The following is a 176095-nucleotide window of genomic DNA, read 5'->3' as shown; positions in this document are numbered from 1 at the left end:
GATGCCAGTCTCTCGCCAAACCATCGCCGGTCCTCCGGCGGACAAGAAAACTGTCACCCATGCTATCGGTCCATTCTGTTACCTATCTATCCGGTTCGGACATCAGCCCTTTCTCCCCGTCACTATACGGGGAGAAACGCCCGGCAGGGCAATGAGGGGCAGCGCCTGCATCTGTAATTGGCCGATAAGAGCCTCAAACCGGCCGCTTCTTCGGTTTCTTGTTCTTCGGCGGTCCAGCCTTGTCGAATTTCGGTTTCCCGGCCCAAGGCTTTGCATCGCCGGGGGGCCGTTCCCGCTTCTCGATTTTCGGCTTGTGTGCGCTTTGCGGCGCCTCGAACGGGCGCTTGCCACGATGCGGCTTCTTGTCGGGCTTCGGCGCCTGGTAGCCGGCCCGCGACAGGTCGGGCGTGCCGTCCAGGCGCTTCACCGCAATGTTGCCCTGCAATTTCTTGTCGGGGCCGACGGCGGCGAGGAAGCGATCGGCCCAGTCGGCCGCGATCTGCACGTAGGTCTCATCCTGCTGCATCTTGATGGAGCCGATCTCGCGCTTGGAGATGTTGCCGGTGCGGCACAGCATCGGGATCAGCCAGCGCGGCTCGGCATTCTGCTTGCGCCCGATCGACAGCGAGAACCAGACGCTGTCGCCGAAATCGTCGCGGCGGCTGGGCGCTTCGTCGCGGCGTTCGAATTTTTCGCCCGCCGGTCTGTCTCGCGACGGCGTGAAGGCCGCGACCTCCGTCAGTTCCTCGGGCGCCGAGCGGCTGGCGCGGCATTGGCGCACGAAGGCGGCCGCAATCTGTTCGGCGCCATGCCTGGCCAGAAGCGCGTCGATGAAGCCGCGCTCGTCCTCGGCCACCGGCTCGTCGAAGGCTGGATCGGCAAGGATGCGCTCGTCGTCGCGCTTGATCACGTCGTCGGCCGAGGGCGGGCTCGCCCATGTCGCCTTCAGCCCTGCATTCTGCAGCAGGCGCTCGGTGCGCTTGCGGGCGCCGTTGGGCACGATCAGCGCGCTGACACCCTTGCGGCCGGCGCGGCCGGTACGGCCGCTGCGATGCAGCAGCGTTTCGGGATTGGTCGGCAGATCGGCATGGATGACCAGTTCGAGATTGGGCAGGTCGATGCCGCGCGCGGCGACATCCGTGGCGATGCAGACCTTGGCGCGTCCGTCGCGCATCGCCTGCAGCGCGTGGGTGCGTTCGTTCTGGCTGAGCTCGCCCGACAGTGCGACGACGGAAAAATTGCGGTTGTTGAAGCGTGCCGTCAGATGATTGACGGCGGCGCGGGTGTTGCAGAACACCAGCGCGTTCTTCGCCTCGTAAAAGCGCAGCACGTTGATGATGGCGTTCTCGCGGTCGGGATAGGCGACATTCAGCGCCCGGTATTCGATATCGAGATGCTGCTTTTCCTCGCCGCCGGCCGAGATGCGTAAGGCGTCGCGCTGATAGCCTTGCGCCAGCGTGGCGATCGAGCGCGGCACGGTGGCCGAAAACATCAGCGTGCGGCGCTGAGCCGGTGCGGCATCGAGGATGAATTCGAGGTCCTCGCGAAAGCCGAGGTCGAGCATCTCGTCGGCCTCGTCCAGCACCACGGCTTTCAGCGCCGACATGTCGAGGGAGTTGCGGGTGATGTGGTCGCGCAGGCGGCCGGGCGTGCCGACGACGATGTGGGCGCCGCGCTCCAGCACGCGCCGTTCGGAGCGCATGTCCATGCCGCCGACGCAGGACGCGACGGTGGCGCCGGTCGGCGCGTAGAGCCATTGCAATTCGCGCATCACCTGCAGAGCGAGCTCGCGCGTCGGCGCCACGGCCAGCGCCAGCGGTGCGCCAGCCTGGTCAAAACGTTCGGCACTTCCAAGAAGGGTCGGTGCCAAAGCGAGGCCGAAGGCGACGGTCTTGCCTGAGCCGGTCTGCGCCGACACCAGAGCGTCGGACTCGCCGAGCTCCAGCACGGCCTTCTGCACTGGCGTCAGCTCGGTATAGCCGCGTTTTTCCAGCGCTTCTGCCAGCGCAGGAACAATAGCTTCGAAATTGGACATCTCACTCTTTCGGAATTCAGGGTCTGGGCTCATCATGGAGCACATGCCGGGGCTGACGCACGCCAGCCAAACACTATTTGGGCGTTCGTACTTCTTGCGGCCGCTATTGTACAGGGCAGGCGTGTGCCTGGCCGCAATTGACTCCTGACGCAAACCGCGTAAAAGCCGGCATCGAACGGGATCATTTTCGATGCGCGGCCTTCTGATGGCTCTTCTTGCATTCGACTTCCCCGGCCACAATCATGGGGCCGGGCGCGTTGGCGCGTCTTACCGTTCCAGCAAAACTATGGCCAAAACCACCACCAAAACGGTGTGATTCCCTTGGCCTAACCACCCTCTCCCGGGTCCGGCCCGGGGGACAAAACCCGCATTGGCCGGCGGGTTTTCTCCAAAAACCAAGCGGAGAGGGACAGGAGATTTCTGATGAGTTTCAAAGTTGCGGTAGTCGGCGCCACGGGCAATGTGGGGCGCGAAATGCTCAACATACTGGAAGAGCGCGGCTTTCCGGTAAGCGAAGTCGTGGCGCTGGCCTCGCGGCGCAGCCAGGGCACCGAAGTGTCGTTCGGCGACCGTTCGCTGAAGGTCAAGACGCTCGACCAGTATGATTTTTCCGACACCGACATCTGCATCATGTCGGCCGGCGGCAACGTCTCCAAGGAGTGGTCGCCGAAGATCGGCAAGCAGGGCTGCGTCGTCATCGATAACTCGTCGGCCTTCCGCTACGACCAGGACGTGCCGCTGATCGTGCCGGAAGTGAACCCGGATGCGATCTCGCTGTTCACCCGCAAGAACATCATCGCCAATCCGAACTGCTCGACGGCGCAGCTGGTCGTGGCGCTGAAGCCGCTGCACGATGTCGCCACCATCAAGCGCGTCGTCGTCGCCACCTATCAATCGGTATCGGGCGCCGGCAAGGAAGGCATGGACGAACTCTTTACACAGACCCGCGCGGTGTTCGTCGCCGATGGCGTCGAGGTCAAGAAGTTCACCAAGCGCATCGCCTTCAACGTCATTCCGCACATCGACGTCTTCCTCGACGACGGCTCGACCAAGGAAGAGTGGAAGATGGTCGCCGAGACCAAGAAGATGCTCGACCCCAAGATCAAGCTGACGGCGACCTGTGTGCGCGTGCCGGTGTTCATCGGCCATTCCGAAGCCGTCAACATCGAGTTCGAAAAGCCGATCACCGCCGACGAGGCGCGCGATATCCTGCGCGAAGCGCCGGGCTGCCAGGTCTTGGACAAGCGCGAGGATGGCGGCTACATCACGCCGCTGGAATCGGCCGGCGAGGACGCCACCTTCATCTCGCGCATCCGCGAGGATTCGACCATCGACAACGGCCTGTCGATGTGGATCGTCTCCGACAATCTGCGCAAGGGCGCGGCGCTCAACGCGGTGCAGATCGCCGAGCTTCTGGTCGAGCGCGGCCTGATCCAGCCGAAGAAGAAGGCGGCCTGACGGCTGGTTTGTTTTCGCTCACGGGGTTCGGCCTTCGGCCGATTCCGTTTATCGCTCACGGGCCGTATCGCCGCTGCCGCGGCTGGCCCTCCGCGGGGCGCCGGAAAGCCGGCGGCCCGTAGTCGCGGGCTCGGCCTTCGGCCGAAGCCTTCCTTCTCCCCGTTCACGGGGAGAAGGTCCCGGCAGGGGGATGAGGGCAGCGCTGACCTCTGTTGAGAAACGCCTTTGAACGATCCCACCAAAATCGTGCTGCGCCCCGCCACGGCTTTGGATGCCGCGACCATCGCCATTGTCATGCGGGCCGCACTTGGCTCGTTCTCCTGGATGCCGGTCATCCACACGCCGGATGAGGATCTTGCCTTCATCCGCGAGATCGTGCTGTCCCGGCAGCAGGTGACGGTCGCCGAGGCCGGCACCGGCATTGTCGGCTTCATTGCCCTGAGCGGCGATTGGGTGGAACAGCTCTATCTCGACCCCGCCTGGACGGGGCAAGGCATCGGCAGCCGGCTGCTGGTGCAAGCGACCGCCGCGCTACGGATCGTTAAACTGCATTGCTTCCAGGCCAACACCGGCGCGCGTCGCTTCTACGAGCGCCATGGCTTTCGCCCCGAGGCGTTCGGCGCGGGCACCACCAACGAAGAAGGCCTGCCGGATATTCTCTACGTGCGTCGAGCTTGATATTCAGCCGGCGTTATCCTTGGCCAGTTGGCGCAATAACTCCATCGCTTCCTCGGCCCGCTCAGCGGGCACGAACAGATGGTCATGATAGAAAGCAGAGACCGGATTGACGCCCATGCCGGCGGCGGCAAGCCGGGCGGTGATGGCGGCGAGGAAGCCGACGGCTTCCAGCGAGGAGTGGACGTTCAGGGTGATCATGCGGCAGCGGAACGAAGCGGTCAGCCCGGCCGCCCGTGCCGCGTCCTCGGTCACGATCAGTGTCACACCCTCGCGCTCGCGAAAGACCATCACGGGATCGAGGCCTGCCTGCCGGCTGATTCCAGGTGTGAGCGTAGCGAACACGTAGACGTCCGGCAGCAGTTCCGGCGTCATCGCCGCCAGCAGCTTTTTCAGATCAGTCTCGCCGGCCATTCGCTCGTCTCTCGCCCAGCCCTATCAATAGCCGTGACTGGTGGATGTCGATAGTCCGTCAAGGTGGAGGGACAGCGCCCCCCTCTGCCCTGCCGGGCATCTCCCCCGCAACCAGGGAGATCGGCGGTTTCGATGCTCCGCTCATTCATGGAACATTGCCGAAGCGGTCGAGCGTGTAATCTCCCCCCTTGCGGGGGAGATGGCCGGCAGGCCAGAGGGGGGTGTGAAGGATCGCCACGCAGCGGCTTTTGCTTGCTGCTACCCAAAAAGAATCCGCACCCTGTAGGATCGCCGCCCCATCGCTCGTCCTTGGTCCGAAGCCAGCAAACGGCTCGAACCGCTTAGGAGGGAACACCCGTGAGTATTTCTCAAACCATGCCCGTCTCATCGGGCGCCCTGTGGACCGGCCGCGTGCTCAGCGGCCTCATCATCCTGTTTATGATCTTCGACGGCGTCATCAAGCTGCCGCCGCTCGATGTCGTCACCCAGACCATGGTGCCGCTCGGCTGGCCGGCCGATGTCAATGTCGCGCGCACGCTCGGCATTATCGGGCTGATCTCGACCGCGCTCTATGCGCTGCCCCGCACCTCGGTGCTCGGCGCCATCCTGCTCACCGGCTATCTCGGCGGCGCCATCGCCACAAATATGCGCGTCGGCAGCCCGTTGTTTTCGCACACGCTGTTTAGCGTCTATCTCGGCATCATCCTGTGGGGCGGTCTCTATCTGCGCGACCCAAGCGTGCGCGCCCTGATCCCGTTCAGCCGTTAAGCGAGGAGAAAAACATGCTCAGCACCATTCTCATCCTCCTGGTCGTCATCATCGCCGCCGTGCTCATCTATGCGGCGACGAGGTCGAATGATTTCGTCACCGCCCGCACCGCCAGCATCAAGGCCGCGCCGGAAGCGATCTTTCCGCTGATCAACAATTTCAAGCACTGGCCGGAATGGTCACCCTACGAAAAGCTCGACCCGCTGATGAAGCGCACGCTGTCGGGCGCTGATGCCGGCAAGGGCGCCGCCTACGCCTGGGAAGGCAATGCCAAGGCCGGCAAGGGACGCATGGAGATCGTCAATTCCGTGCCATCCTCGCTGGTGTCGCTGAAGCTCGACTTCGAGAAGCCGTTCCGGGCCAGCAACAGCGTCGACTTCACCCTGAAGCCCTCGGGCGACACCACCGCAGTCACCTGGGCAATGCGCGGCAGCCGGCCCTTCATTGCCAAGCTGATGGGCCTGTTCATGAGTTTCGATACGCTGATCGGCAAGGATTTCGAGGCTGGCCTCGCCAATCTGAAAAAGGCAGCCGAAAGGTAGAAAAGCCTGGATTTTCAACAAGCTCGGCGGCGGTCGGCACGAATGTGACCGGCGCGGACACCGCGATCTCTCACGTCATCGGGATCAAATCAGCCGTCTGGGAGTTAGAGCCGTGGCGGCGAGGACGGCGATCCGCGTGAGAGAGGAACGATAATGAAAAGAGCGATGATCATTCTGGTACTGGCGACCGCACTGGGTGCGTGCTCGCAAACCGAAAAGGGTGCCGCGGTCGGCGGCCTCGGCGGCGCGGCGGTTGGCGCAGCTGTGGCAAATGATCCGGTTCAGGGCGCCGTCGTCGGCGGCGCCGTCGGCGCCGTGGCCGGCGCGCTGATCGGCCGTGCCAGCGAAAGCGGTCAATGTCGCTACCGCGGCCGCAACGGGCGCACCTACATCGCCAGCTGCCCCGACGGTTATTGAACACAGCCAGGTCCAACATCGGAAACCGGCGGCTATAGATCGCCGGTTTCGCTGTTGCCCAAGGCAGCTGGACCATGGCTGCCTGCGCTACAGCAATCCCCGGATATGCTCCCAAGCCAGGCGGCCCAGGCGTGTGTCGGCGTCGTCATTGCCGCCATGGGCGTGCAGCCCCGAGCGCGGCGTGTTTTCGCCCGGCAGCAGAATGCGGTGGCCGGCGTCGGGCACTGAGACGAGGCAGGTGGTCGTTGCTGTGTCCTGGCGACGCCGAACGATCGACTGGGCAAAATCCAGCGATGGCCATAGCGCGTCGTCGCCGCCCGCAACCAGAACAATGTCGGCTGAAATAGCTTCGGCGGGAATGGCAGCCTTGGCCGCTGCGTCCTTGAAGGTTTGCAAGGCACGTAGGAAGAGCCCCCGGTAGGACACCAGACCATCGACATACTCAGCGTTCCAAGCGGGACTGCTTGGGACAAACGGCAAAGGAATCCCCTCGAGCGTCCACGACGATCGTTCCGGCCAGCTGACGCCGTCGCGGCCCGGCCCGATATTGCCCCAGACCACCGATGTCGGGCTGATCGCAACCACGAGGCCGATGCGTGGATCGTGAGCCGCCGCAAGCAGGGAGGCCTCGGCGCCTTTCGAGGTCCCGACATAGACGATGCGCCGGCATCCCATCTTGACAAGATAGTCGGTCGCCGCGAAAAACGTTTCGAGCGGGATCTCGCAAATGCCGGGCACCTGACCTTCGCCGCCAAACCATTGCAGCGCGAGAGCGGATGCTCGTTCCTTGGCAAAGAGCCGGGCGCGGGTGACGTCGATGCGGCCGCTCGATCCGCTGAGCACGACGACGCCTGTCGTGGCGCCGGCGCATCGCAACAGCGTTCCGGCTACGCCGCCGAAAAGGGTCTCTTCCGTGACGGTCCGCTCAGTCATCTTTCGTTCGAACGCATATGACATCGCCGCACATTAGCAAAACGGCGGGCACAGGCCCGCCGTTTTGTCGATGCGATGACGCGATGCTTATTCTGCGGTGGCGGCTTCCGCTTCGGCCGGGGCTGCAGCAGCGGCGGCAACGGCGGCGGCAGCGTCTTCCTGGGCCTTCTTCAGCAGAGAGGCGCGTTCCTGCGCCTTCTTGCCGGGCTCGGCCTTCTTCGGGTTGGAGCGGGCTTCGCGCTTGAGGAGGCCGGCCTCATCGAGGAAGCGCAGCACGCGGTCGGTCGGCTGGGCGCCGTGCGACAGCCAATGCTTGACGCGGTCGGCGTCGACCTTGACGCGCTCGCCGTCCTTGGGCAGCAGCGGGTTCCACGAGCCGATCGACTCGATGAACCGGCCGTCGCGCGGCGAACGGGCGTCGGCGATGACGACGTGGTAGTAAGGGCGCTTCTTCGAGCCCGCACGGGCCAGTCTGATCTTCAAGGGCATTTCATTTCTCCTAAAATTTCTGATCTCAGTGTTGGGTTAATGGCTTTGTCTGGTGCAGGTCGTTGTCCCAAAACCGCTGCGCACTTTTGGGCGACATGCACTTTGTTAGCCGGTTTTGCTTGCGCCGTTGGACGCGGCGATCTGCTCGTGATGGCGGATCACTTCGCGGACGACGAAGTTGAGGAATTTTTCCGCGAAATCGGGGTCGAGATGGGCGTCCTTCGCCAACTGGCGAAGGCGGGTGATCTGCTCCTGCTCGCGCGCCGGGTCGGCGGGCGGCAGGCCATGCTCGGCCTTGAGCACGCCGACCGCCTTGGTGCAGCGGAAGCGCTCGGCCAGCATATGAATGAGGGCGGCGTCGATGTTGTCGATCGAGGCGCGATAGCCGGCCAGGATGGTGCGTGCGTCGGCCATGTCTTTTTCTTCGTTCATAGCGTCCTCACTTCTTCTTTCCGAGGCCGGGCAGACCACCGCCGCCAAGGCCGGGAAGCTTCATGCCGCCGGGCAGACCGGGCAGGCCACCGCCGCTCGGGGTGGGCGGGCCCTTCATGCCGCCAAGGCCGGGCATCTGCTTCTGCAAGGCTTCGAGCTGCTTGGGATCCATCTTGGAGAGGTCGGGCATGCCGCCGCCCATCATGCCCCCAGGGCCGCCCATGCCGCCAGGCATCATGCCGCCGAGGCCCATCTTGGAGGCAAGGCCGCCCATCATGCCGCGCATCAAGCCGCCGCCTTTGCCCTTGCCGCCCATCGCCTTCATCATGTCGGCCATGCCGCGATGCATTTTCAAGAGCTTGTTGATCTCGGCCGCATCCGTGCCTGAGCCGGCGGCGATGCGCTTCTTGCGCGAATGTTTCAGCATGTCCGGATTGGCGCGTTCGGCCTTGGTCATCGACGAGATGATGGCTAGCTGGCGGCCAAACATCTTGTCGTCGAGGCCGGCGGCGGCCATCTGGTCCTTCATTTTGCCCATGCCGGGCATCATGCCCATGATGCCGCCCATGCCGCCCATTTTCGACATCTGCTGAAGCTGGCCGGCAAGGTCGTTCAGGTCGAACTTGCCCGACTGCATCTTTTTGGCCATCGCCGCCGCCTGCTCGGCGTCGATGTTTTCGGCGGCCTTTTCGACCAGCGAGACGATGTCGCCCATGCCGAGGATGCGGTCTGCAATACGCTTGGGGTGGAATTCCTCCAGCCCGTCCATCTTTTCGCCGGTGCCGATCAGCTTGATCGGCTTGCCGGTGACGGCGCGCATCGAAAGCGCGGCACCGCCACGGCCATCGCCGTCCATGCGGGTCAGCACCAGGCCGGTGATGCCGACGCGCTCGTCGAAGCTTTTGGCAAGGTTGACGGCGTCCTGGCCGGTCAGCGAATCCGCGACCAGCAGGATTTCGTGCGGGCTCGACATTTTCTTGATGTCGGCCATCTCCACCATCAGCGGCTCATCGATATGGGTGCGGCCGGCGGTGTCGAGGATGACGACGTCATGACCGCCGAGCTTGGCTGCCTGGACGGCGCGCCTGGCGATGTCGACCGGGTTCTGGCCCGCAATGACAGGCAGGGTCGCGACTTTGACCTGCTCGCCGAGCTGGCGCAGCTGCTCTTGCGCCGCGGGCCGCCGCGTGTCGAGCGAGGCCATCAGAACCTTCTTGTTCTGGCGCTCGGTCAGGCGCTTGGCGATCTTGGCGGAGGTCGTCGTCTTGCCGGAGCCCTGCAGGCCGACCATCATGATGACGACCGGCGCCGGCGCATTAAGGTCGATGGCGACGCCCTCGGCGCCGAGCATGTCGACCAACTCGTCATGGACGATCTTGACGACCATCTGTCCGGGCTTGATCGACTTGACGACAGCCGCGCCGACGGCCTTCTCGCGCACCTTGTCGGTGAAGGAACGCACCACTTCCAGCGCAACGTCGGCTTCGAGCAGCGCACGGCGCACCTCGCGCAACGCCGCCGAGACATCAGCCTCCGACAGCGCGCCGCGGCCGGTCAGGCCGTTCAGGATGGAGCCAAGGCGCTCCTGAAGTGATTCAAACATTGGTCAACCCGCCGCGCGAGAGCGCCTTGGATTCATGGTGATCCCTGTCGGGCCGATGGCCCTCCACGCCTCTTGTGCGCTCCTGCAGCGATTCAAACATTCCGTTTCCTTTTTCTCAGGCACCCCGATGGTGCCCGAGAGGTAGTGCGTTCGCGCCGCTCATCCAAGCAAAGCTCAAAACCAAAAAGCACCCGGGGGCGCTCAGCGCTGCCGGGTGTTGGCCTCCAGGATCTGTTTACAGCACCCACCTCAAAAGGTTTTGGCGTCCTGGTCGGCTTGCTCGGAGGGATACTCGTCGCGGATTTCGGGGCTGTAGACAGGAAATCGGCCGAAGAGTCAAGACAAGGGCAGCTTCCCGGTCTCTGGATCGGTCCCTGTTTAGTTCACCCTGCATCCCGAGGGTCGGCCGTAACCTTCAGCGGCGAGCGCGGGTGCAGAAGCAGCAGGATCGTCAGCAAGGTGCAGACGATACCGATGGCGGCGATGATGACGGCATCCGTCGTCGTCCAGTCCGGACCTTCCAGCGGCTTGGCGTTGAACAGGGCGAAGGAATTGTAGTTCTCCTGATGCGAGATCAGCAGGAAGCCGGTGAGATTGTTGCCGAGATGGGCGCCGAAGGCGGCGCCGAGATTGCCGGTGACATAAACCACCAGCGTCAACAGCAAGGCGAAGGCGGCGATCGAGGCCAGCACGCAGGCGTTGATGGCGGCGGTCGAGCCCGGGCTCCAATGCAAGGAGGTGAACAGCAAAGCGGGCAATAGCGCCCACACGTAAGGGCTCTCGAAGCGCCTGGCCAGGCCGCGCAGCAGATAGCCGCGAAACAGCATCTCCTCGGACGAGGTCTGCAGCAGGGTCAGCGCCACGATCGGGAGCAGGAACAGCAGCCAGGTCGACAGGTTGATCGTGCCGCGGGCGATTTCGGGCTGTAGCCAGTAGAGCAGGATTTCGGAAAGCGCCGATGTGATCAGCACCGCGACCAGGCCCTTGAGGAAGCCCGACAAGGACACGCGGCGACTGGCGCCGAAAAGCGCCGAGAGCGGCTCGCCATGGACGAAACGCATGGCAAGCCAGAGGCCGAGCCAGATGCCGGTAAACGAGGTGAGTGCGGTGAGTATGCCGATGGGCGAGGCCAGAAAGCCCTGAAGCGGCCCGCGCGGATCGTCCGGCAATACATGCCAGACGATCGCGACATAGGTGCCGCCAAGCACCACAACCAGGGTGATCGCCACCCAGAACAGGACGACGACTGCCGTTCCAATTATCAGCCGCGGCAGGTTCGTCTTTTCGGTGGCCGTGTTGCTATAGCGCTCGAAGGCGGCTGGATCTGATATCACGCGAGTTCCTCTGCCGAACGCATCGGGTCGCATGATCTAGGGGATCGTCGGCTCTCGCGCAATTGCTGCTGTTCAGCGACCCTTTTGCCGCCCTCAGCCTCGGCAGGAGGGCGGCACGAGTTCACTTGTCATTCTTTCCAGGCAAAATCAGCGCACGACGTACATGATGCGCCGTGTCTGCGGGTCGACCAGCGCCTGCTGGCCATTCACATAGACGTAGCGGTAGCGGTAGTCGGGGATTTCGCGCAGTTCGACCGTGTCGGGCAAGGTGGCACCGGTCACCACCTCGCCCTCGAGATAGACAGGATCGAGCCGGTGCGTGCTGACATAGGTGCCGACTTCCGCCGGTGGCCTGTCGATGGCGTCGACGGGGCCGTCGTCGGACAGAATCGCACCGGTATAGGTATCGGGATAATCATCCTGCGGCGGTGTAACCACGGTGATAGCGGCGTCGGCGGGGCGGCGTGTCAGAACGACCCGGTTGCCGCCGAAATCGGCCGTGACATAGTCGGAATAGACCCAGCCCTGGCCTCCGGCTTCGGCAATGGTGCACCATTTGCTGTTTTCGATGCAGCCATTGAGCGTCGCCGACTGGCCGGCGGCGAGCACGCCGATCACAGGATATTGCGGGCCGGGGCCGGCGCGCACATTAAGATCGGTGACGGCCGAGACGGCGGTATCGGCGAGTGCCACACCCGACATCGCGACAAGCGCCCCGGCGACGGCCGGAAACAATATGCGTCTCATGGTTTCTCTCCCTTTCATGGTCCCTCGCGACACCAAACGAAACCAGAACGCATGCGTTCCGGCTAAAATACCGACGCCAGCTCACGATTTGTTCCGGTTTCTTTCGGCAAACCGGTCAAAAGCTCATGCACGAAGCTGAGTTTCTGCGCCGTCACGTCCGAAATGACGAAGGGATAAAGGTCGGGCAGGCCCATGCAGCGGTTGATCGAGTTGGAGGCTTCCGAGAGTACCAGCCAGCGGGCGAGAATCTTTTCGAACGGCTCGGGCACGGCGTCAGGTTCCGCGGGCGCCGCCTGCAACCGGCCGCCGGTGTCGCCTTGCGGCAGCACATTGGTCTCCATCGTCTCAAGCTGGCCGAGTGGAAAATTCAGCGCGTGCACCATCTCCAGCGTGTCGGTGATGTGGAGATGGTGCGCCCAGGTCTCGGCCCAGTCTTCCCATGGATGCGACGTCGCATAGGCGGAGATATGGTTCTGCTGCCAGTCGGGCGCAGCGCCATTGGCGTAATAGGCCTTCAGCGCCTGCTCGTAGTCGGGGCGTTCGTCGCCGAACAGCGCCCGGAAGGCATCGAGCCGTTGCGGCTCGTCGCGGATCAGCCGGTCCCAGTAGTAATGGCCAAGCTCATGACGGAAATGACCGAGCAGCGTGCGGTAATTTTCGCCCATCTCGACGCGACGCCGCTCGCGCTCGGCCGAGTCCGCCTCGGCGACGTTGAGCGTGATCAGGCCGTTGTCGTGGCCGGTAAGGATGCGTTCGCCGCCGGGACCGCCGCCGATCGGATCGGCAATGAAGTCGAAGGCGAGGCCGATTTCGTCGCCGTGCTTGTGCTTGGGCGCGACCGGAAGGCCGAAGGCGAGCAGCGAATAGACGGCGCGCTTCTTGGCCGCCTCGACGCGAATCCAGCGGCGGCGGTTGCCGTCGACGGAGAGGTCGGGGATCAGCTGGTTCAGCACGCAGGCGCGGCAGTAGGTATGGCCCGGTTCGGCCATCCAGTTGCAGGCGCATTCATCCGCATTGGTGCAGTGGAAGATGCCGTCGACGTCAGACAAGGCAAAGCGCGCATGCTCGGGATCGTAAAGCACGAGACTCCCGCAATTCAGGCACTGCGCATTCTCGAAGTAGAGGCGGTGGCCGCAATGCGGGCAGTCGAACAGTTTCATGTCGATCTCGATGCGTCAGGCGTTGGCGTATGGCGTCAGAGGAGGAATATGGTGCGGAGCGGCGCCTCGCCCAAACGCCCGCCACGGGCCGCCGTTCCATGCCCCCGTCACCTCTTTTTACCCGAGCAGCGAATTCGCCTGCCCGGCGCCCGGGCGTTTCGGCCACAATAAGCACTTGATCGTAAGCAAATTCCGCTGCATTGGCCAGGGTAGCGCCGGGGGTACGGTGACAATGGCGCGTTTCGCTGGCAAGTTCGCAACCGGGACGTGATTCAGGCAATCAGGAGAAAAAGCATGGCATTGCTTGCCAAGGGAAAGATTATTGCTGCCGCGGTGGTCGCGGTACTTGCGCTGGCGACGGGCGCGCAGGCGGCGGCCAGCTGCGGCAAGACCGGCGCGGGCTTCGAAGCGTGGAAGCAGGACTTTGCCGCGCAGGCCAGGTCCGAAGGTGTCGGCGGGAAGGGTCTGGCTGCTCTGGCCGGTGCCAGCTACGCGACAAAGACAATCTCCGTCGACCGCGCCATCCACAAGGCGTTCAGCGGTTCGGTGGACGCCTTCATGAAGCGCCGTGGCGGAGCTGCGATCATTTCCAGGGGCCGTGCGCTGAAGAAGTCGAATGCGGCGATGTTCGACAGGATCGAGAGCAATTACGGCGTGTCGCCGGGCGTGTTGCTGGCCATCTGGGGCATGGAAACCGGCTTCGGAGCCTCCCTGGGCAACCAGAACACGGTCTCCGCCATTCTGACGCTTGCCTATGATTGCCGTCGCCCGGGGTTCTTTTACCCGCATGCCATTGCGGCGCTGAAGCTGGTCGATCGCGGCGCGCTGAGCGCCTCGTCGGTTGGGGCTGCGCATGGCGAGATCGGCCATACGCAGTTCCTGCCCGGCAATGTCCTGAAGTATGGCGTCGGCAACGGAAATCTGCGCGACAAGGCGACGGCCTTGGCTTCGACGGCCAACTTCCTCAAGGCTCATGGCTGGCGGGCGGGTGCGAGCGCGAGTGCGAATATGGGGGCCATCGCCGGCTGGAATTCCGCCAGCGTCTACCAGCAGGCCATCGCCCAGATCGCCGACGCGATCGACGGCGGCTGACAGAAATATCCAGATCGAAGAACGGAAAGCCCGGCCATGCGCCGGGCTTTTCTGCAAGGACTGGAGCGTTTGGCGGTCAAACCGTTCAGCAGCCAAGCGGCTACCCGCCTTTTATGACCTTCCAGATGTCCGTGGACTGGTCGAACTGGAGGCGGTTTATGTCGGAGAAGGTCAGCCGGCCGGTCTTCATGGCATCGACAAGGCGGCGGCACAGCAGTGGCGGCATGCGCTCCAGGGAAACGTCCATAAAAGCGGCGATCTCGTGTTTGGCCGATATATTCGATATGGCCACCTTGCTGACGCAGCGATCGAATGCCGCCTCGGGATCCTGACTCACTTGCTCCTGCCCAGTCTGGCAACCGGCCAGCATGACGACCATTGCAGGCAGGGCCACAAACCACGGCTTCATTGTCAGCTGCCCCCATCGATTGTGAGGAGGCTAGATAAGGGCCCGAAAAGATCAAGCAGGAAAAGCACTGAGTTCTTTGCCGCCGCTCTATTTCTTTGTTTTTACGCAGTTACGGACAAAGTCGGGCATGCTCTTTCTCGAATTGCTCGATCGTTGGCGCAAATGCCGGCTGAGCGCCTGGGCTCTCAATAATGTGCGTAGCCGCTCAACGGGCACTTCTGGGAAATAGGAACCTCGAAGGCGCCTTCAGTACCTTTGCAGCTCCGGAATTTGGAGTTGCGCAGCACCGGCGCGGCCCTGGCAGCCGCCTTTGACTTGCCCTTGATGACCAGCCATATCTCGGTCGGCAGGTCTAGCTGCACTCTGTTCAAATCGGAGTAGCTGATCCGCCCGCTGCGTACTCCTTCGGTGATGCGCTGGCAGAACAGGGCCGGCATGCGCTCCTGCGAGACGCCCATGAAAGAGGCGATTTCGTGCTTGAACGTGATGCTCCATAGATGGACGGCGGAGATGCACCCGTCCTGCTCGCGTTTTGCGGCCGCCTGCGAGGACTGGCATCCGGTAAAGACGATGGCCGCCGCAAGCATGAGAAAAATGGCGTTTTTCACGATCAGAATCCCTCCGTCCCGAGAAGGAATTTAGATGAGGCTTTTAAAAGGTCAAACGGAAACCATGTCAGCCAGCTTGGTCTCTTATATTAGAGGTACCAAATAAAAACCCTGCGTGACCGCCGGGTTTTCCTGGAATACTAGTTTGGTTCACCCTTGCGGCTCCTTGCCGCCAGCGTCCTCAGCCGCAGCGCATTGAGGCGGATGAAGCCGGCGGCGTCCTTCTGGTCGTAGGCGCCGCGGTCATCCTCGAAGGTGACCAGCGCGTCGGAATAGAGCGTCTTCTTGGATTTGCGGCCGGTGACCATGACATTGCCCTTGTAGAGTTTCAGGCGCACCGTGCCTTCGACGTCTTCCTGGCTCTTGTCGATCATCGCCTGGAGCATCAGCCGCTCGGGCGAGAACCAGAAGCCGTTGTAGATCAGCTCGGCGTAGCGCGGCATGAACTCGTCCTTGAGGTGGCCGGCGCCGCGGTCGAGCGTGATCGATTCGATGGCGCGGTGGGCGACGATCAGGATGGTGCCGCCGGGGGTCTCGTAGACGCCGCGCGATTTCATGCCGACGAAGCGGTTCTCGACCAGATCGAGCCGGCCGATGCCATTGTCGCGGCCAAGATCGTTAAGCGCCGTCAGCATGGCGGCCGGCGACAGTTTCTTGCCGTTCAGCGCGATCGGGTCGCCCTTCAAGAATTCGATCTCGATCTCGGTGACCTTGTCCGGCGCGTCCATCGGCGAGACGGTGCGCTGATGGACGAATTCCGGCGGCTCGCTCCACGGGTCTTCCAGAACCTTGCCCTCGGAGGACGAGTGCAGGAGGTTGGCGTCGACCGAGAAGGGTGCCTCGCCTCTTTTGTCCTTCGCCACCGGGATCTGGTGCTGCTCGGCGAAGTTGATCAGGTCGGTGCGCGACTTGAACGACCAGTCCCGCCACGGCGCGATGACCTTGATGTCGGGGTTCAGCGCATAGGCGGAAAGCTCGAAACGGACCTGGTCGTTGCCCTTGCCGGTGGCGCCATGCGCAATAGCATCGGCACCGACCTCCTGGGCGATCTCGACCAGGTGTTTGGAGATCAGCGGCCGGGCGATCGAGGTGCCGAGCAGGTAGGTGCCTTCATAGACGGCATTGGCGCGAAACATCGGGAAGACGAAGTCGGCGACGAATTCCTCGCGGACATCGACGACGCGGATATCCTTGATGCCCATCATCTCGGCCTTCTTGCGCGCCGGCTCCAACTCGCCACCCTGGCCGAGATCGGCGGTGAAGGTGACGACTTCGGCGCCGAGCTCGGTCTGCAGCCATTTCAGGATGATGGAGGTGTCGAGACCGCCGGAATAGGCGAGCACGACCTTCTTGACGTCTTTTGTCTTGGGCATTGCTGGGGACATTTTGGCGGTTCCGCGATGAGTTTCGCGGGCGAGGTATCACGGCATTTCCGGCCAGCGCAAGGGATGAACGGGCTCCGGCCGCCGCAGCCGCTGGACCAGATGCCACGCCAGTCAGTTGCTGGCGTGAGCCGGGAGGCTGCGTTATAGACCGACGATCATTCGCCAGGGCCCACCGATGTCCTTCATTCCCGACACCACCACGCTGATCCAGTTCGCCATCGCCACCATGATCCTGGCGATCACGCCGGGGCCGGATATGACGCTGTTCGTCTCGCGCACACTGAGCCAGGGCCGCGCCGCCGGCTTTGCCTCGCTGGCGGGTGCTCTGTTCGGAACGCTGATCCACACAACTTTGGTGGCGGTCGGCATCTCGGCGCTGATCGTCGCCTCGCCAATGGCCTTCCTGGTGCTGAAAGTCTTCGGCGCCGCCTATCTGGTGTTCCTGGCCTGGCAGGCAATCACCAAGGGCTCGGCGTTTTCACCGCAGAAGAAGAACGGGCCGCAAATTTCGCTGTTCCGCAGCTGGGCCGCCGGGCTTGGCGTCAATCTGCTCAACCCGAAGATCATCCTGTTCTTCATGACGTTTCTGCCGCAGTTCGTCTCCGCTCACGATCCGAACGCGCCGGGAAAACTGTTCTTCCTCGGCCTCATGTTCATCGTGCTGTCGGTCCCGGTGACAGCGCCGATGGTCTTTGCCGCGGAAAGGTTTTCGGCGGCGATGAAGGCCAGCCCGCGGGTGACGCGGGTGGTAGACTATCTCTTTGCCGGTGTGTTTTCGGCCTTCGCGCTCAAGATCCTGACAGCTCAGGCGAAGTAGCGGCCTGCCACCAGCTTCCGGCCCAGCGGCCGGCGCTTAGCCAGTAGAAGATGCCGCCGACCATGCCGCAGCCGATCACCGCGGCGATGGCGCGCGGTTCGGTGACGTCGAAATCCACGTTCTGGTGGACGAAGCCGAGGAAGGCCGCGGCCACCAAGCCGCCCGCGAGTGCATAGAACAGCCAGTCGCGGCGGCTGAGGACCTCGGAGATCAGGATTGCGACCACCGCCGGTATGAAAGCGAAATAGGCGACAAACAGCGCCACGAACGGGATCGAAAAATAGAGCGCCGTGGCCATCATCGGGTGCGCATCGTCCGGCATATAACCGACGGAAGCCAGGAACAGCACGTTGAGAAAGGCGCTCGCCGCCAATGAGGCGACGACATAGCCGAACAGGATGACAGCGAAACGGACGATATAGGCGAAGAGGCGGCTCACGCCTCGCCGTGCCCCGCAATCATCATGGTCTCAAGCGCCAAGCGGTCGACCTTGCGCATGCGCTCGGAGTCGGATTTGAGCTGGCCGCAGGCGGCCAGGATGTCGCGGCCGCGCGGCGTGCGGATCGGCGAGGCATAGCCGGCATTGTTGATGTAGTCGGCGAATTTCTCGATCGTTTCCCAGTCCGAGCACTGGTAGTTGGTGCCCGGCCACGGGTTGAACGGGATCAGATTGATCTTGGCCGGAATGCCCTTCAGCAGCTTGATCAGCCCCTTGGCGTCCTCGATGGAATCGTTGACGTCCTTCAGCATCACATATTCGAAGGTGATGCGCTTGGCGTTGGACAGGCCGGGATAGGCTCGGCAGGCCTCGATCAGTTCCTTCAGCGGATACTTCTTGTTGATCGGCACAAGCAGGTCGCGCAGATCGTCATTGGTGGCGTGCAGCGAGATCGCCAGCATGACCCCGATCTCCTCGCCGGTGCGGAAGATCTCGGGGACCACGCCGGAGGTCGAGAGCGTAATGCGGCGCTTCGACAGCGACAGTCCGTCGCCGTCGGAGGCAATCAGCAGCGCCTTCTTCACCGCCTCGAAATTGTAGAGCGGCTCGCCCATGCCCATCATGACGACGTTGGAGACTTTTCTGCCCTCGGCAGGGACGATGGCGCCGTCGGGTGTGTCGCGGTCGGGGAAATCGCCGAGCCGGTCGCGGGCGGTGAGCAATTGCGCCAGGATCTCTTCCGCCGTCAAATTGCGCACCAGCTTCTGCGTGCCGGTGTGGCAGAACGAGCAGGTCAGCGTGCAGCCGACCTGCGATGAGATGCATAGCGTGCCGCGGCCTTCCTCGGGGATGTAGACGGTCTCGATCTCGACGGGACGGCCGGCGCCGCGCGGCGGAAAGCGGAACAGCCACTTGCGCGTGCCGTCGGAGGAAATCTGCTCCTCGACGATTTCGGGCCGGGCGACGGTGAAATGCTTGTCGAGTTCGGCGCGCAGATCCTTGGAGATGTTGAACATGCCGGCAAAATCGGAGACGCCGCGCACATACATCCAGTGCCAGAGCTGCTGGGCGCGCATTTTCGCCTGGCGCCCGGGCACGATGCCGGCACTGACGAGGGCTTCGCCGAGCTCGGCCCGGGTCAGGCCGATCAGCGACGGCTTCTCGGGCGTGGCGCGAGCGCGCAACGCATCGCGCGCGCCCTCAGTGGTGAGATCGAAGGAAAGGGTCATATCAGCGCCAATATAAGCGAATTGCGGCCGATTTCATCCATCGTGCCGAAAAGAAGCGCGGCGCATAGCACAGGTTGCGGCGAGAGTCATGCGGCAGGAACCGCGCTAGCCTACTTGCACTTGGCGATCGACGTCAGCGCGGCCGAGATGCCTTTCAGCGAAAACACATAGGTCGTCGGATTGCCGCGGCCAGACTTCGCCGAGACCTTCATGTCGGTGCCAGTCTTCATGGCGGCGATCAGCACAGGCTCTTCGGCGGCGTTCTCGACCCAGGCCGACTTGCCGCGGGTGAACATCGAGAACGTCTTCTTGTCGATGGTGACGGTGGCCTTGGAGCCTTCCTGGAATGTGTAGCCGGCGATGAATTGCGGCTCGTAGGACACTTGCTGGCCCGGGCGCTGGCTGACGAAGAAGAACATGTCGCCGTGATCGAGCGTCGGCGGCTGCTTGTCGGTCGGCACGGTGAGCACATAGCAGACCTTGCCGCCCTGCGCCTGGTAGCTGTAGGTGCCCCAGGCATTGTGCTGGCCGATCTTGGTCGCCTGCTGCGCCAGCGCCGGCGCGGCAAAGGCCACCAGGACCAGGCTCGAGACTAGTGCAATCAATCCGCGCATCGCTTTTCCCGTATTCCAAATGGTGCGGGGCAGGCCGGCTTGGCGTCCTGCCCGTCGCTTCATTTTGATTTAATCTGGGTTACCAAACGGTGAATTTCCCTCGGAAAAGGACATTCACCCATGGAAACCACCGCCATTTCCGCGCCGCTTCTTGAAAAAACGGCTTTCGCAATGTCCCTGCGGCGACTTGGAGGCCACGAAAGCGGCAAGAGTTTGACTTTTCCAACGGCCGCAGCGGAACCCGAAGCCAAGCCGCTATCGTCCTGTTTGAGCGGAGGATTTCTTCTGAACCCAGTTGCCAACGCGACGCCGATTCAGCTCTTGTCGGCGATCGCCTCCTTGGCGGCCTTGCGGTGCGCAGGGGTGATATGGGCGCTTACCGCGGAGATCGCGGCGGTCAGCACGGCGATGTCGTCGGTGAAGCCGAGGCCGAAGACGAAATCGGGTATGACGTCGACCGGCAGCACGAAATAGCCAAGCGCTGCCAGCAATATGCCCTTGGCACGCAAAGGCGTCTTCCTGTCGAGCGCGCAATAATAGCCGGCGACGACCTCTTCCATGAACGGAATCTGCCGGGCGGCCTTCTTGGCCGTGCGCCAGAATTTGGCGCGCACTTCACTCTCGTCGCCGAGCTTGCTGCCGAAGCCGAAGAAATCAAAACCGGGCTGCTGCGCCATCAATCCTCTCCTTGCCGGCCGTCGAGCTACGCGTTGCGCGCGGCCGCCACGGAAAATGTGGTGAAAGTCCCGGTCCACTGCAAGAGGATGGCGCCGATTTGGCGTTGCCGCCCCAGCGTTCAGCCGCCAGCATACCCATTCATCTTCTTGGCCAGCGCGATGTCGAGCGCAGTGACACCACCGGCATCATGGGTGTTGAGCGTCACGTCGACAGTCTTGTAGACGTTCGACCAGTCGGGATGATGGTCCATCTTCTCGGCGGCCAGCGCGACGCGGGTCATGAAGGCGAAGGCTTCGGAAAAATTCTTGAAGTCGAAGCTGCGCTTGATGGAGGCGCCATCGGCTGCCTGCGACCAGCCGGGCAGTTCGGCCAGTGCGGCGGCGATGGCGTCCTTGCTGAGTTTCTCTCTCGTCATGATGATTTCCCGTGCTATCCCAGTTATTGACCCTCACCATAATGCAAGTCGCCCAAAAGTCCTTTGCGTTTTGGGCTTCCAAATGCACGAACGGCGCATATCGAATGAGCGTAAAGCCGATAAATTCCATACTCTTCGTCTGCCTCGGCAACATCTGCCGTTCACCCCTGGCCGAAGGCGTGTTTCGCGCCGTGCTGGCGGAGCGCGGCCGCGACATGGTGCTGGACGATATCGTGCTGGACTCTGCGGCGACCGGCGGCTGGAACCTCGGCGAAGCGCCCGACCCGCGCTCGATCGCGATTGCGGCCCGCCACGGCATCGACATATCAGGGCAGCGGGCACGCAAGGTCAGGCCGGAGGATTTTTCGCGCTTCGACCTGATCCTCGGCATGGATCGGCAGAATGTCCGCGACCTCAAGGCGTTGGCGCCGGCCGGTGCGCGCGAACGTATTCATCTCTTGGCAGAGTTTGCGCAGGGCAAAACCCGCGACGTGCCGGATCCCTATTATGACGGGGCCGAAGCGTTCGCTTCGGTCTACCGCATGATCCGCGAAGCGTCGGAGGCGCTGGCGACGAGGTTGGTGGCGCGGGCGTCGACGCCGGAGAGCGGCCACGCCTCCTCGACAATGTAGGGACCGCCGCCGACCGAATCGCGCGACGACATCAGCACGAAGCGGCCGACGCGAAACGGCAGCGTCGAAAAATTGCCGCGCGCCGACAGGTACTGGGCGACGTCGAGCGGGCTCGAATTGCGCAAGCGTGCCAGCGTAACATGCGGGGTGAACTTGCGCGGGTCGGCGGGCAGGCCGAGCCGCTGGCAGATGCGGTCGATTTCGCCTTGCAGCGCCGAAAGGTCGGGCGAGGCGAAGACGCCGGCCCAGACGGCGTGCGGCTTCTTCTGGCCGAAAGCGCCAACTCCGGACAGGGTGAGCGAGAAGGATGGGCGGTGCACCCGGTCGAGCGCGTTGGCGATTTCGTCGGCGACATGGCCTTCGACGTCGCCGATGAAGCGCAGCGTCAGATGGTAGTTTTCGACATCGATCCAGCGGGCTCCGGGCAGGCCGCCCCTGAGCAGGGACAGCGAAAGAGCGGCGTCACGCGGTATTTCGAGGGCGGTGAAAAGACGCGGCATGGTGAGCCTCCCTTCCTCGAATCGAACTGTGCCCCTAGCGAATCATCGATAGTCAAACGGGGCAAGTGGTTTGTTGGTTGCAGGCATTTTTACGAACAGGCGCCTCCAAGCGATGAATAAGCACTATTGCCGTGCCGCCTCGGCGCTTGCATTACCCAGATGCTGCATATGCTCTTCGAGCGCAGCATGGATGACTCGGGTCATCGGCAGCCCGGTCTTTTGTTTCAAAGTTCGCGCGAGGCGAACGCCGCGTTATTCTCGTCAGACCGGCGTTCAACCGCCACCCTCAACTGCCGCAATCGCCTTCTCCACGGCGGGCATGATGCGCTCGACCATCGCTGCGATGCCCTTCGGATTGGGATGCAGGCCATCCTCCAACTGCAGGCCGGACTGCCCGGCGACGCCATCGAGAAAAAACGGATAGAGCGGCACATCGTATTTCGCGGCCAGCTTTGGGTAGATCGCATCGAAGGCGTTCTGGTAGTCGGCGCCGAGATTGGGAGCGGCGCGCATGCCGGCCAAAAGCACCGCGATCTTGCGCGCTTTCAGCTTCGCCAGCATGTCGTCCAGGTTCTTTTCCGTAATGCTGGGCGAGACGCCGCGCAGCATGTCGTTGGCGCCGAGTTCGAGGATAACCAGCCTTGTCCCATCCGGCACCGACCAGTCAAGCCGCGCCAAGCCGCCGCTCGAGGTGTCGCCTGAAACGCCGGCGTTGGCGACGGTGACGTCATGGCCTTTGGCGCGCAGCGCAGCTTGCAATTTGTCGGTAAAGCCATCGCCAGGCCCGAGGCCGAAACCGGCCATCAGGCTGTCGCCGAAGCCGACGATGGTGAACGTCTCGGCGCGCACGGACGAAATGGCGCCGCAAAGGGTGACGAAAAGGACGAGCCCTGCGGCATTCAAGCGTTTGAAAGATATCTTGCGTTTGAAAGACATGTGGCAGGCCCCATATACCCGAGGAATTCTTCCGGCGACGGCTTCCGGCAAGCAGAGCCTTCATCCTGATATAGGACGCTTTAATTGTGACAGAAGCCGTCATCGCGCTTAAAGACATATCCCTGACCCTGGGCCAAGGGGCTTCGTCTGTGCATGTGCTGAAAGGCGTCAGCCTTGACGTGACGCGCGGCGAGGCGACCGGCATTGTCGGCCCTTCGGGTTCCGGCAAGTCGACCTTGCTGATGGTGCTGGCCGGGCTGGAGCGGGTCGATTCGGGCACGGTGCGCATTGCCGGCGAATTGCTGAACGGCAAAAGCGAGGACCAGCTCGCCTCGTTTCGGGGCCGAAACATTGGCATCGTCTTCCAGTCCTTCCATCTCATTCCCAACATGACGGCGCTCGAAAATGTCGCGGTGCCGCTGGAACTGGCCGGCCATGCCGATCCGTTCGGCGTCGCCGCGCAGGAGTTGGCGGCCGTCGGCCTGAGCGACCGCGTCACCCACTATCCCGGCGAACTCTCCGGCGGCGAACAGCAGCGCGTGGCGATCGCCCGCGCGCTGGCGCCGTCGCCGCGCATTCTGATTGCCGACGAGCCGACCGGCAATCTCGACCAGGCGACGGGGCGGCAGGTCGCCGACCTTTTGTTCGCCAAGGCGGCCGAGCGCGGCATGACCTTGGTGCTGGTCACGCACGATCCGGCCCTTGCGGCGCGCTGCTCGCGCCAGGTGTCGATGCGCTCCGGCCGCATCGAGGATGCGCCGGTAGCGCAGGTCAAGGTGCCGGCCTGATGCCACTGTCGCAGACGCTGAAGCTCGCGTTCCGCTTTTCGCTGCGCGAGATGCGCGGCGGACTGTCCGGCTTCATGATCTTCCTTGCCTGCATCGCGCTCGGCGTCGCTGCAATCGGCGGGGTCAATTCGGTGGCGCAGGCGATCACCGCAGGCGTTGCCGACCAGGGCCAGACGCTGCTTGGCGGCGACTTGCGCTTCCAGCTCAACCAGCGCGATGCGACGCCAGCCGAAAGCACCTTCCTCGACCGCCTCGGCACTGTGTCGCACAGCGCCAATATGCGCTCGATGGCGCGGCTGGAAGACGGCTCCGACCAGGCGCTGGTCGAGGCCAAGGCCGTCGACGACGTCTATCCGCTCTATGGCGCGATCGAGACCGCGCCGCAGCTTGGCAGAAAGGATTTGTTCGGCGAGAAATCAGGCGTCTTTGGCGCCGCCGCGCCCGACCTGTTGTTCGACCGGCTGAATGTGAAGATCGGTGACCGGCTGAAGGTCGGCAGCGCGACATTCGAATTGCGGGCCAGGCTGGTGAGCGAACCGGATGCGGTGTCGGACGGTTTCGGCTTCGCGCCGCGGCTGATGGTCTCGACCGCGGGGCTTGCCGCGTCCGGCCTGATCCAGCCAGGCAGCCTGGTCGAGAATGCCTACAAGGTTCGGCTGCCGGCCGGCGCCAGCGAGGCCGATCTCAAGACCATCCAAGATCGGGCGGCGAGCGATTTCCCTGAAGCCGGCTGGTCGATCCGCACGCGTTCCAATGCGGCGCCGGCGCTGTCGGCCAACATCGAGCGCTTCTCGCAATTCCTCACGCTGGTCGGGCTGACGGCGCTGGTCGTCGGTGGCGTCGGCGTTGCCAATGCGGTGCGCGCCTATCTCGACGGCAAGCGCGGCGTCATCGCCACCTTCAAGAGCCTTGGCGCCTCGGGCGGCTTCGTCTTCACCGTCTATCTCGTGCAGATCCTGATGATCGCCGGCCTCGGCATCGCGCTTGGCCTCATCCTCGGCGCCGCCATGCCGTTTGCTGCCAGCGCTGCGCTCCAGTCGGTCATTCCGGTGCCGGCTAAAGGCGGCTTCTATCCCGGTGCGCTGTCTCTTGCCGCGCTGTTCGGGCTGCTGGTGACGCTTGCCTTCGCGCTGTTGCCGCTCGGCCGCGCCCGCGATGTGCCGGCGACCGCGCTGTTTCGCGAAATGGGTTTTGAGGGCCGCGGCTTTCCACGCCTGCCCTATCTTGCCACGGCGGTCGGCATCGCGGTCGCTTTGGCGGCGCTCGCCATCCTGTTTTCCGGCGACCGGCGCATCGCCTTGATCTTCGTCGGCGCGACGGTCTTTGCCTTTCTGGTGTTGCGCCTGGTCGGTGCGCTGGTGCAGTGGGTGGCGCGCAAAAGCCCGCGTGTGCGCTCGGTCGCGCTCAGGCTCGCCATCGGCAACATCCACCGGCCCGGCGCGCTGACGCCGTCCGTCGTGCTGTCGCTGGGCCTCGGGCTGACGCTTTTGGTGACGCTGGCGCTGATCGACGGCAATCTCAGGCAGCAGATCTCCGGCAGTCTGCCGGAACGGGCGCCGAATTTCTTCTTCGTCGACATCCAGAATAGCGAGGTCGATGCCTTCTCGACATTGATCGGCAATGAGGCGCCGAAGGGAACGCTGGTCAAGGTGCCGATGCTGCGCGGCCGGGTGATGGCGCTGAACGGCGTTAGTGTCGACAAGGCCAATGTGCCATCGGAAGGCGCCTGGGTGCTGCGCGGCGATCGCGGCCTGACCTACGACGCCAAACAACCGGCCAATGCGACATTGACCGAGGGCAGCTGGTGGCCGGAGAACTACAGCGGCGAACCGCTGGTCTCGTTCTCCAACGATGAAGGCAAGGCGCTCGGCCTGAAGCTTGGCGATACCGTCACCGTCAATGTGCTCGGACGCAATGTGACGGCCAGGATCGCCAATTTCCGAGAGGTGCAATGGGAGACGATGGGCATCAACTTCGTCATGGTGTTCTCGCCCAACACTTTTGCCGGCGCCCCGCATGGCTGGCTGGCGACGCTGACCGAAAAGGATGCCACGGCAGCAGAGGATGCCCGCCTGCTGAACGCCGTCACCCGCGCCTTCCCGGCGGTGACGACAGTTCGGGTCAAGGACGCGCTCGATGTCGTCAATCGGCTGGTCGGCCAGCTCGGCACGGCGATCCGGGCCGCGGCCGGCGTGGCGCTGATCGCTTCGGTGCTGGTGCTGGCCGGCGCGCTCGCCGCGGGAAATCGCGCCCGCATCCACGATGCCGTGGTGCTGAAGACGCTGGGCGCCACGAGGCGAACGCTGATCGCGGCGTTTTCGCTGGAATACATGCTGATCGGCCTGGCCACCGCGGTGTTCGCGTTGGCTGCCGGCGGCATCTCCGCCTGGTACATCGTTGCCCGCATCATGACACTGCTGTCGCATTTCATGCCGGAGGTGGCGGTGGCGACCTTGGTGTTTGCGCTGGTGATCACGGTCGGTATCGGCCTTGCCGGCACCTGGCGGGTGCTCGGCCACAAGGCGGCGCCGGTGCTGCGCGACCTCTAGGCCCCAAACGGCAAGGTTGGCCGAATCTGCCGTTTCCGATTAAATCTTGGTAATGTGCAGTCATGGAAGCCCAAGAAAACCGGCTTCCGGCGATTCACCAAGGGTTGCAGCCCGTTACGGTCTTGTTCTTGACGTCAAGAACCATCATATTTCGCCACAGGCATGCTGGAGCCCCGCCAGCGGCGCCCAGGTCCGAAAGGGCCTGACACCGTACGGGGCAGAAGCAACAGAGGATTCCAATGGCTGAGCCCATTCGCAACTACCAGACTTCGGCCGTGCCGGGCGCGCGCGCCGACATCGACCAAGGCCTGCGCACTTACATGCTCAAGGTCTACAATTTGATGGGGCTTGGCCTCCTCATCACCGGCGTCGCCGCCTGGGGCGCTTTCCAGCTCGCCGTCACCGGCGACGGACAGCTGACCGCTTTCGGCACGCTGATCTATGCCAGCGCCTTCCGCTGGGTGGTCATCCTGGCTCCGCTCGCCGCCGTCTTCTTCCTGTCGTTCAGGATCCAGTCGATGAGCGTGGCCGCGGCGCAAACCACCTTCTGGGTCTATTCGGGCCTGGTCGGCCTGTCGCTGTCGACCATCTTCCTGGTCTACACCGGCGCGTCGATCACCCAGACCTTCTTCGCCACGGCGGCCGCCTTCGGCGCGCTGTCGCTCTACGGCTACACGACCAAGCGCGACCTTTCGGCCTTCGGCTCGTTCCTGGTCATGGGCGTGGTCGGCCTGGTGATCGCCATGCTGATCAACATTTTCCTGCAGTCGTCGGCGCTCGGCTTCGCCATCTCGGCGATCGGCGTGCTGATCTTCGCCGGGCTCACCGCCTATGACACGCAGACCATCAAGGAAATGTACTACGAAGGCGATCAGGCCGACGTTGCCGGCCGCAAGGCGATCATGGGCGCGTTGAGGCTATATCTCGACTTCATCAACCTGTTCATGTTCCTGCTGCAGTTCATGGGCGATCGCCGGTAGGCGGTCTTCCCATCAGGCAACTGGACCAGCTGATATCAAGAGGGCGGCCCAACGGCCGCCCTTTTCTTTTGTGCCGGCCTTTGCTGTCATGGAGGCAGATGAATCGTCTGCATAAATTATGAGCACTATTTCCATCCGCGCGGCCTTGGAAGGCGACCTCGGCCGAATCACCGAGATCTACGCTGACGCCGTGACGCATGGCACCGCGAGCTATGAGCTGGAGCCGCCCAGCCGCACTGAGATGGGTACGCGCTTCGACAGCCTGACGGTGGGGGGCTTTCCCTATCTGGTGGCGGAACGAGGTGGCGCGCTGCTCGGCTACGCCTATGCCGGCGCGTTCCGGCCGCGCCCGGCCTACCGCTTCATCGTAGAGGATTCCGTCTATGTCGCGCCTGATGCGAAGGGCCAGGGCGTCGGGCTGCTGCTGATGCAGGCGCTGATTGAAGCCTGCCGTATGGCGGGCTTTCGCCAGATCGTCGCGGTGATCGGCGACGGCCATGCAGACAGCGCCTCGGTGCGGCTGCATGAAAAGCTCGGCTTTCGCCATTCCGGTCGCCTGGAAGGCTCCGGCTACAAGCATGGGCGCTGGCTTGACACGGTGTTCATGCAGCTGTCGCTGAATGGCGGCGTAACGGTTCCGCCCGATCCGCATTCGCTGCCGGAGCGGAAGTTTCGTGAGAGCCTGAGGAGGGGAATTGAGGAGAACTGAAGAGAACTGAAGAATTGAGGATCCGAATAGCTGAGAACAAATCCTGCGGTATTTCGACCGTTACATCCTCTTTTTTCAATTCTTCAGCTCTTCAATTCCCCAATTTTCAATTAGGCCTGGACAATCTTCAGCTTAGCATCGAAGACGTTGAGCACGCGACCGAGTTCCTGGCCGCGCTTGAGGATTCGGCCGCCGGCGGCGATGACGGCGAAGGCGCCTTGCCGGCGTGCCAGTTTCGGATCCTTGACGATCTGGAACAGCGGCACTTCGCTGGCCCGGCGGAAGACTGAAAACACAGCCCGATCAGACAGATGATCGATGGCATAGTCGCGCCATTCGTTGGCGGCGACCATGCGTCCGTACAGCTTCAGGATCTCGTCGAGTTCACGCCGGTCGAAACGGACCGGCTGGTCGAGGCGTTCGCGTCGCGCCTCGTGCAGCGGGATCAATATTGCGGATGCGTCCCCATCCTCCGTCCCACCGCTGCGATCGGTCATCCCGCGATCCCTTTGAAAATGAATCTCGCTTGCAGAAGTTGGCGTGTTCGCCGTGGAATTGCAAGGCCCGGCTAACCATCCCGGGACCGCGCTGTTTTCGCAACGTCCAGTCACTTTTATAAAACGCGGTGTTTGAATTGGTGATGCCTCGCCACATTTCTGCCTTTTTTTATCCGCGCTCATGCCCCAATGTCCGACGAATTTACCGGCGTTGCCTGAGACGGTTCGGTCCGGCACCGGCTCGTAAACCCCAAGCCCCCCGCCCACGGGTCTGCGTCGGATCGAACCAACCTCGGACTTTCCTCAGGGAGAGACCGGGTGCGACGATCCCAAAGCCTAAATGACCGACGTCAGAAGCAAGCTGACGTCGGTTTTTTTGTTGGGCGGCGCCAGACACTTGTCGTCGTGATCCTTCACACCCCCTCTGTCCTGCCGGACATCTCCCCGCAAGGGTGGAGATCAGATTTCGCGTTTGCTTTCGCCAATCTCAAACGTGGGACAGGATGGCGGATGTGGCGAAGCTGCCAATCTCCCTCCTTGCGGGGGAGATGGCCGGCAGGCCAGAGGGGGGTGCTGTCCCGCCGATATCAAAAGATATGGACCAGCCTCTTAAGGCTTGTGAATAAACGCCGCGCCCAGAATAGGCCCCGGCAGGCCGTCCTTGCCGACCGATTGCAGCAGCACGGCGCAGCCGCCTTTCTTGGCGATCTCGGTCATCGGCAATTCGTAGCGCTGCGCCTTGCCGTGCCACATGCCGGCGGTCTGGATGCCGGTGACGGCGTTCCAGTAGGTCATGCTGCGGCCGGTGTTCTCGCCCTTGGCGATGGTCACCGTCTGCGGTGGTTCGAAATAGACGATGACGACATGGGCGTCGCTGGGGCCGCTACCGGCGTCGCCGGCATCGATCATGACGCGATCGCTGGTGCGGCTGACCTTGACGCTGACCCGCATGCCTTCACCGGATTTCTCCATGCGGCCAAGCGCGCCGTCGACCTCCTTGCGGCTGGCGCCGTTGACATGGCTGCGACCATTGATGACGGCTTGCGGCGTGTAGACGGAGCGGGTGCCGAAGGCGCGCATATAGTCATATTGCCGGTCGGTATTGTCCTTGCTGCTCAGCGTGTCCTGCCAGCCGAGATAGTCCCAGTAATTGACGTGGTAGGCGAGCGCGACGACGTTGTCCTTGGCCGCCAGCTCGGCAAAGAAAGCGTCCGCCGGCGGGCAGGAATTGCAGCCCTGGCTGGTGAACAGCTCGACCACGCCCAAGGGCCTGTCAATCTGCGGTTTGTCGGTCTGGGTCGTTCCCGATTCCTCGGCGAACCCGGTCCCGGCAAGCGCCGAGAAGGCCAGCGCAAAAGCCGCAAGCCGGAGAGGGTGTCGAGGTGCCATGATCGTTCCGATTCCCGCCGGTGACGCCGGCCTTGTTCTGGTTGCCCAGATTTGTGGCAGAAGCGACAGTCAACGGGAAGTCACGTTGCGGTGAAATTTTTGCTGCCGCAACCATGGGTATGGCCATCACATGGGGAGCACTTCACCGCCCGGTTCGATCGGGAGCATGGCATCAGGAGCGTGGGGCAGATCTTGCTGAGCCCAGCCGGTTTTTACTCCTGTCGTACAGGGCGGGGCTTCGATCGGGTCGGGCAATGCTTTGGAAAGACTGGGAGTAGGGAGTAGGGAGTAGGGAGTAGGGAGTAGGGAGTAGGGAGTAGGGAGTAGGGAGTAGGGAGTAGGGAGTAGGGAGTAGGGGATGTCGTTCCCCGCTACCGCCCAATCCCTACTGCCTAAGCCCTGGCCGCTACGCGGCCAGATCGCGCAGCACGTATTGCAAAATGCCGCCATTCTTGAAGTAGTCGAGTTCGTCCAGCGTATCGATGCGGCAGATGATCGGCACGTTCTTCACGGTGCCGTCGCCATAGGTCACCTTGGCGATCATCGTCTGGCGTGGCTTGATGGTGCTTATGCCGTCGATCTCGACCAGCTCGTCACCCTTGAGGTTGAGCGAGGCCCATGAGGTGCCTTCCTCGAAGACGAAGGGGATGACGCCCATGCCGACCAGGTTGGAGCGATGGATGCGCTCGAAGGACTGGGCGATGACGGCACGGACACCGAGGAGATTCGTTCCTTTAGCTGCCCAGTCGCGCGAGGAGCCGTTGCCGTATTCGACGCCGGCGAAGATGACCAGCGGCACGCCTTCCTTTTTGTATCTCATCGCCGCGTCGTAGATCGATTCCTCTTCCTTCGACGGGTAGTGGATGGTGTAGCCGCCCTCGCGGCCGTTCTCGCCCAGCATGTGGTTGCGGATGCGGATGTTGGCGAAGGTGCCGCGCATCATCACCTCATGGTTGCCGCGCCTTGTGCCGTACTGGTTGAAGTCGGCAACGCCGACGCCATGGTCGGTGAGGTATTTGCCGGCCGGGGAAGCGGCCTTGATCGAACCCGCCGGTGAGATGTGATCGGTGGTGATCTTGTCGCCGAACAGGCCGAGCACGCGCGCGCCCTTGATGTCGCCGATCTTGCCGAAACCGGAGGTCATGCCGGCGAAATAGGGCGGGTTCTGCACATAGGTCGAGTTGTCGTCCCAGGCATAGGTCTGGCCTTCCGGCGCCTTGACGTTCTGCCAGTATTCGTCGCCCTTGAAGACGTCGGCATATTTGCGGGCGAATAGCTCACGTGTGACGTTCTTCTCGATGAACTCCTGGATCTCGGCCGAACTCGGCCAGATATCCCTGAGATAGACCGGCTTGCCGTCGCGGCCTTCGCCGAGTGGCTCGGTGGTCAGGTCCTTGGTGACGGTGCCGGCCAAAGCATGGGCTACCACCAGCGGCGGCGACGCCAGATAGTTCGCCTGCACGTCAGGTGAAACACGGCCTTCGAAGTTGCGGTTGCCGGAGAGCACTGCGGCGGCGATCAGGCCCTTATCGTTGATGGTCTTGGAGATCGGCGCCGGCAGCGGGCCGGAATTGCCGATGCAGGTGGTGCAGCCGAAACCAACCAGGTTGAAGCCGATCTGGTCGAGCTCCTTCTGCAGGCCGGACTTTTCCAGATATTCGGCGACCACTTGGCTGCCCGGCGCCAGCGAGGTCTTCACCCACGGCTTCTGCTTGAGGCCGAGCCGGTTGGCGTTGCGCGCCAAAAGGCCGGCGCCGATCAGCACGCTCGGGTTGGAGGTGTTGGTGCAGGACGTGATGGCGGCAATGACGACATCGCCATGACCGAGATCATGCTCGGTGCCTTCGACGGCATAGCGCTTGTGGATTTCGGCAGCCTTCTTGTACTCGGTCTCCATCGCCTTTGCGAAGCCGGCCGGAATGCCTTCGAGCGGAACGCGGCCTTCGGGGCGCTTGGGACCTGCCATCGACGGCACGACGCTGTCGAGCTCGAGTTCGAGCAGGTCAGTGAAGACAGGGTCGGCCGAGCCGGCGTCACGCCACATGCCTTGCGCCTTGGAATAGGCCTCGACCAGGGCGATGCGGCTTTCCTCGCGGCCCGACATTGTGAGATAGCGGATGGTCTCGCCGTCGACCGGGAAGAAGCCGCAGGTGGCGCCATATTCGGGCGCCATGTTGCCGATGGTGGCGCGGTCGGCCAGCGTCATGTTGGACAGGCCCGGGCCGAAGAACTCGACGAACTTGCCGACGACGCCCTTCTTGCGCAGCATCTGGGTGACGGTCAGCACCAGGTCGGTGGCGGTGATGCCCTCCCTGAGCTTGCCGGTAAGGCGGAAGCCGATGACTTCGGGCAACAGCATGGAAACCGGCTGGCCGAGCATCGCCGCCTCGGCCTCGATACCGCCGACGCCCCAGCCGAGCACGCCAAGGCCGTTGATCATAGTGGTGTGCGAATCGGTGCCGACGCAGGTGTCGGGATAGGCGGTCGTTTCGCCGTCTTCCGTGTTGGTCCAGACGACCTGACCGAGATATTCGAGGTTGACCTGATGGCAGATGCCGGTGCCGGGCGGCACGACGCGAAAATTGCGGAACGCCTGCTGGCCCCATTTCAGGAATTTATAGCGCTCTTCGTTGCGCTCATATTCGAGCTCGACATTCCTGGCAAAGGCCAGTGGCGTGCCGAATTCGTCGACGATGACGGAGTGGTCGATGACGAGGTCGACCGGCACCAGCGGATTGATCTTCTGCGGATCGCCGCCGAGCGCCTTGAGGCCGTCGCGCATGGCGGCAAGGTCGACCACCGCCGGGACGCCGGTGAAATCCTGCATCAGGACACGCGCCGGGCGATAGGCGATCTCGACGCCGGCGGTGCCCTTGTCCGTCAGCCAGCCGGCCACAGCCTGGATAGAGTCCTTGGTGACGGAGCGGCCGTCTTCATTGCGCAAAAGGTTTTCCAGCAGCACCTTCATCGAATAAGGCAGCTGGGCAATGCCGGTGAGGCCGTTCCTCTCGGCCTCGACCAGATTGTAATAGACATAGTCCGCGCCACCCACGGTGAGGGTGCGGCGGCAATTGAAACTGTCGAGGGATTTTGACACGTGCGGTCCGTCCTTGTCTGTTCAGCCTGAAAGGGAACGGACGCCGATGGGCATGCAATCACGCGCAAAGGTGCGGGTACGGCCATTTCCGCTGTCCGTTCCCAGCCAACCCGAGCCGTTCAAGGCGGCGCGTGCGCTGGTTCGGCGCAAATTCTGTTCCCGTGCCGACCGCTGGCACGGATGTCCCGCATATAGAGAATTTTCTGGAATAGTTCTAGACAGTTGCGGAGCAAATTTGTGCGATGCGGCAGCTATCGCGCGGTAAAGTTTTCGGGACGGGCAGGCATGCGGCTGATTGCCGAAAATCTGGGCGGCGAACGCGGCGGCGAGACGGTCTTTTCCGGCATCGGTTTTGCGCTCGACCAGGGCCAGGTGCTGGTCGTCACCGGGCCGAACGGTTCGGGCAAATCGACGCTGCTCAGGGTCATCGCCGGGCTGCTGCCGAAGGCGCAAGGCGACGTGCGCATCGAGGGCGGCGGCGAGACGTTTCCGACGATCGCTTCGGCGGTCCACTATCTCGGCCACCTCAACGCAATGAAGACGGCGCTCAGCGTGGCGGAGAATCTGCGCTTCTGGCGCGATTTCAACGGCGATGGGCAGTCGGGTGTCGAAGAGGCGCTGGAGACGGTTGGTCTCGGCGGCATCGGCCATCTGCCTTTCGGCTATCTGTCGACCGGGCAAAGGCGGCGCGCGGCGATTGCGAAATTGCTGGTCAGTCATAAGCCGCTGTGGCTGCTGGATGAGCCGACGGCTGGGCTGGACAAGGCTTCGGAGGCGCGGTTTGCGGGGCTGATGACGAGGCATTGCGCGGAGGGCGGGATTATTGTCGCGGCGACGCACTTGCCGCTGGGATTGGATGGGGCGAAGGAATTGAGGATGGGAGCAACAGGGTGATGTCGGCATTCCCGCCCACCCCCCTCTGCCCTGCCGGGCATCTCCCCCGCAGGGGGGGAGATCAGATGTCATGCCGGCTTTCGCCAATCACCGGCATTGAAAAAGAGGCGTCAGCAACGGAGCTGCCAATCTCCCCCCTTGCGGGGGAGATGTCCGGGAGGACAGAGGGGGGTGTGAAGGAACGCCACCTTCGGCAAGATGGCGATCAAACGGCAGGCGCGGCTTGGCAATGCTAGCCCTCTTCCTGCGCGACATCCGCCTCCCCGTCCGCGCCGGCGGCGGAGCGCTCACCGGCGTCATCTTCTTCCTCGCCGTCATCGCCACCATCCCCTTCGGTGTCGGACCGGACCTGAAGCTGCTCGCCCGCATCGGTCCGGCGATCCTTTGGATCGGCGCTCTGCTCGCCTGCCTGCTCGGCCTCGACCGGTTGTTTCAGGCCGATCGCGAAGACGGTTCGCTCGATCTTCTGGTGCTGGGCAATGACCGCCACATGCTGGCGCTGACGGTGCTGGTGAAGTGCCTGGCGCACTGGATGGGCAGCGTTCTGCCGCTGGTGGTTGCGGCACCTCTGCTCGGCCTGTTCATGAACATGGAGCCGCTCAGCATCGGCGCCACCGCGCTCACGCTGCTGGTCGGCACGCCGGCCATCACTTTCATCGGCGCGGTCGGGGCGGCGGTGGCGGTGGCGCTGCCGCGCGGCGGGCTGCTGATCTCGGTGCTGGTGTTGCCGCTGACCATCCCGGTGCTGATCTTCGGAGTGTCGGCGAGCTACGGCGCGGTGGCCGACCCTGATCCGTTCCTGCAGCCCTTCCTCATTCTTGCCGCGCTGACGCTGTTTCTTGCCGTGCTGGGTCCGGTGGCGGCAGCACTGGCGCTGCGGCATGGAACGGACTGATATGACCGCTGCGGCGCGACGGATCAATTGCGAAGCCCCAGCCGCAAAGCTAAGAAAGCCGCAAAGCCATGGGAAGGCCATGATCGAGCACGACGAAGCGACGGTGGAAGGGGCGCGAAGCGCATGAGTGCACACGCACTCTATGTCGCGGTCGCCTATGGCATCACGGCGATCGTGCTGGCCGGGCTGATCGGCTGGATCCTGCTCGACCAGCGGACCCGCAAGCGCGAACTGGCGGAACTCGAAGCGGCCGGCGTGCGGCGTCGCTCGGACAAAGCCGGTACTGGGGCCAGCACTGGGGCCAGCAAGCCATGAGCACGGAAAGCGAAACGCCGGCGTCGCCGCGCCGCCGCCTGATCGTGCTGTTGCCGCTGCTGGTTTTTCTCGGCCTCGCCGGATTGTTCCTGTCGCAGCTTTTGTCGGGACGCGACGAGGCGGCAGTGCCGTCGGCGCTGATCGGCCTGCCGGCGCCGCAGACCAACCTGCCGGCGCTGGAAGGATCAAACCTGCCCGGGCTGGATTCAAAAGCCTTCGCCGGCAAGGTAACGCTGGTCAACGTCTTTGCATCGTGGTGCGCGCCGTGCCGGGAAGAGCATCCGGTGCTCCTGGCGCTGTCGCAGGACAAGCGCTTCGTCATGGCCGCGCTAAACTACAAGGACCAAGCGCAAAACGCGCGCCGGTTCCTTGGTGATCTCGGCAATCCGTTCCAGGCGATAGGTGTCGACGAGGCCGGCCGCACGGCCATCGACTGGGGCGTCTACGGCGTGCCGGAAACCTTCGTCATCGGCAAGGACGGCAAGATTGCCTACAAGCATGTCGGGCCGCTGACAGGGGAGTCGGCGAGGGATGTTCTGTTGCCGCAGATTGAAAAGGCGCTCGCGGCACCGGGCTGACGTTGGCGCCATGCCCCCTCATCGGGCCGCTACGCGCCCCCTCCTCCCCGTGAGGGAGAAGAGGGAAGCATCGTTACAGGCTAGCTCCTCTCCCCGAGGGGAGAGGTCGGATTGCCCGAATTGCTCATGCAATTCGGTTTGGCAATCCGGGTGAGGGGCGGTGCCCTGCTGACGTCTGAAATGCTCAGCCGTAGATCTGCCTGTGGACCTGGTAGAGCATTTCCGAGCGGTCGGCGCGCAGGTCGGCCAGATCGCGGCTCGTCAGGTTTTCGATTTCCGCGACGAGGCGGTTGTAGTGGCGGCGCTTGGCCATCGAGGTGCGCGCGCGGGAGAAGAGGTTGTCAAAAGCCATAGCAAGGGTCCTTTCGTACCGCATATCAGCGGTGAATTTGTTCCTCCCTTGGTCGTTCGCAACATGACATAGGAATGGTGCGATGCAAAAAGAAGATGTTGCAATGCACCATTGCGCAGGGCGCATAGCAGGTTAATACAGCGCTAACAGCACCATAAACGGCCGGGCAGGCTGGCGGGCCATGCCGGCCGGGCACCTTTTGTCTTACAATTGCGCCTGCGCCACCTTGCCATCGCGCCCGCAGGCTGGCTTGATCCGCGGGTCACGTGATGCCCGGAGGAAATGCATGGCGACCGCAGACTATTACGAAATTCTCGATCCACGTTTCGCGCGGCTGTTCAACGGCAACGCCCAGGTGGAAAAGCTGTTTACCGGATGTCAGTGGGCGGAAGGGCCGGCCTGGTTCGCCGCCGGCCGCTATGTCGTCTGGTCCGACATCCCCAACAACCGCATGCTGCGCTATGACGGGACCGACGGCAATGTCAGCGTCTTCCGTCAGCCCTCCGGCAATTCCAACGGCAACACCGTCGACCGCCAGGGCCGACTGGTGACGTGCGAGCATTCCGGCCGCCGCGTCAGCCGCACCGAGCATGACGGTTCCGTCACCACCATCGCGGCCGAATGGAAAGGCAAGCGGCTGAATTCGCCCAATGACGCGGTCGTGAAATCCGACGGCTCGATCTGGTTCACCGATCCGAGCTACGGCATCGACACCGACTATGAGGGCGACAAGGCCGAAAGCGAGATCGGCGCTTGCAATGTCTACCGGGTCGATCCGGATACGGGCGAGGTCGAGGCCGTCATCACCGACATGGTCCGGCCGAACGGGCTTGCCTTTTCACTGGATGAAAGCCAGCTCTATGTCGTCGACACCGGCCGCACCCATGGCGCGCAGAACCCCGCGCATATGCGGGTCTTCAACGTCGGCAAGCACGGCAAGAAGGTCTCGGGCGGGAAGGTGTTCGCTGACTGCACGGCCGGCCTATTCGACGGCTTCCGGCTCGACGAGGCCGGCCGCATCTGGACCAGTGCCGCCGACGGCATCCATTGCTACGATCCCGACGGCACGCTGATCGGCAAGGTCAAGGTGCCGGAAGTGACCGCCAATTGCGTGTTCGGCGGCAACAAGCTGAACTGCCTCTACATCGCCGGCACCACGTCGCTCTACATGGTGCGGCTGATGGTGAACGGGGCGAAGACGTATTGAGGCTGCTGCAAACGCTTCTCTGGCGGCCTTGATGGCGTTTCTGCGCCTGCCGGCGGCGCCTGTTGCGCTGCGGCCGCCGGAACCACCGCCAAGCGGTTCGCCGGAGCGGATTTCGGAGCCGCGGCGCGGCGGTATCAGACACAATTCAAGGGAGGACATCATGCCATTCGTCAACATCCGCATCGTCAAGGAAGTGATCGCCGCTGATCCCGCTGGCAAGAAGGCCGACATTGCCAAAAAGGTCACGGCGGCCATCATGGACGCCACCGGGCTTAGCAATGACGACGTCTGGGTGGTGTTCGAAGAGGTCAACGCGCGCGACTGGTATGTCGGTGTGACCGATGTCGAGACGTTGCGGAAGGGGTAGCACAGCGGCACGTTGGGGTGCGGCCGCACCCTTTCGTTCGTCATCCTAGGGTCTGCGCCGCGTCGCTTCGCTCCTTGCTCCGCCCTAGGATGACGAGGCAACGTCTGCGCGTATAAAACTCGCGAAAACCTGCACCGCTTCGCGCATGGCCCGCAGGTTCTCGTTCTCTCCCAGGATCGCTTCCATCTCCGGCGGTTTCTTGCCGAGCAAGGCAATCTCCAGAACCGCGTCCTCACAAAGCGCAAACGACATCGTCCGCATGATCTCCGCAAGCGCTGCGCGGGCGTAGAGCGAGCGCGCGGAGGCGTGGGCCAGCATGGCGGGCTTGCCGACTGCGGCGTCGCGCGAGACCAGCCAGTCGAGCGCGTTTTTCATGCCGCCGGGCACGCCATGGGCATATTCGGGGCAGGAGACGATGATGCCGTCGGCGCTGGTGACGGCCTCGATCAGCCGCATGGCCTCGGCCGGTGTGCGCTCGCCTTCGTCATCCGGGTTGAAGATCGGCAGCAGGCCGAGCCCGTCATAGACAGTTACGCGGCAATCCGAAGGCGCGTTCGCGGACAGCGCCGCCAGCAGCGCCGAATTGGTCGAGGCGGCGCGCAGGCTGCCGGAGATGGCGAGGAGTTCGATCACGGGCAAAGGACCGCAATGGCGAATCGTACCCGAAATCTACCACAGGGTCTTGCTGTAGGCTTCGTCCAGCGAGCGGTCGAAATCGTCGGCAGTTTCGGCATGCGCCATCTGATCGGACAGGATCTGACCGAGCGTCGGCAATGTCGCGCGGTCGTGCCAGCTGTCCGGCTTCCACAATTCGGAGCGCATGAAGGCCTTGGCGCAGTGCATGTAAGCGGCCTTGACGCTCACCACGACGACGCTTTGCGGTTGCTTGCCGTCGACGGTGAGGCGCTCGCGCAAACCGGCATCGACGGTTATGCGGGCGTCGCCATTGATGCGCAGCGTCTCGTTCATGCCGGGGATGAGAAAAAGCAGCCCGACCGAAGGGTTGAGCAGGATGTTTTCCAGCGTGTCCAGCCGGTTGTTGCCGGGCCGGTCGGGAATGGCGATGGTCGTGTCGTCTAGGACAAGGGCGAAGCCCGGCCTGTCGCCTTTCGGCGTCACGTCGGCATTGCCGGCGCCGTCGGAAGAACCGATCAGCACGAAAGGGCTCTTGCCGATGAAAGAGCGGCAGTGGCCGTCGAGCGCCCTGAGTTCCTTGCGCATCGAGGTGTCGGTCGGCCGCGGGGTCTTGTAGATCGTCCTCAGTTCATCGCGCGTGGTGACGAATTCCATGGCCGTCTCCGTTTATTCTGACGCAATTCCGGACGGCTTCACACTTTTCCTGGAATTGCTCTACTTGCCGGCTTCTTCCACCTTCTCGGCCTTATCCTCGATCGAATGGTGCAGGATCAGCGGCATCTGGCTGAAGGTGAACAACAGGGTGATCGGCATGATGCCCCAGACCTTGAAGGTAACCCAGAAGTCGGTGGAAAAATTCCGCCACACCACTTCATTGGCAAGAGCCAGGAACAGGAAGAACAGGCCCCAGCGGAAAGTCAGCTTGCGCCAGCCTTCGGCATCGAGGCGAAAGGCCGAATCGAAGACATAGCCGAGCAGCGATCGGCCGAAATACAGACCGCCGAGCAGCACGCCGCCGAACAGGGTGTTGACGATGGTCGGCTTCATCTTGATGAACACGTCGTCCTGCAGATAGAGCGTCAGCGCGCCGAAGATGAAGACGACGACGCCCGAGACCATCGGCATGATCGGCAAGGTGCGCAGCAGCAGCCAGGAGGCGATCAGCGCGATCGCCGTCGCCGCCATGAAAAGGCCGGTGGCGACGAAGATCGGCCCGCCGAATTCGGCCAGGACAGGAAATTTCTGCACCAGCCAGGCGCCGCGTGCATTGGCGAAGAAGAACACCATCAGCGGCCCGAGTTCCAGCACCAGCTTGAGCAGCGGATTGACGCTTTCTTTCTTCTTTCGCGGGTCGGACGGGTCGCGTTCGAGGATGGGTGGGTTCATGACTTCCTTCTGACGCATGATCTTGTCCAAAAAGCCGTCAGCTCTTCGGGATCACTGCCTGTTACGCTACGCCGGCGATCGCCCTGGCGAATTCGCCGGCCGAGAATGGTTCGAGGTCGTCGACCTGTTCGCCGACGCCGATGAAGTAGACCGGCAGTTTGTGCTTTGCCGCGATCGCGACCAGAATACCGCCGCGCGCCGTGCCGTCCAGCTTGGTCATCACCAGGCCGTTGACGCCGGCGACATTGCGGAAGATCTCGACCTGATTGAGCGCATTCTGGCCGGTGGTGGCGTCGACCGTCTGCAGCACGGTATGCGGCGCTTCCGGATCGAGCTTGCCCAGCACGCGCACGATCTTTTCCAGCTCCGCCATCAGTTCGGTCTTGTTTTGCAGCCGGCCGGCGGTGTCGATGATCAGTACGTCGGAGCCGGCCTCCTTGGCGCGTTCGAAAGCGTCGTAGGCAAGGCCGGCGGCATCCGCGCCGATCTTCGAGGCGATGACCGGAGACTTCGTCCTCTCGCCCCAGATCTTCAGCTGCTCGATGGCTGCAGCGCGAAAGGTATCGCCGGCGGCCAGCATCACCGACAGGCCACCATCGGTCAGTTTGGCGGCGAGCTTGCCGATGGTCGTGGTCTTGCCGGTGCCGTTGACGCCGACCACCAGAATGACATGCGGCTTGTGCGACAGGTCGAGCTCCAGCGGCATGGCGACATGGGCCAGCACCTTCTCCACCTCGGCCGCCATGATGGTGCGGACATCCGCGTCGGAGACATCCTTGCCGTAGCGGCTGGCAGCGAGGGCATCGGTGACGCGCAAGGCTGTTTCCATGCCCAGATCGGCACGGATCAGCACGTCCTCCAGATCCTGCAGCGTCTCCTCGTCGAGCTTGCGCTTGGTGAAGACGCCGGCGATGTTGCCGGTGAGTTCTTTCGAGGAGCGGGCAAGCCCGTCGCGCATGCGCTGGAACCAGGAGCGTCGCGGCGCCGGTTCGGGCGCCTTTTGCGGCTCGGCTTTCTGCTCGACCTTTTTGGTGACGGTGACTTTGCCGACTGACGGTGTCGGCTGTGGTGTCGGCGGAAAACCCGGTTCAGGCATGGGCGCAACCCCCGCCGTGGCAGCCCGGACTTCGACCGGCGCGGGTGTGGCTTCGACCGGAGTGCGCTTTACCTCCCCCTCGATGGGGGAGGTCCCAAGCGAAGCTTGGGGGTGGGGGTGATTTGCGCTGGCGTCAGCGCTGTCACCCCACCGCGCCGCTTCGCGTCGACCCTCCCCATCGAGGGGAGGGTGGGTCGCCTCGTCCTTCTCCCCGTGGCTATACGGGGAGAAGGTGCCGGCAGGCGGATGAGGGGCGGCGCTGACCTCTGAGGTAGGCTGTGCGGGAGGCGCGGACGGTTGCGGCACTTCGATCGGCGCTGGTGCTTCGGCCGGCTCCTCGGCAGGCGTTGGTACTTCAACGGGGGCCGGTTCCGGCTGCCTCTCCGGGCGCGCTGGTTCAACCTCCGGCTTGGCCGGTGCGGCCGGAACTTCTTGCGGCTGCGGTTCGGGCGCGGGCTTCGGAACAGCCGGCGGCGCGGGAACTTCCTCGGGCTCCGGCGGCTCGGCAGGCGTCTCAGGTTCGGGGGCTTCTTCCGGCGCGGGCTCCGGCAACGGTTCCGGCTCGGATGGGACGACCGGTTCCGGCGCGGGCGGGATGGTCGGCGCGGGTTCGGGCTTCGGTTCTTCTGGCGCCGACTGCGGCGCAGGCTTTACCTCCCCCTCGATGGGGGAGGCCCCAAGCGAAGCTTGGTGGTGAGTGGCGCCGGCGTCGGCGCTCTCACCCCTCTCCGCCACTTCGTGGCGACCCTCCCCATCGAGGGGAGGGTGGGGCGTCGGCGGCTCGGGCTCCTCGCGCTTCAAGAACTCCGGAACGATCTGCTCGGCCGCCGGCTTCAGCGCCTCAAGCGCATCCCATTTGATCGGCGGCAGGGGAGCGGTTTCGTCGATGCGCTCCTCGACGCCTTCCTTCTTGCCGAACGAAAATATGTTCTTGAAAAAACCGGCCATGCTTCAATCGTCTCAGGCGGCGCGGGCAGTGAGGGGCGAGGCTATCAGGCGCGCCCCATCATGGCCGGTGATGTCTGCCTCGACGATCTCGCCCGGCGCGCCTGTGCCTAGCGCGGCAAGCGTGAACCCTTCGGTGCGGCCGAGGCCGTCGCGCTCGACCAGGATCGACTGGCGCGTTCCCGGGAGCGACGACAGATGGCGGCGATACGCAGCCTCACCAGCGGCGCGCAGCTGGGCCGCGCGCTGCTTGACCAATTCGCGGCGGACCTGCGGCATGCGCGCGGCGGGCGTGCCTTCGCGCGGCGAAAACGGGAAGACATGCAGGTGCGTCAGCCCACATTCCTCGACGATCTTTATCGAATTCTGAAACATTTCCTCGGTCTCGGTCGGGAAGCCGGCGATGATGTCGGCGCCGAAGACGATTGCCGGGCGCAATTTGCGCACATCCTCGCAGAAGCGGATCGACTGGTCGCGCAAATGCCTGCGCTTCATGCGCTTCAGGATCATGTCGTCACCTGATTGCAGCGACAGATGCAGATGCGGCATCAGCCTGGGCTCGGTGGCGATGGCGTCCAGCAGATCGTCGTCGGCCTCGATCGAATCGATGGAGGACAGCCGCAGCCGCCTCACATCAGGCACCTGCTTCAGGATGGTCTTCACCAGCTTTCCCAGCTTCGGCGCGCCCGGCAGGTCGGCGCCGAAAGAGGTCATGTCGACGCCGGTCAGCACGATCTCGGCGTAGCCGTTGCCGACGAGACGCTTGACCTGCTCGACAACCGCGCCCATCGGCACCGAGCGTGAGTTGCCGCGGCCATAGGGGATGATGCAGAACGTGCAGCGATGGTCGCAGCCGTTCTGCACCTGGACGAAAGCACGTGCCCGGCCCTCAATGGCGTCGACCATGTGGCCGGCGGTCTCGCGCACCGAGAAAATGTCGTTGACGCGCGCCTTCTCGCTGTCGTTGACGCCGAAATCCGGCAGCGCGCGGTAGGAGTTGGCCTTCAGCTTCTCTTCGTTGCCAAGCACGAGGTCGACCTCGTCCATGGCGGCAAAATTCTGCGGTTCGGTTTGCGCGGCGCAGCCGCTGACGATGATGCGCGCCGCCGGATTTTCGCGGCGGGCCTTTCTGATCGACTGCCTGGCCTGGCGCACCGCTTCGGCGGTGACGGCGCAGGTGTTGAAGATAATGGCGCCGCCTTTGAGCGCGCCGAGACCTGCGCTTTCGGCCTCGCGGCGCATCACTTCGGATTCATAGGTGTTGAGACGGCAGCCAAAGGTGACGACGTCTATGCCTTGGGAGTTGGGGCCCTTGGTATCGGCAAGTGCAGACATCAGGCCGCGCTTTCGGTGTCGCGGGCCCAGGTGCCGGTCGACGGATCGAAATTGCCGGAAAACTCCCATTCGGCAGCGCCGGTCAGGATGACGTGGTCGTCGTCGCGCCATTCCACATGCAGCGAGCCGCCGCCGGGCGTCATCAGCGTAACGCTGCGGCCGGTGCGCCGGGTGCGGGCAGCGGCGACGACGGAAGCGCAAGCGGCCGAGCCGCAAGCCCTGGTCAGGCCGGCGCCGCGCTCCCAGGTGCGGATGATCATCGTCTCCGGCGACGTTACCTGGGCGATGGTGATGTTGGCGCGCTCGGGGAAGATCGGATGGTTTTCGAGTAGCGGGCCGAAACGCTCGAGTTCATAGGACCAGACATCGTTGTCGACCCAGAAGATGGCGTGCGGGTTGCCCATCGAGAGAGCCGAAGGCGAATGCAGCACCGGCGCGTCGATGGGGCCGATCTGCAACTCGATCATGCGGGTGTCGCGGAATTCCTCGGCCAGCGGAATGTCCTGCCAGCCAAAGCGCGGAGTGCCCATGTCGACCGAGATGGTGCCGTCGGCATTTTCGACGGCGTTGAGGATGCCGGCGCGGGTCTCGAAGGTGAAAGTCTTCTGGCCGGTTTCGGCGGCCAGCGCCTGGACGACACAGCGCATGCCGTTGCCGCAGGCCTGCGCGCCCGAGCCGTCGGAATTCAAAATGTCGATGTAAAAGGCGGTGCCCGGCGTGCGCGAATCGTGGATCGCCATGATCTGGTCGAACCTGGTCGCCGCATCGGCGTTCAGCGCGACAGCCGACGCCGCCGTGACCCTATCGGCACGGCCACGCATGTCGGCGACGATGATTTCGTTGCCGATGCCGTTCATCTTGGCGAAGGGGGCAGTGCCTGCCATGATCTGAGGTAATTCCTGTACGTTTCGCCGCTATATGGCGGAAACGGGCGGGAATTACCAGTGTGGGCTGCGTTTAGGTTACCGCGAAAACGCCGAGCACGATCAGCAGGAAGATGACGAGAACGATGCCGATCAGCACGCGCGCGCCGGTGGCGGCGGCACCGGCCAGCGCCGGCATGCCGAGCAGGCTGGCGGCGGCAGCAACGATGAGAAGAATGATGATCCATTTGATCATGGACAATGCCTCGCAAATTGACTGGCCTGCAGCCGGCTTAAGAACGCATCTGCGGCGCTCTGGTTCCGTTGCCGCGAGGCTCTCTCCGACTGGGCGCGCTATTCGGCAATCTCGAAGTCGGTCGTGAAAGGCGCCGTCTTTTGCGAGTTCTCGTCATGCATGAGGAAATCCGCTCGGTATTTGCCGGGGGGAACGCCATCCAGGGAGACGTTTAATTTGAAGAACATCTCTCGGTTATGCGAGCGCGAGGCGAGCTGGACCCGACCAAGCTTTTCGACGCTGCCCAGCTTCTCGCCCGACTGGGAAAGCACGGTAAGGTCAACGTAAAGCGCGATCTGGTTGTTGCCGAGCCCATCCGAGCCGTAGCCGTAACCGACCGGCTCCATATAAAGCACAATCTCTTCGCCCGGCTTGTAGACATGGTTCGGGCGCTCGGCGTAGGCGCCGAACCCGCTGGCCGACAGGATATGCTTCACATTTTGCACGCCAAGCGGCATCGCTTGCCACAGAGCGTCCTCGGCGCTGCGGAATTTGTCCAGCGCGCCGGCGCCATCACCCGCCTGCAGTGCCTTTTCGGCTTCAGCGGCGCGATCGGAGATTTCGCCCGCGAAAGCGGCCGGCGTCGAAATTACCAGCGCGATCAAAACTGCCAAGATTGATTTCATCTGTTCCCCCTGTTGCGATAGAACATCGGCTAAAACGGCAGTGCCGTAAACGGCCAAATGCAGACTTCAGCCGCGCTCGATCTCGGGAACGTCCCAAAGCTCGCCCGGACGGAAGGCGCGAAACCGCTCACGCGCCAGGCCTTGCGCCTTAAGCGCTTCAGTCAGTTTTGCGCCGGCAGTTGCGCTCGACCGCCGATGCGCCGACCTGCTGCGGGCTCCGGTGCCGCTTTCGCAACCAATGTACCGGTTGGAACCGCGCTAGAGCGAAGACATGCCTTTTGTCCGCCAGCCATTTTGCGACAAATTTACAACAATTCGTGGTGCAAACCCTATTTTAACCATATCGGGTTGAAATTTCGCCACCTTCTCCATCTTGGTGAGGGTGAGATTGTGCGGACGGCTTCCCCCCAGCCGGATCCGACGGAGGTTTGAATGATTTTTTCGAGAAGCGGGCTGATGGCCGTATCGCTGGCAGCGCTCGTTGCGAGCGGCTGTTCGACCTCGCGTTTTTCATCGATGGATGACCAGCAGCCCGCCCCGCTGCAGCCCGCGCCCGCCGGCACGGTGAGCGGAAGCCAACTGCCGCCCCCGGCAGCGCCGGGCACCACCGACCCATCGCAATTCCCGACCGCGCCGGCAGGCGCGCAGGTCGCCTCGCTGCCGCCGGACGGATCGGCGCCGGCCGGAGCCTCCGACCTTACCGCTGCGAGCGTTGCCGGCGTCTGGAACGCCAGCGTGTCCGGACAGAGCTGCAAGGTGGCGACGCCGCAGACCAAATTCGGCGCCGGCTTCCGCGCCGGGCCGCTGCATTGCCCGCCGCCCATCGACGGCATCAAATCGTGGAACGTCGCCGGCAAGCAGCTGACGCTCTATGACGAGAATGGCGGCACGCTGGCGCGGCTCTATTCCTCGGGCGGTTCGAAATTCGACGGCCAGACTACCAACGGCTTGCCGATATCGCTTACAAGATAGGCTGCCTATCCCTAGACAGCGACGTGACCGATGCATCTGCGTGACGGCCTCCAGACCCATGCGACCGTCAGGCAGCGCTACGACCATCTGGTCGCAACCGGCGCCATCGAGCGCGATCCTGCGCAGGAGCGCATCGCCGCCGCGCTCGACCGGCTGACCGACGAGATCTCGGTCAAGCGGCTGGCGCACAAGTCGAGCGCGCTCGGCTGGCTGTTTGCCCGCAAGCGCGAGACGCGCGAGGTCGTCAAGGGCCTCTACATTCATGGCGGGGTCGGTCGCGGCAAGACCATGCTGATGGATATGTTCTTCGAGCTGTTGCCGGTCAGGCGCAAGCGCCGCGTTCATTTCAACGACTTCATGGCCGATGTGCAGGACCGCATCCAGAAGCACCGGCAGGCGCGCAAGAACGGCGACGTCAAGGAGGACGACCCGATCCCGCCGGTCGCGCTTCAGCTTGCCGAACAGGCCTGGGTGCTGTGCTTCGATGAGTTTTCGGTCACCGACATTGCCGATGCGATGGTCCTGTCGCGGCTGTTTTCGGCGCTGTTCGCCAATGGCGTGGTTCTGGTCGCCACCTCGAATGTCGCGCCGCAGGACCTTTATCGCGACGGGCTGAACCGCCAGCTCTTCCTGCCCTTCATCAGCATTCTCGAGCGCCACGCCCATGTGCTGACGCTTGATGCCGACAAGGACTACAGGCTGGAAAAGCTCGCCCGCACGCCTGTCTATGTCACGCCGGCGGATGCCGAAGCCGACCGTGTGCTCGACGAGGCCTGGCAGGCGATGACGCGTGGAGCGCCGACGGCCGAGACCGCGCTGACGCTCAAGGGGCGGCAGGTGAGAATACCGGCTGCTGCCGGCAATGCGGCGCGGTTTTCCTTCGCCGACCTCTGCGAAAAGCCGCTCGGCGCGCGCGATTTTCTGGCCATTGCCGGCCGCTTCTCGACCGTCTTCATCGATCACGTGCCTGTGCTGGGCGAAGGCAAGCGCAACGAGGCCAAGCGCTTCATCCTCCTGATAGACACGCTCTACGATCATCACACGCGGCTGGTGGTAAGCGCCGACGCCTCGCCGCCTGAGCTCTATACGGCCAGGCGCGGCAACGAGGTCTTCGAATTCGAGCGCACGGCCTCGCGCCTGATCGAAATGCAGAGCCGCGACTGGCTGGAGGACTGGGCGGAACGGCAGAAGGACAACGCGGAAGCGCAGGTCTGAGGGTTCCAAGAGGTCATTATGTAGTGATCCTTCGCCCCCCCTCTGTCCTGCCGGACATCTCCCCCACACGGGGGGAGATTGGCGGTTTCGGCGCTCCGCTCATTCCTGCGGCATTGGAGATTGGCGAAAGGTCGCGTGACGTCCGGTCTCCCCCCTCGTGGGGAGATGCCTGGCAAGGCAGAGGGGGCGCTGTCCCGCCGACGCCTAAAGGTCATACGCATACATTACAAACGCCTCCGCCTGCCCATGCTCCTCCCTGCGTTTTTCATAAAGCTCGCGCGATGGAACATTGTCCGGCTCGGTTCCAACACAGGCTTCGCCGCAACCTTTGCTCGCGACCGAGCGCGAACATGGCGTCGAGCATCTTTCGCGCGATGCCTTGGTGTTGGTAGGCGGGTGAGACACTGACTTCGTCGATGTAGAATTCGCTGACCTTTGTGGGGATGGCGGTGGATGATTGTGGGGCATTGGTCGACGACGCCGTCGGCCAATGCCACGATCATGAGATGACCTGATGATGAGACGAGGTAGGCAGCAAGCCTGTCGGCCCGGACCGGCTCGTCGAACACGTCCTCGGCGATGCGCTTCACAAGGGCGTCATCGCCTGGATATAGTCTTCTGATTTCCACGCGCATTGTGTAAAATCTCCCAAGCCGGCCTACGAACTTTGACGTTTACGTAAATCCCAGTGTTTCTAACCGATTGAAATCATTCACTCGAAAATAATCGATTGAATATATTTGCCACCGGGGCTACTGGATGCGGCGAAATCCGCTGACACCACAGCATTCCGGCCTCTTCCTCGACGCCGTCAACCAGATCGCCAGAGATTTGGGCGTCGTCACAGACAAAGGGAAAATTTCCTCACATGGCACGCAACAAGATAGCGCTCATCGGCTCCGGCATGATCGGCGGCACGCTCGCTCACATGATCGGCCTCAAGGACCTCGGCGACGTGGTGCTGTTCGATATTGCCGAGGGCATCCCGCAAGGCAAGGGCCTCGATATCGCGCAGTCGTCGCCGGTCGACGGTTTTGACTCCCGGCTGACCGGCGTCAATGATTATGCCGGGATCGAGGGCGCCGATGTCTGCATCGTCACTGCCGGCGTGCCGCGCAAGCCGGGTATGAGCCGCGACGATCTGCTCGGCATCAACCTCAAGGTCATGGAACAGGTCGGCGCCGGGCTGAAGAAATACGCGCCCAAGGCCTTCGTCATCTGCATCACCAACCCGCTCGACGCCATGGTCTGGGCGCTGCAGAAGTTTTCGGGCCTGCCCAAGACCCATGTCGTCGGCATGGCCGGCGTGCTCGACAGCGCGCGCTTCCGCTATTTCCTGGCCGAGGAATTCAAGGTCTCGGTCGAGGACGTCACCGCCTTCGTGCTGGGTGGCCACGGCGATTCCATGGTGCCGATGATCCGCTATTCCACGGTGTCGGGCATTCCGCTGCCGGACCTCATCAAGATGGGTTGGACCTCGAAGGAAAAGCTCGACCAGATCGTGCAGCGTACCCGCGATGGCGGCGCCGAGATCGTCGGCCTCTTGAAGACCGGCTCGGCCTACTATGCGCCGGCCGCCTCGGCCATCGCGATGGCCGAATCCTATCTCAAGGACAAGAAGCGTGTGCTGCCTTGTGCGGCGCATCTCTCGGGTCAGTATGGCGTCAAGGGCACCTATGTCGGCGTTCCCGTGGTCATCGGCGCCGGCGGCGTCGAGCGCATCATCGAGATCGACCTCAACAAGGCCGAGCAGAAGATGTTCGACGCTTCGGTGGCGACGGTGCAGGGCCTGACCGAGGCTTGCGTCAAGATCGCCCCGCATCTCGCCTCGAAATAATCCTCCGGAGACCATCCAGATGAACATCCATGAATATCAAGGCAAGGCGCTGCTGAAGAGCTTTGGCGCGCCGGTGGCCGAAGGCGTGCCGGTGTTCAAGGCAAGCGAGGCGGAAGCCGCGGCACAAGCGCTTCCCGGCCCGCTTTATGTGGTGAAGAGCCAGATCCATGCCGGCGGCCGTGGTAAGGGCAAGTTCAAGGAGCTTGGCCCGGACGCCAAGGGCGGCGTGCGGTTGGCGAAATCGGTGGCCGAAGTCGTTGCCAACGCCAATGAGATGCTCGGCCACACGCTGGTCACCAAACAGACCGGCCCGGCCGGCAAGCAGGTCAACCGGCTTTACATCGAGGACGGCGCCGACATCGAGCGTGAACTCTATCTGTCGATCCTGGTCGACCGCTCGGTCGGCCGCATCGCCTTCGTCGTCTCGACCGAAGGCGGCATGGACATTGAAGGCGTCGCCCACGATACGCCGGAGAAGATCATCACCCGCGCCATCGATCCGCTGGCTGGCGTGACAACCATCGACGTCGACATATTGGTCGAAGCGCTGAGCCTCACCGGCGAAGCCGCCAAGGATGCCGGCACGCTGTTTCCGATCCTCTACAAGGCCTTTGTCGAAAAGGACATGAGCCTGCTCGAGGTCAATCCGCTGATCGTCATGAAGAACGGCCGGCTGCGCGTGCTCGACGCCAAGGTGTCGTTCGACAACAACGCGCTGTTTCGCCACCCCGAACTGATGGAACTGCGCGACACCACCGAAGAGGACGAGAAGGAGATCGAGGCGTCGAAATACGACCTCGCCTATGTCGCGCTCGACGGCAATATCGGCTGCATGGTCAACGGCGCCGGCCTCGCGATGGCGACGATGGACATCATCAAGCTCTATGGCGCGGAACCCGCCAACTTCCTCGATGTCGGCGGCGGCGCGTCGAAGGAGAAGGTGACGGCGGCGTTCAAGATCATCACAAGGGATCCGGCGGTCAAAGGCATCCTGATCAACATCTTCGGCGGCATCATGAAGTGCGACATCATTGCCGAGGGCGTCATTGCCGCGGTCAAGGAAGTCGGCCTGCAAGTGCCGCTGGTGGTGCGCCTTGAAGGCACCAATGCCGAGCTCGGCAAGAAGATCATCAACGACAGCGGTCTGAACGTCGTGTCGGCCGACGATCTCGACGATGCAGCCAAGAAGATCGTGGCGGCGGTGAAGGGCTGAAGGCGAATGCCTCCGCGCAAGATAAACCTCGTCGAGGCGGCGGACGCGAAGATCACCAAGGTCTTCGATCCGCATATCGCCGGCGACGTCAATGACAGCCAGGCCAAGGTTGCCAAGTTCGGCGAGACCTTCGACTGGCATGCGCATGAGCATGAGGACGAAGCCTTCCTCGTCCTGCGGGGCAGGATTGCCATCGATTTCCGCGACGGGCCGGTCGAGCTCGGCGAGGGTGATTTCATCATCGTGCCGCGCGGCGTCGAGCACCGGCCGCGCTCGCTGACCGCCGAGCCGGTGGTGCTGATGTTCGAGCCGGCAACGACGCTCAACACCGGCAACGCCAAGAGCGACCTCACCGTCTGCGACCTGAAGCGGCTCTGACCATGAACGCGTTCTCCTCGCTCTCGGCCGATCACCAGCGCCTGCAGGCACTGGTCGGCGCGTGGCGCGGCGAGGAAGAGGTGGCGGAAACGCAGTGGGCCGATGGCGGACCGGCGACGTCGGACGTGCTGACAGAGCCACAGTTCGGCGGACTGTTCGTGGTCCAGCGCTATCGCCAGCGCCGCGACGGCACGGTCTCGTTCGGCTCGCACAGCGTGTTCGGCTTCGATCAGCCAAACAGGCTCTTCACCATGCACCAGTTCGACTCCATGGGTTTTGTGCCGGCCTCGCCGGCCACAGGAACGTGGAACGGCGATGAGCTGGTTCTGGAGCGGTCGTCGCCGCGTGGCTCAGCGCGCGTGACGTATATTTTCGACAATGCCGATGCCTACCGGATGCGACTGCATTTCAAACCTGCCGGCAGCGACAGCTGGCAAGACATGGTGAGCGGCGTCTACCGGCGCGTCTCGCCTTCCCCGATCAACGGCTTTTAGAAAAGGGCACCGATGTCCATTCTCATCGACAAGAACACCAAGGTGCTGGTTCAGGGCCTGACCGGCAAGACCGGCACGTTCCACACCGAGCAGGCCTTGGCCTATCACGGCACCAAGATGGTCGGCGGCATCCATCCCAAGAAGGGTGGCGAGACCTGGACCGGCGCCAAGGGCGAAAACCTGCCGATCTTCGCTTCCGTTGCCGAGGGCAAGGAAAAGACCGGCGCCAATGCCTCGGTTGTCTATGTGCCGCCGGCGGGCGCCGCCGAAGCCATCCTCGAAGCCATCGAAGCCGAGATCCCGCTGATCGTCTGCATCACCGAAGGCATTCCGGTGATGGACATGGTCAGGGTCAAGGCGCGGCTCGACCGCTCGACCTCGCGGCTGATCGGCCCGAACTGCCCCGGCGTGCTCACCCCCGACGAATGCAAGATCGGTATCATGCCCGGCAACATCTTCCGCAAGGGCTCGGTCGGCGTTGTTTCGCGCTCGGGAACGCTTACCTATGAGGCAGTGTTCCAGACCACCAATGTCGGCCTCGGCCAGACCACCGCCGTCGGTATCGGCGGCGATCCCGTAAAAGGCACCGAGTTCATCGACATGCTCGAAATGTTCCTTGCCGACGACGAGACCAAGTCGATCATCATGATCGGCGAGATCGGCGGTTCGGCCGAGGAAGACGCCGCGCAGTTCCTCAAGGACGAGGCCAAGCGCGGCCGCAGGAAACCGATGGCGGGCTTCATCGCCGGGCGCACTGCGCCGGCCGGTCGCACCATGGGCCATGCGGGCGCGGTCATCTCCGGCGGCAAGGGCGGCGCGGAAGACAAGATCGCGGCGATGGAATCGGCCGGCGTCAAGGTATCGCCATCGCCGGCCCGGCTGGGCACGACGCTGGTCGAGGCGATCAAGGCTAAGTGAGTAGCGAGTAGTGAATAGCGAATAGGGAAAAGAGAGTAACGGCGCGACCCGGGAAAAATCGCTACTCGCTACTCGCTACTCACTATTCGCTTTTGAAAAGGAGACGGAGCCAGGCTCCGCGGACAAAAATGGCAAGACAAGATCAGGCCAACGACCAATTTTCGCTCACCTCTTTCCTGTATGGCGGCAATGCCGACTATATCGACGCGCTGTACGCGTCCTATGAGGATGATCCAGAGTCGGTAAACCCCGAATGGCAGGACTTCTTCGCCGGGCTAAAGGACGACGCCGGCGATGTGCGCAAGAACGCCAAGGGCGCTTCCTGGGCAAAGCCCTCCTGGCCGCTGCAGGCCAATGGCGAACTGGTGTCGGCGCTGGACGGCAATTGGGGCATCGTCGAGAAGCATCTGGAAAAGAAGGTCAAGGACAAGGCGGTCACCAATGGCGTCGTGCTGTCGGATGCTGACGTGCATCAGGCGACGCGCGATTCGGTGCGCGCCATCATGATGATCCGCGCCTTCCGCATGCGCGGCCATCTGCATGCCAATCTCGACCCGCTCGGCATCGCCAAGCCGCTTGAGGACTATAACGAGCTGTCGCCGGAGAATTACGGTTTCACCGCAGCCGACTACGACCGGCCGATCTTCCTCGACAATGTGCTCGGCCTCGAATTCGGCACCATCCGGCAGATGCTGGAAATTCTGACCCGCACCTATTGCTCGACGCTCGGTGTCGAGTTCATGCACATTTCCGATCCCGAGGAGAAGGCCTGGATCCAGGCGCGCATCGAGGGCGCCGACAAGGAGATTTCCTTCACCGCTACGGGAAAAAAAGCGATCCTGCAGAAGCTGGTCGAGGCCGAAGGCTTCGAGCAGTTCATCGATGTCAAGTACAAGGGCACCAAGCGCTTCGGCCTCGATGGTAGCGAAGGCCTGATCCCGGCGCTGGAGCAGATCATCAAGCGCGGCGGCCAGCTCGGCATGAAGGAGATCGTGCTCGGCATGGCGCATCGCGGCCGGCTGAACGTGCTGTCCCAGGTGATGGCCAAACCGCATCGCGCCATCTTCCACGAATTCAAGGGCGGCTCGGCCGCTCCTGACGAGGTCGAGGGCTCGGGCGACGTCAAGTACCATCTCGGCGCCTCGTCGGACCGCGAGTTCGACGGCAACAAGGTGCATCTGTCGCTGACCGCCAATCCCTCGCATCTGGAAATCGTCGATCCGGTTGTGATGGGCAAGGCGCGCGCCAAGCAGGACTATCTGTTTGGCCGCAGCCGCGAGGAGATCGTGCCGCTGGAAGAGCGCGCCAAGGTGCTGCCGCTGCTTCTGCATGGCGACGCCGCCTTTGCTGGCCAGGGCGTAATCGCGGAAATTCTCGGCCTGTCGGGCCTGCGCGGCCACCGCGTCGCCGGCACGCTGCATTTCATCATCAACAACCAGATCGGCTTCACCACCAATCCGCGCTTCTCGCGCTCTTCCCCCTATCCGTCCGACGTCGCCAAGATGATCGAGGCGCCGATCTTCCACGTCAATGGCGACGACCCTGAAGCGGTGGTGCATGCCACCAAGGTGGCGATCGAATTTCGCATGAAGTTCCACAAGCCGGTGGTGGTGGACATGTTCTGCTACCGCCGCTTCGGCCACAATGAGGGCGATGAGCCGGCTTTCACGCAGCCGATCATGTACGCCAACATCCGCAACCACAAGACGACGGTGCAGATCTATGGCGAGCGGCTGATCGCCGAGGGCCATATCAGCCAGGCCGAACTCGACAAGATGAAGGCCGACTGGCGCGCCCATCTGGAATCCGAATGGGAAGTCGGCCAGCATTACAAGCCCAACAAGGCCGACTGGCTGGACGGCGCCTGGTCAGGCCTGCGCACGGCCGACAACCAGGACGAACAGCGCCGCGGCAAGACCGCCGTGCCGGTCAAGGTGCTGAAGGACATCGGCAAGAAGCTGACCGAGGTGCCGAAGGGTTTCGAGGCGCACAAGACCATCATCCGCTTCCTCGAAAACCGCCGCCAGGCGATCGACTCCGGCGAAGGCATCGACTGGTCGACGGCCGAGGCGCTGGCCTTCGGCGCCATCTTGCTCGACGGCAATCCGATCCGGCTGTCCGGCCAGGATTCCGAACGCGGCACCTTCTCGCAGCGCCATTCCGTGCTCTACGACCAGCGCGACGAGACCCGCTACATCCCGCTCAACAATCTCTCGGCCGCACAGGCCGGCTACGAAGTCATCAACTCGATGCTGTCGGAAGAGGCGGTGCTCGGCTTCGAGTATGGCTACAGCCTGGCCGAGCCTAAGGCGCTGACGCTCTGGGAAGCGCAGTTCGGCGATTTCGCCAACGGCGCCCAGGTGGTGTTCGACCAGTTCATCTCGTCGGGCGAGCGCAAGTGGCTCAGAATGTCGGGCCTGGTCTGCCTGTTGCCGCATGGCTATGAGGGCCAGGGGCCGGAACATTCGTCGGCCCGGCTCGAGCGCTTCCTGCAGCTCTGCGCCGAAGACAATATGCAAGTCGCCAACTGCACCACGCCGGCCAACTACTTCCACATATTGCGCCGGCAGCTGAAGCGGGACTTCCGCAAGCCGCTCATCCTGATGACGCCGAAGTCGCTGCTGCGCCACAAGCGGGCGGTATCGACGCTGCCGGAGATTTCGGGCGAAAGCTCGTTCCACCGGCTTTTGTGGGACGATGCCCAGCTGCTGCAGAACCAGGTGATCAAGCTCACCAAGGATTCCAAGATTCGCCGCGTCGTGCTGTGCTCGGGCAAGGTCTATTACGACCTCTACGAGGAGCGCGAGAAGCGCGGCATCAACGACATCTACCTGCTGCGCGTCGAACAGCTCTATCCCTTCCCGGCCAAGGCCCTGATCACCGAGCTGTCGCGTTTCCGCAATGCGGAGATGGTGTGGTGCCAGGAAGAGCCCAAGAATATGGGCGCCTGGTCGTTCATCGATCCGTATCTGGAATGGGTGCTGGCTCATATCGACGCCAAGCATCAGCGGGTGCGCTACACCGGCAGGCCGGCGGCGGCGTCGCCGGCGACCGGGCTGATGTCGAAGCATCTGGCACAGCTCGCCGCCCTGCTCGAAGACGCGCTCGGCGAATAGAACAAACCCGGCGAATAGAACAGACAGAGAAGAAACGGAACAGGCACAATGGCTACCGAAATCCGCGTTCCCACTCTCGGCGAATCCGTCACCGAGGCGACCATCGGCAAGTGGTTCAAGAAGGTCGGCGATGCCATTGCCGTCGACGAGCCGCTGGTCGAGCTCGAAACCGACAAGGTGACGGTGGAGGTGCCTGCCGCCGCCGCCGGCACGCTGGGCGAGATCACCGCCAAGGAAGGCGAGACCGTTGGCGTCGGCGCGCTGCTCGGTTCGATCTCGGCTGGAGGCGCTGCCGCCGCCCCGGCGTCCAAGCAGGAGACCAAGCCGCAAGCTGTGTCGCAGGCGTCGAGCCCCGACGCGGCACATACGACCAAGCAGGCCGCGGCCGAGACCGCCAAGATTGCCGGCGATGCCGGGCCGGTCGAGCCGCGCACCATGCCGCCGGCGCCAGCTGCCGCAAAGCTGATCGCCGAGAACAATCTGTCGGTCGACCAGGTTTCTGGCTCGGGCAAGCGCGGCCAGGTGCTGAAGGGCGATGTGCTCGACGCGATTTCCAAGGGCGCGCCGTCGCAGCCGGCCGAAATTCCGAAGGCCGCCCCGGCTCCGGTGGCGGTCAGGGCGCCGTCTTCCGGCGACGATGCGTCGCGCGAGGAGCGCGTGCGCATGACCAAGCTGCGCCAGACCATTGCGCGCCGGCTGAAGGAAGCGCAGTCGACCGCAGCGATGCTGACCACCTTCAACGAGGTCGACATGTCGGCGGTCATGGCGCTGCGGACCAAATACAAGGACATCTTCGAGAAGAAGCACGGCGTGAAGCTCGGCTTCATGGGCTTCTTCACCAAGGCCGTCACCCACGCCTTGAAGGAGATCCCCTCGGTCAATGCCGAGATCGACGGCACCGACATCATCTTCAAGAACTATGCCCATATCGGCGTCGCCGTCGGCACCGAAAAGGGCCTCGTCGTGCCGGTGGTGCGCGACGCCGACCAGATGTCGATTGCCGAAATCGAGAAGGATATCGGCCGGCTGGGCATCGCCGCACGCGACGGCAAGCTGTCGGTCGCCGACATGCAAGGCGGCACGTTCACGATTTCCAACGGCGGCGTCTACGGTTCGCTGATGTCGACGCCGATCCTCAATGCGCCGCAGTCCGGGATTTTGGGCATGCACAAGATCCAGGACCGGCCGGTCGTGGTCGGCGGCCAGATCGTGATCCGGCCGATGATGTACTTGGCGCTGAGCTACGATCACCGTATCGTCGACGGCAAGGAAGCCGTGACCTTCCTGGTCCGCGTCAAGGATAGCCTGGAGGATCCCGAACGGCTGGTGCTTGATTTGTGATCGGAGCTGATCCGTCATGAGCGGCTGGCTGGCGCGGTTTGGGTTCAAGCTGGGTCGAGTAGCGGGTAGCGTATTGAGGCGTTCCCGGCCGGCGGCTTCCGCCGCCATCTCTCCGCCGGCGACATCGACTGAATGGGATTCGGCGCCGGCGAGCAGCAATCTCGGTGTCTTCGCTCTCAGCGAAGCCGAAATGGCGGAGCGGAAGATCATCGTCACCGCGATCGGTGAGCTTGAGCTACCGACCGGCGAAATCATCGCTTGCGATCCACTGATTACCGGGCTGGAACGGCCTGTGTTTAGCCGTAAGGTCAGGCCGGGATGCTATCCAGTCACGTTGCTTGAGGCGCAAGGCCGTGTTGCTGCAGCGGTATTGCGGTTTGGCACTGGCTTGCCGGTGCGGTGGGAGTTGGCTGCCTTCGTCCGCGACGTCGGCACATCGTCCTGGAAGTCTGGATTTATTGTCGATGATAATGTTGCTTCGTTCATGGACAAGTCGGTTCTGACGCTGATGTCCGACCAGGAGGAACTCGACAGCTATCTTGCTGACGTTGCATGCTCGTTCGACAAGTTCCGCATGGATAATCCGGTTGATGGAAATCCGCTTAATATAGCCATGTTCGACACTGGCTTCGGTGATGGGAACTATTATTCCTTCTGGGGACTGGATGCGGCCGGCGAGCCGCTGGTCTTGATGACCGATTTCGAGGTGCTCGAAAACGCCGACGGCCGCGAGAGCAGCCAGAGCAATTCATGACAAACATCGCTTCGCCAATGATCGGATTTATGGCCGGGCTGGCTGTTCTCGCAGCGGGTTACGAGGCGCATGCCGCCTGCCCGCTGGCGCTTGCTGTCTATGGCGATGCCGAAAGCGAGGCCGGCATTGATTTCCGGCCGACGACGGATGCGGTCACCGTCACCAACTCGTTCAAGATGGTGCTCGACAAGGGCATCGTTCTCGACGGCATCGTCATGTGGACATCGGGCGTTTCGCGGCCGCACGGATCGCTGATGTACAAATGCCCGACCGGTGACGTCACCGGTGACGAGCTTGCCGGCTGCACGGTGTGGCAGGGTGTCGTCTACAGCGCCGACGACAAGGGCAACATTGCGCTGCTGGCAGCCGAAAGCACGGACGCGCCGCAGAGCCTGATCTTCCCCGATCTCGGCCCGTCGCTGCAGATGTCGTCGGCCTTCGGTCCGAAAGGCTTCTCGAAACTGCCGTGGGATGTGTTTCTGCTGAAGGGCTGCCAGGAATGAGTGCATCGCAAAAAGTGCTTCTGGTCACCGGCGGCAGCCGCGGCATTGGTGCGGCCACTTGCCGGCTTGCGGCGAAGGCCGGCTACCGCGTCGCGGTCAACTATGCCGCAAACGAGGCCGCGGCCCAGGCGCTGGTCGCCGAGATCGAGGTCGGTGGCGGTGAAGCGATAGCGGTCAAGGGCGATGTCGGCGTCGAGGCTGACATCGTCGCCATGTTCGAAGCCGTCGATAGCGCCTATGGCCGGCTCGACGCCCTGGTCAACAATGCCGGAATCGTCGACGTCAAGGCGCGCGTCGATGAGATGAGCCTGGCGCGGCTGGAGCGCATGATGCGCATCAACGTCATCGGCTCGTTCCTGTGCGCGCGCGAAGCGGTCAAACGCATGTCGAGCAAGCATGGCGGCCAGGGCGGCGCCATCGTCAACATCTCGTCGGCGGCGTCGCTACACGGCTCGCCCGGCGAATATGTCGACTATGCAGCGTCCAAGGCGGCGATCGACACTTTTACGCTCGGCCTGGCGCGCGAAGTCGCGACCGAAGGCGTGCGCGTCAACGCGATACGGCCGGGCATCATCGACACCGAGATCCACGCCTCGGGCGGCCAGCCGGACCGGGTCGAGCGGTTCCGCGACATGCTGCCGATGAAACGCGCCGGCACGGCCGATGAAGTCGCGCATGCGGTTCTCTATCTTTTGTCGGATGAGGCGTCCTACACGACCGGCGCAATCCTGAATGTAAGCGGCGGCCGCTGAGCCCCAAGCTAAGGGAAACGAACATGGCTTATGATGTCGTTATCATCGGGTCGGGACCGGGCGGCTATGTCTGCGCCATCAAGGCGGCACAGCTCGGGCTCAAGGTCGCGGTGGTCGAGAAGAACGCCACTTTCGGCGGCACTTGCCTGAACATCGGCTGCATTCCATCCAAGGCGCTGCTTTACGCATCGGAAATGTTTGCCGAGGCCGGCCATTCCTTCGATGCGCTGGGTGTCGAGATACCGGCGCCGAAACTCAATCTGAAGAAGATGATGGCGCACAAGGACGCGACCGTTTCGGCCAACGTCAATGGCGTCGCCTTCCTGTTCAAGAAAAACAAGATCGATAGTTTCCGTGGCACCGGGAAGGTGGTTGCGGCCGGCAAGGTGTCGGTGACGGCCGAGGACGGCAAGGTCGAGGAGATCGAGACGAAAAATATCGTTATTGCCACGGGCTCCGATGTCGCCGGCATTCCCGGCGTCAAGGTCGACATAGACGAGAAGGTGATCGTGTCGTCGACCGGCGCGCTGTCGCTGGAGAAGGTGCCGGGACATCTGGTGGTTGTCGGCGGTGGGGTCATCGGTCTGGAGCTCGGCTCGGTATGGGCACGGCTCGGCGCCAAGGTCACCGTGGTCGAATTCCTCGACGCCATCCTGGGCGGCATGGACGGCGAGGTCTCCAAGCAGTTCCAGCGCCTGCTTTCCAAGCAGGGTTTCGAGTTCAAGCTCGGCGCCAAGGTGACAGGGGTGACCAAGGCCAAAAAGGGCGCCGCCGTTACGTTCGAGCCGGTCAAGGGTGGTGCGGCCGAGACCATCGAGGCCGACGCGGTGCTGATCTCGACCGGACGCCGGGCCTATTCCGACAGCCTCGGGTTGAAAGAAGCCGGCGTCGAGGTCGACGAGCGCGGCCGGGTCAAGACCGACGGGCATCTCAGGACCAACGTAGCCGGCATCTACGCCATTGGCGACGTCATCGCCGGGCCGATGCTGGCGCACAAGGCCGAGGATGAAGGCGTGGCGGTGGCCGAGACCATTGCCGGCCAGGCCGGCCACGTGAATTACGACGTCATTCCGAGCGTCGTCTACACCAGCCCGGAAATCGCTTCGGTCGGCAAGACAGAGGAAGAGCTGAGGAAGGCCGGCATCGACTACAAGATGGGCAAATTCCCGTTCACCGCCAACGGCCGCGCGCGCGCCATGCTGCACACAGACGGCTTCGTGAAGATCCTCGCCGACAAAGCCAGCGACCGCGTGCTCGGCGTCCACATTGTCGGCTTCGGCGCCGGCGAGATGATCCATGAGGCGGCGGTGCTGATGGAGTTCGGCGGCTCTTCCGAAGACCTCGCCCGCACCTGCCACGCGCATCCGACAATGTCGGAAGCGGTGAAGGAAGCAGCGCTGGCGACGTTCTTCAAGCCGATCCATATTTAAGGAAACGCTGGAGGGACAGCACCCCCCCCCTCTGGCCTCCCTCTGGCCTGCCGGCAATCTCCCCCTCAAGCAAGGGGGGAGATTGGACTTCACCGCCGCGTCGCGAGCTTTCAAGTTTCTCACGTTTCTAACCTGGCGCTGTTCGTGAACTGCCGATCTCCCCTCTCGAGGGGGAGATGTCCGGCAGGACAGAGGGGGCGGTGAAGAATCGCGACGCTCGCCGATAGGTGCCCCAAACAAAACGGCCCGCTTTTCAGCAGGCCGTTCTTGGCTGGAACAAGATGCCAGATCAGTTGGCCAGATTACGGGCTCGGCGCCGGAGCAGGCGCGGGCGCCGGGGCTGGCGCAGGAGCCGGTGCGGGCGCAGGGGCTGGTGCGGGAGCCGGTTCGGCGGGCTTCATCGGCTCAGCCGGTGCAGGTGCGGGCGCCGGTGTGCTGGCTGCCGGCGGCTCTGCGGGCGCAGGATGTTCGCCGCTTCTGCCGAAAACATAGTACGCGACAATCGCAAGGATGACGACGACCAGCGCAATCAGCCAGCCGCTGCCACCACCCGACCTGGGCGCTGGATCGTTAGGGTTCGCCATAAAAGTGTCCTCCGTGGATGAAAAGCATCAATCAACACCCCTCAACGCGCAACCGTTGAACGGGTTCATACTAGGCCTTCAAATTGACGAACGCAGGAAAATTCTGATTCGCAACCGCTTGTTGGCCTGTATTTCCCCCGCAAAATCAATCACGAACGAGGTAGAACGAGCTTAGCTGGCCTTTTCCGCCAAAAATAGGGCCAACCGCCTCCGCTTTGCGAATCAGTTGCGCACCGCACAGAGCCGGGCTTACGTGATTCGGTATTCAAGACGGGCGCTGCTCAGTCGACGGCGGTGACGGTATAGCCGGCCTTGCGAAAATCCTCGACCAGGCCTTCGGGGCCGGGAAGATGCATGGCGCCGACGGCCATGAAGGCATTGCCCTTGGCCAGGATCGGTGCGGCATGGTCGGCCATGACCTTGTTGCGGCCGGTGATCATCGTCCGGTCGAATTCGGCGTAACCTGCGTCGTCGTCTTCGTCGGGCGAGATCGAACGCAACAGCGGCCAGAAGGTGCCGGTGTCGCCGCGCTGGTAAAGCACGATCATGGTTTCGTTGATGTCGTTTATCTTGTCGCCGAGCTTCAGGGTCTCGACCAGCCCCTTGATGTGGAACGCAAGCGGCAGCGAGGCCATGGCGCGCAGCTGGCTGGCTGCGGTCTCCAACCCTTCCACCGGCTTGCCATTAGCCTTGGCGTCCTGCGCCAGCTTGACGTCGAGAACCGGTGCGCCGCCTGCCTGACGGGCGACCTCACAGACCGGCAGCGCGACCATGGCCGACAGCAGCCACGGCTTCATCTTGGAGACGCTCGCCGGCGGAATGCCGCGCGCATCGAGCCCTTTGTTCACCACCGCCGCATCCTCCGGCGACAACAGCGACGACAACGTCGTGTTGTCGGTGAACATCATCAGCTCGGGTTCCTTGAGCATGGCCTCCATCATCTTCTGCTTGTCGAGCACGTCGGTGGTCTCGATGATGATGGTGCCGGCAGCGTCATAGGCTTTCCTGGCTGCCGGCGGCAGAGTGGTCACGCGCGGGTCGGTCATGTGCATGGTGCCGAACAGGAAGGATGGCTTTTCGCCTGATTTCTCCAGCTTCCACAACAGGCCCTTGCCGTTCAGCGTCGCTGCTGCTTCCGTCTCGATCCTGGAATAGGTGGCGGGGTCTTCCTTCTGCAGGGCCGACAGCAGATCGGCGCCGGCGCAGGCCGGGGCTTCGGCATGCGCCCTGCCCATGGCAAGCAGCAGCACGATGAGGAAAGACAGGAAAAACAGGGCGTTGAGCGCGACGAGCAGCTTCAGCGACACAAGGGCGGCGCGGTCGGCGATGGCAAAGGCGCGTTTCATGGTGCGGTTCTAGGACTGAAAAGCGGCGAAACGGTTAACCGACGTGGGGAAATTGTCCTGGACTAATACAGTGTCACGCGCGGGGATGGGCGGATTCGTAAATCTCGAGCAGTCTTGCGGTGTCGACGCCGGTATAGACCTGCGTCGTTGACAGGCTGGCGTGGCCGAGCAGTTCCTGGATGGTGCGCAGGTCGCCGCCGCGCCCGAGCAGATGGGTGGCGAAGGAATGGCGCAACGCGTGCGGCGTCGCGGTGTCGGGCAGGTTCAGCGCCGAGCGCAGCCTGGCCATGTCGCGCTGGACGATGGCCGGGTTGAGCGGCCCGCCGCGGGCGCCGCGAAACAGCAGGCCCTTGGGATCGAGATGATAGGGACACAGTTTTCGGTATTCGGCGATTGCCCTGAGCGCCACCGGCAGCACCGGCACCAGCCGTGTCTTGCCACCCTTGCCGGTGACGCGCAGCACGGTGTCGGCTTCCGATGCCAGGTCGGCGGCGCTGAGGCCCAGCGCTTCGGAAATGCGCAGGCCCGATCCATAAAGCAGCGTCAGCACGGCGGCGTTGCGGGCGGCGATCCAGGGCTCTTCAGCCAGCTGGCCTTCCACCGACACGACATGTTTGGCATCGCTGGCGGTCAGCGGCTTGGGCAGCGATTTCGGCTGGCGCGGCGCGCGCAACGCAGCGGCACCGGCGGCATTGGCGAGACCGCGCCGTTCGAGGAAGCGCAGCAGCGAGCGGATGCCGGCGAGGCCGCGTCCGAGCGTGCGGGCGCCGGCGCCGGCGTTGCGCCGCGCGGCAAGAAAGCCGCGCAGATCGGCCGGGCGCAGAGTGGCGATGTCGGAAAGACCAGGCGAGCCGCCGCAATGCCCTGTGAGGAAATGCAGGAACTGGCGCGTGTCGCGCTCATAGGCTTCGACGGTCGCCGGCGCCAGCCGGCGCTCGCGCGCCAGCATCTTCAGCCAGCTTTCGCGCGCTGCCTGGAGGTCGGGTTTTGCCGGGATGAGAAATTCCTGCATGCCGCCATTGTCAGGCAGCCGGGTTAGGAAGCGGTGAAGAACCTGTCATTGAAATGGCCACGGGCGATCATTGAAATGACGCCGGTAGGGCGTTAGAGCAGGGCAAAGGATATCAGCCATGTCGAAGCCCCAGAACCCCGTGCAAATGGCCGTGATCGGCGCCGCCCACGGCATCAAGGGCGAATTGCGGGTGAAGACTTTCACTGGCGAGCCGATGGCGCTGGCCGATTATGGGCCGCTCTATGCCAAGGACGGCCGCGCCTTCCAGATCATCGACATCAGGCCCGCCAACACCGTCGTGGTGGTGCGCTTCAAGGGCATTGCCGATCGCAATGCCGCCGAGGCGCTGGCCGGAACCGAGCTGTTCGTCGACCGCTCGATGCTGCCCGACGATGGCGAGGAGGACGAATTCTACCACGCCGATCTCGTCGGACTTGAAGTCCGCGACGATAAGGGCGCGGTCATCGGCAAGGTGGTGGCGGTGCATAATTTCGGCGGCGGCGACATTCTCGACGTTACCCTCGGCGGGCGCAAAGGCGTGCTGATCCCGTTCACCCAGGCCGCCGTGCCTCAGGTTTCGATCGCCGAAGGTTTTCTCCGCGTCGACCCGGCAGCCGCCGGCCTTGTCGAGGATGAGGATGGCGACGCGCCGCGCGAAGAAGATTTCGACGCGAAGGGCCGACCGCGCGGGCCGCGCGAAGCCGGAGGCAACCGGTGACGTTCAAGGCGTCGGTGCTGACGCTCTATCCCGAGATGTTTCCGGGCGGGCTAGGCCTGTCGCTGGCCGGACGGGCGCTCGAAGTCGGGACATGGTCGCTGGAAGCTATCCAGATCCGCGACTTCGCCAGCGATCGCCATCACACCGTCGACGACACGCCGGCCGGCGGTGGCGCCGGCATGGTGATGCGCGCCGATGTGCTGGCCAAGGCGATCGACCACACGTCGCCGGCGGGCGATCCGCGGCCGCGTTTGCTGATGAGCCCGCGTGGAAAGCCGCTGACGCAGGCGCACGTGCGCGAACTGGCTGGCGGGCCAGGCGCCGTCATCGTTTGCGGCCGGTTCGAGGGCGTCGACCAGCGGCTGATCGAGGCGCGTGGACTGGAAGAGGTCTCCATCGGCGATTTCATCCTGTCGGGCGGCGAGCCGGCGGCGCTCGTACTGCTCGACGCCGTTGTGCGGCTGTTGCCCGGCGTCATGGGCAATGCGGTGTCGGGCGAGGAAGAAAGTTTTGAGAACGGTCTGCTCGAACATCCGCATTACACGCGACCGCAGGAGTTCGAAGGCAGGCCAATCCCCGACGTGCTGGTTTCCGGCAATCACAAGAAGATCGCCGCCTGGCGCCGCGCCGAGTCCGAGAAGCTGACCAGGGAGCGCCGGCCGGATTTGCTCGCCGCTCAGCCCTTGGCAAAATAGTAGACGGCGAGAAATAGGCCGACGGCGATGACGAAGCCGCGTACTGCGTTTTGCGGCACGCGCTTGGCGATCCAGACGCCGGCATAGCCGCCGAGCGCGCCGCCGGGGATCATGACGATTGCCTGAGGCCAGGCAACAACGCCGCCGGAAACGAAGACCAGTATGGCAACGGCGGCGATGACCACGGCCAGCATGTTCTTCAGCGCGTTCAGCCGGTGATAGTCGCCGGATTGCGTCAGGCCGAGCGTCGCCAGCATCATGACGCCCATGCCGGCGCCGAAGAAGCCGCCATAGATGGCGGTAGCGAACTGCGCCAGCGAACCGGCCAGAGAGCCGACCGTGGCTTCATGCCCAGGCTTCGGCGTTGGTTTCAGCCACGGCCCGGCGGCGAACAAGGCGGTTGCGGCCAGCAGCAGCCACGGCACGAGGGCGCGGAACGACGGATTTGAGAGCGCCAGCAGGATGAGCGCACCAGCCAGCGCGCCCAAAGCCGAGATCAGGCAAAGCAGCAGCGCGCCGCGCCAGAAATGCTTGATGTCGGTCCAGTAAGCCAGCGTCGAGGTGATGTAACCGGGAAACTGCGTTACCGAGGACGTGGCGTTGGCGACGATCGGCGGCAGGCCGGCCAGCGTCATGGCGCCGAAGGTTATGAAGGTGCCGCCGCCGGCAACGGCGTTGACGGCGCCTGACAGAAAACCCGCGAGGAAGAGCAGGACTGCGTCGAAAACAGACATTGTGAGGCCGCCGGACAAGTGTGCTGCTCCCGGATTAGGAAGCTTGAAGGGCCGGCGCAACCCTGCACTGGACGATTGCGTGGTGGCATGCGACCAAAAAAGACAGGGCCAAGGCGTGACAAGTCAGTGAAATAGCTGTATGTGCCCGCCCGTACTGGCGAGAAAAATCTCCCGGACCCGTCAACAATGACGGTGTAGTCGCCCCTGCCCAATGTTTCGAAGACAAGATGTCTCGGGGACAAAGGGCATAGCCGAGCGGTCAATGGAACTGCAAGGCGAGTGTCGGACGCTCTGACTGTCGGAAGAACAAGAAGTGGACTATTGAGATGGATATCATCCGTCAGCTCGAGGCCGAACAGGCCGCCAAGATCGAAGCCAAGCGCAAGCTTCCCGAGTTTCAGCCCGGCGACACCGTGCGCGTGCAGGTCCGCGTGACCGAAGGCACCCGCACCCGCGTCCAGGCCTATGAGGGCGTCGTCATCGCCCGCGCCGGCGCCGGCTTCCAGGAAAATTTCACCGTCCGCAAGATCTCCTACGGCGAAGGCGTCGAGCGCGTTTTCCCGGTCTACTCGCCGATGGTCGAAGGCGTCGAGATCGTGCGCCGCGGCAAGGTGCGCCGCGCCAAGCTCTATTATTTGCGCGACCGTCGCGGCAAGTCGGCCCGTATTTCGGAAAACACCGGCGTGCGCGCCCGCAAGCTGAACGATGAGGAGCGCGACGCGCTGAACGCTGAGAAGGCCCGCATCGAGGCCGAGAAGATCGCCGCCGTGCAGGCGCTGGCAGCCGAGAAGGCCGCGCAGGAAGCCGCCGAGAAGAAGGCCGCCGACGAAGCCGCCAAGGCCGCCGACGAGGCTGCAAAGGCCGCGGAAGCGACCCCGGCCGAATAAGATCTCGACCAAGGATTTTGAAAAGGCGGCTTCGGCCGCCTTTTTTCGTTTCACCAGACTGTGAACGATTGCCGGCCGAGAGTTGCGCCACGGCTGTTGACTCGAATTATCTTGTACACTAAATGATCGGATACAAAGCAAATGGAGAACTGACATGGCACTCTACACCACACAGGCTCGCGTCACCGGCGGCCGCGCCGGCCACGGCGAGACCAGCGACGGCCTGCTGAAGGTCGACCTCGCTTTGCCGAAGGAGCTCGGCGGACAGGGTGGCGCCACCAATCCCGAGCAGCTGTTCGCGGTCGGCTATGCCGCCTGCTTCGAAAGCGCCATCCGCTTCGTCGCGCGCAAGCAGAAGCTGCCGCTGGACGATGCGGCGGTGAGCGCCACCGTCAGCCTGCTTCCCAATGGTGAAGGCTTCAAACTTGGTGTCGCACTGGCCGCGGAGACCAAAGGCCTTGATCAGGCGGCGGCGGAAGCGCTTGTATCGGCAGCGCATCAGATTTGCCCCTATTCCAATGCGATCAAAGGCAATATCGAGGTGGCGCTTTCGACCGTGGCGCTTCCGGCAAAGGCAGCATGACGACGAAGACCGAAACCAGGGCCAGCGAAGTCCCGGCGGACACCGCCGGGAGGATCGCCGTTCCGCGCCTCGACCAGCAGCTCTGCTTCGCGCTCTATTCGGCGAGCGGGCTGATGACCAAGCTCTATCGGCCGCTGCTTGACCCGCTCGGCCTGACCTATCCGCAATATTTGGCGATGCTGGCGCTGTGGCAGCATGCGCCGAGCACGGTCGGCGAACTCGGCGAGGCGCTGGGGCTGGATTCGGCGACATTGACGCCTCTGCTCAAGCGGATGGAAGCGGCTGGTCTCGTCACTCGCCGTCGCGATCCGGCCGACGAGCGCCGCGTGCTGGTCGAACCGACTGCCAAGGGCCAGGCGCTGCGCGCCCGCATCAAGGACGTATCCGCAGGCCTTGCCTGCGCCATGCCGCTGGAAGTCGAGGAGCTGAAGTCGCTGCACCGGACCTTGACCGGATTTGTCGCCAAGCTGCGTGAGGCTACGTCACCATCCTGATCCGTCATCTGACGGGTTCCCGTGTCCAGGAGGGGCCTGGTTTGCCGGCGGCGCAATCACGGAATAAATTCCGACCACGGGACGTTCTAAAACCGCGTTGGTTGAAGGCATTGGAATCCGCTTTCACCGGACGCTGAGCACCGGACCGGCTTGCAAGCCGTCTGCGGACGGCTAAAGTCGCGCCTGGATTTTCATGCGAGCCCGGCTGCAAGCGGGCTTCTCATCCTGGAGCGTGTCATGACCAAATCGAAGCTGCTGCTGGCCGCCCTCGCGGCCTGTTTCCTCGCGCCCGTCGCTGCATGGGCGGCCGATGCGCTGCCCGATCTCGGCGGCAAGAAGGTCGTGGTGGTGACGGAAAACGCCTATCCGCCGCTGCAGTTCATCGACGCCAAGACCGGCAAGCAGATCGGCTGGGAGTATGACGCGATGGACGAAATCGCCAAGCGGCTGAACTTCAAGGTGGAGTACCAGAACACCTCCTGGGACGCGATGATCCAGGCGGTTTCCGACAACCAGTACAACATTGGCATGACCGGCATCACCATCAAGGACGACCGAAAGGAGAAGGTCGATTTCTCCGACCCCTATATGCGTTCGGAGCAGTTCATGCTGGTGCGCGCCGATGAAAGCCGCTTCACCGACGCCAAGACCTTCGCCGCCTTCAAGGACGGGTTGATCGGCGCGCAGGCCGGAACGACGCCGTTCTACACCGCCGTCTACAGCGTGCTCGACGGCAATGAGCAGAACCCGCGTATCAAGCAGTTCGAGACCTTCGGCGCTTCGGTGCAGGCACTGAAATCCGGCGACGTCGATGTCGTCCTGACCGACGGCACCGCCGGCAAAGGCTATGTCGATGCCTCCGGCGGCAAGCTCAAGCTGATCGGCGGCCCGCTCGGCACCGAGGATTTTGGCTTCATCTTCCCGAAGGGCTCGGACCTGGTGAAGCCGGTCAACGCGGCGATCGCGGCGCTGAAGGCCGACGGCACGATCGAGGCGCTGAACAAGAAGTGGTTTCTCGACTACAAGATGGGGCAGTGATGTCCGACTCCTTACCCTCCCCCTTGTGGGGAGGGTCGATCCGCGAAGCGGAGCGGGGTGGGGGTGCCAGCGCCGGCGCTTTGTCACGACCCCCACCCCGGCTCACCAGCTTTGCGATGCAAAGCTTGTTCGCCGACCCTCCCCACAAGGGGGAGGGTGAAGCGCCCTGATGGCCACGCCCCCCGCTTCGACTCTCAAACCCGATTTTCCCTGGTGGCTTGCCGCCGCGATCGCGCTCGCCGTCGTCGCTGCGCTCTCCATTGCCGCCAGCGATCTCTACGCCCAGGTTTTTGCCACCGTCGCCAAAGGCATCGGCATCACCATTCTTGTCACCGTGGTCGCCTTCGCGCTGGCTTCCGCCGTCGGGCTCGGCATTGCGCTGATGGGGTTGTCGGGGTCGCGTTGGCTCAGGCAGATCGCTCGTTTGTATGTCGAGATCATCCGCGGCGTGCCGATCCTGGTGCTGTTGTTCTGGATCGCCTTCGCCGGCGCGCCGGCCTTCGTAGCTGCGTGGAATGCCCTGACCGCACCGCTGCAAAACGCCGGCTATCTCGGCGAGCTTTTGGTGCGCGACGTGTCGCTGTTGTGGCGTGCAATCATGGCGCTGACCATCGGTTATTCCGCCTTCATCTCCGAGGTTTTTCGCGCCGGCATCCAGTCGGTCGAGAAAGGCCAGATCGAGGCTGCCAAGGCGCTCGGGCTGACGCGCTCGCAGCGCTTCCGGCTGATCGTCTTCCCACAGGCGATCCGCACCATCCTGCCGCCGCTCGGCAATGACTTCGTCGCCATGGTCAAGGATTCCTCGCTGGTCTCGGTGCTCGGCGTCGCCGACATCACCCAGATGGGCAAGATCTACGCCGCCGGCTCGTTCCGCTTCTTCGAGACCTATTCGATCGTCGCCTATATCTATCTCATCCTCACCGTCAGCCTGTCGCTGGCGCTGCGGGGGCTGGAGCAGCGACTGCGGCGGGCGCAGCAGGAATAGAAGTCCGACGCGGGCACGGCTACGATCGCGGGGGACAGGATTCCGGAGGATGCATGCGATGACGATCGACAAGGCCAATGCGGCGCTGGGCACCGTCTATTCGGCCGACACGCCGGAAGGGCTGGCCAAGGCCTATGCGGACTGGGCCGCGACCTATGACGGCGAAACCGCTTCGCTAGGCTATCTGCTGCCGTTCCTGATCACCGCCTGGGTGGCGCGCCATGTGCAGGTGGGCGAAGGACCGCTGCTCGACGCCGGCTGCGGCACCGGCCTGTCGGGCCCGTCATTGAAGGCGCTGGGTTATCACGACATTGCCGGGCTCGACCTCTCCGACGACATGCTGAAGATCGCCGGCAGCCGCAATGCCTATGGCGATCTGAAGCAGGCAATGCTCGGCGGGCCGCTGCCCTGGCCGGACGGGCATTTCCGCGCCTTCTTCTCGACTGGCGTGTTCACCATCGGCCATGCGCCGGCGTCCGGCCTGCACGAGCTTGTCCGCATCACCAGAAAAGGCGGCCACGCCATCTTCACCGTGCGCGACCAGGTGTTTGACAGCGGCGGCTTCCAGGCCGTGTTCGACGGGCTGGAGCGGGCCGGGAAATGGCGGCCGGCCGAGCAAAGCCCATGGTTCCGCTGCTATGCGATCGCCGAGCCGGACGCGCTGGTGAAGACTTTTGTGTTCGAGGTGCTTTGAGCGCCGCCCTCTTCGCCTTCTCTCACAAGGGGAGAAGCGAAAACACGCCGCAATTGCCGAAAAGCCAAAACATTGGTATGAGCCACGCCATGGAAGAGCTTTTTGGCGATCCGGCCTATAAGGGTTTCGTGCTGCAGGACAGAAAACGCCTGCCGTCGCGTTTCTCTTCGCGCATTTCCGGCGCGCTCACCAGCCGACTTAGCTAAGCCGCTTTCGCCGCGCCGAAGGCTTCGCGCGTCTGCCCTTCCCCTTTTTGCAAATCGACGGATTTACGCACATGAGCGCACCGCGCACCCTCTACGACAAGATTTTCGACGACCATGTCGTCGACCGCCAGGATGATGGCACCTGTCTGCTCTACATCGACCGCCATCTCGTCCATGAAGTGACCAGCCCGCAGGCCTTCGAAGGTCTGCGCATGACCGGCAGAAAAGTCCGGCATCCGGAAAAGACGCTGGCCGTGGTCGATCACAATGTCTCGACCTCGCCCGAGCGCAAGTTCGGCATCAAGAACGAGGAAAGCCGCATCCAGGTCGAGGCCTTGGCCAAGAACGCTAGGGATTTCGGCGTCGAATATTACTCCGAAAACGATATCCGCCAGGGCATCGTCCACATCATCGGGCCGGAGCAGGGCTTCACGCTGCCTGGCATGACCATTGTCTGCGGCGACAGCCACACCTCGACGCATGGCGCCTTCGGCGCATTGGCACATGGCATCGGCACCTCCGAGGTCGAGCATGTGCTGGCGACCCAGACGCTGATCCAGCGCAAGGCCAAGAACATGCTGGTGCGTGTCGATGGCCAGTTACCGGAAGGCGTCACCGCCAAGGACATCATCTTGGCCATCATCGGCGAGATCGGCACCGCCGGCGGCACCGGCTATGTCATCGAATATGCCGGCGAGGCGATCCGCGCGCTGTCGATGGAAGGCCGCATGACGATTTGCAACATGTCGATCGAGGGCGGCGCGCGCGCCGGCCTGATCGCGGCCGACGAAACCACCTTCGCCTATGTCAAGGGCAAGCCGCGCGCGCCGAAGGGCGCGTCGTGGGACGCCGCGCTCGAATACTGGAAGACGCTGCAGTCCGACGAGGGCGCGCATTTCGACAAGGTGATCGTGCTCGACGCGGCCAAGCTGCCGCCGATCGTCTCCTGGGGTTCCTCGCCCGAGGACGTCGTTTCGGTGCAGGGCGTCGTTCCCAATCCGGAAGAGATCACGGACGAGAACAAGCGGACGTCAAAGATCCGCGCGCTCGACTATATGGGGCTGACGCCGGGCACGAAGATCACCGACATCACGCTCGACCGCGTCTTCATCGGCTCCTGCACCAATGGCCGCATCGAGGATCTGCGTGCGGTGGCCAAGGTGGTCGAAGGCAAGACGGTGAGTGCGCATGTCGATGCGATGATCGTGCCGGGCTCCGGTCTGGTCAAGGAACAGGCGGAGGCCGAGGGTCTCGACAAGATCTTCATTGCCGCCGGTTTCGACTGGCGCGAGCCGGGCTGCTCGATGTGCCTGGCCATGAACGACGACCGGCTGAAGCCGCATGAGCGCTGCGCCTCGACCTCGAACCGCAATTTCGAAGGCCGGCAGGGCTTCAAGGGCCGCACCCATCTGGTATCGCCGGCAATGGCGGCGGCGGCGGCGATCGCCGGCCATTTCGTCGACATCCGCGACTGGAAATAGCGCAGACTGGTTCAAGCCTGATCTGAGCGTATGCAAAACCCCGAACGGCAAAACCGTTCGGGGTTTTGTTTAAAGCGCGCCGCTCTAAGACCCTTGGGGTATTATGCCCTAGCCGGCACGCCGGATGATTTCATGAAATTCCTCCCGGCTGCCGGGTTCGTCGGTCGCGACCACCAGCGCCAGTTCGCGCTCGTCGAAGATCTTGAACCACTCGTCCCATTCGACCAGCTCGTAGCCGCCTGCGTTGACCGGGCGTTCGGGCTGATCCTGGTCCTGATAGGCGTGCTGGCCGAAGACGAGCCTCAGCAACGGCTGCGTTCCGGTTTCGGGCGATACATCGACGATCGCCGGAAATCCGGCGCGCCCTGCGGCCCATGAGCGAATTGCTTCGTGATCGGTCAGCGTGATCGTGTCGGCCATGAACAACTTCTCCTTGATTGCTGTCAGGAAACGCCGGCCTCAGGTCCCGGTTCCGTGCACCAGCTTCATGAGTGGCGACTTGCATATTCGTCCCGGCTTAACCGCTTGTTGGGGCTTGCGCTCTAAGGTCTTCCCTGACGTCAAGCGGGGAAGTCACCGTCCTTTGGACACCGGCCTGTTCATAGCGCTGCTCAATCCGACGATCGCGCTGGCGCTCGGCGCGGCGTTCCTCGTGCTGTGGTTCTATCAGCGCCACCGGCCCTATCTGGCTGTGCTCGGCACGAGCTATTGCGTGTCCGCGCCCGGCTTCCTGCTGCAGTATTTCACGCTGCCCGGCGGCATGGTGCTGACCAAGCTGGTCTCCAACGTCTGCTTCACGCTCGCCGCCTGTTGCCTCGTCGGTGCGATCATCTCACGCTACGGCAGGCGCGTGCCCTATATCGCGATCGGCATTCTGGCGGGTGGCGGGATGGTGGCATTCTGCTGGTTCCTGTTCGTCCAGCCGGACTTGACTTGGCGCATCCTGTCGATCAATTTCGGCTTTGGCGGCCTCAGCCTGCTGGTCGCCGCCGAGCTGCGCGCCGTGCGCAAGAACGGCCCGACGGAAAAAATCCTGTTCGTATTGTCGCTGCTGTCCGGGCTGAACTTCATTGGCCGCACGCTGCTCGTCGTCATCTCGCACGGGCCGTTCACCAGCTATGACGGGTTTTATGGCTCGTCCTACTGGACGACGGCGCTTTTGACGCACGCGCTGCTGTCGTTGCTGATCGCGCTCTGCCTGTTCTCGGCAGCTGCGCTCGACGTGATGAAGGCGCTGAAGACCGAGACGCACACCGATCCGCTGTCTGGCCTGCTCAACCGCAGGGGTTTCGAGGAGCGCGCCTTGCTGGTGCTGCAGCATTGCGCTGTTACCAAGGTGCCGGTCGCGCTGGTGCTGGCCGATCTCGATCACTTCAAGGCGCTCAACGACAAATACGGACATGCCGCGGGCGACCAGGTGATCGCCGACTTCGCCGCCAAGCTTCGCGCGGCCGCCGGCACGCGTGCGGTTGCCGGCCGCATCGGCGGCGAGGAGTTCGCTGTGCTTCTGTCGCTGAGCGATCTTGCCACGGCGCGGCTGTTTGCCGAAGCCGTGCGCACGCACTATTCGGCCGGCAGTGTCGACGGGTTGCCGCCGGGCACCAGGGTGACCGCGAGCTTCGGCGTCGCGGCGCGCACCGGCGACGAAGGGCTGGAGCCGCTGATGCGGCGCGCCGACGAAGCGCTCTACAAGGCCAAGAAGAACGGCCGCGACAGCGTGCGATTGTCCTATGAGCGGGCGGAAACGGTGTTCATCCCGGATACAGGCAGCGTCGGTTAGCGTCTCGCTTAAACGGCCTCTCGGCCGTGCCGGATCATCAGCGGCAAGGGCTGAGGTTGGGCATTTCGCCATCGGAGAGGCCGTACATATAGGAGCGGCCCTTCACGAACACCGGCGGCTGGTAGCAGCCACGCCTGGAGATGTGATCCGCCTCGTCTTCATAAAGGACTTCCGGTTCCGCTTCCGGCTGCCCGGCGCTGGTGTAGTCGGACAATTTCTTGGCCAGCCTGCCTTGGCCGACAATGATGCGCTTGTAGCCGGCTGCGCTGTCGATGACGAGATTACCTAGGGAATCGGCATAGACGCGGTCATGATGGCGCGACCAGGCCATTGCCGGGGCGGCGAAGCCGAGACTGGCTGTCGCCAGCACAAGCGCCGCAAGGCGCGCTCTTCCTGAATTCGAAAGCATGGTGTCCTCTCTGCTGTGGACCCGATCGAATCGGAAATTAACCTTTTCTTAACCTTTGTTAAGAGGGCAGGCGCATCCGGCGGCGATCTCTCGCCAAACATGGTTAATATCCGACGGGATGGAAACCCGGGCGTCATCATTCGGCCATGCTTGCCCGCACCATCGGCCGCGACGCACACACCTACGCTGACGTCGGGTGAGCTTGATCTTGGTGGAACATCGCGGCTAGTTAGCCGCGCAGGAGGACAGCATATGGCGTTACGCCGGACGTTTCGGGTGACGCTGTTGTCGATCCCCTTGCTGACTGCCGCAGCCTGCGTGCCGCAGAACGGCGCGCCGACGGCGGTGAATACCGTACCACCCACTGTCGCGCCCGCGCCGGCTCAGCAGTCCGCCGCACCTGTGGCGCCCCCGGCTTCCGCAACGGCTCCGACAGCGCCTGCCGCACCTTCAGCCAAGATCGTCACCGACCTTACCGCGCCGCGGTCTGCTGTCGGCACGGCAACTTACAGATGCGGCAATGGCGGCAGGATCACCATCCAGAACCTCGGCACGGCGTTGCGCGTTGTCAGGCCCGATGGCACGACCGAGGAGTTTGCCGCATCACCCGCCAACCAGTCCAGCCGCTACCAGGAAGCCGCGTCGCATGACGCAATCGTGATCGACGCGCGCGAGGCGCTGGTGATGAAGAGGGGCTCGACACCACAGACCTGCAAACGATAGCCTGGCGTCGATTGCAAAGGAAATGCCGCACTGCAGCGAACGGTGCGCCGGCTTTCGACGGTGGCCAAATCGATTGAAGCGAAACAGCAGCCTTTTGTCAGACTAAATGACGTTTTCAAAACGATTTTCCGGCTTTGACGCGGTGCAAAAAGAGCATTAGAAACCGGCTGTCTGAAGTCATATATCGAGGCGGTAAGTGCCGCTTTCCACCGCGGCTCCGGACATCGAACTGGGGCAGCCATGAGCAAATCACCAGCCACCCGAACCGCCAGACGTGAACGGCCGCTCTCGCCGCACCTGACGATTTACCGCCCACCGATCACCATGACGATGTCGATCATTCATCGCATCACTGGCGGGGCGCTGTATTTCGGCACGCTGCTGGTCGCCGCGTGGCTGATGGCGGCGGCGAGTTCGCAAGGCGCTTTCGATTGGATCAACTGGGCCTTCGGCACCTGGCTCGGCCGGCTCATCCTGTTCGGCTACACCTGGGCGCTGATGCACCACATGCTGGGCGGCGTGCGCCATCTCGTCTGGGACACCGGCGCCGGGCTGGAGAAAAACACGGCATCGAAGATCGCCTGGGCGACGCTCGCCGGTTCCATCCTGCTCACGCTGCTGATCTGGGTCGCCGGCTACATGGCGCGGGGAACCTTGTGATGAGCGGCACGAACAACAACGATATGCGCACGCCGCTGGCCAAGGTCCGCGGTCTGGGCTCGGCCCGCGAAGGCACCGGGCATTTCTGGCGACAGCGGCTGACGGCCATTGCCAACATCCCCCTGATACTGTTCTTCGTCGGGTTCCTGATCGCGCTCAATGGCGCCGGCTTCACCGAGGTGCGGGCGGCGCTCGCCAGTCCGTTCGTGGCGCTGGTGTTGGCGCTGGTGCTCGTTTCCGGTCTCACCCATATGCGTGTCGGCATGCAGGTCATTATCGAGGATTACGTGCATGCCGAAGGCATGAAGCTGGCGCTGATCGCACTCAGCACGTTTTTCACCATAGCGGTCGGCGTCGCCTCGATCTTCGCCCTGCTCAAACTGGCATTCGGAGGCTGATTTGGCCAAGGACGCGAAATCGGCCACCGGCTATACCTTTGTCGACCACAAGTTCGACGTGGTCGTCGTCGGCGCCGGCGGCGCCGGCCTGCGTGCTACGCTCGGCATGGCCGAGCAGGGCCTGCGCACGGCCTGCATCACCAAAGTGTTCCCGACCCGCTCGCACACGGTAGCGGCACAAGGCGGCATTGCCGCGTCGCTGTCCAACATGGGTCCGGACTCCTGGCAGTGGCACATGTACGACACCGTCAAGGGTTCGGACTGGCTGGGCGACGTCGACGCCATGGAATATCTGGTGCGCGAGGCGCCGGCGGCGGTCTACGAGCTCGAGCATTACGGCGTGCCGTTCTCGCGCACCGAAGAGGGCAAGATCTACCAGCGGCCGTTCGGCGGACACATGATGAATTATGGCGACGGCCCGCCGGTGCAGCGCACCTGTGCTGCCGCCGACCGCACCGGTCACGCCATCCTGCACACGCTCTACGGCCAGTCGCTGAAGAACAATGCACAGTTCTTCATCGAGTATTTTGCGCTCGACCTGATCATGGAACCGGACGGCACCTGCACCGGCGTCGTCGCCTGGAACCTCGACGACGGCACCATCCATCGCTTCTCCGCCAAGATGGTGGTGCTGGCGACCGGCGGATATGGCCGCGCCTATTTCTCGGCGACGTCGGCGCACACCTGTACAGGCGACGGCGGCGGCATGGCGGCACGGGCCGGCTTCCCGTTGCAGGATATGGAGTTCGTGCAGTTTCATCCGACCGGCATCTACGGCGCCGGCTGCCTGATCACCGAAGGCGCGCGCGGCGAGGGCGGCTATCTCGTCAATTCCGAGGGCGAGCGCTTCATGGAGCGCTACGCGCCGTCGGCCAAGGACCTGGCCTCGCGCGACGTCGTCTCGCGTTGCATGACGCTGGAGATCCGCGAAGGCCGCGGGGTCGGCAAGAACAAGGACCATATCTTCCTGCATCTCGACCATCTCGATCCGGCCGTGCTGCATGAGCGGCTGCCGGGCATTTCGGAATCGGCCAGGATTTTCGCCGGCGTCGACCTGACCAAGGAGCCGATCCCCGTGCTGCCGACGGTGCACTACAATATGGGCGGCGTGCCGACCAATTACTGGGGCGAGGTGCTGAACCCGACTGTCGAGAATCCTGACCGGGTGTCACCCGGGCTGATGGCGGTCGGCGAGGCCGGCTGTGCCTCCGTGCACGGCGCCAACCGGCTGGGCTCGAACTCGCTGATCGATCTGGTGGTGTTCGGCCGCGCCGCCGCAATCCGCGCCGGCCAGGTCATCGACCGCAATTCGGCGATCCCTTCGCCAAACGAAGCCTCGGTCGAAAAGATCATGGACCGCTTCGACCGGCTGCGCCACGCCAATGGCTCGACGCCAACCGCCGTTCTGCGTGAGAAAATGCAGAAGGCGATGCAGGAAGACGCCGCCGTGTTCCGCACACAGGAGTCGCTCGAAAACGGCTGCAAGCGCATTTCGCAGATATGGACCGGGCTCAAGGACCTGAAAGTCTCCGACCGCTCGATGATCTGGAATTCCGACCTGGTCGAGACGCTGGAGCTGGAAAATCTGATGGCCAACGCCATCACCACGGTCTACGGCGCCGAGGCGCGCAAGGAGAGCCGCGGCGCGCATGCGCGCGAAGATTTCTCGGCCCGCGACGACACTATCTGGCGCAAGCATACGCTGGCCCGGCTAAGCGAGGACGGCCAGGTGAGCCTCAGCTATCGTCCCGTGCACACCGAGCCGCTGGTGGCGGAAAAGGACGGCGGCATCAGTCTTGCCAAGATCGCGCCGAAGGCCAGGGTGTACTGACCATGGTGCCGAAGCCCGTCATCCGAAAGGATCTGAGGTAATGGTCGAACTCACGCTTCCCAAGAACTCCAAGGTGCAGCCGGGCAAGACCTGGCCGAAGCCGGAGGGCGCCACCAACCTGCGGGAATACCGCATCTACCGCTGGTCGCCCGACGATGACGAGAACCCGCGCATCGACACCTATTTCGTCGACATGGACGATTGCGGGCCGATGGTGCTCGACGCGCTGCTCTGGATCAAGAACAAGATCGATCCGACGCTTGCCTTGCGCCGCTCATGCCGCGAAGGCATTTGCGGCTCCTGCGCCATGAACATCGATGGCTCCAACACGCTGGCCTGCACCAAGGGCTGCGACGACATTTCCGGCGCCGTCAAGGTCTACCCGCTGCCGCATATGCAGGTGGTCAAGGATCTGGTGCCCGACCTCACCAATTTCTACGCCCAGCACGCCTCGATCCAGCCATGGCTGAAGACAGTGTCGCCAGAGCCGGCCAAGGAATGGCTGCAGAGCCATGAGGATCGCGAAAAGCTCGACGGGCTCTACGAGTGCATCCTGTGCGCCTGCTGCTCGACCTCGTGCCCGAGCTATTGGTGGAACGGCGACCGCTATCTCGGCCCGGCGACGTTGCTGCAGGCCTATCGCTGGCTGATCGACAGCCGCGACGAAGCCACGGGCGAACGGCTCGACGATCTCGAAGACCCGTTCCGGCTCTACCGCTGCCACACCATCATGAACTGCGCCCAGACCTGCCCGAAGGGGCTCAACCCGGCCAAGGCGATTGCCGAGATCAAGAAGATGATGGTGGAGCGGCGGGTTTAGTTGAGGCGAGTTCGCTCGCGGCAATCTCGAACGCGGCGATCCTTCGCGCGCCCCTCTGTCCTGCCGGACATCTCCCCACGGGTGGGGAGATATCCGGTAGGACAGAGAGGTGGGCGCTGTCTCGCCGGCGCTAGAAAGGATACTCAACCCAATGAGCGAAGAGCTTCCAATCCTTAATCCGATCGAAGTCCGTGTGCTCGGCTGCCTGATCGAGAAGAAGGAGCTGACGCCGGATGTCTATCCGCTGACGCTGAATGCAGCACTTGCAGCCGCCAACCAGAAGACGGCGCGCGAGCCTGTGATGGCGCTCGAGCCGACAGAGGTGCATCGGACGCTGAAGCTGCTCGAGCAGAAGGGGCTGGTGCGTCAGATGTTCGGCTCGCGCGTCGAGCGCTATGAGCATCAGATGGCGCAGCGCTTCTCGCTGACGAGGCCGCAGACTGCGGTGATCGGCCTGCTTTTGCTGCGCGGGCCGCAGACGGCGCATGAGTTGCTGGCGCGAGCTGAGCGCATGGCGCGGTTTTCGTCGATCGAAGACCTGCGCGCTGAACTCGACATGCTGATCGGCCGCCGACCGCCGCTGATCCAGGAAATACCGCGCGGGCCAGGCCAGCGCGAGGACCGCTACGTGCATCTGCTCGCAGGACCGGTGGACGTCGCGGCGTTATCGGTGCAGCGGAGCGCGCCGGCCTTGCCTGCTTCCGACCTGGAAGCGAGATTGGAGGCTCTGGAGCAGGAAGTCGCAGCCCTTCGCGCCCGGCTTGATGCGCTGGGCGCCTAATAGTTATCCGAGACGTTGGTGGGACAGCACCCCCCTCTGGCCTGCCGGCCATCTCCCCCTCAAGTGGGGAGATCAGGTGTCACGCCGGCCTTCGCCAATCACGAACGTCGAAAGAAAGTGCCAGCTACCGAGCTTCCAATCTCCCCGGGAGATGCCCGGCAGGGCAGAGGGGGGCGCGAAGAATCGCTACCCCGGGCAAAATCGGCGGATCACCCCAGCTTCGCGTCGAGCGACACTGCGATGGCCCCCAGTGCCTTCGAAACCGGGCACTCCGCCTTGGCCTTCTCGGCCAGTTCCTTGAACTTCGCCGCATCGATGCCCGGCACCTTGCCGATCAGGGTGATGGCGCTGCCGGTGATGCCGGTGCCGGGCACCAGCGTCACCACCGCCTTGGCGTCGAGCTCGGTGGCGGGCGTGCCGTTCTCGGCCAGGAAATGCGACAGCTGCATGGCGTAGCAGCCGGCGTGTGCCGCCGCGATCAACTCTTCGGGATTGGTGCCGGATTTGCCGCTCTCGTCCTCGAAGCGAGCCTTGAACGAATAGGGCGTGCCCTTCAAGGTGCCGCTCTGGCTGTCGAGCGTGCCCGTGCCCTCCTTCAGATTGCCTTTCCAGACGGCGTTTGCGGTGCGGTCCATAAGATTCTCCTTGATTACAGCGACAGCGCCGGCCACGCGGCGTTCCCTCCAACTATAGCGCGGCGGCAGGGGAAGACCACCGCGCTGTTTCGGCCGGATGCGACGCCGGCGAGCCCTGCAAATCTTTTCTGAAAAATGTGCGTGCAAAAATGTCGACTTGCATCGGCGCCGGCCGTCCTGCGAGCGTCCACGGATTCTCGTGGCGGATGGAGATCCAAGATGAACAATCTGTTTTCTGCCCATTGGAACGACGCCGACAAAAGCGCGCGTCTACACGAGATCGAGTGCTCGCGACCTTCCGGCTTCGGCCGGCTGCTTGCTGCGGTCGCTGTGATCGGCATTGCGGTCTGCGTGCTCGACCACGCTGCTGCCGGCAGGGATGCCGCCGGCGCCGTGATCGCATATGCTTCGTCACAGCAAGGGAGCTGGAAATGAAATATGTCTGTCTGGTCTACGGCGAGGAAAAGGACCTCCATGCCATGACGCCGGAGCGTTTGGCCAAGCTCGACGCCGATTCGATGGCCTATGATCGGTCATTGGACCAGCAAGGCAAGCTGATCATCGCGCAGGCGCTGCAATCGGTGAAGACGTCGAAGACGGTGCGGCGGCGCCAAGGCAAGCGGCTGATCACTGACGGTCCGTTTGCCGAAACCAAGGAGCAGTTGCTTGGTTTCGTCATGATCGAAGCCGACACTCTCGAACAGGCGCTGGAGATCGCCGGCAAAATTCCGCTGGCCGAAATCGGCACCGTCGAAGTCAGGGCGATCTACGACGTGCCGGGGTCTTAAACTAGCCCCCGCTCCCTCACACATCTATGCAGGCCGGCGGATCATATCCGCCGCCTTCTCGGCGATCATCACCACTGGCGAGGCGGTGTTGCCGGAGACGATGCGCGGCATGATCGAGGCGTCGACGACGCGCAGGCCCTCGACACCGATCACGCGCAGGTCCGGGCTGACGACGGCGCGGCCGTCGACACCCATCCTACAGGTGCCGACCGGATGAAAGATGGTCGTCGCGATCGAGCCGATCTGGTGCAGCAGGTCCTCGTCCGACTGGTGGGCGAGACCAGGCAGGATTTCTTCCGGATGGAAGCCGGCAAGAGCCTTGGCGGTCATGATGCCGCGCGCCTGGCGCACCGAACGCAGCGCGATCTCGCGGTCGCGCACCGTCGAGAGATAGTTCAGCCGGATTTCCGGCTGCACCGCCAGGTCGCGGGTCGTGGCGTGCACCGAGCCGACGCTCTCGGGCCGCAGATTGCAGACCGACATGGTGATTGCCGGGAACGGGTGCAGCGGGTCGCCCAGCCGGTCGGTAGACAAGGGCTGGACGTGGTACTCCAGGTCCGGCGTCGCCATCGACGGACCGGATTTCGAGAACATGCCGAACTGGCTCGGCGCCATCGACATCGGTCCCGAGCGGCCAAAGGCATATTGCAGCGCGATCTTCGCCTTGCCGCGCAGGCTGTTGGCTAGCGTGTTGAGCGTCAGCGCCGACGACACTTTGTAGACAGTGCGGATCTGCAGATGGTCCTGAAGGTTCTCGCCGACATCGGGGCTGGCGTGAACCACATCGATGCCGAGCGCGGCGAGGCGATCCGGCTCGCCGACCCCGGAAAGCTCCAGCAGTTTCGGCGTGTTGATCGAACCGGCGGTCAGCAGCACCTCGCTCCTGGCCTTTGCCTCAATGGTTCGGCCGCCGGCGCGATAACAAACGCCGATAGCACGCTTGCCCTCGAACAACACCGTCTCGACATGGGCGTTGACGACCAGCCTCAGGTTCGGCCGTCGCAGCGCCGGGCGCAAGAATGCCTTGGCTGTGTTCCAGCGCACGCCCTTGCTCTGGTTGACTTCGAAGAAGCCGGACCCCTCATTGTCGCCGTCGTTAAAATCCTCGCGCGGCATGATGCCGAATTCCTTGGCCGCCTCCTGCACCGTGTTCAGGATCGGCCAGGACAGGCGTTGCCGCGCCACTTTCCATTCGCCGCCGGAACCGTGCAGCTTGGTCTTGCCGCCGTGATGGTCCTCGGATTTGAGGAAGTAGGGCAGCACATCGTCCCAGCCCCAGCCGACATTGCCCATCTGCCGCCAGCCATCGTAGTCCGCCGCCTGGCCGCGCATGTAGATCATGCCGTTGACCGAGGTGCAGCCGCCCAGCACCTTGCCGCGGGGATAGACCAGCGAGCGGCCGTTCAGGCCGGCTTCGGGGGCAGTCTTCATCATCCAGTCGGTGCGCGGATTGCCGATGCAATAGAGATAGCCGACCGGGATATGCACCCAGTGATAATTGTCGCTGCCGCCGGCCTCGAGCAGCAGCACACGCGTCGCCGGGTTTTCGCTCAGGCGATTGGCCAGCACGCAGCCAGCGGTGCCTGCGCCGACGATGATGTAGTCGTAGTCGCCATCGAGCCGTTGGGTCATTGCGGTGGTTTACTCGGCGGTGTTCTACTCGGTTCTGCCGCCTGTTCGGCCCAGAACGATCGCAGCGTATCGGCAAGGCCGCAATAGGCGCGATAACGCCTGTTGTAATGGTCCTGCATGGCCGGGTTCGGACGATAGGCGGCGCTTGACCGGGTCATGGCGTCGACGCCGGCCTCATAGTCGGCGAACAGGCCGGCCGCGACCCCGGCGCCGATCGCCGCACCAAGTGCGCCGGTCTCGCGTGCTTCAGGGACGGTGATCGGCACGCCAAGCCCGTCGGCGAAGATTTGCGGCCAGTGCTCGCTGCGCGAACCGCCGCCGGACAGCACCGCTTTGTCGAAGCTGACACCGGCGTCCTTCAGGACATTGATGTGGCGCCGGTGCTCGAACATCACGCCCTCGAACAGCGCGCGCAGCATATGGCCTTCCCTATGCCAACCGGCGAGGCCGTAGAAGCCGGCGCGGAACTCCGCCCCTTGTCCCGACCCGTAGAGAAACGGGTGGAACATCGGATCGTCCCAGGTTGGCGTCACCGCGCCGACAGCCGCGTTGCAGTGGCCGAACGGATCGTCATAATGGGCACCGCGCTCGACGAATTCGCGTACATACCATTCGAGATTGGCGGCCGATGTCGCGCTGGATTCGATGTTGACGAAGCGGCCGGGACCGAAGCGCGCCACCATGAAAACATCTGGGTCGACGACCGGCGCGGTGGAGAAGACCTGATTGACCGACCAGGTGCCGGCGATAACAGAGGCTTCGCCGGGGCGCACGACGCCCGCCCCCATGGCGCTGGCGACGACGTCGAAATAGCCTGCGATGACCGGCATGCCTTCCGCCAGTCCGGTCTCTTCAGCCGCTTGCGCGGTGACCGCGCCGGCGATGTCGGCGCTGTCGAGCAACCGAGGCAGCTTGGCCTGCGCATCCTCGATGCCATAGAGCGCGAGAAGCTCGGAATCATAGACGCCTTCGGGCATGCGCACGAGGCCGCAGCCGGACATGTCGGAGACATCGCTGACGCGCTCGCCCGTCAAGCGGAAAGTGATGAAATCCTTGCACAGCATCGCTGTGCCGGCCGCGGCATAAAGGTCGGGCGCATGCTGCTTGACCCAGGCCAGCAAGGTCGGCGTCTGCGCCGGCCACGGCTTTTGCAGGCAGATCGCGTGCAGCGCTGCGGCGTTGCGCGAGGCCAGCGTCGACGCCATGCCGGCGGCGCGCGTGTCGAGCGACTGGATGCCGATCAGCGGTTCGCCGGCACGGTCGACCAGATAAAGACCGTTGCCATGGCCGGCGCAGCCGACGGCGGCGATCTCGCGGGCATCGATGCCGGCCTGCGCAATGCAGGCGCGTATGGCGTCGCGCGCAGCGGCCCACATGCCGCCGAGGTCGCGCTCGACATAGCCCGGCTGCGGCGTGTGCGAACGGCCGGCGACCGCATGCATGGCGATCTGCCGTCCCGTATGATCGAACAGCACCGCCTTGATGATGGTGTTGCCGGCGTCGAGGCCGAGCAGATAGGCGGCTTGATCAGCCATTGTTGTAGATGTCCCAAGCCTCTTCGCCGCCGGCGTCGTTGTGGATCATCGCCATCAACGCACTCACTACCGCCTTCGGATTGGCATGCTGATAGATGTTGCGGCCATAGACCAGCCCCTTGGCGCCTTGTCCGAGCAGGGCTGACGATTTTGCCAGCACCGTCTTGAGATCATCCTTGCCGCCGCCACGCACCAGCACCGGCACGCGTGCCGCCTCGACGACGCGGTGGAAATCTTCCGCGTGCTCGGTGGGGTCGGCCTTGATGATGTCGGCGCCCATTTCGGCGGCGAGCCGCACCAGCGTCACGATCTTTTCCGCATCGCCGTCGACCTGATAGCCGCCTCTGATATCGTTGGGCAGCATGACCAGCGGCTCGATCATCAACGGCATGCCGTAGCGATGGCAGGCGGCGCGGACCTTGCTGATGTTTTCGACGCATTGGCGAAACAGTTCCGGCTCGTCGGGCAGCATGAACAGATTGACGACGACGCAGGCGGCATCCATTTCCAGCGCGCCGATGATCGGCTCGTCATGGTTCTGCAGCATCGACCACATCACCCGGTGGCGCTGTGCATTGTAAGGGTTGCCCATGTCGATGCGCATGACCAGCGCCGGCTTGCCCTTGTCCGGTCGCGATTGCAGCAGATCGGCCTGGCCATAGGCGAGCTGCAGCGCATCGGGCCCTGCCGCGATCAGCGTGTCGATGACACGTGGCATGTCCTCCAGGCCGATGAGAAACCCCGGTTCATTGCAGACGCCGTGATCGAGCGCCACGTCGAGGCAATTGCCGTTGGTGAACATCCGGTTCATCCGGGCCTTGGTGCTGACTTTCATGTTCTGCTCCTGGGATCGTGCGTTGGTCGAGCATCTCTTGCGAGACGCCGTGATAGGTGTCGAGTTCGGCGATGAGACTTTTTATCTCCTCGTCGCGGTGCGGATCGCTCCAGCCGCGTTCGGCGGCCAGTGCATCCGCGATGCGCTCGATTGATACCGTCGAGATGTCGCCGGCAATGGCAAGCGACGTGCGGCGCAAGACAACATCCGAGAGGCAGGTCACGAACTCATGCCGGGCGAGATAGACGATCTCGGCCGTCGTGGTTTCGGTCCTGTCGTCGAGCCTGGTGTCGTCGGGACGACCGAGGCAGAACAGGATGATGTCGCGCGCGCCGCTGCCGTAGCGATCGATGAGATAGGCGGCGCGGTTGGCACTGATCGCGAACTCACCCGCCAGCTCGGTTGCCAGCGATGCCGGATTCTCGGGGAACCCGAGGCCGCCGCCGATCGGCAGGGCCAGCGTACTGCAAACGCGCTCGCGGCCAAGTTCGGCCAGCACGTCGTCGGCCGCCTGTTCGGCGAAGGCGCGGAAGGTCGTCCACTTGCCGCCGATCATGCAGAACTGCGGGATGTCGCCGGCTATGCGATGCACGGAATGGCCGCGCGATATCCTGCCGGTGAAGGCATGGTCGCTCTTCGGCAGCGGCCGGATGCCGCTATAGGTGAAGACGACGTCGGCGGCACGGACCGGAATGGACGGGAATACCAACCGCGCCGCCGCCAATATGTAGTCGGTCTCGGCCGGTTCGCAGCGCACGCGCCCGGCCTCGCTGACGCGGATGTCCGTCGAGCCGACCAGCACCTTGCCGAGATAGGGAAACATGATGCAGACGCGGCCGTCGGCATTCTCGAAGAAAATCATGTGGCCACTGAGCGCCTGGTACAGCGGCTCATTGTCGAGGATGAGGTGCGAGCCCTTGGTGCCCTCGACCAGGGGCGCCGCGGGCTTTTCGGAGGAGTCGAGCCGGGCGATCGCCGAATCGAGCCAGGCGCCAGTCGCGTTTACGATCGCCTTGGCGGTCACGATGAAACCTTCACCACCCACCGTCTCGGTGAGCTCGAAGGCCGATCCCGCCCGCGCAATCTCGGCGCGGTTCAGCGCGAGGCTGTCGGGCAGCAGGCGTGCGGTATCGAGCAGCAATTCGATGCCGAGCCGTTCGGGGTAGCTGATCCAGGCGTCGTAATAGGTGGCGGAAAAGCGCAGTTTGGGGTCGAGCGCCGGCCATTGCGCGAAGGTCGCCTTGGCGTCGCGGAAATTGTGGCGCGGCAGCACCCGGCGCTTGCGCGTCGTCCAGTCGTAGAGCGCCAAGCCCGCCTTGATCGCCAGCGCGCCGCGGCTGGAAGGCGTTTCCGAAAGCCCGAGAAAGCCTGCCGCGCCGTTCATCAGCCCGGAGAAGACGGAGCGGATCGGAATTGTCGTCGGCAGCGGCCGCACCATATGCGGCGCATTGGCCAGCAGCGCGTCGCGTTCGCGCAGCGATTCCTGCACCAGGCCGAACTCGCCATTCTCGAGATAGCGCAGGCCGCCATGGATCATGCGCGAAGGGGCGGCACTGCAGCCCGAACAGAAATCATTGCGTTCGACTAAGAGCACCCTCAGACCCTGCAGCGCCAGTTCGCGGAAAACGCCGATGCCGTTTATGCCGCCGCCCATGACGACGACATCGAACGCGCCGTTGCGGCGGATCGTGTCGAGGATGACGGTTCTCTGATCAGGCATGGCTTTGCCGGGCAAGGTTGGGCCGTTCTGCCGTCCGGTGGACGGCAGCTCAACTTGGTTCGGGTTACTGGTGGCGGTCAGGCGTCGAGATTGGTCAGATGGCGGCTGGCGGCCTCACTGATCTGGTTGATCTCCTGTCCCGACAATTTGATGCGGCCGGCCTTCGCGTTTTCCCTGGCTTGCTGCGGGCTGCGCGCGCCGCAGAGTGAGAAGGTGATGCCGGGCTGCTGCAGCGTCCAGGCGATGACCACCTGCGCCTCGCTGGCGCCGTGCGCCTCGGCACTCGGCTTGATCGCTTCCATCAGCGCTGCCACCTTGCGGCGGTTGGGCTGCGAGAAGCGCGGATTGTCCTTGCGCTGGTCGTCGCCGGTAAAGACGCGGTCGGGACCGATCTTGCCCGAGAGCAGACCGAGCGCCAGCGACGAATAGCTGAGCACCGACACGTTGTTCCCGGCGCAGAAGGGCAAGAGATCCTGTTCCATGTCACGCGCAACCATGCTGTATTCCTGCTGGACCGCATCGAGCTGGCCGGCCGCGAGATAGGCCTTCACATCGGCGACGCTGACATTGCTGGCGCCGATGGAGCGGATCTTGCCCTGGGTTTTCAGCCGGTCGAGCGCTTCCATCGTTTCAGCGACCGGCGTCGTCGGATCCTGCCAGTGGGTGATGTAGTGGTCGACATGGTCGGTGCCGAGGCGACGCAGGCTCTGCTCGACTTCGTAGACGACAGAGTCAGCGCCGAGATAGCGATGTACCGGCGCGCCGTCATAGTCGAAGAAGCGATTGCCCTTTTTCGCGTGCCAGATCAGCCCAAGCTTGGTGGCGAGCACGACCTTGTCGCGGCGGCCCTTGATCGCCTTGCCGACGATTTCCTCGGACAGCCCCTTGCCGTAGGCCGGCGCGGTGTCGATCAGCGAAACGCCTTCATCGATCGAGGCGCGGATGGTGTCGATGGATTGCGCCTCGTCGGTGCCGCCCCACATCCAGCCGCCAATGGCCCAGGTGCCAAGGCCAATCGCGGAGGCGGATATTCCCGACGCGCCAATGGTGCGCGTCAACATTTCAGGCGACATTGCGTATGCTCCCCGCATTGCTCAGGACTGCATTGGCCGTCTCTTCGTCGACGACCAGTGATTTGAGATAGTTGCCGCGAAGCGCGGCACGGATCGGCCAGATCTTTTCGGCGCCGCTGGCCACCCCCATCACCGACCGGCAGCGGCCAAGTTCCGAAGGCGCCAGCGCCACCAGGCGGTCATTGGGCGGGTAGTCGGCCAGCGTGCCGTCGTCGCGGATCAGATGCGCAAGGAACTCGCCGACCGCGCCGCTGGCGGCGAGTTTTTCGCGGTCGGGATCGAGGCCTGGGTGGAGGTCGTAGTAGCTCGATCCCGGCGTCTGAATCGACCCGACGCCGACCAGCGCGATCGCCGCCTTGCGCGCCAGGTCGAAGATCTCGCGCACCGAGGCCATGTCCAGCAGGAGATCGCGCTGCTCGCGGCTTTCGGCAAAGAGTGGCGCATGCAAGAGCATGCTGGTGCCGCCGAGGCGTTCGGCCAGCCGCGTCGCCAGATGGTTGACGTCGGTATAGTGCTTGCCCTGGACGCCGCCGGTCAGCGGCACGACGGTGACGTCGAAGGCGCGCTCGGGCTGCAGGTTTTCGACCAGCGCGCTGATCGCCTTGCCGCCGGTAATGGCGATGACGTCGCCGTCGCGCAAGGTCTCGAGCAACTGGTTGGCCGCCGCGCGCCCCACCTGCTGCAGCGTGCTGTCGGGACTGCCGGCCACGGTCGGCGTCACGATCGCGGCTGCCAGTTGCGCGACCTCGATCAGCTGCTTTTCGATGTCGACAAGGCGCTGGAACGGGCTCTCGACCGCGATCCTCAGCATGCCGAGCTTGCGCCCTTGCGCGATCAGCCGATTGACTTTCGACGCCGAAAGGTTGAGCGCCGCCGCAATGTCGTTCTGCTTCATGCCGTCGACGAAGTGCAGCACCAGAACGGTGTGGATCTGCCGGATCGCCTCGAAATCTTCCCTGCCGTCCGCCATCTCAGCCCCGCCGCTTGTTGAAGTGGTAGTCGGCGGTGACCGCCGTCAGCAGAATGGACCCGCGGATGATGTCCTGCCAATAGACGGACACGTCGAGCAGAGCGAGCGAGCTTGAAACGACGGAGAGCAGGATGGTGCCAAGGATGGCGCCGAGAATGGTGCCGGAGCCACCAGTGAGGCTGGCGCCGCCGATCACCGCGGCGGCGATGACGTTCAGCTCCATGCCGGCGCCGAAGGTCGGCTGGGCCGAGCCGAAGCGGGCCATGTAGATCACGCCGGCAAAGCCGCACAGCGTCGAGCACAAAGTTGTCGTCAGGAACACGACCTTCTTGGTGCGAATGCCGGAATAGGCGGCGGCCTTCTCATTGCTGCCGGTGTAGAAAACTTTGCGAAACATCGTCGTGCGGCGCAGCATGAAGTCGGACAGGATGACGAAGACGATGAAGATGATGATGACGACCGGAATGCCGCCAATGGCGCCCTGGCCGATGAATTTGAACTCGGGCGGCAGGGTATAGAGCCCGAGCGGGCGGCCGCCGGTGCCGAGCAGGCAGAGCCCGCGCGCAATCACCATCACGGCCAGAGAGACGATGAAGTGGTGCAATCCCACCTTGGTGACGAAGAAGCCCATAAAGGCGCCGATGCCTGCACAGGCCGCTATTGCAATCAATGATGCCAGCCAGGGGTCGACGCCGCCGAGGAAGAGCAGGCCGGCAATGACCATGGCGAGTGCGGTGACCGAACCGACCGAAAGGTCGATGCCGCCTGAGATCAGAAGGATCGTCATGCCGACGACGACGATGCCTTCGACCGCGAAGGCCATCGCCATCGCCCGCATATTGTCCCAGGTCAGGAAGTACGGCGATGCGAACGACATGACCGCAAAGAGCACGGCGATGATGAGGATCAGACCGGTCTCGCGCATCCTGATCAGGCCGCCAAGCCTTTCACCGAACCCGATGCGGGCCGGCGGCGTCACGCTGTCCATGCTTTCCCCCACGATGCTCATGCGGCGCTCCGTTGCCGGCCGTCATCGGCAAGCGATGCCAGGACCATGATGTTTTCTTCGGTCATTTCCGCGCCGGTGACCTCGCCGGTGATGCGTCCCTCGCGTACGATCAGCACCCGGTCGCAGACACCGATCAGTTCCGGCAGTTCCGACGAGATGACCACGATGCCGACGCCGTCGCGCGCCAGCTTGCGCAGGATCCGGTGGATTTCGGCCTTGGCGCCGACATCGACGCCGCGCGTCGGCTCGTCGAGGAAGATCACCTTCGGGTCGACCGATAGCATCTTGGCGATCGCCACCTTCTGCTGGTTGCCACCCGAGAGCGTCGAAACCGGCTGGCCGACATGGCCGCATTTCAGCGACAGCTGCCTGCCGATGGTTTCCGCCCGCTGCTTCTCGCGGCGGTCGTTGATGAGGCCGAAGCGCGTCGAGATCCGATCCACCGCCAGCGCCGAGATGTTGGCGGCGATCGACATGTCGAGGAACAGCCCGTCACCCTTGCGGTCCTCGGAGAGGTAGACGATGCCGGCGGCGATGCTGTCGCCATAATGGGTCAGCGACAGCGGCTTGCCATGCAGGCTGACATTGCCGGTCACCTGACCCTCCAGCCGGCAGATACCCCGAACGATCTCGCTGCGACCGGCGCCGATCAGGCCGCCAATGCCGAGGATTTCGCCCTTGCGCAACTGGAAGCTAATGTCGCGGAAGGTGGTTGTCTCGCAGAGGTTGCTGACCTCGAGCAGAATTTCCTCGGACCGCTCGTCGCCGCGCAGCTTCTCGGGATAGAGGCTGTCGATGACGCGGCCGACCATGGACGCCACCACCTGTTCTGGCGTCGTCGCCGATATGTCGAGCGTGGTGATGTACCGGCCGTCGCGCAGCACCGTGACGCGGTCGCAGTTTTCGAAGATTTCGGCCATGCGATGCGAGATGTAGATGATGCCGATGCCTTCGCCGGCAAGCTGGTGGATGATCTCGAACAGTTTCTTGGCCTCGCGCTCGGTCAGCGCGGCGGTCGGCTCGTCGAAGATGAGGATGCGGCAATCGAGCGTCAGCGCCTTGGCGATCTCGACCAGCTGCTGCTGGGAGATCGACAGGCTGCGCACCATCGCGGTCGGATCGATGTTGCCAAGCCGCGCCAGGATCGCGGCAGCGCGCTTCTCGAGGTCACGGTAATTCATCAGCAAAGCCTTGCTGGCGTTGGTGATCGACATGAAGATGTTTTCCGCCACCGAGACATCGGGGCACAGCGCGATCTCCTGGTGCACGAAGCCGATGCCGAGCTTTTGCGCCACCAGCGGCGAGCGGATCGAAACGGAGCGGCCGTCGATCTGGATGTCGCCGCCGTCGGGCGGCAGTATGCCGTCGATCACCTTCATCAGCGTCGACTTGCCGGCGCCGTTCTCGCCGGCAATGGCGTGGATTTCGCCGGCGCGCAGCTCGAAACCAACATCGCGCAACGCACGGACAGGGCCGAACGATTTGCTGAGGCCGGATATTTTGAGGAGGGCCGGTTTTTCCACTTGTGTGCTCACCTGCTCAGGGAGGGATAAGGCAACCGCGCCGGATGGCGCGATTGCCTGATGGACGCGATTAGCTGGGATCGCGGCCCTGCATGTACTTGTTCAGGTCGAACGAGTCGGCATTCTCCTTGGTGATGACGGCAAAGCCGTTATCGGCGAAGGGGATGCTCATCGGGTTGTGGCCCGACGTCTTGTAGTCGTTGAACGGGTCGATCAGCTCCGGATGCGCCGCCATGAAGGTGGCTACGAAGCCGAGATAACCCTGCATGCCCTGGTTCGGGCTCAGCGCCATGTGGATGTTGCCGGCCTTGATCTGCTCCAGCGTCGCCGGGGTGATGTCGGCGTGCATGATCAGCACCTTGGCCTTGGCTTCGAGAACGGCCGCGACCGCGCCTTCGGCCGAACCGGCTTCCGGAATCCACAGCGCCTTGAGGTTCGGGTTGGCTTGCAGCATCGAGGCCACCGCCTTGTTGGCGACATTGGCGTCCTGATTGGAGGCCTGGCGTCCGACCAGCTTCATCTTCGGATAGTTCTTGGCGAGATAGTCGATGAAGGCGGTGACGCGCAGATCGTGGTTGCTCTGGCCGGGGTTCTCAAGCACGCCATATTCGGCGTCGTCGCCGACCTGCTTGACGATCTCCTCGGCGGCAAACTTGGCTTCCGCCAGATTGTCCGAGGTGATGTAGGAGACGCGCTTGGATTTTGGCGAGTCGGCGGCGAAGGTGACGACGGTGGTGCCGTTCTCGATGGCGCGGTTGATCGGCTCGATGAACGGATCGGCCTGCATCGGGTGCAGCAGCACGCCGGCCGGCTTCTTGATCAGATCCTGTTCGAAGGAAGCGATCTGCTTGGCGATGTCATAGTCCGGCGTGCCCGAAAACACTGTCTTGCAGCCCATCGCCGCAGCCGCCTGCTTGAAGCCCTGATAGACCGGCACCCAATAGGGATGCGCGGAGACCATGACGTTCATCACGTAGGTCTCATCCGGCTTGCACTGAAACTTGCTCTCTGCCGACGCTGGCATCGCCAGGGTCAACGTCATCACAGCGGCGCTCAGCGCGCCCACCAGCCCAATCCTGTTCATTCTCTCCTCCGGGTTCCCCGACGATGAAAGCCTCGTCGCATCAGCTTTGCAAGAAATTTCATAAGATGAAATCTCTGGCGAGATTGAATACGGCGGGATTTATGGCATGTCAATGATGGCGAACGAAATATCAGTATGTGAAATATCTTGCAGGTGGGTGGGGTGGATGCGAAGTCGGCGTTATCGCCAAGCGGTTGCACCATCAGATGCCCGTGACGAGCGACCTGAACCCAGGACGTCCGATCTCGGCGTCTGGATGATTAGGGGGCCAGCTCTGTTTTCTCATCAGATACAATTCTTGCGTGTTGAAGCAACGCCGGAGTTCTCCTATCGTCGCCGCAATTTTCGGGGGAATTCGACATGCCTTTCCTGATTGCTATTCTCGGCGTGCTGGGAGCCGGGGCGTTCTGGTGGTATCGCATGAAGGCCATGAACGAAGCCGCGCGCGAGGTCGCCGACGTCGTCGGCCGCGTCCAGGGCAACATAAGGCGCAAGAAGCTGCGCAAGCAGGCGGCGCTGTCGCCGCTGACGGCGATCGACGATCCGGTGGTGGCGGCAGCAACGCTGATCATGGCAATCGCGGCGGAGCATGGTCCGATCCTGCCGAAGCGCGAAACGGTTATCCGCGAGGTGATCTCGCAGATTGCGGACAACCAGAAGAAGACCGATGAAGCCGTCGTCTACGCCAAATGGGCCGCGGCGCAGATCGACGACACGACGATCGTCATCGACAAGCTGGCGCCCTTCCTGCGCGAGCGCCTCGATCCGCATGAGCGCGAAGACCTGCTGCAGATGCTGGATCGTGTTGCCAAGAGCGGCGAGCAGAGTTTCAAGGTCGCCGACCAACGCATGCTGCGACTGCGGCAGAAGCTGGGGTTTGAGGTCAACTGACCTCGGTCAACATTGATCTTGAACGGAAGGCGGTCGTCCCCACATCAATGGGACGGTACCCCCAAACCGTCAAGGCACAGATGGAAGCAATTGCGTACGTGGCTGCGGAATTGGCCGATCTGATCGGCATGCTGTTTGGTGACAGATTGCGCAAATCCCACGCCGGCAGGCTGGTGGTCGGCACGCTGGTCGCCATTGTGGTCTTCTACTACCTTGTCTGGCTGCTAGATCGCCTCCCCCTTCAATAGTCGCGGTGTGCCGTTGGACAACCCCGACGCCTGGCGGATGAAGAACTCCTTCAGCCTGGGCATCCGTTCGACAAGGCCGAGGCCTATGTCGCGGAGCTGGCGCAGCGGGCCGATGTCGTTGGAAAACAGCCGGTTCAGCACATCTGTGGTGACGCCCATCTGCACCGTGTCGAAGCGGCGCCATTGCTGGTAGCGCTCGAGCACGTCGAGCGCGCCGATATCCTGTCCCAAGCGATCGGCCTCGACCACCACTTCAGCAAGGGCCGCCACATCCTTGAAGCCGAGATTGAGGCCCTGGCCGGCGATCGGGTGGATGCCGTGCGCGGCGTCGCCGGCAAGTGCTACGCGCGGGGCGACAAAGGCGCGCGCGATGGTCAGGCCGAGCGGCCAGGCGCGCGGCTTGTCGGTGACGCGGATTTCGCCGAGCTTCAGGCCGAAGCGCAATTCAAGCTCCTGCTCGAAGACGAGGTCGTCGCCCGAGACCAGCTTTTCGGCATCCTCGGAACGTTCGACCCAGACCAGCGACGAACGGTTGGTGCCGTCCTCGGTGGGCTTGAGCGGCAGCGTTGCAAACGGGCCGGCCGGCAGAAAATGCTCTTCGGCGCGGCCATTGTGCGGGCGCTCATGCGCCACCGTGCAGACGATGCCGGACTGGCCATATTCCCATTTCACCGTCTTGATGCCGGCCATGTCGCGCAATTTGGAATTGACGCCGTCGGCGGCGACCAGCAGCCGCGCCTCAATCGCCGCGCCGTCGGCCAGATGCACGGTGATGCCGGCGCCATTGCCGTCGAACGATGCGACCGCGACACCTTCGATGATGTCGATGCCGAGCTTTTGCGCGCGGCGGCGCAAGGCGCTGTTCAGGTCCTTGTTGGCGACCATGTGGGCGAACGGTTCGCCCGGCGCGACCTCGCCATCGAAGGTGAGAAACACCGGACGCACCGGATCGGCGGTGCGCGAATCGGTGACGATCATCTCGGTGATCGCCTGCGATTGCCCGACGATTTCCTGCCAGACGCCGAGCTGGTCGAGCATGCGGCAGGCGGCGGCGGCGATCGCCGAGGCGCGGCCGTCTTTCTGCCAGACGCCGGGGGGCGCGGCATCGACGACGGCGACAGCCAGGTTCGGCCGCGCCTGTTTCAGCGACACGGCGGCGGCGAGGCCGACATAGCCGGCGCCAGCGACCAGCACGTCGAGCGGGGTTTTTGCGTCCGGGTTGCGGTTCGCCATGTCAATTCCCTCCGAAGTCTCGACCATCCCCGCCCACTGGGGCATTCCGGCCTTGACTGCCCGCCATTCCTGTCGGAAACCGCCATAGCATCTTACGGCGAGGTCACGAAGCATGACGGCGGCCATGGACGAGCTTCTCAGCATTCTCGACCTCGAGCAGCTGGAACACAATCTGTACCGTGGTCGCAGCCCCAAGCTCGACTGGCAGCGCGTTTTCGGCGGCCAGACCATCGCCCAGGCGCTGGTCGCCGCGCAGCGCACCGTCGAGCCCGAGCGCCACGTGCATTCGCTGCACGGCTATTTCATGCGGCCCGGCGACACCAAGGTGCCGATCGTCTACGAGGTCGACCGCATCCGCGATGGCGGCTCCTTCGCCACTCGGCGCGTGGTGGCGATCCAGCACGGCCAGGCGATCTTTTCGCTGGAAGCCTCGTTCCAGCAGGACGAGGTTGGCCTTGAGCATCAGCTGCCGATGCCGCGCGACGTGCCGCCGCCCGACAGCCTGTTGTCGCAGCGCGAATTGCTGGGCAAGTTCGGCGAGGCGGTGCCGGACGGCATCAAGCGCTACTGGGAGCGTGACCGGCCGATCGAGATGAAGCCGGTGATGCTGAAGCATTACACCAGCCGCGAAAAGCTGGAGCCGCAGCAGAACATCTGGATCCGCACCACCGGCCCGGTGCCGGCCGACCGCGGCATCCAGGCGGCGGTGCTTGCCTACCTCTCCGACATGACGCTGCTCGACACCTCGACCTTTGCACACGGCCGCGCCATTTTCGACCGCGACATCCAGGCGGCGAGCCTCGACCATGCGATGTGGTTCCATCGCCGCCATCCGCTCGATGACTGGATCCTGTACACGCAGGACAGCCCGTCGACGCAGGGGTCGCGCGGCTTCACCCGCGGCTCGCTGTTTGCCCGCGACGGCACGCTGATCGCCTCGGTTGCCCAGGAAGGCCTGATCCGGCTGAAGCGGCCGCCTGCGGAATAGGCATTTTCGAAAAATTGCCTACTTTTTAATCAGTGACTGTCCGTTGACAGTGCGCACCGTGGCGCCGGGACTCGAGCGATCCGTTTGTTTACAATGAGTTAACACCCTGCTTCGGCAACTGGCACGGAGCTTGAATCCTGTTGGGCACTCTCCGGGCTTTTTGGGATCGGTGAAGGTGTGCAAACGCGGGGGACCGCAACAGCAAAGGGTGAAACCTTATGAAAATCGTGATGGCAATCATCAAGCCGTTCAAGCTCGACGAGGTGCGCGAAGCGCTCACCGCCGTCGGCATCCAGGGCCTGACCGTCACCGAAGTCAAAGGCTACGGGCGTCAGAAGGGACACACGGAAATCTATCGCGGGGCGGAATACGCGGTCAGTTTCCTGCCGAAAATCAAGATCGAAGTCGCGGTCAGCACAGACCTGGTCGACAAGGCCGTCGAAGCCATCACGGCGGCGGCCAAGACCGGCCAGATCGGCGACGGCAAGATCTTCGTCTTCGGCATCGATCAGGCGGTGCGCATCCGTACCGGCGAAACAGACACCGACGCACTTTGAGCGGCGAACACGTATTCCAATGGAGAGTTCAATGAATATACCTTCCACCTTGAAGTCAGTGGCGCGTTCCGCGCTGCTGGGCTCCTTAGCGCTCGGAGCATTGGGCACGGTTGCTGCCTTCGCGCAGGAGGCGGCTCCCGCCGTCGCGGCGGCAGCGCCAGCAGCGCCGGCTTTTACCGTCGACAAGGGCGACACCACGTGGATGATGATTTCCACCGTGCTGGTGCTGTTGATGACCATTCCCGGCCTTGCGCTTTTCTACGGCGGCCTGGTTCGTACCAAGAACATGCTGTCGGTGCTGATGCAGGTCTTCACCATCACCAGCGTGGTCATGATCATCTGGGTCTTCTACGGCTACAGCCTCGCCTTCACCCCGGGCAACGCCTTCGTCGGCGGCCTTTCGAAGATGTTTCTCTCCGGCGTCAACGTATCGACACTTTCGGAAACCTTCAGCAAGGGCGTCGCCATTCCTGAACTGGTGTTCGTCGTCTTCCAGATGACCTTCGCCTGCATCACGCCCGCCCTGATCGTCGGCGCATTCGCCGAACGCGTCAAATTCTCCGCCTTGATCCTTTTCGTTATCCTATGGGTGACGTTAATCTACTTCCCGATCGCGCACATGGTCTGGTTCTGGGGCGGCCCGAGCGCCTATGCCGACCCGTCCGGCCTGATCTTCAGCTTCGGCGCCATCGACTTCGCCGGCGGCACGGTCGTTCACATCAATGCGGGCATTGCCGGTCTCGTCGGCGCGCTGATGATCGGCAAGCGCATCGGCTACAAGAAGGACATCATGGCGCCGCACTCGATGACGCTGACCATGGTCGGCGCTTCATTGCTGTGGGTCGGCTGGTTCGGCTTCAACGCCGGTTCGAACCTCGAAGCAAACGCCTATGCGGTGCTGGCGATGATCAACACCTTCGTCGCCACGGCGGCGGCGGCAGTGGCCTGGATCGTGCTTGAATCGCTGCTGCGCGGCAAAGCCTCCATGCTCGGCGCTGTTTCGGGCGCGGTCACCGGCCTCGTCGCGATTACGCCGGCTGCAGGTTTTGCCGGCCCGATGGGCGCTATCGTGCTTGGCATCGTCGCCACCTTCGTCTGCTACTTCTTCGTCTCGGTGGTGAAGAACACGTTCGACTATGATGACAGCCTCGATGTCTTCGGCGTCCACTGCGTCGGTGGCATCATCGGTGCGCTAGGCACTGGCATTCTGGTCAATCCCGCCCTCGGCGGCGCCGGCATCGTCGACTATTCGACGGCCGACTTCGCCGCCGGCTATGCCGGCACGGCCACGCAGCTCCTGGCGCAGGGCAAAGGCGTCCTGGTAACCCTGCTGTGGTCGGGCATCGGCAGCGCAATCCTCTACAAGGTCGTCGACTTGATCATCGGTCTGCGTCCGACAGCCGACGCCGAGCGCGAAGGCCTCGACCTGACTTCGCATGGCGAAGCGGCCTACCACTCGTAAGCCTTGCGGGGCGGCCTCGGCCGCCCGCATTCTCCCATCCCGTCGTGACGCTCCCGAAAGGAGTTCACGCTTTGAGGCCCGGGTCATTCCGGGCCTCTCTTTTTGGCAACCGTGCTGGCAGGCCTCGGTCCCTGCGCAATCACGTTCTATGATGGCCGCTGGCGGGGAGACGTCGACCGGATTGGTTCCGAACTGTTGAGACTGCCTACAGTGGAGTGAGCAAGATCGTGGCTCTGGGTGCGTATAGTTAATGCGGCCTTAACCTTCCCCCCGATAGTCTGACATCCGAATCTGCCGGAGTGCGTCATGCGCCCGGCCAGTCCATGACAGACGGGGAACGAAGCATGCGTTCAGGGGCTTCAGCACCGCTCGCGCTGACCGATACGGGGCACGGCATCCAGGCATTCGCGCGGCGCCAGGTCGGGCGGCTGGTCGGCGCCGGCCTGTTTGCGCTGGTCGCCTTTGGCGTCGCGGCGCTGGCGACCTGGAACGTCGCCGATCCCAGCTTCTCGCACGCCACCGACAACATCGTCACCAACGCCATGGGCTATGCGGGCGCGGTATTCTCCGACCTCGCCATGCAGTTCTTCGGCCTTGCCGCGGTCGCCGCCCTGGTGCCGGCGGTGATCTGGGGCTTTCTCCTGTTTTCGGCGCGCGGCGTCGACAGGCTGCCGAAGCGCGGCCTTGCCTGGTTCGGCTTCGCGCTGCTCGCGGCGGCGATGGCCGGCTGCGTGGTGCCGCCCAAGACCTGGCCGTTGCCGACCGGCCTCGGCGGCGTGTTCGGCGACATGGTGCTCAATATTCCGGGCCTGGTCATTGGCGGCTACCCGACCGGCATCGTTGCCAGCGTCATTGCCATGGTGCTCATTGCGCCGGCGCTGTGGCTGTTTGCCTATGGCTCGGCGCTGATTGCGCGCAAGAACGGCTTTGCCGTCATGGAGCGCACCGCGGAGCCCGATCCCCGAGAGGACGACCTGCTCTTCGACGAAGACGACGACGAGGGCGACGAAGGGATACTGGCGCTCGGCGCCATTACCCATTGGTGGCTGTCTTTCCGCGCCTGGATGCATCGCCGGGCTGTGCGCCGCCAGCAGGAGCGCGACGAGTTCGAGCCGGAGATAGAGCAGCGCTCCACCGCATGGCGCCGCGCCGCCGAACGGGTCGAATCAGCGGAATTCGCCGAAGCGCGGATGAGCCCGGATGGCCGCGCCCGCGTCGAGCCGGAATTCTTCGCCGCCATGGTCAATGACCGCAGCGTTTCCGTCGATCCGGACGATGACGACGTCCTCGATGCCGGTTTCGACAATGGCGACGAGGAGGTCGAACTCGACGACGAGCCGGTCCCGCGCCGTGCCGCGCCGAACGCCAAGGTGCAAAACTTCCGGTCAGATGCGGCGACCCGCGTCGCCGCACCTGCGCCGCGTCCCGCTCCCGGCGCGCGCGTTCAGCGCGAGGCGCAGACCTCGCTGATCGGCTCGGAAACATTCGAAATGCCGTCGCTGCATTTCCTGTCGGAGCCGAAGAACGTGGTGCGCGACGCCAGCCTGTCCAAGGACGCGCTGGAGCAGAATGCGCGCCTGCTCGAAGGCGTTCTGGAGGATTTCGGCGTCAAGGGCGAGATTATCGCGGTACGGCCCGGCCCGGTGGTCACGCTCTATGAGTTGGAGCCGGCGCCCGGCATCAAATCGTCGCGCGTCATCGGCCTGTCCGACGACATCGCCCGCTCGATGAGCGCCATTGCCTGCCGCGTCGCCGTGGTGCCCGGCCGCAACGCCATCGGCATCGAATTGCCGAATGCCAAGCGCGAGACCGTCTATCTCCGGGAGATCCTGGCCAGCCGCGATTTCGAGACGACCAAGTCCAAGCTGGCGCTGGCGCTGGGCAAGACCATCAATGGCGAGGCGGTGATCGTCGACATCGCCAAGATGCCGCATGTGCTGGTCGCAGGCACCACCGGCTCCGGCAAGTCCGTCGCCATCAACACCATGATCCTGTCGCTGCTCTACAAGCTGACGCCGCAGGACTGCCGGCTGATCATGATCGACCCGAAGATGCTCGAACTTTCCGTCTATGACGGCATCCCGCACCTTCTGACGCCGGTGGTCACCGACCCGAAGAAGGCCGTGGTGGCGTTGAAATGGACGGTGCGCGAGATGGAGGACCGGTACCGCAAGATGTCCAAGGTCGGCGTGCGCAACATCGACGGCTTCAACGCGCGCGTGCAGTTGGCTGAAAAGAAGGGCGAAAAAATCTCGCGCACCGTGCAGACCGGCTTCGACCGCCAGACCGGCGAGGCGATCTACGAGACCGAGAACCTCGATCTCGAGCCGATGCCCTACATCGTCGTCATCATTGACGAGATGGCCGATTTGATGATGGTCGCCGGCAAGGACATCGAAGGCGCGGTGCAGCGCCTGGCACAGATGGCGCGCGCGGCCGGCATCCATGTCATCATGGCGACGCAGCGTCCGTCGGTCGACGTCATCACCGGCACCATCAAGGCCAATTTCCCGACCCGTATCTCCTTTCAGGTGACGTCGAAGATCGACAGCCGCACCATTCTGGGCGAGCAGGGCGCCGAGCAGCTGCTCGGCATGGGCGACATGCTGTACATGGCCGGCGGCGGCCGCATCCAGCGCGTGCACGGCCCGTTCGTCGCCGACGACGAGGTCGAGAAGATCGTCGCCCATCTGAAGCTGCAGGGCGTGCCCGAATATCTCGACGCCATCACCGAGGATGACGGCGAGGACGATGACGAGCCGTCGGGCAAGGGCGGCGCTGGCGGTGGCGGCAACAGCAATTTCGAGGATTCCGACGATCCCTACGACCAGGCGGTCTCGGTCGTGCTGCGCGACGGCAAGGCGTCGACCAGCTATATCCAGCGCCGGCTCGGCATCGGCTACAACCGCGCCGCCTCGATCATCGAGAAGATGGAGAAGGAAGGCATTGTCGGCCCGGCCAACCATGCCGGCAAACGCGAAATCCTGGTGCCGACCGAGGACGACAAGTTCTGATCAGCCGATACGGCCCGGCGGCAACCTTGAACCTTTTGGCGCGTTACAGCGACTGAGCGCTGTCCGGTCCGCCAAACTTAAGTCTAACTGGGGGTCCACGGACTGCAACGAGACACACACCACACGAGAGTGACCGGCATGAAAAACGATCTTTCCGCGATCAGCGATTTCGCTCCAAACCGTCGCCAGTTGCTCGGCCTTGGCCTGATGCTTGCCGGCGCCGCGGCCATCAACGTCGTGCCGGGGTTCCAGCTCTTGGCCTCGGCGCAGGCGGCAGTGCCGCCGACGGCGCAAAAGATCGCCGACCATTTCTCCTCGGTCAAATCGATGAGCGGCGAGTTCGTCCAGTTCGGCCCCAACAACCAGCAGACCGGCGGCAAGTTCTTCCTTGAGCGGCCAGGCAAGATTCGCTTCAACTATGACGGCAAATCGAATTTCCGGGTGATTTCCGACGGCAAGTCGGTGGTCATCCTCAACAAGCGGCTGAAAACGTCCGATCTCTATCCGTTGTCGAAGACGCCGCTGAAGCTGTTGCTCGACACCAAGATCGACCTCTCGGGGGGCCGCGTGAAATCGATCAAGGAAGAGAGCGACCTCACCACCATCCAGCTTGCCGACAAGTCGGTGTTCGGCAATTCGAAGATCACCATGATGTTCGATCCGAAATCCTATGATCTGCGCCAGTGGACCATCACCGACGCGCAGGGCAAGGACACCACGGTGATGATCTACAACACCAAGGAAGGCGTCAGCTTCCCTGCGGACACCTTTGCCATCGACTATGCGGCGAACCGCGAGCTGAACACCAACCAGCGCTAGATGCGGTGAGGCCGGCCTGCCAATGGCGATCTCCTGCGCTTCCGGTGCTCACGTGATTTAAGTACGCTCCGCTCCGGTTCTCGGAGACCACCATTTTCGACTCGGCCTGACCTGAATCAGGGCCGCCGCCCGCAAAGGCTGGCTTGTGTTTGTGGCGCTCGGCTGGCAGTAGATCGGCGACCTTGTTCGGACCGCCGCATGCCCTTCTCCATCGCCACCTGGAACATCAACTCCGTGCGCCTGCGCATGCCGATCGTCGAGCGGCTGCTGACGGAGCAGGCGCCCGATGTGCTTTGCCTGCAGGAGACGAAGGTTCCCGACGAGCTGTTTCCGGAAAAGGCGTTCCGCAAGGCCGGCTACGAGCACATCGCATTCCATGGCCAGAAGGGCTATCACGGCGTTGCGACGGTGGCGCGGCGGCCGATCGAGATTGTCGAGAAACGGCGCTTCTGCGAGATCGATGACAGCCGGCATCTGTCGGTCAAGGTGCAGGCCGGCGGCAAGGCAATCCTGGTCCACAATTTCTACGTGCCGGCCGGCGGCGACGAGCCCGATCCGGAGATCAACCGCAAGTTCCGCCACAAGCTCGATTTCGTTGCCGAGATGAACGCCATCCGCGCCGCGCATGACGAGGTGTCAGCCTCGATCCTGGTCGGCGACCTCAACATCGCTCCGCAGGAGCACGATGTCTGGTCGCACAAGCAATTGCTCAACGTCGTCAGCCACACGCCGGTCGAGACGCAAAATTTCGACGCGATGCGGATCGCCGGCGACTGGGTCGACCTGATGCGGCTCGACGTGCCGCCAGAGCAGAAGCTCTACACCTGGTGGAGCTATCGCGCGCGGGACTGGGAAGCCTCGAACCGCGGCCGCCGGCTCGACCATGTCTGGTCGTCACCGAACCTGGTGCCGAGCTTTGCCGGCTATGAGATCCTGCGAGAGGCGCGTGGCTGGGAGCGGCCCTCGGACCATGTGCCGGTGATTGCGCGGTTCGACCTGGATTAGGCGGGCCGATATTCAGGTGAGGCCGGCCTGCAAATGGCCGATACCTGCGCTTCCGGTGCTCGCGTACTTTGAGTACGCTCCGCTCCGGTTCTCGGTATCAGCCATTTTCGACTCGGCCTGACCTGAATCTCGACACACCCAAGCGTGAGCGCGGTCGCGGGGACCTACCCGCCAAACCTTGGCGCCAGCTTCTCGATGCGGGCGATCATGGCCTGGAAATCATCGAGGATGCGCTGGTGCAGTTTCACCGCCACTTCGGGATATTCCTCCAGGATGCGGCGAAACATCTTGCGGCTCAACCTTATCACTTCCGAATCGGTCTCGGCCGAGGCGCTGGTCAGCCGTCTTGAGTCGGCGATCAGCGCCAGTTCGCTGAGGATCGTGCCGGGGCCGGCGGTGCCGATCGGGATGCGGTCGCCATCCTGCTCCCGGTAGAGCACGATGCGGCCACTGACCACGATATAGGCCGAGTCGGCTTCGTCATCCTCGCGGTACAGCTTGCGGTCGGCCTGCAGATGGGTGGCTTCGGCGCCGAAGGCGAGCAGGCGCAGCTGTTCCTGCGTGAAACCCTCAAAGAGCTTCACGGCGGACAGGATGCGGATGTCGTCATCCAGCGCCATCTCTAGCTGCGTCCCCGAACGGTCAGTCCAATCCCTCCCTTAGAGCGCCGCGTGTCCAATTGAACGCGCAAAGGACGCTCTAACACTTCAATCTGCGCAGCGGGCCGATCCAGGCTCCCCCAGCCGGATCCTCCCCGAAACAGTCCCGCCCCGACCGCTTATTGAACAATGAAAAGTTTAAGGAACCAGCTTGTAGCCGCCGCTTTCTGTCACAAGAATTTCAGCATTGGAAGGATCGCGCTCGATCTTCTGGCGCAGCCGGTAGACGTGAGTTTCCAGCGTGTGCGTGGTGACGCCGGAATTGTAGCCCCACACTTCCTCGAGCAGGACGTCGCGCGTGACCACCTTCTGGTCGGCTCGATAGAGATATTTGATGATCGAGGCTTCCTTCTCGGTCAGCCGCACCTTGCCGCCGCGCTGGTCGATCAGAAGCTTCTGGCTGGGCTTGAACGTGTAGGGCCCGACCGAAAAGGTGGCGTCCTCGCTCTGCTCGTGCTGGCGCAGTTGTGCGCGTATGCGGGCGAGCAGCACGGCGAAGCGGAACGGCTTGGTGACATAGTCGTTGGCGCCCGCCTCGAGGCCCAGAATCGTGTCGGAATCGGTATCGTGGCCGGTCAGCATGATGATCGGCGCCTTGTAGCCGCCCTTGCGCAGGATCTTCACCGCCTCGCGGCCATCCATGTCCGGCAGCCCGACATCCATGATGAGCAGGTCGATGAGCCCGCCGCGCGCCGCGGCGACGCCTTTGGCGGCGGTCGCTTCCTGCAAGACGTCGAATTCTTCGTAAAGGGCCAGTTGCTCGACGAGGGTTCCGCGCAGGTCGTCATCGTCGTCAACGATCAGAATGGTACGTGATGTCATGGATCAATCCATTGTTTTGAAAAGAATTTTCAGTTGACCGCCCCCCATTTATGCGGAAGCTGACCGGCGCAACAGTCCGATCACAGTGATTTGTTCCGTGACACGATCATACAAGAAAAAACGCGATCGCAATGCAGCCGGCGCAATTTTGCCGAAAGGGCTGCGTGTGCTGGTGGTTCGGGCGAGGCCGGGCAACCCCAGCCAGGGGATATTGCAGGCCGGCAGCAAGGTGTTTGCCTGTGCGCTCGGACGCGGCGGCATCTCGGCCAATAAGCGCGAAGGCGACGGTGCGACGCCGCTTGGCGAGATGCGGATTTTGTCAGGATATTTTCGGGGCGATCATTTCGCGGCCGGCCGCAAAACCCGGCTGGCGATGGCGCCGATCGGCGCCGATCTCGGCTGGTGCGAGGTGCCGGACGACCGCAACTACAACCGGCCGGTGAAAATCCCTTATGGCGCCAGCCATGAGCGAATGCGGCGCGACGACCGCCTCTATGACGCCTGCCTTGTGCTCGACTGGAACATGGCGCCGCGCCGGCGCGGCCGTGGCAGCGCCATCTTCTTCCATCTGGCGCGCCCAGGCTTCACACCGACGCAAGGCTGCGTGGCGGTGACAGCGCGGACAATGGCGCGGCTGTTGCCGCTGGTGTCGGACCGGACGGTGGTGAGGGTGGTGAGGTAGGGAGTAGGGAGTAGGGAGTAGGGAGTAGGGAATAGGGAATAGGGAATAGGGAATAGGGAATAGGGAATAGGGAATAGGGAATAGGGAATAGGGAATAGGGAATAGGCCTTCACTACTCACTACTCACTACTCACTACTCACTACTCACTACTCACCATTGCCTAACGCCTTCTCGGCTTCTGCCACCCAGTGTCCAGCAATCCAAGCCGGCCGAGTTCCCGGTCCACGGCCCGCGTCACGTCCTTGCGCTGCGCGCCGACGTCGCGCAACTGGCGATCCGACAGATCCTCCACGTCCTGGCGCGGCAGGTTGATGGCGACTTTCGCCTGGCGAAGCCAGTCCGTTACGGCATGCAACCAGTTCGAGCGAGCTGCTGGCGAGTTCAAAACGAAGATGGACATGATGCGCTCCGTGTTCCGCCGGATATCAAATCCGGCTTGATGGTGTTTCGATGCATGCATCATGCCGCATTGAAATCCATGCGAGAAACGAGTAGTTCTTTTCGGATCGTCAAGTTTTATTTGAGGATACGGTGATGTCCCGTCTGTTGCCCGGAACGCGCGCGCTGAGGACTCTGGAAGCCGCCGCCCGCCACCTCAATTTCACCCGCGCTGCCGACGAGCTCGGGCTGACGCCGGCGGCGGTCAGCCACCAGATCAAGGAAATCGAGGATCAGCTCGGGCTGGTGCTGTTCACGCGAACCAGTCGTACCATCCGGTTGACCGAGGCAGGTACGGTGCTGTTCGAGGCCTCGATCGATGCGCTCGACCTGCTCAACCGGGCGGTGTCGCGGGCGCGCAAGCTGACGCGCGGCACGGCATTGCTGAAGGTAACGCTCGACGCGCAGTTCGCGTCAAAATGGCTGATGCGGCGCGTCGACGATTTTCGCAAACTTCAGCCCAATATCGAACTGAGGTTCGACATCGGCTACGAAGTGCGCGATTTCGAACTCGACGACGTCGATGTCGGCATCCGGTTCGGGGTCGGCAAGTATCCGGGGCTTCGCGCCCATCGCCTGTTCGACAACATCCTCATTCCGGTGTGCAGCCCGAGCCTGCTGACCTCCGGCCCGCCGCTGCGCGAACCGCGCGACCTCTTCAACCACACGCTTGCCCATATCGAATGGTCGCGCCAAGGCGTGACATGGCCGAACTGGCGCATGTGGATGGCCGCGGCCGGCATCAACGATTTCGACGACAGCCGGACTATCGTGTTTGGAACCTCTACCGATGCCGTGCAGGCGGCGCTCGACGGCAATGCCGTGGCGCTCGCCGAGTTCGCCATGGTGGCAAACGACCTTTCCCAGGGAAGGCTGGTGCAGCCCTTTGAACTCGGTCTGCGCGTGGGGCCGGAGTTCGGCTACTTCCTGGTCTATCCCGAGAGCACTGCCAACGATCCGCGCATTATCGCTTTCCGCGAATGGATCCTCGACGAAGTCGCCAGGACGCAGACCTGACGACTTCTGCAGGCCTCAGCCGGCGACCGGCGTCCCGAACCAGCCGATCACCGCGCCGATGATCAACAGCACGCCGAGCCAGTGGCCGCCGTCGATCAGGGTCAGGTCCCAGCCGAAATTCTCATAGCGATGGTTGGCCGTCAGCGTCGTGGCGACGAAACCCAGCCAGAGGACGAAGCCGAGGACCAGCCCTGCGACAAGGACCGGCTCGCCGCCCGTCATCGCGCCGACGACCAAGGCCAAGACCAGCGCCATGATCAGCTCGGCGATGAAGGAGATGATGAAGGGCAATATTGATTTCTTTGACGTTGACGGATCGATCCTGGCCGCCCTCATCCAAGGCTTGCTGAGGGCCGTGTACCAGACGGCGCCAAACAGCCACGCCGCGACGGCCGCGACAGCCACCGCCAGCCAGTTCACCACTGAAAAATCCATAAAGTCCTCCCCTCAAGCATGCAGCCCAAAGCCTGACGGTTCTGGGATAACGACATGCGTGTTCTTCAAATCAATGCGCGATGGAACGCCTGTTCGGCAATGCCGTCAAGCGAAGCGCCACACCGTGGTGCGCTTGACCAGGGCGTCCTCCAGCGCCCGCGTCACCGCCACTTCGTAGACGGCGAGCGGCTCCAGTCCCGCCTTCGGCATGTAGGAGCGGCCAGGATCGCCGACGAGGATGTCAGCGCCGCGCGCCTTCAGTGTCGAAAACCACGGCATCAGCGTGTCGGCGAAGGATTTGTCGTAGAAGACGTCGCCCGCCAGTACCACGTCCCAGCCGGCGTCGGTGCCGATGCAGTCCGTGCCGCAAAAGTCGATGGCAACGCCATTGGCCTCTGCGTTGAGGCGGATCGCCGTTTCGCAGAACGGGTCGATGTCGGCGGCGATCACGTGCGCCGCACCCGCCTTGGCGGCGGCGACGGCGACAAGGCCGGAGCCGGAGGCGAAGTCGAGCACGCGTTTGCCCCGCACATCCGACGGATTGTCCAGCACGTAACGGGCAAGGCCCTGACCGCCGGCCCAGGCAAAGGCCCAAAACGGCGGCGGCAGGCCGATTTCGATCAGCTCGTTCTCCGTGCGCTGCCAGAGGTCATGCGCTTCGTCGGCAAGATTGAGCACAATCTCCGGCACATGCGGCGGCGACATAAGCGCCGTGTTGTCGAGAATGAACTTTTTCGCGCTGTTCGGCGTGAGGGCCGTCACGGAGCCGGCGTCAGGCCGCCCATGCGGCAGACTTCCTTCCATTCGGCCGGCGTCACCGGCTGTACGGAAAGCCGTCCAAGCCGCACCAGCGCCATCTCGGCGAGTTTCGGATTGGCCTTGACCTGTTCCAGCGTCGGCGGGTTCGGCACATCCTTGAAGGCTCGGATGTCGACGCATTCCCAGCGCGGATCGTCGGTGGTGCTGTCGGGATGGGCAAGCCCGCAGACTTCGGCAATGCCGACGACGTTCAGCCCTTCATTGGAGTGATAGAAGAAGCCGAGATCGCCGATCTGCATCGCCTTCATGTTGTTGCGCGCTGCATAGTTGCGCACGCCGTCCCACTGCGTGCCGGCATTGCCCTTGGCCTTCAGCGCCTCGAAGGAGAAGACCGAAGGTTCGGATTTGAACAGCCAGTAGTTCATGTCTTTGCTCCAACTACTATTTTTTGCGCAATTCCGGACGGAAACCCGTTACACACTTTTCCTGGGATCGCTCTAGGCGCCGTCGGAACTAACTAGCCGCCGGCTTGTTGAAGGTCCAGTTCCACTGGCGGATTTCGACACTTTCGAACAGCCCGGCCTTGGCATAGGGGTCGGCAGCCGACAGCGCCTGCGCACCGGCGAGATCGGGCGCTTCGACGACGACGAGGCTGCCATTGGGCTTGCCTTCGGCGTCGAGGAACGGGCCGGCAAAGGCCAGTTTGTTGTCGGCGTTCAGGCCTTCGAGAAAGGCGACGTGGACCGGTCGCGTATCGACCCGCACCTGCAGGCTGCCCCGCTTGTCCTTGCAAATCAACGCAAACAGCATTTTTAAAACTCCGTTTCGGGATTGCGACAACAGCTCGCTTGAACTGCCGAAATCGCGGTTTTGCTTTTATGCTGGCTTCGGGTCAATGCCAAATGACGATCTCTCGACGCATTGAATCTCCGCTATGGCTCAAGCCAAGGCGTTGAAATAGTTGACAGTCCTGGGTTGATGAAAATCACAAACGCAACCCGCGTCGCCGAAAGAGTGGACGAAGGCGACAGGCTGCGTCGCGCACCACAACAGCGCACCAGCTTTGCTTGCCGCCGCCTATAAATACACTACCGAGTATTTCGTAAATTCAAAAATAATCAATTTTCGATACGCAACACTCCAGCAAGCCAATTGTGAAATGGGCTGGTCTGCTCAGAACGCCTGAATAGAGGTCGCAATGGAGAGCATCGCGCGCAACACGACGGTTCGGATCGACGACGTCGCGCTTGCTTTCACGGCCGGCATGGGGACCGAGCGTGTTCTCGTCTCTGCAATCATTCCTTGCCTGAACGAGGAACTGACGCTCGGCATTTGCATTCGCAAAGCCTTCAATGCCTTCTCGATGCGCGGCATCAAGGGGGAAGTCGTCGTTGGCGACAATGGATCCGCGGACAAGTCGGTGGAGATTGCGCAAAAGCTGGGAGCGCGGGTCGTTCATCAGCCGGTAAAGGGCTATGGCGCGGCAATCAGTGCCGCGGTCGAAGCGGCCGAAGGCAAATATCTCATCATGGCGGATGCCGATGATTCCTACGATTGGAGCCAGCTCGGCGATTTCGTCGATGCGTTGGAACAGGGTGCGGAACTTGTGATGGGCGACCGGTTCGCCGGCGGGATCCAGCCGGGCGCCATGCCATCGTTGCATCGCTACCTCGGCAATCCTGTCCTTTCCACCATCGCTCGCTGTTTGCACAACTCTCCGGTCCGCGACTTCCATTGCGGCATGCGCGGTTTCACGCGCGAGGCATTTCTAAAAATCGGCGCGCGCTCGCCAGGGATGGAATTCGCTTCGGAAATGATCATCAATGCGCATCGCGCTGGGCTCGCCATTCGTGAAGTGCCGATCAAGCTCTACCCCGACAAGCGCAACCGCGCGCCGCATCTGCGTTCCTTCCGGGACGGTTGGCGACATCTGCGGCTGATCATAGCCCATGCGCCCGATACCATGTATCTCGTGCCTGGGCTGACCTTGTTGATCGCTGGCATTGCCGGCCTTGCCGTTCTCGCGGCTGGGCCTGTTCGCATCGGCGGATGGTACTTTGGAATTCACTTCGTCGCGCTTTCGGCCATGGCGACGTTGATTGGCCTTTCAGCGATCCTGTTCGGTATGCTGGCAAAGGTGGCAATCGCCATCTACCACCCGGTCTACAGCGGTCGAATTGTGCCATGGCTGACGCGCGGCCGGCCTTTGGAATGGCTGGTTTTTTCCGGTGGCGTACTCGCGGCAACCGGCTTCGCGGCCGATGTGTCACTCGCGCTACATTGGATTCTTATTGGCGGCCCCATGGAGCAATCGGTGCACCTGACCTTTGTAGTCACCACCATCTGCGTGGCCGGCATGTCGATGGTGCTGTCCGGCTTCGTGCTCAAATTGCTGCTTGATACGTTGAGTAGCAGACGTGAGCTCTAGCCCTCCAGCAGCCTTGCGAGCGGAAATTCAAGCGGCAAGCCGCGCGGCCGCAAAGCCTTTTCTGTCGGTTGTCATGCCGGTCCATGACGGGGCGGCATGGATTGGAGCGACACTTGACTCGCTTGCTGCAGAGCCGAGCGATGGCCTGGAGATAATCATTATCGACAGCAGCCCGACAAACGCTACTTCCGCCATTGTCGAGCGATTTCTCCACCGGCCGGCCTTCCGGCTGCTGCGGCGAAAGGATCTAGCGCCCTGGCAGTCGAAGACCAATCTGGGCGTTGAGCTGGCCGCCGCCGACTATGTCTGCATACTCCACCAAGACGACCTTTGGTTGCCCGGGCGCATCGAGGCCACGCGACGCTGGCTCGAGGACCTGCCCGAAGCAGCGCTTCACTTGGCCCCGACTGCGATCGTCGACCGCTACGGCCGGGGAATGGGATGCTGGAACTGTCCCTTGCCGAGCGACAAGGTGCTCGAATCCGACTTCTTGCTGGAACGGCTTCTCGTACAGAATTTCGTGTCCGTGCCTGCTCCGATATTTCGTCGGAATGCGTGGCTGGCATGCGGGGGTATGGATGAGAGGCTCTGGTATACGGCTGATTGGGATATATGGGCGAAGCTCGCCGTTTCCGGACCCGTCATTTATCACCAGGAGATAACCACGGCCTTCCGGGTTCATGGCGATTCGCTGACCGTAACCGGATCGCGCGATGCGAACGAATTCCGTTCGCAAATGCAGACTGTCCTGGAGCGCCATTTGGACCGGCTTTCGGCGCGCAGCCGGCGCCGGATCGAATCTGCTGCTCGGGCATCGATCAGCGTTAATGTGTCGCTGGCGGCTGCGTCAGCCGGCGACTTGAAGGCCTTGCTTCGAGCCGCTCGTATCATGCTGTCGCTCGGGCCGACGGGATTGAGGCGCTATTTGCGCGATTCGCGGCTGCGTGAGCGTGTCATGTGCCGGCTTCGCGCGAAACTGACAGGAGCTTTCTGAGGCGATGTCCAGCTCTGTCAGGATCGCCGACATCCCAGTGGACCAGAGCGAAAGACCGCTTCTGGAACGGGGACGGCGGTACATTGTGGTGGGAGCGATATGCGCAATTGCGCACAATGTCATCATGATTACGGTCGATCAGCTGGGCAGGCACTACCTGCTGGGCATCATGATTTCATTCCTGGCGGTGACGCCGACCGGCTACGCTCTGCACAGCTGGTTCACCTTCGGCAAACCGCTGCGCTTCAAGGCATTTGCGCGTTTTGCGGCAGGCGTGGCTGCGGCCTACCCGATCTCGGTAGCCATGATGGTGCTTCTCTGTTCCTGGCTTGGCCTTGGTGTTGCGATCGCGTCTCCGATCGCCACCGTGGCGTTACTCATCTGGAACGTTGTGGTTGCGCATTTGGCTATCTTGTCACGGTTCAGTCTACGGTCCGCCACCGCGCCGACAGCATCTCGCTCAACCACACGACAATTTTCCGGAAACGAGGAATAAGAATGCTACCGCCAGGTCAGATCATGCGCAGGGCTCTTGGCCGCCATTTCAAGCCGGTCGGAGACGTCTACCGTCGCGTTTTCGTCAATCTCAATGCAATCGCGGATTTTCTCGATCGCGAATTGCCGAACGGCGCGAAGGTTTTGGATATCGGCGGCGGCGATGGAGCGCTCGTCGACCGGCTGCTCGATCAGCGCCCCGACCTGAGGATTACGATGTGCGATCTCGCCCCTTCGATCGGTGCGTTTCTAAGCAACGCAAATCGGGCGAAGGTCGAACTTCTGCCCGCGACGGACCTTTCCAGCGTGCAAGGGTCTTACGATGTCGTCACGATTTCCGACGTCATTCATCATGTACCGGTGGATCGGCGCGAGGCGTTCTTCAAATCGCTGGCCAACAGTTGCGAACGCTGGGCCTGCCGGAAGATCATCCTCAAGGACATCGAGCCTGGTGGAATACGCGCCACCTTGTCGCTTCTTGCGGACCGGCACATTACCGGAGACAAGCATGTCGTCTTGTTTTCGCGTTCGGACTTCGCGGCCATGGCAAAGCGGCATTTCCCGACGGCAAAGAGAGTATCGGCATCACCGGACCGGCCGAATTATTGTGAACTGCTCAGCTGGTAGCAGATGGGTGGATCCCGGCGTGTCACGAGGCGGTAAGCGCGGATCAACGACACGCTATTTGGTCGCGATGGTGCTGAGCATGCTGGCGATCCGGTGACTCTCCGGGCGATCGACCAGAAATTTATCGATAAACTTCAACGGGAATGTCAGCGTCAGGATTGCGGCTTTCGCTATCATGTAGCGGGTTCGGTTCTCTCGACCGATAACGACGCCGATATATTCCGAAAGGATGTTGACGATCGCGCTTGTCGGCCCTTGATGCGTCTGGACCTCTACCCTTGCGAACCGCTGGAGAAGCTGCTCGATCCCGTCCTTTGTGAAGTTGCAGTAGTGGGCGGGATAGCCGTGATAGGGGAACAGGAAAGGGTTGATGCAGAGCAGCTTCCCACCCGGCTTCAGGACACGGAACACTTCATCGACGACCGCTACCGGATTGGGAACATGCTCGATCACGCTGTCCAGAATGACGACGTCGACGGAATCGCTCGCAAGCGGCGTGTGCTCGATATTCGCGACCAGATCGACGTTCGGGGTGGGGAACAGGTCAATGTTGAGAACATCGGGGCGGACGCGCCGTGCGCCGGAGCCGAACTCAACGATCATCGAGTCCTGAGGTATCGAGGCAAGAAACGAATTTAGCGTGTCGTGCGGTGAATATTCGCTGGTGATGACCTGCTTGAGCGAATTGTAGAGACGGGCGCGCGTACTGGTACCGGCATACGCCTCTTCATGGAAGCTCGCGTCGAAGCCCTCCCTCACCGGCGACTCGACAAAGAACGGAATCCCTTTGTGCACGGGATAGGGGGCAGGGCAAGATTCGCAGGTCAGGGCAACCGGGCTTGTGCCAAGCCTGGAATAGCAGACTGGGCAGACGAGGCCCGATGCCATCTTGGGTTGTAGCACGCGATGTCCTTTCAAGCCTCCGCATTGTCGCAGAGGCAGGTTGCCGTGTCTGAACGTAACGCTTCTTAGCAAGCAAAAGGCTAACAGCGGCTAAAGTCCGCTACGTATAGACAGGCTGGAGCGGAGCGCTGCAAGAATCCGAAGCGCGACGGCTTCAGTTCCGCACAGTCTCGGAAAATTAACCGCGGTGGAACCATGCTTCGCCAAGCGGAGCTGCCGGCCTCGAAGTTGTTGTCTGATGATGAAGGGCGTTGCGCCCAGCGAGGCAGCACGCCTGGCGTTGGTCTGCCTGGGCACGATCGAGGGGGTTGTCTTGAATACGCAGGAGCCGGGACCAAACAAGCTGTTCGCTCTCGGGCAGCGCCCAACAACAACTTTTCTGCATATCCTGATCGCACTCAAGATCATCTTGCTGTTCGTTCTGGCTTGGAACATCCGCTTCGTCATGGATGAATTCGTCCAACTCGGATGGGCGAAATATTTCTCCAACGGCCTGTTCGATACGATCTGGCATCCCAAGGCGGTCGGCTATGCGGCTTTTTATGAGATTGCTCATCTGATCGGCTGGAATGCCACGTCGGTTCTGCTTGCTGGCCGCATGCAGACTGCGTTGCTGGCCTGCGGGACGATCTCTTTGATCTACGCATGCGCTCGCGCTCTGGGCGAGGATCGCGTGCGCGCTTTGACGATCGTCCTCGTTCTCCTGTGCTTTTCGAATTTCATGGAGCGCATCTTTCGTACCATCGCCGAACCGCCGGCAGTGTTCTTCGCCGTGGCGGCGTTGCTGGTTGTCCTGCGCGCACCTGGGTTGAGGGCAAGGCAGCTTGTTGCCGCCGGCATGCTAAGTGGCCTTGCCTTCGTCATCACTCAGAAATCGGTCTACTTCAACGTTGCGCTCGGCATCGGCCTTGTTGCTGACGCAGCCTTGATGAGACGCTACGCAACAGGGGCGGTTCGCGGAGGGTGGCTCGTGCTTGGATGGGCCGTTCCGATAATGGTCTATTGCTTGATCTTCGGTGGAGGCGCCCCTGTTCTCGCGGCCAAAAACCTTATACTTGGCCCGGTCGAGATTGCGACGCGTGGAGGCGGTGACTACGGGGGACTGAGGCAGTTCGTGTTACAGACACTGGCGCGGAACGCCCTTCTTTACGGGATCTGTTTCTCCGGTATGGCCCTGTCACTGATGCGGATCATGAAACTCGATGGTCGAAGGCGAATTGCGCTGATCTTTTCACTCGTCATCACGGTGCTGGTATTCACGCACGACCAGCCCTGGCCTTATGTCTTCATCATGGCGTTGCCCTTCGTTGCGCTCTGGTCGTTGGAGCTTCTCGACAGCACCGCAACCCACGCGCGCTACCGGGTTCCTGTCCTCGCGGTGCTGATCACAGCCATCGCCATGAGCTACGCGAGCAATGTCGTTTACCTACGCCTCAACAATCAGACCCAGCTTGAACTGGTCTCGCGCGCGGAATCTTTGCTCGCACCGGATGAGAAGTATTTCGACGGCATCGCCATGCTGCCCAATCGACAGGAGCCCTCCACACTCTGGCTCGACCAGCATTATGTCTTGAAAACATTGCAGGAAGGCAGGCAATCGGAAGCCTACAAAGTTCTCTCGGATTCCCCGCCCAAGATGGTCCTCTGGTCATATCGCATGGATTTGATCGATACCGTGATCGCGCCTCTCATCCGCGACAGCTACGTCCAGATCGCTCCCAACATCAGAATGGCTGGTCGTCGCCTCTATTCCGGTCGTCCGGTCGTTTTCAAGGTGCCTGTCGCCGGACGATACAGCCTGTACACGACCAGCGGGGAGCTTGCAGACGGCGAGGTCGAGATAAACGGCACCTCGCATTCTTCGCCCCTATCCTTGGAGGCAGGTACCAGCGACGTTGTCCTGCGCAACGGTCCAGCCGAGGCACTGCTGCTGCCGGAAGGTCACTATGAAAACCGCATCGTGCCTGGCGGGGACAATACCGAGCTGTTCACGGGAGTTTACAATTAAATACCGGTTTCGGTCTTCAGCGGCCGGGTCATCAATGCCGTGACAGCCTGCCGAATGGTGATCGTGCCGTCCAGTATCGCCGACACCGCAGCGATGATCGGCGCGTCGATGTGGCGCTCGGTGGCGATGCGGGCGGCGATCGCCGCCGTCGGCACGCCTTCGGCGAGCGGCAGTCCGGCCAAGGGCTTACCTTGCCCCAGCGCCAGCCCATAGGCGAAATTGCGCGACTGGGCCGAAGAGCAGGTGAGCAAAAGGTCGCCGAGGCCGGAAAGCCCCATCAGCGTCTCCGGCTTGGCGCCGAAGGATGCCCCGATGCGGCGCAGTTCGACGAAGCCGCGCGTCACCATGGCGGCCTGCGCGCTGGCGCCGAGCCCAGCGCCGGTGACGGCGCCAGCGGCAATGGCGAAGACATTCTTCAAAGCGCCACCAATCTCGACGCCGATCAAATCGTCGCTGGAATAGCAGCGCAGATTCTGCGCCGAAAAGCGCGCGGCAAGCTCGGCCGCCAAGGCGTCGTCGGGGGAAGCAACTACGACAGCGGTCGGCAGACCCCTGGCCACATCGGCGGCAAAGCTCGGACCGGACAAGGCCGAAACCGGAGTTTCGGGCAGGATCTCACCAACGATCGCCGACAGCAGCGCGCCGGTGTCGCGCTCGATGCCTTTGGCGCAGAGAACCAGCGGGATGCCTTTCGGCATATGGGGCTTTGCCGTCGTCAGCATGGCGCGCAGCGCCTGCGCCGGCGCCACGGCCAGCGCGCAATCGGCATCGGTCAGGGCCGTGCTGATATCGCTCGTCGCCGCAATGCCTGTTTCAATGGCGATGCCGGGGAGATAACGCGGGTTCTCGCCGCGGCGGATCGCGGAAACCGTCTCTTCGTCGCGGGCGTAGAGCCGGACATCGTGACCGGCGCGCAGCATCGCCAGCGCTAGCGCCGTGCCCCAGGCGCCGCCGCCGAGCACGGCGACGCGCCAGCCGGTTCTGTCCCTGCCGCTTGTGTTGCCGGCGCTCATGCTTTTGCTCCGCGCCGGCCGGAGCCGACCATCGGGGCCGAAATGCTGTCCAGCGGCCAGCGCGAACGCGGCACGAAATCGAAGCCGTTCTCTTGCGACAGGCCTGCCCGCAACCGCTCGATGCCGGCCCAGGCGATCATCGCCGCGTTGTCGGTGCACAGTTTGAGCGGCGGCGCGACAAAGGCGAAGCCGGCCTCGGCGCACTGCTTCTGCAGCGTCGCCTTGATCGCTCTGTTGGCGGCGACTCCACCGGCAACGACCAGCGCCGGCTCGGCCTTGTCCGGAAATTCGTCGCGGAAGCGGGCCAGCGCGCGGGCCACGCGGTCGCCAAGTGAGTCGGCTACCGCCGCCTGGAACGAGGCGCAGATGTCGGCGACATCCTGCTCGCTTAGCGGCTGGATGGCGGTCGCCGCCTGGCGCACCGCGGTCTTGAGGCCGGAGAAGGAGAAATCGGGCTGCGCAGATCCTTTCATCGGCCGTGGAAAGGCAAATCGCGTCGCATCGCCCGAGATTGCCGCCTTTTCGACATTCGGGCCGCCGGGATAGGGCAGGCCGAGCATTTTGGCCGTCTTGTCGAAAGCTTCGCCGAGCGCGTCGTCGATGGTCGTCGCCCAGCGTTGGTAGTCGCCGACGTCGCGCACGGCGACGATCTGGGTGTGGCCACCGGAGACCAGCAGCAGCAGATAGGGAAAATCGAGCCCGTCGGTCAGCCTTGCGGTCAGTGCGTGGCCTTCGAGATGGTTGATGGCGATCAGCGGCTTGCCGGCGGCCGCTGCAATCGCCTTGGCTGTCATCAGGCCGACGATCAGCCCGCCGACTAGGCCGGGGCCGGCAGTGGCGGCAATGGCGTCGATGTCGGCCAGGGCTACGCCCGAATCCGCAAGAGCGGCCTCGACAATGCCGTCCAGCGCCTCGACATGGGCACGCGCGGCGATCTCCGGCACGACGCCGCCGAAGGCGGCGTGCTCCTCGATCTGGCTGAGCACGATGTTGGACGCAATCACCGGCACGGAATCGCCGTCCAGCGTCACCACGCTGGCGGCGGTCTCGTCGCAACTCGTCTCAATGCCCAGAACGCGGATCAATTCGTCGCTGTCTCCAGAGATTGTGTCGCCGGACTTTCCTAGTTAGTAGAGGCGGGCCTCGCTAGGGAGAGCGCCGGAAACGCAAAGCCAGCCGGGGGTTATCACGGACCGCGCGCCATGCAAACTTTGAAAATAGGAACACGCGGCAGCCCGCTGGCGCTCGCCCAGGCGCATGAGACGCAGGCGCGGCTGATGGAAGCGCATGGCATGCCGGCAGAAGCCTTCGAGGTCGTCGTCATTTCGACCAGCGGCGACCGCATCCAGGACCGGCCGCTGTCGGAAGCCGGCGGCAAGGGGCTGTTCACCAAGGAAATCGAAGACGCGCTGCTGGCCGGCACGATCGATATCGCCGTGCATTCCTCCAAGGACATGCCGACAGTGCTGCCGGTCGGGCTGGAGCTGTCCGCCTTCCTGCCGCGCGAGGATGCGCGGGACGCCTTCATCGGCAAGGCGGTGAAGCGCATTGTTGATTTGCCGCAAGGCGCCAAGGTCGGGTCGTCTTCGCTCAGGCGCCAGGCGCTGATCCGGCGCATGCGGCCGGACCTAGACGTGGTCATGTTCCGCGGCAATGTGCAGACCAGGCTGCGCAAGCTGGAGGAAGGCGTCGCCGAAGGCACGATCCTCGCTTATGCCGGGCTGAAGCGGCTCGGGCTCGGCCATGTCGTCACCGATCTGATGCCGCTCGATGCTTTTCCGCCGGCGCCGGGACAAGGCGCAATCGGCATCGAAACCCGCATCGGCGACAGCGTGGTCGAAAAGATGCTGGTGGCCATCCATGATGTGCCGACAGGCCAGGCGCTGGCCTGTGAGCGCGCCTTCCTGGCGGCGCTCGATGGCTCCTGCCGCACGCCGATCGCCGGCTATGCGACGATATCGGGCGGCAGGCTGGTTTTCGCCGGGCTGATCATTTCGCCCGATGGCACGCAATCGCATGAGGTCAAGGCCGAAGGCTTGGCGCTGGATGCCGCTGACATCGGCACGGACGCGGCCAGGATGGTGCGGGTCAAAGCGGGCGAAACCTTCTTCGACGGCTGGGTCTGATATGCGTGTCCTGGTGACGCGGCCGCAACCTGGGGCGTCGCGAACCATGCGGCGGCTGCAGGAATTGGGATTTGAGCCGCTCCTTCTGCCGCTGACCGAAACGGTGACACTGCCGGTTGGCGCCGATGCTGCGAGCGACAATGCCGTGGCCGTCGCTGTGACCAGCGCCAATGCCGTGCGGCATGCGCCGAAAGAACTCATTCGTGCGCTCGCCGCCTTGCCTTGCCATGCCGTCGGACGCAGGACGGCTGAAGCGGCACGTTCGACAGGGTTCTTGTCGGTCAGCGAAGGGGCGGGCGACGCCGAGCGGCTGGCCGAGGCGATTGCTGCCGGCCTTTCCGGCAAGGCGGTCGTCTATCTCACAGGGCGCGTGCGGTTTCCGGCATTCGAGGCGCGGCTGCGAAAGGCCGGCGTCGAGGTCCGCACCGTCGAAACCTACGACACGATTTCGCTCGATTATTCCGATGCTGAAATCCGTACACGCCTGTCCGATCAGGCGGTCGACGCGGTGCTGCTCTATTCAGCCAAGGCGGCGGCAGCGTTGCAGGCCTTGGCCAGCCGGGCGGAACTGCGCGATCTCTTTGAAAACATGCAGGCTTTTGCGCTCTCCGAGCGCGTGGCAGCGGCATTTGACAATGCCGCCGGCAAAAAAATACGCATGGCGCGGGAACCGCAGGAGGAGGCGCTGCTTGAGCTGTTGCACCGCGGCGACTGAGCCCCGTGTCATCACGCCGCCCCTTTTCACCTGATGATGATGTGCTAGACCATTTTTCAAACCATCACGCGCCGTCGGGCGCCCAGACGAAGCAGGATTGCGGAGCCCAGGCATGGTCAAGACGCCGAAGATGCGACATTCGAAAAGCCGCCGCGAGCCGGTGACCATCGAACTCGAACCCGGCGCTGTCTCGCGCATTGCCGATGCGGATGCCGCCAAGACGGATGTCGCCAACTCGGATGACGTCGGGGCCCCGGCAGAATCGGTTGCGGCCGAGGATGCGGCTGCCATGGCCAATGCGCAGCCGGAGACGCCTGACGAGCCCGTTCATGCCGATCAAGCCGATCTCGAGCCGTGGGAGCACTCCGACGCCGCGGCGCAGGCCGCCCCCGAAAGCGCCGATGCCAAGGCGTCCACCCAGGCGGAGCAGCCTTACCCCACCGCTTCGGATGCGCCACCGCGCGCCAGAACCTCCGACTACAGTTTCGAGGATGCCTCGCCCAAGCCGGGTGCACCCAAGGAAACCCCAAGGACAGCCGGGAACCAGCCCATGGCCGCGCAACCGAAGCGCACGAGCGGCATTGCCGCCGGCATCATCGGCGGTGTCATCGCGCTGGCTGCCGCCGGCGGGCTGCAGTTTGCCGGCGTGCTTGGCGCTCCGGGCTCAGGGGCGGGCACGGTCTCGCTCGACGGCGTCAATGGCGAGATCGCTTCGCTGAAGCGCGAAATCGCCGACCTCAGGGAAGCCAGCGGCAATGGCGCCGCAACGGCCAAGGTCGACGGGCTGTCTTCGGCGCTGGATCAGGTCAAGGCCGATGTCGCATCGCTGAAATCGGCGGTCGAAAAGGGCGGCGCCGGCGACAATGCCGGGCTTGCCGCGCTTGGCGACAAGGTCAAGCAGATCGAGACCGCGGTCGCCGCCCTTGGCCAGGCCGGTGGTGCAGCGCCCGTCGATCTCGCGCCGCTCAATGAAAGACTGGCGGGCCTCGACGCACTGGTGAAATCGGCCGGCGAGGCAGCCAAGGCGCAGGAAGGCAAGATCGCCGCGCTGGAGCAGTCGGTGATGCAGCTCGCCGGCAAGGTCGATGCGCAGGCCTCGCAGCCAAAGATCGCGATGGCCATCGCCGCTTCGGCCTTGAAGGCGGCGCTTGACCGCGGCGCGCCGTTCGCCGCCGAGTTGGAGACCTTCGCGGCGATCTCGCCCGATGCACCGCAGATTGCAGCGCTGCGCCCCTACGCTGAAAAGGGCGTCCCGACCCGCACCGAGATCGCCGGCGAGGCCGACGCCGCGGCCAATGCGATGGTCGCGGCGGCGACGCCGGTCGATGAAAATGCCGGCTTCTTCCAGAACCTTTTGTCGAGCGCCGAATCGCTGGTCAAGGTCCGGCCGATCGGCGCCGTCGAAGGCGCCGGCGCGCCGGAAACCGTGGCGCGCATCGAAGTGGCGGTCAACCAGGGCGACTACGCCAAGGCGCTCAGCGAATACGCAACGCTGCCGGATGCGGTCAAGGCTGCCGGCGCCGACTTTGCCGGCAAACTGAAGGCGCGCATCGACGTCGAGACGCAGGTCGACGCGCTGATTGCAGGTGCGATGAAGGCATGAGGACGACACGATGATCCGAATTCTCATCTTTCTCGCCGCCGTCTTCGCGCTCGGCCTCGGCTTTGCCTGGCTGGCCGATCGTCCCGGCGAGATGGTCGTCACCTTCAACGGTTACCAATACCAGGTCAGCCTGATGGTGGCGGCGGTGGCGATCGTTGCCGTCGTCGCCGCGGTGATGATCGTCTGGTGGCTGATCAAGTCGCTGTGGAACAGCCCGTACACGATCTCGCGCTATTTCCGCGTCCGCCGCCGCGACCGCGGCTACCAGGCGCTGTCGACCGGCATGATCGCAGCCGGCGCCGGCGATGGCGCGCTGGCCCGCAAGAAGACCAAGGAAGCCGCCAAGCTGATCCGCTCCGACCAGGAGCCGCTGATCCAGTTGCTCGAAGCGCAAGCCTCGCTGCTCGAAGGCGACCATGGGGGCGCGCGCGAAAAATTCGAAGCCATGCTCGACGACCCCGAAATGCGGCTGCTTGGCCTGCGCGGGCTCTATCTCGAAGCCGAACGGCTCGGCGACCGCAACGCCGCGCGTCACTATGCCGGGCGCGCCGCTTCCGTCGCGCCGCAACTGGCTTGGGCCGCCGAATCGACGCTGGAGGATCTGACCGGGCGCGGCGACTGGGACGGCGCGCTGAAGCTGGTGGAGGCGCAGAAGTCGACCAGGCAGATCGAACGCGACGCCGCCAATCGCCGCCGCGCTGTGCTGTTGACCGCCAAGGCGCAGGCGCTGACAGATAGCGACCCCAATGCAGCCAAGACAGCGGCACTCGAGGCAAACAAGCTCGCGCCCGATTTCGCACCGGCCGCGGTTGCAGCCGCCAATCTTCTGTTCAAACAGAACGATGTGCGCAAAGGCTCGAAGATCCTTGAGGCAGCCTGGAAGGCGGAGCCGCATCCCGAGATCGCCGAGCTCTACACCCATGCAAGGCCGGGAGATGCCGTGGTCGATCGTCTCAACCGGGCGAAGAAGCTGCAGGAGCTGAAGCGCAACAATGCCGAATCGTCGATGACGGTGGCGCGCGCCGCGCTCGATGCGCAGGATTTTTCCACCGCCCGCCGCGAGGCGGAAGCCGCGATCCGCATGGATCGCCGGGAAGGCGCTTACCTGCTGCTGGCCGATATCGAGGAGGCAGAGACCGGCGACCAGGGCAAGATCAGGCAATTGCTGTCCAAGGCGGTCAGGGCGCCGCGCGATCCGGCATGGGTCGCCGACGGCGTCGTCTCCGAACGCTGGGCGCCGGTATCGCCGGTCAGCGGCAAGCTCGACGCTTTCGCCTGGCGCGCACCGATGGAGCGGCTGGGCCAGCTCATCGACAGCCATGAAGACGAAGCCGATGTGCCGGTGCTTGCGGCACCCGCCAAGCCGACAAAGGAAGCCGAAGTGATCGATCATCCCGCCGTTGCCAGGAGCAGCGAGGCGCCGACCGAGTCGAAGCCCGCTGTGGGCGATGAGCAGGTCACATCGGTCACTTCCGCCGCTTTCGCCGCAATACCGCCCGATGCCGAACCCGTCGAACCTGCCGAGGAACTGGCTCGGCTGCCCGACGACCCTGGCGTCGACCCCGACGACGAAGCGGAGAAGTCACCGCGCCGCTTCCGCCTGTTTTGATCCCTGAAGCATGATCCCAAAAAGTGGATAGCGGTTTTGGAAAAGATCATGCTCCAATAAAGTGAAGTGAGCACCATGTTCGAACGCGTCCTGGCCTTTCTGAAAGACCTGCCCTCCGGGGCTGGGGCTCGCGCCAATGCGGACGATCCGCGCGTTGCGGCGTCGGCTTTGCTCTATCATGTGATGAATGCCGACGGCGTGCGCCAGGATGTCGAGTGGGAGCGGTTCAAGCAGGTGCTGGCGCAGAGCTATTCGATCAGCGGCGACGAGCTCGATGCACTGGCTGCCGCCGGCGAGCGCGCCGACAATGAGGCGATCGACCTCTATGCCTTCACCAGCGTCTTGAAGCGCCATCTCGACGCCGAGGCGCGCAAGGCTTTCATCGGCCTGATGTGGGAAATCGTCTATGCCGACGGCGAACTGCATGAACTGGAGGACAACACCGTCTGGCGCGTCGCCGAGCTAATCGGCGTCGAGCGCCAGGATCGCGTCGAGGCGCGCCGCAAGGCGGCGGCCGCCGCGCCCGGCGCCAGCGGAACGTCGAGCGACGAATAGGATTCCGCCTTTCCATGCCGCCCAGACCGAGCTCGAAACCAAAAATCCTGATCGTGCTGCATCAGGAGACTTCGAGCCCCGGCCGGGTTGGCCACATGCTGCTCGAGGAAGGTTTCGACCTCGACATCCGCCGGCCGCCTCTCGGCGACAGCCTGCCGGAGACGCTGGAGGGACACGCCGGCGCCGTGGTGTTCGGCGGGCCGATGAGCGCCAATGACGAAGATGAGTTCGTCCGCCGCGAGACCAACTGGCTCAATGTTCCGCTAAAGGAGAACCGGCCCTTCCTCGGCATCTGCCTTGGCGCGCAGATGCTGGCCAATCATCTCGGCGGCAAGGTCGAGGGGCATGGCGAGGGGCTGGTCGAGATCGGCTGGTATCCGCTGAAGCCGACCGAAGCCGGCAAAAAGCTGCTGCCCTGGCCCGACATGGTTTACCAGTTTCACCGCGAAGGCTTTTCGCTGCCCAGGGATGCGACGCTGCTGGCCACGGCGGAAACCTACCCCAACCAGGCTTTTCGCTATGGCGACAATGCCTGGGGCATCCAGTTCCATGGCGAACTGACCCAGTTGATGATGCAGCGCTGGGTGGTGCGCGGCGCACACCGTTTCGAATTGCCCGGCGCGCAGCCCGGCCGCGACCATCTCGGCGGCCGGCTGATCTGGGATATGCACCTCAAGCGCTGGCTGAGCGAGTTTTTGAGCCTGATCTTCGGCAAGCCTACTGAGGGATAGAGCAAATCCAACTACTCTGAACGGCCGAGCTTGCCCAAAGACGACTTACCTGTGGGAGGCGTGTACGATGGATCCGGGACCTTAGCCCGTTCCCGCAGATTTGGATTGCGCCCCAAACACTCCGATGGATCGAAAAACTCCGTGGCGCATTTAAGCTTCGGCTAATAACGGCCCCAGGAGAGAACCAATGAAGAAGACGCTGCTCATTTTAAGCCTACTCATTCCGCTCGCGGCATGCTCCCGCACCGAACAAGGCGCCGCCGTCGGTGGTTTGGGTGGCGCAGCTGTAGGCGCAGCAGTGGCCGGCGACCCGGTAAAAGGGGCGGTTGTTGGCGGTGCGGTCGGAGCGCTGGCCGGGGCGGTCATCGGGCACGCCAGCGAAGCCGGCCAGTGCAGATATCGCGGTCGGAACGGTCGAGTTTACGTTGCTCAGTGCCCGGACGGCTACTGATCTCAAAGGCGCGTGATCTCTTTCGATCACGCGCCTGCTCGGGGTAGGATAACTTGAATGGCATATGACAGCAAAAGACTGCTGGCTTTCTGGTTAGCCGTTGTCAGCGCTGTCGCGATAAACGCCGAACTTTCGACTGCGGCCTTGGCCGCACCTTTAGAAGCGAAGACAATTGCCGATCACTTCTCATCGGTAAAGTCCATGTCCGGGGACTTTGTCCAGTCGGGCCCAAGAGCGGAAAGGACCAAAGGGAAATTTTTCCTCCAGCGGCCGGGCAAGATCCGGTTCAACTATGCAGGCCAATCAGGGGTCAGCGTAATTGCAGATGGAAAATCCTTGGTGGTCTATAACAAGAAGCTCAAGACATCGCGGCTTTATGCTCTCTCGAAGACGCCGCTCAAGCTGCTCCTCGACAATCAGGTCAACTTTTCCGGCAATCGCCTCAAAAGTATCAAGGACGATGGCGCCCAGGTGATCATCAGGCTGGCCGACAAGTCGGCCTTCGGCAATTCGAATATCACTATGGTGTTTGACAGGGAATCGCTCGATCTACGCAGATGGACCCTGACTGACGAGAGGGGCCTTACCTCGACAGTCACCATATCCAACGTGAAGCAGGGCGTTCGCGCTCCTGCGGGCACCTTCACTATCGACTATGCCGCAAACCGTGAATTCAACACCAAAACGAAATAGTCGGCAGCGCCACGAACTGCCCGTGTAACACTACTCGGCGGCCGTCTCCGACGGCACCTCTGCCGGTGCCGAAGGCTCGGCCTCGGCATGCGGCTTGCGCCGTGAAAACAGCGACCTTAGCGTGACGTAGAACACCGGCGTCAGGAACAGGCCGACGAAGGTGACGCCGAGCATGCCGGAGAACACCGCGGTGCCGAGCGACTGGCGCATTTCCGCGCCCGGGCCTGTCGCGATCATCAGCGGCACGACGCCGAGGATGAACGAGAAGGCGGTCATCAGGATCGGCCGCAGCCTGAGCCGGCAGGCTTCGACGGCAGCCTCGGCCGCCGACAGGCCGCGTTCCTGGGCCTGCCGCGCGAACTCGACGATCAGGATCGCGTTCTTGGCGGCAAGCCCGATCAGCACGATGAGGCCGATCTGCACGAGGATGTTGTTGTCCAGCCCTCGGAACGACACGCCGAGCAACGCCGCGAGCACGCCGAGCGGCACCACCAGCACGATGGCGAACGGCAGCACCCAGCTTTCATATTGCGCCGCCAGCGCCAGGAACACGAACAGCACCGACAGTCCGAAGATATAGACAGCGGCATTGCCGGTGTTACGCTCCTGATAGGCGAGTTCGGTCCATTCGTAGGAGGTACCGGCCGGCAACGTCTGTGCCGTGATCGCTTCCATCTTGGCAAGCGCATCGCCGGTGGAAACGCCGGGCGCGGCGTTGCCCTGCAGCGGCACCGAGACGTACATGTTGTATCGCTGGACCAGCGCCGGGCCGGTGACGTCGCGGATCTCGATCAACGTGCCCAGCGGAACCAGCGCGCCGGTCGCCGAGCGCACCTTCAGCTTCAAGATGTCGGCGCGATCGAGGCGGAACGCCTGGTCGGCCTGCGCGCGCACCTGGTAGACGCGCCCGAAAGCGTTGAAGTCGTTGACGTAGGCGGTACCCAGATTGATAGACAGCGTCTCGAAGATGTTGGGGATCGGCACGTTCAGGATGCGCGCCTTGTCGCGATCGATCGCCAGGAAGAATTGCGGGCTGGACGCGGAGAAAGTGGTGAACACGCCGGTCAGCCCCGCCGTCTTGTTGGCCTTGCCGGCAATTTCATAGGCAAGCGCCAGGATCTGCCGCATGTCGGCGCTGTTGCGCTCCTGGATCTGCAGCTTGAATCCGCCGGCATTGCCGACGCCGCGGATCGGCGGCGGCGGCAGTGCGATAATGAAGGCTTCCTTGATGCTTTGCAGGCTGCCGAACAGATTGCCGATGACCTGGGTCGCCGACTGGCCGGCTTCCAGTCGCTCGTCAAACGGCTTGAACCTGGCGAAGATCACGCCCGCGTTGCTGGCATTGGTAAAGGTGGCGCCGGAGAAGCCGGCGAAGGCGACCGCGTAGTCGACGCCCGGCGTTTTCTGGATGATCTGCGACGCCTGCTGGATGACCGCATCGGTCCGCGATAGCGAGGCGCCGTCCGGCAACTGGACGACGACGATCGCATAGCCCTGGTCGAGCGACGGAATGAAACCGCGCGGCACCGTCTGAACCATATAGACCGTGGCGTAGATGAGGGCCGCGAAAACGGCCAGCGTGGCGGCGATCGCTATCCGCGAGCCGACCAACACGCGCACGATGCTCGAATACCAATGGGCGACCTTGTCGAAGCCGCGATTGAAGCCGTCGGCGAGCGCCCGTCCGAACCGCGCCAGGAAAAAGCGCGGCGGCGCCGCAGCAGTGTGGTGCGGCTTGAACAGCAGCGCGGCCAAGGCCGGCGAGAGCGTCAGCGAATTGAATGCCGAGATCGCCGTCGACACCGCGATGGTGATCGCAAACTGCAGGTAGAACTGCCCGGAAATGCCGGGAATGAAGGCTGTCGGCACGAACACCGCTATCAGCACCAGCGAGATCGCGATGACCGCCGTGCCGACTTCGTCCATGGTCAGATGCGACGCCGGATTGGGCGCCAGCCCGCTGGCGATATTTCGCTCGACGTTCTCGACCACGACGATCGCATCGTCGACGACGATGCCGATGGCCAGCACGAGGCCGAACAGCGTCAGCATGTTGAGGGAGAAGCCGGCGGCGTAAAGCACCGCCAGCGTGCCGATCAGCGACACGGGGATCGCCACGATCGGCACGATCGCCATGCGCCACGATTGCAGGAAGACGATGATGACGATGATGACCAGAACCATCGCCTCGAGGATCGTCTTGTAGACCTCCTGGATCGACTCGGCGACGAACTCGGTAGGATTGTAGACGATGTCGTAGCTCAATCCCTTCGGGAAGTCCTGGGAAAGCTCCTTCATCTTGTCCTGGATCTCCGCGGCTGCGGCGAGCGCATTGGTGCCTGGCCGCTGGAAGATGGCGAGCGCCACCGCCGGTTTGCCGTTGAGATAGGAGTTGGTGACGTAATCCTTGGCGCCGAGCTCGATGCGCGCCACGTCCTGCAGCTGGATCAGGCGGCCGTCTTCGGCCGATTTGACGATCACGTATCGGAAGTCGCGTGCGTCGTTGAAGCGGCCTTGCGTGGTGACCGTGTACTGGAACGCCGTGCCGGTCTTGGTCGGCGGCGCGCCGATGGAGCCGCCCGACACCTGGACGTTCTGGTCGCGCAGCGCCTGCACCACATCGCCCGAGGTCATCCCCAGGGCGGACAGTTTTTCCGGATCGAGCCAGATGCGCAGCGAATATTCGCGTTCGCCAAAGATGATAAGGTCGCCAACGCCGTCCAACCTGAGCAATATGTCGCGCACCCGCGAGCGGGCGTAGTTCGAGACGTAGAGCTGGTCGTAGGTATTGTCGGGCGACAGCATGTGCACGACCATCATCAGGTCGGGCGAGCTCTTGATGGTGGTGATGCCGAGGCGGCGGACTTCTTCGGGCAGGCGCGGCTCGGCGACCGAGACGCGGTTCTGCACCAGCACCTGCGCCTGGTCGAGATCGGTGCCTAGCTTGAAGGTGATGGTCAGCGCCATCGCTCCGTCGCCGGACGAATAGGACGACATGTAAAGCATGCCCTCGACGCCGTTGATCTCCTGCTCGATCGGCGTTGCCACCGTCGCTGCGACCGTCTCGGCGTCGGCGCCCGGGTACTGGGCGCGAACGACGATGGTCGGCGGCGCGATCTCGGGATATTGCGCGATCGGCAGCTGGGTATAAGCAATCCCGCCGAGGATCAGGAGGACGATCGAAACCACCGATGCGAAGATCGGACGGTCGACGAAGAAATGGGCGAACCTCATTGCTGCAACCCGGCGGTCTCGACCTTGGGCGGCAACGTCACCATCTCGACTTTCACCTTGGTGCCGGGCCTGGCGTGCATCAGCCCGTTGACGATGATCGTCTCGTCGCCGGTCAGGCCCGCGCGGATCACCCGGTAGCCGTCGAGAAGCGGGCCGGTGCGCACGGGCTTCGCCGACACCATCCCGGCCTCATCCACCAGATACACGATGCGGCGATCCTGATCGGCGCCGACCGCCTCGTCGGGCACCAGGACGCCGCTATGCGGCAGCGACCCCGGCACGTTGATGCGCCCGAACATGCCTGGCTGGAGAACGCCGTCGGCGTTGGCAAACCTTGCACGCACCCGCATGGTGCCGGTCGCGTTGTCGATCCGGTTCTCGGCAAAATCGAGCTTGCCCTTGAATACCGCCTCCGCGCGGTCGGCGACGCGAACCACCACCTCGAGCCCGCCGGCGCCTTCCTGCATGCTGCCGCCGCGCTCCTTCGCGTCGCGGGCGTAGCTGAAATACAGGCGCTCATCGACGTCGAAATAGAAGTCGATCGGATCGCGCGTGACGATAGTCGTCAGCAAGGTGGAATCCGGCTGCACGAGGTTGCCGACCGACACCAGCCGGCGGTCGATGCGGCCGGACAAGGGCGCCTTGATCTCGGTGAACTCCAGGTTCAGGTTGGCCGTCGTCAGCGCAGCCGTCGCGCCTTGCATCTGCGCCTGCGCCGAAAGGTATTCCCGCCGGCGGTCGTCGACCGTCGCGGCCGAGATATTGCCGGTCTTGGCGAGTTCATCGGCGCGATCCAGCTGCATCTTGGAGAATTCGAGCAGGGACTTGGCGACGTCTACTTGCGACTTGGCGGCATCGTAGGCCGCCTGGTACGGACGCTGGTCGATGGTGAAGAGCAGGTCGCCCTTGTTGACCAGTGCGCCGTCCTGGAAGCTGATCTTGTCCAGATAGCCGCTGACGCGCGAACGGATGGCGACCTCGTCGACGGCTTCGAAGCGCCCGACGAACTCATCGTCTTCGACGATTTCACGCACCACCGGCTTGGCCGCCGTCACCACCGGCAGTTGCTGGTCCTGCGCAAACGCGTTGCTGCTGAAAGCCATGCCGAGCAGGAATGCCACTGGGACGGCGGAGCGGGCCAGCCAGCCGGCCGATCGGCTGGGTCGCCCGCTTGCGTCGCGATGCGATTGCCGATTCCCTGAAGTGTCCATTTGCGTCCCCGCTAGCTGGACCCGGAGGTCGGGTGGTTCTCTTCTATATTTAAGGTTTCTCGTCGAGACCAGAGCACTGCAGTATTGTGCATGGCAACATAATCATTTTCCATATGGACTGAAATGTCCACCCTGTGGCTGCCCCGCCTTCTGGCTAGTTCGCCCAGAACCGGCCCATCCGCTTCCGGCCCATCTCAGCCGTCATCGGCGCAAGCTGATTTGGACCGAGCGCCGGATCCTGCGGCTTACTCGATCAGTTGCGGCTGTTGAGATGCCGCACCCTTCGCAGTTGCGGAAACAGCACCGCCCACAGTCCGGCGACGGCAATCGCACCGACGCCGCCGATCACCACCGCCGGCACGGTGCCGATCAGCGCCGCCATGGTGCCGGCGCGGAACTCGCCGACTTCGTTGGAGGCGCCGACGAAGACCTGGTTGACGGCGTTGACGCGGCCGCGCACCTCGTCGGGTGTCCACAGCTGGATCAGCGTCTCCCTGATATAGACGCTGAACATGTCGGTGGCGCCGAGGCCGGCAAGGGCCAGGATCGACAGCCAGGTGATGGTCGAGACGCCGAACAGCACGGTGAAGGCGCCGAACCCGGCGACGAAGCCGAGCATGATCTTGCCGGCACTGTCGCGCAGCGGATGCCCGGCAAGCCAGACCGCGACACAGATGGCGCCGATGCCGGGCGCCGAGCGCAGCAGGCCGAGGCCCCACGGGCCGAGTTCCAGAATATCGCGGGCATAGACCGGCAGCAGCGCCGAGGCACCGGACAGAAGCACGGCGAAGAGGTCGAGCGAGATGGCGCCCAGGACGATCTTCTCGCTCCAGATGTATCGGAAGCCGGCAAACAGCGTCTCCATCGTCGGCTTGTCGGTGGCGCTCTGCTGGGCCGGTTTCGGAATGGTGAAGATCAGCAGACCGGCCACCAGCATCAGCACGGAGGCAACGGCGTAAGCGGCTTCGGCCGAGACGCCATAGAGCAGGCCGCCGGCGACCGGGCCGACAATGGTCGCCGTTTGCCAGGCGGACGAGTTCCAGGCGATCGCATTGCCGAAATCTTCCGGCGGCACAAGATTGGCGAACAGCGACGACGAGGCCGGTCCGTAAAAAGCGCGCGCCAGGCCGAACATCGCCAGCACGATGAAGATCGGCAGCGGGCTGACGAGACCGCGCAGCGTGAAGTACAACAGGACAAGCGCACAACCTGCCTCGACTACCGTCGCCAGCGCCATGATCAGGCGGCGGCCGAAACGGTCGGCGACAACGCCGGTGACCAGCACCAGCAGCAGCGACGGCAGGAACTGGACGATGCCGACAATGCCGAGATCGAAGGGATCGCGCGTCAGATCATAGATCTGCCAGCCGACGGCGACGGACACGATCATGGTGGCGAAGGTGGTCAGGAAACGCGCCGCCCAATAGCTCAGGAAGGAGCGATGGCGGAAGGCGGCGTAACGCCGGTCAGGCGGTGTATGGGAATGGGATGTCATGGATACAGGCCCCGTTGCTTGCATTGGCCGGCGGGGCACTTCCCGGAAATGGGCGCTGTTCCGGCCAATGAAACTTATCAAAGTTCCGGGCGCGTATGCGTGAAAATCGGGCCTGGATCAAGCGGTTTTCCAGCCGCTCGCCCGATTGCACGCGGACGTTACTGCCTCAGCGCGGCTGTGATGGCGTCGAGGCCGCCCTGTAATTCCGCCTCTTTCGGCCAGCCGAAACCGACGCGGAAGAAGCGCTTGGGCATATCGAACCAGTGGCCGGGACCGACATAGGTGCCGTGGTTTTCCAAGAGATTGACGTAGAAACGGTCGAGGTCGAAGTCTGGACTGACATTGAGCCTTGGAAATCCGACGACGCCGCCTTGTGGCCGCACCCAGTCGACCAGCGGCTCGCGGTCGATCCAGGCTTGCACGATGTCGCGGCGTTTCGCCATCTCGGGCAGCAGAGCGGCCAGGAAAGCGTCGCGGCGCTCCAGCATGCCGCGCGCAATGCCTTCGTCGATGACGCTGCCGCAAATGCCGATCTGCTCCTTGGCGGCGAGGAAGCGCTCCTGCAGTTCGGCATCGCTGGTGATCAGCCAGCCAATGCGGATGCCGGGAATGCCGAAGGCTTTCGACAGCGACGAGACGCTGATCGCTTTGGGGCTGAGAGAAGCCGCCGCCGGCAGGCGCTGTCCATAGGAGAGGTCGCGATAGGTCTCGTCGACCAGCAGATGGCAGCCGCTCGCTTCGGCCAGCGCAATCAGCGCGTCGAGATCGGCCCGGCCCATCATCGTGCCGGTCGGGTTGTGCGGGCAGGTGACGCTGATCAGCTTGGTGTTCGGTTGCATGCTGGCGGCGACGCGGCCGAAATCGATGGCAAAGCCTGCGTCGAAATCGAGATCGACATAGGAGATGGCGCAGCCGATCGCCTTGGGGGTCTCGATGTTGGTGGCGTAGTTCGGCCGGACGACGACAAGGTGGTCGCGCTCCGACAGAAGCGAGGTCGAAATGATGAAGAGCGCGCCCGCCGCACCGGCGGTCACCAGAACATCGTCAGGCGAAATGCCGGAATCCTGCGCCGCGATCAGCGCCCGCAACTCCTTGTCGCCGCGATGCTCGCCGTAGAACAGCGTGAGATCCGGCAGCGACAGGCCGACGTCGGAGAGTTTCTGATCGGCGATCGAGCTTTCGGAGAGATTGAACCGAATGCGATCGTAGCCGTATTCCTCCGGCGCCTCTTTCTCGATCACCATTCTGGCGTAGTTCATGGCTGCTCCCCAAAGTCCTGACACTCAGAGGTACAAGCCATAAAAGCACGAAGCCTGCCAAGGCTCATTCGCCGGCAGGCTTCTGTTCCAGTCGTCCAAACGATTGGCTCAGGGCCGAGGCGCTGATCCCACTCAGGCCGGAACTTTGGCCTTCCGACCCTTGGCTTTCGTCGGCGCGGCCACTGCAGCCTTGCGGCCGAGGCCGATCGACTTGGCCAGCTCGGAGCGCGACGCCGCGTAGTTGGGGGCAACCATCGGATAGTCGGCCGGCAGGCCCCATTTGGTACGATAGGCTTCCGGCGTCAGGTTGAAATGGACGCCGAGATGGCGCTTCAGCGATTTGAATTTTTTGCCGTCCTCGAGGCAGATGATGTAATCCGGCGTCACCGACCGCTTGGGATTGACGGCCGGGATCTGCGGCGCCGCCACTGGGGCCGGCGGCTGGCTGAGCCCGCCGATCGACGCCGCAACGCTGGCGATGAGATCGCTCAGGCCGGCAACGGGCAAGCGGTTCTTCTCGACGTAAGCGGACACGATATGGGCGGTAAGCTCGAGCAGGTCGATGTCCTTGTCAGAGTCGTTGCTGTCGTCGGCCAATTTATCTCTCCGTCGCTATGGGGGTGGCGGAAACTCCCAGAGTGGTCCCAGCGGAGCCGGAAATCCGCTCTAGTCATTTGTCTTGCCGCATATGTGCGGTTGCGCCAGATGATTCCATCCGGTGCCACCGATCTAATCGCCAAATCTGCGTAACGCAATGACTTCGCATCGCGCCACACGTCATTTTGAACAACTATACTGAATTTTAATACTATCAGACGATGAGCGCCTTGTCGCGCCATAGTCGAAAACCGCCCTCGAAAGCGCGCGTATTGTCGCCGCGCCTGGATGTGGCGGGCAATTCATCCAGTCTGTCGACATTGCCGCCGCCGATCACGACATAATCCGGCTGCAGCGCCGCACGCAGCCGCCCGACGACGTCGAAAACGTATTTGCGCCATTTCTTCTTGCCGTATTTCTCCAGGCCGCGCTCGCCGACATAATCTTCGAAACTGCCGCCCTTGCGGTACGGCAGATGCGCCAGTTCCATCGGCTGGCCGACATTGTTGAGGATCATCGCCGCGCCCAGGCCGGTGCCGAGGCCGAGGAACAGCATGCGCCCGCCATCGTAGCTGCCGATCGCCTGCAGCAGCGCGTCGTTGACGACCTTGACCGGCTTGCCGAAGGCGGCGGCAAAATCGTAGCCGTCCCAGCCCTTGCCGAGATTGGCGGGATCGAGCGAAGGCCTGTTGTGCCTGACCGGGCCGGGATAGCCCATCGAGATCACGTCATAGGCCAGCCCTTCGGCCAGCGTCTTCACCGTGGCGACCATCTGCTGCGGTGTCAGGTCCGGTCCGGAATCGGCCCGGCGCATCTCGCCGCCTGCGCTGGTGAGGATTTTCACATGCGAGCCGCCGACATCGATCGTCAGTACGATCGGTTCGGCCTTGGCCTTCGCGGGCCTGGCTGCCTTGGCTGCCTTGGCCATGTCGTTTCCTCCGCTCACTTGGAGCATTCCCCGTTTCAGGGAAACGGGGAATGCTCCAACTCTTTGTTTTACGCAATTCCGGACGGAAAGACCGCTCGCACTTTTCCTGGAATTGCTCAACTCGGATTGATCCAGCCGTTGGGCGGCCCGAAGCTGGCCATGGCGTCGGCAGGCCCCCAGGTCTTCGGCTCATACATATGCGGCGGCGTGGTGTCGCCCAGCACCGGGCCGACGATGCGCCAGGCAAGCTCGCTGGCATCCTGGCGGGTGAACAATTGGCCATTGCCGTTCATGGCATCGCCGATCAGCCGCTCATAGGGCGGCATGTCGCCCTTCGAATCGTCCAGCGCGGTGAGCTCGACCTGCTCGCCGACCATGTCGTCGCCGGGCGCCTTGCGCTGCGCGCCGATCGAGATCGCCACCTGCGGGTCGATGCGGAAGCGCACGTAATTGGCGTCGCTGGGCTTGATCGGATCGAAGACGTCGAGCGGCGGCCGCTTCAGCCGCACGATCACTTCGGTCACATGCACCGGCATGTTCTTGCCGGTGCGGATGAAGAAGGGCACGTCCTGCCAGCGCCAGGTGTCGACCATGAAGCGCACCGCGGCAAAGGTTTCGACCGGCGAGTTCGGCTTCACGCCGGGTTCAGCGAGGTAGCCGGTGAACTGGCCGCGCACGACGTCGTCCTTGGTCAGCGTGCGGATGGCGCGCAGCACCTGCACCTTCTCGTCGATCAGATCGTCGGCCGAGCGGCCGACCGGCGGTTCCATGGCGAGCAGCAAAAGGATGTTGAGCAGATGGTTCTCGATCACGTCGCGGATAGCGCCGACATCGTCATAGAATTTGCCACGGCCTTCAACGCCGAAGTCCTCGGCCATGGTGATCTGTACGCTTTCGACGAAGTTGCGGTTCCAGATCGGCTCGAGAAAAGAATTGGCAAAGCGGAAATAGAGCAGGTTCTGGATCGCCTCCTTGCCGAGATAGTGGTCGATGCGGAAGATCGACTGCTCTTCGAACACCAGATGCAGCACGCGGTTCAGCCAGCGCGCCGATTGGAGATCGTGGCCGAACGGCTTTTCCACCATCAGCCGCGCGCCATGCGCGGTACCAGATTGCTCCAGCCCCTGGACAACGGTCTCGAACATGGTCGGCGGCACCGCCATATAGTGCAGCGGCCGCTGCGCCGAGCCGAGCGCCGTCTTCAGCTTCTCGAAGGTCGCGCCGTCGCGGTAGTCGCCGCTGACATAGCGCAGCAGATTGGCGAATTTGGCGAAGATCTTTTCGTCGATCTTGCCGACAGCGTTGACGATGCCGTCGCGGGCCCGCGCCTGCAATTGGTTGATGTCCCAGGCATCGAAGGCGACCCCGATCACCGGCTCGGTCAGCGTCCCCTTGGCTACCATCTGGTAGAGGGCCGGAAATATCTTCTTGTGGGCAAGGTCGCCGGTTGCTCCGAAGAGCACCAGCGTGTCGGACCGTTCCGGGCTCATCTTGCGCGTCTCCCCTGCGGCCTTCACTTGCCGGCCTTCGGCTTTTCGACATGGCCGCCAAAGGCATAGCGCATGGCCGACAGCAGCTTGTCGGCGAATTCGGATTCGCCCTGCGAGGAGAAGCGGTCGAACAAAGCCGAGGACAGAACCGGCGCCGGCACGCCGGTGTCGATCGCCGCCTTCAGCGTCCAGCGGCCTTCGCCGGAATCGGAGACGCGGCCGCCGAACTGGGCCAATGCCGGGTCGCTCTTCAGTGCGCCGGCGGTGAGGTCGAGCAGCCACGAGCCGATCACACTGCCATGGCGCCAGACCTCGGCCACTTGCGGCAGGTCGATGTCGAACTGATAGTATTGCGGGTTTTCCAAAGGGCTGGTCTCGGCGTCCGCCGTGCGCTGTCTTTTGCCGGCATTGGCCGATTTCAGGATGTTGATGCCTTCGGCGTAGGCGGCCATGACGCCATATTCGATGCCGTTGTGGATCATCTTGACGAAATGGCCGGCGCCGCTCGGTCCGCAATGCAGGTAGCCAAAGGGTGCGGTCCCGCCCGCCTTGTCGGGCGTGGCGCCGGCATCGGCGCCGGGCGCCAGCGTGGCGAAGATCGGGTCGAGGTGTTTGACCGCCGTGTCGGGGCCACCGATCATCAGGCAATAGCCGCGCTCCAAGCCCCAGACGCCGCCGCTGGTGCCGACATCGACATAGTGCAGGCCCTTGGCCGCGAGCTCGGCCGCCTGGTCGACAGCGTCGTGATAATAGGAATTGCCGCCGTCGATGATGATATCGCCGGGCTCCATCAATGCTGCCATCTGGTCGGCGATCCTGCCGGTGATCGCCGCCGGCAGCATCAGCCAGGCGCTACGCGGCTTGGACAGCTTGCCGACGAACTCTTCCATGGAGGCGGCGCCGATGGCGCCATCGGCAACCAGGGCGGCAACGCTTGCCGGGTTGATGTCGTAGACGACGCATTCATGGCCGTCGCGCATCAGGCGGCGCACCATGTTGGCGCCCATCCTGCCCAGTCCCATCATTCCGATCTGCATGGTCTTGTCCTAGTCGCTTGAGGAAAGAAAATTGTGGGCGAGTTAGTTCTCAATGCCGACGGTGAAGTCGACATTCTCCCAACGGTCGCCGTCGGGCCAGAAAAAAGTGAAGACGATCGTATTACCTCGCGGAATATCGGCCACCGGCAGATCCGCCAGATGGACGCCAAAGACATTCACGGACGTGTTGATTTCATGGCTGGTCTGCCACTGGTCGCCGCTCCAGCGGATCAGTGCCGGCTGCAGCAGTTCAACCCGCAGCGTCTTGCCGGCTTCCATGGTGCGCAGCCTGTTGTTGAAGCGCCATATCCTCAGCGGCGAGCCGGTCTTGTCCCTGACATAGCGCTTGACGCCTTGCGGCGGCATGTCGAAGACGGCGCCGTCGCGGAGCGAGCGCAACAGCTTGATGTGTTCCGAATGCGCCCAGACCAGCGGCATGGCGCTGCCCGACGGCTTGCCCAGCCACAATTCGCGCTCCGGTATGTCGGCGCCGTCCCAGACCTGTTCCGGCAGCAGACCGCCCACCCCAGCCGAAGCCTCGAATGTGTCGAGCAGGCTTGCCGCCTTGTCCTTGCGGCCGGCGGCCAGCTCGTAGTGAGCGCGTTCGCCGGCCAGCAACGGCCAGGGTCGGCCCTGGCCGTTGCCGTCGAAGGGGGCGCCGTCGGCGTGTTCGCCATAACCGTCGCTGGTGTAGCGGTACCATAGAGGCCCTTGCGGCAGGTCGCAGCGCAGTTGCGCGTCGATGATCTTGACCGTGCCGACGATGCGCGGATCGTCCGCGGCCCTGAGGCCGAAGCGGACCAGCGCCAGCGCGTCCGGGCTGACAATCGCTTCGGCCGGCTTGTCGGTATCGCCCGGCGGACGGTTCTTGATCGGTACGAAGCCGTCCTTCGGCGATGCGGCGCCTGAAGCGTCGGCCGGCGCGATGCGGATGTAGTACCCGTCGACGCCAGCCTCGTGGCACTCCGGTGTGCCGCTGACATAGGTCCAGCGCTCGATCTGGTCGTTCCAGCAATCTGCGACCTCGCGCAAATAGTTAGCCGGCTCGGGTTTGCCGTTGACGTCGAACAGATCGGCGGCGCCAAGCAGTGCCGATATTTCGACGGCGAGCGTGAATGGGCTGTAGCCCGCGTCCTCTTCCCAGCGGTCCTGCCCGGTGACGGGGCCATTGCGCACGATATAGGACGCTGCTTTCTCGACCATCGGCATGAAGGCGGCGAGCTTTGCGCGCGGCAGGTGGCCGGCGCGGTGCAGCGCATCGGCAAGCAGCAGCGGGAAGGCGCATTCGTCCATCTGGATGCCCGGCCAATAGAGCGAGCCGTCGAGCCACACATTTTGTGGCCAGTGGCCGTCCGGCTGCTGGATGGAACGGAGATAGGCGAGGATCTCAAGCGCCTGCGCCGGATCGCCGGCGGCGAGGAAGCCGCCCGCAGTTTCGACGAGGTCGCGCGGCCAGACCAGATGATATCCGCCAAGGTCGTCGTCGCCCTTGCTGAACCCCCAGGGGATCGACAGGCTGGCGACGGCCGCACCGGGCCTCGCCAGCGACAGGTGTGTCGCCAGCACCGCTGTGCTGACGCGGTAGGTGTTGAGGCCGGATGCATCATGGTGGTCGAGCGCCGTCAGGCCTGCCTGCCATTTCCGCCATGTCGCGACATAGACCTTTGCCGCCGGCTCAAACCCGCGTTTCAGGCTGGCGGCGGCGTTTTCGGCCGCTTCATCCGGCGTTGCCCCAAACCCAAGCGCAAGCAAGGCTTTGCTGTTGCGTAAGGAAAAGCCGATCTCGCCGGTCAGCGCGACATTGCCGTCCTCCGCCCTTTGGCAGGCCGGATTGAGCCGGCCGGCGCGGCTGAGTTGCTGCCAGCCGTCGGAAAAGCCTGCATAGCCGGCCGAGCAATCACCCCAGGGCAGCGAGGATGCAAGCGCCAGGCAGGTGCCGCGCCCGGACGCGAACAGCATCGGCCTCCCCTTGTGCTCGTCGGTCCAGGCGGTGTTGCCCATGCCGGCATTGACCAGATGCGGCGCCAGCAGGGCGTAGACGCGGTAGTCCGTGGCCACGCCCTCGAGTGCCGTGAAGCTGGTTTCCTGCAGCAAGGCCGGGCGCGCCGGATCCGCCAGGATGCGCTTTTCGATCTGGTAACGCGCCGTCGCGTTGATCAGCCGGTAGGCGGGCACGCCGTCCTCGAACGGCTCGATGGCATGTGTGGCGTCACGCTTCTCCTCGGAAAACCAGCCGCCGGGACCGGTGACCAGCAGTCCCATGTCGCGCGTGCAGGCGCTGTCGAGGCCGGGATAGTAGACTTCATTGACGATGCCATGGCTGAGCGTGAACCAGACGCGGCTCGCCGTCGAAAGCGCGGCACCTACGCCGCTCTTGGCGCTTGACGTCCAGCGCGCCGGAATTCCGGGCGCGCCCATTCTTTTGGGTGCACTGGGGGGAAGGGTCGGCGGCGTCGCTGCCATGCATGGTCTCCTGGGCCCTTCCCTAGACCAGCAGGCGAAGGCTTTTCAATCATCGCACCTGAAGTTGATCGCCAAAGCGTAACCGATCGCAGTTGACAAGCGAGCTCATCTGCATTTGTCTGACAATAGATAAAAAACAGGCAGCCAACGCCAAAACCATCAGCAACAGTCGGCGGGGCCGACAATCCATGGGAGGATTATGACATGAAGAAACTGCTCGTCCTGAGCGCTCTGGCGGCGATGCTCGCCTCGGGCACGGCGCTTGCCGACACCAGCGGCAAGAAGATCGCCTTCTCCAACAATTACGCCGGCAATTCGTGGCGCCAGGCGATGCTCGACAGCTACGGCATCGTCACCAAGAAGGCGGTGGAGGACAAGATCGTCGGCGCCGCCGACATCTTCACCACCGCCGACAAGGAAGTGCCGACGCAGGCTGCCCAGGTGCAGAACCTGATCCTGCAGGGTTATGACGCCATCGTCATCAATGCCGCATCGCCGGATGCGCTGAACGGCGCCATCAAGCAGGCCTGCGATGCCGGCATCGTCGTCGTCTCCTTCGACGGGACGGTCACCGAACCTTGCGCCTACCGCGTCGTCGTCGACTTCAAGGACATGGGCAAGCAGGAAGTCGAGCAGATGGCCAAGTTCCAGCCCAAGGGCGGCAATTTGCTGGAAATCCGCGGCCTTGCCGGCACCTCGATCGACGATGCCATCCATGCCGGCATCCTCGAAGGCGTCGCCGCCCATCCCGAGTTCAAGATCGTCGGTTCGGTGACCGGCGACTGGGACCAGACGACGGCGCAGAAGGCGGTCGCGACGATCCTGCCTTCGTTGCCCGACATCGTCGGCATCGTCGACCAGGGCGGTGACGGTTATGGCGCGGCACAAGCCTTTGCCGCCGCAGGCAAGCCGCGTCCGACCATCATCATGGGCAACCGCCAGGACGAGCTGAAATGGTGGAAGGAGCAGAAGGACAAGGATGGCTACCAGACCTGGTCGGCCTCGATCGCGCCCGGCGTGTCGTCGCTGGCCTTCTGGGTGGCGCAGCAGGTGCTCGACGGCCGCACCGACATTCCGCATGACCTTTTGGTGCCGTATCTCGCCTTTACCCAGGACAATTTCGAGACCGAGCTGCCGAAAATCAAGGAGGGCGGCGTCGCCACCCACGAATACAGCCAGCAAGACGCAATCGCGGCGATCAAAGCCAATATCAAGTGATGCATTGCATTCATTGCCAGCGGCATGACCGACCGGATATCGTTGAGCATGCCTGAGGCCAATACGGACATCATCAGACTGGGCGGCGCCGAAAAACATTTCGGCGCCGCCCATTTGGACATCATCAGGCTTAACGGCGCCGAAAAACATTTCGGCGCCGTTCGGGCGCTTAACGGCGTCGACTTCCATGTTGTATCAGGCGAATGCGTCGGGCTGGTCGGCCACAACGGAGCCGGCAAATCGACGCTGATGCATATGGTGGCCGGTACGCTGCAGCCCGATGGCGGTGAGATCGCGGTGCGTGGCAATGCCGAAACCGACTACTCGGTGGCGCGCGCGCTGAAACTCGGCATACGCTGCGTGTTCCAGGAACTGTCGCTCTGCCCTAACCTCAGTATCGCGGAGAATACGCGCATCAACCATCCGGCGCTCACCGGCTTCGGCTGGCGACGCAAGGCGGCTGCTCTCATTGCCGCCAAGCTGGACGAAATCTTTCCGGATCACGGCATCTCGGCAGACGACATTGCCGGCGATCTCTCCATCGGCCGGCGGCAGATGGTCGAGGTGGCGCGCGCCTTCACGGTGACGCGCGATCCGCTCGACTTGGTCATTCTCGACGAGCCGACCTCTTCGCTGGACGCGCATACTGCGGGCCAGCTGCTTGCCTTCGTGCGCCGTTTCGTAGCCACCGGGGGCAGCTGCATCCTGATCTCGCATGTGCTGGGCGAGGTGCTGCAGAATGCCGACCGCATCGTGGTCATGCGCGACGGCAAGGTGGTCGCCACGGACGTTGCAAAAGCGTTCGACCGCGACCGGCTGGTGGCCACCATGGGCGGCGCGGAAGCGCGCGAGAAGATCGCGGCGGAGATCGCCGCCAGGCCGGCGGCGGGCCCGCTCAGGGTGCGGGCGCGGCCCGAGCGGCAGCAGGACGGCAAGGAGCTTGTCGCTCGCGCCGGCGAGATCATCGGGCTTGCCGGGCTTGCCGGCCATGGCCAGACCGACCTGTTGCTGGCGATCTTTGCCGCCGCGACGCGTAGAAGGCTTGATATCGAGGTGACCGCCCCGGTGGCGCTGGTGGCCGGAGACCGCCAATCGGACGGCATTTTCCCGCAATGGTCTATTGCCGAAAACATCGGCATCCGCTCGCTGGCGCGGCTGCGCAAAGGGTTGCTGATCTCGCCGCAGCGCGAGGCCGAGCTTGCCGAGTTCTGGAAGCAGAAGATCGGCATCCGCACGCCTGACATGACCAACAACATCTTCTCGCTGTCCGGCGGCAACCAGCAGAAGGCGCTGTTTGCCCGCGCACTGGGTTCCGATGCGCAGATCGTGCTGATGGACGATCCGATGCGCGGCGTGGACATCGGCACCAAGCTCGAGGTCTACGATCTCGTGCGCGAGGAGGCGGCCAAGGGCCGGACCTTCCTCTGGTACACCACCGAGACCGAAGAGCTCGACAATTGCGACCACATCCATGTCTTCAAGAACGGCCGCATCGTCGCCAATCTCACGCGCGACGAGCTGACCGAGGAAAAGATCATCCAGTCCTCATTCGGCGACGCGGCCTGAGATGACGGCAGTCGCTCCCGGCCCTACGTCCTCGCCGCGCAGCAGCGCGGCCCGCGCGCGCCTGCTGCGCAGCCTGTTGCCGGCGCTGTCGCTGGCGCTGGTGGTTATCGCCATCGCCTGGCTCAACCCACGCGCCATCAGCTATTTCGGCTTCAGCCTGATGTTGAACCTCGCTATTCCGATCGCGCTGGCGACGATCGCCCAGATGTTCGTCATCGCCGGCAATGAGCTCGATCTGTCGATCGGCACCTTTGTCGGCTTTGTCGGCTGCGTCACCGCGACCTGGCTGAAGGACGCGCCGCTGCTCGGCGTGATCATCCTGCTCGGCTCCATAGGCGTTTATGCGCTGCTCGGCGCACTGATCCATCTGCGCAATCTGCCGTCGATCGTGGTGACGCTGGGCATGAGCTTCGTCTGGCAGGGGCTTGCCATTCTGGTGCTGCCCAAGCCCGGTGGCAAGGCGCCGGACTGGCTCTTGTCGCTGATGGCCTTCAAGCCGCCCTTCATTCCGTTCCCTATCATCGCCGCGCTGGCGATCGCAGCGGTGGTGCATTTTGGGCTGATGCGCACCTCCTATGGCGTCATCCTGCGGGGATCCGGCGGCAATCCGGCGGCGCTCAGGCGCGCTGGCTGGTCGCTGCTTCGAACCAAGATCGTGCTGTTTGCGCTGACCGGCCTATTCGGCGTTCTGTCCGGCATGGCGCTGATCGGCATCACCACCTCGGCCGACGCTAATATCGGCAATGGCTACACGCTGCTGGCGATCGCCGGCGTCATCCTCGGCGGTGGCGAGTTCGTCGGCGGCCGGGTATCGCCGATTGGCGCCGTGCTCGGCGCGCTGACACTGGCGCTGGCGGCATCGCCTCTGCTCACCTTCATGCACATTCCGCCGGATTGGCAGGTCGCCGCCAACGGCGCCATCCTGATCATCGTGCTGGCAGCCCGCGTCCTGATCAGTCGCAGGGAGAGATAGCGATGACATTTGTGAAACCGCTGGCCGCCAAACCCTGGATCTGGTCGTTCATCGGCGCGATGTTCGTCTGGCTGGCGACCATCGCTTTCACCGGCGGCTATGGCGGCGGTGGCATGGTCACGGCGGCACTGTCGCTGGCGGTGTTCACCGTCATCGTCGGAGTCGGCCAAATGTTCGTCATCACGCTCGGGCCAGGCAATGTCGACCTGTCGCTGCCGGCCAATATCGGGCTCGCCAGTGCCGTCGCCATGAAGGTCATGGGCGGCAGCGATTCCATGATCGTGGTCGGGCTGCTCGCCGCGCTCGCCTGCGGCGCTGCCATCGGTGCCGTCAACTATCTCCTGATCTGGGCGCTGAGGATCCCGCCGATCATCGCCACTCTGTCGGCCAGCTTCATCATCCAGTCGATCGACATCAGCTATGGGCGTGGCCTGCAGATCAAGCCGCCGCCCGGCTTTGCCGATTTTGCCAACTGGCAAATCCTGGGCATTCCAGTGCTGGCGATCCTTACCGTATTGTTCACCATCGGTGCGGCCATCGCCTTGCAGCGCATGATCTATGGCCGCTCGGTGCTGGCGATCGGCCAGAACATCCGCGCCGCGTGGCTTGCCGGCGTCAATGTCGGCCGCACCCGCTTCCTCACTTACACGCTGTCGGGCGCGCTCGGCGGCATGGACGGGGCGCTGCTCGCCGGCTATTTCCGCGGCGCCAATGTCGATATCGGCAACGAGTACCTGCTGGCCTCGATCGCCGTCGTCGTCATCGGCGGCACCTCGGTCGCCGGCGGCAAGGCCAATGTTCCCGGTGTCTGGGGCGCGGCGCTGTTCCTGGTGCTGCTTCTGACCATGCTCAACACGTTCGGCGTCAGTGCCGGCGTTCGGCTGTTGCTGACCGGGCTGATCATTGTCGGCGTCATCACCGTAGCCGGTGGCGAGAAGGCGGTACGCTAGCGCCGGCTCCTGCCAGCGACGCCGCCAAATTTGACCATGTGGACAAAAGTCCGCACCCGTTCCATAGTTCCGCGTCTGATTTCGGAACAGCCGGCTCGACACGGCTGTCAAACAGAGGGGCACTAGATGGAAAACCGGAAAAACAAATCGCAATCGACCGGCCTGTCGCGGCGCGACGTGCTGGAACTCGGCGCACTTGGCCTGGCCGCAGCCATGCTGCCGGGTGCAGCCCTCGCCAAGGACAAGAAGCTGAAGGTGGCGGCCTCTTCGCCACGCCGATCGAGGAGCCGTGGGACAACCAGATCCACGTCGCCCTGCAGAAGGCCGAGAAGGAACTCGGCATCGAATACAAATGGTCGGAAAAGGTGCAGACCGCCGATTTCAGCCGCGTCATGCGCGAATATGCGCAAGGCGGGTACCAGCTGGTGCTGGGCGACGCCTTCGCCGCCGAGCGTGAATCGCGCCGCACGGCAAAGCAGTTCCCGAAGACGGCATGGCTGTTCGGCTCGGGCGCCGGCCCGGCCGAGCCCAATTTCGGCGTCTTCGACAACTGGATCCACGAGCCGGCCTATCTCTCCGGCATGATCGCCGGCAAGATGTCGAAGTCGGGCACGATCGGCGCGGTGGCGGCGATGGGCATTCCGGAAGTGAACCGGCTGGTCAACGCCTTCTTTGCCGGCGCCAAGGAGGTCAATCCCAACATCAAGAAGAAGGTCGCCTTCATCGGCTCGTTCTTCGATCCGCCCAAGGCCAAGGAAGCGGCCGTCGCCCAGATCGATGCCGGCGTCGATGTCATCTATGCGGAGCGCTTCGGCGTCATCGAGGCAGCGGTGGACAAGAAGATCCTCGCCATCTCCAATATGTCCGACCAGTCGAGCCTCGGCCCCGACACGGTCATAACCGGGCCGGTCTGGGACATGTATCCGACGGTCGAGCAGGCGATCAAGCTGGTCAAGGCCGGTGTCTTCACCGCGCAGGACTATGGCGATTTCTCGCGCATGGCCAAGGGCGGGTCGTTCCTGGCGCCCTACCATAAATTCGACAAGACGCTGCCGGCGGATGTGAAGGATCTGGTCGAGAAGAAGAAGGCCGAGATCCTGGAGGGCAACTTCCGCGTGGATGTGGATGAGAACACGCCGGTTTCGGATTAGCTCGGCGTACCCCCCCCCCTTGAGGGGAGGGTGGCCCGCAGGGCCGGGTGGGGTCCTCCGCGAAGTGCTCCATCCTGCTAAGTCATAGGTTGAGGCAGTTGAGGTGACCCCACCCGCCTCGCTTCGCTCGGCACCCTCCCCTCGAGGTGGAGGGGTATCTCCGCAGGAGCACCTTTGTCCGCCCCTCTCATCGAAATGCGCGCCATCACCAAGAGCTTCGGCGCCGTCAAGGCGAATGAGGCTGTCGATCTAAGCGTCGCTCCAGGTGAGATCCTCGGCCTGCTGGGCGAAAACGGCGCCGGCAAGACGACGCTGATGAATGTGCTGTTCGGCGCCTATGCGCCGGATGCCGGCGAAATTCTTATCCAGGGCAAGACCGTGCGGATCACCAGTTCGGCCGATGCGCTGGCCGCCGGCATCGGCATGGTGCACCAGCATTTTCATTTGGCGCCAAGGCTGACGGTCCTGGAAAACCTTCTGATTGGCATTCCCGGCAAATCCGGCCGCATCGACCGCGCCGGCGGACTTGCCCGGTTGTCCGACATCAGCCGTCAGCATGGGCTGACGCTGGACCCCAACCTGCCTGTCTCCGCGCTGTCGGTCGGCGAGCAGCAGCGGCTTGAAATCGTCAAGGCGCTGTTTCGCGGCGCCAGGCTGTTGATCCTTGATGAGCCAACCGCGGTGTTGGCGCCGGGCGAGGTCGACGGGCTGTTTTCGGCGCTGCGCTCGATGGCGGCGCAGGGGCTCGGCATCATCTTCATCTCGCATAAATTGAACGAGGTGCGGGCGCTCACCCATCGCTGCACCGTGTTGCGGCACGGCCGCGTCGCCGGCCGTGTCGACGATCCGGCGAACACGACATCGGCAGAAATGGCGCAGCTGATGTGCGGCCATGAGATCGTGCCGCCGGCAAGAGGACCTTCGACCCCAGGCGCGGCGGTGCTGACGCTCGACGGTATTTCCACCTCACGGCATTCGGGGACGCCGCTGCGCGATGTATCGCTTGCCGTTCGCGCGGGCGAAATCCTCGGCATTGCCGGGGTCTCCGGCAATGGCCAGCGGGCGCTGGCCGAGGTGATTTCCGGCACGCGCGCGCCCGACGCCGGCGCGATGACGATAGCCGGCAAACCTGTTACGCGGTTCTCGCCGCGCGAGGTGCAGGCGCTCGGCCTTGGCCGCATCCCGGAAGACCGTATGACGACCGGGCTGGTCACCAATCTGCCGCTCGCCGATTCCATGGTGTTGCCGCGCATTGGTACTGCGGCTTTCAGCAGCCGGGGCCTGCTCAAGCCAGATGCGATCCGCGCCTTCGCCGAAGAACAGATCAAGGCCTATGACATCAGGTGCCCCGGGCCGATGACCCGCGCCGGCGCGCTGTCGGGCGGCAATCTGCAGAAGGCGCTGCTGGCGCGCGAACTGGCTTTCGACCCGAAGGTGCTGATCGTCTCGCAGCCGACGCGCGGCCTCGACATCGGTGCCGCCCGCTTCATCCACGAAAAATTCCTCGACATGCGTGCCAAGGGCTGCGGGATCATCGTCATCGGCGAGGATCTCGAAGAGCTGCTGGTGCTCTGCGACCGCATCGCGGTGATGTATGAGGGCCGCATCGCCGGCACGCTGGACAGCGCCGATGCGACCATCGCGCGGCTTGGGCTGCTGATGACCGGGGCGGAGGGCAGAGCCTAGATGGACTTTCTCACTCGGTTCCTCGCAGAAACCTCAAATAATACTGCCCGCTTTTGGCTGACTTTAACCGTCAGCGCTGCCCCTCACCTGCCTGCCGGCATCCTCTCCCCGTATAGAGACGGGGAGAGGGGCTCTCACCCATGGTTTCGCCAATCGCCACAGCTGCAAGAGGGGAGTTGCATAGGGCCCGGATCCCTTCTCCCCGTGTCTATTCGGGGAGAAGGTGCCGGCAGGCGGATGAAGGGCGGCGCGACCGTCTGGGCGGCGGAGGGGCATAGCTGATGTTCCGCCTCGAAGCCCGCAGTTCCACCCCCGCCTGGTTCAATCTCGCTTTGCCGCTGCTGGCCATCGGCGCAGCGCTGGTCCTGTGCAGCGGCCTCATCGCGCTGGCCGGCGCCGGCGTGCTTGAGGCCTATGGCGTGATGCTGTCGGCCTCGTTCGGCGACAGCTATGCCATCACCGAAACGCTGGTGCGCGCCGCCCCGATGATCTTCACCGGGCTGGCTGTGGCCGTCGCCTTCCGGGCCAAATTCTGGAACATCGGCGCCGAGGGCCAATTGCTGGCCGGCGCCGTGGCCAGCTGCTTCGTCGGCGCCATCCCAATGCCGGGCGCGCTGGCGATCCTGTCGATGGCGCTGGCGGGCGCTGCTGCCGGTGCCGCGGTAGCGCTGGTGCCCGCGACGCTCAGGGTCAAATTCAAGGTGGATGACGTCGTCAGCTCGCTGCTGCTCAACTCGGTCATCTACTATGCGCTGATGGCGCTGATCGAGGGGCCGTGGAAGGACTCGTTCAGCGGCTATCCGATCTCGCCGCCGATCGAGGATTCGGCGAATTTCCCGGTGCTGCTCGAAGGCACAAGGCTGCATCTGGGTGTCATCGCCGCGTTGATCGCGGCCCCGTTGATCTGGTTCCTGATCGTGCGCACCACGCTCGGCTTCCGGATCAGGGTCACCGGCGAAAGCCCGGAAGCCGCCCGCTATGGCGGCATACATGTCGAGCGGGTGCTGATCTCGACGGCGCTGCTGTCGGGCGCGCTGGCCGGGCTTGCCGGCGTCGGCGAGGTCGGCGGCGTGCATTTCCAGGTGATGAGCGACATTTCGCCGGGCTATGGCTATTCCGGCATCGTCGTTGCCATGCTGGCCAGGCTCAATCCGCTCGGCGTCGTACCGGCGGCGATCTTCCTGGCCGCCGTGATGACCGGCGCCGAAGCGATGTCGCGCGCCACCGGCGTGCCGGCGTTCCTCAGCGATGTCATCCAGGGCACGGCGCTGCTCGCCATGCTGGTGGCGCTGCTGTTCACGGCCTATCGCATCCGCCGCGTCGGTGCCGCCTTATGAGCGCGGTGTTCGAACAGATCTTTCAGGTCGGCTTCCTCGCCGCCATTATCCGCATCGCCACGCCGCTGGCATTTGCCACGCTGGGCGAGATGTTCTCCGAGCGGGCCGGCGTGCTCAATCTCGGTATCGAAGGCATCATGCTGCTCTGCGCGATGACCGGCTTCACCGCCGCCAGCCTCAGCGGCAGCCTGTGGCTCGGCGTGCTGGCCGCGGTGTTGACCGGCATGGCGATGAGTGCGCTGCATGCGCTGTTCACCGTGGCGCTCGGCCTCAGCCAGCATGTCTGCGGCATCGGCGTTACTTTGTTCTCGTCCGGCCTTGCCTATTTCCTCTACCGTCTGACCTTCGGCCAGCAATCGGTGCCGCCCAGCATCAAGGGTTTTCAGACGGTGCCGATCCCGCTGCTGTCGGATATTCCGGTTCTGGGGTCAGCGGTTTTCAACCAGTTTGCGCTGGTCTACTTGGCAATCATTGCCATCCCGCTCGCTGCTTTCGTGCTCTACCGCACGCCTTGGGGGCTGTCGGTGCGGATGGTCGGCGAGAACCCGCGCGCCGCTGATTCCGCTGGGGTCAGCGTCATCGCCACGCGCTTCCAGGCGGTCATCCTCGGCGGTGCGCTGATGGGGCTTGCGGGCGCCTTCCTCACCATGGCACAGTTCAACGCCTTCACCTTTGGTGTCGTGTCGGGCCGTGGCTGGGTGGCGATCGCGCTGGTCGTGTTCGGCCGCTGGGACCCGTGGCGCTCTGCGGGCGCGGCGCTGCTGTTCGCCTTCGTCGATGCGCTACAATTGCGCATGCAGGCGAGCGGCCTCGGGCATATTCCCTATGAGACGTTCTTGATGCTGCCGTTCATTTTCACCATCGTCGCGATGGCCGTGATGTCACGCAACGCGGTTGCGCCGTCGGCGCTGCTGAAGCCGTTTCGACGAGAAGAGCGGTAAGCGAGTAGGACTTGGCGCCCTTCCTCTCCCTCCGGGGGAAGAGGTGGCGCTGCGAAGCAGCGACGGAGCGGGGAACCACCTCGCCACTGTTGCCAACGGGTGCGCATGAATCTTCCTTGCGCCAAGGGTCGACCCCCACTCCGTCGAGTTGCGCTCGACACCTCTCCCCCGATCGACGGGGGAGAGGAAGGGCGCCAAGCCTGGGATACTCACATCGCCGTAAAACCATTATCGACAAACAGATGCGTGCCATTGACGAAGCTGGACTCATCGCTGGCGAGGTACAGCGCTGCCTTGGCCACTTCCTCCGGCTCACCGATGCGGCCCTGCTGTGCGGCCAATGCGGCGTCCGACACGTCGACGCCGAGCTTGCCGAGATCGGCGACCTCGCGCAGGCCGTGCGGCGTGCGGATGAAGCCGGGACAGACGGCGTTGCAGCGTATGTTGCGGTCGCGGAATTCGACTGCGATGGCGCGCGCGAACATGTGGCAGGCGCCCTTGGTGGTGTCGTAGAGCACCTCCATGGGTGTGGCCGCCACAGCCGAGATCGACGAGGTGCAGACGATCGAACCGCCACCGGCAGCGATCATGCCCGGCAACACGGCGCGCGTCATCAGGAACATCGAGCGGACATTGACCGCATGCAGCCAGTCCCATTCCTGCACTGTCGTCTCCAGGAACGGCTTTATCACGATGGTGCCGGCATGGTTGAACAACACCGTGGCCGGGCCGAGCCTGGCAGTCGCCGCCTTCACTGCGGCCTCGACCTGCGCCTCGTCCGAGACGTCGGCCACCCAGTGTTCGGCGATATGTCCCCGCGCGCGTATCGCCGCCGCAGTGGCTGCCGCCGCCTCGCCATTGCGGTCGATGATCGCCACCTTGGCGCCTTCGGCGGCGAACAATTCCGAGGCCGCTCCGCCCATTCCGGTCGCGCCGCCCGAGATGATTGCAATCTTGCCGGCTAGTCTTGTACCCATGTTCTGTTCCCCGTTCCCGATCGAAATGATCCGCATTTATGCCGGAATGGCGATGCTATCGCCTATGCAGACGTCGGCCAAGCTTGTCGCTCGCTTGTCGCCAGCAGGGGTCCCCCAGCAATCCAAAACCAAATAATAAGGCATACTGAGAAAATCGTTCTACATATCGCCAAAAAATAGCACTCGACAAAGTCTACTGATTTTATAGATTAATCCGCAAGACGGAGGTCGATATGTCCTATATCCAGAACGCCGAGACGGACCGCACCAGCCAGAGGCTGGCCAATAGCCAGGCTTTCCGCCCGGCCTATGCCGGCGCCTTCGCCTATCTCGTCTTTGCCCTTGCGTTCGTGTTCACCGGGGCAGTCGTGCTCGGCTTGATTCCCTGACCCGTTCAGGCCGAAGGGTGGCGACCTATCGCTTTCAGTGAGTGACCGGAGTTGATGAACCGAATGCGGATGCGCTTTGGCGCTGACCGCTTGTTTTTACGCATGTCGTCGTCTCAAAAACCGGGGCCACTTTTGGGCGACATACATCCAACGTGATGGAGGAGATGGCAATGCCGATCGAGTTCACGCATGTTCCCGGTAAAACGCATGCCGCCGACGTCGGTTCGGCCGTTCCGTTCTTCTATGATTTCGTCGAGACGGCGACAAAGCTGTCGCTGATCGAGGATTCCGGCTTCCAGAACATCGTCGTCGACGACCCGGCCGGGCTGTTGACCAATATGGACATCGCCGCCCAGGCGCTGGACCGCACCTCGTCGCTGGAAGTGGTGCTGACGCACTGGGCCGGCGTGATCGCGCCTGCGGTTGCGGCGCGGCAACTGGCGGCGCTCGACGCCAGGAGCGGCGGCCGGCTGGCGCTGAGGATGCTGAGCGAGCCGCTGGATGACGACGATGCCGAGACGCGTCCGGTCGGCCACACCGTGGTCTGGCAGCGCATCGACGAATATCTGGTGCTGCTGAAGCGGCTGTGGTCGAACGACCGGCCCTTCGACCATGAAGGTGCGTTCTACAGCATCAAGGGTGGCTATGTGCCGCGCAAGGGGCCGCATGGCGTCGATATCACCATCCGCATGGGTGGCCAGTCCGGCACGGCGCTGAAGGTCGCCGGCCGCCATGCCGACGTCTTCGAGCTGGCGCCTGGTTCGCCCGACGAGATCCGCCAGCTGATGGAACGGGCGCGCAGCGCCGCCGCCGAGCATGGCCGCGCCGGCAAGCTGCGTTTTGCGCTTCCGGTCCGGGTCCGCTCGGAGGGTGGCGCCTCTACCGTCGGCCACAAGGCGGTCGAACTTTCCGGACCACCGGCGCAGATCGCCCTGTCGCTGCTGCCCTATGCGGCGCTGGGCATCAGCGAGTTCATGATCGTCGGTGTCGACCGGCCGCGCGAGATCGCCAGCGTCGGCCGCGAGACGATCGCGCTCTTGCGCAACTCGCTGGCACGCCGGGAGGCGGAGGTGCCGCAGCCCGGCGCGTTTGCCTCGCGGGGCGGGTCGGATATTCACGCAGGGTGAATTTGCGGGTGGAATGAAAGCTATTTCGTAGCGTTCCTTCACACCCCCCTCTGCCCGGCAGGGCAGAGGGGGGCTGTCCCGCCAGCGTCTAATCACCACTCAGCACTGCCAGCGCCTCCAGCACCGCGTCAGATTCCGTCAGCGTACCAAATACCCCGTCCTCCACCGTCACCATATGCAGCGCCGCGTCATGCGCGTATTGGTCGCCACTGGCGCAGGCATCGGCGATGGTCAGGCACTGGAAATTGCGGTCGCAGGCCTCGCGCAGCGTCGTGTGCACGCAGACATCGGTCGTGCAGCCGGAAAAGATCAGATGGGTGATGCCGCGTGCGCGCAGCACAAGCTCCAGATCCGTATAGGTGAAGGCGCTGTTGCAGGTCTTGTCGACGATGATGTCGTGCGGCGCGACGTCGATCTCGGCGACGATCTGAAAGCCGGGGCCGGAGCGCAGCAGCACGTCGGTGCCTTCGAGACCCGCCCGCTTGCGGCGCCATCTCTCGTACGGCGTCATGTCGGCCATGTCGCCGCGATATCCCTGCCTGGTGTGAATGATGGTGAGGCCGGCCGAACGTGCCGCTGATATCAGTCGGTTGACCGTAGGCAGGATGGCGCGCAGCGGCGCGGGGTCATAACCCTTCCTGGCGAAATAGCCGGTCGGCGAGAGGAAATCCTCCTGCAGGTCGATGACCAGCAGCGCGGTGTTTGCCGGCACCAGCCGGCCGTCATAGGGGAAATCGAATGGTATCGCCTTGATCATCGCAGCCTGCTCAATTGCTGCCCGGTATCGTGGCCCAGCAACCCTGCGGCCGTCCATCCCTCGGTGCGACGACACCAGGTAGACCGATGCCAGGACGATGTGCCGTTGAGACATCGCGCCCACAATCGTTGGCCAAAAAAGCCATCTTGTTTGTTGACTCCTAAACTCATGTTTTATAGTCAAGCAGGGGCACTCGGCCGCCTGAATTGTTTTCCAGCGGCTGTGCCGCATTTGAGAGAAGCCAGAATCCGTGGCTGGAGTTTTCGGGGTCGAGATCGGGGTGTTCCCGCATCCCGTCACCGGCCAGCCGATCGGTTTGCAATGACGAAGCGAGGACGAAGCGTGTCCAGAAATGGTTTGTTGGCGGCGCTGGCCGCGGTCATGCTGTCGGCCGGCAGCGCTGCTGCGCAAGAGCGGCCAAACACGCAGCCCAGGGTGACGACGGTGCCCGCTGCAGCTCTCCAGTCGGCGCCAACTGTAGTCGAACAGCCCGCACCGGCTGCGCCTGTCCCGCCGGCTCCGCCAACTGCCGGGCAGGCGGCGCCGACCGCGCCACAGCCGGCAACCCAGCCCGGTGCATCCGCGCAGGCCGAGGCTTCGGCAATATCGCTGACGCTGCCGCACGATCTGTCGCCCTGGGGCATGTTCATGGCCGCCGACATCATCGTCAAGGCGGTGATGATCGGGTTGGCCTTCGCCTCGCTCGTCACCTGGACGGTGTGGCTGGCCAAATCGCTGGAGATTCTCTTCGGCAAGCTCGGCGCCCGGCGCGCTGCGCGCGCCATCGGCAATGCCGCCACACTGCGCCAGGCCGGGCGCTCGCTTGGCAACAGTGGCGGCCCCGGTGCGCTTTTGGTGCGGGCAGCCGAGGAAGAGACTGCCCTTTCGGCCGGTGCGCTCGGCCATGTTACCGGCGACGGGCTGAAGGAACGAGTGACGTCGCGCCTGTCGCGCATCGAGGCGGCGGCGGCGCGGCGCGTGTCGCGCGGCACCGGCGTGCTGGCGACGATCGGCTCGACGGCGCCCTTCGTGGGCTTGTTCGGCACCGTCTGGGGCATCATGAACGCCTTCATCGGCATCTCGCAGGCGCAGACCACCAACCTCGCGGTCGTCGCGCCCGGCATCGCCGAGGCGCTGCTCGCCACTGCGATGGGCCTGGTCGCGGCCATTCCCGCGGTGGTCATCTACAACGTCTTTGCGCGGTCGATAGCCGGCTACCGGCAGCTCCTTGCCGATGCCTCGGCCGGGGTCGAACGGCTGGTCAGCCGCGATCTCGATTTCCGCACGGTGCCGCAGGCGCCCGCGCTGGCGGCGGAGTGATGGGCCATGGCGGCTAGTATTCGCGAGACTATCGACGGCGATCTCGAGGAAAGCCACGAGATCAACGTGACGCCGTTCATCGACGTCATCCTGGTGCTGCTGATCATCTTCATGGTCGCTGCCCCGTTGGCGACAGTCGACGTCAATGTAGATCTGCCGGGTTCGACCGCGACACCGGCGCCGCGGCCGGAAACGCCGCTGTTCCTGACGCTGAAGGACGATCTGACGCTGGCGATCGGCAATGACAGCGTGCCGCGCCAGGCTTTTGCCTCCGTGCTCGACGGCAGAACCAAGGGCGATAAGCAGACCCGCATCTTCCTGCGTGCCGACAAGGCGGTCGGCTATGGCGAGTTGATGGAGGTGATGAACCTGCTGCGCGGCGCCGGTTATCTGAAGATCGCGCTGGTCGGGCTGGAGACGGTGCCAGCGGACGCATCCCCGCCGCAACCAGGCGCCGCCCCATGACGCAACTGGCCGCGGCCGTTCCCACCGCCGACCCGCCGGGCGCCGGCGCGCGCGAGATCGGTTTGTGGGCGGCTGCGGCCATTGTCATTGTCGGCGCGCATGTCGCGATCGTCTATGCCGTCCAGAGCTTCAGCCTGGCCAACATGGCCGATGGCGGCCCGCCGCCGGCTGTGGCTATCGAGCTGTCGCCGATGATGGTGGCGCCGGCGGTGCGGGTGGACTCAGCGGCCGACGTGGTGACGCCCGAGCCGCCGAACCAGATCGAGGAGGCGGTTGCCGAACTGAAGCCCGTCGTAGAGCCCGAGCCCGGTAAGCCGGAGCCGGTCACCGAGAAGAGGGAAGCGGCTCAACTCGATAAGACCGCTCCGATCGAGACGGCAGCGGCCGAGCAGCCCGATCAATCGCCGCCGCTGGATGAGGTGGTGCCCGACATCGTCCCGAGCATAGCGCCGGATGTGGTCATTCCGCTGCCCCAGACCAAGCCGGCGGAGACCAAGCCGGTGGAGGCCAAGCCGATCGAGAAGGCGAAGAAGGCTGCCGAAAAACCCAAGCCGAAACCGAAAGAGAAGAAGGAAAAGGCCGCGCCGGCGAAAGCGGTCGTGACCGCCAGTGTCGATCAAAAGGCAGCGGCGAAGGCGTCGGCGCCGAAAGCTTCGCAATCGAGAGGATCATCAGTCAGTGCAAGCAAATGGAACTCCCAGCTGATCGGATGGATCAATCGGCACAAGCGCTACCCGAGCGCGGCAAGGTCGCGGCGCGCCGTGGGTACCGCAAATGTGACCTTCGTCGTCAGCGCTTCGGGCAAGGTGACCTCCGTCCGGCTGACACGATCTTCGGGGGACGCCGATCTCGATCGCGCCGCGCTCGGCATTCTGCAGGGTGCGACGGTGCCCGCGCCACCGCCTGAGAAGGCCGGGACGGCTGTCGTGGCGCCTTTGATGTTCACGCTGCGGAACTAGAATCAGTCGGACAAGGCCGATCCCATGACCACGTACTTTCCCGCTTGACTGACCCGCCGGACCGAATACGCTAGCGCAAAATACCGGCCTTGGTCGCCGGGCGGCAAATATGCCTCGCATGCCTCGCCCTCCGGCGCTGGCTGCGGGGCATTGTCATTTCTGAGGATCGGTTTGAAACGGCGTATCGAGATCGGCATCCTGTATTCCCGCTCGGGCAGCTATCAGCTGGTCTCCGATGCGTGCCGGATGGGCGCCATGCGCGCCATCGCCGACATCAATGCCGATCGGAGCTATGGCATCGAACTGGTTCCGGTCGAGCGCGATCCGCAAAGTAATGCCGATCGCTACGCGACTTTGTGCGAAGATATTTTCAGGACCAGCAGCGCGCGCCATGTCGTCGGTTGCGTCACCTCCTGGAGCCGCAAGGAAACCATCCCGGTGCTGGAGAAGGCCGGCGGCATGCTCTGGTATGCCTGCCCCTATGAAGGGTTCGAGGCCAACGAGCATGTCGTCTACATGCACGCCTGCCCCAACCAGCATCTGGTTCCGCTGATGGCGCATGTCGTGCCGCGTTTCGGCGCCAACGGCTTCCTGCTCGGCTCGAACTACATTTGGGGCTGGGAGATGAACCGCGTGGCGCGCGACCTGATCGCGGATGCCGGGGGCAAAGTGCTGGGCGAGCGCTATCTGCGCATCGGCGAGACCGACGTGTCGCGGCTGATCGCGGAAATCCGGGCGACGAGGCCGAGCTTCATCCTCAACAATCTGATCGGCACCTCATCCTACGCCTTCCTGGCGGCTTACCGCGAGCTGGGCGATGAGGATGCGGCATTCAGGCCGGAAAACTGCCCCGTCATCTCCTGCAACCTCACCGAAGGCGAGTTGCCGGCGATCGGCGATACAGGGAAAGGGCATCTGTCGGTCGGGCCCTATTTCGCGCCCCGGCCGGCTGCCTTCGCTTCGTCCTTCGAGGCCTCCGCCTATGCCTCGGTGCAGGTGATGGCCGACGTGCTGTCGCGCGACACTGATGCCGGCCCGGCGGAATTTTCCAAAGCCTTCGCCGAGCGGCGCTTCTCCACCCGGCTCGGGCCGATCGCCATCGACGCCCACTCCCAGCACGCGACGCTGCCGGTGATCATCGGCCGGATCGCCGATGGCTTCTTCGAGGTCGTCAGCCAGGAGGATGAGGTCGCGCCGGATCCATATCTGTCGCGCTACGACCCCGCCAAGACGTTCGGCCGTCCGCGTCTGAGAGTGGTGTCATGACCCGGACGCGCATCCCCAATCTCGGCGGCGCGCGGGCTTTCATCCTGCATCGCCCGCATCCGACGGTGCAGGCCATCACCAGGCAATTGTCGGCCATCGGCCTGGCTACGATCGACTGCTGGCCGGAATTGCCGCCGGAAGCTCTCGCCGCCGATTTCGTCTTCTTCGATGCCGATCTCGGTTTCGACGAGCAATTCCCGTGGAAGCCGGGCGAGGCGCCGATGCCGCTGGTGGCGCTGATCGGTTCCGAGGCGCCGGGGCGTATCGAATGGGCGCTGTCGCACAAGGCCGATGCGCAGCTGCTGAAGCCGGTCGGCAATGCCGGCGTCTACAGCGCTCTGTTGATCGCGAGACAGAGTTTCGAGGCCCGAAAACATTTAGCCGGCGAGATAGCGTCGCTGCGCCAGCGCGTCGCCGAGCGCCAGACCATCGTGCGCGCGGTGACGGCCTTGTCGAAAGGCAGCGACGACGAGCGCGCCTATGCGCAGCTGCGTTCGCTGGCGATGAGCTGGCAGATCAGCGTCGAGGATGCCGCGCGTCGGATCGTGGCAATGACAAGCGAGGAAGCGACGGGGGAGGAAGGCGGCGATGACCAGTCCCATCGCGCCTGATCTCCCGGTACGCATGCCGGCAAAACCGCGCGCCGGCGTCTGGCGTCGGCTGGTCAAACGCCGCCTGGCGCTGCTCGGGCTGGTCATCGTCGCCATTGTTGTCGCCGGCGCCGTGCTGGCGCCCCGGCTGACCGGCTACGATCCCAACGAGCAGATGTTCGACGGCCTGACCATCGAGGGCTCGCCGCTGCCGCCCAGCGCCCAGTATTGGCTCGGCACCGACCTGCTCGGACGTGACCTCTTGACCCGCATCCTCTACGGCGCCCGCACCTCGCTGATCATCGGCATCGTCGCCAATGGCGTGGCGCTTTTGATCGGCACTTTGGTGGGCGTCACCGCAGGCTATTTCCGCGGCTGGATCGGCAGTGCGCTGATGCGCTTCACCGATCTGATGATGGCGTTCCCGGCGCTGCTGCTCGCCATCTGCCTGGCGGCAGTGTTTCAGCCGAGTCTGTGGATCGTCGCCATGGTCATCGCGCTGGTCAACTGGGTGCAGACGGCGCGTGTCATCTACACCGAGACCTCATCGCTGGCCGAGCGCGAGTTCATCGATGCCGAGCGCAGCATCGGGGCGAGTGCGCCGCGCATCCTATTTCGCCACATCCTGCCGCATCTGCTGCCGACCATCATCGTCTGGGGCACGCTCGGCATCTCGACCACGGTTCTGCTCGAGGCGACGCTTTCCTTCCTCGGCATCGGTGTGCAGCCGCCGACCGCGTCGTGGGGCAACATCATTTTCGAGAACCAGACCTATTTCCAGGCCGCGCCCTGGCTGGTGTTCTTCCCCGGCGCCGCAATCCTCGCGTTGGCGCTGGCCTTCAATCTGATCGGCGACGCGTTGCGCGACATCCTCGATCCGACGCAAAGGGGCCGGGAATAATGGGGGGCCGGTCATGATCGCCTATCTCGGCCGCCGGCTGATCCAGTCGCTGCTCATCCTGCTTGGCGTCTCGCTGATCACTTTTGCGCTGCTCTACCTCTTGCCGGCCGACCCGGTGCGGCAGATCGCCGGCCGCAGTGCCACGCCGCAGACGGTGGAAAACATCCGCCAGCAACTCGGCCTCGACCAGCCTTTCGTGGTCCAGTACTGGCACTATCTGACGAAGCTACTCAGCGGCGATCTCGGCCGCTCCTACATCCAGCGCTCGGAGGTCACCGAACTCATCGTCTCGCGGCTGCCGGCCAGCCTGCTTTTGATGGTCGGCGCCATCCTTTGCGAATTGCTGATCGGGCTCTCGATGGGGCTGATCGCCGCCGTCAAGCGCGGCTCCGCCACCGACCAGACCCTGATGGTGGCCTCCTTCGTCGGCGTCTCGGCGCCGCAATTCGTCGTCGGCTTGTTGCTGCTCTACGTCTTTGCCGTGCGGCTAAGCTGGTTTCCGATCGGCGGCTACGGCACATGGCGCCATCTGGTGCTGCCGTCGCTGACCATGGGCATACTCGGCGCCGGCTGGTACGCGCGCATGATGCGCTCGTCGATGATTGACGTCCTGCGCCAGGATTATGTCCGCACGGCGCGGGCCAAGGGCCTGGCGCGCAGCGCCATCATATTCCGCCACGCACTGCCGAATGCCATCCTGCCGGTCATCGCCATGATCGGCATCGACATCGGCATCTTCATGGGCGGCATCGTCGTCGTCGAAAGCGTGTTCGGCTGGCCGGGTATCGGTCAGCTGGCGTGGCAGGCGATCCAGCGCGTCGACATTCCGATCATCATGGGCGTCACGCTGGTCTCGGCCTTCGCCATCGTGCTCGGCAATCTGCTCGCCGACATCATCGCGCCGTTCATCGATCCCCGCATCAAGCTCAGATGAAAATGAAACAGAGAAAGGGAACACAACAATGAAAAAGTTTCTCGCATCCACAGTCGCGGCATCGGCCTTGGCCCTCATGCTCGGCATGACAAGCGTCCGCGCCGAAGACACGGTCGATCCCAACGCCAAGCAAGGCGGCGCCATCACCATCACCTACAAGGACGATGTTGCGACCCTCGATCCGGCGATCGGCTATGACTGGCAGAACTGGTCGATGATCAAGAGCCTGTTCGATGGGCTGATGGATTACGAGCCGGGCACCACCAATTTGAAGCCCGATCTGGCAGAAAGCTACGAGATTTCGCCCGACGGCCAGACCTTCACCTTCAAGCTGCGCCATGGCGTGAAATTCCACAATGGCCGCGAGATGACGGCCGACGACGTGAAATATTCGCTCGACCGCGTCACCAATCCGAAGACGCAGAGCCCCGGCGCCGGCTTCTTCGGCTCGATCAAGGGCTATGACGATGTCGCCGCCGGCAAGGCCGAAGGCCTGTCCGGTGTCACCGTCGTCGACCCCTACACGGTCAAGTTCGAACTGACCCGGCCCGACGCCACCTTCCTGCATGTCATGGCCATCAATTTCGCCCATGTCGTGCCGAAGGAAGAGGTCGAGAAATATGGCGCCGATTTCGGCAAGCATCCGGTCGGCACCGGCGCCTTCAAGCTCGCCGAGTGGACGCTGGGACAGCGCATCGTCTTCGAGCGCAATGCGGACTATTGGCACAAGGGCCTGCCGCATCTCGACAAGATCACCTTCGAGATCGGCCAGGAGCCGATCGTGGCGCTGCTGCGCTTGCAGAAGGGCGAGATCGATGTTCCCGGCGACGGCATTCCGCCGGCCAAGTTCCAGGAGGTGATGGCCGATCCCGAGCAGAAGGCGCGTGTCGTCGAAGGCGGTCAGCTGCACACCGGCTACGTCACCATGAACACCACCATGGCGCCGTTCGACAATGTTAAGGTGCGTCAGGCCGTCAACATGGCGCTCAACAAGGCGCGCATCATCCAGATCATCAACGGCCGCGCCGTGCCGGCCAACCAGCCGCTGCCGCCGTCGATGCCGGGCTACGACAAGGACTACAAAGGTTATCCCTATGACGTAGCCAAGGCCAAGGCGCTGCTGGCCGAGGCCGGTCATCCCGATGGTTTCGACACGCAGCTGTTCGCCATGAACACCGATCCCAACCCGCGCATTGCCCAGGCGATCCAGCAGGACCTGGCGGCCATCGGCATCAAGGCCAGCATCCAGTCGCTGGCGCAGGCCAATGTCATCGCCGCCGGCGGTGACAAGGCCGGCGCGCCGATGATCTGGTCGGGCGGCATGGCCTGGATCGCCGACTTCCCCGATCCGTCGAATTTCTACGGCCCGATCCTCGGCTGCGCCGGCGCGGTGCCGGGCGGCTGGAACTGGTCGTGGTACTGCAATAAGGACCTCGACGCCAAGGCGGCCGAGGCGGATTCTGTGGTCGACCCGGCAAAGGCCGGCGAACGCGACAAGATGTGGAGCGCCATCTACGACAAGGTGATGGAAGACGCGCCCTGGGCGCCGGTCTTCAACGAACAGCGCTTCACCATGAAATCCGCCCGAATGGGCGGCGCCGACAACCTCTATGTCGACCCGGTCCATATCCCGATCAACTATGACAATGTGTACGTAAAAGATGTGCAATAGCTGCGACTACACCATCCATGGGCGCCATCACCATTTCGGCTGGGACAATTCCTTTGTCCCGGCCGAGCGGGTGGCGCCCGGCGCGACCATCGAGTTCCAGTGCCTCGATGCCGCTGGCGGCCAGCTGAACGCCGACAGCACGGTCGCCGAAATCGTCAAGCTCGACTTCGCCGGGGTCAACCCGGTGACCGGGCCGATCTTCGTCGAGGGCGCCGAGCCGGGTGACGCGCTCAAGGTGACGATCGAGATGTTCAAACCGTCCGGCTTCGGTTGGACGGCGAACATTCCCGGTTTCGGCCTGCTCGCCGATGACTTCACGGAACCGGCGCTGAACATCTGGAAATACGATGCAGCCGCGCTCGAACCGGCGCTGTTCGGGAAAAACGCGCGCGTGCCACTGAAGCCGTTCGCCGGCACCATCGGCAATGCGCCGGCTGAGATGGGGCTTCACTCGGTGGTGCCGCCACGGCGGGTCGGCGGCAATCTCGACATCCGCGATCTCGCTGCCGGCACGACGCTCTATCTGCCGGTTGAGGTGGCCGGCGCGCTGTTCTCGGTCGGCGATACGCACGCCGCACAAGGCGATGGCGAGGTCTGCGGCACGGCGATCGAGAGCTCGATGGACGTCGTGCTCAAGCTCGACCTTGTCAAAGACGCCAGGCTGAAGACGCCGCGCTTCACCACGCCGGGCCCGGTGACGCGCCACCTTGATGCCAAAGGCTATGAGGTGACGACGGGCATCGGGCCGGACCTGATGACCGGCGCCAAGGAGGCGGTGGCGCAGATGGTCGATCTGCTCGCTGGGCGCTACAAGATCGACCCGGTCGAGGCCTACATGCTGGTTTCGGTGTGCGGCGATCTTCGCATCAGCGAGATCGTCGACATGCCGAATTGGGTGGTGTCGTTCTATTTTCCGCGTTGCGTGTTCGAATGATGTCAGGTCGGCGCTGCACCCCCACCCCGCTGCTTCGCAGCGACCCTCCCCACAAGGGGGAGGGTAAAGCGCTGCCGCCCTACCTCCCCCTTGTGGGGAGGTCGGACCGGAGGTCCGGGTGGGGGTCAGCGCCAAGGTCTGTGCGAATGGTGCGACGGAACCAATCCGTCGCAGGGCTCCACCTACAATGACCCTCGCCGACACCCCCGTCCTCTCCATCGCCAACCTCTGCGTCAGCGTGCGCGGCGAGGACGGCGAACGCCAGGTTGTCTCCAACCTGTCGCTGACGCTGGCGCGCGGCGAGACGCTCTGCATTGCCGGCGAATCCGGTTCCGGCAAATCGATGACGGCTTTGGCCATCATGCAGCTTTTGCCGCAGCCGGCCGCGCGCATATCGTCTGGCTCCATCCGACTTCGTGATGGGAATCGGGGTGACACCGATCTCGCAACGCTCGACGAGCGCCAGATGCGCCGCATTCGCGGTGACCGCATCGCCATGATTTTCCAGGAGCCGATGACCTCGCTCAACCCGGTGCTGTCGATCGGCCGGCAGCTGACGGAATCCATCGAGGCGCATACCAGCCTGTCGCGGGCCGAGGCCCGCCAGCGCGCCGTCGAGTCACTGAAGGCGGTGCGCATTTCGGAGGCGGAAAGCCGGTTAAAGCAGTTTCCGCACGAACTCTCCGGCGGCATGCGCCAGCGGGTGATGATCGCCATGGCGCTGGCGCTCGAGCCCGACGTGCTGATCGCCGATGAGCCGACGACGGCGCTCGACGTCACCGTGCAAGGCGAAGTGCTGGAGCTGTTGCGCGACCTGCAGCGCCAGCATGGCACCAGCGTCATCCTGATCACCCACGATATGGGCGTGGTTGCCGAAATGGCCGACCGGGTCATCGTCATGCGCGACGGCCGCATGGTCGAAGAAGGCACGACATCGGATATTTTTGCCCGCCCGCAGGCCGACTATACGCGCGAACTGCTGGCTGCCGTGCCGCGCATCGGCAGTGGTGTCGGTCGACAGAAATCCAGGGATGCGATTGACGTCTTGAAACCGGCCAAAGTCGCCGAGGTCAACGACCTGCATGTCCGCTTCGATCTGCGTGGCGGCATCTTTGGCCAGGTCACCCGCCGCGTCCACGCCGTCGAGGGCGTCAGCTTCTCGATCGCGCCCAACGAAACGCTCGCTCTGGTCGGCGAATCTGGCTGCGGCAAGTCGACGACCGCCAAGGCGCTGGCCGGACTGGCGCCGTATAGCGGCGACATCGTCATTGGCGGGCGCAATCTCTCCGGTCTTGGCCGCGACGAGCGCAAGGCGGTGCGCCGTGACGTCCAGATGATTTTCCAGGATCCCTTCGCCTCGCTCGATCCGCGCATGCGCGTCGGCGACCTCGTTGCCGAGCCGCTGGTGATCCATGGCATCGCTTCGAAGGACGAGCGCCGGGAACGGGTGGCGGCGCTGTTCGAGCGCGTCGGCCTGTCGGCCGCCCAGATGGAGCTCTATCCGCATGAATTCTCCGGCGGCCAGCGCCAGCGCGTCTGCATTGCACGGGCGCTGGCGCTCCGACCAAAACTGATCATCGCCGACGAAAGTGTCTCGGCCCTCGACGTTTCGGTGCAGGCGCGCGTGCTCGATCTCCTGAAGGAATTGCAGCGCGAATTCGGCGTCGCCTATCTCTTCATCTCGCACGACATGGCGGTGGTCGAGAATATTTCCGACCGCGTTGCCGTCATGTATCTCGGCCAGATCGTCGAGATGGGCACGCGCGACCAGGTGTTTTCCAACCCGCGCCATCCCTACACCAGGCGGCTGATCGACGCCGTGCCGGTGCCCGATCCGGCGCAGCGCAGAACGCGCTTCGCGCGCCTCGACCAGGAAATCCCGAGCGCCACCCGCAGGATCGGGGAGGCGCCGCTGAAGCTGGCGCTGAACGATGTCGGCGGCGGCCATCTGGTTGCTGCGGAAAGCTGAGCCCGCACTGGCTGGCAGCTGTTCTTTTACTTTGTTGAGTACAACCAAGAACTGCCGTCTCGGGTTTACCGCGTTTTAGGTGGACGGCGGCCACTATACGGTCGGCGTTCTTGCCACGGGGAAAAATAGTGCTCAAGGCGGTTCTGCAGCTGCTGCCGGGTCGGTTCATGGATGTGCGCATGCGCGTATCCGCCGACTACGAGACGCGCGTCGTGGAGCGGCCCGGGCGCTGGATGAAGGCTGCCGAACTGGAGCAGCTGAGCAGCGATCTGCGGCTGGTAGCGTCCAAGACACTGAAGTTCGGCAGCCTGACCTATGGCGTGTTTTCCGGCGACCGCACCCGGCTGGAGCATTCCATCATCACCATCGTCTATCGCCGCAGCGACGGGCGACCGATCGCCTTCAACGCGCTGGCGCTGATGGAGATCTCGCTGGCCGGCAAGCCCTATGAAGTCTTGCACCTCGGTCTGGTCATGATCGATCCGGACGAGCGCAGCCGCGGGCTGAGCTGGATCCTTTACGGCCTGACCTGCTTCCTGATGTTCCTGCGCAACCAGCTGCGGCCGATCTGGATTTCCAATGTCACCCAGGTACCCGCTGTCGTCGGCATGGTCGCGGAGGCGTTCAGCAATGTGTTCCCAGGACCGCATGCCGGCGCGCGCCGCTCGCTTACCCATGTGCTTCTGGCGCGGCAGATCATGGCGCGCCATCGCCATGTCTTCGGTGTCGGCCCCGAAGCGGGTTTCGACGAAGAGCGTTTCGTCATCACCAATGCCTATACGGGCGGCTCGGACGATCTGAAGAAAACCTTCGACGAGACGGCCAAGCACCGCGAGGAGACCTTTAACGAGTTCTGCCGCAAGGAACTCGACTACGGGCGCGGCGACGATGTGCTGCAGATCGGCCAGATGAGCTTCCAGTCGGCGCGCACCTTTCTCGCCGACACGGTTCCGCGCCGCTCGCTTGCAGCACTTGCCGTGGCCGGCGCGGCCGCCACGCTGCAGCGGCTGGTGCTGCCGGTGGTTCACTGGGCCGATAGCACCCGCCAATGGAATGTGCTGAGACCATGGACACGCTGATGGCTTCATTCGTGGCGTCTCGGTTTATCCGCAAGCTGATGGCAGCCGGCCGATGATGAACCTCGACGGCACGCTCGTCGCCGACACCATCACCTCGCTAGCGGCGCTGGTTGGCCTGCTTGTCGTGATATCGATCATAGGCGGGCGCGACACGGGCGATCCGCTGTCGCGGCGCTTTCTATTCGGCCTCAAGGTGCTGGCAGTGCTGCTTGCCTGCCGCATCCTCGACTGGACCACGGGTCTTGCCTTTTTCCGGTTCGTCACCATCACGGCGGCGGGTCTGCTGCCGCTGGCCGCACTGCTGCTGACCGAAGGCCTGCTGCGCCGGCACGCGCCGTTCGCTCTCAAATTGTTCGCCGCCGGCGGTGCCCTGCTGTTCTTCCTTCTGGCGCCGATCCCGGCACGTTTCGCTGAACCATGGCGAATGGCGGTACTACTTGCCTTCCAGTTCGGAGGTTTTCTCGCCATCGGCTGGCTGGTGATGACGCGCGATCGCGACAGCCTGTCGGCGGCCGAAAACCGCACGGTCGAGCGCATGGCGCTGTCGCTGCTGTTGATCATTCCGTTCATGGTCACCGACTACCGGCCCGGCCTGTTCGAAGTGCCGGTTCGGCTTGGCGGCATCGCCATCCTGTTCCTGTGCTGGCTGACGATCGGCCTTGGACGCGCGAGCCTCGGCCATCGCGACACGATCGGCGCCTTTACCGTGATTACGCTGAGCTCGGTTTTCGCCGGGCTGGCGCTGGGCGGCATCGACGATCTCGGCTGGCGCGGCAGTGTGCAGGGCGTGGTGATCGTGCTGTCGGCGACGCTGCTGGCAGTCATCTACAATGACAGCGTCAGCCTCACCGCGGAGAAGCGCCGCGACTCGTTGCTGAAGCATATGGCCGAGGGCGACCTCACCGATTCGGCGCGCTTCCTGCGCGGCCTGCAGAGCCATATTCTTGTCGACGGTGCGCTGATCCTGCCGGCAGCCGACCTCGGTGATTTCGACCTGAAGGTGCTGGCCCGTGCACTAGAGCAGGAGCCCGTGCGCTCGCTCGCCGATACGCAGCCGGGGGCGCCAGTCGACCAGGATATACGCGAGCAGCTGGCCTGGCTGTTCGAGAAATTTGAGGCGACCCATGTGCTGCTGGCGACGCTCGAGCCGTTGACCGTGGTGGCGCTCAACATGCCGGCGCTGGCATCGTCGCCGGGCGTGGAAATGGAGCTGCGGGCAGTCCAGCGCATGGCGATGCTGATCTCGCAGCGGCATGCGAAGGGTTGATCATACTGAACGGGCCGGCTCTTGCGTCGGCCCGTTGCCGTAGCCGGGTCAGGCGGCCTTGGTCTTCAAGGCCTCTTCGTCGCGCACCATTTTTGTCACGGCGGCGAAGTCGAGCTTGCCGGAGCCAAGGACCGGTACCTTTGAGACCACCCGCACTTCGGCCGGGACCATCAGGTCCATGGCGCCGTTGGCCTTGGCGTAGGCGAGGAATTCCGCTCGTGTGGCGCCGGATGCCTCAGTGATGAGGATCAGCTTTTCGCCCTTGCGCGCGTCGGGCACCGTGGCGACCGCCGACAGCGAGCCCTTCCACAATTCGCCGGCCAGCGCTTCGACAGCGGCGAGCGAGATCATCTCGCCGCCGATCTTGGCGAAGCGCTTGGCGCGGCCGCGAATGGTGATGAAGCCGCCTTCGTCGATAGCGACGACGTCGCCCGTATCATGCCAGCCGTCCTCCAGCGGTTCGAGCACGCCGGGCTTCTCGGCCCGGAGATAACCGGCCATGACATTGGGGCCGCGCACGAACAGCCGGCCGCCTTCGTCGACGCCGGGGACGGGATCGAGGCGGTATTCCATGCCGGGCATGATCTTGCCGACGGTTCCAGAGCGATTGTACATCGGCGTGTTGATGGAGATCACCGGCGCCGTCTCGGTGACGCCATAGCCCTCGAGTATGCGGACGCCGAACTTCTCCATATAGGTCATGCGCGTCGCTGTCTTGACCGGCTCCGCGCCGGCAAAACAATAGCGTATCGAGCGGAAGTCGTAGGGGTGCGCGGTGCGGGCATAGCCGGAGAGGAAGGTGTCGGTGCCGAAGATGATCGTCGCGTTCGAGCCGTAGATCAGTTCCGGCACGAGGCGGTAGTGCAGCGGCGAGGGGTAGAAATAGACCGGCACGCCGGAGATCAACGGCAGCACCGTGCCCGCGGTCATGCCGAAGGAGTGGAAGATCGGCAGCACGTTGAACACCTTGTCGCCCGAATGGAAGTCGATACGCGACGCCGCCTGGGCGGCGTTGGCCAGGATGTTGCGGTGGGTCAGAACGACGCCCTTCGGCGTGCCTTCCGAACCCGAGGTGAACAAGATCACCGCCGCATCGCCGGGCTTGCGTTTCGCGCGCGGCGTCGACTTGCGCAGCAAGCCGAGCAGCTTATCCTTGAGACTGATGGTCTTTCTGAGATCGTCGAGCCACACGATGTCGACCGAGCGACCGAGTTCCTCGACTACAGCGCCGAGCTTTGCCTGTTCGACGAACGCGCGGGACGTCAGCACGGTGCGGACTTCGGCGGCCTTGCAGGCGGACAGAATATTGGCAGCACCTGCGGTGAAGTTCATCATCGCCGGAACCTTGCCGGCGGACATGACGCCGAGCAGCGTCGCGCAAGAGCCGTTGGCGTTGGGCAGCATGATGCCCAGCGTCTGCTGGTCGGCATAAAGGTTCTGGAACTTCTCACCAAGCACGGCGGCAGCCGTGAGCAGCTTGCTGTAGCTGAGAGAACCGGTGACCGGATCCTGAACTGCGAGCTGATTCATGCCGCGTTCGTTCGCCGTCTCGATGATCTTTTCCAGTACGGTCTTGTCGATGTCCTGGGTGCGGAAAACGAGATCCGACATCACCTGGTAGAGCGCGGAACCCGCCGCGGCGCGGCGCTTGCGGCCCTTCAGCTCCTGCGGCACCTCGAGCTTGACCGGTTCCAGAATGGTCACCTTGACCTTCGGGAACAGGCGGCGGCGCACATGCTGCGAGCTCAGTCGCGAGAAGTAGGTCTTCTCCAGCCCGTCGATGCGCACCGGCACAACCATCGAGCCGGTCTTGTCGGCAACCATGGCGGCGCCGTCATAGACCTTCATCAGGCCGCCGGTCACGGTGATGCGTCCCTCCGGGAAGATCACCAGCGGGTCGCCGCCCTGCACGATCTTGATCAGCGTGCGGGTCGACATCGGCTTGGCCGGGTTGAGCGGCAAAGCGCGGGCAAGTTTCATGAACGGCTTCATCCACCAAGCCTGGGCAATGGTGTAGTCGATGGCGAAGACCGGTTCCTCATCGGTCAGCGTCAAGGCGAGCGGACCGTCGAGGAAGCTGACATGGTTGAGCGCCAGGATCGGCGCCTTGCCGGCCGCCTTGAGGTTTTCCATGCCCTCGACTTCGAGGCGCAGGAAAGCGCGAAACAGGATGGAGACGAAGTCACGGAAGGGGTTCGTCGGCAAATATTTCAGCATCAGCCAGGCGGCAATCGCATTGGCCGCGACGAGGCCGAACAGGATGCCGCCGGTCGAGACCTTCGTCTGGATCAGGGCCATGATGATGCCGCCGCCAGTCATGAAGCCGGCATTGACGATACTGACGGCGGCGACGACCCGGGCGCGCCGCGCTTCGGGCGACCAGGCCTGCACGGCGGCGAAGGTCGGCACCACCAGGAAAGCGGCTGCAATGGCCATGCCGGCGAGGTCGATGGCGACGCGGACCGTGTTTGGGCCGGCGAAGAACGCGCCAAGGGTTTCCGCCTGGGGCGACGGCGTCATGCCGGAGATGGTCCAGGCGAGATGCAGGCCGAACAGGGCGAGCAGCGCCGTGCCGACCGGTGCCGGCAACAGCACGATGCGGCCCTGCGACATCCAGGCGGCGATGGCCGAACCGATGGCGATCGAGACGGCGAACACGGCGAGGTAGACGGTGACGGCCATTTCGTTGCCGCCGAGCGAATCCTTGATCAGCACCGGCAGGAGCGAGAGCACGATGGCGCCGATCAGCCAGAACCACGACGTCATCAGGCCGGCGCGCCAGATGCGTGTGTCGGTGCGCAATTCGGCGACCTGGCGCCAGGTCGAGCGGAAGATGTTCTTGTCGATGACAAGGTCGGGCGCCGCCGAACCGGTGGACGGGATGTAGCGGCTGACGAGCCAGCAACCGACGGCGAGCGCCATCATGATCGGTCCGAACACCGCGACGCCGATGCCATCGGCGGAAACGACGCCGCCGGCTATGGTGCCGCCGAGAATCGCGGCAAACGTGGCTGACTCGATCCAGGCGTTGGCCTTGGGCAGTTCCTTGCGTTCGAGGTGATCGGGCAGGATGCCGTATTTGATCGGTCCGAACAGCGCCGAGATGATGCCGAACATCAACAGCGCCGTCATCAGCACGGGAATCGACGACAGGGCGATGCCGACGACGGAGACACCCGCCGCGGCGATCTCGGCGAATTTCAGACGCTTGGCTATGAGAGCCTTGTCGAAGCGGTCGGCGAGCTCGCCGCCGAGCGCCGACAGGAGCAGGAAGGGGGCCATGAAGACGGCGCCCGCCAAGGTGACCAGTGATGCCGCCTGGTCCGCCGCCAGCGTGAACAGAATAAGGAACACCAGCGTGTTCTTGAGGAAATTGTCGTTGAAGGCGGACAGGAACTGCGTCCAGAACAAGGGCGCAAAGCGCCTGGAGGTCATCAGATGAGCTGTCGGTCGGTTGATCGGGGCGATTTCCATAGCGGCGACTTCCATTGGGCAAGACCGGTGAAAATCCTGACTGGATTGATCAGCGGTCTTGCGCGTTGAGCCTTGTTTAGCGGGAACCCGGTTACACTTCGTTACTGCGGCTGACTTCCATCAGCAACTTCTCGGTCTTGGCGTCTTCCAGCCGGTTGATGAAGCGGCTTGCCTCTTCCGAGTCGCGCAGCGTCTTGGTGATGGTGATCGAGGTGTGCACGAGCATGATGGCGGCCATCGCATAAAACCCCTTGGCGGCGAAGCTCGCCTCCATGAAGTAGATGCCGCCGGCCATCATTGTGGCGGCAACGGCGAAACTGGCCATGGTGAAGGTCTTCCAGGCGCTTGAGTCCTTGGGGGAATAGGTGTTCGGGGTCATCGATATGGTCCTTTCGTTTCAAGGTTAGGTTGGTTGGGCGTGGGTCTGTTTCAGGCTGGATACAATCAGGCCGGATACAATCAGACTGGATAACAATCAGGCCGGGTACGATCAGGCCGGCTTGGTCATGGTCTTCGTGAGCCGTTCGAGCACGGCGTCGGCGCTGCTTCTCAGCGGCGCGCCGCAGCCGGCGGCCGCAAGCTTCTCTGAGACCGCGGCAGGATCGCCCGACTGTTCCATCTCGGCCATGGCGGCCGCGGTGGCGTCGATCTGCTTTTGCCTGGTGCGCAGGCGCAGCAGCGTCTCCTCGGCGTCCCTGAGCGCCGACAGGCTGGAGCCGGGCGCGCTTTCTCGCAGGCGCTGGGTCGAGTCGACCGCGGCAACGATGCGCTGGCCGCGCTGCAATTCGCGCAGGCGCATTTCGGAGACGCGGATAATCCGCTTGAGACGCTCGATCTCGGTGCCGAAGCTTTTCTGCGCCTCGGCGGAGGCGTCGCGTTCGGCTTCCAGCATGGCGATGGTTTCGGCGGCTTCGCGGGCCAGTTCATTCTGTCCCTGCTCGATCGCGGCGATCGTGCGCTTCTCCAAATCGTCGATGCGGAGGACAAGCTTCTTGAACTGCGCGACTTCCTGTTCGTTCTGGGCGATGGCAATTGCAACCGCCCGGCGGGCGGCCGCGATAGCGTCGGCGCAATCGCGGATCTGCTGGCGCAGGATTATCAGCGCGTTGCGGTCGACGACCGCCTCGGCGGCTTCGTAGCTTCGGCCGCGAACGAGAGCAAAAAACTGTTTCAACATTTCCGTTTCTCCTCTATGAACGTTGTTCACGACACAACGTAGCACATTGTGAACGGCGTTCAAGGAGAAAATGAACGGTGTTCATGAATTGCGCATAAGGAAGGTTAATGACCGCAAAACGGGACGCCAAACGCGAGGATCTCAAAGGCAGGCTGATCGAGGCCGCGCAAGCGCGCATCCAGTCCTTGGGGCTCGCCGGGCTGCGAGCACGCGACATCACGGCCGATGCCGGCTGCGCGCTCGGCGCGCTCTACACGGCCTTCGCCGACCTCGACGAGCTCATCCTGCACGTCAATTCGATCACGCTGGCAAGACTTGGGGCGGCGTTGGAACAGGAGGCGACCGCCGCCGCCGAGCCAAGGGCCAAGCTGAAGGCACTGGCCAAGGCCTATCTCGGCTTCGCCCGCGGCAACCGCATGGCGTGGAAGGCGCTGTTCGAGCATCGCATGGCGCCAGGCGTGGCGGTGCCCGGATGGCATCTGGCCGAACATGCCGTGCTGATCCAGCATCTGGTCGAGCCGCTGGCGGCGCTGCTCCCGGCGGCGGCAACGCCGGAGCTTTTGGCCCGCGCGCGCACGCTGTTCTCCGCCGTGCATGGGATCGTCGCCATCTCGCTCGAAGACCGTTTCATTGGCCTGGCGTCCACCGATCTCGAAAGTGAGCTGCTGGGTTTCGTCGACACGCTGGTGAGCGGGCTGGAGACGGAAAGGGAATGAACTGCTGCGATCGGCTCTTGCTTCACGGCACTCTGCCCTTATGAAGATCGTGGCGGGGACTGGCCGGTTGATCCAGGCCGGCTGAGACTGTTGGGGGATACCCGGTGACAATCGATCAGAACCGCCGGTTTCAACCCGAAATACAAGGGTTGCGCGGACTGGCCGTCGCTCTGGTCGTCGTCTTTCACCTGTGGCCCCATGCTCTTCCCGGCGGATATATCGGCGTCGACGTCTTTTTCGTCATCTCTGGCTATCTGATCACCGGCCTGCTGGCGCAGATGGCGCTGCGCGACGGTCGCGTCTCGCTGATCGAATTCTATTCGCGACGAATCCGCCGGCTCCTGCCAGCAGCGATCCTGGTGCTATTGCTGACGCTGCTCGGTACGCTGCTGTTCATTTCCAAGGCGCGCTGGGAGGAAACGGCCAACCAGATCCTGGCCAGCGCGCTCTATGTCGAGAACTGGCGTCTGGCCCACGAGGCAGTCAGCTATCTCGACGCCGACAATCTGCCGACGCCGGTGCAGCATTACTGGTCGCTTTCCATAGAAGAGCAGTTCTACATCGTCTGGCCGGTGCTCATGATCGGCGTGATCTGGCTGGCGCGGCGATGGCATCTCTCCTTGCGACGATGCTTGGCGACGACATTGTCGCTCGTTTTCCTGGCATCGCTGACCGCCTCGGTCATCCTGACGAAAACAGATCCGGCACAGGCTTATTTCGTCAGCCATACACGCCTGTGGGAATTGGCGCTGGGCGGTCTGCTGGTGCTTGGCGAGCACCGGTTTCGATTGGGCGCGGGTGCAAGCCGGGTGATGGCGCTTGCCGGCATCGGCGGCATCCTTGCCTCCGCTCTTCTGTTTTCAGCGGCGACACCGTTCCCTGGCCTCAGTGCGTTGCTGCCAACCCTGGCCACCGTGCTCATCATCCTGGCTGGCGAAGTCCAAGCCCGTCGGTTTCGTGGGCTCGATTTGTGGCCGCTTCGGTTCATCGGCGATAGGTCCTATTCGATCTATCTCTGGCATTGGCCGTTGATCACATTCTTCCTAGGACAGGGCTTTTCGCTGACCTTTGCCAGTGGTGCCGGCCTGATTGCGGTGACCGTGGTCCTGTCGGACCTGTCTTATCGCTATGTCGAACAACCCTGCCGGCAATCCCGGGGTGCCTGGTGGAAGCCGCTGGGGTACGGCACCATCGCTGTCCTGGCATGCGTGGCGGCATCGGAGGGGCTGCTGTATTTCGTGACGACGCAACGCACCGACATTACGCTGATCGGCACGCCGGCCTATCCCGGGCCTGCCGCCTTGCTGACCGGCGCCGCGGTTCCGGACGATGTGGACCTCCTGCCGCCGCTGGCCAGGCTAAGGCGGGATGTGTCGAGGTTGTTCTCGGCGGGATGTCAGCAGAACCTCAAAGGCGCAAAACCGGTGGGATGCGTGCTGGGCGACCCCGCCGGCCCGAAAACCATCGTCCTCGTTGGCGATTCCCACGCTGCCCAATGGGGTCCAGCCTTGAACAAGATCGCCAGGGACCGCAAATACAAGCTGGTTTCTTTCTCGAAATCCGCCTGCGCATTCGCGCGTGCGCCCACCAAGTCGGACGGCAAGCCGTATCCATCTTGCTACGAGTGGAGGGAGAAAGTGCTGGCTGAGATTTTAAAGCTCAGGCCGCTCGCCGTCATCACCAGCCAGTCCAACGCCGGATCGGTTCCGGATGACCTGATGATCGAGGGGCTGCGCAATGTCTGGAGCGAACTGACCGAGGCAGGTTCGCAGATCATCGTCATCCGCAACACGCCCTTGATGCGATTCGAACCCGGCGATTGCCTGAGCGCCACGCCCGCAAAATGCTTCACCAAAAGAAGCGACGCCGAGCTCAACAACCTGTTGGCGCTTGCCGCGGAGGGTCAGAAAAACGTGCGCGTCGTCGATATGACTGACGCTTTGTGCGGACCGGAACTATGCCCGGCGGTCGTCGGCAATATGATCGTCTGGCGCGACACCGGTCATTTGACGGCCACCTATTCGCTTGCGCTCGCGCCTTATCTCGCCCCCAGGCTCGGCCTCTGATGCGATTCCCAAAGCGAAAGGGCCACGCGCTTTCCCAAGTTGCTCCAGCAGGCACAGAGTCCAGATATTTTTCGGGACGAGCAAGAAATGGAAATTCCGCTGGTGGAGCTGAGGAGGATCGAACTCCTGACCTCGTCATTGCGAACGACGCGCTCTCCCAGCTGAGCTACAGCCCCGTCCAGCGGATGGCGCATTTATCGAAGGCTGCGGTTTCCTGTCAAGGCGGGGTTTTGCCGAAATCCCTTGTGCCCGATGCTTGTAGGCGACCGGCCCTTGCCGGTTTCGCGCGCAATGGCTACATGTCGGCAACAATCGGAGACCGGCATGCTCGCCCTCATTCAAACAATCGTCATGGCGCTGGACCTGTACTGGTGGGTCATCATCGCCTCGGCGATCTTCTCCTGGCTCTATGCGTTCAACGTCGTCAACTCGCGCAATCAATTTGTCGGCAGCATCGGCAACATGCTCTACCGGCTAACCGAGCCGGCGCTGCGGCCGATCCGTCGATTCATGCCCGACCTCGGCGGCGTCGACATCTCGCCGATCATCCTGCTTCTGCTCCTGTTCTTTCTCAGGCAGCTCATTCTCACCACGATAGCGCCGCTGGTCCTGTGAACCCGACGATGGCATGAGCGCGCCATTCCGCTTGCGCGCTGACGGCATCGACCTGTTTATCCGGCTGACGCCGAAGTCTTCTGTGGACAGGCTCGAAGCCGTCGAAACCTCCGTCGGCGGGTGCAGCCATTTGAAGGCGCGCGTGCGCGCCGTGCCGGAGAATGGCGCCGCCAATCAAGCATTGCAAAGACTTGTCGCCAAGGCGCTGGGAGTTCCCGCATCGGCGGTGTCGGTCGTTGCTGGCGCTACCGCTCGCTTGAAGACGCTACGCGTGAATGGCGAAACGGCGGCGCTGGTGACGAGCATCAAAGCGCTCGGCCGTTAGTCCTCAATCCCCCAACGGCAACTTTGGATCGTCGACCTTCAGCGTGTTCACGCTCTGCTTGATGCGGCGCAGGTTTTCCAGAACCCTTGGTCCGCGCGTCTCGGCCACCGAGGTGACGATCATGTCGACGATCGAAAGCAGCGCGTAGCGCGACGAGGTCGGCTTGTAGATGTTGCCGTCTTCCAGCGACTGGAACTGGATGACGGTATCGGCGGCCTTGGCCAGCGCTGATTCCGGCGGGGTTACGGCGATGGTGGTGGCGCCATATTGCTGGGCCACCTGAACGGCGTCGATCACCGAGCGCGCATAGCCGGACACCGAGAACGCGATCAGCGTCGTCTCCGATGTGGCGACCGCGGCATACATGCGCTGCAATTGCCCGTCGATCTGCGCCAGCACCGGCACGCCGAGCCGAAACAGCCGGTTCTGCATCTCGGTCGCCATCATCGAGGAAATGCCGCCGGAGCCGATGCACAGCACATTGCCCGAACTGACGATGCGCGCGGCCACGCCCACCAGCGTCTTCATGTCGAGGTTTTCGCTGGCGCGCTGGATGGCGGCGATTGCCGCTTCGGTGATGGCCGACGCAATGCGCTGCTCGCGCGCGTCGCGGTTCAGCGGTTCGGGCGACAGATACTGGCCGCCAATGGCAATCGCCTGCGCCAGGTAGAATTTGAAATCGCGCAGACCCTCGCAGCCGAGATTGCGGCAGAAACGGGTGACCGTCGGCTCGCTGACGCCGACGCGCGCCGCAATTTCCGAGATTGCCGCCTTGGAGGCGAAGTCGAGATCGGTCAGCACGAGGCCGGCCAGGCGGCGGTCCGATTTGGTGCCGTCCTGCGACATCAGCTGCAGGCGCGTGATGATGTCGGCCGGCGTTTTCATTTCTGGGTTGTCGTCTTCATCGTGGTGTTTTCGTTGTCATGCCGGCGCTCTCATAGCGGCAGGCCTGTCGCCGTGTCGAACAGATGGATGTTTGCAGGCGCGACCGAGACCGGCAGCATTTCACCCGGCTTGACCTGGATCCGGTCGCGGAACACGGCGCGCACCGTGTTAGCGCCGATGGCGCCATAGACATGGGTTTCCGAGCCGGTCGGCTCGACGACATCGACCTTGATCGCCATCGCGTCGACAGCCTCGCCGATGACGAAGTGTTCGGGCCGTATGCCGGCCTCGACCGTGCTGCCAGCCGGCACCGTCTTGCCGGCAAGTGCCAGACGTCCGCCCCCGGCCGATTCGAACCAGCTTTTCTCGGGCGTCGTCTTCAGGGCGCCGGAGACAAAACTCATCGACGGCGAGCCGATGAAGGAGGCGACGAATTTGTTGGCGGGACGGTCGTAGAGTTCCAGCGGTGCGCCGACCTGCTGGATCTTGCCGCGGTCCATCACCACGATGCGGTCGGCCATGGTCATGGCCTCGATCTGGTCGTGGGTGACGTAGACGATGGTCGATTTCAGCCGCTGGTGCAGCGCCTTGATCTCGGTGCGCATCTGCACGCGCAATTGCGCGTCGAGATTGCTGAGCGGCTCGTCGAACAGGAACACCGAGGGTTCGCGCACGATGGCGCGGCCCATGGCGACGCGCTGGCGCTGGCCGCCCGACAACTCCCGGGGATAGCGGTCGAGATAGGAGAACAGGTTGAGGACGCCGGAGGCCTTTTTCACCTTGTCGTCGATTGCCGTGCGACTCTCGCCGCGAATCTTGGGACCAAAGCCGATATTGTCGGCCGCTTTCAGGTGCGGAAACAGCGCATAGGACTGGAAGACCATCGCGATGTTACGCTGCTGTGGCGGCAAATCGTTGGCGCGCACGCCGCCGATCAAGAGGTCGCCTGCGGTGATCGGCTCCAGCCCGGCCAGCATGCGCAGCAAGGTCGACTTGCCGCAGCCGGAAGGGCCGACCAGCACGACGAACTCGCCGCTCTTGATGTCGAGGCTGATGTTTTCGAGGATCTTGTAGCGTCCGAAGGATTTCGACAGGTCGCGGAACTCGACATCGGTCATGGTCAGGCTCCCAATATGTCGTCGATGAAGGGCAGGAAGCCGGCGGTCAGTCCGGCGTCGACCGGCACCACCGCGCCGGTTATCCCCGATGCGCGATCCGAAACAAGGAAGGCCACCGCTTCGGCCACTTCCGTGGCGTCGACGATGCGGCCGAGGGGATAGAGCCGCTTGAGCTTGCCGAGAACATCCGGGTTCTTGGCCAACCGATGGTCCCATGCGGCGGTGCGGATCGAGCCGGGGCAGACGACATTGGCGCGCAGCCCGTTGCGGCCGAGTTCCACAGCGATCGCTTTGGCATAGGCATTGATGCCGGCCTTGGCTGCGGCATAGGCCGGGTTGCCGAAGTGGGCGATGGCGTTGACGGAAGAGATGAAGACGACGCTGCCCGAACCGCGCGCGGCCATCGCCTTGATCAGTGGATCGGCGAACAGCATCACCCCGGTCAGATTGAGGTCGAGCTCATGCGTGATCTTGTCGGGGGTCAGCGCTGCAAGAGTCTCGGCGCGCGTCCAGCCGGCATTGTTGATCAGGATGTCGGGCACGCCGTCTTTCCCGAGGATCGCCGTGATCGCGGCATCGGTGGAGATCCGGTCGAGAAGGTCGAAGACGTGGCGCGACGCCAGATGCGGACTGCCGAGCTGGTCTTGCGACTGGTCGCAGCCGACGACGCGCGCGCCTCGTTCGGCCAGCAGCGCCACAATAGCCGAGCCGAGCCCGCCGCCGGCGCCGGTCACCAGCACGGTCTTGCCTGCGAATTCGGCCTTTGAAACCACGCTGCGCGCCTCCTGGGATCTACGATAATCGGAAAACGCTATTTTAAGAAATGTAATTAAGCAACAGGATAATCCGCTTGCACAGCGTCAAATGATGGATAATGTAGGAAAGTCACATAAAGCCTTGGTCGCCTGGAAGCCGCAAGAGCGCAGGCGCAATCAAATGGGAGAGATCGAATGAAGCTTGCAAAATGGACTGTCGGCCTGATGGCCGGAATGAGCCTGCTCGCCCTGGCCGCGCAGGCAGGTGCCGGCGAGGTGCGCGTAACCGTCGCCGAATACAGCGCCAAGACCGGCCCGTATTTCGAAGCGGTGAAAAAGGAATTCGAGGCAGCCAACCCGGGTATCACCGTCAAGTTCGAAGTTGTGCCGTGGGACGTGCTGCTGCAGAAGCTGACCACCGACATCACGGCCGGCACCAATGCCGACCTGTCGATCATCGGCACCCGCTGGCTGATCGATTTCGTCCAGCAGGATGTCGCCGAGCCGCTCGACGGCTATATCAAGCCGGAGTTCAAGGACCGCTTCATCGACACCTTCCTGTCGCCCTCGATCATGGAGGGCAAGACCTACGGCCTGCCGATCGCGGCCTCGGCGCGCGCCATGTACTACAACAAGGAATTGTTCGAGAAGGCCGGAATCGCCAACCCGCCGGCAACCTGGACCGAGCTGCAGGAGGATGCGCGCAAGATCAAGGCACTGGGCACCGGATCCTTCGGCTTCGGCCTGCAGGGCAAGGAGATCGAGACCGACGTCTATTACTATTATGCGATGTGGTCGCAAGGCACCGAGATCCTCAACAAGGATGGCACGTCGGGCCTCGGCACGCCGGGCGCGCTCGAAGCCGCCAAGCTCTACAAGTCGATGATCGACGAAGGCCTGACGGAACCCGGCGTCACCTCCAACAACCGCGAGGACGTCCAGAACCTGTTCAAGCAGGGCAAGGTCGGCATGATGATCACCGCGCCCTTCCTGTCCAACCAGATCAAGGACGAGGCGCCGAACCTGAAATATGGCGTGGCCGCTATCCCCGCCGGACCGACCGGCGCGCGCGGCACGTACGGCGTCACCGATTCCATCATCATGTTCAAGAATTCCAAGAACAAGGATGAGGCCTGGAAGCTGCTCGACTTCCTGTTCACCACCGAACAGCGCGCCAAGTTCACGCAAGGCGAAGGCTTCCTGCCGGTGAACAAGGAAGAGGCCAAGATGGACTATTACGTCAACAATGCCGATCTGGCAGCGTTCACCGCGCTGCTGCCCGACGCCCGCTTTGCACCGGTCATCCCCGGCTGGGAAGAAGTCGCCCAGATCACCTCGGATGCCATGCAGAAGATCTATCTCGGCGGCGACCCCGAGGCAGGCTTGAAGGAAGCGGCTGCCAAGGCCAACGCCGTGATCAAGAAATAGGGCGTATCTCCCTGCGCCCGGGGGGGGGGCCCCGGCGGGGCCCCCCCCACCCCCCCACCGCGGGGGGGGGGGGGGGGGGGGGGGGGGGCGGGCCCCCGGGGGGGGGGGCCGCGGCCCGCCCCCCCCCCCGACGGGGGGGGCCAACCACCTGGCAACCGCCGCGAACGGACATAGGAAGGGCAATAGGGGCAAACATCACCTCGCCTTGCGCCCCAAGGGTCGACATCCACTCCGTCGACCCCCACTCCGTCGAGCTTCGCTCGGCAC

General features: G+C 63.5%; 174 protein-coding genes, 1 tRNA gene and 1 pseudogene. 100 read left to right on the top strand and 76 right to left on the bottom strand.

Annotation, left to right across the window (positions count from 1 at the left end; all coding sequences use genetic code 11):
• Positions 1–193: 193 nt before the first annotated feature.
• Entirely contained in the window at positions 194–2035 is a 1842-nt protein-coding gene (locus NKJ57_RS23810; protein ID WP_352512833.1) for a DEAD/DEAH box helicase, read from the bottom strand.
• 423 nt (positions 2036–2458) lie between these two features.
• On the opposite strand from NKJ57_RS23810, the gene NKJ57_RS23805 reads away from it, so the two are divergent.
• Positions 2459–3493 (top strand): aspartate-semialdehyde dehydrogenase, encoded by a 1035-nt coding sequence (locus NKJ57_RS23805; RefSeq protein WP_023671698.1) that lies wholly within the window; start codon positions 2459–2461, stop codon positions 3491–3493.
• A gap of 225 nt (positions 3494–3718) precedes the next feature.
• On the top strand, positions 3719–4171 hold the full coding sequence (locus NKJ57_RS23800; protein ID WP_023671699.1) for a GNAT family N-acetyltransferase: 453 nt from the start codon (positions 3719–3721) through the stop codon (positions 4169–4171).
• A 3-nt stretch (positions 4172–4174) separates the two neighbouring features.
• Here NKJ57_RS23800 and NKJ57_RS23795 read toward each other — a convergent pair whose 3' ends face one another.
• On the bottom strand, positions 4175–4582 hold the full coding sequence (locus NKJ57_RS23795; RefSeq protein WP_023671700.1) for an ACT domain-containing protein: 408 nt from the start codon (positions 4580–4582) through the stop codon (positions 4175–4177).
• Between the two features lie 357 nt (positions 4583–4939).
• Here NKJ57_RS23795 and NKJ57_RS23790 point away from each other — a divergent pair, with 357 nt between their 5' ends.
• The 3 genes from NKJ57_RS23790 (at position 4940) to NKJ57_RS23780 (ending at position 6309) form a co-directional block, all read left to right on the top strand.
• Positions 4940–5350, top strand: coding sequence for a DoxX family protein (locus NKJ57_RS23790; protein ID WP_023687655.1), 411 nt, complete (start codon positions 4940–4942; stop codon positions 5348–5350).
• Between the two features lie 14 nt (positions 5351–5364).
• Complete coding sequence (locus NKJ57_RS23785) at positions 5365–5892, top strand: SRPBCC family protein (RefSeq protein WP_023831887.1); 528 nt, start codon at positions 5365–5367, stop codon at positions 5890–5892.
• Positions 5893–6045: 153 nt separating this feature from the next.
• Complete coding sequence (locus NKJ57_RS23780; RefSeq protein ID WP_023687657.1) at positions 6046–6309, top strand: YMGG-like glycine zipper-containing protein; 264 nt, start codon at positions 6046–6048, stop codon at positions 6307–6309.
• A gap of 87 nt (positions 6310–6396) precedes the next feature.
• On the opposite strand, the gene NKJ57_RS23775 is transcribed toward NKJ57_RS23780, so the two are convergent.
• The 7 genes from NKJ57_RS23775 to NKJ57_RS23745 all read right to left on the bottom strand — a co-directional run bounded on the left by NKJ57_RS23775 (position 6397) and on the right by NKJ57_RS23745 (position 13007).
• Positions 6397–7242, bottom strand: coding sequence for an acyl-CoA thioester hydrolase/BAAT C-terminal domain-containing protein (locus NKJ57_RS23775; protein ID WP_352512831.1), 846 nt, complete (start codon positions 7240–7242; stop codon positions 6397–6399).
• 87 nt (positions 7243–7329) lie between these two features.
• Positions 7330–7731 (bottom strand): 30S ribosomal protein S16, encoded by a 402-nt coding sequence (gene rpsP / locus NKJ57_RS23770; RefSeq protein WP_023671705.1) that lies wholly within the window; start codon positions 7729–7731, stop codon positions 7330–7332.
• Positions 7732–7836: 105 nt separating this feature from the next.
• Positions 7837–8163, bottom strand: a complete 327-nt coding sequence (locus tag NKJ57_RS23765) for a chorismate mutase (RefSeq protein ID WP_023671706.1) — start codon at positions 8161–8163, stop codon at positions 7837–7839.
• Between the two features lie 7 nt (positions 8164–8170).
• The gene (ffh, locus tag NKJ57_RS23760) at positions 8171–9766 is read right to left on the bottom strand and encodes a signal recognition particle protein (protein WP_023702591.1); all 1596 of its coding nucleotides are present in this window, start codon (positions 9764–9766) and stop codon (positions 8171–8173) included.
• Positions 9767–10149: 383 nt separating this feature from the next.
• The gene (locus NKJ57_RS23755; protein ID WP_023745438.1) at positions 10150–11100 is read right to left on the bottom strand and encodes a CPBP family intramembrane glutamic endopeptidase; all 951 of its coding nucleotides are present in this window, start codon (positions 11098–11100) and stop codon (positions 10150–10152) included.
• Positions 11101–11247: 147 nt separating this feature from the next.
• Positions 11248–11847, bottom strand: coding sequence for a DUF1236 domain-containing protein (locus tag NKJ57_RS23750; RefSeq protein WP_023742092.1), 600 nt, complete (start codon positions 11845–11847; stop codon positions 11248–11250).
• Between the two features lie 62 nt (positions 11848–11909).
• Positions 11910–13007 carry a zinc-binding metallopeptidase family protein gene (locus tag NKJ57_RS23745; protein ID WP_023730269.1) on the bottom strand — a complete coding sequence of 366 codons (1098 nt, stop codon included), beginning with the start codon at positions 13005–13007 and terminating at the stop codon, positions 11910–11912.
• A 294-nt stretch (positions 13008–13301) separates the two neighbouring features.
• On the opposite strand from NKJ57_RS23745, the gene NKJ57_RS23740 reads away from it, so the two are divergent.
• A complete protein-coding gene (locus NKJ57_RS23740) occupies positions 13302–14099 on the top strand; it encodes a lytic murein transglycosylase (RefSeq protein WP_023671711.1) in 798 nt (265 codons plus the stop codon).
• Positions 14100–14199: 100 nt separating this feature from the next.
• Here the strand turns inward: NKJ57_RS23740 and NKJ57_RS23735 are convergent, their stop codons facing one another.
• From NKJ57_RS23735 to NKJ57_RS23725, 3 genes are all read right to left on the bottom strand, one after another.
• Positions 14200–14508 carry a hypothetical protein gene (locus tag NKJ57_RS23735; RefSeq protein ID WP_023726018.1) on the bottom strand — a complete coding sequence of 103 codons (309 nt, stop codon included), beginning with the start codon at positions 14506–14508 and terminating at the stop codon, positions 14200–14202.
• Between the two features lie 185 nt (positions 14509–14693).
• On the bottom strand, positions 14694–15116 hold the full coding sequence (locus tag NKJ57_RS23730) for a hypothetical protein (protein WP_023710248.1): 423 nt from the start codon (positions 15114–15116) through the stop codon (positions 14694–14696).
• A 140-nt stretch (positions 15117–15256) separates the two neighbouring features.
• Entirely contained in the window at positions 15257–16489 is a 1233-nt protein-coding gene (locus NKJ57_RS23725; RefSeq protein ID WP_023694541.1) for an argininosuccinate synthase, read from the bottom strand.
• 187 nt (positions 16490–16676) lie between these two features.
• On the opposite strand from NKJ57_RS23725, the gene NKJ57_RS23720 reads away from it, so the two are divergent.
• The gene (locus NKJ57_RS23720; RefSeq protein ID WP_352512828.1) at positions 16677–17318 is read left to right on the top strand and encodes a LysE family translocator; all 642 of its coding nucleotides are present in this window, start codon (positions 16677–16679) and stop codon (positions 17316–17318) included.
• On the opposite strand, the gene NKJ57_RS23715 is transcribed toward NKJ57_RS23720, so the two are convergent.
• The 5 genes from NKJ57_RS23715 to NKJ57_RS23695 all read right to left on the bottom strand — a co-directional run bounded on the left by NKJ57_RS23715 (position 17290) and on the right by NKJ57_RS23695 (position 20693).
• Positions 17290–17757 (bottom strand): hypothetical protein, encoded by a 468-nt coding sequence (locus tag NKJ57_RS23715; protein WP_352512826.1) that lies wholly within the window; start codon positions 17755–17757, stop codon positions 17290–17292. The genes NKJ57_RS23720 and NKJ57_RS23715 overlap by 29 nt on opposite strands.
• Positions 17754–18986, bottom strand: a complete 1233-nt coding sequence (gene rlmN / locus NKJ57_RS23710) for a dual-specificity RNA methyltransferase RlmN (protein ID WP_352512825.1) — start codon at positions 18984–18986, stop codon at positions 17754–17756. The genes NKJ57_RS23715 and rlmN overlap by 4 nt, the downstream gene beginning before the upstream one ends.
• A gap of 110 nt (positions 18987–19096) precedes the next feature.
• Positions 19097–19600 carry an invasion associated locus B family protein gene (locus NKJ57_RS23705; protein ID WP_023671718.1) on the bottom strand — a complete coding sequence of 168 codons (504 nt, stop codon included), beginning with the start codon at positions 19598–19600 and terminating at the stop codon, positions 19097–19099.
• Positions 19601–19914: 314 nt separating this feature from the next.
• Positions 19915–20277 carry a YkvA family protein gene (locus tag NKJ57_RS23700; protein WP_023687669.1) on the bottom strand — a complete coding sequence of 121 codons (363 nt, stop codon included), beginning with the start codon at positions 20275–20277 and terminating at the stop codon, positions 19915–19917.
• A 119-nt stretch (positions 20278–20396) separates the two neighbouring features.
• A complete protein-coding gene (locus NKJ57_RS23695; RefSeq protein WP_023745436.1) occupies positions 20397–20693 on the bottom strand; it encodes a 4a-hydroxytetrahydrobiopterin dehydratase in 297 nt (98 codons plus the stop codon).
• 104 nt (positions 20694–20797) lie between these two features.
• Between NKJ57_RS23695 and NKJ57_RS23690 the strand changes: the two genes are divergently transcribed.
• Entirely contained in the window at positions 20798–21325 is a 528-nt protein-coding gene (locus tag NKJ57_RS23690; protein WP_081726171.1) for a low molecular weight protein-tyrosine-phosphatase, read from the top strand.
• Here the strand turns inward: NKJ57_RS23690 and thpR are convergent.
• Positions 21229–21825, bottom strand: a complete 597-nt coding sequence (thpR, locus tag NKJ57_RS23685; protein WP_023683839.1) for an RNA 2',3'-cyclic phosphodiesterase — start codon at positions 21823–21825, stop codon at positions 21229–21231. The two genes, NKJ57_RS23690 and thpR, sit on opposite strands and share 97 nt — an antisense overlap.
• 273 nt (positions 21826–22098) lie before the next feature.
• Complete coding sequence (locus tag NKJ57_RS23680; RefSeq protein WP_502882031.1) at positions 22099–22761, bottom strand: arylesterase; 663 nt, start codon at positions 22759–22761, stop codon at positions 22099–22101.
• 86 nt (positions 22762–22847) lie between these two features.
• Here NKJ57_RS23680 and NKJ57_RS23675 point away from each other — a divergent pair, with 86 nt between their 5' ends.
• The 4 genes from NKJ57_RS23675 to NKJ57_RS23660 all read left to right on the top strand — a co-directional run bounded on the left by NKJ57_RS23675 (position 22848) and on the right by NKJ57_RS23660 (position 27787).
• Positions 22848–23549, top strand: a complete 702-nt coding sequence (locus NKJ57_RS23675; RefSeq protein ID WP_023726024.1) for an ABC transporter ATP-binding protein — start codon at positions 22848–22850, stop codon at positions 23547–23549.
• The gene (locus tag NKJ57_RS23670) at positions 23549–26098 is read left to right on the top strand and encodes an ABC transporter permease (protein ID WP_352512822.1); all 2550 of its coding nucleotides are present in this window, start codon (positions 23549–23551) and stop codon (positions 26096–26098) included. Before NKJ57_RS23675 ends, NKJ57_RS23670 begins: the two co-directional genes overlap by 1 nt.
• 239 nt (positions 26099–26337) lie before the next feature.
• Positions 26338–27078, top strand: coding sequence for a Bax inhibitor-1/YccA family protein (locus NKJ57_RS23665; RefSeq protein WP_023671726.1), 741 nt, complete (start codon positions 26338–26340; stop codon positions 27076–27078).
• Positions 27079–27196: 118 nt separating this feature from the next.
• The gene (locus NKJ57_RS23660; RefSeq protein WP_352512820.1) at positions 27197–27787 is read left to right on the top strand and encodes a GNAT family N-acetyltransferase; all 591 of its coding nucleotides are present in this window, start codon (positions 27197–27199) and stop codon (positions 27785–27787) included.
• A 110-nt stretch (positions 27788–27897) separates the two neighbouring features.
• Here the strand turns inward: NKJ57_RS23660 and NKJ57_RS23655 are convergent, their stop codons facing one another.
• The 3 genes from NKJ57_RS23655 to acnA form a co-directional block, all read right to left on the bottom strand.
• On the bottom strand, positions 27898–28284 hold the full coding sequence (locus NKJ57_RS23655; protein ID WP_352497732.1) for a DUF2794 domain-containing protein: 387 nt from the start codon (positions 28282–28284) through the stop codon (positions 27898–27900).
• 609 nt (positions 28285–28893) lie between these two features.
• The gene (locus NKJ57_RS23650) at positions 28894–29673 is read right to left on the bottom strand and encodes a DUF1223 domain-containing protein (RefSeq protein WP_352512819.1); all 780 of its coding nucleotides are present in this window, start codon (positions 29671–29673) and stop codon (positions 28894–28896) included.
• A 406-nt stretch (positions 29674–30079) separates the two neighbouring features.
• The gene (acnA, locus tag NKJ57_RS23645) at positions 30080–32770 is read right to left on the bottom strand and encodes an aconitate hydratase AcnA (protein ID WP_352512817.1); all 2691 of its coding nucleotides are present in this window, start codon (positions 32768–32770) and stop codon (positions 30080–30082) included.
• Positions 32771–33055: 285 nt separating this feature from the next.
• On the opposite strand from acnA, the gene ccmA reads away from it, so the two are divergent.
• From ccmA to NKJ57_RS23625, 4 genes are all read left to right on the top strand, one after another.
• Positions 33056–33664: a heme ABC exporter ATP-binding protein CcmA gene (gene ccmA, locus NKJ57_RS23640; protein WP_352512816.1), complete on the top strand. Its 609-nt coding sequence runs from the start codon at positions 33056–33058 to the stop codon at positions 33662–33664.
• Positions 33665–33893: 229 nt separating this feature from the next.
• Positions 33894–34559 (top strand): heme exporter protein CcmB, encoded by a 666-nt coding sequence (ccmB, locus tag NKJ57_RS23635; RefSeq protein WP_023755644.1) that lies wholly within the window; start codon positions 33894–33896, stop codon positions 34557–34559.
• A gap of 123 nt (positions 34560–34682) precedes the next feature.
• Complete coding sequence (gene ccmD / locus NKJ57_RS23630) at positions 34683–34874, top strand: heme exporter protein CcmD (RefSeq protein WP_023755643.1); 192 nt, start codon at positions 34683–34685, stop codon at positions 34872–34874.
• Complete coding sequence (locus tag NKJ57_RS23625) at positions 34871–35452, top strand: DsbE family thiol:disulfide interchange protein (protein WP_023726030.1); 582 nt, start codon at positions 34871–34873, stop codon at positions 35450–35452. Before ccmD ends, NKJ57_RS23625 begins: the two co-directional genes overlap by 4 nt.
• A gap of 184 nt (positions 35453–35636) precedes the next feature.
• On the opposite strand, the gene NKJ57_RS23620 is transcribed toward NKJ57_RS23625, so the two are convergent.
• Positions 35637–35804 (bottom strand): hypothetical protein, encoded by a 168-nt coding sequence (locus NKJ57_RS23620; protein ID WP_023671737.1) that lies wholly within the window; start codon positions 35802–35804, stop codon positions 35637–35639.
• Between the two features lie 286 nt (positions 35805–36090).
• Between NKJ57_RS23620 and NKJ57_RS23615 the strand changes: the two genes are divergently transcribed.
• Together NKJ57_RS23615 and NKJ57_RS23610 are read left to right on the top strand one after the other, a co-directional pair.
• The gene (locus NKJ57_RS23615; RefSeq protein WP_352512815.1) at positions 36091–37011 is read left to right on the top strand and encodes an SMP-30/gluconolactonase/LRE family protein; all 921 of its coding nucleotides are present in this window, start codon (positions 36091–36093) and stop codon (positions 37009–37011) included.
• Positions 37012–37171: 160 nt separating this feature from the next.
• Positions 37172–37378 (top strand): tautomerase family protein, encoded by a 207-nt coding sequence (locus NKJ57_RS23610; RefSeq protein ID WP_023683852.1) that lies wholly within the window; start codon positions 37172–37174, stop codon positions 37376–37378.
• Between the two features lie 84 nt (positions 37379–37462).
• On the opposite strand, the gene NKJ57_RS23605 is transcribed toward NKJ57_RS23610, so the two are convergent.
• The 8 genes from NKJ57_RS23605 to NKJ57_RS23570 form a co-directional block, all read right to left on the bottom strand.
• The gene (locus NKJ57_RS23605) at positions 37463–38011 is read right to left on the bottom strand and encodes an NADPH-dependent FMN reductase (protein ID WP_023821954.1); all 549 of its coding nucleotides are present in this window, start codon (positions 38009–38011) and stop codon (positions 37463–37465) included.
• Between the two features lie 36 nt (positions 38012–38047).
• Entirely contained in the window at positions 38048–38668 is a 621-nt protein-coding gene (locus NKJ57_RS23600) for a pyridoxamine 5'-phosphate oxidase family protein (protein WP_023706747.1), read from the bottom strand.
• A 60-nt stretch (positions 38669–38728) separates the two neighbouring features.
• Positions 38729–39400, bottom strand: coding sequence for a septation protein A (locus tag NKJ57_RS23595; RefSeq protein WP_023687683.1), 672 nt, complete (start codon positions 39398–39400; stop codon positions 38729–38731).
• Positions 39401–39461: 61 nt separating this feature from the next.
• Complete coding sequence (ftsY, locus tag NKJ57_RS23590) at positions 39462–41444, bottom strand: signal recognition particle-docking protein FtsY (protein WP_352512813.1); 1983 nt, start codon at positions 41442–41444, stop codon at positions 39462–39464.
• A gap of 12 nt (positions 41445–41456) precedes the next feature.
• Positions 41457–42776 (bottom strand): tRNA (N(6)-L-threonylcarbamoyladenosine(37)-C(2))-methylthiotransferase MtaB, encoded by a 1320-nt coding sequence (mtaB, locus tag NKJ57_RS23585; protein ID WP_352512811.1) that lies wholly within the window; start codon positions 42774–42776, stop codon positions 41457–41459.
• The gene (dapF, locus tag NKJ57_RS23580; RefSeq protein ID WP_352512809.1) at positions 42776–43660 is read right to left on the bottom strand and encodes a diaminopimelate epimerase; all 885 of its coding nucleotides are present in this window, start codon (positions 43658–43660) and stop codon (positions 42776–42778) included. Before dapF ends, mtaB begins: the two co-directional genes overlap by 1 nt.
• Positions 43661–43733: 73 nt before the next feature.
• Positions 43734–43895 (bottom strand): DUF1328 family protein, encoded by a 162-nt coding sequence (locus NKJ57_RS23575; protein ID WP_023683859.1) that lies wholly within the window; start codon positions 43893–43895, stop codon positions 43734–43736.
• Positions 43896–43993: 98 nt separating this feature from the next.
• Positions 43994–44617, bottom strand: coding sequence for a hypothetical protein (locus NKJ57_RS23570; RefSeq protein WP_352512808.1), 624 nt, complete (start codon positions 44615–44617; stop codon positions 43994–43996).
• A gap of 375 nt (positions 44618–44992) precedes the next feature.
• On the opposite strand from NKJ57_RS23570, the gene NKJ57_RS23565 reads away from it, so the two are divergent.
• Both NKJ57_RS23565 and zapE read left to right on the top strand, forming a co-directional pair.
• On the top strand, positions 44993–45532 hold the full coding sequence (locus NKJ57_RS23565; RefSeq protein WP_023687689.1) for a protease inhibitor Inh/omp19 family protein: 540 nt from the start codon (positions 44993–44995) through the stop codon (positions 45530–45532).
• 30 nt (positions 45533–45562) lie between these two features.
• Positions 45563–46747: a cell division protein ZapE gene (gene zapE / locus NKJ57_RS23560; RefSeq protein ID WP_352512806.1), complete on the top strand. Its 1185-nt coding sequence runs from the start codon at positions 45563–45565 to the stop codon at positions 46745–46747.
• 265 nt (positions 46748–47012) lie between these two features.
• On the opposite strand, the gene NKJ57_RS23555 is transcribed toward zapE, so the two are convergent.
• Positions 47013–47123 carry a hypothetical protein gene (locus NKJ57_RS23555; RefSeq protein WP_352512836.1) on the bottom strand — a complete coding sequence of 37 codons (111 nt, stop codon included), beginning with the start codon at positions 47121–47123 and terminating at the stop codon, positions 47013–47015.
• Between the two features lie 492 nt (positions 47124–47615).
• On the opposite strand from NKJ57_RS23555, the gene mdh reads away from it, so the two are divergent.
• From mdh to lpdA, 11 genes are all read left to right on the top strand, one after another.
• Positions 47616–48584, top strand: a complete 969-nt coding sequence (gene mdh, locus NKJ57_RS23550) for a malate dehydrogenase (protein WP_023694518.1) — start codon at positions 47616–47618, stop codon at positions 48582–48584.
• Between the two features lie 19 nt (positions 48585–48603).
• Positions 48604–49797 (top strand): ADP-forming succinate--CoA ligase subunit beta, encoded by a 1194-nt coding sequence (gene sucC, locus NKJ57_RS23545; RefSeq protein WP_352512804.1) that lies wholly within the window; start codon positions 48604–48606, stop codon positions 49795–49797.
• A gap of 6 nt (positions 49798–49803) precedes the next feature.
• On the top strand, positions 49804–50175 hold the full coding sequence (locus tag NKJ57_RS23540) for a cupin domain-containing protein (protein WP_023702615.1): 372 nt from the start codon (positions 49804–49806) through the stop codon (positions 50173–50175).
• Between the two features lie 2 nt (positions 50176–50177).
• Entirely contained in the window at positions 50178–50669 is a 492-nt protein-coding gene (locus tag NKJ57_RS23535) for a DUF1579 family protein (protein WP_352512803.1), read from the top strand.
• A gap of 12 nt (positions 50670–50681) precedes the next feature.
• On the top strand, positions 50682–51587 hold the full coding sequence (gene sucD / locus NKJ57_RS23530; protein WP_023724452.1) for a succinate--CoA ligase subunit alpha: 906 nt from the start codon (positions 50682–50684) through the stop codon (positions 51585–51587).
• 128 nt (positions 51588–51715) lie between these two features.
• Positions 51716–54703 (top strand): 2-oxoglutarate dehydrogenase E1 component, encoded by a 2988-nt coding sequence (locus NKJ57_RS23525; RefSeq protein ID WP_352512802.1) that lies wholly within the window; start codon positions 51716–51718, stop codon positions 54701–54703.
• A gap of 48 nt (positions 54704–54751) precedes the next feature.
• Positions 54752–56044 (top strand): 2-oxoglutarate dehydrogenase complex dihydrolipoyllysine-residue succinyltransferase, encoded by a 1293-nt coding sequence (odhB, locus tag NKJ57_RS23520; protein ID WP_023745418.1) that lies wholly within the window; start codon positions 54752–54754, stop codon positions 56042–56044.
• 16 nt (positions 56045–56060) lie between these two features.
• Positions 56061–56798: a DUF4241 domain-containing protein gene (locus tag NKJ57_RS23515; protein ID WP_031195599.1), complete on the top strand. Its 738-nt coding sequence runs from the start codon at positions 56061–56063 to the stop codon at positions 56796–56798.
• Positions 56795–57301 (top strand): hypothetical protein, encoded by a 507-nt coding sequence (locus NKJ57_RS23510; RefSeq protein ID WP_352512800.1) that lies wholly within the window; start codon positions 56795–56797, stop codon positions 57299–57301. Before NKJ57_RS23515 ends, NKJ57_RS23510 begins: the two co-directional genes overlap by 4 nt.
• Positions 57298–58053, top strand: a complete 756-nt coding sequence (locus NKJ57_RS23505; RefSeq protein ID WP_352512798.1) for a glucose 1-dehydrogenase — start codon at positions 57298–57300, stop codon at positions 58051–58053. Before NKJ57_RS23510 ends, NKJ57_RS23505 begins: the two co-directional genes overlap by 4 nt.
• A gap of 23 nt (positions 58054–58076) precedes the next feature.
• Positions 58077–59483, top strand: a complete 1407-nt coding sequence (lpdA, locus tag NKJ57_RS23500; protein WP_352512796.1) for a dihydrolipoyl dehydrogenase — start codon at positions 58077–58079, stop codon at positions 59481–59483.
• Positions 59484–60348: 865 nt separating this feature from the next.
• On the opposite strand, the gene NKJ57_RS23495 is transcribed toward lpdA, so the two are convergent.
• Together NKJ57_RS23495 and NKJ57_RS23490 are read right to left on the bottom strand one after the other, a co-directional pair.
• A complete protein-coding gene (locus NKJ57_RS23495; RefSeq protein WP_352512795.1) occupies positions 60349–61413 on the bottom strand; it encodes a TraB/GumN family protein in 1065 nt (354 codons plus the stop codon).
• Positions 61414–61486: 73 nt separating this feature from the next.
• On the bottom strand, positions 61487–62425 hold the full coding sequence (locus tag NKJ57_RS23490; RefSeq protein WP_023747380.1) for a tyrosine recombinase XerC: 939 nt from the start codon (positions 62423–62425) through the stop codon (positions 61487–61489).
• A gap of 118 nt (positions 62426–62543) precedes the next feature.
• Between NKJ57_RS23490 and rimM the strand changes: the two genes are divergently transcribed.
• Together rimM and trmD are read left to right on the top strand one after the other, a co-directional pair.
• The gene (gene rimM, locus NKJ57_RS23485) at positions 62544–63143 is read left to right on the top strand and encodes a ribosome maturation factor RimM (protein WP_023715860.1); all 600 of its coding nucleotides are present in this window, start codon (positions 62544–62546) and stop codon (positions 63141–63143) included.
• Entirely contained in the window at positions 63140–63838 is a 699-nt protein-coding gene (gene trmD, locus NKJ57_RS23480) for a tRNA (guanosine(37)-N1)-methyltransferase TrmD (RefSeq protein ID WP_023726048.1), read from the top strand. The genes rimM and trmD overlap by 4 nt, the downstream gene beginning before the upstream one ends.
• On the opposite strand, the gene NKJ57_RS23475 is transcribed toward trmD, so the two are convergent.
• Positions 63820–64572: a sulfite exporter TauE/SafE family protein gene (locus NKJ57_RS23475; protein ID WP_023683874.1), complete on the bottom strand. Its 753-nt coding sequence runs from the start codon at positions 64570–64572 to the stop codon at positions 63820–63822. The genes trmD and NKJ57_RS23475 overlap by 19 nt on opposite strands.
• Positions 64573–64898: 326 nt before the next feature.
• Between NKJ57_RS23475 and rplS the strand changes: the two genes are divergently transcribed.
• The 8 genes from rplS (at position 64899) to leuC (ending at position 70940) form a co-directional block, all read left to right on the top strand.
• The gene (rplS, locus tag NKJ57_RS23470; protein ID WP_023670525.1) at positions 64899–65459 is read left to right on the top strand and encodes a 50S ribosomal protein L19; all 561 of its coding nucleotides are present in this window, start codon (positions 64899–64901) and stop codon (positions 65457–65459) included.
• A 154-nt stretch (positions 65460–65613) separates the two neighbouring features.
• Positions 65614–66042 (top strand): organic hydroperoxide resistance protein, encoded by a 429-nt coding sequence (locus NKJ57_RS23465; RefSeq protein WP_023694503.1) that lies wholly within the window; start codon positions 65614–65616, stop codon positions 66040–66042.
• Positions 66039–66536, top strand: coding sequence for a MarR family winged helix-turn-helix transcriptional regulator (locus tag NKJ57_RS23460; protein ID WP_023683877.1), 498 nt, complete (start codon positions 66039–66041; stop codon positions 66534–66536). The genes NKJ57_RS23465 and NKJ57_RS23460 overlap by 4 nt, the downstream gene beginning before the upstream one ends.
• Before the next feature lie 237 nt (positions 66537–66773).
• A complete protein-coding gene (locus NKJ57_RS23455) occupies positions 66774–67574 on the top strand; it encodes a transporter substrate-binding domain-containing protein (protein ID WP_023687705.1) in 801 nt (266 codons plus the stop codon).
• 169 nt (positions 67575–67743) lie between these two features.
• Positions 67744–68559 (top strand): amino acid ABC transporter permease, encoded by an 816-nt coding sequence (locus NKJ57_RS23450; protein ID WP_023706726.1) that lies wholly within the window; start codon positions 67744–67746, stop codon positions 68557–68559.
• Between the two features lie 58 nt (positions 68560–68617).
• Positions 68618–69253 (top strand): class I SAM-dependent DNA methyltransferase, encoded by a 636-nt coding sequence (locus tag NKJ57_RS23445; protein ID WP_023706725.1) that lies wholly within the window; start codon positions 68618–68620, stop codon positions 69251–69253.
• Positions 69250–69459 carry a hypothetical protein gene (locus tag NKJ57_RS23440; RefSeq protein WP_196813720.1) on the top strand — a complete coding sequence of 70 codons (210 nt, stop codon included), beginning with the start codon at positions 69250–69252 and terminating at the stop codon, positions 69457–69459. Before NKJ57_RS23445 ends, NKJ57_RS23440 begins: the two co-directional genes overlap by 4 nt.
• A 71-nt stretch (positions 69460–69530) precedes the next feature.
• The gene (leuC, locus tag NKJ57_RS23435) at positions 69531–70940 is read left to right on the top strand and encodes a 3-isopropylmalate dehydratase large subunit (RefSeq protein WP_023670518.1); all 1410 of its coding nucleotides are present in this window, start codon (positions 69531–69533) and stop codon (positions 70938–70940) included.
• Positions 70941–71048: 108 nt separating this feature from the next.
• Here leuC and NKJ57_RS23430 read toward each other — a convergent pair whose 3' ends face one another.
• Positions 71049–71360 (bottom strand): hypothetical protein, encoded by a 312-nt coding sequence (locus NKJ57_RS23430; protein WP_023706723.1) that lies wholly within the window; start codon positions 71358–71360, stop codon positions 71049–71051.
• A 163-nt stretch (positions 71361–71523) separates the two neighbouring features.
• Between NKJ57_RS23430 and NKJ57_RS23425 the strand changes: the two genes are divergently transcribed.
• Positions 71524–72720: a GGDEF domain-containing protein gene (locus tag NKJ57_RS23425; RefSeq protein WP_352512793.1), complete on the top strand. Its 1197-nt coding sequence runs from the start codon at positions 71524–71526 to the stop codon at positions 72718–72720.
• A 37-nt stretch (positions 72721–72757) separates the two neighbouring features.
• Here the strand turns inward: NKJ57_RS23425 and NKJ57_RS23420 are convergent, their stop codons facing one another.
• Positions 72758–73129, bottom strand: a complete 372-nt coding sequence (locus NKJ57_RS23420) for a hypothetical protein (protein WP_023687709.1) — start codon at positions 73127–73129, stop codon at positions 72758–72760.
• Between the two features lie 252 nt (positions 73130–73381).
• Here NKJ57_RS23420 and NKJ57_RS23415 point away from each other — a divergent pair, with 252 nt between their 5' ends.
• From NKJ57_RS23415 to NKJ57_RS23390, 6 genes are all read left to right on the top strand, one after another.
• Complete coding sequence (locus NKJ57_RS23415; protein ID WP_352512791.1) at positions 73382–73852, top strand: hypothetical protein; 471 nt, start codon at positions 73382–73384, stop codon at positions 73850–73852.
• Between the two features lie 240 nt (positions 73853–74092).
• Positions 74093–74512 (top strand): succinate dehydrogenase, cytochrome b556 subunit, encoded by a 420-nt coding sequence (gene sdhC / locus NKJ57_RS23410; protein ID WP_023747372.1) that lies wholly within the window; start codon positions 74093–74095, stop codon positions 74510–74512.
• The gene (sdhD, locus tag NKJ57_RS23405; protein ID WP_352512789.1) at positions 74512–74910 is read left to right on the top strand and encodes a succinate dehydrogenase, hydrophobic membrane anchor protein; all 399 of its coding nucleotides are present in this window, start codon (positions 74512–74514) and stop codon (positions 74908–74910) included. Before sdhC ends, sdhD begins: the two co-directional genes overlap by 1 nt.
• Before the next feature lies 1 nt (position 74911).
• On the top strand, positions 74912–76741 hold the full coding sequence (sdhA, locus tag NKJ57_RS23400) for a succinate dehydrogenase flavoprotein subunit (protein ID WP_023815320.1): 1830 nt from the start codon (positions 74912–74914) through the stop codon (positions 76739–76741).
• A gap of 40 nt (positions 76742–76781) precedes the next feature.
• Entirely contained in the window at positions 76782–77561 is a 780-nt protein-coding gene (locus NKJ57_RS23395) for a succinate dehydrogenase iron-sulfur subunit (RefSeq protein ID WP_023670510.1), read from the top strand.
• 151 nt (positions 77562–77712) lie between these two features.
• A complete protein-coding gene (locus NKJ57_RS23390) occupies positions 77713–78342 on the top strand; it encodes a YceH family protein (protein ID WP_023683887.1) in 630 nt (209 codons plus the stop codon).
• Positions 78343–78551: 209 nt separating this feature from the next.
• On the opposite strand, the gene NKJ57_RS23385 is transcribed toward NKJ57_RS23390, so the two are convergent.
• Entirely contained in the window at positions 78552–78977 is a 426-nt protein-coding gene (locus NKJ57_RS23385; RefSeq protein ID WP_023807689.1) for an OsmC family protein, read from the bottom strand.
• A gap of 219 nt (positions 78978–79196) precedes the next feature.
• On the opposite strand from NKJ57_RS23385, the gene NKJ57_RS23380 reads away from it, so the two are divergent.
• Both NKJ57_RS23380 and NKJ57_RS23375 read left to right on the top strand, forming a co-directional pair.
• Complete coding sequence (locus NKJ57_RS23380) at positions 79197–79412, top strand: hypothetical protein (protein ID WP_023834681.1); 216 nt, start codon at positions 79197–79199, stop codon at positions 79410–79412.
• Positions 79409–79765 (top strand): YciI family protein, encoded by a 357-nt coding sequence (locus NKJ57_RS23375; protein WP_023670506.1) that lies wholly within the window; start codon positions 79409–79411, stop codon positions 79763–79765. The genes NKJ57_RS23380 and NKJ57_RS23375 overlap by 4 nt, the downstream gene beginning before the upstream one ends.
• A gap of 24 nt (positions 79766–79789) precedes the next feature.
• Here the strand turns inward: NKJ57_RS23375 and NKJ57_RS23370 are convergent, their stop codons facing one another.
• The 9 genes from NKJ57_RS23370 to NKJ57_RS23330 form a co-directional block, all read right to left on the bottom strand.
• Entirely contained in the window at positions 79790–81397 is a 1608-nt protein-coding gene (locus NKJ57_RS23370; RefSeq protein ID WP_352512788.1) for a GMC family oxidoreductase, read from the bottom strand.
• Positions 81394–82932, bottom strand: coding sequence for an FGGY-family carbohydrate kinase (locus NKJ57_RS23365; protein ID WP_352512786.1), 1539 nt, complete (start codon positions 82930–82932; stop codon positions 81394–81396). Before NKJ57_RS23365 ends, NKJ57_RS23370 begins: the two co-directional genes overlap by 4 nt.
• On the bottom strand, positions 82925–83767 hold the full coding sequence (locus tag NKJ57_RS23360; protein WP_352512785.1) for a class I fructose-bisphosphate aldolase: 843 nt from the start codon (positions 83765–83767) through the stop codon (positions 82925–82927). The genes NKJ57_RS23365 and NKJ57_RS23360 overlap by 8 nt, the downstream gene beginning before the upstream one ends.
• Entirely contained in the window at positions 83679–85487 is a 1809-nt protein-coding gene (locus NKJ57_RS23355) for a glycerol-3-phosphate dehydrogenase/oxidase (protein WP_352512783.1), read from the bottom strand. Before NKJ57_RS23355 ends, NKJ57_RS23360 begins: the two co-directional genes overlap by 89 nt.
• Positions 85488–85564: 77 nt before the next feature.
• Positions 85565–86560, bottom strand: coding sequence for an aldo/keto reductase (locus tag NKJ57_RS23350; RefSeq protein WP_352512781.1), 996 nt, complete (start codon positions 86558–86560; stop codon positions 85565–85567).
• Complete coding sequence (locus tag NKJ57_RS23345; RefSeq protein ID WP_023742132.1) at positions 86550–87530, bottom strand: sugar-binding transcriptional regulator; 981 nt, start codon at positions 87528–87530, stop codon at positions 86550–86552. Before NKJ57_RS23345 ends, NKJ57_RS23350 begins: the two co-directional genes overlap by 11 nt.
• A gap of 1 nt (position 87531) precedes the next feature.
• Positions 87532–88518, bottom strand: a complete 987-nt coding sequence (locus tag NKJ57_RS23340) for an ABC transporter permease (RefSeq protein WP_352512835.1) — start codon at positions 88516–88518, stop codon at positions 87532–87534.
• 17 nt (positions 88519–88535) lie between these two features.
• Positions 88536–90062, bottom strand: a complete 1527-nt coding sequence (locus NKJ57_RS23335; protein WP_352512779.1) for a sugar ABC transporter ATP-binding protein — start codon at positions 90060–90062, stop codon at positions 88536–88538.
• A 70-nt stretch (positions 90063–90132) separates the two neighbouring features.
• Positions 90133–91104, bottom strand: coding sequence for a substrate-binding domain-containing protein (locus tag NKJ57_RS23330; protein WP_050587426.1), 972 nt, complete (start codon positions 91102–91104; stop codon positions 90133–90135).
• Between the two features lie 402 nt (positions 91105–91506).
• Between NKJ57_RS23330 and NKJ57_RS23325 the strand changes: the two genes are divergently transcribed.
• Both NKJ57_RS23325 and NKJ57_RS23320 read left to right on the top strand, forming a co-directional pair.
• Positions 91507–92037, top strand: coding sequence for a hypothetical protein (locus tag NKJ57_RS23325; RefSeq protein ID WP_023698376.1), 531 nt, complete (start codon positions 91507–91509; stop codon positions 92035–92037).
• An 80-nt stretch (positions 92038–92117) separates the two neighbouring features.
• Positions 92118–92285 carry a hypothetical protein gene (locus NKJ57_RS23320; protein ID WP_352512778.1) on the top strand — a complete coding sequence of 56 codons (168 nt, stop codon included), beginning with the start codon at positions 92118–92120 and terminating at the stop codon, positions 92283–92285.
• Here the strand turns inward: NKJ57_RS23320 and NKJ57_RS23315 are convergent.
• Positions 92262–93518 carry a ubiquinone biosynthesis hydroxylase gene (locus tag NKJ57_RS23315; RefSeq protein ID WP_352512777.1) on the bottom strand — a complete coding sequence of 419 codons (1257 nt, stop codon included), beginning with the start codon at positions 93516–93518 and terminating at the stop codon, positions 92262–92264. The genes NKJ57_RS23320 and NKJ57_RS23315 overlap by 24 nt on opposite strands.
• 112 nt (positions 93519–93630) lie before the next feature.
• Between NKJ57_RS23315 and tesB the strand changes: the two genes are divergently transcribed.
• The 6 genes from tesB (at position 93631) to xth (ending at position 101363) form a co-directional block, all read left to right on the top strand.
• Positions 93631–94506, top strand: a complete 876-nt coding sequence (tesB, locus tag NKJ57_RS23310; RefSeq protein ID WP_023752696.1) for an acyl-CoA thioesterase II — start codon at positions 93631–93633, stop codon at positions 94504–94506.
• 218 nt (positions 94507–94724) lie between these two features.
• Complete coding sequence (locus NKJ57_RS23305; protein ID WP_023670499.1) at positions 94725–95063, top strand: P-II family nitrogen regulator; 339 nt, start codon at positions 94725–94727, stop codon at positions 95061–95063.
• Positions 95064–95094: 31 nt separating this feature from the next.
• On the top strand, positions 95095–96525 hold the full coding sequence (locus tag NKJ57_RS23300; protein ID WP_023670498.1) for an ammonium transporter: 1431 nt from the start codon (positions 95095–95097) through the stop codon (positions 96523–96525).
• Between the two features lie 344 nt (positions 96526–96869).
• Positions 96870–99539 carry a DNA translocase FtsK gene (locus NKJ57_RS23295; protein WP_352512776.1) on the top strand — a complete coding sequence of 890 codons (2670 nt, stop codon included), beginning with the start codon at positions 96870–96872 and terminating at the stop codon, positions 99537–99539.
• A gap of 138 nt (positions 99540–99677) precedes the next feature.
• Positions 99678–100358, top strand: coding sequence for an outer-membrane lipoprotein carrier protein LolA (locus tag NKJ57_RS23290; protein ID WP_023670496.1), 681 nt, complete (start codon positions 99678–99680; stop codon positions 100356–100358).
• Between the two features lie 198 nt (positions 100359–100556).
• Positions 100557–101363 carry an exodeoxyribonuclease III gene (gene xth, locus NKJ57_RS23285; protein ID WP_023670495.1) on the top strand — a complete coding sequence of 269 codons (807 nt, stop codon included), beginning with the start codon at positions 100557–100559 and terminating at the stop codon, positions 101361–101363.
• Positions 101364–101527: 164 nt separating this feature from the next.
• Here xth and NKJ57_RS23280 read toward each other — a convergent pair whose 3' ends face one another.
• Both NKJ57_RS23280 and NKJ57_RS23275 read right to left on the bottom strand, forming a co-directional pair.
• The gene (locus tag NKJ57_RS23280; protein ID WP_023730228.1) at positions 101528–101983 is read right to left on the bottom strand and encodes a cyclic nucleotide-binding domain-containing protein; all 456 of its coding nucleotides are present in this window, start codon (positions 101981–101983) and stop codon (positions 101528–101530) included.
• Between the two features lie 177 nt (positions 101984–102160).
• Positions 102161–102844: a response regulator transcription factor gene (locus NKJ57_RS23275; RefSeq protein WP_023670493.1), complete on the bottom strand. Its 684-nt coding sequence runs from the start codon at positions 102842–102844 to the stop codon at positions 102161–102163.
• A 145-nt stretch (positions 102845–102989) separates the two neighbouring features.
• On the opposite strand from NKJ57_RS23275, the gene NKJ57_RS23270 reads away from it, so the two are divergent.
• Positions 102990–103526, top strand: coding sequence for a L,D-transpeptidase family protein (locus NKJ57_RS23270; RefSeq protein ID WP_196813612.1), 537 nt, complete (start codon positions 102990–102992; stop codon positions 103524–103526).
• A 161-nt stretch (positions 103527–103687) separates the two neighbouring features.
• Here NKJ57_RS23270 and NKJ57_RS23265 read toward each other — a convergent pair whose 3' ends face one another.
• On the bottom strand, positions 103688–103927 hold the full coding sequence (locus tag NKJ57_RS23265; protein WP_023670491.1) for a hypothetical protein: 240 nt from the start codon (positions 103925–103927) through the stop codon (positions 103688–103690).
• Between the two features lie 134 nt (positions 103928–104061).
• Here NKJ57_RS23265 and gcvA point away from each other — a divergent pair, with 134 nt between their 5' ends.
• A complete protein-coding gene (gene gcvA / locus NKJ57_RS23260; RefSeq protein WP_023670490.1) occupies positions 104062–104982 on the top strand; it encodes a transcriptional regulator GcvA in 921 nt (306 codons plus the stop codon).
• Between the two features lie 15 nt (positions 104983–104997).
• On the opposite strand, the gene NKJ57_RS23255 is transcribed toward gcvA, so the two are convergent.
• From NKJ57_RS23255 to NKJ57_RS23240, 4 genes are all read right to left on the bottom strand, one after another.
• Complete coding sequence (locus NKJ57_RS23255) at positions 104998–105417, bottom strand: DUF1761 domain-containing protein (RefSeq protein WP_352512774.1); 420 nt, start codon at positions 105415–105417, stop codon at positions 104998–105000.
• A 105-nt stretch (positions 105418–105522) separates the two neighbouring features.
• Positions 105523–106221: a class I SAM-dependent methyltransferase gene (locus NKJ57_RS23250; protein WP_352512773.1), complete on the bottom strand. Its 699-nt coding sequence runs from the start codon at positions 106219–106221 to the stop codon at positions 105523–105525.
• Positions 106176–106601, bottom strand: a complete 426-nt coding sequence (locus tag NKJ57_RS23245; RefSeq protein WP_352512771.1) for an EVE domain-containing protein — start codon at positions 106599–106601, stop codon at positions 106176–106178. The genes NKJ57_RS23250 and NKJ57_RS23245 overlap by 46 nt, the downstream gene beginning before the upstream one ends.
• 88 nt (positions 106602–106689) lie before the next feature.
• Positions 106690–106986 carry a YciI-like protein gene (locus NKJ57_RS23240; RefSeq protein WP_352460307.1) on the bottom strand — a complete coding sequence of 99 codons (297 nt, stop codon included), beginning with the start codon at positions 106984–106986 and terminating at the stop codon, positions 106690–106692.
• Positions 106987–107374: 388 nt separating this feature from the next.
• Here NKJ57_RS23240 and NKJ57_RS23235 point away from each other — a divergent pair, with 388 nt between their 5' ends.
• From NKJ57_RS23235 to NKJ57_RS23220, 4 genes are read left to right on the top strand one after another with little or no spacing between them, the layout of a single operon-like run.
• Complete coding sequence (locus tag NKJ57_RS23235; RefSeq protein ID WP_352512769.1) at positions 107375–108604, top strand: glycosyltransferase family 2 protein; 1230 nt, start codon at positions 107375–107377, stop codon at positions 108602–108604.
• Positions 108594–109598 (top strand): glycosyltransferase, encoded by a 1005-nt coding sequence (locus tag NKJ57_RS23230; protein ID WP_352512767.1) that lies wholly within the window; start codon positions 108594–108596, stop codon positions 109596–109598. Before NKJ57_RS23235 ends, NKJ57_RS23230 begins: the two co-directional genes overlap by 11 nt.
• A 4-nt stretch (positions 109599–109602) precedes the next feature.
• Positions 109603–110094, top strand: a complete 492-nt coding sequence (locus NKJ57_RS23225; RefSeq protein WP_352512766.1) for a GtrA family protein — start codon at positions 109603–109605, stop codon at positions 110092–110094.
• 2 nt (positions 110095–110096) lie between these two features.
• Positions 110097–110720: a class I SAM-dependent methyltransferase gene (locus NKJ57_RS23220; protein ID WP_352512765.1), complete on the top strand. Its 624-nt coding sequence runs from the start codon at positions 110097–110099 to the stop codon at positions 110718–110720.
• Positions 110721–110774: 54 nt separating this feature from the next.
• Here NKJ57_RS23220 and NKJ57_RS23215 read toward each other — a convergent pair whose 3' ends face one another.
• Positions 110775–111623 carry a methyltransferase domain-containing protein gene (locus tag NKJ57_RS23215; RefSeq protein ID WP_352512763.1) on the bottom strand — a complete coding sequence of 283 codons (849 nt, stop codon included), beginning with the start codon at positions 111621–111623 and terminating at the stop codon, positions 110775–110777.
• 238 nt (positions 111624–111861) lie between these two features.
• Here NKJ57_RS23215 and NKJ57_RS23210 point away from each other — a divergent pair, with 238 nt between their 5' ends.
• Complete coding sequence (locus tag NKJ57_RS23210; protein ID WP_352512761.1) at positions 111862–113631, top strand: DUF7056 domain-containing protein; 1770 nt, start codon at positions 111862–111864, stop codon at positions 113629–113631.
• Here the strand turns inward: NKJ57_RS23210 and NKJ57_RS23205 are convergent.
• Both NKJ57_RS23205 and tsaD read right to left on the bottom strand, forming a co-directional pair.
• Positions 113628–114644 (bottom strand): NAD(P)H-dependent glycerol-3-phosphate dehydrogenase, encoded by a 1017-nt coding sequence (locus NKJ57_RS23205; protein ID WP_352512759.1) that lies wholly within the window; start codon positions 114642–114644, stop codon positions 113628–113630. The two genes, NKJ57_RS23210 and NKJ57_RS23205, sit on opposite strands and share 4 nt — an antisense overlap.
• On the bottom strand, positions 114641–115726 hold the full coding sequence (gene tsaD, locus NKJ57_RS23200; RefSeq protein ID WP_196814835.1) for a tRNA (adenosine(37)-N6)-threonylcarbamoyltransferase complex transferase subunit TsaD: 1086 nt from the start codon (positions 115724–115726) through the stop codon (positions 114641–114643). Before tsaD ends, NKJ57_RS23205 begins: the two co-directional genes overlap by 4 nt.
• Before the next feature lie 120 nt (positions 115727–115846).
• Here tsaD and hemC point away from each other — a divergent pair, with 120 nt between their 5' ends.
• The 8 genes from hemC to NKJ57_RS23160 all read left to right on the top strand — a co-directional run bounded on the left by hemC (position 115847) and on the right by NKJ57_RS23160 (position 123127).
• Positions 115847–116770, top strand: coding sequence for a hydroxymethylbilane synthase (hemC, locus tag NKJ57_RS23195; RefSeq protein WP_352512757.1), 924 nt, complete (start codon positions 115847–115849; stop codon positions 116768–116770).
• A gap of 1 nt (position 116771) precedes the next feature.
• Positions 116772–117485, top strand: coding sequence for a uroporphyrinogen-III synthase (locus NKJ57_RS23190; RefSeq protein ID WP_352512755.1), 714 nt, complete (start codon positions 116772–116774; stop codon positions 117483–117485).
• Positions 117486–117597: 112 nt separating this feature from the next.
• Positions 117598–119088 (top strand): COG4223 family protein, encoded by a 1491-nt coding sequence (locus NKJ57_RS23185; RefSeq protein WP_023821973.1) that lies wholly within the window; start codon positions 117598–117600, stop codon positions 119086–119088.
• Between the two features lie 10 nt (positions 119089–119098).
• On the top strand, positions 119099–120697 hold the full coding sequence (locus tag NKJ57_RS23180; RefSeq protein ID WP_352512753.1) for a heme biosynthesis protein HemY: 1599 nt from the start codon (positions 119099–119101) through the stop codon (positions 120695–120697).
• 75 nt (positions 120698–120772) lie between these two features.
• Entirely contained in the window at positions 120773–121252 is a 480-nt protein-coding gene (locus tag NKJ57_RS23175) for a tellurite resistance TerB family protein (RefSeq protein WP_023702389.1), read from the top strand.
• Between the two features lie 14 nt (positions 121253–121266).
• On the top strand, positions 121267–121983 hold the full coding sequence (locus NKJ57_RS23170) for a glutamine amidotransferase (RefSeq protein ID WP_286487908.1): 717 nt from the start codon (positions 121267–121269) through the stop codon (positions 121981–121983).
• A gap of 187 nt (positions 121984–122170) precedes the next feature.
• Complete coding sequence (locus NKJ57_RS23165; RefSeq protein ID WP_023670477.1) at positions 122171–122434, top strand: YMGG-like glycine zipper-containing protein; 264 nt, start codon at positions 122171–122173, stop codon at positions 122432–122434.
• A gap of 57 nt (positions 122435–122491) precedes the next feature.
• Positions 122492–123127 carry a LolA family protein gene (locus NKJ57_RS23160; protein ID WP_352512752.1) on the top strand — a complete coding sequence of 212 codons (636 nt, stop codon included), beginning with the start codon at positions 122492–122494 and terminating at the stop codon, positions 123125–123127.
• 30 nt (positions 123128–123157) lie between these two features.
• Here the strand turns inward: NKJ57_RS23160 and NKJ57_RS23155 are convergent, their stop codons facing one another.
• From NKJ57_RS23155 to NKJ57_RS23115, 9 genes are all read right to left on the bottom strand, one after another.
• Entirely contained in the window at positions 123158–126361 is a 3204-nt protein-coding gene (locus NKJ57_RS23155) for an efflux RND transporter permease subunit (protein ID WP_352512751.1), read from the bottom strand.
• On the bottom strand, positions 126358–127464 hold the full coding sequence (locus tag NKJ57_RS23150) for an efflux RND transporter periplasmic adaptor subunit (RefSeq protein ID WP_023687741.1): 1107 nt from the start codon (positions 127462–127464) through the stop codon (positions 126358–126360). The genes NKJ57_RS23155 and NKJ57_RS23150 overlap by 4 nt, the downstream gene beginning before the upstream one ends.
• Positions 127465–127825: 361 nt before the next feature.
• Entirely contained in the window at positions 127826–129067 is a 1242-nt protein-coding gene (locus NKJ57_RS23145; protein WP_023670472.1) for an MFS transporter, read from the bottom strand.
• A gap of 158 nt (positions 129068–129225) precedes the next feature.
• Entirely contained in the window at positions 129226–130326 is a 1101-nt protein-coding gene (locus NKJ57_RS23140) for a pyridoxal phosphate-dependent aminotransferase (RefSeq protein WP_352512750.1), read from the bottom strand.
• Positions 130327–130458: 132 nt separating this feature from the next.
• Complete coding sequence (locus NKJ57_RS23135; RefSeq protein ID WP_023726073.1) at positions 130459–130923, bottom strand: Ros/MucR family transcriptional regulator; 465 nt, start codon at positions 130921–130923, stop codon at positions 130459–130461.
• Positions 130924–131137: 214 nt separating this feature from the next.
• Complete coding sequence (locus tag NKJ57_RS23130; protein WP_023745386.1) at positions 131138–131851, bottom strand: ROK family protein; 714 nt, start codon at positions 131849–131851, stop codon at positions 131138–131140.
• Positions 131852–131967: 116 nt separating this feature from the next.
• Positions 131968–133341 carry a glucose-6-phosphate dehydrogenase gene (zwf, locus tag NKJ57_RS23125; RefSeq protein WP_352512748.1) on the bottom strand — a complete coding sequence of 458 codons (1374 nt, stop codon included), beginning with the start codon at positions 133339–133341 and terminating at the stop codon, positions 131968–131970.
• A gap of 23 nt (positions 133342–133364) precedes the next feature.
• Positions 133365–134378 carry a phosphogluconate dehydrogenase (NAD(+)-dependent, decarboxylating) gene (gnd, locus tag NKJ57_RS23120; protein ID WP_352512747.1) on the bottom strand — a complete coding sequence of 338 codons (1014 nt, stop codon included), beginning with the start codon at positions 134376–134378 and terminating at the stop codon, positions 133365–133367.
• 42 nt (positions 134379–134420) lie between these two features.
• Positions 134421–136841: a glucan 1,4-alpha-glucosidase gene (locus NKJ57_RS23115; protein WP_352512745.1), complete on the bottom strand. Its 2421-nt coding sequence runs from the start codon at positions 136839–136841 to the stop codon at positions 134421–134423.
• A 204-nt stretch (positions 136842–137045) separates the two neighbouring features.
• Here NKJ57_RS23115 and NKJ57_RS23110 point away from each other — a divergent pair, with 204 nt between their 5' ends.
• The 8 genes and pseudogenes from NKJ57_RS23110 to NKJ57_RS23075 all read left to right on the top strand — a co-directional run bounded on the left by NKJ57_RS23110 (position 137046) and on the right by NKJ57_RS23075 (position 146663).
• Positions 137046–138059, top strand: a complete 1014-nt coding sequence (locus NKJ57_RS23110) for an ABC transporter substrate-binding protein (protein ID WP_023736805.1) — start codon at positions 137046–137048, stop codon at positions 138057–138059.
• Positions 138060–138107: 48 nt separating this feature from the next.
• Positions 138108–139625: a sugar ABC transporter ATP-binding protein gene (locus NKJ57_RS23105; RefSeq protein ID WP_023732918.1), complete on the top strand. Its 1518-nt coding sequence runs from the start codon at positions 138108–138110 to the stop codon at positions 139623–139625.
• 1 nt (position 139626) lies between these two features.
• On the top strand, positions 139627–140598 hold the full coding sequence (locus NKJ57_RS23100; RefSeq protein ID WP_023694460.1) for an ABC transporter permease: 972 nt from the start codon (positions 139627–139629) through the stop codon (positions 140596–140598).
• Between the two features lie 2 nt (positions 140599–140600).
• Complete coding sequence (locus tag NKJ57_RS23095; RefSeq protein WP_023736807.1) at positions 140601–141548, top strand: ABC transporter permease; 948 nt, start codon at positions 140601–140603, stop codon at positions 141546–141548.
• Between the two features lie 126 nt (positions 141549–141674).
• Positions 141675–142699 (top strand): annotated as a pseudogene (locus NKJ57_RS23090) (BMP family protein).
• Between the two features lie 174 nt (positions 142700–142873).
• Entirely contained in the window at positions 142874–144385 is a 1512-nt protein-coding gene (locus NKJ57_RS23085) for an ABC transporter ATP-binding protein (RefSeq protein WP_352512742.1), read from the top strand.
• A 281-nt stretch (positions 144386–144666) separates the two neighbouring features.
• Positions 144667–145722, top strand: a complete 1056-nt coding sequence (locus NKJ57_RS23080; protein ID WP_023683937.1) for an ABC transporter permease — start codon at positions 144667–144669, stop codon at positions 145720–145722.
• Positions 145719–146663: an ABC transporter permease gene (locus tag NKJ57_RS23075; protein WP_023694455.1), complete on the top strand. Its 945-nt coding sequence runs from the start codon at positions 145719–145721 to the stop codon at positions 146661–146663. The genes NKJ57_RS23080 and NKJ57_RS23075 overlap by 4 nt, the downstream gene beginning before the upstream one ends.
• Before the next feature lie 209 nt (positions 146664–146872).
• Here NKJ57_RS23075 and NKJ57_RS23070 read toward each other — a convergent pair whose 3' ends face one another.
• Positions 146873–147640 (bottom strand): SDR family NAD(P)-dependent oxidoreductase, encoded by a 768-nt coding sequence (locus tag NKJ57_RS23070; protein ID WP_023686096.1) that lies wholly within the window; start codon positions 147638–147640, stop codon positions 146873–146875.
• Between the two features lie 233 nt (positions 147641–147873).
• Here NKJ57_RS23070 and NKJ57_RS23065 point away from each other — a divergent pair, with 233 nt between their 5' ends.
• Positions 147874–148029 carry a hypothetical protein gene (locus NKJ57_RS23065; RefSeq protein ID WP_023670454.1) on the top strand — a complete coding sequence of 52 codons (156 nt, stop codon included), beginning with the start codon at positions 147874–147876 and terminating at the stop codon, positions 148027–148029.
• A gap of 170 nt (positions 148030–148199) precedes the next feature.
• Entirely contained in the window at positions 148200–149156 is a 957-nt protein-coding gene (locus tag NKJ57_RS23060) for an LLM class flavin-dependent oxidoreductase (protein ID WP_352512740.1), read from the top strand.
• Positions 149157–149244: 88 nt separating this feature from the next.
• On the opposite strand, the gene NKJ57_RS23055 is transcribed toward NKJ57_RS23060, so the two are convergent.
• The gene (locus NKJ57_RS23055; RefSeq protein WP_352512738.1) at positions 149245–149913 is read right to left on the bottom strand and encodes a cysteine hydrolase family protein; all 669 of its coding nucleotides are present in this window, start codon (positions 149911–149913) and stop codon (positions 149245–149247) included.
• 342 nt (positions 149914–150255) lie between these two features.
• Between NKJ57_RS23055 and exbB the strand changes: the two genes are divergently transcribed.
• From exbB to NKJ57_RS22995, 12 genes are all read left to right on the top strand, one after another.
• The gene (exbB, locus tag NKJ57_RS23050; RefSeq protein ID WP_352512736.1) at positions 150256–151233 is read left to right on the top strand and encodes a tonB-system energizer ExbB; all 978 of its coding nucleotides are present in this window, start codon (positions 150256–150258) and stop codon (positions 151231–151233) included.
• A 6-nt stretch (positions 151234–151239) separates the two neighbouring features.
• A complete protein-coding gene (exbD, locus tag NKJ57_RS23045; protein ID WP_352512734.1) occupies positions 151240–151698 on the top strand; it encodes a TonB system transport protein ExbD in 459 nt (152 codons plus the stop codon).
• A complete protein-coding gene (locus NKJ57_RS23040; protein ID WP_352512732.1) occupies positions 151695–152657 on the top strand; it encodes an energy transducer TonB in 963 nt (320 codons plus the stop codon). Before exbD ends, NKJ57_RS23040 begins: the two co-directional genes overlap by 4 nt.
• Positions 152658–152828: 171 nt before the next feature.
• On the top strand, positions 152829–153923 hold the full coding sequence (locus NKJ57_RS23035) for a transporter substrate-binding protein (protein WP_023700174.1): 1095 nt from the start codon (positions 152829–152831) through the stop codon (positions 153921–153923).
• Positions 153920–154534 carry an ANTAR domain-containing response regulator gene (locus tag NKJ57_RS23030; RefSeq protein WP_023668589.1) on the top strand — a complete coding sequence of 205 codons (615 nt, stop codon included), beginning with the start codon at positions 153920–153922 and terminating at the stop codon, positions 154532–154534. The genes NKJ57_RS23035 and NKJ57_RS23030 overlap by 4 nt, the downstream gene beginning before the upstream one ends.
• The gene (locus tag NKJ57_RS23025) at positions 154512–155414 is read left to right on the top strand and encodes an ABC transporter permease (RefSeq protein ID WP_023693235.1); all 903 of its coding nucleotides are present in this window, start codon (positions 154512–154514) and stop codon (positions 155412–155414) included. The genes NKJ57_RS23030 and NKJ57_RS23025 overlap by 23 nt, the downstream gene beginning before the upstream one ends.
• Before the next feature lie 13 nt (positions 155415–155427).
• The gene (locus NKJ57_RS23020) at positions 155428–156348 is read left to right on the top strand and encodes an ABC transporter permease (protein WP_023693234.1); all 921 of its coding nucleotides are present in this window, start codon (positions 155428–155430) and stop codon (positions 156346–156348) included.
• Positions 156349–156424: 76 nt separating this feature from the next.
• Complete coding sequence (locus NKJ57_RS23015; RefSeq protein ID WP_502902056.1) at positions 156425–158020, top strand: ABC transporter substrate-binding protein; 1596 nt, start codon at positions 156425–156427, stop codon at positions 158018–158020.
• Entirely contained in the window at positions 158010–158954 is a 945-nt protein-coding gene (locus NKJ57_RS23010; RefSeq protein ID WP_352512728.1) for an acetamidase/formamidase family protein, read from the top strand. Before NKJ57_RS23015 ends, NKJ57_RS23010 begins: the two co-directional genes overlap by 11 nt.
• Positions 158955–159141: 187 nt before the next feature.
• A complete protein-coding gene (locus NKJ57_RS23005) occupies positions 159142–160923 on the top strand; it encodes an ABC transporter ATP-binding protein (protein WP_352512727.1) in 1782 nt (593 codons plus the stop codon).
• Positions 160924–161051: 128 nt separating this feature from the next.
• Positions 161052–162002: a hypothetical protein gene (locus NKJ57_RS23000; protein ID WP_352512726.1), complete on the top strand. Its 951-nt coding sequence runs from the start codon at positions 161052–161054 to the stop codon at positions 162000–162002.
• A gap of 52 nt (positions 162003–162054) precedes the next feature.
• Positions 162055–163269 (top strand): hypothetical protein, encoded by a 1215-nt coding sequence (locus NKJ57_RS22995; protein WP_023753215.1) that lies wholly within the window; start codon positions 162055–162057, stop codon positions 163267–163269.
• A 48-nt stretch (positions 163270–163317) separates the two neighbouring features.
• On the opposite strand, the gene NKJ57_RS22990 is transcribed toward NKJ57_RS22995, so the two are convergent.
• The 3 genes from NKJ57_RS22990 to NKJ57_RS22980 all read right to left on the bottom strand — a co-directional run bounded on the left by NKJ57_RS22990 (position 163318) and on the right by NKJ57_RS22980 (position 167920).
• A complete protein-coding gene (locus tag NKJ57_RS22990) occupies positions 163318–166743 on the bottom strand; it encodes an acyl-[ACP]--phospholipid O-acyltransferase (RefSeq protein WP_023753216.1) in 3426 nt (1141 codons plus the stop codon).
• 91 nt (positions 166744–166834) lie between these two features.
• Complete coding sequence (locus NKJ57_RS22985; protein WP_023668598.1) at positions 166835–167122, bottom strand: YiaA/YiaB family inner membrane protein; 288 nt, start codon at positions 167120–167122, stop codon at positions 166835–166837.
• A 111-nt stretch (positions 167123–167233) separates the two neighbouring features.
• Positions 167234–167920, bottom strand: a complete 687-nt coding sequence (locus NKJ57_RS22980; RefSeq protein WP_023681449.1) for a PspA/IM30 family protein — start codon at positions 167918–167920, stop codon at positions 167234–167236.
• 107 nt (positions 167921–168027) lie between these two features.
• Between NKJ57_RS22980 and NKJ57_RS22975 the strand changes: the two genes are divergently transcribed.
• Together NKJ57_RS22975 and NKJ57_RS22970 are read left to right on the top strand one after the other, a co-directional pair.
• Positions 168028–168636: a TetR/AcrR family transcriptional regulator gene (locus NKJ57_RS22975; protein WP_023681448.1), complete on the top strand. Its 609-nt coding sequence runs from the start codon at positions 168028–168030 to the stop codon at positions 168634–168636.
• Between the two features lie 104 nt (positions 168637–168740).
• Positions 168741–170702, top strand: a complete 1962-nt coding sequence (locus NKJ57_RS22970) for an acyltransferase family protein (protein ID WP_352512725.1) — start codon at positions 168741–168743, stop codon at positions 170700–170702.
• Positions 170703–170802: 100 nt separating this feature from the next.
• Here the strand turns inward: NKJ57_RS22970 and NKJ57_RS22965 are convergent.
• Positions 170803–170878 (bottom strand) — tRNA-Ala (locus tag NKJ57_RS22965).
• A gap of 148 nt (positions 170879–171026) precedes the next feature.
• Here NKJ57_RS22965 and NKJ57_RS22960 point away from each other — a divergent pair.
• Together NKJ57_RS22960 and NKJ57_RS22955 are read left to right on the top strand one after the other, a co-directional pair.
• Positions 171027–171317: a YggT family protein gene (locus NKJ57_RS22960; RefSeq protein WP_023668602.1), complete on the top strand. Its 291-nt coding sequence runs from the start codon at positions 171027–171029 to the stop codon at positions 171315–171317.
• Between the two features lie 13 nt (positions 171318–171330).
• Positions 171331–171642 (top strand): DUF167 family protein, encoded by a 312-nt coding sequence (locus NKJ57_RS22955; RefSeq protein WP_352512723.1) that lies wholly within the window; start codon positions 171331–171333, stop codon positions 171640–171642.
• Between the two features lie 3 nt (positions 171643–171645).
• On the opposite strand, the gene NKJ57_RS22950 is transcribed toward NKJ57_RS22955, so the two are convergent.
• From NKJ57_RS22950 to NKJ57_RS22940, 3 genes are read right to left on the bottom strand one after another with little or no spacing between them, the layout of a single operon-like run.
• Positions 171646–172527: a MurR/RpiR family transcriptional regulator gene (locus tag NKJ57_RS22950; RefSeq protein ID WP_023681445.1), complete on the bottom strand. Its 882-nt coding sequence runs from the start codon at positions 172525–172527 to the stop codon at positions 171646–171648.
• Positions 172528–172577: 50 nt separating this feature from the next.
• Positions 172578–173645: an ABC transporter ATP-binding protein gene (locus tag NKJ57_RS22945; RefSeq protein WP_352512721.1), complete on the bottom strand. Its 1068-nt coding sequence runs from the start codon at positions 173643–173645 to the stop codon at positions 172578–172580.
• Between the two features lie 2 nt (positions 173646–173647).
• Positions 173648–174418, bottom strand: a complete 771-nt coding sequence (locus NKJ57_RS22940; RefSeq protein WP_023755956.1) for an SDR family oxidoreductase — start codon at positions 174416–174418, stop codon at positions 173648–173650.
• Positions 174419–174595: 177 nt separating this feature from the next.
• Between NKJ57_RS22940 and NKJ57_RS22935 the strand changes: the two genes are divergently transcribed.
• Positions 174596–175828 (top strand): ABC transporter substrate-binding protein, encoded by a 1233-nt coding sequence (locus NKJ57_RS22935; RefSeq protein ID WP_352512719.1) that lies wholly within the window; start codon positions 174596–174598, stop codon positions 175826–175828.
• The last annotated feature ends 267 nt before the right edge of the window (positions 175829–176095 follow it).

The sequence above is a fragment of the Mesorhizobium sp. M0077 genome, assembly GCF_040322955.1.
Taxonomy (GTDB): Bacteria; Pseudomonadota; Alphaproteobacteria; order Rhizobiales; family Rhizobiaceae; genus Mesorhizobium.
This window is presented reverse-complemented; position numbering and strand designations above follow the sequence as displayed.

Bases quoted from the DNA above. Each gene is read 5' to 3' on its own strand.
- NKJ57_RS22975 (WP_023681448.1), top strand. From the start codon at position 168,028: ATGACCGCAAAACGGGACGCCAAACGCGAGGATCTCAAAGGCAGGCTG.
- rpsP (WP_023671705.1), bottom strand. From the start codon at position 7,731: ATGCCCTTGAAGATCAGACTGGCCCGTGCGGGCTCGAAGAAGCGCCCT.
- NKJ57_RS23340 (WP_352512835.1), bottom strand. From the start codon at position 88,518: ATGGACAGCGTGACGCCGCCGGCCCGCATCGGGTTCGGTGAAAGGCTT.
- NKJ57_RS23290 (WP_023670496.1), top strand. From the start codon at position 99,678: ATGAAAAACGATCTTTCCGCGATCAGCGATTTCGCTCCAAACCGTCGC.
- NKJ57_RS23010 (WP_352512728.1), top strand. From the start codon at position 158,010: ATGTGCAATAGCTGCGACTACACCATCCATGGGCGCCATCACCATTTC.
- NKJ57_RS23225 (WP_352512766.1), top strand. From the start codon at position 109,603: ATGTCCAGCTCTGTCAGGATCGCCGACATCCCAGTGGACCAGAGCGAA.
- NKJ57_RS23220 (WP_352512765.1), top strand. From the start codon at position 110,097: ATGCTACCGCCAGGTCAGATCATGCGCAGGGCTCTTGGCCGCCATTTC.
- NKJ57_RS23735 (WP_023726018.1), bottom strand. From the start codon at position 14,508: ATGAAGCCGTGGTTTGTGGCCCTGCCTGCAATGGTCGTCATGCTGGCC.
- sdhD (WP_352512789.1), top strand. From the start codon at position 74,512: ATGAGCGGCACGAACAACAACGATATGCGCACGCCGCTGGCCAAGGTC.
- NKJ57_RS23155 (WP_352512751.1), bottom strand. From the start codon at position 126,361: ATGAGGTTCGCCCATTTCTTCGTCGACCGTCCGATCTTCGCATCGGTG.
- NKJ57_RS23145 (WP_023670472.1), bottom strand. From the start codon at position 129,067: ATGACATCCCATTCCCATACACCGCCTGACCGGCGTTACGCCGCCTTC.
- dapF (WP_352512809.1), bottom strand. From the start codon at position 43,660: ATGGCAGGCACTGCCCCCTTCGCCAAGATGAACGGCATCGGCAACGAA.
- NKJ57_RS23040 (WP_352512732.1), top strand. From the start codon at position 151,695: ATGACGCAACTGGCCGCGGCCGTTCCCACCGCCGACCCGCCGGGCGCC.
- NKJ57_RS23070 (WP_023686096.1), bottom strand. From the start codon at position 147,640: ATGGGTACAAGACTAGCCGGCAAGATTGCAATCATCTCGGGCGGCGCG.
- NKJ57_RS23415 (WP_352512791.1), top strand. From the start codon at position 73,382: ATGGCGTTACGCCGGACGTTTCGGGTGACGCTGTTGTCGATCCCCTTG.
- NKJ57_RS23015 (WP_502902056.1), top strand. From the start codon at position 156,425: ATGCTCGGCATGACAAGCGTCCGCGCCGAAGACACGGTCGATCCCAAC.
- NKJ57_RS23430 (WP_023706723.1), bottom strand. From the start codon at position 71,360: ATGGCCGACACGATCACGCTGACCGATCACGAAGCAATTCGCTCATGG.
- NKJ57_RS23490 (WP_023747380.1), bottom strand. From the start codon at position 62,425: ATGCAGGAATTTCTCATCCCGGCAAAACCCGACCTCCAGGCAGCGCGC.
- NKJ57_RS23190 (WP_352512755.1), top strand. From the start codon at position 116,772: ATGCGTGTCCTGGTGACGCGGCCGCAACCTGGGGCGTCGCGAACCATG.
- NKJ57_RS23465 (WP_023694503.1), top strand. From the start codon at position 65,614: ATGGCACTCTACACCACACAGGCTCGCGTCACCGGCGGCCGCGCCGGC.
- NKJ57_RS23185 (WP_023821973.1), top strand. From the start codon at position 117,598: ATGGTCAAGACGCCGAAGATGCGACATTCGAAAAGCCGCCGCGAGCCG.
- NKJ57_RS23065 (WP_023670454.1), top strand. From the start codon at position 147,874: ATGTCCTATATCCAGAACGCCGAGACGGACCGCACCAGCCAGAGGCTG.
- NKJ57_RS23780 (WP_023687657.1), top strand. From the start codon at position 6,046: ATGAAAAGAGCGATGATCATTCTGGTACTGGCGACCGCACTGGGTGCG.
- NKJ57_RS23810 (WP_352512833.1), bottom strand. From the start codon at position 2,035: ATGTCCAATTTCGAAGCTATTGTTCCTGCGCTGGCAGAAGCGCTGGAA.
- NKJ57_RS23095 (WP_023736807.1), top strand. From the start codon at position 140,601: ATGACATTTGTGAAACCGCTGGCCGCCAAACCCTGGATCTGGTCGTTC.
- NKJ57_RS23380 (WP_023834681.1), top strand. From the start codon at position 79,197: ATGAACAATCTGTTTTCTGCCCATTGGAACGACGCCGACAAAAGCGCG.
- NKJ57_RS23610 (WP_023683852.1), top strand. From the start codon at position 37,172: ATGCCATTCGTCAACATCCGCATCGTCAAGGAAGTGATCGCCGCTGAT.
- NKJ57_RS23460 (WP_023683877.1), top strand. From the start codon at position 66,039: ATGACGACGAAGACCGAAACCAGGGCCAGCGAAGTCCCGGCGGACACC.
- NKJ57_RS23130 (WP_023745386.1), bottom strand. From the start codon at position 131,851: ATGGCCAAGGCAGCCAAGGCAGCCAGGCCCGCGAAGGCCAAGGCCGAA.
- NKJ57_RS23160 (WP_352512752.1), top strand. From the start codon at position 122,492: ATGGCATATGACAGCAAAAGACTGCTGGCTTTCTGGTTAGCCGTTGTC.
- thpR (WP_023683839.1), bottom strand. From the start codon at position 21,825: ATGCCGCGTCTTTTCACCGCCCTCGAAATACCGCGTGACGCCGCTCTT.
- NKJ57_RS23280 (WP_023730228.1), bottom strand. From the start codon at position 101,983: ATGGCGCTGGATGACGACATCCGCATCCTGTCCGCCGTGAAGCTCTTT.
- NKJ57_RS23030 (WP_023668589.1), top strand. From the start codon at position 153,920: ATGACCCGGACGCGCATCCCCAATCTCGGCGGCGCGCGGGCTTTCATC.
- sdhC (WP_023747372.1), top strand. From the start codon at position 74,093: ATGAGCAAATCACCAGCCACCCGAACCGCCAGACGTGAACGGCCGCTC.
- NKJ57_RS23175 (WP_023702389.1), top strand. From the start codon at position 120,773: ATGTTCGAACGCGTCCTGGCCTTTCTGAAAGACCTGCCCTCCGGGGCT.
- hemC (WP_352512757.1), top strand. From the start codon at position 115,847: ATGCAAACTTTGAAAATAGGAACACGCGGCAGCCCGCTGGCGCTCGCC.
- NKJ57_RS23665 (WP_023671726.1), top strand. From the start codon at position 26,338: ATGGCTGAGCCCATTCGCAACTACCAGACTTCGGCCGTGCCGGGCGCG.
- NKJ57_RS23495 (WP_352512795.1), bottom strand. From the start codon at position 61,413: ATGAAACGCGCCTTTGCCATCGCCGACCGCGCCGCCCTTGTGTCGCTG.
- NKJ57_RS23105 (WP_023732918.1), top strand. From the start codon at position 138,108: ATGCCTGAGGCCAATACGGACATCATCAGACTGGGCGGCGCCGAAAAA.
- NKJ57_RS23475 (WP_023683874.1), bottom strand. From the start codon at position 64,572: ATGTCTGTTTTCGACGCAGTCCTGCTCTTCCTCGCGGGTTTTCTGTCA.
- NKJ57_RS23775 (WP_352512831.1), bottom strand. From the start codon at position 7,242: ATGACTGAGCGGACCGTCACGGAAGAGACCCTTTTCGGCGGCGTAGCC.
- NKJ57_RS23575 (WP_023683859.1), bottom strand. From the start codon at position 43,895: ATGATCAAATGGATCATCATTCTTCTCATCGTTGCTGCCGCCGCCAGC.
- odhB (WP_023745418.1), top strand. From the start codon at position 54,752: ATGGCTACCGAAATCCGCGTTCCCACTCTCGGCGAATCCGTCACCGAG.
- NKJ57_RS23210 (WP_352512761.1), top strand. From the start codon at position 111,862: ATGATGAAGGGCGTTGCGCCCAGCGAGGCAGCACGCCTGGCGTTGGTC.
- NKJ57_RS22990 (WP_023753216.1), bottom strand. From the start codon at position 166,743: ATGGAAATCGCCCCGATCAACCGACCGACAGCTCATCTGATGACCTCC.
- NKJ57_RS23100 (WP_023694460.1), top strand. From the start codon at position 139,627: ATGACGGCAGTCGCTCCCGGCCCTACGTCCTCGCCGCGCAGCAGCGCG.
- NKJ57_RS23395 (WP_023670510.1), top strand. From the start codon at position 76,782: ATGGTCGAACTCACGCTTCCCAAGAACTCCAAGGTGCAGCCGGGCAAG.
- NKJ57_RS23740 (WP_023671711.1), top strand. From the start codon at position 13,302: ATGGCATTGCTTGCCAAGGGAAAGATTATTGCTGCCGCGGTGGTCGCG.
- NKJ57_RS23360 (WP_352512785.1), bottom strand. From the start codon at position 83,767: ATGAAAGTCAGCACCAAGGCCCGGATGAACCGGATGTTCACCAACGGC.
- NKJ57_RS23250 (WP_352512773.1), bottom strand. From the start codon at position 106,221: ATGGAAGGAAGTCTGCCGCATGGGCGGCCTGACGCCGGCTCCGTGACG.
- NKJ57_RS23275 (WP_023670493.1), bottom strand. From the start codon at position 102,844: ATGACATCACGTACCATTCTGATCGTTGACGACGATGACGACCTGCGC.
- zapE (WP_352512806.1), top strand. From the start codon at position 45,563: ATGCATCTGCGTGACGGCCTCCAGACCCATGCGACCGTCAGGCAGCGC.
- NKJ57_RS22935 (WP_352512719.1), top strand. From the start codon at position 174,596: ATGAAGCTTGCAAAATGGACTGTCGGCCTGATGGCCGGAATGAGCCTG.
- gcvA (WP_023670490.1), top strand. From the start codon at position 104,062: ATGTCCCGTCTGTTGCCCGGAACGCGCGCGCTGAGGACTCTGGAAGCC.
- ftsY (WP_352512813.1), bottom strand. From the start codon at position 41,444: ATGGCCGGTTTTTTCAAGAACATATTTTCGTTCGGCAAGAAGGAAGGC.
- NKJ57_RS22960 (WP_023668602.1), top strand. From the start codon at position 171,027: ATGCTCGCCCTCATTCAAACAATCGTCATGGCGCTGGACCTGTACTGG.
- xth (WP_023670495.1), top strand. From the start codon at position 100,557: ATGCCCTTCTCCATCGCCACCTGGAACATCAACTCCGTGCGCCTGCGC.
- NKJ57_RS23055 (WP_352512738.1), bottom strand. From the start codon at position 149,913: ATGATCAAGGCGATACCATTCGATTTCCCCTATGACGGCCGGCTGGTG.
- NKJ57_RS23525 (WP_352512802.1), top strand. From the start codon at position 51,716: ATGGCAAGACAAGATCAGGCCAACGACCAATTTTCGCTCACCTCTTTC.
- NKJ57_RS23295 (WP_352512776.1), top strand. From the start codon at position 96,870: ATGCGTTCAGGGGCTTCAGCACCGCTCGCGCTGACCGATACGGGGCAC.
- NKJ57_RS23660 (WP_352512820.1), top strand. From the start codon at position 27,197: ATGAGCACTATTTCCATCCGCGCGGCCTTGGAAGGCGACCTCGGCCGA.
- leuC (WP_023670518.1), top strand. From the start codon at position 69,531: ATGAGCGCACCGCGCACCCTCTACGACAAGATTTTCGACGACCATGTC.
- NKJ57_RS23695 (WP_023745436.1), bottom strand. From the start codon at position 20,693: ATGACGAGAGAGAAACTCAGCAAGGACGCCATCGCCGCCGCACTGGCC.
- NKJ57_RS23620 (WP_023671737.1), bottom strand. From the start codon at position 35,804: ATGGCTTTTGACAACCTCTTCTCCCGCGCGCGCACCTCGATGGCCAAG.
- NKJ57_RS23315 (WP_352512777.1), bottom strand. From the start codon at position 93,518: ATGGCGAACCGCAACCCGGACGCAAAAACCCCGCTCGACGTGCTGGTC.
- NKJ57_RS23650 (WP_352512819.1), bottom strand. From the start codon at position 29,673: ATGGCACCTCGACACCCTCTCCGGCTTGCGGCTTTTGCGCTGGCCTTC.
- NKJ57_RS23180 (WP_352512753.1), top strand. From the start codon at position 119,099: ATGATCCGAATTCTCATCTTTCTCGCCGCCGTCTTCGCGCTCGGCCTC.
- ffh (WP_023702591.1), bottom strand. From the start codon at position 9,766: ATGTTTGAATCACTTCAGGAGCGCCTTGGCTCCATCCTGAACGGCCTG.
- ccmD (WP_023755643.1), top strand. From the start codon at position 34,683: ATGAGTGCACACGCACTCTATGTCGCGGTCGCCTATGGCATCACGGCG.
- NKJ57_RS23600 (WP_023706747.1), bottom strand. From the start codon at position 38,668: ATGGAATTCGTCACCACGCGCGATGAACTGAGGACGATCTACAAGACC.
- NKJ57_RS23535 (WP_352512803.1), top strand. From the start codon at position 50,178: ATGAACGCGTTCTCCTCGCTCTCGGCCGATCACCAGCGCCTGCAGGCA.
- mdh (WP_023694518.1), top strand. From the start codon at position 47,616: ATGGCACGCAACAAGATAGCGCTCATCGGCTCCGGCATGATCGGCGGC.
- NKJ57_RS23450 (WP_023706726.1), top strand. From the start codon at position 67,744: ATGGCCACGCCCCCCGCTTCGACTCTCAAACCCGATTTTCCCTGGTGG.
- NKJ57_RS23345 (WP_023742132.1), bottom strand. From the start codon at position 87,530: ATGGCGGACGGCAGGGAAGATTTCGAGGCGATCCGGCAGATCCACACC.
- tesB (WP_023752696.1), top strand. From the start codon at position 93,631: ATGACGGCGGCCATGGACGAGCTTCTCAGCATTCTCGACCTCGAGCAG.
- NKJ57_RS22950 (WP_023681445.1), bottom strand. From the start codon at position 172,527: ATGAAAACGCCGGCCGACATCATCACGCGCCTGCAGCTGATGTCGCAG.
- NKJ57_RS23140 (WP_352512750.1), bottom strand. From the start codon at position 130,326: ATGAACTACGCCAGAATGGTGATCGAGAAAGAGGCGCCGGAGGAATAC.
- NKJ57_RS23375 (WP_023670506.1), top strand. From the start codon at position 79,409: ATGAAATATGTCTGTCTGGTCTACGGCGAGGAAAAGGACCTCCATGCC.
- NKJ57_RS23110 (WP_023736805.1), top strand. From the start codon at position 137,046: ATGAAGAAACTGCTCGTCCTGAGCGCTCTGGCGGCGATGCTCGCCTCG.
- NKJ57_RS23245 (WP_352512771.1), bottom strand. From the start codon at position 106,601: ATGAACTACTGGCTGTTCAAATCCGAACCTTCGGTCTTCTCCTTCGAG.
- NKJ57_RS23805 (WP_023671698.1), top strand. From the start codon at position 2,459: ATGAGTTTCAAAGTTGCGGTAGTCGGCGCCACGGGCAATGTGGGGCGC.
- NKJ57_RS23020 (WP_023693234.1), top strand. From the start codon at position 155,428: ATGATCGCCTATCTCGGCCGCCGGCTGATCCAGTCGCTGCTCATCCTG.
- NKJ57_RS23705 (WP_023671718.1), bottom strand. From the start codon at position 19,600: ATGCGCGGATTGATTGCACTAGTCTCGAGCCTGGTCCTGGTGGCCTTT.
- NKJ57_RS23255 (WP_352512774.1), bottom strand. From the start codon at position 105,417: ATGGATTTTTCAGTGGTGAACTGGCTGGCGGTGGCTGTCGCGGCCGTC.
- NKJ57_RS23305 (WP_023670499.1), top strand. From the start codon at position 94,725: ATGAAAATCGTGATGGCAATCATCAAGCCGTTCAAGCTCGACGAGGTG.
- NKJ57_RS23005 (WP_352512727.1), top strand. From the start codon at position 159,142: ATGACCCTCGCCGACACCCCCGTCCTCTCCATCGCCAACCTCTGCGTC.
- NKJ57_RS23510 (WP_352512800.1), top strand. From the start codon at position 56,795: ATGACAAACATCGCTTCGCCAATGATCGGATTTATGGCCGGGCTGGCT.
- NKJ57_RS23075 (WP_023694455.1), top strand. From the start codon at position 145,719: ATGAGCGCGGTGTTCGAACAGATCTTTCAGGTCGGCTTCCTCGCCGCC.
- NKJ57_RS23750 (WP_023742092.1), bottom strand. From the start codon at position 11,847: ATGAGACGCATATTGTTTCCGGCCGTCGCCGGGGCGCTTGTCGCGATG.
- exbD (WP_352512734.1), top strand. From the start codon at position 151,240: ATGGCGGCTAGTATTCGCGAGACTATCGACGGCGATCTCGAGGAAAGC.
- NKJ57_RS23700 (WP_023687669.1), bottom strand. From the start codon at position 20,277: ATGGCGCAGCAGCCCGGTTTTGATTTCTTCGGCTTCGGCAGCAAGCTC.
- NKJ57_RS23385 (WP_023807689.1), bottom strand. From the start codon at position 78,977: ATGGACCGCACCGCAAACGCCGTCTGGAAAGGCAATCTGAAGGAGGGC.
- NKJ57_RS23325 (WP_023698376.1), top strand. From the start codon at position 91,507: ATGCCTTTCCTGATTGCTATTCTCGGCGTGCTGGGAGCCGGGGCGTTC.
- NKJ57_RS23060 (WP_352512740.1), top strand. From the start codon at position 148,200: ATGCCGATCGAGTTCACGCATGTTCCCGGTAAAACGCATGCCGCCGAC.
- NKJ57_RS23080 (WP_023683937.1), top strand. From the start codon at position 144,667: ATGTTCCGCCTCGAAGCCCGCAGTTCCACCCCCGCCTGGTTCAATCTC.
- NKJ57_RS23540 (WP_023702615.1), top strand. From the start codon at position 49,804: ATGCCTCCGCGCAAGATAAACCTCGTCGAGGCGGCGGACGCGAAGATC.
- NKJ57_RS22995 (WP_023753215.1), top strand. From the start codon at position 162,055: ATGATGAACCTCGACGGCACGCTCGTCGCCGACACCATCACCTCGCTA.
- NKJ57_RS23115 (WP_352512745.1), bottom strand. From the start codon at position 136,841: ATGGCAGCGACGCCGCCGACCCTTCCCCCCAGTGCACCCAAAAGAATG.
- NKJ57_RS23795 (WP_023671700.1), bottom strand. From the start codon at position 4,582: ATGGCCGGCGAGACTGATCTGAAAAAGCTGCTGGCGGCGATGACGCCG.
- NKJ57_RS23165 (WP_023670477.1), top strand. From the start codon at position 122,171: ATGAAGAAGACGCTGCTCATTTTAAGCCTACTCATTCCGCTCGCGGCA.
- NKJ57_RS23235 (WP_352512769.1), top strand. From the start codon at position 107,375: ATGGAGAGCATCGCGCGCAACACGACGGTTCGGATCGACGACGTCGCG.
- NKJ57_RS23170 (WP_286487908.1), top strand. From the start codon at position 121,267: ATGCCGCCCAGACCGAGCTCGAAACCAAAAATCCTGATCGTGCTGCAT.
- NKJ57_RS23365 (WP_352512786.1), bottom strand. From the start codon at position 82,932: ATGGCTGATCAAGCCGCCTATCTGCTCGGCCTCGACGCCGGCAACACC.
- lpdA (WP_352512796.1), top strand. From the start codon at position 58,077: ATGGCTTATGATGTCGTTATCATCGGGTCGGGACCGGGCGGCTATGTC.
- NKJ57_RS23655 (WP_352497732.1), bottom strand. From the start codon at position 28,284: ATGACCGATCGCAGCGGTGGGACGGAGGATGGGGACGCATCCGCAATA.
- ccmA (WP_352512816.1), top strand. From the start codon at position 33,056: ATGCGGCTGATTGCCGAAAATCTGGGCGGCGAACGCGGCGGCGAGACG.
- NKJ57_RS22980 (WP_023681449.1), bottom strand. From the start codon at position 167,920: ATGTTGAAACAGTTTTTTGCTCTCGTTCGCGGCCGAAGCTACGAAGCC.
- mtaB (WP_352512811.1), bottom strand. From the start codon at position 42,776: ATGTCTGCACTTGCCGATACCAAGGGCCCCAACTCCCAAGGCATAGAC.
- zwf (WP_352512748.1), bottom strand. From the start codon at position 133,341: ATGAGCCCGGAACGGTCCGACACGCTGGTGCTCTTCGGAGCAACCGGC.
- NKJ57_RS23615 (WP_352512815.1), top strand. From the start codon at position 36,091: ATGGCGACCGCAGACTATTACGAAATTCTCGATCCACGTTTCGCGCGG.
- NKJ57_RS23515 (WP_031195599.1), top strand. From the start codon at position 56,061: ATGAGCGGCTGGCTGGCGCGGTTTGGGTTCAAGCTGGGTCGAGTAGCG.
- NKJ57_RS23320 (WP_352512778.1), top strand. From the start codon at position 92,118: ATGGAAGCAATTGCGTACGTGGCTGCGGAATTGGCCGATCTGATCGGC.
- NKJ57_RS23565 (WP_023687689.1), top strand. From the start codon at position 44,993: ATGATTTTTTCGAGAAGCGGGCTGATGGCCGTATCGCTGGCAGCGCTC.
- NKJ57_RS23240 (WP_352460307.1), bottom strand. From the start codon at position 106,986: ATGCTGTTTGCGTTGATTTGCAAGGACAAGCGGGGCAGCCTGCAGGTG.
- sucC (WP_352512804.1), top strand. From the start codon at position 48,604: ATGAACATCCATGAATATCAAGGCAAGGCGCTGCTGAAGAGCTTTGGC.
- NKJ57_RS23025 (WP_023693235.1), top strand. From the start codon at position 154,512: ATGACCAGTCCCATCGCGCCTGATCTCCCGGTACGCATGCCGGCAAAA.
- NKJ57_RS23670 (WP_352512822.1), top strand. From the start codon at position 23,549: ATGCCACTGTCGCAGACGCTGAAGCTCGCGTTCCGCTTTTCGCTGCGC.
- NKJ57_RS22955 (WP_352512723.1), top strand. From the start codon at position 171,331: ATGAGCGCGCCATTCCGCTTGCGCGCTGACGGCATCGACCTGTTTATC.
- NKJ57_RS23625 (WP_023726030.1), top strand. From the start codon at position 34,871: ATGAGCACGGAAAGCGAAACGCCGGCGTCGCCGCGCCGCCGCCTGATC.
- NKJ57_RS23505 (WP_352512798.1), top strand. From the start codon at position 57,298: ATGAGTGCATCGCAAAAAGTGCTTCTGGTCACCGGCGGCAGCCGCGGC.
- NKJ57_RS23150 (WP_023687741.1), bottom strand. From the start codon at position 127,464: ATGGCTTTCAGCAGCAACGCGTTTGCGCAGGACCAGCAACTGCCGGTG.
- NKJ57_RS23350 (WP_352512781.1), bottom strand. From the start codon at position 86,560: ATGTCGCCTGAAATGTTGACGCGCACCATTGGCGCGTCGGGAATATCC.
- NKJ57_RS23390 (WP_023683887.1), top strand. From the start codon at position 77,713: ATGAGCGAAGAGCTTCCAATCCTTAATCCGATCGAAGTCCGTGTGCTC.
- NKJ57_RS23265 (WP_023670491.1), bottom strand. From the start codon at position 103,927: ATGTCCATCTTCGTTTTGAACTCGCCAGCAGCTCGCTCGAACTGGTTG.
- rlmN (WP_352512825.1), bottom strand. From the start codon at position 18,986: ATGACCCTTTCCTTCGATCTCACCACTGAGGGCGCGCGCGATGCGTTG.
- NKJ57_RS23595 (WP_023687683.1), bottom strand. From the start codon at position 39,400: ATGAACCCACCCATCCTCGAACGCGACCCGTCCGACCCGCGAAAGAAG.
- NKJ57_RS23445 (WP_023706725.1), top strand. From the start codon at position 68,618: ATGACGATCGACAAGGCCAATGCGGCGCTGGGCACCGTCTATTCGGCC.
- NKJ57_RS23455 (WP_023687705.1), top strand. From the start codon at position 66,774: ATGACCAAATCGAAGCTGCTGCTGGCCGCCCTCGCGGCCTGTTTCCTC.
- NKJ57_RS23300 (WP_023670498.1), top strand. From the start codon at position 95,095: ATGAATATACCTTCCACCTTGAAGTCAGTGGCGCGTTCCGCGCTGCTG.
- NKJ57_RS23680 (WP_502882031.1), bottom strand. From the start codon at position 22,761: ATGTCTTTCAAACGCAAGATATCTTTCAAACGCTTGAATGCCGCAGGG.
- sucD (WP_023724452.1), top strand. From the start codon at position 50,682: ATGTCCATTCTCATCGACAAGAACACCAAGGTGCTGGTTCAGGGCCTG.
- NKJ57_RS23765 (WP_023671706.1), bottom strand. From the start codon at position 8,163: ATGAACGAAGAAAAAGACATGGCCGACGCACGCACCATCCTGGCCGGC.
- NKJ57_RS23420 (WP_023687709.1), bottom strand. From the start codon at position 73,129: ATGCTTTCGAATTCAGGAAGAGCGCGCCTTGCGGCGCTTGTGCTGGCG.
- NKJ57_RS23720 (WP_352512828.1), top strand. From the start codon at position 16,677: ATGTCCTTCATTCCCGACACCACCACGCTGATCCAGTTCGCCATCGCC.
- NKJ57_RS23745 (WP_023730269.1), bottom strand. From the start codon at position 13,007: ATGAAACTGTTCGACTGCCCGCATTGCGGCCACCGCCTCTACTTCGAG.
- NKJ57_RS23725 (WP_023694541.1), bottom strand. From the start codon at position 16,489: ATGCCCAAGACAAAAGACGTCAAGAAGGTCGTGCTCGCCTATTCCGGC.
- ccmB (WP_023755644.1), top strand. From the start codon at position 33,894: ATGCTAGCCCTCTTCCTGCGCGACATCCGCCTCCCCGTCCGCGCCGGC.
- NKJ57_RS23690 (WP_081726171.1), top strand. From the start codon at position 20,798: ATGAGCGTAAAGCCGATAAATTCCATACTCTTCGTCTGCCTCGGCAAC.
- NKJ57_RS23205 (WP_352512759.1), bottom strand. From the start codon at position 114,644: ATGAGCGCCGGCAACACAAGCGGCAGGGACAGAACCGGCTGGCGCGTC.
- NKJ57_RS22945 (WP_352512721.1), bottom strand. From the start codon at position 173,645: ATGACCGATGTCGAGTTCCGCGACCTGTCGAAATCCTTCGGACGCTAC.
- NKJ57_RS23330 (WP_050587426.1), bottom strand. From the start codon at position 91,104: ATGACGTTGACCCTGGCGATGCCAGCGTCGGCAGAGAGCAAGTTTCAG.
- rimM (WP_023715860.1), top strand. From the start codon at position 62,544: ATGTCGAAGCCCCAGAACCCCGTGCAAATGGCCGTGATCGGCGCCGCC.
- NKJ57_RS23785 (WP_023831887.1), top strand. From the start codon at position 5,365: ATGCTCAGCACCATTCTCATCCTCCTGGTCGTCATCATCGCCGCCGTG.
- NKJ57_RS22985 (WP_023668598.1), bottom strand. From the start codon at position 167,122: ATGACCCCGAACACCTATTCCCCCAAGGACTCAAGCGCCTGGAAGACC.
- rplS (WP_023670525.1), top strand. From the start codon at position 64,899: ATGGATATCATCCGTCAGCTCGAGGCCGAACAGGCCGCCAAGATCGAA.
- NKJ57_RS23370 (WP_352512788.1), bottom strand. From the start codon at position 81,397: ATGACCCAACGGCTCGATGGCGACTACGACTACATCATCGTCGGCGCA.
- gnd (WP_352512747.1), bottom strand. From the start codon at position 134,378: ATGCAGATCGGAATGATGGGACTGGGCAGGATGGGCGCCAACATGGTG.
- NKJ57_RS23355 (WP_352512783.1), bottom strand. From the start codon at position 85,487: ATGCCTGATCAGAGAACCGTCATCCTCGACACGATCCGCCGCAACGGC.